At 55.4% G+C, this 226,095-nt stretch carries 237 protein-coding genes and 7 pseudogenes (2 of these 244 cut by a window edge); 109 read left to right on the top strand and 135 right to left on the bottom strand.

Annotated elements, in window-relative coordinates; all coding sequences use genetic code 11:
• The 3 genes and pseudogenes from L3068_RS11380 to L3068_RS11375 form a co-directional block, all read right to left on the bottom strand.
• Positions 1–14,936, bottom strand: a pseudogene (locus tag L3068_RS11380) (Ig-like domain-containing protein); its annotated part reaches 2,533 nt to the left of the window's first position; the annotation flags it as partial.
• A gap of 192 nt (positions 14,937–15,128) precedes the next feature.
• Positions 15,129–15,473, bottom strand: a pseudogene (locus L3068_RS25420) (BapA/Bap/LapF family prefix-like domain-containing protein); the annotation flags it as partial.
• Between the two features lie 121 nt (positions 15,474–15,594).
• Positions 15,595–16,932, bottom strand: a complete 1,338-nt coding sequence (locus tag L3068_RS11375) for a TolC family outer membrane protein (RefSeq protein WP_023337257.1) — start codon at positions 16,930–16,932, stop codon at positions 15,595–15,597.
• A gap of 737 nt (positions 16,933–17,669) precedes the next feature.
• Between L3068_RS11375 and L3068_RS11370 the strand changes: the two genes are divergently transcribed.
• Together L3068_RS11370 and L3068_RS11365 are read left to right on the top strand one after the other, a co-directional pair.
• Positions 17,670–18,413, top strand: a complete 744-nt coding sequence (locus L3068_RS11370; RefSeq protein WP_023338309.1) for a DeoR/GlpR family DNA-binding transcription regulator — start codon at positions 17,670–17,672, stop codon at positions 18,411–18,413.
• Positions 18,414–18,426: 13 nt separating this feature from the next.
• Positions 18,427–19,494: an oxidoreductase gene (locus tag L3068_RS11365; RefSeq protein WP_047344204.1), complete on the top strand. Its 1,068-nt coding sequence runs from the start codon at positions 18,427–18,429 to the stop codon at positions 19,492–19,494.
• Positions 19,495–19,584: 90 nt separating this feature from the next.
• Here the strand turns inward: L3068_RS11365 and cybB are convergent, their stop codons facing one another.
• Positions 19,585–20,115: a cytochrome b561 gene (cybB, locus tag L3068_RS11360; protein WP_023330369.1), complete on the bottom strand. Its 531-nt coding sequence runs from the start codon at positions 20,113–20,115 to the stop codon at positions 19,585–19,587.
• A 190-nt stretch (positions 20,116–20,305) separates the two neighbouring features.
• Here cybB and gap point away from each other — a divergent pair, with 190 nt between their 5' ends.
• Entirely contained in the window at positions 20,306–21,307 is a 1,002-nt protein-coding gene (gap, locus tag L3068_RS11355; protein ID WP_023330368.1) for a type I glyceraldehyde-3-phosphate dehydrogenase, read from the top strand.
• 54 nt (positions 21,308–21,361) lie between these two features.
• Here gap and L3068_RS11350 read toward each other — a convergent pair whose 3' ends face one another.
• On the bottom strand, positions 21,362–22,156 hold the full coding sequence (locus L3068_RS11350) for a YdcF family protein (protein WP_117582012.1): 795 nt from the start codon (positions 22,154–22,156) through the stop codon (positions 21,362–21,364).
• A 203-nt stretch (positions 22,157–22,359) separates the two neighbouring features.
• On the opposite strand from L3068_RS11350, the gene L3068_RS11345 reads away from it, so the two are divergent.
• The 4 genes from L3068_RS11345 to L3068_RS11330 all read left to right on the top strand — a co-directional run bounded on the left by L3068_RS11345 (position 22,360) and on the right by L3068_RS11330 (position 27,255).
• On the top strand, positions 22,360–24,012 hold the full coding sequence (locus L3068_RS11345; RefSeq protein WP_023337255.1) for an MFS transporter: 1,653 nt from the start codon (positions 22,360–22,362) through the stop codon (positions 24,010–24,012).
• A gap of 22 nt (positions 24,013–24,034) precedes the next feature.
• A complete protein-coding gene (locus L3068_RS11340; protein ID WP_023330366.1) occupies positions 24,035–25,117 on the top strand; it encodes an HlyD family secretion protein in 1,083 nt (360 codons plus the stop codon).
• On the top strand, positions 25,114–26,493 hold the full coding sequence (locus L3068_RS11335; RefSeq protein WP_117582013.1) for an efflux transporter outer membrane subunit: 1,380 nt from the start codon (positions 25,114–25,116) through the stop codon (positions 26,491–26,493). Before L3068_RS11340 ends, L3068_RS11335 begins: the two co-directional genes overlap by 4 nt.
• Before the next feature lie 102 nt (positions 26,494–26,595).
• Positions 26,596–27,255 (top strand): O-methyltransferase, encoded by a 660-nt coding sequence (locus tag L3068_RS11330; RefSeq protein ID WP_117582015.1) that lies wholly within the window; start codon positions 26,596–26,598, stop codon positions 27,253–27,255.
• Between the two features lie 70 nt (positions 27,256–27,325).
• Here L3068_RS11330 and hrpA read toward each other — a convergent pair whose 3' ends face one another.
• On the bottom strand, positions 27,326–31,228 hold the full coding sequence (hrpA, locus tag L3068_RS11325; protein ID WP_023330363.1) for an ATP-dependent RNA helicase HrpA: 3,903 nt from the start codon (positions 31,226–31,228) through the stop codon (positions 27,326–27,328).
• Positions 31,229–31,433: 205 nt separating this feature from the next.
• On the opposite strand from hrpA, the gene azoR reads away from it, so the two are divergent.
• Complete coding sequence (gene azoR / locus L3068_RS11320) at positions 31,434–32,039, top strand: FMN-dependent NADH-azoreductase (RefSeq protein ID WP_008502313.1); 606 nt, start codon at positions 31,434–31,436, stop codon at positions 32,037–32,039.
• A gap of 89 nt (positions 32,040–32,128) precedes the next feature.
• Positions 32,129–32,815 carry an RluA family pseudouridine synthase gene (locus tag L3068_RS11315; protein ID WP_023330362.1) on the top strand — a complete coding sequence of 229 codons (687 nt, stop codon included), beginning with the start codon at positions 32,129–32,131 and terminating at the stop codon, positions 32,813–32,815.
• A gap of 7 nt (positions 32,816–32,822) precedes the next feature.
• Here the strand turns inward: L3068_RS11315 and L3068_RS11310 are convergent, their stop codons facing one another.
• Positions 32,823–33,362, bottom strand: coding sequence for a DUF2058 domain-containing protein (locus L3068_RS11310; protein WP_117582017.1), 540 nt, complete (start codon positions 33,360–33,362; stop codon positions 32,823–32,825).
• A gap of 299 nt (positions 33,363–33,661) precedes the next feature.
• On the opposite strand from L3068_RS11310, the gene L3068_RS11305 reads away from it, so the two are divergent.
• Together L3068_RS11305 and L3068_RS11300 are read left to right on the top strand one after the other, a co-directional pair.
• Positions 33,662–34,636, top strand: a complete 975-nt coding sequence (locus tag L3068_RS11305; protein ID WP_014883755.1) for a DUF1852 domain-containing protein — start codon at positions 33,662–33,664, stop codon at positions 34,634–34,636.
• Between the two features lie 23 nt (positions 34,637–34,659).
• On the top strand, positions 34,660–35,688 hold the full coding sequence (locus tag L3068_RS11300; RefSeq protein WP_014883754.1) for a methionine synthase: 1,029 nt from the start codon (positions 34,660–34,662) through the stop codon (positions 35,686–35,688).
• Between the two features lie 4 nt (positions 35,689–35,692).
• Here the strand turns inward: L3068_RS11300 and L3068_RS11295 are convergent, their stop codons facing one another.
• The gene (locus L3068_RS11295) at positions 35,693–36,625 is read right to left on the bottom strand and encodes a LysR family transcriptional regulator (RefSeq protein WP_023330359.1); all 933 of its coding nucleotides are present in this window, start codon (positions 36,623–36,625) and stop codon (positions 35,693–35,695) included.
• Positions 36,626–36,720: 95 nt separating this feature from the next.
• On the opposite strand from L3068_RS11295, the gene L3068_RS11290 reads away from it, so the two are divergent.
• On the top strand, positions 36,721–37,155 hold the full coding sequence (locus L3068_RS11290; protein WP_014883752.1) for a DMT family transporter: 435 nt from the start codon (positions 36,721–36,723) through the stop codon (positions 37,153–37,155).
• Positions 37,156–37,158: 3 nt separating this feature from the next.
• A complete protein-coding gene (locus tag L3068_RS11285) occupies positions 37,159–37,617 on the top strand; it encodes a DMT family transporter (RefSeq protein ID WP_014883751.1) in 459 nt (152 codons plus the stop codon).
• A 2-nt stretch (positions 37,618–37,619) separates the two neighbouring features.
• On the opposite strand, the gene L3068_RS11280 is transcribed toward L3068_RS11285, so the two are convergent.
• The 8 genes from L3068_RS11280 to L3068_RS11245 are packed head-to-tail and all read right to left on the bottom strand — an operon-like array spanning position 37,620 to position 43,494.
• The gene (locus L3068_RS11280) at positions 37,620–38,147 is read right to left on the bottom strand and encodes a DUF3833 domain-containing protein (RefSeq protein WP_014883750.1); all 528 of its coding nucleotides are present in this window, start codon (positions 38,145–38,147) and stop codon (positions 37,620–37,622) included.
• Entirely contained in the window at positions 38,144–38,668 is a 525-nt protein-coding gene (locus L3068_RS11275) for a hypothetical protein (RefSeq protein WP_014883749.1), read from the bottom strand. Before L3068_RS11275 ends, L3068_RS11280 begins: the two co-directional genes overlap by 4 nt.
• Complete coding sequence (locus L3068_RS11270) at positions 38,665–39,150, bottom strand: DUF2878 domain-containing protein (protein ID WP_014883748.1); 486 nt, start codon at positions 39,148–39,150, stop codon at positions 38,665–38,667. Before L3068_RS11270 ends, L3068_RS11275 begins: the two co-directional genes overlap by 4 nt.
• Complete coding sequence (locus L3068_RS11265) at positions 39,147–40,367, bottom strand: SAM-dependent methyltransferase (protein ID WP_014883747.1); 1,221 nt, start codon at positions 40,365–40,367, stop codon at positions 39,147–39,149. Before L3068_RS11265 ends, L3068_RS11270 begins: the two co-directional genes overlap by 4 nt.
• A complete protein-coding gene (locus L3068_RS11260) occupies positions 40,364–41,086 on the bottom strand; it encodes a DUF1365 domain-containing protein (RefSeq protein WP_014883746.1) in 723 nt (240 codons plus the stop codon). The genes L3068_RS11265 and L3068_RS11260 overlap by 4 nt, the downstream gene beginning before the upstream one ends.
• 1 nt (position 41,087) lies before the next feature.
• Positions 41,088–42,347, bottom strand: coding sequence for an NAD(P)/FAD-dependent oxidoreductase (locus L3068_RS11255; RefSeq protein WP_045135154.1), 1,260 nt, complete (start codon positions 42,345–42,347; stop codon positions 41,088–41,090).
• A complete protein-coding gene (locus tag L3068_RS11250; protein ID WP_014883744.1) occupies positions 42,344–43,063 on the bottom strand; it encodes an SDR family NAD(P)-dependent oxidoreductase in 720 nt (239 codons plus the stop codon). Before L3068_RS11250 ends, L3068_RS11255 begins: the two co-directional genes overlap by 4 nt.
• Positions 43,060–43,494 carry a nuclear transport factor 2 family protein gene (locus L3068_RS11245; protein WP_014883743.1) on the bottom strand — a complete coding sequence of 145 codons (435 nt, stop codon included), beginning with the start codon at positions 43,492–43,494 and terminating at the stop codon, positions 43,060–43,062. Before L3068_RS11245 ends, L3068_RS11250 begins: the two co-directional genes overlap by 4 nt.
• A gap of 259 nt (positions 43,495–43,753) precedes the next feature.
• On the opposite strand from L3068_RS11245, the gene L3068_RS11240 reads away from it, so the two are divergent.
• A complete protein-coding gene (locus L3068_RS11240) occupies positions 43,754–43,951 on the top strand; it encodes a hypothetical protein (RefSeq protein WP_117582021.1) in 198 nt (65 codons plus the stop codon).
• A 1-nt stretch (position 43,952) separates the two neighbouring features.
• Positions 43,953–44,711, top strand: a complete 759-nt coding sequence (locus L3068_RS11235; protein WP_023330351.1) for a hypothetical protein — start codon at positions 43,953–43,955, stop codon at positions 44,709–44,711.
• Positions 44,712–44,729: 18 nt separating this feature from the next.
• Here L3068_RS11235 and L3068_RS11230 read toward each other — a convergent pair whose 3' ends face one another.
• A complete protein-coding gene (locus L3068_RS11230; protein WP_117582025.1) occupies positions 44,730–45,131 on the bottom strand; it encodes a VOC family protein in 402 nt (133 codons plus the stop codon).
• A 125-nt stretch (positions 45,132–45,256) separates the two neighbouring features.
• Here L3068_RS11230 and L3068_RS11225 point away from each other — a divergent pair, with 125 nt between their 5' ends.
• Positions 45,257–45,409 carry a phosphoglycerate mutase gene (locus tag L3068_RS11225; RefSeq protein WP_117582027.1) on the top strand — a complete coding sequence of 51 codons (153 nt, stop codon included), beginning with the start codon at positions 45,257–45,259 and terminating at the stop codon, positions 45,407–45,409.
• Between the two features lie 15 nt (positions 45,410–45,424).
• On the opposite strand, the gene L3068_RS11220 is transcribed toward L3068_RS11225, so the two are convergent.
• On the bottom strand, positions 45,425–46,003 hold the full coding sequence (locus L3068_RS11220) for a TetR/AcrR family transcriptional regulator (protein WP_045135151.1): 579 nt from the start codon (positions 46,001–46,003) through the stop codon (positions 45,425–45,427).
• 104 nt (positions 46,004–46,107) lie between these two features.
• Between L3068_RS11220 and L3068_RS11215 the strand changes: the two genes are divergently transcribed.
• Positions 46,108–46,575 (top strand): nuclear transport factor 2 family protein, encoded by a 468-nt coding sequence (locus L3068_RS11215; protein ID WP_014883739.1) that lies wholly within the window; start codon positions 46,108–46,110, stop codon positions 46,573–46,575.
• A gap of 40 nt (positions 46,576–46,615) precedes the next feature.
• On the opposite strand, the gene L3068_RS11210 is transcribed toward L3068_RS11215, so the two are convergent.
• Positions 46,616–47,155 carry an ester cyclase gene (locus L3068_RS11210; RefSeq protein WP_032664944.1) on the bottom strand — a complete coding sequence of 180 codons (540 nt, stop codon included), beginning with the start codon at positions 47,153–47,155 and terminating at the stop codon, positions 46,616–46,618.
• 20 nt (positions 47,156–47,175) lie between these two features.
• A complete protein-coding gene (locus L3068_RS11205; RefSeq protein ID WP_059373255.1) occupies positions 47,176–48,279 on the bottom strand; it encodes an alkene reductase in 1,104 nt (367 codons plus the stop codon).
• A 99-nt stretch (positions 48,280–48,378) separates the two neighbouring features.
• Between L3068_RS11205 and L3068_RS11200 the strand changes: the two genes are divergently transcribed.
• The 7 genes from L3068_RS11200 to L3068_RS11170 all read left to right on the top strand — a co-directional run bounded on the left by L3068_RS11200 (position 48,379) and on the right by L3068_RS11170 (position 56,538).
• Positions 48,379–49,290, top strand: a complete 912-nt coding sequence (locus L3068_RS11200; RefSeq protein WP_117582028.1) for a LysR family transcriptional regulator — start codon at positions 48,379–48,381, stop codon at positions 49,288–49,290.
• 184 nt (positions 49,291–49,474) lie between these two features.
• Complete coding sequence (locus L3068_RS11195) at positions 49,475–50,089, top strand: TetR/AcrR family transcriptional regulator (protein WP_014883733.1); 615 nt, start codon at positions 49,475–49,477, stop codon at positions 50,087–50,089.
• A gap of 75 nt (positions 50,090–50,164) precedes the next feature.
• Entirely contained in the window at positions 50,165–51,274 is a 1,110-nt protein-coding gene (locus tag L3068_RS11190) for an efflux RND transporter periplasmic adaptor subunit (protein WP_048996302.1), read from the top strand.
• Positions 51,271–54,360 (top strand): efflux RND transporter permease subunit, encoded by a 3,090-nt coding sequence (locus L3068_RS11185; protein ID WP_117582029.1) that lies wholly within the window; start codon positions 51,271–51,273, stop codon positions 54,358–54,360. The genes L3068_RS11190 and L3068_RS11185 overlap by 4 nt, the downstream gene beginning before the upstream one ends.
• Positions 54,361–54,394: 34 nt before the next feature.
• Complete coding sequence (locus L3068_RS11180; protein WP_117582030.1) at positions 54,395–54,988, top strand: TetR/AcrR family transcriptional regulator; 594 nt, start codon at positions 54,395–54,397, stop codon at positions 54,986–54,988.
• 73 nt (positions 54,989–55,061) lie between these two features.
• Positions 55,062–55,661 carry an NAD(P)H-dependent oxidoreductase gene (locus L3068_RS11175; RefSeq protein ID WP_117582031.1) on the top strand — a complete coding sequence of 200 codons (600 nt, stop codon included), beginning with the start codon at positions 55,062–55,064 and terminating at the stop codon, positions 55,659–55,661.
• A 337-nt stretch (positions 55,662–55,998) separates the two neighbouring features.
• Positions 55,999–56,538, top strand: a complete 540-nt coding sequence (locus tag L3068_RS11170; RefSeq protein ID WP_117582032.1) for a cysteine hydrolase family protein — start codon at positions 55,999–56,001, stop codon at positions 56,536–56,538.
• A 64-nt stretch (positions 56,539–56,602) separates the two neighbouring features.
• Here the strand turns inward: L3068_RS11170 and L3068_RS11165 are convergent, their stop codons facing one another.
• Positions 56,603–57,079, bottom strand: coding sequence for a WbuC family cupin fold metalloprotein (locus L3068_RS11165; protein ID WP_014883727.1), 477 nt, complete (start codon positions 57,077–57,079; stop codon positions 56,603–56,605).
• 267 nt (positions 57,080–57,346) lie between these two features.
• Between L3068_RS11165 and L3068_RS11160 the strand changes: the two genes are divergently transcribed.
• A complete protein-coding gene (locus L3068_RS11160; RefSeq protein WP_048996296.1) occupies positions 57,347–57,817 on the top strand; it encodes a hypothetical protein in 471 nt (156 codons plus the stop codon).
• A 47-nt stretch (positions 57,818–57,864) separates the two neighbouring features.
• Here the strand turns inward: L3068_RS11160 and L3068_RS11155 are convergent, their stop codons facing one another.
• On the bottom strand, positions 57,865–58,788 hold the full coding sequence (locus L3068_RS11155; protein ID WP_023337244.1) for a LysR substrate-binding domain-containing protein: 924 nt from the start codon (positions 58,786–58,788) through the stop codon (positions 57,865–57,867).
• 54 nt (positions 58,789–58,842) lie between these two features.
• Positions 58,843–59,346, bottom strand: coding sequence for a MarR family winged helix-turn-helix transcriptional regulator (locus L3068_RS11150; RefSeq protein WP_117582033.1), 504 nt, complete (start codon positions 59,344–59,346; stop codon positions 58,843–58,845).
• A 133-nt stretch (positions 59,347–59,479) separates the two neighbouring features.
• Here L3068_RS11150 and L3068_RS11145 point away from each other — a divergent pair, with 133 nt between their 5' ends.
• Both L3068_RS11145 and L3068_RS11140 read left to right on the top strand, forming a co-directional pair.
• Complete coding sequence (locus L3068_RS11145) at positions 59,480–60,637, top strand: MFS transporter (RefSeq protein WP_117582034.1); 1,158 nt, start codon at positions 59,480–59,482, stop codon at positions 60,635–60,637.
• An 82-nt stretch (positions 60,638–60,719) separates the two neighbouring features.
• Positions 60,720–61,160: a VOC family protein gene (locus L3068_RS11140; RefSeq protein ID WP_023330340.1), complete on the top strand. Its 441-nt coding sequence runs from the start codon at positions 60,720–60,722 to the stop codon at positions 61,158–61,160.
• Here L3068_RS11140 and L3068_RS11135 read toward each other — a convergent pair.
• Positions 61,135–61,749: a TetR/AcrR family transcriptional regulator gene (locus tag L3068_RS11135; RefSeq protein ID WP_014883722.1), complete on the bottom strand. Its 615-nt coding sequence runs from the start codon at positions 61,747–61,749 to the stop codon at positions 61,135–61,137. The two genes, L3068_RS11140 and L3068_RS11135, sit on opposite strands and share 26 nt — an antisense overlap.
• A gap of 139 nt (positions 61,750–61,888) precedes the next feature.
• On the opposite strand from L3068_RS11135, the gene L3068_RS11130 reads away from it, so the two are divergent.
• A complete protein-coding gene (locus L3068_RS11130) occupies positions 61,889–62,290 on the top strand; it encodes a RidA family protein (RefSeq protein ID WP_014883721.1) in 402 nt (133 codons plus the stop codon).
• 115 nt (positions 62,291–62,405) lie between these two features.
• Here the strand turns inward: L3068_RS11130 and L3068_RS11125 are convergent, their stop codons facing one another.
• The 8 genes from L3068_RS11125 to L3068_RS11090 form a co-directional block, all read right to left on the bottom strand.
• Positions 62,406–62,780: a cell envelope integrity TolA C-terminal domain-containing protein gene (locus L3068_RS11125; RefSeq protein WP_117582035.1), complete on the bottom strand. Its 375-nt coding sequence runs from the start codon at positions 62,778–62,780 to the stop codon at positions 62,406–62,408.
• 215 nt (positions 62,781–62,995) lie between these two features.
• Complete coding sequence (locus L3068_RS11120) at positions 62,996–63,478, bottom strand: glutathione peroxidase (RefSeq protein ID WP_117582036.1); 483 nt, start codon at positions 63,476–63,478, stop codon at positions 62,996–62,998.
• Between the two features lie 59 nt (positions 63,479–63,537).
• Positions 63,538–64,029: a DinB family protein gene (locus tag L3068_RS11115; RefSeq protein WP_096217591.1), complete on the bottom strand. Its 492-nt coding sequence runs from the start codon at positions 64,027–64,029 to the stop codon at positions 63,538–63,540.
• 271 nt (positions 64,030–64,300) lie between these two features.
• Positions 64,301–65,455: an MFS transporter gene (locus L3068_RS11110; protein WP_117582037.1), complete on the bottom strand. Its 1,155-nt coding sequence runs from the start codon at positions 65,453–65,455 to the stop codon at positions 64,301–64,303.
• 4 nt (positions 65,456–65,459) lie between these two features.
• The gene (locus L3068_RS11105) at positions 65,460–66,494 is read right to left on the bottom strand and encodes an alcohol dehydrogenase catalytic domain-containing protein (RefSeq protein ID WP_117582038.1); all 1,035 of its coding nucleotides are present in this window, start codon (positions 66,492–66,494) and stop codon (positions 65,460–65,462) included.
• 26 nt (positions 66,495–66,520) lie between these two features.
• Positions 66,521–67,039 (bottom strand): carboxymuconolactone decarboxylase family protein, encoded by a 519-nt coding sequence (locus L3068_RS11100; RefSeq protein ID WP_117582039.1) that lies wholly within the window; start codon positions 67,037–67,039, stop codon positions 66,521–66,523.
• Positions 67,040–67,075: 36 nt separating this feature from the next.
• Positions 67,076–67,558, bottom strand: a complete 483-nt coding sequence (locus L3068_RS11095; RefSeq protein ID WP_117582040.1) for an OsmC family protein — start codon at positions 67,556–67,558, stop codon at positions 67,076–67,078.
• Between the two features lie 45 nt (positions 67,559–67,603).
• Positions 67,604–68,380 (bottom strand): SDR family NAD(P)-dependent oxidoreductase, encoded by a 777-nt coding sequence (locus L3068_RS11090; protein WP_014882906.1) that lies wholly within the window; start codon positions 68,378–68,380, stop codon positions 67,604–67,606.
• 176 nt (positions 68,381–68,556) lie between these two features.
• Between L3068_RS11090 and L3068_RS11085 the strand changes: the two genes are divergently transcribed.
• The 5 genes and pseudogenes from L3068_RS11085 (at position 68,557) to acuI (ending at position 73,244) form a co-directional block, all read left to right on the top strand.
• A complete protein-coding gene (locus tag L3068_RS11085; protein WP_117582041.1) occupies positions 68,557–69,471 on the top strand; it encodes a LysR substrate-binding domain-containing protein in 915 nt (304 codons plus the stop codon).
• 236 nt (positions 69,472–69,707) lie between these two features.
• A pseudogene (locus tag L3068_RS11080) lies at positions 69,708–70,051 on the top strand (carboxymuconolactone decarboxylase family protein).
• 39 nt (positions 70,052–70,090) lie between these two features.
• Positions 70,091–70,774, top strand: a complete 684-nt coding sequence (locus L3068_RS11075; RefSeq protein ID WP_117582044.1) for a cupin domain-containing protein — start codon at positions 70,091–70,093, stop codon at positions 70,772–70,774.
• Positions 70,771–71,865 carry a flavin monoamine oxidase family protein gene (locus tag L3068_RS11070; RefSeq protein WP_023330328.1) on the top strand — a complete coding sequence of 365 codons (1,095 nt, stop codon included), beginning with the start codon at positions 70,771–70,773 and terminating at the stop codon, positions 71,863–71,865. Before L3068_RS11075 ends, L3068_RS11070 begins: the two co-directional genes overlap by 4 nt.
• A 395-nt stretch (positions 71,866–72,260) precedes the next feature.
• The gene (gene acuI / locus L3068_RS11065) at positions 72,261–73,244 is read left to right on the top strand and encodes an acrylyl-CoA reductase (NADPH) (RefSeq protein WP_032629228.1); all 984 of its coding nucleotides are present in this window, start codon (positions 72,261–72,263) and stop codon (positions 73,242–73,244) included.
• 68 nt (positions 73,245–73,312) lie between these two features.
• On the opposite strand, the gene acuR is transcribed toward acuI, so the two are convergent.
• The 14 genes from acuR to paaA all read right to left on the bottom strand — a co-directional run bounded on the left by acuR (position 73,313) and on the right by paaA (position 85,741).
• On the bottom strand, positions 73,313–73,969 hold the full coding sequence (gene acuR, locus L3068_RS11060) for an acrylate utilization transcriptional regulator AcuR (protein ID WP_023330326.1): 657 nt from the start codon (positions 73,967–73,969) through the stop codon (positions 73,313–73,315).
• Positions 73,970–74,188: 219 nt separating this feature from the next.
• Positions 74,189–74,785 carry a phenylacetic acid degradation protein PaaY gene (paaY, locus tag L3068_RS11055; protein WP_023330325.1) on the bottom strand — a complete coding sequence of 199 codons (597 nt, stop codon included), beginning with the start codon at positions 74,783–74,785 and terminating at the stop codon, positions 74,189–74,191.
• 9 nt (positions 74,786–74,794) lie between these two features.
• Entirely contained in the window at positions 74,795–75,730 is a 936-nt protein-coding gene (gene paaX, locus L3068_RS11050) for a phenylacetic acid degradation operon negative regulatory protein PaaX (protein ID WP_014883708.1), read from the bottom strand.
• A gap of 501 nt (positions 75,731–76,231) precedes the next feature.
• Entirely contained in the window at positions 76,232–77,548 is a 1,317-nt protein-coding gene (gene paaK / locus L3068_RS11045; protein WP_014883707.1) for a phenylacetate--CoA ligase PaaK, read from the bottom strand.
• A gap of 26 nt (positions 77,549–77,574) precedes the next feature.
• A complete protein-coding gene (gene pcaF / locus L3068_RS11040) occupies positions 77,575–78,780 on the bottom strand; it encodes a 3-oxoadipyl-CoA thiolase (protein WP_014883706.1) in 1,206 nt (401 codons plus the stop codon).
• Positions 78,780–79,202, bottom strand: a complete 423-nt coding sequence (gene paaI / locus L3068_RS11035) for a hydroxyphenylacetyl-CoA thioesterase PaaI (protein WP_014883705.1) — start codon at positions 79,200–79,202, stop codon at positions 78,780–78,782. Before paaI ends, pcaF begins: the two co-directional genes overlap by 1 nt.
• The gene (gene paaH, locus L3068_RS11030) at positions 79,192–80,616 is read right to left on the bottom strand and encodes a 3-hydroxyacyl-CoA dehydrogenase PaaH (RefSeq protein ID WP_014883704.1); all 1,425 of its coding nucleotides are present in this window, start codon (positions 80,614–80,616) and stop codon (positions 79,192–79,194) included. Before paaH ends, paaI begins: the two co-directional genes overlap by 11 nt.
• A 1-nt stretch (position 80,617) precedes the next feature.
• The gene (paaG, locus tag L3068_RS11025; RefSeq protein ID WP_094166814.1) at positions 80,618–81,406 is read right to left on the bottom strand and encodes a 2-(1,2-epoxy-1,2-dihydrophenyl)acetyl-CoA isomerase PaaG; all 789 of its coding nucleotides are present in this window, start codon (positions 81,404–81,406) and stop codon (positions 80,618–80,620) included.
• A complete protein-coding gene (gene paaF / locus L3068_RS11020) occupies positions 81,406–82,173 on the bottom strand; it encodes a 2,3-dehydroadipyl-CoA hydratase PaaF (protein WP_014883702.1) in 768 nt (255 codons plus the stop codon). The genes paaG and paaF overlap by 1 nt, the downstream gene beginning before the upstream one ends.
• Positions 82,170–83,240 carry a 1,2-phenylacetyl-CoA epoxidase subunit PaaE gene (gene paaE, locus L3068_RS11015; RefSeq protein ID WP_023330321.1) on the bottom strand — a complete coding sequence of 357 codons (1,071 nt, stop codon included), beginning with the start codon at positions 83,238–83,240 and terminating at the stop codon, positions 82,170–82,172. Before paaE ends, paaF begins: the two co-directional genes overlap by 4 nt.
• Positions 83,241–83,247: 7 nt before the next feature.
• Positions 83,248–83,745 (bottom strand): 1,2-phenylacetyl-CoA epoxidase subunit PaaD, encoded by a 498-nt coding sequence (gene paaD / locus L3068_RS11010; protein ID WP_117582046.1) that lies wholly within the window; start codon positions 83,743–83,745, stop codon positions 83,248–83,250.
• Between the two features lie 11 nt (positions 83,746–83,756).
• Complete coding sequence (gene paaC, locus L3068_RS11005; RefSeq protein ID WP_023330320.1) at positions 83,757–84,503, bottom strand: 1,2-phenylacetyl-CoA epoxidase subunit PaaC; 747 nt, start codon at positions 84,501–84,503, stop codon at positions 83,757–83,759.
• An 8-nt stretch (positions 84,504–84,511) separates the two neighbouring features.
• Positions 84,512–84,799, bottom strand: a complete 288-nt coding sequence (gene paaB, locus L3068_RS11000) for a 1,2-phenylacetyl-CoA epoxidase subunit PaaB (RefSeq protein ID WP_006175064.1) — start codon at positions 84,797–84,799, stop codon at positions 84,512–84,514.
• 12 nt (positions 84,800–84,811) lie between these two features.
• Positions 84,812–85,741: a 1,2-phenylacetyl-CoA epoxidase subunit PaaA gene (paaA, locus tag L3068_RS10995; RefSeq protein WP_014883698.1), complete on the bottom strand. Its 930-nt coding sequence runs from the start codon at positions 85,739–85,741 to the stop codon at positions 84,812–84,814.
• 283 nt (positions 85,742–86,024) lie between these two features.
• Here paaA and paaZ point away from each other — a divergent pair, with 283 nt between their 5' ends.
• From paaZ to L3068_RS10980, 3 genes are all read left to right on the top strand, one after another.
• Positions 86,025–88,064 (top strand): phenylacetic acid degradation bifunctional protein PaaZ, encoded by a 2,040-nt coding sequence (paaZ, locus tag L3068_RS10990; protein WP_023330319.1) that lies wholly within the window; start codon positions 86,025–86,027, stop codon positions 88,062–88,064.
• A 204-nt stretch (positions 88,065–88,268) separates the two neighbouring features.
• A complete protein-coding gene (gene tynA, locus L3068_RS10985) occupies positions 88,269–90,542 on the top strand; it encodes a primary-amine oxidase (RefSeq protein WP_023330318.1) in 2,274 nt (757 codons plus the stop codon).
• A gap of 118 nt (positions 90,543–90,660) precedes the next feature.
• On the top strand, positions 90,661–91,767 hold the full coding sequence (locus L3068_RS10980) for a GGDEF domain-containing protein (protein ID WP_023330317.1): 1,107 nt from the start codon (positions 90,661–90,663) through the stop codon (positions 91,765–91,767).
• Positions 91,768–91,854: 87 nt separating this feature from the next.
• On the opposite strand, the gene L3068_RS10975 is transcribed toward L3068_RS10980, so the two are convergent.
• A complete protein-coding gene (locus tag L3068_RS10975; RefSeq protein ID WP_014883694.1) occupies positions 91,855–93,354 on the bottom strand; it encodes an aldehyde dehydrogenase family protein in 1,500 nt (499 codons plus the stop codon).
• A gap of 240 nt (positions 93,355–93,594) precedes the next feature.
• Here L3068_RS10975 and feaR point away from each other — a divergent pair, with 240 nt between their 5' ends.
• Positions 93,595–94,503, top strand: a complete 909-nt coding sequence (gene feaR, locus L3068_RS10970; protein WP_023330316.1) for a transcriptional regulator FeaR — start codon at positions 93,595–93,597, stop codon at positions 94,501–94,503.
• Here feaR and L3068_RS10965 read toward each other — a convergent pair whose 3' ends face one another.
• From L3068_RS10965 to L3068_RS10955, 3 genes are read right to left on the bottom strand one after another with little or no spacing between them, the layout of a single operon-like run.
• Positions 94,504–94,821, bottom strand: coding sequence for a YdbL family probable chaperone protein (locus tag L3068_RS10965; protein ID WP_023330315.1), 318 nt, complete (start codon positions 94,819–94,821; stop codon positions 94,504–94,506). It abuts the gene before it with no gap.
• 7 nt (positions 94,822–94,828) lie between these two features.
• The gene (locus L3068_RS10960) at positions 94,829–95,020 is read right to left on the bottom strand and encodes a YnbE family lipoprotein (RefSeq protein WP_014169918.1); all 192 of its coding nucleotides are present in this window, start codon (positions 95,018–95,020) and stop codon (positions 94,829–94,831) included.
• A complete protein-coding gene (locus L3068_RS10955) occupies positions 95,017–97,656 on the bottom strand; it encodes a YdbH family protein (protein ID WP_023330314.1) in 2,640 nt (879 codons plus the stop codon). The genes L3068_RS10960 and L3068_RS10955 overlap by 4 nt, the downstream gene beginning before the upstream one ends.
• A gap of 642 nt (positions 97,657–98,298) precedes the next feature.
• Here L3068_RS10955 and L3068_RS10950 point away from each other — a divergent pair.
• The gene (locus tag L3068_RS10950; RefSeq protein ID WP_014883689.1) at positions 98,299–99,288 is read left to right on the top strand and encodes a 2-hydroxyacid dehydrogenase; all 990 of its coding nucleotides are present in this window, start codon (positions 98,299–98,301) and stop codon (positions 99,286–99,288) included.
• Positions 99,289–99,307: 19 nt separating this feature from the next.
• Here the strand turns inward: L3068_RS10950 and L3068_RS10945 are convergent, their stop codons facing one another.
• Positions 99,308–100,516 (bottom strand): MFS transporter, encoded by a 1,209-nt coding sequence (locus L3068_RS10945; RefSeq protein WP_117582050.1) that lies wholly within the window; start codon positions 100,514–100,516, stop codon positions 99,308–99,310.
• A 106-nt stretch (positions 100,517–100,622) separates the two neighbouring features.
• Positions 100,623–101,075 (bottom strand): MarR family winged helix-turn-helix transcriptional regulator, encoded by a 453-nt coding sequence (locus tag L3068_RS10940; RefSeq protein ID WP_117582052.1) that lies wholly within the window; start codon positions 101,073–101,075, stop codon positions 100,623–100,625.
• 71 nt (positions 101,076–101,146) lie between these two features.
• Between L3068_RS10940 and L3068_RS10935 the strand changes: the two genes are divergently transcribed.
• Both L3068_RS10935 and uspF read left to right on the top strand, forming a co-directional pair.
• Positions 101,147–101,437 carry a DUF1330 domain-containing protein gene (locus tag L3068_RS10935; protein ID WP_014883686.1) on the top strand — a complete coding sequence of 97 codons (291 nt, stop codon included), beginning with the start codon at positions 101,147–101,149 and terminating at the stop codon, positions 101,435–101,437.
• Positions 101,438–101,582: 145 nt separating this feature from the next.
• Positions 101,583–102,017 (top strand): universal stress protein UspF, encoded by a 435-nt coding sequence (gene uspF / locus L3068_RS10930; protein ID WP_023338284.1) that lies wholly within the window; start codon positions 101,583–101,585, stop codon positions 102,015–102,017.
• Positions 102,018–102,095: 78 nt separating this feature from the next.
• Here the strand turns inward: uspF and L3068_RS10925 are convergent, their stop codons facing one another.
• Both L3068_RS10925 and dcp read right to left on the bottom strand, forming a co-directional pair.
• The gene (locus tag L3068_RS10925; protein ID WP_117582054.1) at positions 102,096–104,666 is read right to left on the bottom strand and encodes a bifunctional diguanylate cyclase/phosphodiesterase; all 2,571 of its coding nucleotides are present in this window, start codon (positions 104,664–104,666) and stop codon (positions 102,096–102,098) included.
• Between the two features lie 297 nt (positions 104,667–104,963).
• Positions 104,964–106,997: a peptidyl-dipeptidase Dcp gene (gene dcp, locus L3068_RS10920; protein WP_045269522.1), complete on the bottom strand. Its 2,034-nt coding sequence runs from the start codon at positions 106,995–106,997 to the stop codon at positions 104,964–104,966.
• 142 nt (positions 106,998–107,139) lie between these two features.
• Here dcp and ydfG point away from each other — a divergent pair, with 142 nt between their 5' ends.
• Positions 107,140–107,886, top strand: coding sequence for a bifunctional NADP-dependent 3-hydroxy acid dehydrogenase/3-hydroxypropionate dehydrogenase YdfG (ydfG, locus tag L3068_RS10915; protein WP_014883682.1), 747 nt, complete (start codon positions 107,140–107,142; stop codon positions 107,884–107,886).
• A 91-nt stretch (positions 107,887–107,977) separates the two neighbouring features.
• The gene (locus L3068_RS10910) at positions 107,978–108,664 is read left to right on the top strand and encodes a GntR family transcriptional regulator (RefSeq protein ID WP_014883681.1); all 687 of its coding nucleotides are present in this window, start codon (positions 107,978–107,980) and stop codon (positions 108,662–108,664) included.
• Between the two features lie 34 nt (positions 108,665–108,698).
• Here the strand turns inward: L3068_RS10910 and L3068_RS10905 are convergent, their stop codons facing one another.
• Complete coding sequence (locus tag L3068_RS10905) at positions 108,699–109,130, bottom strand: universal stress protein (RefSeq protein WP_014883680.1); 432 nt, start codon at positions 109,128–109,130, stop codon at positions 108,699–108,701.
• Between the two features lie 288 nt (positions 109,131–109,418).
• Between L3068_RS10905 and ydfZ the strand changes: the two genes are divergently transcribed.
• A complete protein-coding gene (gene ydfZ / locus L3068_RS10900) occupies positions 109,419–109,622 on the top strand; it encodes a putative selenium delivery protein YdfZ (RefSeq protein ID WP_014883679.1) in 204 nt (67 codons plus the stop codon).
• A gap of 43 nt (positions 109,623–109,665) precedes the next feature.
• On the opposite strand, the gene L3068_RS10895 is transcribed toward ydfZ, so the two are convergent.
• From L3068_RS10895 to L3068_RS10885, 3 genes and pseudogenes are all read right to left on the bottom strand, one after another.
• On the bottom strand, positions 109,666–111,129 hold the full coding sequence (locus tag L3068_RS10895; RefSeq protein ID WP_032636706.1) for a mannitol dehydrogenase family protein: 1,464 nt from the start codon (positions 111,127–111,129) through the stop codon (positions 109,666–109,668).
• A 219-nt stretch (positions 111,130–111,348) separates the two neighbouring features.
• A pseudogene (locus tag L3068_RS10890) lies at positions 111,349–112,632 on the bottom strand (MFS transporter); the annotation flags it as partial.
• A 139-nt stretch (positions 112,633–112,771) separates the two neighbouring features.
• Entirely contained in the window at positions 112,772–113,161 is a 390-nt protein-coding gene (locus tag L3068_RS10885; RefSeq protein WP_214602746.1) for a HumD family translesion DNA polymerase, read from the bottom strand.
• 282 nt (positions 113,162–113,443) lie between these two features.
• Between L3068_RS10885 and L3068_RS10880 the strand changes: the two genes are divergently transcribed.
• From L3068_RS10880 to L3068_RS10870, 3 genes are read left to right on the top strand one after another with little or no spacing between them, the layout of a single operon-like run.
• Positions 113,444–113,806 (top strand): GtrA family protein, encoded by a 363-nt coding sequence (locus tag L3068_RS10880; RefSeq protein WP_214602756.1) that lies wholly within the window; start codon positions 113,444–113,446, stop codon positions 113,804–113,806.
• Positions 113,803–114,720, top strand: coding sequence for a glycosyltransferase family 2 protein (locus tag L3068_RS10875; protein ID WP_214602745.1), 918 nt, complete (start codon positions 113,803–113,805; stop codon positions 114,718–114,720). Before L3068_RS10880 ends, L3068_RS10875 begins: the two co-directional genes overlap by 4 nt.
• A gap of 4 nt (positions 114,721–114,724) precedes the next feature.
• Complete coding sequence (locus tag L3068_RS10870) at positions 114,725–116,209, top strand: glucosyltransferase domain-containing protein (protein ID WP_214602744.1); 1,485 nt, start codon at positions 114,725–114,727, stop codon at positions 116,207–116,209.
• 31 nt (positions 116,210–116,240) lie between these two features.
• On the opposite strand, the gene L3068_RS10865 is transcribed toward L3068_RS10870, so the two are convergent.
• From L3068_RS10865 to L3068_RS10620, 50 genes and pseudogenes are all read right to left on the bottom strand, one after another.
• Positions 116,241–118,292 (bottom strand): tail fiber/spike domain-containing protein, encoded by a 2,052-nt coding sequence (locus L3068_RS10865; protein ID WP_236904872.1) that lies wholly within the window; start codon positions 118,290–118,292, stop codon positions 116,241–116,243.
• 60 nt (positions 118,293–118,352) lie between these two features.
• Positions 118,353–120,827 (bottom strand): host specificity factor TipJ family phage tail protein, encoded by a 2,475-nt coding sequence (locus L3068_RS10860; protein WP_236904871.1) that lies wholly within the window; start codon positions 120,825–120,827, stop codon positions 118,353–118,355.
• Positions 120,814–121,206, bottom strand: coding sequence for an NlpC/P60 family protein (locus L3068_RS10855; protein ID WP_236904870.1), 393 nt, complete (start codon positions 121,204–121,206; stop codon positions 120,814–120,816). The genes L3068_RS10860 and L3068_RS10855 overlap by 14 nt, the downstream gene beginning before the upstream one ends.
• A 9-nt stretch (positions 121,207–121,215) precedes the next feature.
• Complete coding sequence (locus tag L3068_RS10850) at positions 121,216–121,686, bottom strand: hypothetical protein (protein WP_193143869.1); 471 nt, start codon at positions 121,684–121,686, stop codon at positions 121,216–121,218.
• The gene (locus tag L3068_RS10845; protein ID WP_236904869.1) at positions 121,686–122,183 is read right to left on the bottom strand and encodes a hypothetical protein; all 498 of its coding nucleotides are present in this window, start codon (positions 122,181–122,183) and stop codon (positions 121,686–121,688) included. Before L3068_RS10845 ends, L3068_RS10850 begins: the two co-directional genes overlap by 1 nt.
• 37 nt (positions 122,184–122,220) lie before the next feature.
• Positions 122,221–122,451 carry a hypothetical protein gene (locus tag L3068_RS10840; RefSeq protein ID WP_058677220.1) on the bottom strand — a complete coding sequence of 77 codons (231 nt, stop codon included), beginning with the start codon at positions 122,449–122,451 and terminating at the stop codon, positions 122,221–122,223.
• An 8-nt stretch (positions 122,452–122,459) separates the two neighbouring features.
• Positions 122,460–125,363 (bottom strand): tail protein (tape measure), encoded by a 2,904-nt coding sequence (locus L3068_RS10835; protein WP_236904868.1) that lies wholly within the window; start codon positions 125,361–125,363, stop codon positions 122,460–122,462.
• Between the two features lie 12 nt (positions 125,364–125,375).
• Entirely contained in the window at positions 125,376–126,047 is a 672-nt protein-coding gene (locus tag L3068_RS10830; RefSeq protein WP_236904867.1) for a DUF6246 family protein, read from the bottom strand.
• A 57-nt stretch (positions 126,048–126,104) separates the two neighbouring features.
• Positions 126,105–126,848: a phage tail tube protein gene (locus L3068_RS10825; RefSeq protein ID WP_213729796.1), complete on the bottom strand. Its 744-nt coding sequence runs from the start codon at positions 126,846–126,848 to the stop codon at positions 126,105–126,107.
• A gap of 63 nt (positions 126,849–126,911) precedes the next feature.
• Entirely contained in the window at positions 126,912–127,295 is a 384-nt protein-coding gene (locus L3068_RS10820; protein WP_047746632.1) for a phage tail termination protein, read from the bottom strand.
• Complete coding sequence (locus L3068_RS10815) at positions 127,292–127,756, bottom strand: HK97 gp10 family phage protein (RefSeq protein ID WP_236904866.1); 465 nt, start codon at positions 127,754–127,756, stop codon at positions 127,292–127,294. The genes L3068_RS10820 and L3068_RS10815 overlap by 4 nt, the downstream gene beginning before the upstream one ends.
• A gap of 2 nt (positions 127,757–127,758) precedes the next feature.
• Positions 127,759–128,115 (bottom strand): hypothetical protein, encoded by a 357-nt coding sequence (locus tag L3068_RS10810; RefSeq protein WP_023330659.1) that lies wholly within the window; start codon positions 128,113–128,115, stop codon positions 127,759–127,761.
• A complete protein-coding gene (locus L3068_RS10805) occupies positions 128,115–128,288 on the bottom strand; it encodes a hypothetical protein (protein ID WP_236904865.1) in 174 nt (57 codons plus the stop codon). Before L3068_RS10805 ends, L3068_RS10810 begins: the two co-directional genes overlap by 1 nt.
• The gene (locus L3068_RS10800; protein ID WP_236904864.1) at positions 128,288–128,668 is read right to left on the bottom strand and encodes a DUF7370 family protein; all 381 of its coding nucleotides are present in this window, start codon (positions 128,666–128,668) and stop codon (positions 128,288–128,290) included. Before L3068_RS10800 ends, L3068_RS10805 begins: the two co-directional genes overlap by 1 nt.
• 2 nt (positions 128,669–128,670) lie before the next feature.
• Positions 128,671–129,072 carry a hypothetical protein gene (locus L3068_RS10795; RefSeq protein WP_236904863.1) on the bottom strand — a complete coding sequence of 134 codons (402 nt, stop codon included), beginning with the start codon at positions 129,070–129,072 and terminating at the stop codon, positions 128,671–128,673.
• 9 nt (positions 129,073–129,081) lie between these two features.
• Entirely contained in the window at positions 129,082–130,158 is a 1,077-nt protein-coding gene (locus tag L3068_RS10790; RefSeq protein WP_058674561.1) for a major capsid protein, read from the bottom strand.
• A gap of 11 nt (positions 130,159–130,169) precedes the next feature.
• A complete protein-coding gene (locus L3068_RS10785; RefSeq protein ID WP_047647778.1) occupies positions 130,170–130,610 on the bottom strand; it encodes a hypothetical protein in 441 nt (146 codons plus the stop codon).
• Between the two features lie 3 nt (positions 130,611–130,613).
• Positions 130,614–132,002 carry a DUF2213 domain-containing protein gene (locus tag L3068_RS10780; RefSeq protein WP_117582284.1) on the bottom strand — a complete coding sequence of 463 codons (1,389 nt, stop codon included), beginning with the start codon at positions 132,000–132,002 and terminating at the stop codon, positions 130,614–130,616.
• A gap of 59 nt (positions 132,003–132,061) precedes the next feature.
• A complete protein-coding gene (locus L3068_RS10775; protein WP_236904862.1) occupies positions 132,062–132,238 on the bottom strand; it encodes a hypothetical protein in 177 nt (58 codons plus the stop codon).
• 65 nt (positions 132,239–132,303) lie between these two features.
• Positions 132,304–133,299, bottom strand: a complete 996-nt coding sequence (locus L3068_RS10770) for a phage minor head protein (RefSeq protein WP_236904861.1) — start codon at positions 133,297–133,299, stop codon at positions 132,304–132,306.
• Positions 133,226–134,695 carry a DUF1073 domain-containing protein gene (locus L3068_RS10765; RefSeq protein WP_236904860.1) on the bottom strand — a complete coding sequence of 490 codons (1,470 nt, stop codon included), beginning with the start codon at positions 134,693–134,695 and terminating at the stop codon, positions 133,226–133,228. The genes L3068_RS10770 and L3068_RS10765 overlap by 74 nt, the downstream gene beginning before the upstream one ends.
• Positions 134,696–134,707: 12 nt before the next feature.
• Positions 134,708–136,006, bottom strand: a complete 1,299-nt coding sequence (locus L3068_RS10760) for a PBSX family phage terminase large subunit (RefSeq protein ID WP_236904859.1) — start codon at positions 136,004–136,006, stop codon at positions 134,708–134,710.
• A complete protein-coding gene (locus tag L3068_RS10755; RefSeq protein WP_236904858.1) occupies positions 135,990–136,457 on the bottom strand; it encodes a DUF2280 domain-containing protein in 468 nt (155 codons plus the stop codon). Before L3068_RS10755 ends, L3068_RS10760 begins: the two co-directional genes overlap by 17 nt.
• Positions 136,458–136,489: 32 nt before the next feature.
• Positions 136,490–137,128: a putative metallopeptidase gene (locus tag L3068_RS10750; RefSeq protein WP_236904857.1), complete on the bottom strand. Its 639-nt coding sequence runs from the start codon at positions 137,126–137,128 to the stop codon at positions 136,490–136,492.
• A gap of 166 nt (positions 137,129–137,294) precedes the next feature.
• The gene (locus L3068_RS10745; RefSeq protein ID WP_236904856.1) at positions 137,295–137,513 is read right to left on the bottom strand and encodes a hypothetical protein; all 219 of its coding nucleotides are present in this window, start codon (positions 137,511–137,513) and stop codon (positions 137,295–137,297) included.
• 100 nt (positions 137,514–137,613) lie between these two features.
• Positions 137,614–137,940: a GrlR family regulatory protein gene (locus L3068_RS10740; RefSeq protein ID WP_045135321.1), complete on the bottom strand. Its 327-nt coding sequence runs from the start codon at positions 137,938–137,940 to the stop codon at positions 137,614–137,616.
• A 42-nt stretch (positions 137,941–137,982) separates the two neighbouring features.
• Positions 137,983–138,180 carry an Rz1-like lysis system protein LysC gene (lysC, locus tag L3068_RS25415; protein WP_420966311.1) on the bottom strand — a complete coding sequence of 66 codons (198 nt, stop codon included), beginning with the start codon at positions 138,178–138,180 and terminating at the stop codon, positions 137,983–137,985.
• A complete protein-coding gene (locus L3068_RS10730) occupies positions 138,164–138,541 on the bottom strand; it encodes a DUF2570 family protein (protein ID WP_214602931.1) in 378 nt (125 codons plus the stop codon). Before L3068_RS10730 ends, lysC begins: the two co-directional genes overlap by 17 nt.
• The gene (locus L3068_RS10725) at positions 138,538–139,032 is read right to left on the bottom strand and encodes a lysozyme (RefSeq protein ID WP_116289240.1); all 495 of its coding nucleotides are present in this window, start codon (positions 139,030–139,032) and stop codon (positions 138,538–138,540) included. Before L3068_RS10725 ends, L3068_RS10730 begins: the two co-directional genes overlap by 4 nt.
• The gene (locus L3068_RS10720; RefSeq protein WP_023622516.1) at positions 139,010–139,234 is read right to left on the bottom strand and encodes a class II holin family protein; all 225 of its coding nucleotides are present in this window, start codon (positions 139,232–139,234) and stop codon (positions 139,010–139,012) included. The genes L3068_RS10725 and L3068_RS10720 overlap by 23 nt, the downstream gene beginning before the upstream one ends.
• A 559-nt stretch (positions 139,235–139,793) precedes the next feature.
• The gene (locus tag L3068_RS10715; protein WP_236904855.1) at positions 139,794–140,603 is read right to left on the bottom strand and encodes an antitermination protein Q; all 810 of its coding nucleotides are present in this window, start codon (positions 140,601–140,603) and stop codon (positions 139,794–139,796) included.
• The gene (locus tag L3068_RS10710) at positions 140,603–140,719 is read right to left on the bottom strand and encodes a PPVAKH motif-containing phage-derived small protein (RefSeq protein ID WP_236904854.1); all 117 of its coding nucleotides are present in this window, start codon (positions 140,717–140,719) and stop codon (positions 140,603–140,605) included. Before L3068_RS10710 ends, L3068_RS10715 begins: the two co-directional genes overlap by 1 nt.
• Complete coding sequence (locus L3068_RS10705) at positions 140,716–141,075, bottom strand: RusA family crossover junction endodeoxyribonuclease (protein ID WP_016245440.1); 360 nt, start codon at positions 141,073–141,075, stop codon at positions 140,716–140,718. Before L3068_RS10705 ends, L3068_RS10710 begins: the two co-directional genes overlap by 4 nt.
• Complete coding sequence (locus L3068_RS10700) at positions 141,072–141,362, bottom strand: DUF1364 domain-containing protein (protein WP_236904853.1); 291 nt, start codon at positions 141,360–141,362, stop codon at positions 141,072–141,074. Before L3068_RS10700 ends, L3068_RS10705 begins: the two co-directional genes overlap by 4 nt.
• A complete protein-coding gene (locus L3068_RS10695; protein WP_236904852.1) occupies positions 141,355–141,525 on the bottom strand; it encodes a NinE family protein in 171 nt (56 codons plus the stop codon). Before L3068_RS10695 ends, L3068_RS10700 begins: the two co-directional genes overlap by 8 nt.
• Positions 141,525–141,980, bottom strand: coding sequence for a YbcN family protein (locus L3068_RS10690; RefSeq protein ID WP_236904851.1), 456 nt, complete (start codon positions 141,978–141,980; stop codon positions 141,525–141,527). Before L3068_RS10690 ends, L3068_RS10695 begins: the two co-directional genes overlap by 1 nt.
• A gap of 184 nt (positions 141,981–142,164) precedes the next feature.
• Positions 142,165–142,386 carry a hypothetical protein gene (locus tag L3068_RS10685; RefSeq protein WP_236904850.1) on the bottom strand — a complete coding sequence of 74 codons (222 nt, stop codon included), beginning with the start codon at positions 142,384–142,386 and terminating at the stop codon, positions 142,165–142,167.
• A gap of 2 nt (positions 142,387–142,388) precedes the next feature.
• Positions 142,389–142,631, bottom strand: a complete 243-nt coding sequence (locus L3068_RS10680; protein WP_013095964.1) for a DNA polymerase III subunit theta — start codon at positions 142,629–142,631, stop codon at positions 142,389–142,391.
• A 114-nt stretch (positions 142,632–142,745) separates the two neighbouring features.
• Positions 142,746–143,893, bottom strand: a protein-coding gene (locus tag L3068_RS10675) for an IS3 family transposase (protein WP_089518920.1) whose coding sequence is annotated in 2 segments (ribosomal slippage) — positions 142,746–143,656 and positions 143,656–143,893 — 1,149 coding nt in all. Because the reading frame shifts where the segments join, the coding sequence is not laid out codon by codon here.
• 44 nt (positions 143,894–143,937) lie between these two features.
• A complete protein-coding gene (locus tag L3068_RS10670; protein ID WP_236904849.1) occupies positions 143,938–144,189 on the bottom strand; it encodes a hypothetical protein in 252 nt (83 codons plus the stop codon).
• 93 nt (positions 144,190–144,282) lie between these two features.
• Entirely contained in the window at positions 144,283–144,930 is a 648-nt protein-coding gene (locus tag L3068_RS25410; protein ID WP_420169878.1) for a hypothetical protein, read from the bottom strand.
• A 204-nt stretch (positions 144,931–145,134) separates the two neighbouring features.
• A pseudogene (locus tag L3068_RS10660) lies at positions 145,135–145,458 on the bottom strand (ead/Ea22-like family protein); the annotation flags it as partial.
• Positions 145,455–145,853, bottom strand: a complete 399-nt coding sequence (locus L3068_RS10655) for a hypothetical protein (protein WP_236904848.1) — start codon at positions 145,851–145,853, stop codon at positions 145,455–145,457. The gene L3068_RS10655 and the pseudogene L3068_RS10660, both read right to left, overlap by 4 nt.
• Positions 145,850–146,146, bottom strand: a complete 297-nt coding sequence (locus tag L3068_RS10650; protein ID WP_023303592.1) for a DUF4406 domain-containing protein — start codon at positions 146,144–146,146, stop codon at positions 145,850–145,852. Before L3068_RS10650 ends, L3068_RS10655 begins: the two co-directional genes overlap by 4 nt.
• On the bottom strand, positions 146,143–146,457 hold the full coding sequence (locus L3068_RS10645) for a protein ren (RefSeq protein ID WP_128310941.1): 315 nt from the start codon (positions 146,455–146,457) through the stop codon (positions 146,143–146,145). The genes L3068_RS10650 and L3068_RS10645 overlap by 4 nt, the downstream gene beginning before the upstream one ends.
• Positions 146,447–147,820, bottom strand: a complete 1,374-nt coding sequence (locus L3068_RS10640) for a replicative DNA helicase (protein ID WP_236904847.1) — start codon at positions 147,818–147,820, stop codon at positions 146,447–146,449. Before L3068_RS10640 ends, L3068_RS10645 begins: the two co-directional genes overlap by 11 nt.
• The gene (locus L3068_RS10635) at positions 147,817–148,917 is read right to left on the bottom strand and encodes a DNA replication protein (RefSeq protein ID WP_236904846.1); all 1,101 of its coding nucleotides are present in this window, start codon (positions 148,915–148,917) and stop codon (positions 147,817–147,819) included. Before L3068_RS10635 ends, L3068_RS10640 begins: the two co-directional genes overlap by 4 nt.
• 46 nt (positions 148,918–148,963) lie before the next feature.
• Positions 148,964–149,131 carry a hypothetical protein gene (locus tag L3068_RS10630; RefSeq protein WP_013095956.1) on the bottom strand — a complete coding sequence of 56 codons (168 nt, stop codon included), beginning with the start codon at positions 149,129–149,131 and terminating at the stop codon, positions 148,964–148,966.
• A gap of 88 nt (positions 149,132–149,219) precedes the next feature.
• Positions 149,220–149,789, bottom strand: coding sequence for a toxin YdaT family protein (locus L3068_RS10625; RefSeq protein WP_236904845.1), 570 nt, complete (start codon positions 149,787–149,789; stop codon positions 149,220–149,222).
• Positions 149,790–149,875: 86 nt separating this feature from the next.
• On the bottom strand, positions 149,876–150,064 hold the full coding sequence (locus tag L3068_RS10620; protein WP_023306036.1) for a Cro/CI family transcriptional regulator: 189 nt from the start codon (positions 150,062–150,064) through the stop codon (positions 149,876–149,878).
• A gap of 103 nt (positions 150,065–150,167) precedes the next feature.
• Here L3068_RS10620 and L3068_RS10615 point away from each other — a divergent pair, with 103 nt between their 5' ends.
• The 3 genes from L3068_RS10615 to L3068_RS10605 all read left to right on the top strand — a co-directional run bounded on the left by L3068_RS10615 (position 150,168) and on the right by L3068_RS10605 (position 152,279).
• On the top strand, positions 150,168–150,878 hold the full coding sequence (locus tag L3068_RS10615; protein WP_236904844.1) for a LexA family protein: 711 nt from the start codon (positions 150,168–150,170) through the stop codon (positions 150,876–150,878).
• A gap of 143 nt (positions 150,879–151,021) precedes the next feature.
• Positions 151,022–151,513, top strand: coding sequence for a DUF6978 family protein (locus L3068_RS10610; RefSeq protein WP_072049080.1), 492 nt, complete (start codon positions 151,022–151,024; stop codon positions 151,511–151,513).
• Entirely contained in the window at positions 151,503–152,279 is a 777-nt protein-coding gene (locus L3068_RS10605; protein WP_045336351.1) for a DUF1828 domain-containing protein, read from the top strand. The genes L3068_RS10610 and L3068_RS10605 overlap by 11 nt, the downstream gene beginning before the upstream one ends.
• Positions 152,280–152,407: 128 nt before the next feature.
• Here the strand turns inward: L3068_RS10605 and L3068_RS10600 are convergent, their stop codons facing one another.
• The gene (locus L3068_RS10600; RefSeq protein WP_059596189.1) at positions 152,408–152,605 is read right to left on the bottom strand and encodes a hypothetical protein; all 198 of its coding nucleotides are present in this window, start codon (positions 152,603–152,605) and stop codon (positions 152,408–152,410) included.
• A 345-nt stretch (positions 152,606–152,950) separates the two neighbouring features.
• Here L3068_RS10600 and L3068_RS10595 point away from each other — a divergent pair, with 345 nt between their 5' ends.
• The 21 genes and pseudogenes from L3068_RS10595 to L3068_RS10495 all read left to right on the top strand — a co-directional run.
• Complete coding sequence (locus tag L3068_RS10595) at positions 152,951–153,163, top strand: hypothetical protein (protein ID WP_058681693.1); 213 nt, start codon at positions 152,951–152,953, stop codon at positions 153,161–153,163.
• A gap of 57 nt (positions 153,164–153,220) precedes the next feature.
• Entirely contained in the window at positions 153,221–153,400 is a 180-nt protein-coding gene (locus L3068_RS10590; RefSeq protein WP_125913348.1) for a hypothetical protein, read from the top strand.
• A 161-nt stretch (positions 153,401–153,561) separates the two neighbouring features.
• Positions 153,562–153,918: a hypothetical protein gene (locus L3068_RS10585; RefSeq protein ID WP_163374169.1), complete on the top strand. Its 357-nt coding sequence runs from the start codon at positions 153,562–153,564 to the stop codon at positions 153,916–153,918.
• Complete coding sequence (locus L3068_RS10580; protein ID WP_047721611.1) at positions 153,915–154,073, top strand: hypothetical protein; 159 nt, start codon at positions 153,915–153,917, stop codon at positions 154,071–154,073. Before L3068_RS10585 ends, L3068_RS10580 begins: the two co-directional genes overlap by 4 nt.
• A complete protein-coding gene (gene kil, locus L3068_RS10575; protein ID WP_023327239.1) occupies positions 154,070–154,210 on the top strand; it encodes a host cell division inhibitory peptide Kil in 141 nt (46 codons plus the stop codon). Before L3068_RS10580 ends, kil begins: the two co-directional genes overlap by 4 nt.
• 69 nt (positions 154,211–154,279) lie before the next feature.
• Positions 154,280–154,675 carry a hypothetical protein gene (locus L3068_RS10570; RefSeq protein WP_205914919.1) on the top strand — a complete coding sequence of 132 codons (396 nt, stop codon included), beginning with the start codon at positions 154,280–154,282 and terminating at the stop codon, positions 154,673–154,675.
• The gene (locus L3068_RS10565; RefSeq protein WP_205914921.1) at positions 154,669–154,824 is read left to right on the top strand and encodes a hypothetical protein; all 156 of its coding nucleotides are present in this window, start codon (positions 154,669–154,671) and stop codon (positions 154,822–154,824) included. The genes L3068_RS10570 and L3068_RS10565 overlap by 7 nt, the downstream gene beginning before the upstream one ends.
• Positions 154,808–155,464 carry an exodeoxyribonuclease X gene (gene exoX, locus L3068_RS10560; protein ID WP_032628892.1) on the top strand — a complete coding sequence of 219 codons (657 nt, stop codon included), beginning with the start codon at positions 154,808–154,810 and terminating at the stop codon, positions 155,462–155,464. Before L3068_RS10565 ends, exoX begins: the two co-directional genes overlap by 17 nt.
• 3 nt (positions 155,465–155,467) lie before the next feature.
• Positions 155,468–156,133, top strand: coding sequence for an ATP-binding protein (locus L3068_RS10555; RefSeq protein ID WP_174340443.1), 666 nt, complete (start codon positions 155,468–155,470; stop codon positions 156,131–156,133).
• Positions 156,134–156,144: 11 nt separating this feature from the next.
• Complete coding sequence (locus L3068_RS10550) at positions 156,145–156,855, top strand: single stranded DNA-binding domain-containing protein (RefSeq protein ID WP_236904843.1); 711 nt, start codon at positions 156,145–156,147, stop codon at positions 156,853–156,855.
• A gap of 11 nt (positions 156,856–156,866) precedes the next feature.
• Complete coding sequence (locus L3068_RS10545) at positions 156,867–157,019, top strand: DUF1317 family protein (RefSeq protein ID WP_006809793.1); 153 nt, start codon at positions 156,867–156,869, stop codon at positions 157,017–157,019.
• Complete coding sequence (locus tag L3068_RS10540) at positions 157,016–157,567, top strand: phage N-6-adenine-methyltransferase (protein WP_236904842.1); 552 nt, start codon at positions 157,016–157,018, stop codon at positions 157,565–157,567. Before L3068_RS10545 ends, L3068_RS10540 begins: the two co-directional genes overlap by 4 nt.
• Positions 157,564–157,782 (top strand): hypothetical protein, encoded by a 219-nt coding sequence (locus L3068_RS10535; protein ID WP_236904841.1) that lies wholly within the window; start codon positions 157,564–157,566, stop codon positions 157,780–157,782. The genes L3068_RS10540 and L3068_RS10535 overlap by 4 nt, the downstream gene beginning before the upstream one ends.
• Positions 157,779–158,075 (top strand): DUF4406 domain-containing protein, encoded by a 297-nt coding sequence (locus tag L3068_RS10530; RefSeq protein WP_236904840.1) that lies wholly within the window; start codon positions 157,779–157,781, stop codon positions 158,073–158,075. Before L3068_RS10535 ends, L3068_RS10530 begins: the two co-directional genes overlap by 4 nt.
• Positions 158,072–158,263, top strand: coding sequence for a DUF1382 family protein (locus L3068_RS10525; RefSeq protein WP_236904839.1), 192 nt, complete (start codon positions 158,072–158,074; stop codon positions 158,261–158,263). The genes L3068_RS10530 and L3068_RS10525 overlap by 4 nt, the downstream gene beginning before the upstream one ends.
• A gap of 91 nt (positions 158,264–158,354) precedes the next feature.
• Positions 158,355–158,576 carry a TraR/DksA family transcriptional regulator gene (locus L3068_RS10520; protein ID WP_236904838.1) on the top strand — a complete coding sequence of 74 codons (222 nt, stop codon included), beginning with the start codon at positions 158,355–158,357 and terminating at the stop codon, positions 158,574–158,576.
• The gene (locus L3068_RS10515; protein WP_236904881.1) at positions 158,573–158,809 is read left to right on the top strand and encodes a hypothetical protein; all 237 of its coding nucleotides are present in this window, start codon (positions 158,573–158,575) and stop codon (positions 158,807–158,809) included. The genes L3068_RS10520 and L3068_RS10515 overlap by 4 nt, the downstream gene beginning before the upstream one ends.
• Positions 158,772–159,011, top strand: a complete 240-nt coding sequence (locus L3068_RS10510; protein ID WP_044856908.1) for a DUF4222 domain-containing protein — start codon at positions 158,772–158,774, stop codon at positions 159,009–159,011. Before L3068_RS10515 ends, L3068_RS10510 begins: the two co-directional genes overlap by 38 nt.
• Positions 159,012–159,020: 9 nt before the next feature.
• Entirely contained in the window at positions 159,021–159,206 is a 186-nt protein-coding gene (locus tag L3068_RS10505; protein WP_236904837.1) for a hypothetical protein, read from the top strand.
• 105 nt (positions 159,207–159,311) lie between these two features.
• A complete protein-coding gene (gene xisR, locus L3068_RS10500) occupies positions 159,312–159,560 on the top strand; it encodes an excisionase family protein (protein ID WP_031274995.1) in 249 nt (82 codons plus the stop codon).
• 32 nt (positions 159,561–159,592) lie between these two features.
• Positions 159,593–160,255 (top strand): annotated as a pseudogene (locus tag L3068_RS10495) (Arm DNA-binding domain-containing protein); the annotation flags it as partial.
• Between the two features lie 9 nt (positions 160,256–160,264).
• On the opposite strand, the gene L3068_RS10490 reads toward L3068_RS10495, so the two are convergent.
• Positions 160,265–161,433, bottom strand: a protein-coding gene (locus L3068_RS10490; RefSeq protein ID WP_094461488.1) for an IS3-like element IS911 family transposase whose coding sequence is annotated in 2 segments (ribosomal slippage) — positions 160,265–161,184 and positions 161,184–161,433 — 1,170 coding nt in all. Because the reading frame shifts where the segments join, the coding sequence is not laid out codon by codon here.
• 77 nt (positions 161,434–161,510) lie between these two features.
• On the opposite strand from L3068_RS10490, the pseudogene L3068_RS10485 reads away from it, so the two are divergent.
• Positions 161,511–162,125, top strand: a pseudogene (locus L3068_RS10485) (site-specific integrase); the annotation flags it as partial.
• A 201-nt stretch (positions 162,126–162,326) separates the two neighbouring features.
• Here the strand turns inward: L3068_RS10485 and L3068_RS10480 are convergent.
• Positions 162,327–163,349: a Zn-dependent oxidoreductase gene (locus L3068_RS10480; protein WP_047626285.1), complete on the bottom strand. Its 1,023-nt coding sequence runs from the start codon at positions 163,347–163,349 to the stop codon at positions 162,327–162,329.
• A gap of 14 nt (positions 163,350–163,363) precedes the next feature.
• A complete protein-coding gene (rspA, locus tag L3068_RS10475; protein WP_014883675.1) occupies positions 163,364–164,578 on the bottom strand; it encodes a starvation-sensing protein RspA in 1,215 nt (404 codons plus the stop codon).
• A 295-nt stretch (positions 164,579–164,873) separates the two neighbouring features.
• Here rspA and L3068_RS10470 point away from each other — a divergent pair, with 295 nt between their 5' ends.
• Positions 164,874–165,212: a DUF1283 family protein gene (locus tag L3068_RS10470; protein WP_008502414.1), complete on the top strand. Its 339-nt coding sequence runs from the start codon at positions 164,874–164,876 to the stop codon at positions 165,210–165,212.
• Positions 165,212–165,772: a spermidine N1-acetyltransferase gene (speG, locus tag L3068_RS10465; protein WP_014883673.1), complete on the top strand. Its 561-nt coding sequence runs from the start codon at positions 165,212–165,214 to the stop codon at positions 165,770–165,772. Before L3068_RS10470 ends, speG begins: the two co-directional genes overlap by 1 nt.
• Before the next feature lie 100 nt (positions 165,773–165,872).
• Here speG and L3068_RS10460 read toward each other — a convergent pair whose 3' ends face one another.
• Positions 165,873–166,583, bottom strand: a complete 711-nt coding sequence (locus L3068_RS10460; RefSeq protein WP_045282053.1) for a YnfC family lipoprotein — start codon at positions 166,581–166,583, stop codon at positions 165,873–165,875.
• A 106-nt stretch (positions 166,584–166,689) separates the two neighbouring features.
• On the opposite strand from L3068_RS10460, the gene L3068_RS10455 reads away from it, so the two are divergent.
• The 3 genes from L3068_RS10455 to dmsD all read left to right on the top strand — a co-directional run bounded on the left by L3068_RS10455 (position 166,690) and on the right by dmsD (position 170,324).
• Positions 166,690–166,983: a DUF1161 domain-containing protein gene (locus L3068_RS10455; RefSeq protein WP_023330302.1), complete on the top strand. Its 294-nt coding sequence runs from the start codon at positions 166,690–166,692 to the stop codon at positions 166,981–166,983.
• 131 nt (positions 166,984–167,114) lie between these two features.
• Positions 167,115–169,616 carry a DmsA/YnfE/YnfF family dimethyl sulfoxide reductase gene (locus tag L3068_RS10450; RefSeq protein WP_117581840.1) on the top strand — a complete coding sequence of 834 codons (2,502 nt, stop codon included), beginning with the start codon at positions 167,115–167,117 and terminating at the stop codon, positions 169,614–169,616.
• Positions 169,617–169,709: 93 nt separating this feature from the next.
• Positions 169,710–170,324: a Tat proofreading chaperone DmsD gene (gene dmsD / locus L3068_RS10445; RefSeq protein WP_014883669.1), complete on the top strand. Its 615-nt coding sequence runs from the start codon at positions 169,710–169,712 to the stop codon at positions 170,322–170,324.
• Positions 170,325–170,368: 44 nt separating this feature from the next.
• Here dmsD and L3068_RS10440 read toward each other — a convergent pair whose 3' ends face one another.
• Positions 170,369–172,084, bottom strand: coding sequence for a SulP family inorganic anion transporter (locus L3068_RS10440; protein WP_117581842.1), 1,716 nt, complete (start codon positions 172,082–172,084; stop codon positions 170,369–170,371).
• 299 nt (positions 172,085–172,383) lie between these two features.
• On the opposite strand from L3068_RS10440, the gene oqxR reads away from it, so the two are divergent.
• Positions 172,384–172,863 carry an efflux pump transcriptional repressor OqxR gene (oqxR, locus tag L3068_RS10435; RefSeq protein WP_023330297.1) on the top strand — a complete coding sequence of 160 codons (480 nt, stop codon included), beginning with the start codon at positions 172,384–172,386 and terminating at the stop codon, positions 172,861–172,863.
• A 66-nt stretch (positions 172,864–172,929) separates the two neighbouring features.
• Here oqxR and oqxB read toward each other — a convergent pair whose 3' ends face one another.
• Positions 172,930–176,082: a multidrug efflux RND transporter permease subunit OqxB gene (oqxB, locus tag L3068_RS10430; protein ID WP_014883649.1), complete on the bottom strand. Its 3,153-nt coding sequence runs from the start codon at positions 176,080–176,082 to the stop codon at positions 172,930–172,932.
• Between the two features lie 24 nt (positions 176,083–176,106).
• Complete coding sequence (gene oqxA / locus L3068_RS10425; RefSeq protein ID WP_117581844.1) at positions 176,107–177,282, bottom strand: multidrug efflux RND transporter periplasmic adaptor subunit OqxA; 1,176 nt, start codon at positions 177,280–177,282, stop codon at positions 176,107–176,109.
• Positions 177,283–177,618: 336 nt separating this feature from the next.
• On the opposite strand from oqxA, the gene L3068_RS10420 reads away from it, so the two are divergent.
• Together L3068_RS10420 and L3068_RS10415 are read left to right on the top strand one after the other, a co-directional pair.
• Positions 177,619–177,972, top strand: coding sequence for a helix-turn-helix domain-containing protein (locus tag L3068_RS10420; RefSeq protein WP_014883647.1), 354 nt, complete (start codon positions 177,619–177,621; stop codon positions 177,970–177,972).
• Between the two features lie 69 nt (positions 177,973–178,041).
• The gene (locus tag L3068_RS10415) at positions 178,042–178,356 is read left to right on the top strand and encodes a YebG family protein (RefSeq protein WP_014883646.1); all 315 of its coding nucleotides are present in this window, start codon (positions 178,042–178,044) and stop codon (positions 178,354–178,356) included.
• Between the two features lie 11 nt (positions 178,357–178,367).
• On the opposite strand, the gene catA is transcribed toward L3068_RS10415, so the two are convergent.
• The gene (gene catA / locus L3068_RS10410; RefSeq protein ID WP_117581845.1) at positions 178,368–179,042 is read right to left on the bottom strand and encodes a type A chloramphenicol O-acetyltransferase; all 675 of its coding nucleotides are present in this window, start codon (positions 179,040–179,042) and stop codon (positions 178,368–178,370) included.
• Between the two features lie 113 nt (positions 179,043–179,155).
• The gene (locus tag L3068_RS10405; protein ID WP_032636721.1) at positions 179,156–180,040 is read right to left on the bottom strand and encodes a LysR family transcriptional regulator; all 885 of its coding nucleotides are present in this window, start codon (positions 180,038–180,040) and stop codon (positions 179,156–179,158) included.
• A 114-nt stretch (positions 180,041–180,154) separates the two neighbouring features.
• Between L3068_RS10405 and L3068_RS10400 the strand changes: the two genes are divergently transcribed.
• The 8 genes from L3068_RS10400 to clcB all read left to right on the top strand — a co-directional run bounded on the left by L3068_RS10400 (position 180,155) and on the right by clcB (position 188,564).
• Positions 180,155–181,282 (top strand): alpha/beta hydrolase, encoded by a 1,128-nt coding sequence (locus L3068_RS10400; protein WP_117581847.1) that lies wholly within the window; start codon positions 180,155–180,157, stop codon positions 181,280–181,282.
• A gap of 50 nt (positions 181,283–181,332) precedes the next feature.
• Positions 181,333–182,526, top strand: coding sequence for an MFS transporter (locus L3068_RS10395; RefSeq protein ID WP_117581850.1), 1,194 nt, complete (start codon positions 181,333–181,335; stop codon positions 182,524–182,526).
• Positions 182,527–182,701: 175 nt separating this feature from the next.
• The gene (locus tag L3068_RS10390) at positions 182,702–183,445 is read left to right on the top strand and encodes a YoaK family protein (protein WP_014883641.1); all 744 of its coding nucleotides are present in this window, start codon (positions 182,702–182,704) and stop codon (positions 183,443–183,445) included.
• 273 nt (positions 183,446–183,718) lie between these two features.
• Entirely contained in the window at positions 183,719–184,429 is a 711-nt protein-coding gene (osmY, locus tag L3068_RS10385) for an osmoprotectant ABC transporter permease OsmY (RefSeq protein WP_063861673.1), read from the top strand.
• Positions 184,430–184,447: 18 nt separating this feature from the next.
• Positions 184,448–185,347, top strand: a complete 900-nt coding sequence (gene osmX / locus L3068_RS10380) for an osmoprotectant ABC transporter substrate-binding protein OsmX (protein WP_117581852.1) — start codon at positions 184,448–184,450, stop codon at positions 185,345–185,347.
• Between the two features lie 8 nt (positions 185,348–185,355).
• A complete protein-coding gene (osmW, locus tag L3068_RS10375; protein ID WP_014883638.1) occupies positions 185,356–186,003 on the top strand; it encodes an osmoprotectant ABC transporter permease OsmW in 648 nt (215 codons plus the stop codon).
• Positions 186,003–187,151, top strand: a complete 1,149-nt coding sequence (gene osmV / locus L3068_RS10370; RefSeq protein WP_014883637.1) for an osmoprotectant ABC transporter ATP-binding protein OsmV — start codon at positions 186,003–186,005, stop codon at positions 187,149–187,151. Before osmW ends, osmV begins: the two co-directional genes overlap by 1 nt.
• Positions 187,152–187,253: 102 nt before the next feature.
• The gene (gene clcB, locus L3068_RS10365) at positions 187,254–188,564 is read left to right on the top strand and encodes a voltage-gated ClC-type chloride channel ClcB (RefSeq protein ID WP_117581854.1); all 1,311 of its coding nucleotides are present in this window, start codon (positions 187,254–187,256) and stop codon (positions 188,562–188,564) included.
• Here clcB and bioD read toward each other — a convergent pair.
• From bioD to ynfL, 3 genes are all read right to left on the bottom strand, one after another.
• Positions 188,499–189,194 (bottom strand): dethiobiotin synthase, encoded by a 696-nt coding sequence (gene bioD / locus L3068_RS10360; RefSeq protein WP_014883635.1) that lies wholly within the window; start codon positions 189,192–189,194, stop codon positions 188,499–188,501. The genes clcB and bioD overlap by 66 nt on opposite strands.
• Positions 189,195–189,324: 130 nt before the next feature.
• A complete protein-coding gene (gene mlc, locus L3068_RS10355) occupies positions 189,325–190,545 on the bottom strand; it encodes a sugar metabolism global transcriptional regulator Mlc (RefSeq protein WP_023337218.1) in 1,221 nt (406 codons plus the stop codon).
• Between the two features lie 120 nt (positions 190,546–190,665).
• Positions 190,666–191,571 carry a multidrug efflux transcriptional activator YnfL/SxtR(Kp) gene (ynfL, locus tag L3068_RS10350; RefSeq protein WP_023330286.1) on the bottom strand — a complete coding sequence of 302 codons (906 nt, stop codon included), beginning with the start codon at positions 191,569–191,571 and terminating at the stop codon, positions 190,666–190,668.
• A 121-nt stretch (positions 191,572–191,692) separates the two neighbouring features.
• On the opposite strand from ynfL, the gene ynfM reads away from it, so the two are divergent.
• Positions 191,693–192,946: a multidrug efflux MFS transporter YnfM/SxtP(Kp) gene (ynfM, locus tag L3068_RS10345; protein ID WP_117581856.1), complete on the top strand. Its 1,254-nt coding sequence runs from the start codon at positions 191,693–191,695 to the stop codon at positions 192,944–192,946.
• A 75-nt stretch (positions 192,947–193,021) separates the two neighbouring features.
• On the opposite strand, the gene L3068_RS10340 is transcribed toward ynfM, so the two are convergent.
• From L3068_RS10340 to L3068_RS10335, 3 genes are all read right to left on the bottom strand, one after another.
• Positions 193,022–194,413, bottom strand: coding sequence for an APC family permease (locus L3068_RS10340; RefSeq protein WP_214602800.1), 1,392 nt, complete (start codon positions 194,411–194,413; stop codon positions 193,022–193,024).
• A complete protein-coding gene (locus L3068_RS25405; protein ID WP_418251745.1) occupies positions 194,403–194,588 on the bottom strand; it encodes a YmjE family protein in 186 nt (61 codons plus the stop codon). The genes L3068_RS10340 and L3068_RS25405 overlap by 11 nt, the downstream gene beginning before the upstream one ends.
• A 181-nt stretch (positions 194,589–194,769) precedes the next feature.
• Positions 194,770–196,188, bottom strand: a complete 1,419-nt coding sequence (locus tag L3068_RS10335; RefSeq protein WP_032636739.1) for a glutamine synthetase family protein — start codon at positions 196,186–196,188, stop codon at positions 194,770–194,772.
• 226 nt (positions 196,189–196,414) lie between these two features.
• On the opposite strand from L3068_RS10335, the gene puuD reads away from it, so the two are divergent.
• The 9 genes from puuD to L3068_RS10295 all read left to right on the top strand — a co-directional run bounded on the left by puuD (position 196,415) and on the right by L3068_RS10295 (position 205,207).
• Positions 196,415–197,167 carry a gamma-glutamyl-gamma-aminobutyrate hydrolase gene (puuD, locus tag L3068_RS10330; protein WP_196238017.1) on the top strand — a complete coding sequence of 251 codons (753 nt, stop codon included), beginning with the start codon at positions 196,415–196,417 and terminating at the stop codon, positions 197,165–197,167.
• Between the two features lie 25 nt (positions 197,168–197,192).
• Entirely contained in the window at positions 197,193–197,750 is a 558-nt protein-coding gene (puuR, locus tag L3068_RS10325) for an HTH-type transcriptional regulator PuuR (RefSeq protein ID WP_013096835.1), read from the top strand.
• A 155-nt stretch (positions 197,751–197,905) separates the two neighbouring features.
• Positions 197,906–199,399: an aldehyde dehydrogenase PuuC gene (gene puuC / locus L3068_RS10320; RefSeq protein WP_032636740.1), complete on the top strand. Its 1,494-nt coding sequence runs from the start codon at positions 197,906–197,908 to the stop codon at positions 199,397–199,399.
• Complete coding sequence (locus tag L3068_RS10315) at positions 199,396–200,676, top strand: NAD(P)/FAD-dependent oxidoreductase (protein ID WP_014883627.1); 1,281 nt, start codon at positions 199,396–199,398, stop codon at positions 200,674–200,676. The genes puuC and L3068_RS10315 overlap by 4 nt, the downstream gene beginning before the upstream one ends.
• A 25-nt stretch (positions 200,677–200,701) precedes the next feature.
• Positions 200,702–201,973 carry a 4-aminobutyrate transaminase gene (puuE, locus tag L3068_RS10310; protein ID WP_117581859.1) on the top strand — a complete coding sequence of 424 codons (1,272 nt, stop codon included), beginning with the start codon at positions 200,702–200,704 and terminating at the stop codon, positions 201,971–201,973.
• A gap of 123 nt (positions 201,974–202,096) precedes the next feature.
• Positions 202,097–203,584 carry a carboxypeptidase M32 gene (locus L3068_RS10305; protein ID WP_117581861.1) on the top strand — a complete coding sequence of 496 codons (1,488 nt, stop codon included), beginning with the start codon at positions 202,097–202,099 and terminating at the stop codon, positions 203,582–203,584.
• A 149-nt stretch (positions 203,585–203,733) separates the two neighbouring features.
• Positions 203,734–204,108 (top strand): acid resistance repetitive basic protein Asr, encoded by a 375-nt coding sequence (asr, locus tag L3068_RS10300; RefSeq protein WP_014883624.1) that lies wholly within the window; start codon positions 203,734–203,736, stop codon positions 204,106–204,108.
• 91 nt (positions 204,109–204,199) lie between these two features.
• On the top strand, positions 204,200–204,283 hold the full coding sequence (ydgU, locus tag L3068_RS25400) for a small membrane protein YdgU (protein WP_086527784.1): 84 nt from the start codon (positions 204,200–204,202) through the stop codon (positions 204,281–204,283).
• 102 nt (positions 204,284–204,385) lie between these two features.
• The gene (locus L3068_RS10295; RefSeq protein WP_014883623.1) at positions 204,386–205,207 is read left to right on the top strand and encodes a trypsin-like serine peptidase; all 822 of its coding nucleotides are present in this window, start codon (positions 204,386–204,388) and stop codon (positions 205,205–205,207) included.
• Positions 205,208–205,244: 37 nt separating this feature from the next.
• On the opposite strand, the gene mdtI is transcribed toward L3068_RS10295, so the two are convergent.
• From mdtI to L3068_RS25395, 3 genes are all read right to left on the bottom strand, one after another.
• A complete protein-coding gene (mdtI, locus tag L3068_RS10290) occupies positions 205,245–205,574 on the bottom strand; it encodes a multidrug/spermidine efflux SMR transporter subunit MdtI (protein WP_014883622.1) in 330 nt (109 codons plus the stop codon).
• Entirely contained in the window at positions 205,561–205,923 is a 363-nt protein-coding gene (gene mdtJ / locus L3068_RS10285) for a multidrug/spermidine efflux SMR transporter subunit MdtJ (protein ID WP_014883621.1), read from the bottom strand. The genes mdtI and mdtJ overlap by 14 nt, the downstream gene beginning before the upstream one ends.
• 119 nt (positions 205,924–206,042) lie before the next feature.
• Complete coding sequence (locus L3068_RS25395; RefSeq protein WP_418756997.1) at positions 206,043–206,213, bottom strand: protein YdgV; 171 nt, start codon at positions 206,211–206,213, stop codon at positions 206,043–206,045.
• 133 nt (positions 206,214–206,346) lie between these two features.
• On the opposite strand from L3068_RS25395, the gene L3068_RS10280 reads away from it, so the two are divergent.
• Entirely contained in the window at positions 206,347–207,381 is a 1,035-nt protein-coding gene (locus L3068_RS10280) for an AI-2E family transporter (RefSeq protein ID WP_014883620.1), read from the top strand.
• 110 nt (positions 207,382–207,491) lie between these two features.
• Here the strand turns inward: L3068_RS10280 and L3068_RS10275 are convergent, their stop codons facing one another.
• Positions 207,492–208,517 (bottom strand): LLM class flavin-dependent oxidoreductase, encoded by a 1,026-nt coding sequence (locus L3068_RS10275; protein ID WP_014883619.1) that lies wholly within the window; start codon positions 208,515–208,517, stop codon positions 207,492–207,494.
• Positions 208,518–208,712: 195 nt separating this feature from the next.
• Between L3068_RS10275 and L3068_RS10270 the strand changes: the two genes are divergently transcribed.
• A complete protein-coding gene (locus L3068_RS10270; RefSeq protein ID WP_045134988.1) occupies positions 208,713–209,606 on the top strand; it encodes a PhzF family phenazine biosynthesis protein in 894 nt (297 codons plus the stop codon).
• 77 nt (positions 209,607–209,683) lie between these two features.
• The gene (yajD, locus tag L3068_RS10265; RefSeq protein WP_006808895.1) at positions 209,684–210,031 is read left to right on the top strand and encodes an HNH nuclease YajD; all 348 of its coding nucleotides are present in this window, start codon (positions 209,684–209,686) and stop codon (positions 210,029–210,031) included.
• A 50-nt stretch (positions 210,032–210,081) separates the two neighbouring features.
• On the opposite strand, the gene L3068_RS10260 is transcribed toward yajD, so the two are convergent.
• Positions 210,082–210,849: an arylamine N-acetyltransferase family protein gene (locus tag L3068_RS10260; protein WP_117581863.1), complete on the bottom strand. Its 768-nt coding sequence runs from the start codon at positions 210,847–210,849 to the stop codon at positions 210,082–210,084.
• Positions 210,850–210,944: 95 nt separating this feature from the next.
• Between L3068_RS10260 and L3068_RS10255 the strand changes: the two genes are divergently transcribed.
• Positions 210,945–212,381, top strand: coding sequence for an aminotransferase-like domain-containing protein (locus tag L3068_RS10255; RefSeq protein ID WP_014883616.1), 1,437 nt, complete (start codon positions 210,945–210,947; stop codon positions 212,379–212,381).
• A gap of 17 nt (positions 212,382–212,398) precedes the next feature.
• Here L3068_RS10255 and L3068_RS10250 read toward each other — a convergent pair whose 3' ends face one another.
• The 4 genes from L3068_RS10250 to L3068_RS10235 form a co-directional block, all read right to left on the bottom strand.
• Positions 212,399–212,845, bottom strand: coding sequence for a hypothetical protein (locus L3068_RS10250; RefSeq protein WP_032628920.1), 447 nt, complete (start codon positions 212,843–212,845; stop codon positions 212,399–212,401).
• Positions 212,846–212,913: 68 nt separating this feature from the next.
• The gene (gene umuC / locus L3068_RS10245; RefSeq protein ID WP_063943066.1) at positions 212,914–214,176 is read right to left on the bottom strand and encodes a translesion error-prone DNA polymerase V subunit UmuC; all 1,263 of its coding nucleotides are present in this window, start codon (positions 214,174–214,176) and stop codon (positions 212,914–212,916) included.
• Positions 214,160–214,594 (bottom strand): translesion error-prone DNA polymerase V autoproteolytic subunit, encoded by a 435-nt coding sequence (umuD, locus tag L3068_RS10240; protein ID WP_014883613.1) that lies wholly within the window; start codon positions 214,592–214,594, stop codon positions 214,160–214,162. Before umuD ends, umuC begins: the two co-directional genes overlap by 17 nt.
• Before the next feature lie 109 nt (positions 214,595–214,703).
• Positions 214,704–215,582 carry an aldo/keto reductase family oxidoreductase gene (locus tag L3068_RS10235; RefSeq protein ID WP_023337208.1) on the bottom strand — a complete coding sequence of 293 codons (879 nt, stop codon included), beginning with the start codon at positions 215,580–215,582 and terminating at the stop codon, positions 214,704–214,706.
• A 144-nt stretch (positions 215,583–215,726) separates the two neighbouring features.
• On the opposite strand from L3068_RS10235, the gene tcp reads away from it, so the two are divergent.
• Complete coding sequence (gene tcp / locus L3068_RS10230) at positions 215,727–217,388, top strand: methyl-accepting chemotaxis citrate transducer (protein ID WP_023337207.1); 1,662 nt, start codon at positions 215,727–215,729, stop codon at positions 217,386–217,388.
• Between the two features lie 38 nt (positions 217,389–217,426).
• Here tcp and smrA read toward each other — a convergent pair whose 3' ends face one another.
• Positions 217,427–217,990: a DNA endonuclease SmrA gene (smrA, locus tag L3068_RS10225; protein WP_023330274.1), complete on the bottom strand. Its 564-nt coding sequence runs from the start codon at positions 217,988–217,990 to the stop codon at positions 217,427–217,429.
• 340 nt (positions 217,991–218,330) lie between these two features.
• On the bottom strand, positions 218,331–219,254 hold the full coding sequence (locus L3068_RS10220) for a LysR family transcriptional regulator (protein ID WP_117581865.1): 924 nt from the start codon (positions 219,252–219,254) through the stop codon (positions 218,331–218,333).
• Positions 219,255–219,429: 175 nt separating this feature from the next.
• Here L3068_RS10220 and L3068_RS10215 point away from each other — a divergent pair, with 175 nt between their 5' ends.
• The 7 genes from L3068_RS10215 to uspE all read left to right on the top strand — a co-directional run.
• Positions 219,430–220,740, top strand: coding sequence for a M20 family metallo-hydrolase (locus L3068_RS10215; RefSeq protein ID WP_023330272.1), 1,311 nt, complete (start codon positions 219,430–219,432; stop codon positions 220,738–220,740).
• On the top strand, positions 220,740–222,185 hold the full coding sequence (locus L3068_RS10210; RefSeq protein ID WP_117581867.1) for a M20 family metallopeptidase: 1,446 nt from the start codon (positions 220,740–220,742) through the stop codon (positions 222,183–222,185). Before L3068_RS10215 ends, L3068_RS10210 begins: the two co-directional genes overlap by 1 nt.
• A gap of 41 nt (positions 222,186–222,226) precedes the next feature.
• The gene (gene abgT, locus L3068_RS10205; RefSeq protein WP_117581869.1) at positions 222,227–223,753 is read left to right on the top strand and encodes a p-aminobenzoyl-glutamate transporter; all 1,527 of its coding nucleotides are present in this window, start codon (positions 222,227–222,229) and stop codon (positions 223,751–223,753) included.
• 10 nt (positions 223,754–223,763) lie between these two features.
• Entirely contained in the window at positions 223,764–224,279 is a 516-nt protein-coding gene (ogt, locus tag L3068_RS10200; protein WP_014883605.1) for a methylated-DNA--[protein]-cysteine S-methyltransferase, read from the top strand.
• Positions 224,280–224,462: 183 nt separating this feature from the next.
• Positions 224,463–225,215: a fumarate/nitrate reduction transcriptional regulator Fnr gene (gene fnr, locus L3068_RS10195; protein WP_006174991.1), complete on the top strand. Its 753-nt coding sequence runs from the start codon at positions 224,463–224,465 to the stop codon at positions 225,213–225,215.
• A 146-nt stretch (positions 225,216–225,361) separates the two neighbouring features.
• On the top strand, positions 225,362–225,544 hold the full coding sequence (locus tag L3068_RS10190; protein ID WP_014883604.1) for a hypothetical protein: 183 nt from the start codon (positions 225,362–225,364) through the stop codon (positions 225,542–225,544).
• A gap of 109 nt (positions 225,545–225,653) precedes the next feature.
• Positions 225,654–226,095, top strand: partial view of a universal stress protein UspE gene (gene uspE / locus L3068_RS10185; RefSeq protein WP_014883603.1) — the 5' end (the start) only. The gene runs 509 nt beyond the window's last position; 442 of the gene's 951 nt are visible here — the first part of the coding sequence; it begins with the start codon at positions 225,654–225,656; its stop codon lies beyond the right edge, outside the window.

Genomic DNA, 226,095 nt, shown 5'->3' with positions numbered 1-226,095 from the left:
TGGAAGGACCAGCTTGCGCTGCCGTTCATGGTCACCTGGCCGAGCAAGACGCCATCGCGGTAAAGCTGGACGATCTCGCCGTCGTCCGGGGCGCGGTTGAGCGTCCCGTTGATCACCGGTGAGTTATCGTCAGTGGCGACCGAGCTGCCAAAGGTGCCCGTACGTTCCCCTTCACCGTCGGTATAGCTCACGACCGTTCCCACCGTGGCTGGCGGCGTGGTATCCACCGTCACCACCTGCGATGCGGTAGAGCCCACGTTGCCCGCCTGGTCGATGATCCGCACCTGGTAGGTGTAATCGCCGTCCGCCAGATCGCGGGTATCGGTGTAGCTCCAGCGCTGGTTGGTGACCGTGGCGTCAGACCAGGTATTCCCGCCGTCGAGGCTTATCTGCACGCGCTCGTCGTTTGCCAGCGCGTTGCCCAGCGAGCCGTTAATGGTCAGCGTAGTGTCCATCGTGATGAAATCACTCCCGGACTGACCGGTATCTTCGCTGATGCTGTCGATGGTGATGCCATACTGCGGCGCCTGAGTATCCACCGTCACCGCCTGCGAGGTGGTTGCCCCGACGTTACCCGCCTGGTCAATCACCCGCACCTGGTAGTTATGGCTACCGTCGGTCAGGGTACGCGTATCGCTGTAGCTCCACTGGGTCCCGCTCACGGTGGCATACACCCAGGTGGTGCCGCCATCCATGCTCACCTGAACGAACTCACCCGCCCCCAGCTCTGCGCCAAGCGTGCCGTGCAACGTGTACGAGGTCGAACTGGTCAGGAAGTCATTGTTGTCAAACCCGGTGTCGACGGTAATGTTATCCACGGTCACCGTAATCGCCGCATCCGGGGCGACCGTATCAACGGTCACCTGCTGATGAGCGCTGGCCCCCACGTTGCCCGCCGCATCCACCACGCGAACGTAGTAGTCATAGGTCTGGTTCCCGAGCGTGCGGCTGTCGACGTAGTACCAGCTGTTGCCGGTCACAATCACGTTCTGCCAGGTGACGCCGCCGTCGATGCTGATCTGGGCGTACTCGCCGTCAGCCAGCGTCGCGCCGAGCGAGCCGTGCAGCGTCAGGGACGTATCGTTGGTGATAAAGTCGCTGCTGCTCAGGCCGGTATCGTCGCTGATGCGGTCGATGGCGATGGTTTTGCTGGCGTCCGGCGCGACGGTATCAATCGTCACTACCTGGCTGGTGGTGGCGCTGATATTCCCCGCGTCGTCAATCACGCGCAGCTGGTAGTTGTAATCTCCGTCGGCCAGCGTGCGGCCATCGACATACGTCCAGCTCAGCCCGCTGACGCTGACGTCGGTTCAGGTCAGACCGCCGTCGAGGCTGATCTGCGCGTGGTCACCGCTGCCCAGCGCCGCGCCGAGCGTCCCTTTCAGGCTGATCTGGTTGTCGCTGGTGATGAAGTCACTGTCGGACAGGCCGGTATCCTGGGAAACGGAATCCACGGTAATGGTCGTTGCCGCCGGTTTCGTCAGATCAATGACCACGTCCTGGCTGTCCGTTGACCCCACGTTGCCCGCGTTATCAATCACCCGCACCTGATACTGATAGGTCCCGTCGGTCAGGGTGCGGCCGTCCGTATAACGCCATGTGGTGCCGGTCACGGTCAGGTCAATCCAGGTTGCCCCACCGTCGAGGCTGATCTGCGCCTTCTCGTTATTGCCGAGCTGCGCGGTCAGCGAGCCGTTGACCACGACCTGAGCGTCGTTGGTGATGAAATCACTTGCGCTCAGGCCGGTGTCGTTTTGCAGAGAATCAATGCTGATGCCCATCGACGGCGCGGTGAGATCCACGGTGACGCTGTGGTTATCGCTGCCGCTGTTGCCGATGGTGTTGCTGACCTGCGCATTAATGACGTACGAACCGCCGTCCGCCAGCGCGGTCACGTCTGCGCTTCCGACCGTATAGCGCCAGGTGCCGTCATTCTGAACGGTCGCCGTGTAGGTTTTACCGTTCAGCGTGATGGTCACCGTCTGGCCCGCAGGCGCGTCGGTGGTGCCGCTGATGACCAGCGGCGTGCCGTGTTCGGCAGCGCTGACAATGTCATCATCCGCAAAGGTGTTGATGGTGATAGTTGGGACGTCACCGTTCAGCGTTACGTCGTGCGTTGCGCTGCCCGGGTTACCCGCTTTATCACTCACCGTGGCGGTAATCGCGTACTGCCCGTCACTCAGGCCGAGGAAGTCACGGCCCGGCACGAAGACCGACCACGATCCGTCTGCCCCGACGGTGGCCTGATAGCTGTGCCCGTTGAAGGAGACGATCACCGTCTGGCCCTGTTCCGCCGTGGTGGTACCGCTGATGGTCTGGCCCGCCAGCTGCTCGGCATTGTTAACGATGTCGTCATCGGCCACGGTGCTGATGGTCACGGTCGGCGCGACGGTATCCACCGTTAAGGTGTGCGTCGTCTGACCGCTGTTCCCGGCTTTGTCGTTGACCGAGGCGGTCACCGTCAGCGCCCCCTGGCTCAGCGCGGCCAGATCCGCCACGGGTACGTCCAGCGTCCAGGTGCCGTCGTTGGCCACGGTAGCGGTATAGGTTTTGCCACCCAGCGTCACGGTAACGGTCTGGCCGGCCTCGGCGCTGGAGGCACCGTGAACCGTCAGCGGCTGCTGCGCTTCTGCCGCGTTCAGCACATCGTCACCCGACAGCGTCGCAATGCTTACCACTGGCGCGGTGGTATCTACGCTGATGTCGTGCGTTGCCGAGGCGCTGTTACCCGCGCTGTCCTGCGCCGAAACAGACACCTGATAGCGCGCGCCATCGGCCAGTGCGCCTACGTCGGCGGCCGGGACGGTAGTCGTCCAGGTGCCGTCGCTCTGAATCGTGGCGGTGTAGGTCTTGCCGTTCAGGGTCACGGTCACCGGCGTACCGCTGGCAAACTGGGCGCTGGAGCCATTAATCACCAGCGCATTACCCGCTTCTGCCGCGTTGATAACGTCATCGCCGCTGAGGGTATTTACCGTCAACGCCACGGAGGCGGTGTTGACCACCACGTCGTGCGTCTGGGTGCTGCTGTTACCCGCGCTGTCGGTAATGGTTGCGCTCAGCGTCACTGTGCCGTCGCTCAGCGCGGAAATCACGCTGGCCGGCACGCCCACGCTCCAGTTGCCGCTGGCGTCAACGGTGGTGGTGTACTGGTTCGAACCCAGCGTAATGACCACTTTATCCCCGACGTTCGCGCCGGTTGCCGTGCCGCTGACGATCTGCGCCTGTCCGTGTTCCACGCTGTTGATCACGTCATCGCCCGCCACAACGTTAACGCTGACGGTCGGTGGCGTGGTATCAAGCGTAATCGCTTTACCCGCGCTGCCCGGGTTACCCGCCGCGTCGCTCACGCTGACCTGCACGGTATAGCCATTATCCGCCAGTGCGGAGAGATCGGTGCCCGACACGTTGACGCTCCAGATACCGCCCTGCTGCACCTGCGCGGTGTAGCTCTTACCGCCCAACGTCACGGTAACCGTCTGCCCGGCTTCCGCGGTGGTGGTACCGGAGATGGCCACGCCTGCGGACGCTTCGCTGGCGTTGATCACGTTATCGCCCGCGACCGTATCAATGGTGACGGCTGGCGCGGTGGCATCCACGCTGTACTCGCGGCCCGCAGAGGCGCTGTTGCCGTTCACGTTAGTCACGCTCACCTGCACGCTGGCATCGCCGTCTTTGAGGCCCGCCAGATCTGCGGAAGGCACGGTAGCCGTCCAGTTGCCGTCGGCATCCACTTTCGCGCTGTACGTCTTCCCGGCGAAGGTGATGGTAACGGTCTGGTTTTCCTCAACGTTCGACGTGCTGCCTGAAAGCACCAGATCCGCGCCTTTCTCCGCCGCGTTAATCACGTCGTCGGTAGCAATCGCATCAATGCTGATGGCGACCGCGGCCAGATCCACGTTCACATCGTGGCTGATGGAGACCGGGTTACCCGCGGTGCTTTGGCCTGCCACGGTAACGGTGATCGTGCCTGCTGCCAGCGCACCCACGTCTGCCGCCGGGATTGCCGCGCTCCAGGTACCGTCTGCCAGCACGGAGGCGGCATACGTTTTGCCGTTGACGGTCACGGTGAGCGTGGTCCCCACCGCCAGCCCGTCGCTGGAACCGGTAACGATCAGGTTCTGACCGTGTTCGATGCTGTTGATCACGTCGTCACCCGCGACGGTATCAACGCGCAGGCCCGGCAGGTTAGCGTCTATAACGATTTCGCGCTCGCCCGCCCCGGTATTGCCGTGGCCGTTGGTCACGGTCGCTGACACCGTCAAATCGCCGTTGCCCAGCGCCGTCAGAACAGACTCCGGCACGTTCACGGACCAGGTCAGATCGTTCTGCACCGTCGCGGTGTAGCTGTTGCCGCCAAGGGTCACGGTAACGATATTGCCCGCCTCCGCGTTCGTCACGCTGCCGCTGATGGTCTGGCCTGCAGCCACTTCCGCCGCGTTAATAATGTTATCGCCCGCCACGGTGTTGATAGTGACCGTTGGCAGCGCGGTATCCACCAGCAGGTTCGCGGTGTTGCTGACGCTGTTGCCCACGCCGTTGGTCGCCGTCGCGCTCAGGGTGTAATTGGCCTGACCGAGACCCGCCAGATCTGCCGCCGGAACGGTCAGGCTCCAGCTGCCGTCCGCCGCCGTGGTGGCGGTGTACTGCTTGCCGTTCAGGGTCACGGTGACCACGGTACCTTCTGCCAGGTTGGCGCTGGTGCCGCCGACGCTCAGGTCCTGGCCTTTCTCCACCGCGTTCAGCACGTTGTCGCCGCTGAGGGTGTTGAAGCCGACCGACGGCAGGCCGGTATCGACGGCCACGTTATGGCTGCCGGTGCCGGTATTGCCTGCGGCATCGGTGACTGACGCCGTGACGGTTACGGTGCCGTCGCTGAGGCCGGAAATCACGCTCGCCGGTACGCCCACGCTCCAGTTGCCCGCCGCGTCCAGCACGGTGATGTACGTCTGGCCGCCGAGGGTAACGGTGACCTTATCGCCCGCTGCCGCCCCGGTGGCGGAACCGCTGATAATCTGCGCCTGAGCGTGCTCCGCGATGTTAATCACGTCGTCGCCCGCCACGGTGTTGATGGTGACCGCTGGCACGGTGATATCTACCGTCAGGTTATGGTCAACGGAAGCAGGGTTACCCGCTTTGTCGCTCACGGACGCGGTCACGGTCACGCTGCCGTCGCCGAGCGCCGCAACATCCGCCGCCGGAACGTTCAGCGTCCAGCTCCCGTCCGCGCTGACGGTTGCGGTGTAGTCTTTACCGTTCAGCGACACGGTGACCGTCTGGCCCGCTTCGGCGGTGCTGGTGCCGGACACGGTCAGATCGCTCTTCGCTTCGGCCGCATTGAGAATGTCGTCACCCGCGATCGTGTTGATGGTCACGGACGGCGCGGTGGCGTCCACGCTGTACTCGCGGCCCGCCGAGGCGCTGTTGCCGTTAACGTTTGTGACGCTCACCTGCACGCTGGCGTCGCCGTCCTTAAGGTGTGCCAGATCCGCGGACGGTACGGTATACGTCCAGTTGCCGCTGTCATCAACGGTAGTGGTGTAGATCTTGCCGTTCAGGCTCAGGGTCACGGTCTGCCCGGCTTCCACGTTGGTGGTCGCACCGGACAGCACCAGGTCTGCCCCTTTCTCCGCCGCATTGATCACGTCGTCGGTGGCGATGGCGTTGATGCTGATGGCAACGGTCGCCAGATCCACCGTCACGTCGTGGCTGATGCTAATCGTGTTACCCGCCGCGCTGTCGCCGGTGACGCTGATTTTCACGCTGCCTTCCGGCCACGCGCTCACGTCGGCAGACGGGATCGCCGCGCTCCAGGTGCCGTCCGCCAGCACCGTAGCCGCATAATCTTTGCCGTTAACGGTGACGGTCAGCGCCGTGCCCGCCGCCAGTCCGTCGCTGGATCCAGTGACGATCAGGTTTTGCGCATGTTCGATGCTGTTGACCACGTCGTCGCCCGCGACGGTATCGACGCGCAGGCCCGGCAGGTTAGCGTCTATAACGATTTCGCGTTCGCCGGAACCGGTGTTGCCGTGGCCGTTGGTCACGGTCGCCGTCACGCTCAGGCTGCCGTTGCCCAGCGCGGTCAGCACGTCAGACGGTACGTTTACGGACCAGCTCAGATCGTTCTGTACCGTCGCGGTGTAGGTATTGCCGCCAAGGGTGATGGTCACGGTGTTACCCGCTTCGGCATTCGCCACGGTACCGCTCAGGGTTTGCCCGGCCGCCACTTCCGCCGCGTTAATAACGTTATCGCCCGCCACGGTGTTGATGGTGACGGTCGGCAGCGCAGTATCCACCAACAGGTTCGCGGTGTTGCTGACGCTGTTGCCCACGCCGTTGGTCGCCGTCGCGCTCAGGGTGTAGTTGGCCTGACCGAGACCCGCCAGATCCGCTGCCGGAACGGTCAGGCTCCAGCTGCCGTCCGCCGCCGTGGTGGCCGTGTAGTTTTTACCGTTGAGGGTCACGGTCACCACGGTGCCTTCCGCGAGGTTAGCGCTGGTGCCGCTGACGCTCAGATCCTGACCTTTCTCCACCGCGTTCAGCACGTTGTCGCCGCTGAGGGTGTTGAAGCCGACCGACGGCAGGCCGGTATCGACGGTCACGTTATGGCTGCCGGTGCCGGTATTGCCTGCGGCATCGGTGACTGACGCCGTGACGGTTACGGTGCCGTCGCTGAGGCCGGAAATCACGCTCGCCGGTACGCCCACGCTCCAGTTGCCCGCCGCGTCCAGCACCGTGGTGTACGTCTGGCCGCCGAGGGTGACGGTGACCTTATCGCCCGCTGCCGCCCCGGTGGCGGAACCGCTGATAATCTGCGCCTGAGCGTGCTCCGCGATGTTAATCACGTCGTCGCCCGCCACGGTGTTGATGGTGACCGCTGGCACGGTGATATCTACCGTCAGGTTATGGTCAACGGAAGCAGGGTTACCCGCTTTGTCGCTCACGGACGCGGTCACGGTTACGCTGCCGTCGCCAAGCGCCGCAACATCCGCCGCCGGAACGTTCAGCGTCCAGCTGCCGTCCGCGCTGACGGTTGCGGTGTAGTCTTTACCGTTCAGCGACACGGTGACCGTCTGGCCCGCTTCGGCGGTGCTGGTGCCGGACACGATCAGGTCACTCTTCGCTTCGGCCGCATTCAGAATGTCGTCACCCGCGATCGTGTTGATGGTCACGGACGGCGCGGTGGCGTCCACGCTGTACTCTCGGCCCGCCGACGCGCTGTTGCCGTTCACGTTAGTGACGCTCACCTGTACGCTGGCGTCGCCGTCTTTCAGACCTGCCAGATCGCCCGCTGGCACCGTGGCGGTCCATTTACCCTCAGCATCCACCGTGGCGGTATAATTCTTGCCGCCAAAGGTAATGGTGACAGTCTGGTTTGCTTCCACGTTCGAGGTGGTGCCGGAGAGCACCAGATCCGCGCCCTTCTCGGCCGCGTTAATCACATCGTCTGAGGCGATGGCATCAATGCTGATGGCAACGGTCGCCAGGTCCACCGTCACATCGTGATTAATGGAAACCGGATTACCCGCACCGTTCTGGCCTGCCACGGTAACGGTCACCGTGCCTGCCGCCAGGGCACCCACGTCCGCCGCGGGGATCGCCGCACTCCAGGTGCCGTCAGCCAGGACGGTCGCCGGGTAGGTTTTATTGTTCACGGTGACGGTCAGCGCCGTGCCCGCCGTCAGCCCGTCGCTTGTACCCGTAATAATCAGGTTTTGATTATGTTCGATGCTGTTGATCACATCGTCGCCCGCGACGGTATCGACGCGCAGCCCAGGCAGGTTAGCGTCGATAGTGATATCGCGCTCAGCGGAGCCGCTGTTACCCACGCCGTTGGTTACGCTGGCAGATACGGTCAACTCGCCGTTGCCCAGCGCTGTCAGTTCGGCTTGCGTCACGTTAACGGACCAGGTGAGATCGCTCTGGACCGTCGCGGTATACGTTTTGCCTCCGAGTGTCACGGTAACCGTGTTGCCTGCTTCGGCATTGACTACCGAGCCGCTGATGCTCTGGCCTGCCGCCAGTTCAGCCGCGTTAATGACGTCATCGCCCGCCACGGTGTTGATAATGACACCCGGCAGAACGGACTCGACATTCACGGTATGAGAGGTACTGGTGCTGTTGCCAACGCCGTCCGTTGCTGACGCGGTAACGGTGTAAAGCGCTTCACCCAGTTGACCGACCTGATCCGCCGGAACCGTGGTCGTCCATTTACCGTTAGCGTCCACCGTTGCGCCGTACGCTTTGCCGTTGAGCATCACGGTCACCGCCGCGCCTGCCGCCAGGCCGGAAGCCGTACCGGAGATCGTCAGATCCTGGGTTTTCTCTGAACTGTTGATCACATCGTCACCGGAAACGGTGTCAATGGTCAGCACCGGCGCGCTCAGGTTTACCTCCACGCTGTGTGTGGTGCTGTTACTGTTGCCCGCTTTATCGGTCAGCGCCGCGGTGATGGTGTAATCTCCCGCGGTCAACGCGGTCACATCCGCCGCCGGTACGCCCACGCTCCAGTTGCCGGAGGCATCCAGAGTGGCTGTGTATGATTTTTTGTTGATCGTCACGGTGACCACATCACCCGCCGCCGCGCCGGACACAGAACCGGTGACAATCAGCGCCTGCGCATGTTCGGCGCTGTTGATCACATCGTCGTCGGATACGGTGTGGATGGTCAGCTGTGGAACGGTGGTATCAACCAGCACGTCGCGATCGGCAGAGGCCGGGTTGCCCGCTTTATCCGCGACGGCGGCGCTGACGGTGTAGTTACCGTCAGCAATCGCGCCCAGATCCGCAGACGGCACGGTTACGCTCCAGCTGCCGTTTGCCGCTACGGTGGTGGTGTAGTCTTTACCGTTCAGCGTGACCGTCACCGTCTGGCCCGCTTCGGCGTTGGTCACGCCATTAATGACCAGATCCTGCTGCGCTTCGGCCGCATTGATGATGTTGTTGTCGCTGATGATGTCAATCGAGACCGCCGGCGCCGTCGCGTCCACGCTGTACTCACGGCCAGCCGACGCGCTGTTGCCGTTCACGTTGGTCACGCTCACCTGTACGCTGGCGTCGCCGTCTTTCAGGCTGCCCAAATCGGCAGACGGTACGGTGGTCGTCCAGTTGCCGCTGGCATCGACCGTCGCGGTGTACGACTTGCCGCCGAAGGTGATGGTGACGGTCTGGTTAGCTTCCACATTGGTGGTGGAGCCGGACAGGACCAGGTCCGCGCCTTTTTCCGTCGCGTTAATCACGTCGTCGGTGGCAATCGGGTTAATGCTGATGGCAACTGCGGCCAAATCTACCTTCACGTCGTGGCTGATGGTGACCGGCGTGCCCGCCGTGCTCTGGCCGTCAACCGTTACGGTGACCGTGCCTGCGCCCAGCGCGCTAACGTCTGCCGCCGGGATCGCCGCCGCCCAGGTGCCGTCTGCCAGCACGGTTGCCGCGTAGGTTTTTCCGTTGACGGTTACCGTGAGTGCCGAACCGGCTGCCAGGCCATCGCTTGACCCGGTGATAATCAGGTTTTGCGCATGTTCGATGCTGTTAATCACATCGTCGCCCGCGACGGTATCGACGCGCAGACCGGGCAGGCTGGCATCGATGGTGATGTCGCGCTCGCCGGTGCCGGTATTGCCATGGCCGTTGGTGACGCTGGCGGACACCGTCAGATCGCCGTTACCGATGGCGGTTAAGACCGTGGACGGTACGTTGACCGACCAGCTCAGGTCGTCCTGTACCGTGGCGGTGTAGATGTTGCCACCGATGGAAATAGTGACAGTGTCACCGCTCACTGCCCCGCTCACTTTCCCGCTCAGGGTCTGGCCTGCGGCGACCTCTGCCGCATTAATCACATCATCCGTGGCGACAGGATTAATGGTCACCACCGGGAGCGCGCTGTCGACCACAACGCTGTGGCTGGTACTCGCGCTGTTACCTGCCGCGTCGGTCACGTTTGCCGTCACGGCGTAGCTCGCTTCGCCCAGCGCCGAGACGTTTGCCGCCGGTACGGTGACGCTCCAGTTGCCGCTGGCGTCCGTGATGGCGGTGTAAATGATGCCGTTCAGGGTCACCGTAATGGTGGTGCCGTCCGGCTGGTTACTGCTGCCGGAAACCAGCAGATCCTGGCCTTTTTCGGCCGCGTTGATCACGTCGTCAACCGCCAGGGTATTGATGGCAATCACCGGCGCGGTCAGGGAGACCTCAACGTCATGCGTTGCGGTGGTGCTGTTACCCGCTTTATCGGTGAGTGTCGCCGCGATCGTCTGATTGCCGTTCACCAGCGCGCCCACGTCCGTTGCCGGAACGCCCACGCTCCAGCTCCCGGACGCATCCAGCATTGCGGTGTAGTCTTTCCCGTTCAGGGTCACCGTGATGACATCCCCCGCCTGCGCGCCCGTCACCTTACCGGAGACGATCAGCGCCTGACCGTGCTCAGCAATGTTCACGATGTCATCGCCCGCGACGATGTTGAAGCTAATCTGTGGCACGGTGGTATCCACCAGAACGGAGGCATCCGCGCTTGTCGGGTTACCGGCTTTATCGGAAACCGATGCCGTGACCGTGGCGTTACCGTCGCTGATGCCTGCCAGATCCGCCGCCGGCACGTTGAGTGTCCAGCTGCCGTCCGCCTGCACCTGCGCGGTGTACTGCTTGCCGTTGAACGAGACCGTCACCGTCTGGCCGGCTTCGGCCGTGGTGGAGCCGCTCAGGGTCAAATCCTGCCCCGCCTCAGCCGCGTTGAGCATATTGTCATTGCTGATGGTGTTGATGCTGACCGTTGGCGCAGTGGTATCGACGCTGAATTCCTGCGCGGACGATGCCGCGTTGCCGTTCGCGTTGGTGACGTTAACCTGCACGCTGGCGTCGCCGTCTTTCAGGCCGCTCAGATCGGCTGCCGGTACGGTATACGTCCAGTCGCCGTTGGCATCCACGGTCGTGGTCCAGGTTTTACCCGCAAAGGTAATGGTCACGGTCTGACCCGCTTCCACATTGGAGGTGGTGCCGGAAAGCAGCAGATCCTGACCTTTTTCCGCCGCGTTGAGCACATTATCGTCGGTCACGCTGCTGATAGTGATGGCGACAGGCGCGAGATCGACATCCACAACGGTGCCAATATTCACCGGGTTGCCGGAGGTATCCTGTGCGCTTGCCTTGATATCGAGCGAACCGTCCGCCCACTGCGACACATCCGCGGCCGGGATCGCCGCCTTCCAGGTGCCGTCCGCCAGCACGGTGGCGAAATAGTTGCTGCCGTTAATGGTTACCGTGACGGTGCTGCCCGCGACCAGATCGGTGCTGGAGCCGGACACAATCAGGTTTTGACCGTGTTCGATGATGTTAATCACGTCATCGCCCGCCACGGTGTCAATACGCAGTCCAGGAAGCTGGGCGTCGATGGTGAAGTCCAGAGAGGATGAGCCGGTATTACCGTGGGCGTTGGTGACGCTGGCTGACAGCGTCAAATCGCCATTGCCGAGCGCGGTTAACTGGCCCTCGCTTAACGGCAGGCTCCAGGTGAGATCGTCCTGCACGGTGGCCGTGTATGTCTGGCCGCCAAGGATAATCGTGACAGTGTCACCTGGCGCCGCGTGAGTCACTTTACCGGTCAGGGTTTGCCCTGCCGCAACCTCCGCTGCGTTAACGATATTATCGCCCGCCAGGGTATTGATCGTCACAACCGGCAGCGAACTGTCCACCAGCACATCGTGACTTGCAGAGGCGCTGTTGCCCACGCTGTCGGTCACGTTCGCCGTCACGGTGTAATGCGCTTCGCCCAGCGCACCTACCGCCGTCGCCGGTACGATGACGCTCCAGTTACCGCTGGCATCGGCAATAGCCGTGTAGTCGATGCCGTTCAGGGTGACGGTGATACGGGTTCCTTCCGGCTGGTTGCTGGTACCAGAGAGTTGCAGATCCTGACCTTTCTCGGTCGCATTGATCACGTCATCTGCTGCCAGGGTATTAATACCGATGACCGGCGTCACGGTATTCACCACCACATCCAGCGAACTGCTTCCGGTATTACCGGACCTGTCGGTCACGGAGACGTCGATGGTCCAGGTACCGTCGGCCAGCCCCTGTACCACGGACGCTGGCAGACCGAGGCTCCAGTTGCCCGCCGCATCCACCACGGTGGTGTAATCCACATTGTTGATGGTGATGGTCACCCGGTCGCCCGCTGCCGCGCCGGTCACGGAGCCGCTCAGGATCTGCGCCTGAGAATGGGCAAGCTGGTTAATGGTGTTGGTGGCGGTGACAAAGTCGTTGATAGTCACCTGGGGCACGGTTGCGTCTACCAGACCGACGCGATCGGCGCTGCTGGTGTTACCCGCCACGTCGCTCACGCTGGCCGTCACGGTCACGATACCGTCGGCCAGAGCGCCAACGTCAGCCGCCGGAACGCTCAACTGCCAGGTACCGTCCGTCTGGACCGTGGTCTGGTACGTTTTGCCGTTCAGCGTTACGGTGACCGTCTGGCCCGATTCTGCCGTGCTGCTGCCGCTTAAGACTAAATCCTGCTGCGCTTCGGCCGCATTAATGATGTTATCCGCGGTCAGGTTATCGAGGGTAATCGCTGGCGGCAGGGTATCCACCGTGACCACGCGCGACGCGTCGGCAGTGTTACCGTTGATGTTGGTGACGCTGACGCTCACCTGTGCGCGACCGTCGATCAGCGTGTCCATCGCGTTGGCCGGTACGGTCAGGCTCCAGGAGCCATCCTGCTGCACCTGGGCGGTGAAGGTCTGGTCGGCGAATTTCACCACCACGGTCTGCCCCGCTTCCACGCCCTGCGTCTGGCCGGACAGGGTTAAATCGCTGCCTTTTTCTGTCGCGTTGAGCATGTCATCGCTGGAGACGGTATCAATGGTGACCGCCACGGCGTTGAGGTCGAGTTCAATCGGGTGTTCTGCCGAAACGGTGTTGTTCCAGGCATCTTTCGCGCTGACGTTGACCGTCACCTCGCCCGCCGTCCAGGCCTGAAGATCCGCCGCCGGAACGCCAATCTGCCAGTTGCCGCTGGCGTTAACCGCGGTGACGTACTCGACGTTATTGATGGTAACGACAATCTGTGTGCCCGCAGCCAGATGGGTGCTGGCACCGGTGACGGTCAGATCGTGCTGCTGTTCGATGGCGTTGATCACGTCATCGCCGGAAATGGTGTTCACGCGCAGACCCGGCAACTGAGCGTTGATGTTGATATCACGCTCGCCGGTGCCGGTATTACCGTGCCCGTTGGTTACCGATGCGGTGAAGGTTAAATCACCATCGCCGAACGCCTGAAGATCCGCCGACGGAATGGTGACGCTCCAGGTGAGATCGCTGCCTACCGTGGCGCTGTAGCTCTTACCGCCCACGGTAACAGACACCGTATCGCCCGCCGCCGCGCCGGTAACGCGACCGCTGAGGGTTTGATCCACGCCCGCTTCGGCGTTATTGACCAGGTTGTCGCCTGCAAAGGTGTTGATAATGACCTGCGGCAGCACGGTATCCACCAGCAGATTCGCTTCGGCAGAACCGCTGTTGCCCACGCTGTCGGTGCCGCTAACGGTAACGGTGTAAAGCGTGTTCGCCAGATTCAACACGTCGGAAACCGGCACCTGGATGGACCAGATACCGTTTTCGACGGTGGCCGGATAATTCACGTTATTCAGCGTGACGGTGATGGCGCTGCCGTCAGGCAGATTGCTGGTGCCGGACAGGCTCAGCGGCTGCATCGCCTCCTGGGCATTCAGCACGTTATCCTGGCTGATGGCGTCAATCGTGAATTCCGGCGGGTTGCCGCTCAGCGTGATGCCGTGCGTGGCGCTGCTGGTGTTGCCTGCCGCATTGGTCACGGACACCGAAAGGGTGTGGTGGCCTTCTCCCAGCGCACCCACAACGGACGCCGGGACGCCTACGCTCCAGCTGCCGTCTGCCAGTACCACGCCGGTGAAGGTCTTACCGCCCACGGTCACGGTCACCACATCGCCTGCGGCGGCACCGCTCGCCTGGCCGGAGATAATCTGTGCCTGGCCCTGCTCGCTGGTATTGAGAATATCATCGCCCGCCACGGTGTGAATGGTAATGACCGGCGCCGCAGTATGAACCGAGAAATCTGCCGTCGCTGATGTACCGTTACCCGCTTTGTCACTGACGTTCACCGTCAGGGTGTGGTTGCCCTCACTGAGAGCCTGCACCTCGCTGGCGGCAAGTGTGACGGACCAGGTGCCATCGCTGCCCACCGTGGCGTTATAGTTTTTGCCGTTCAGCGTTACCGTCACAATTTGTCCGGCTTCCGCGTTGGTTTTACCGGTCAGCGTCAGCGGCTGGTTGTGCTCGGCGGCATTGATGATATTGTCCTGCGCGAGCGTATCGACAGAGAGCGTTGGCGCAGCGGTATCCACGCCAATCGTCTGGCTTCCGCTCACGGTATTCCCCGCCGCGTCTTTGCCGCTCACGTTGACCGTCCAGGTGCCATCGCCCAGCGCCTGCGCGTCTGCCGCTGGCACTTTTACGCTCCACGCGCCGTTGGCCCCCACTTCCGCCGTGTAGGTTTTACCGTTCAGCGTCACGGAAACGTCGGTTCCCTTCGCCAGATGCTGGCTGCTGCCGGACAGCGTAAAACCGGCAGACTGCTCGCTGGCGTTTATCACGTTGTCACCCGCCGTTGTCGCCAGCGTAATCGAGGCCTCGGCCGTGGAGACGGTTACCGTGATGCTGCCTGCAGAGGTGGTTTTGCTGCCGTCGATCTGCACGACCGACCACGTATGCTCTCCGTCAGACTGGGTCGGGAGTTTTACCGTCCAGGTGCCGTCTTTACCCACCATCGCGCTGGCAATGGTGCTTCCGCTGCTGTCTTTGATCTGAATGGTCGCGCCCGGTTGGCCGCTACCGCTAAAGGTCGGGGTGTTATCGTCCGTGATCGCGTTCGCGCTCAGCACACCCTGCTTGTCACCCACCTTGTCCGACAGCAAAAAGGTCGGCGTGGCACTTTCCACTTCTTTGGTGTTATCAATGACTTTCGTTTTCGTTTCGCCGTCACCGCCGTTGGCCAGCAGCGCCCCGATGGCGCCACCGCCCAGGGCAGCACCCGCAATCCAGCCCCACGGCGCATCGCTCAGGACACTTTCCTGCTCAAGGAAAGGTTCAATGCTGCTAATGGGTGTGGCCTGGGCGGTTAACTCAGTGACAGCAGCGCCAGACGCTTCCCCGGCATCGGCAAAAGAAATATGCGTCAGTTCCTGATGATCGTTGAATACCAGCTCTGACTGATGATGGGTTTCAGGATCTTCGACAAAATAGTTATTACAGCGAATAACGCTGCCATCTTTCATATAAATGAGAAGGTCTTTACCCTGGCGGACATAACGCACCACATCCTGAGCTGAGCCCTGGATTTCAATCACACTCGGCGATGAAATGGATACCGAGAGATTTCCGTCTCCGGTTAATTTCGTTTTTTCTGCCGTTTTGCGAATGATGACATCAACAACCTTTACGTTACTCATATTCTTCTCCTTGCAGGTGTGCGGATTCCTGTGGATATGTCCACCAGATGGATGTAGCTATCCCTGGGAAAAAACACCCATTATTTTCAGTCTTATTTTGCGCAGCTATGCGCGTCTTTTTTTAACTCAAATCGGGTAATTTTGCGGCAGCGTTTTTCTCTATTCCAATAAGCGACATTAAATTATCAACCGCGGAAGCATAATTAATTGCCGAACTCCACCCATCATACTCAGCGATTATTTTTGCCGACGTGGCCTGCCAGACATCCTGCTCAACGCTGAGCAAATCATTAATGCTCCGCTTGCTCAGGGTGTATTCATTTTTATAAACATCACGGGCACGCAGTGCATTTTCCAGCTGCAGCTTACCGGCTTCCATTCTTCCCCGTGCACCGGTCCAGTCAGCCTGCGCAACGGAGGCTTTTTGCAGAACATCGAAGCGCGCCTGATCAACCATAGAAGAGGCCATAGCCCGTGCGCCTTCTGCCTGACGCACACGTGCGGAGACCGCGCCGCCCTGATAAAGCGGTGCATCAATATTGAGCTGGATCTGGTCGTCCCAGTAAGAACGGTTGTCCGACTCATAACGGGTACGCCCCCCCTTCAGGCTTAAGGTCGGCCAGTGCTGGGACTTCGCCGTTTCCACGCCGTACTGGGCCGAACGCTCCCGGTTCTGCGCCGCTAACACCGTGGGTATCAAGGAATAATCAATGCGGTTAAGCGAATCAGGCTCAACGGCGAGGTTCGCAGGCACGGGCGAATAAGCGTCAGCCTGCATCCCGGTTAAGACCGCAAGCCTTGCGCGGGCGCTGTTTAAGGCGGCGTTATACTGCGCGACCGTTGCCTGCATGCCTGCAATACGCGTGCGGGTCTGCAGTTCATCGGAAGTGGAGCTCACCCCTGCATCCGCACGCAGTTTTGCCAGTTGCTCAACATTTTTAAGCGCCTGAACGTTGTCCTTTGCCGCCTGGAGCAGATCGGAATAGCGTTTAACTTCCACGTAGCTGAGTGCCGTTTTCTCCGCCACATCAGAGAGCGTACTCATCAGCTGGTAGCGGTAACTATCGCGCTGGGCGGAAGACTGGCTGATGCTGTTATTGGTTTTCCCGAAATCGTACAGCAGCTGGGTCAGGCTAATCCCCCAGGCCGCAGAATTCTTCAGCGATCCGCTGGAATCGGTGGTCTGGCTATGACCCGTGCTCCCGTTCAACGCGATTTGTGGCATCCAGCCGCTACGCGCTTCATCTATTTGCGCCTGACCAATACCTAATTGTGCGGCCTGCTGACTAATTGAGGGATCGCGATCGATAGCAAAAAGAATACTTTCTTTTAAGGTCGTCTTTGCCACTGCGGCAATCCCTGCCTGGTGACTATTGGCATAAGCCGTATTTATGGCGAATGAAATTAATGCCAGTGCTGTTGTAAATCGGCGTAACATAGGCTTTCGCAATATCGTCATTTTTATCTCCCTGACTCTGAGCCAAACTCAGGCAATTACCCAAAAAGAGGTATAGATAATTAGACAAATATCTTCTTTAGCGTCCTCACTGAATTTCAGGTAAAACTCCCCCACACCCATTTCCATTGGAAGTGAGAAAGTCCGTCGTCTTATTTCAATTAAGAATTTACTTATTTCTTAAACTGATTTGCAGCATAACAAAATGTGGTATAAGCCACTACACCCACAATGTTAATGTGGTGTTACAAATAAGAAAAAAGATGGGGTTTCTGGACAAAACCATAAAAAGGGCATTTCAAATGAAACATATAAACCCTCTGTTATTTAAGGAAAATTCCTAATCTACTCTCTGTACATTTTTGCGTTAATTTCCAGGAGCGTCAGACACAAAGATTTTCAAAGAAGTGTCAATTTAAGTTATTACCGACCTCGCACCAAAATAAAAATCCATTAAAAAACTAAAGTAAGAGATTAAGCGCCACTATAAATCTTATATACAGAATTTTATTCCATTCAATGGTGGTATAATGGTTACATAACCCAAATCATTAAATAAAACAAAACAATAACACTGTGGTTAACATTCAAAACGGCTTAATGATATCTGCTTAATACAAATGTAATAATCACCTACCGGAATGACTGCACCTCCCGACCGCTTACCCATTCCCCTGCTTCCCTCTGCGCAAAAATGCTGTATTATGCGAATTATTGCGACATTTTGCAGGAGTGCAGCCATGCACAAGACCGCACGTCAACGTTATGTCCTTGATATTTTGAGCGATCAAGGTCAGGCCAGCATTACTGAGCTGGCAGAAAAGCTGCAGGTTTCAGCAGATACCATCCGTCGGGATCTCACCGACCTGGAAAATCAGGGGCTGGCCCAGAAGAACCACGGTGGCGCTATCGCCCTTAATCTTTCCGCCATGAATCGTCAGGGCCGCAACACGCTGCTGCCTGAAACCAAGCAACGCCTGGGGAAACAGGTCGCGCAGGCGGTTCCAGCCGGTTCCACCCTCTTTCTGGATGCCGGCAGCACGGTGATGGCCGTCGCGACCTTTCTTCAGGGGCCTCACACCGTGATCACCACTTCGCTGGACATCGCCCAGCATTTTAGCGACCGGGAAGACATTGATCTGATCCTGCTCGGCGGGAAATGGGACCCGAAACAGCGCCTGTTTGCCGGAAGCGCCACGTTGTCGTTGCTCTCCCGCTATCGGGCAGATATCGCCATTCTTGGGGCGTGCGCCATTCATGCCGAACTCGGTCTGAGTGCCGGTAAAGAGGCCGATGCTGAGGTGAAACGTGCGATGCTCGCCGCAAGCCATGAACACTGGATCGTGGCCGACCATCTGAAAGTTAACCGCTGTGAACCGTATCTGGTTTCAGGGTTATCCGACATTCATCAACTCTTTTTAGATCGTCCCTGGCCTGAGCTTGGGGACCCTGGCGCATTACAGGTCACCGTATGCGCGCAATAACGTGGAGAAGGTCATGAGTAAAGTTCAAACAATCAACATTGCGCTGATCGGGTATGGATTTGTGGGTAAAACCTTCCATGCTCCGCTGATCCAGTCCGTGGACGGGCTTAGGCTGGCGGTGGTCTCTTCCCGTGATGAAGAGAAGGTAAAACGCGATCTTCCGGATGTGCTTGTGGTCGCGACACCGGAAGAGGCTATTCAGCATCCTGATATCGACGTGGTGGTGATTGCCTCGCCTAACGCCACTCACGCCCCGCTGGCTACGCTAGCCCTGAACGCCGGGAAACATGTCGTCGTGGATAAGCCTTTTACCCTCGACATGAAGGAAGCCCGCGACCTGATCGCGCTGGCGGATGAAAAACAGCTCCTGCTCTCTGTTTTTCATAACCGCCGCTGGGACAGCGATTTCCTCGGCATTAAACAGATTATTGCGCAAGGCACGCTCGGCAAGGTCAAGCACCTGGAGTCGCATATTGATCGCTTCCGTCCGGAAGTCCGCGTGCGCTGGCGCGAGCAGAACGTTCCCGGTAGCGGTCTGTGGTTTGACCTGGGGCCGCACCTGATCGACCAGACGCTACAGCTGTTTGGCCTGCCTGAGTCGGTTCAGGGGAATATCGCGACGCTGCGCGAGGGTGCGGAGATCGACGACTGGGCGCATGTGGTTTTAAATTACCCGGCGCACAAGGTTATTCTGCACGCCAGCATGCTGGTCGCTGGCGGGACGGCGCGCTTTACCGTTCACGGGGATAAAGGCAGCGTGGTGAAGGCCAGAATCGATCAGCAGGAAGCACAACTGCTTGCGGGTGTGATCCCCGGCAGCGAAACCTGGGGAGAAGACAGCGACAGCATGGTGTTCTTCGGGGCAGACGGTGCAACGCAGACGGTTGTCACGCCGAAAGGCGACCAGCGCCAGTATTACATCCACGTGCGTGATGCGCTGCGCGGGGAAATCCCCCATCCCGTTCACCCTGTCGAGGCGTTAGCGGTCATGGCTGTGCTGGAAGCGGCGGTGAAATCATCAGAGACCGGGACGACGCAGACGCTGGCGTTAACGGCTGAAGAGCGTGCGCTGCTGGGTTAAAAAACAAGCCGGGTGGCGCTGCGCTTACCCGGCCTACGAGTTTGAGCCGTTTGTAGGCCCGTGCAAGCGAAGCGCCGCCGGGCGAAAAGACTACTGACGCTTTTTCGGCATCATGCGCAGCAGCGTATTGTCTTTCCAGAAATAGTGATGCATTAGCGCCGCCGCCGCGTGCAGACCAATCACGAAATAGCCGAGATTGGCGAGCGTCTCGTGCCACTCCTTCAGCATATCCACCAGATCAAAATTCCCTTCCGCCGCATGCGGCATCAGCAGGCCAAAGGCAAACCAGTCGTTTCCGCGGTTATACATCATCACAATGCCAATCAGCGGCAGCGCAATAAACAGCAGATAAACGATGAGATGCCCAAGGTGCGACATACCGGTGATCATCGCTTTGGGTTTCGGCTGAATAGGCGGTGCGGGATATTTAAGACGGATGAGCAATCTCGCCACCATCAGCACCAGCACCGAGATCCCGCAGGAGACGTGGATCATGTTTATCACCGGGCGATCGGTACGCGGGAAAAAGCCTCTAAACTCCATCGCGCAGTAGGCGACGACAACTAACAAAAACACCAGCCAGTGAATCGCAATCTGCAGGCTTGAATATTTAGTACGCATGGGATTTCCTGAAAAAAAAACAGTCACCGCGCCAACATAATCTCCTTTCCTTAAAAATTCATTAACTTTTCTGTATGACTTTTCAGTCACTTCCCTGCGGATGAAGTATCTTCAATTGCCGCCCTGTCCGTGATGGTCTAAGCCTGGATGAGTTCAAACTGTCGTATCGACATGTTCACAGGAGAACACAATGAGTAAAATTGGCATTAACGGATTCGGACGCATTGGACGCCTTGTTCTGCGCCGCCTTCTTGAAACTCAGGACAGTAATACTGTCGTCGCCATCAACGACCTCACCTCCCCGAAAGTGCTGGCTTACCTGCTCAGACATGATTCCAACTACGGTGGCTTCCCGTGGAGCGTAGATTTCACTGAAGATGCGCTGATCGTCGACGGTAAGACCATTGCGGTATACGCGGAGAAAGAGGCAAAGCATATTCCATGGAAAACGGCGGGAGTGGATATTGTCGTGGAGTGCACCGGCTTCTACACCTCTGAAGAGAAATCCCGGGCACATCTGGACGCAGGTGCGAAAAAAGTGCTGATTTCGGCACCTGCAGGTGACATGAAAACCATCGTCTATAGCGTGAATGACGACACGATTAACGCCAGTGACACCATTATTTCCGTCGCGTCCTGCACCACCAACTGCCTGGCCCCGCTGGCAAAAGCCCTGCACGATGCGTTTGAAATAAAAGTGGGCACCATGACCACCATCCATGCCTATACCGGCACCCAGGCGCTGGTGGATGGACCGCGCGGGAAAGATCTACGCGCCTCGCGGGCAGCAGCTGAGAACATTATTCCGCACACGACCGGTGCGGCAAAAGCCATCGGCCTGGTGATCCCTGCGCTCAGCGGCAAGCTGAAAGGCCACGCGCAGCGCGTGCCGGTAAAAACCGGCTCCGTCACCGAGCTGGTCGCCATTCTTGGCAAGAAAGTTACCGTTGAGGAGATCAACGCTGCGCTGAAAAAGGCGACACAGGGGAATAAATCGTTCGGGTATACCGATGATGAAATTGTGTCGTCAGACGTGATTGGTTCGCACTACGGTTCGGTATTCGACGCCACACAGACGGAGGTGTCGGAAGCGGGAGACCTGCAACTGGTGAAGGCCGTCGCGTGGTATGACAACGAGTATGGTTTCGTGACGCAGCTGGTGCGTACGCTGGATAAGTTCGCCGCGCTGTGAAATTCCCCCTCACCCTGACCCTCTCCCCAAAGGGGCGAGGGGATTGCCCCGTGCTCAGATGATTTTACGCGCCACCTTCAGGACCGGATCCTGCTGAAGCTGTTTCCAGGCTTCGGTGACAGCCTCAGGGAATTCGACGTGCGCGATAAAATCCCGCCCGGCCGGGCCATAGCCGTTCTCATCGTCATGCAGACGCGGCAGTTCCCCCATCACCAGCGAAAGGTAACGCTCAACGGCCCACAGCCCTGCGTTACCCTCGCTAAATACCACGCCGTTTTTGCCGTTTTGCAGTATTGGCGTCATTCCCGGGTGGCTAATCCACTGCGGAGAAACGGGCTCATCGCGGCAAACGCGGGCGAATGTCGCCATCGTACGGCGCTGCATCGTCGGATCCTGCACCACCAGCATTCGTCCGCTTGTTCGCTGGTGCTGTTTCAGCATGTTCCAGCTAAATCGGGCGTTTTCTCCGCAGTTAGTGGAGCGATCTTCAACCCACAGGCGCGACTCGGGGATCTGCCAGAACTCCCGCGCAATGTCGGCAAGAATGCTTGCTTCCGCCCGCCCGGACACCGGCAGTGGGTGATAACGGGGGTGGTGACGGATCGCATCATACAAAAACGTTGTCGAGTGGCCGATACCGCCGCTAATCAGCAGCGGAACCTGCTTTTCTGCGGCAATTCGGCAGGCGGCTTCAATGGTCGGGATCACCGCGTTTCCTGCCAGAATCACCCCATCAACATCCGGGGTTTGAGACGTGCCGCGGAGATCGTCCTGCGCCAGCCATTCACCGACAGTATTGATGGCCGTAAGCGTAGCGTCCGGCAGGACGGGGAAATGGGGCTGAACCATGGTGAACTCCTCCTCAGTGTTACCTCAGGGTAGCGACTTCGACTTATCAACACAACGGGGGTGCTGTGCCGCTCTTTTTCCTTAAAAGCCCTCTCAACATTTGATTAACATGCGTAAATCATATTCACTTGAATTATCATTTGCGGCAGACGTAGAATCGCCAGTCGACACATTTTTCCATTATTTCTAAGGTAAACAACGTTATGCGCCTGCCCGAACGCGATCCTTATGCTCCTCGCGAGTGGCAGCCACATGAGAAACCCGCTCTGCTGGGGTCGCCTTCCACACCTGAACACAGCACGCCCAAACGGATTGCCTACGGCGTCGTGGGCCTGCTGGTGTGCCTGACGGGGGCGCTGGGTAATGCGGTGGTGACCGCCAATCTGCAAAACCTGCAGGGCACCTTCGGCGCCTGGTCAACGGAAATCGCCTGGCTGCCCGCGGTATATGTGATGACCAACATCTCCATCAACCTGCTGCTGGTCAAATTCCGCCAGCAGTACGGTCTGCGCGCCTTCACCGAAGGGTTTCTGGTGCTGTATGTGCTGGTCACCTTTTTCCATCTGTTTGTTAACGATCTCAGCTCAGCGCTGATGGTGCGCGCCGCGCACGGGATGGTGGCCGCCGCGCTCAGCTCGCTGGGGATTTACTACCAGATCCAGGCCTGGCCGGCGAAACATCGCCTGAAGGCGCTGACCATCGGCATTACCGGCTCGTCACTCGCCATTCCGCTGGCGCGGCTGTTTTCGACTGAACTGCTCCAACTGGACGAGTGGCGCGGATTGTATTTCTTTGAACTGGGGCTGGCGCTGATCTCCCTGGCCTGCGTGATCGCGCTGAAGCTGCCGCCGGGCGACCGACGCAAGGTCTTTGAGAAGAAAGACTTTGTCACCTTTTTTCTGCTGGCGCCGGGCATGGCCTTGCTGTGCGCGGTGCTGTCGCTCGGACGTCTGGACTGGTGGTTTGAAGCGCCGTGGATCGGCTGGTCGCTGGCGTTATCGCTGGTGCTGATTGTGTCCGCCATCGTCTTTGAACATAACCGCACTAACCCACTGCTGAATACCCGCTGGCTGTCGAGCGGCAGCATCGTCCGTCTGGGACTGATTATGCTGCTGATCCGCATCGTGCTGGCGGAGCAAAATACCGGGGTGATTGGCTGGTTACAGTATGTGGGATTACAGAATGAGCAGATGACCCATCTGGCGTGGTCCATTTTCGCCGGGATCGTCTGCGGGATCGTCACCAGCTGTCTCACCATCAAGCCCACAAAACTGGCGTGGCCGATTATCACCTCCCTGGCGCTGATGATCATTGCCTCGCTGCTGGACAGCCAGTCCAATAACCTGACCCGCCCGGACCAGCTGATGGTCAGCCAGTTTCTGCTGGGCTTCGGCAGCGCCTTCTTCCTCGCCCCGGCCATGCTGGCCGCCATTGGCGGAGTGATCGCCGACCCGCGTAATCTGGTCAGCTTCTCGGTCATGTTTGGCATGAGCCAGAACCTCGGCGGTCTGCTCGGGTCGGCGATCCTCGGTACTTTCCAGACCTGGCGTGAGAAGTACCACTCCAGCCTGCTGGCAGACCAGCTCACCACGCTCAACCCGCTGGTCAACGAGCGCATTCAGCTTTATACCCAGATGTATAAAAGCCTGATCGGTGACAGTTCGCTGTTGGGGACTCAGGCAATTACCCAACTACAAAGCGTCACCGCCCTTGAGGCAAATATTCTGGCTTACAACGATACTTATCTTCTGACGGCAAGTATCGCTGCCGCCACGCTGGTCTGGATTTTATGGCGCTTGCTGCGTCTGCGCATCACTGCCCGTATGGCGCTGAAGAACGCCACCGGCAACAAGTAATTGAAAGAGTTCTGGAGAATTTATGAGTCAGCAGGATGCCGCCAAAGAGCAGGCCAACACCCGCAAAAATGTGCGCATTGTTTCCGTTTTCACCGCCGCTGCCATCGGTCTTGTCGGCGTGCTGGTGATCCTTTACGCCTGGCAGTTACCGCCCTTTACCCGACACGTGCAGTTTACCGACAACGCCTACGTGCGGGGACAAACGACGTTTATCAGCCCGCAGGTGAATGGCTATATCACAGAGGTGAAGGTTCAGGACTTTGTGCAGGTCAAAAAAGGCGATCTGCTGCTGCAGATTGATGACCGCATCTACCGTCAGCGGGTGCATCAGGCCGAGGCGCAGCTGGCGATGAAAATTGCCGCCCTGAATAATAACCTGCAGCAGCGTAAAAGCGCCGAAGCGACGATTGCCAAAAATGAAGCCGCGCTGAAAAATGCCCGCGCCCAGAGCCTGAAAACCCAGGCGGATTTGAAGCGCGTGAAGGATCTGACGGCGGATGGGTCACTTTCCGTTCGCGAACGCGATGCCGCCCTGGCAAGCGCGGCTCAGGGCAGCGCCGATATCGACCAGGCGAAAGCAACGCTTGAGATGTCGCGGCAGGATCTGCAGACGGTGATTGTCAATCGCGGGGCGCTGGAGGCGGACGTTGAGAACGCCAAAGCGGCGCTGGAGCTGGCGCAGATCGATCTGCAAAACACCCGCATTGTGGCCCCGCGTGATGGCCAGCTGGGGCAGATTGCCGTGCGTCTCGGGGCGTATGTGACCGCCGGGACCCATCTCACCACCCTTGTGCCCCCCCAGCACTGGGTTATTGCCAATATCAAAGAGACCCAGCTCGCGGAGCTGCGCGTCGGTCAGCCGGTGAAATTCACCGTCGATGCCCTGAACGACAAAGCGTATCAGGGCCGCGTGGAGAGCATCTCTCCCGCAACCGGCGTGGAATTCAGCGCGATCACGCCGGATAACGCGACCGGGAACTTTGTCAAAATTGCCCAGCGAATTCCGGTGCGCATTGAGGTACTCGGTAAGCCAGAGGAATCCGCCCTGCTGCGTCCGGGCATGTCGGTACAGGTAACAATTGATACGCGGGAGGCGAAACCATGATCCTGCGTCCGATAGCCGGACTGGTCGTGGCGGTGATGCTGGCCGGATGCCAGTCCGTCGACGTCAAACCGGCGCAGCCCACGCTGCACATTCCTGCGCAATGGCGGGCCACCTCGGGGCCAGCCAGCCCGACGGAACAGCTCTGGTGGCGTAACTTTCATGACAACCACCTGAACCGCTATGTGGACCAGGCGCTTAAGAATAACAGTGACGTGTTGATCGCCCGCGAACGGATAAACGAGTATCAGGCGCGGGTCTTTGCGGCCGACGGCAGCCTGTTTCCCTCGCTTGACGCGGGCGTCACGGGGACGCGCGCCCGTTCGCAATCCGCTGCGACCGGGTTGCCCGTCTACGGTACGGTGTACAGAGGCAGCCTGACGGCGAGCTACGACGTTGATATCTGGGGCGTCAACCGCAGCACGGCGAATGCCGCTCAGGCGTCGCTGGAGGCGCAAAAAGCCGCCGCTGCCGCCGCGGATTTGACTGTCGCCTCGTCCGTGGCTTCCGGGTACGTCACCCTGCTCTCACTTGACGAACAGCTGCGCGTGACTGAAGCCACGCTGAAGTCCCGCGAAGAGGCGTTTAACCTCGCGAAACGTCAGTTTGAAACCGGCTACAGTTCGCGCCTGGAGCTGATGCAGTCTGACTCCGAATTACGTTCAACGCGGGCGCAGGTGCCCGTGTTACAGCATCAGATTGCGCAACAGGAAAATGCGCTTAGCCTGCTGCTGGGAAGCAATCCCGGCGCGGTAGCGCGCAGCGAAAGCTTTGCGGCGCTGACGCCGCTGGCGCTGCCGTCGCAGCTGCCTTCCACGCTTCTGAACCGTCGCCCGGATATCGTTCAGGCTGAACGCCAGCTGGTGGCGGCGGATTCCTCCCTTGCCGCGTCGCGCGCCAGCCTGCTGCCATCGATCAACCTGACCGCCACCGGATCGATTCAGGATCGCACCCTTTCTGGTCTGCTGGACAATCCGCTTCAGCTCTGGAGCGCCGGGGGCAGTATTCTTGCCCCGCTGCTGAACCGCCAGGCGCTGAATGCGCAGGTGGATATTTCCCAGTCTCAGCGTAACCAGGCGCTGTACGCCTATGAAAAAACCGTGCGTAACACGTTTGCGGAAGTGAACAACAGCCTTGATGCCATTACGCGCTATCAGGAACAGCTGACGGAGCTACTCGCCCAGCAGGCTGTGGCGCAGGAGACGCTGCGCATTGCGCAGAATCGCTATCGCAACGGCTATTCTTCCTATCTGGACGTGCTGGACGCGCAGCGCACGCTGTTCTCGGTCCAGACCAGCGTCGTGCAGGTGAAAAATAATCTGCTGCTGGCGCAGATTGATTTATACAGGGCGCTGGGCGGCGGCTGGGGCAGTGCCTGAAATCCTGCCCGGTGGCGCGTCGCTTACCGGTCCTGGATTTCGCACCCGTAGGCCGGGTAAGGCGTAGCCGCCACCCGGCAATCCTTCCCAAGGAGTCAATCTATGCAACAACAGTGGTCTGCAGTAGATAATTTCATGATTTCTTTGCTGATCCCTGACGATGACGTACTGAGTCAGGTACTGGAAAACAACAAGCGCGCCGGGCTGCCCGAACACGACGTGGCGGCCAATCAGGGGCAGCTGCTGGCGCTGTTCGTGCGCATGACGCAGGCAAGACGCATTCTCGAGATCGGGACGCTGGGTGCCTATAGCTCAATCTGGATGGCGCGCGCCCTGCCGCCGGACGGAAAGCTGATCACGCTGGAGGCCGACCCGAGTCATGCCGACGTTGCGCGTCAGAATATTCACCTCGCGGGGCTGAACGATCGCATTGAACTGGTTGAAGGCCCGGCGCTGAGCTCGCTCGAAAATTTTGGTGACGTCCCGCCGTTCGACCTGATCTTTATTGATGCCGATAAGCCGAACAATCCCGGCTATCTGGAGTGGGCGTTGCACTATTCCCGTCCCGGTACGGTAATTATCGGCGATAACGTGGTGCGCGAGGGTGAAGTCGTTAACGGGCAAAGCGACGACGCGCGCGTGCAGGGCGTGCGGCGTTTTATCGAGATGACTGGAGATAACCCGCGCTTAACCGCCACCGCGCTGCAAACGGTGGGGGTTAAGGGATGGGATGGGTTTACGCTGGCGATTGTGAACGGGTGAAAATTGTGCGGGCTGATGCCCTCACCCCGACCCTCTCCCACAGGGAGAGGGAGAAAATCGGGCAAGGCTTTTAGCCAGAGATCTGCTCCATCGCCTGCAGGATACGCTTATCCGAAATCGGATACGGCGTACCGAGCTGCTGGGCAAAGAAGCTGACGCGTAGCTCCTCGATCATCCAGCGGATCGCCTGCACGTCTTCATCGTCGCGGCGCGCCGGCGGCAGCTTGTTTAGCCACTGCTGCCACGCCTGCTGCACGCTTTCCACTTTCAACATCTGCGCGCGATCGCGGTGCGGGTCGATGGCCATTTTCTCCAGACGTTTTTCAATGGCCTGCAGATAGCGCAGCGTATCGCCGAGACGGTTGAAGCCGTTGCCGGTGACAAACCCACGATACACCAGCCCCGCCATCTGCGCCTTCACGTCCGACAGCCCCAGCGCCATGGTCATATCCACGCGCCCCTTCAGGCGCTTGTTGATGTTGAACACGGCGGTGAGGATCTGCTCGACCTGTTTGGCAATCTCCACCACGGTGTCGTTAAGCTCCGCGCGGACCTTTTCATGAAGCTGAGCAAAGCCCTCTTCCGTCCAGACCGGACCGCCCGCCTCGTGGATCAGTTTGTCCACGCCGCAGGATATGCAGTCGTCAATTAGATCCAGCACTTTGCCGTACGGGTTAAAGTACAGACCCAGCTTGGCCTTGTTCGGCAACTTCTCGTGCAGATATTTAATCGGCGACGGAATGTTCAGCAGCAGCAGGCGACGCAGCCCGCGCCACATCATCTGCTGCTGTTCCTGCGGGTTATCAAACAGCTTGATCGCCACGCTGTCGCGCTCGTCCACCAGCGCTGGCCAGGCTTTCACCTTATAGTTACCGCGTTTTTGCTCGTAGCTTTCCGGAAGCTGACCAAAACTCCAGATATGCAGTCCGCTCTGCTCGATACCGTCGTCCGCCACCGCAGAGAGCGTCTCCTGGACTTTCCCTTTCAGCGCCTCTTTTAGCTCGCTCAGGGAACGCCCTTCCAGCAGCTTTTTGTTTTTATCATCCACCACGCGGAAGCTGATTTTCAGGTGATCGGGTACCTGTTCCCAGTTCCAGTCTTCGCGGTCAATGGTGGTGCCTGTCATGCGGCGGAATTCTCGCTCCAGCGCGTCCAGCAGCGGCAGCTCCAGCGGCGTGACGCGGCCCAAAAACGCTTCCGCGTAGTTCGGCGCAGGCACAAAATTACGCCGCACCGGTTTCGGCAGCGATTTAATCAGCGCAATGACCAGCTCGCGGCGCAGGCCGGGGATCTGCCATTCAAACCCGCTCTCGTCGACCTGGTTTAACAGCGGCAGCGGAATGTGGACGGTCACGCCGTCCGCATCGGCCCCCGGTTCAAACTGATAGGTCAGACGCAGCTTGAGATTGCCCTGATGCCAGAAGTTCGGGTAGTCGAGCTTGCTGACCGACTCCGCCCCCTCTTTAATCAACATGCTCTTTTCAAAATTGAGCAGGTCCGGCGTCTCTTTACTGGCCTTCTTCCACCAGCTGTCAAAGTGGCGGGCGGAAATCACATCGTGACTGATGCGCTGATCGTAAAATTCGAACAGCGCCTCGTCGTCTACCAGGATGTCGCGACGGCGGGATTTATGCTCAAGCTCTTCCACCTCGGCACGCAGCTTCAGGTTTTCGCGGAAGAACGCATGGCGCGTCTGCCAGTCGCCCTCCACCAGCGCGTGGCGGATAAACAGCTCGCGGCTGAGCGCCGGGTCAATCTGGCTGTAGTTGACCTTACGCGCGGCCACCACCGGCAGGCCATAAACGGTCACCTTCTCGGTCGCCATCACTGCCCCCTGCGCACGCTCCCAGTGTGGTTCACTGTATGAGCGTTTCAGCAGATGCTGCGCGACTGGCTCAACCCATTCCGGGTCGATCCGCGCGGCAATGCGTCCCCACAGGCGGCTGGTTTCCACCAGCTCGGCCACCATGGTCCACTTCGGCGGCTTCTTGAATAAGCCGGAACCGGGGAAGATGGAGAAACGGGCATTGCGCGCGCCGGTATACTCCTGCTTCTCTGCGTCCTTCATCCCAATGTGGGACAGCAGGCCGGTCAGCAGCGCGATATGAATTTCACGGTACTCCGCCGGCTCACTGTTCACCGGAATGCCCAGCTCTTTCACCACCTGGCGCAGCTGGGTGTAGATATCCTGCCACTCGCGCACGCGCAGGTAGTTGAGGAAATCCACGCGGCACTGGCGGCGGAACTGGTTCGAGGAGAGCGCTTTCTGCTGCTCGCCGAGATAGTTCCACAGGTTCACGAAGGCGAGGAAATCGGACTCTTTGTCGTGGAAGCGACGGTGTTTTTCATCTGACGCCTGCTGTTTATCCATCGGACGCTCGCGCGGATCCTGAATGGAGAGCGCAGAGGTAATAATCATCGCCTCGCGCACGCAGCCGTGCTTCTGGGCTTCCAGCACCATGCGCGCCAGACGCGGGTCGACCGGCAACTGGCTAAGCTGACGACCCAACGGCGTCAGTTTATAGACCGTCGCCTGCTCGTCGGTGGTAATGGCCCCCAACTCTTCCAGCAGACGGACACCGTCCTGAATGTTGCGTTTGTCCGGCGCTTCCACGAACGGGAACGCCGCGATGTCGCCCAGCCCCAGGGCGGTCATCTGCAGGATAACGGACGCCAGGTTGGTACGCAGAATTTCCGGGTCGGTAAACTCCGGGCGCGACAGGAAATCGTCTTCGGAATAGAGACGAATACAGATCCCTTCCGACACACGACCGCAGCGGCCTTTACGCTGGTTGGCCGACGCCTGAGAAACCGGCTCTATTGGCAGGCGTTGCACCTTGGTGCGGTAGCTGTAGCGGCTGATACGCGCCGTGCCCGGGTCGATCACGTATTTGATCCCCGGTACGGTCAGCGAGGTTTCCGCCACGTTGGTCGCCAGCACAATGCGGCGTCCGCCGTGCGGCTGGAACACGCGGTTCTGCTCGCTGTTCGACAGGCGCGCGTACAGCGGCAGGATCTCCGTATGACGCAGATCGCGCTTGCTGAGCGCATCGGCGGTATCGCGAATTTCGCGCTCGCCGCTCATAAAGATCAGAATGTCGCCCGCGCTTTCGTTGCCCAGTTCGTCGACAGCGTCGAAGATGGCCTGGAGCTGGTCGCGCTCGGTATCATCCGCCTCTTCGACAATCGGACGATAGCGCACTTCCACCGGATACGTGCGTCCCGACACTTCAATTATCGGCGCATTGTTGAAATGCTTCGAGAAGCGCTCCGGATCGATGGTCGCGGAGGTGATGATGATTTTCAGATCCGGACGACGCGGCAGCAGTTCTTTCAGGTAACCGAGCAGGAAGTCAATGTTCAGGCTGCGCTCGTGCGCTTCGTCGATGATGATGGTGTCGTACTGCATCAGCAGGCGATCCTGCTGGATTTCCGCCAGCAGGATACCGTCAGTCATCAGCTTGACCATGGTGTTATCGCTGACGTGGTCGCTGAATCGCACCTTGTAACCGATGCAGCCACCCGGCTCGGTTTGCAGCTCTTCGGCAATACGGTTCGCCACGGTACGCGCCGCCAGACGACGCGGCTGGGTGTGGCCAATCAGACCTTTCACCCCGCGCCCCAGCTCCATGCAGATTTTCGGCAACTGGGTGGTTTTCCCCGAGCCGGTTTCCCCTGCGACAATCACTACCTGGTGGTCGCGCACGGCTTCCAGAATGTCCTGTTTTTTCTGGCTGACGGGCAGGTTTTCCGGGTAGGTAATCGCCGGACGTGCGGCTTCGCGCAGCACAACTTTCCCTGCCGCCTGTTCAATCTCTTTCGCCATCTCCTGATAAATGGCCTGTTGTGCATCAGGATTTTTAACCTTCTTCACGCCGTGCAGACGACGCGCAAACCGCTGTTTATCGCGCAGCATCAGGGCATCAAGCCTTTGCAGGAGCATCGGGAAGGTGATTTTTTGGTGTTCTGTCATAGCGTTAATGGGCAGTGCTCTGCCGGGTAAAATCTCTTTTTAATGATTGCTATAGAGTATCACATTGACGCTTTCTGCGCCTTATTCAAAAAATTCGAACATAGGCTTCGATATATTGCGCTATCTCTGTGGCAGGATTGTGAATAGAGTGTCAACAAGCAACGGGGCAACCCCCTTCAATCAAATGCAAAAACAGGAATCACCCATGAGCAAAGTATTAGTGTTGAAATCCAGTATTCTGGCAGGGTACTCTCAGTCTGGTCAGTTGTCTGATTATTTCGTTGAACAGTGGCGTGAACAGCATTCCGCTGACGAAATCACCGTGCGCGACCTGGCTGCAAACCCTATTCCTGTGCTGGACGGTGAACTGGTTGGCGCGCTGCGTCCGAGCGATGCTCCGCTGAGCCCGCGTCAGCAGGAAGCCCTGGCCCTGTCCGACGAACTGATTGCTGAGCTGCAGGCGCACGACGTTATCGTGATTAACGCCCCAATGTACAACTTCAACATCCCTACTCAGCTGAAGAACTACTTCGACCTGGTGGCGCGTGCTGGCGTAACCTTCCGTTACACTGAAAACGGCCCTGAAGGTCTGGTGAAAGGCAAGCGTGCGATCGTACTGACCAGCCGCGGCGGTATCCATAAAGACACCCCAACCGACCTGGTTGCGCCGTACCTGAGCCTGTTCCTGGGCTTCATCGGCATCACTGACGTGAACTTCGTGTTCGCGGAAGGCATCGCTTACGGTCCTGAAGTGGCAACGAAAGCGCAGACCGACGCGAAAGCCGCGATCGACAGCCTGGTTGCCGCCTAAGATTTCCCCCTCTCACCGCCCGGTGGGAGGGTTTTTCTTTTCTCCACATTTCGTTATCATCCGCTCCCACTCTCCAGCCGGGCGGCCTGATGTCTGCGATTATTGATTCTTTTATTGCCCCACCGTGTCATGACGACATCGAGATCCTCTGGCAGGATGAACATCTGCTGCTGATCAATAAGCCTTCCGGTCTGCTCAGCCTCTCGGGGAAAAATCCGCAAAACCTTGATTCTGTCCATTATCGTCTGGTTCAGACGTTCCCGGGCTGCACGCTGGTACATCGTCTCGATTTCGGCACGTCCGGGCTGATGGTGATTGCGCGTAATAAAGCGATCAATGCGGCGCTCTGCCAGCAGTTCAGCCAGCGCAGCGTGGAGAAAGTTTACAGCGCCCTGCTTTGCGGACATCTGGAAAACGATGAGGGCGTGATAGATGCCCCGATTGCCAAAGATCCGGCGCTGTTCCCGCTGATGTCAATCTGCGCCATTAACGGTAAACCCGCCCGCTCCCGCTATCGGGTGGTGGAACGTTTTTATCAGGGAACGGGAGTGCCGTTAACGCGGGTGACGCTTACCCCGGAAACCGGGCGAACCCATCAGCTGCGTATTCACTGCCAGCAGCTGGGGCACCCGATTCTGGGCTGCGATCTTTATGGCGGTCTTGACGCGCCGGGGGCGGAAATCACGCCCCGGCTGATGCTGCATGCCTGCGAGCTGAATTTTATTCATCCGGTGAGCGGCGAGCCGGTTACTGCCCGTCACACCGCCCCGTTCTGACGGCGGTTTACCACATCAAATCGTCAGGGATTTTGAAGTCCGCGTAGGGATCGTCTTCATCCTGCTCTTCCTGACTGAGCGCGCTGTTTAACACAATGCAGTCGGCATCACGCTGGGCAATTTTATCGGCCACGACTGCCGGGATAATCGCGTATTCACAGTCGCCGTTGGCGTTAATCACCAGACGGGCAATCGCCAGACGGCCGTTGATCAGCTGAGTCTGGGTTTGCTTGTCGACGTCGAGTTTTTTGATCAGATTACCGTCAGTGAAGTTAAAGGTGATATTGCCTTTCGCCACGGTGATGCGGTTCATCTCAATCAGCTGCTTCACCTGTGCTTTAAACTCTTTTGCCAGCACGGCCTGCTTCTGCTGTTCGCTGAGCTGCTTGTCACGCTCGATCTGCGCTTTTTTATTCTCTTCCACTGCTTCGCGCGCCTCACGAGCCTGAACGCGTGATTTCTTTGCCGTACGCTGCACTTTCGCCGCTTTCTTGCTGCTAACGAGGCCCGCTTTCAGGATCTGCTCTTGTAAGGTGAGTTTTGTCATGATCGTTTCTAAACCGGTTGGAAATTTTGGGGATTATAGCGGGAATTGAACAGAAATAAAAAAATGCCAATCCTCTACAGCGGGTTAACGGCAACGGCAAAGCACATATACGACGCTGAACCGTAGGCCGGGTAAGCGCAGCGCCACCCGGCAAGAAGGCAGCGACAGGCGAGTATCACGCTTCATGAACTTCGCTCATGTTGCAGTGAAATTAAGTCACTTCCCCTGCGCCGCGGGGTCAGGCATAAATTATGCATCGGTAACTTCTTAGCAACATGAACTTAGGATGCATAACGACAATGAGCAAAGCTTTCACCTATACCCTTAAGCGCAGTTGCTTCGATGAGAATTACAACCCGTCAGAAAATACGCGTACCACCACCAACTTTGCCAACCTGGCGCGCGGAGAAAAGCGTCAGGAAAACCTGCGCAATACCCTGGTGATGATCAATAACCGCTTCAACGCACTGGCGCGCTGGGATAACCCCAACGCCGATCGCTACGCGGTTGAGCTTGAAATTATCTCTGTCGATCTGAACATTGGTGCGGATAAGCCGTTCCCGGCCATTGAGATATTGCAAACCACCATCGTCGACAAGAAAAACAACCTGCGTATCCCGGGGATTGTCGGCAATAACTTTTCGTCTTACGTGCGGGATTATGATTTCAGCGTTCTGCTGCTGGAACATAACAAGAACCAACAGCACTTCAGCGTTCCGGAAAAGTTTGGTGAATTGCACGGCAACATATTCCGCCATTTTGTGAGTTCGCCGGAATACAAAGAGAACTTCAGAAAAGGACCGGTGATCTGCCTCAGCGTTTCCAGCAAAGACACCTACCGCCGCACCGGCAACCAGCATCCTGTACTTGGCATTGAGTATCAGCCGGATGGCGAGTCATTAACGGAACTGTACTTTGCCAAAATGGGCCTGAAGGTGCGCTATTTCATGCCAGAAAACAGCGTGGCGCCTTTTGCGTTCTTTTATACCGGTGATTTGCTGAATGATTACAGCAATCTTGAACTGATCGCCACCATCAGCACGATGGAAACGTTTCAGAAAATCTATCGCCCGGAAATTTATAACGCCAACTCGTCGGCGGGACTGTGCTTCCGACCGGATCTGAACCAGCAGGATCACTCATTCACCAAAATTGTTTATGACCGTGAAGAACGAAGCCGTCTGGCGATTGAACAGGGTCGATTCACCGAAGAATACTTTATTAAGCCTTATAAACACATTCTTGAGCAGTGGTCTGATAACTACACGCTTTAATTCATCAAAATAGGTCTTTTATTATGAAAACATTGCTCCCGACGTCTACGGCTGGCAGCCTGCCTAAGCCGACCTGGCTTGCACAACCTGAAACGCTGTGGTCTCCGTGGAAATTAGAGGATCAGGAATTACTGGCAGGAAAACAGGATGCGCTGCGTTTGTCACTGGATGAGCAGATCCGTGCGGGAATCGACATTGTCAGCGACGGCGAACAGACCCGCCAGCACTTCGTCACCACCTTTATCGAACACCTGAGCGGCGTGGATTTTGAAAACCGCCAGACGGTACGCATTCGTAACCGTTATGACGCCAGCGTGCCGACCGTGGTTTCTGCTGTGGCACGTCAGAAACCGGTATTCGTCGACGATGCAAAGTACCTGCGCCAGCTCACGGATAAGCCGATCAAATGGGCCCTCCCCGGACCGATGACCATGATCGACACCCTTTACGACGCGCACTATAAAAGCCGCGAAAAGCTGGCCTGGGAATTCGCCAAAATCCTCAATCAGGAAGCGCGGGAGCTAGAGGCTGCAGGCGTGGATATTATCCAGTTCGACGAACCGGCATTTAACGTCTTTTTTGACGAGGTCAACGACTGGGGCATCGCCGCGCTGGAACGCGCCATTGAAGGGCTGAAGTGCGAAACTGCGGTCCATATCTGCTATGGCTACGGCATCAAAGCCAATACCGACTGGAAAAAAACGCTCGGCTCTGAGTGGCGCCAGTACGAAGAGGCTTTCCCTAAGCTGCAGACCTCGAACATCGACATTATCTCTCTGGAGTGCCACAACTCCCGCGTGCCGATGGATCTACTGGCGCTGATCCGCGGTAAAAAAGTGATGGTTGGCGCGATTGATGTGGCAACGAACACCGTTGAAACGCCGGAGGAAGTCGCCGATACCCTGCGTAAAGCGCTGCAGTTTGTCGATGCCGACAAGCTTTACCCTTCGACCAACTGCGGTATGGCCCCCCTTTCCCGTCACGTCGCAAACGGTAAGCTGAGAGCCCTCAGCGCAGGCGCAGAGATTATCCGCAAAGAGCTCGGCGCGTAATCCTTTACGTTTGCCAGTACGGCGGCGTACCAAAGCGTTCGACGTAATAATCAATCACCGCCCTGACGTTCAGGGGCGGATGACGTGCATGTGGATAGATCGCCGCAATGTTCAGCGGCTCCGTGTTGATCGCACACGCCATTTCCGGCAGAAGTGCGACAAGCTCTCCCCGCTGGAGCCTGTCGCCAATCAGCCAGTCCGGAAACAGGACGATCCCCATCCCGCCCAGCGCGGCAGTGAGCAACGACTCCGCATTATTGGATGTCATCCGCGCCACCACCGGATAGTGTATCCAGTTCTCCCCCTCGCGACGCACCAGCCAGCGGTTAGGCCCGGACGAACCGCGATAGACCAGACATTGATGATCGCTCAGCGTGGCCGGATCGTCCGGCACACCGTGTTTGCGCAGATACGCGGGCGACGCGGCAAGGTGGTAACGCTGCTGACCAAAAATGCGGGCGTGGAACGTCGAGTCCGTCAACATGCCAATGCGAAAGATAAGATCGGCCGCATCCCGGTGCGGGTCGATAAAGTCATCGGTCAGCGTGAGCTCAATGTTTAACCGCGGATAACGCTCGGTCAGCTCCGCCAGGCCTGGCGCAACATGCCTCTGCCCAAAAAATACCGGCCCATTAATGCGGATTGTGCCGGATGGTTCCGACGAACGTTCATCCAGCTCACGCCGCGCCTCTTCGACGTTTTCGACCATCGCCCGGGCATAGCGGATAAACAGATGACCACTTTCTGTGGGGATCACCGCGCGCGTATTGCGGTAGAACAGCTGCTGACCGAGGGCATCCTCAAGCTGGTGAATAACGCGCGATATCTGTGAGGCTGATATCCCCTGCCGCCGCGCGACGACGGAGAAATTCTGCGCTTCATAGACCTCAATAAAGATCAGCAGCGCGCGGACGTTGATATTACTGGCATCGAACATTAATGCATTTCCTGCAAAGGTGTTTCCTGCATTATGGCATTTTTCTCACTGGACGACCGACGTAATCTTCTTCGCCTTAAAACGGAGGAAGCGTTATGCAGTTTGTGTTGATTTTACTGGTGATAGCCGGAGGGATGGGTCTCTCCATTGAGGCGGGATTACTGGGGCCACTGGGGGGCGAAGTGGGCGACTTATGGGCCACGTTCAGCATTTTTGGGGTCGGTGCCGCACTGACGTTTTTACTGATGCTGTTTTTTAGCCCGCGTAACAGCCCCTCGTTTTTTGCCCAGCCCGGCTGGCAGTTGCTCGGCGGCGTGCTCGGCCCGGTTTACGTGGTCATCCTGACCGTTGCGACACCCGCCATCGGCATCGCAATGACCATGATTGGGATTTTGGCCGGTCAGGTCTTTAAAAGCCTGATCATTGACCACTACGGTCTGCTGGGCTCGCCGCACAGAAAGATAAATGCGAAGCGCATTATTGCACTGGGGTTCATCATTGCGGCACTGGTTCTGGTCGCACAGGGGTAACGTATGACACTGATTATGATTCTTCTCGCCGTTTGCGGCGGCGCTACGCTGAGCATTCAGGCCGCGATTAACGGACAGCTCGGCAGCAGCGTGGGGGTATTCAAAAGCGCGTTTCTGACCTTTTCCGTCGGCGCACTGGTGACCGCCCTGCTCATATTTTTCTTTGAGCCTAAGCATGCGGTCACGCTGCTGGACGTACCCAAATGGCAGCTCCTCGGCGCGATGTTTGGCGTGCCCTATATCGTGATTATGGTGCTTGCCGTACAGCGCATCGGCACCGCCGTCGCCACGGTGGCGGTGATATTCGGCCAGCTCACCATGAGCATGTTGATAGATAACTTTGGCTGGTTGGGTAATCCCGCTATTCCCTTTTCGCCGAGCCGTCTGGGCGCGGTTATCTGCCTGGGGATTGCACTGTATTTCATCTACTCGAGCAGCAAAATCTACAGCACCCGCGACTAGACTCACGTCTTCCGGGTAAAGAACAGCGTCACCGTGGCGACGGTGACGCCAAATTTCTTCATCTCGGTTTTATTAAACAGATGGGTCTCATCCTGCAGGTACATCCAGTCGTCAAACTTCAGTAGCCAGCTACTGCCGTTGGCTTTCACTTTCATGCTGTAATGCCAGTTAAAGGCGTTACCTGCCGCCTGCCCCGTAGCGACCCCTTCGATATCCCCCGCCGTTCCCTCGTAGCGATCGTTCCCCAGCCTGCGGATGTGCCATACCCGCTGTTGCTTCTCGCCATCGTCATACACGAAGTGCTCATTGAGCGTCAGCGTATCGCCGATAACATCCCCGGCAATCTCCACGTGAAAGCGGCGGATCTGTTTACCGCTGCGATCCTGCACCATGCCCCACGCTTCGGTTTTCCCCTGGAAGTAGTCGAAGATATCAAGCCGTGGCTGCTGCTGGCGATACTCGGCCACCTCTGTGCTACAGCCTGCCAGCAGCATGGTCAATGCCAGCACCATCATCAGGAAACGTTTCATTTTTGTCCTCCAAGTAACTGCTGACGCAGTTCAGGATATTGCGTGCGGGGATCGAGCCAGATGGCCAGAAAGCGCGTGCTGAATGCTTCTGACTGGCGCGGGCCAAGTGGAATAAAGCTTTTCTGCGTTGCTGACGCGCGGTACCAGAACTGTCCCTGCTTATCATCGAGGACAAACGCCAGCTGTGAGCCCGGCCGGACATCCGGCCACAGCGAACGAAGCATCTGTAACCAGCCTTCGCTTTGCGGCTCCCGCTGCAAAATCCCCTGCGCCTGCCACTGATCGCGCGTGGCCTCCACCAGTTCATCACGTTCAATGTCGCGCGCGTAGGTGATAATCAACGCCTGATCCTGATCCGCCGCGCGGTAGCGACCGTCCGGCGTGCGCAGCTGGGAGGTATAAACCGTAAACGGGCCCCAGGTGAGCGTGGCGTCACCCACCTTACGCCAGGCCAGCCAGTCGGCGGCATGGGCCGCAGGGATCACCATCGTCAGCCAAAGGAGGAAAACCGCTGCTCTCATTTTTGTCTCCCCATCAGCAGGTGGAAAAACAACATTAATACCAGCCAGCCCGGCACCATCCAGCTAACGACGATAAAAGTCGGCTCCTGAAAGGTGATAGCACCCAGCCGCTCGCCAATCAGGTACGCCACCGGCCCTCCCACGGCGGCCAGCAGCGTCAGCAGCCAGCCGGGTAACGTGGTCGTGCGCGCAAGCTGTGTCCAGACGGTGGCGAACATCAGCCACAATGCCACCATCCATAGCGGCATCAGGGACTCGCCGGTGAAAGCAATCAGCCCCGTCAACGCCCAGAGCGCATCCAGTACGCTGCCCGCTGCAGCCAGACCGATGGCGTAAAGGCGGTATACCGGCGGCAAAAACAGGCAGGCGAGCACCGCCAGCGCAAGCCAGATAATCAGGCCCTGCTCACGAAAGATCACCACCAGCGCCCAGTAAAGATCGAACCCGACGGCCAGCAGAAAGACCTGAAGATAACGTCTCATACGCGTTCGGCGGTCAGTTGCACCACGCTGATGGTGCGGGCGTTAAACCCGGCTTCGCAGTAGCCAAAGTAGTACAGCCACATACGACGGAACCGTTCGTCGAAGCCGAGCTTTTCAATCTCCTGCCAGGCATGAACAAAGCGCTGCCGCCAGTGGGCCAGCGTGCGGGCATAGTCTGGACCCATGTCAAAGAGGTTACGGACCACAAAATCGGTATGGCGCGTCATCAGCTCATTCATCGCTGTGATGCTCGGCAGGAAGCCGCCGGGGAAAATGTAGCGCTGGATAAAATCGACGCTTTTGCTGTAGTCGCGGTAGCGCTGGTCCTGAATGGTAATGGCCTGAATCGCCATCCGGCCACCCGGGCGCAGCCGCGCCTGACAGGTTCGGAAGAACACGGGGAGATAGCGTTGCCCGACGGCTTCAATCATCTCTATCGAGACCAGCTTGTCGTACTGCCCGGTGAGGTCGCGATAATCACAAAGCAGAACCTCAACGCGGTCCTGCAACCCGGCGCGGGCGATCCGCTCGGTTGCCCAGATATACTGCTCCTGCGACAGCGTGGTGGTGGTCACCCGACAACCATAGTGACGTGCCGCGTATTCCGCCATCGCCCCCCAGCCGGTACCGATTTCCAGCAGGTGATCGGACTCACACAGCGCCAGCTGTTCGCACAGACGCGCCATTTTGGCCTGCTGCGCCGCCGTGAGATCCTGCTCATCCGCAGTAAACAGCGCGCTGGAGTAAAGCAGCTCCTTATCCAGAAAATGTGAATAAAAGGTATTGCCCAGGTCGTAATGCGCGGCAATATTTTCACGCGCCTGGGCCCGGGAATTGCGCCGCGTCCAGTGGCGCAGCCGCTCCAGCGGTCTACCGAGCAGCCGGAACCCTTTCTCCAGACGGCCAAGCACCTCGCCATTAAGGGCCAGGATTTCCAGAAGCGGCGTGAGTTGCGTGGTTTCCCATTCGCCATCCATCCAGGCTTCTGCGGCGGCAAGGCTCCCGCCCGTTAAGACGCGCCAGTAGACGCCGGGCGCGAGGATCTGAATGTCGGCGTGCAGCGCGGAGGATGTCTCGCCAAAATGGAATGTCTGTGCCCCTTCACGCAGCGTGAGCGAGCCGCCACGAATACCGCTTAACAGACGGAAAAGCAGCCAACGCGCAATGCGGACGTTGCGCGGGATATCGGGTTCTAGCGCAAAGACGGGATCGGTCATGAGCGTTCACTCCTGCTGACGGGATGGTTATGCAGCGGCACGCGCTTGAGCCACAGCCTCAGCGCCTGCCAGTAAATAGCGAAAACGGTTTTCAGGGTCATCAGTGGAATGCGCAGCAGTAGCGCACGCAGTGCCGGACGCGTCAGAGGCTCCCGGCGTAGCGCCAGCGTGGCGTCAAACACCTTCGCGTCCTGATGATTTTCAATGTGCATATGCAACGTGTTATCCGGGTTGTTGAAGCGCCAGTGGTAGATCATGTCCATTGGGTTGAAGGGGGAAACGTGAAACGCTTTTTCCGTCGGCTGCGCGTCCTGTCCGTTGACGGCATAGTAATGCCGCTCGTTCCACGGCGTGTTGCGGACCTCCGCCAGCACCCAGCCCAACGTCCCCTTCTCGTCATAGCAGTAGTAAAAGTTGACCGGATTGAAATGAAACCCGAAATAGCGCAGCTGCGTCAGGAGCATGACTCGTCCGCCGGGACGTTCTCCGGTGAGCCCCTCCAGCGTGTTCAGGACGTTCTCTTTGAGCGGCGTACCCAGCGGATAGTCCGTGTCATAAAACGCGGCGGCGGCGAAGCGATTGCGCCGTACGCCGACGTCAGCCAGCAGTGGCAGTTCATCCAGATCCAGCCAGGCCATAAAGACGCTGTAGCGAAATTCGTGGGTTTTCGGCTGGAGGCGGCGGTGGCGTAATACGCCGTGATAGAGGCAGCTGTTCATCTTAGTTCCCCTCTCCGGCCGCGATCGCGTTGACCACGTCCAGCGCGCTGCGCACGCCATCCTCGTGAAAACCGTTGTACCAGTAAGCCCCGCAGAACCAGCTTCGCTGGTGACCGTTGATCTCACCGCGACGCGCCTGCGCCCGCCAGCTTTGCGGGTTAAACAGCGGATGTTCATAAACAAAGCGCTGTAACACGAAGCGTTCATCCACCGGCGTTTCCGGGTTCAGGGTGACGCAGAACAGCGGGCTCCCCTCTGGCAGCCCTTGCAGAATGTTCATGTTGTAGGTGACGCAGGCGCTGGCCTGCTCATGCTCGCTCAGGCGGTAGTTCCAGCTGGCCCACGCGCGCTTGCGTACCGGCAGCCAGCGCGGATCGCTGTGCAAAATTACCTCGTTGCGCTGCCAGCCGATATCCCCCAGCACCTCGCGCTCTGCTGGCGTCGGCGCCTCAAGCATGGCCAGCGCCTCGGCGGAGTGGCAGGCAAAAATCACCTGATCGAAGGTATGGCTGGCGTTTTCGAGCTGAAGCGTGACCCCGTCTTTGTGGCGGCTGACACGCTGCACCGGCGCGTTCAGGCGTAACGTCAGGCGGTCGCCCAGCTTTTCCAGCATGGCGCGGATGTACTCCCGCGAGCCGCCCGGTACCACGTACCACTGCGGACGATGGGTAATATCCAGCAGACCATGATGATTAAAAAAGCGCAGGAAGAGCGGCAGCGGGAAACGCTTCATCTCCTGCAACGACGACGACCAGATGGCGGCGCCCATCGGCAGAATGTAGTGGCGCGCAAAAAACGGCGTGAAGCCATGCTGTTGCAGAAACGTCTCCAGCGTGGCGTGCGGATCCACGTCCCCTTCCAGCGCCTGTTTTGCCAGCCGATTAAAGCGGACGATCTCTCCGAGCAGACGCCAGAATGCCGGATTCACCAGATTTCGGCGCTGGGCAAACAGCGATGTCAGGGTGTGTCCGTTGTACTCCAGCCCCGTCTGGGGGTTGTGCACCGAAAAGCTCATCTGCGTTTTTTGCCCGCTGATGCCGAGCTCGCTGAGCAGGCCCATAAAGCGCGGATAGGTCCGGTCGTTGTAGACGATAAAGCCGGTATCAATCGCCCAGTTGCCCTGTGGCGTCGAGACATCTACCGTTGCGGTATGGCCGCCAGGCGTGGCGCCCGCTTCAAACAGGGTCACCTGATGGTGACCGGCCAGCCGCCAGGCGCAGGTCAGCCCGGCAATTCCGCTGCCGATAATCGCAATCTTCATGAACGTACCATCCTGCGCAGCAGTGTGCGCTGCAAAAACGCGGGTAGCCTGGAGAGCAGCCGCAAAATGAAGCCGAACCGGGTGGGAAACGCGATGTGCATTTTCCCTTTCGCCAGTCCGGAACGGATCGCCTTGACCGCCTCGTCAACGCTCACCCTGCCCGGCATGGCGAAATCGTTTTTGCGCGTCAGGGGGGTATCGACAAAGCCTGGGGAGATCACCGTGACGGCAATCCCTTTGGGCTCCCAGTCCAGGCGCAGACTGTCCGCAAACCAGCTCAGCGCGGCTTTAGACGCGCCGTAGGCTTCTGCCCGCGGGAACGGAAGCCAATGGGCCATCGAACTCACCAGCACCACGCGGTTGCCGGCAACCAGCTGCGGCTGCAACGCGGCAAGACAGTTCACCGGGCCGAGGAAATTGGTGTTCATAACCCGCTCCACCAGCGCCGCGTCCACTACGCCCCGATCGAGGTACTCGCAGGTACCGGCGCAGAGAATAACCAGATCGGCGTAAACGCCGCTCAGCGCCTGGCGACAGGCGTCCCTGTCTGTCATATCGAACAGGCGAACCGTGAGATTGGGGCAGGTCTGATGCAAGGCTTCAAGGCGCGCAGGATCCCGCCCACAGGCAATCACGTGGTACCCCTCCGCAGCGAAGGAGGTCGCCAGCCCGGCGCCAATACCCGAGCTTGCGCCGGTGATCAGTACCGTTTTCATGATTTCACCCTCCGCTTCACGCCGCGTACCGCCCAGCCCAGCAGCGGAAGATGTTCGTAGATCATCTCTCCCGCATCGTAGTAGTCGCGCTGACGCGTGATAAGACCCTTTTCCGTGTCCACCACCGAACAGCCCGGCAGTTCGAGCGGGTCCCCTCCGGCGATGCGCGGGTGCGACCAGTGCATCACCCAGGTCACAACAAAGCGGTTTTCACTGCACAGCGGTGGATCGATGGTAAAACGGCAGTTTTCGACATTCGCCAGCAGATGGGTGAAATAGCGCTGAAGCGCAAAGATACCGTCGTGCTCGCCGAACGGATCGATTAGCGTGGCATCCGAATGATAAAGCCCGACCAGTGCGGAGGGCGGCTGGCTATCCAGTGCGCTGTAGTACTCAACAAACCGACTCACGACAGAGGGCAAAGTGCTCATGGGTCACATCCTGGCTGTAAACAACGTGGCGTAATCGCATAATTAAAACTTACACAATTAACGTTATTTGTCCAAGTTTGTGCATATCTATTTTTAATATTTGAAATATATCAGTAAGTTAATGTCAGACCAAAAACTGTCTTTTGTAGGCCGGGTAAGGCGTAGCCGCCACCCGGCTTTGTTTTTTCAGTTTAACCTTAAGGCAAATTCCCCCATCCTCTTCCAGGCTTATCCTTTTAAATTCATCAGGATGCCCGACATGAAACGCGTCTTTCTTTCTCTTTTTTCAAGCCCTGAATCCTTGCTGCAGGTGATGAGTCAGCAGGAGATCATCGAAGCCGTGGAGGATGGTGACCGCATCATCATCGACCAGGACGGGAATGCATCGGTGAATTACAAAAGCAATGAGGTACGGCAGGATTTTCTGCGTCAGGTCAACGCGCTGAAGAGGGCCTGATATGGGAACGGCGATATTTATGGTGCTGATGGTGTGCGGGTACTGGTACACCAGTCGCGATCTGTCGACGCGCTTTAAAATCAAGCGCTCTTTCGGCTGGGACGTCTATTTCCTTGTTGCGCTTTATGGCTGTATTTTCGTGCTGCAGGGCGTGGTTGCCACGGGACTGCTTTGGCTCTTGCTTCTCGCCCTTTCTGCCGCCAATAACGCCTTTCACTTTGCCTCACCGAAATATACCGACTGGCAAATCGACTTTATGAACTGGAGTTTTTTAGGCATTCAGGCGCCTGTGGTCGTGATGCTGGCGTTTGCCATCCTGTTTTGCCTCTATCGCTCCAACTGGGCAGGCAGCGCCAGGCTGGACGGTGAAAGCCGGAAAAAGCTCTACAAACGGCTTGCCCAGTCGAGCGGTATTGAACAACTGCTCTATCAGTGTATGGAGCAAGGCGAGCTGGCGCAGGTGACGCTTCGGTCGCGGCGGATATATATCGGCATGATCCACACCGCGACGCTGGAATACGAAAACACGGCCAATATTGTGCTGATACCGATGTTAAGCGGGTACAGAGACGAGAAGACAATGAATTTGCGCATCGAGAATAATTACAGCAAGTGGTATGCGGAGCATGACATTACGCTCGACTCCGAACCCCGCAGCGCTATGTCATTCCGAAAGGTGATTTTACTCAATCAGATAGAGAGCCTCTCACTGTTCGATCCCGCCAGCGCCAGCGCGCTGTCTCTGGCGCAGCGGGAGTGACCAATATTCTGGTGCGATTCAGCCCTGGGCCTTTTGAAAGAGGTCCCAGCGGTTGCCGTAGAGATCTTCAAACACCACCACCGTACCGTACTCTTCCTCACGAGGTGCTTCACAGAAATGAACGCCTTTTTCTTTCATGGCATGGTAATCGCGCCAAAAATCATCCGTCTGAAGGAACAGGAAAACCCGGCCACCGCATTGATTGCCGATAAAGGCTTCCTGCCTCTCATTAGAAGCCCGTGCCAGCAGAATATTGCAGTCGCTTTCCGGATTTGGCGTGACGACGACCCAGCGTTTATCCTGCTGCGGCGTGTCCTCGACAAGGGTAAACCCCAGCTTGTCGGTGTAGTATTCAATTGCGCGATCGTAGTCATCAACCACAATAGCCACGCCCCCCAGACATCGCTTCTGTGTTCTCATTTTCCGTTTCCTTTACCCTGAATGGTTATGCCCAGCGCATTCCCACAGAATACGCGCGCATAAAAATATTTTATAGATCGGTTAGCGTCGTAAAAAACCGTGCCGCTAAGGCGGCGGGGATCCTGATGAAGGCAGCGAAGGATGCCGACGCACCCGTCCTGCTGATGGGACACGGAATTATCAACCGGTATATTGCGAAAGAACTGCTCGCATCTGGCTGGAAAGAACAGACCCGCCCCCGTACCGGTTACTGGGGTGCGGGTGTTTACAGCCGTTAAGCCCCCCGGAAAAGCTTATTTTTCCATTAACTGTTCCAGACCGCGTGATAACGAGTGGAGGACAGCATCCGTCTCCACGCCCATTTGCGCATGAATAATGGCGCCGTCAATAAGCAACATGATTTCGTTGATCACGCGCTCATCAGTGACCTTCGTCAGCGACGTAATCATTTTCTTTGTTTCGAGTTTATGGTCACGGCATATCGCCTTTATTTCACTTTCAATATCTTCAGACTTCGCCTCTGCACTGGCGTTAATAAACGCGCAGCCGTGAAACTCGGGTGAAACGAACCATTCGTAAAGCGTGGCAGATAATGCATCTGACGATGCCTGACCGGCGTTGAGATTACGCCGCAATGAGGCCTCAAACCAGTTCATCCATATTTCATGTCGATAGTGCAAATAGGCGAGAATCAATAAACTTTTACTCGGAAAGTGGCGATAGAAAGTTACCTTGGTCACTTTCGCCTCTTTAATCAACGTATCCACGCCCGTTGCCTTGAAGCCCGTGGAATAAAAGAGATCGTGAGCGGTATGTAATATTTTATCCCTGACGCTGATTTTTGTCTCGTTGCTTGCGGGTTCTGTTTTCATTTTTCGGCAGCCTCAAAAAGGGATGTTGACAACGTTATTTTTCAGGCATAGATTAACGCAAGTAGACAGATCTGTCTACATAATATCACACTGAGGTAATCGCCATGAATACACGCCCTCCTTTACCGCCCTTCACGCGTGAAAGCGCCATCGAAAAAGTCAGACTCGCCGAAGACGGCTGGAACAGTCGCGACCCGGCAAAAGTCGCGCTGGCCTATTCGCTGGATACCCAATGGCGCAACCGCGCAGAATTCGCCACCAACCGTGAAGAAGCGCAGGCGTTTCTGGAACGGAAGTGGAAAAAAGAGCTAGGTTACCGCCTGATTAAGGAGCTCTGGGCATTTACGGATAACCGGATCGCGGTGCGCTATGCTTATGAATGGCATGATGATTCCGGCAACTGGTACCGTTCCTACGGCAATGAAAACTGGGAGTTTGAAGCGGACGGGTTGATGAAGCGTCGTTTTGCCTGCGTGAACGATATGCCAATAAAAGAATCTGAGCGACTGTTCCACTGGCCGCAGGGCAGACGCCCGGACGATCACCCCTCGCTGAGCGATCTGGGGTTATAGGATTTTCGCATCACTCCGGGGCGCCCCCGGAGTGATGAATTTACAGTGCGCCCAGCTGTTTCATCAGCGTCAGGTTGTCCTCAATATGCCAGTTAGCCACAATTTTACCGTCATTAATTTCATAGATATCCGTGGCGATAAAATCTATTTTCTGCCCCTTTCCTTTCAGCTCGCCAAATGTTCCGGTAAACGTGCCGTGAAAATGTAAATGGGAGACCACACGATTACCGGAAATAATCATCTGCTCAACGTCACAGCGTAAATCAGGTACGGCAGTACGAAATGCCCGGGAGGCTAAAATAGCGCCCTCGGGTCCCTGTTTACGCCCTTCCGGCGGCGTTTTATCAATAAAGTTAACTGCAAGCGCTTCACGCGCCAGAGACGGCGTCCCCGTATTCCAGAACGTTGCATATTTTCTGGCTGCAGCCTCATTCGCGGCTAATTGCGCCTGCGGCAGGCTTTTATCGACAATCAGCTGCTGTGGTTTCACCCACTCCTCCTGCGCCGAATAAGCGGCGCCCGACAGACCGATAAAAATAAGCGGCAATAAAACAGAACGAAAACAGGTTGAATAGTTCATCATTTTCTCTCAATCATTTATCAGGATAACGGCAAGGTGGGATAATCGGTATATCCCGTCGCACTGCCACCAAACAGCGTGGCGGGATCGCGCACCTGGGCCAGCGGCAACTTGTGCGCCAGCCGGTTGGGTAAATCCGGGTTGGCAATAAATGGCCGTCCGAAGGCAATCAAATCGGCATAGCCAGCCGTAAGTATTTGTTCGGCTTTGTTAAGGTCATAGTTGCCCGCGACGATAAGGGTTCCGCTAAACGTCTCGCGCAGGGATTGACGGAAAGTGTCGGGTACCTGCGGCGCGTCGTCCCAGTCGGCTTCCGCCAGGTGGATGAATGCTATCCCGTGTTGTTCGCACCAGGCCGCCAGAGCGAGGATGGCGTCGATCACCTGCGGGTCATTCATCCCCCGCTGGGTAATAAACGGCGAAAGGCGGATGCCCGTTCGCTCGGGGCCAATGGCCTCCGCAATCGCGTTCAAGACCTCCTGGGCAAAGCGGATCCGGTTAGCAAGCGTGCCGCCATACTCGTCCGTGCGTTTATTGGAGGTTTGACGCAGGAACTGGTCGATCAAATAGCCATTTCCGCCGTGAACTTCCACGCCATCAAAGCCGGCCTGGACGGCATTCAGTGCCGCCTGGCGATAGTCCGCGATGATGCCGTGAATGTCTTTGCGCGTCAGCGTTCTTGGCTGCGGGCAGTCAACCATTTGGCCTTCGCCCTTTTCGTTCACCACCCACACTTTCGCGTCCGGTGCCAGCGCTGACGGGGCCACGGGCAGACCATCCTGATGAAAACTGGCGTGCGACATTCGCCCGACGTGCCAGAGCTGAGAAAAAATCACCCCGCCCGCCTGATGCACGGCCCCCGTCGTGAGTTGCCATCCTGAAACCTGCTCCGGCGAATGGATGCCGGGAGTCCAGGAGTATCCCTGGCCCTGCGGGGAGATCTGGGTGGCTTCGGTGATGATTAATCCCGCGCTGGCCCGCTGCCGGTAGTATTCCGCCATCAGCGACGAGGGAATATTGCCTGGCTGAAGGGAACGCGCGCGGGTCATTGGCGCCATAACGATACGGTTTTTCAGGTCCTGCTGACCCAACCGGTAACGGTCAAAAAGTGAGGAACGGTTCATATTTTCATCCCTTATGGTTTGGATGAAATCACTTTACAGGCGGTATTGCATTTTGATAATTACACTGAAAACTGATGCACTTTTCGGAAAATATGAATAATGGGCAAGCTTGAAGATATGGCATTGCTGGTTGAAGTGGCCGAGGCCGGGGGGCTTTCCGCCGCCGGACGACGGCTGTCGCTCTCTCCTGCGACCATGACGGCCAGACTGAAGGCGATTGAAGAACGTTACCAGACTCGCCTGTTTCATCGTTCAACGCGATCCATCACGCTGACCCATGCCGGAGAAGAGTTTTATCATGCCGCGCTGCGCGTGCTGGAAGAGATGCGCCATGCCGAGTCGCTCCTGACGCAAAAAGAGGGCGTCCTCAGCGGCAATATTCGCCTTTCTGCCCCCTCGGATTTTGGCAGACAGTATCTTAGCCCCGCCGTGGTGGAATTTTCCCGACACCATCCTGACGTGAAATTTTTCATCGCGTTAAGAGAACATGTTGAAGATCTGGTCGCTAACCGGCTGGATATGAGCGTGCGTTTCGGTAACCTGCCGGACAGCAGCCTGGTCGTCAGAAACATCCGCCCAAATCATCGGGTGCTGGTGGCCTCTGCGGCGTATCTTAGCAACCGCGGCGTCCCCGCCACATTTGCGGAGTTAGCCCATCACCGGTGCCTGGCACTTGAGTCTCAGGGCGTGGTGATGAACGAATGGCGCTTTGAAAAAGATGGCGAAGAAAGTGTCGTTCGCGTAGAGCCAGCCATGGTGTGCGACGACGGGGCATTGCTTCGTCAGTGGGCGCTCAGCGGCGCTGGCATTGCGGGGAAATCCTGGTGGGATGTGAAGGACGATGTTGAGGCCGGAAGACTCACCGTCCTGTTTGCTGACAGTTTTACCGGTTTTAGCCGATACGACCGCAAAGATGTCGGGCTACAGTTTGTTTACCCGCAGCGTAAACTGCAGCCGCTTCAGGTCACGGCGTTTAGCCAGTTTTTTCTCGACTGGCTAAAAAAACGGTAGCGTGAATGTTGGTTTAACCCGCTTAAAATTCATCGACACAAGACTGCCTTAATGCGCGAAAAACAGTGATACACTTACCCCACCGGGTGGGTCTTCCCGTTTGAACTCATGAGGAAACAACAGTAACCAAATTACGATATGGTCACTCGTTGTCAATCCTGGCCTGTCACGCTAAGCTTAAATAATGACTAAAAATATGAACGCCCCATCAATACGTGGTCCACTTGACCATTCTGTCAGAGAGCAAATCGTCGAAGCGGCTTTTGAGCACTTCGGGCATTACGGCTATGAAAAAACCACCGTCGCCGAACTCGCGAAATCCATCGGTTTCTCTAAGTCCTACATTTATAAGTTTTTCGATTCCAAACAGGCTATTGGCGAGGTGATCTGCGCTAACCGCCTGGAGCTGATCATGGCGGCGGTGCTTTCTGCCATCGAGGATGCGCCGTCAGCCAGCGAAAAATTACGCCGTCTGTTCAAAGCGCTTACCGAGGCCGGAAGCGAGCTGTTTTTCCACGATCGGAAGCTTTACGACATTGCCGCCGTCGCCGCACGGGACAAATGGCCGTCTACTGAAAGGTATACAGACGGCCTGATGAAGCTGATTGAGAGCATCATTATTGAAGGAAGGCAGGCGGGTGAATTCGAAAGAAAAACGCCGCTGGATGAGGTCACGCAGGCTATCCACATGGTGATGTGCCCTTATATCAATCCCATACAGCTGCAATACAACCTCGAAACGGCCCCCACTGCGGCGGTGCTTCTCTCTTCGCTGGTATTAAGAAGCCTGGCCCCCTGACTAGTGACCATTGACTTTATTGGTCACTAGTCTGAGAATGCGGAAACTGTCCTGTTACTTCTATAAGGGTTTCCCATGCTCAGGCTCAATACAGCCCGCCTTGCCGTTAGCCTTCTGCCGTTTGTCCTCGTGGCGTGCGGCGATAATTCCGCGAGTGACGATCCGCGCACTAAGCCACCGCTTGTCAGATCCGCCGCCATCGAGCTTGCGAACAATACTGCTCACGCCTTTACCGGCGTGGTGGTGGCGAGAACGCAAAGTGATTTGGGTTTCAGGGTTCAGGGGAAAATCCTTGAGCGACTCGTCGATACCGGGCAAACCGTCAGACAGGGTCAGCCGTTACTGCGCCTCGATCCGGCTGACCTGAAATTACAGGCCCAGGCACAGCAGCGCACGGTGGATGCTGCCCAGGCGCGTGCGAGAAAAGCGTCCAGCGATGAGGCGCGTTATCGCGGTCTTGTGGCGTCCGGCGCCGTGTCCGCCTCGGAGTATGATCAGATCAAAGCCGCCGCCGATTCCGCCAGAGCGGAACTCAGCGCAGCCCGGGCGCAGGCCAACGTGGCGCAAAACGCAACGGGCTATGCCGTACTGCTGGCGGATTCAGACGGGGTAGTGATGGAAACCCTCGCCGAGCCAGGTCAGGTGGTGAGTGCCGGGCAAGTGGTGATCCGACTCGCCAGGGCGGGACAACGTGAAGCGCTCGTGCAGTTCCCGGAGACCTTGCGCCCTGCCGTTGGCAGCCCTGCACTGGCCACACTTTATGGCAATGAAAAACACCCGGTCAGCGCAACGCTGCGCCTGCTGTCTGATTCAGCCGATGCCACAACCCGCACCTATGAAGCCCGCTACGTGCTGAATGGTGACCTGGCAAACGCGCCGCTGGGGGCAACCGTCACGCTGAACGTTCAGGACCCAAAAGCGGAACGTCAGGTCATGCAGGTTCCGCTCGCCTCACTCTACGATGCTGGCAAAGGCCCCGGTGTCTGGCGCATTTCCGCCAGGCCGGCAAAGGTTACCTGGACGCCGGTGAAGGTGCTGAGCGTGGGTGAAGATGCCGCGCAGGTCACGGGCAGCGTGAAGCCAGGCGAGAAGATTGTGGCGCTGGGCGCACACCTTTTGCACGAGGGTGAAATCGTCAGGCTTGCAGAACAACGCAATGCCGCGCTGGCGGAGAACACGCCATGAGCGGAAGTCGCTTCAACCTGTCAGCGCTTGCCGTGCGCGAGCGCTCCATCACCCTGTTTCTGATCGTCCTTGTGACGATTGCCGGTATCTACGCCTTTTTTGGGCTTGGCCGCGCGGAAGATCCCCCTTTTACGGTGAAGCAAATGACGGTGATATCCGTCTGGCCCGGCGCAACCGCGCAGGAGATGCAGGATCAGGTCGCCGAACCGCTGGAAAAACGCCTGCAGGAGCTCAAATGGTATGACCGGACGGAAACCTATACCCGCCCCGGCATGGCGTTTATCACCTTATCGTTGCAAGACAAAACTCCCCCCGCAGAGGTGCAGGAGGCGTTCTATCAGGCGCGGAAAAAGCTGGGAGACGAATCCCTGAACCTCCCTGCCGGGACGATCGGCCCGATGATCAATGACGAATTCGCCGATGTCACCTTTGCCCTTTTTGCCCTGAAAGCGAAAGGTGAACCCCAGCGGCAGCTGGTACGTGATGCCGAAGCCATGCGCCAGCAACTTTTGCACGTACCCGGCGTGAAGAAAGTGAACATTATCGGCGAACAGGCGGAGCGGATATACATCGCTTTCTCTCATGACCGACTGGCTACGTTGGGTCTTTCGCCGCAGGATATTTTCAACGCCCTTAACAATCAGAACGCGTTAAAAGCAGCGGGCTCTATTGAGACCCGGGGCGCCCAGATGTTTATCCGCCTCGACGGCGCGTTTGATGAGTTGCAGAAGATCCGCGATACACCCGTTGTGGCTCAGGGCAAAACGCTCAGGCTGTCCGATGTGGCGATGGTCGAACGGGGCTATGAAGATCCCCCTACGATGCTGATACGTAACCAGAATGAACCCGCCCTTCTGCTGGGTATCGTCATGCGTGAGGGCTGGAATGGTCTGGCACTGGGTAAAGCGCTGGATGCCGAAACGGCAAAAATAAACGCGAGTCTGCCGCTGGGCATGACCCTGAGCAAAGTCACCGACCAGTCAGTGAACATCAGCTCGGCGGTGGATGAGTTTATGATCAAATTCTTCGTCGCCCTGCTGGTGGTCATGGTGGTCTGTTTTGTCAGCATGGGCTGGCGCGTGGGGGTGGTGGTTGCAGCGGCGGTACCGTTGACGCTGGCGGTGGTCTTCGTGGTGATGGAAGCCGCGGGGATAAACTTTGACCGCGTCACGCTGGGCTCCCTGATCCTTGCCCTCGGCTTACTGGTTGACGATGCCATTATCGCCATCGAAATGATGGTGGTCAAAATGGAGGAAGGTTACGACCGGGTCAAAGCCTCCGCCTACGCCTGGAGCCATACCGCCGCGCCAATGCTGGCGGGTACGCTGGTGACGGCAATTGGCTTTATGCCAAACGGTTTTGCCCAGTCAACCGCCGGGGAATACACCAGCAATATGTTCTGGATTGTCGGCCTCGCCCTGATTGCATCGTGGTTTGTCGCCGTGGTGTTTACCCCCTATCTTGGGGTGAAGATCCTCCCGGCCATTCCCAAAGTGGAAGGAGGCCATGCCGCCATCTATGACACGCCGCGTTATAACCGTTTTCGCCGGATGCTGAGCCGCGTTATCGCCGGAAAATGGCGGGTGGCCGGTGCCGTGATCGCTATTTTCATCCTCGCCATATTCGGCATGGGACTGGTAAAAAAACAATTTTTCCCGACATCCGACCGCCCGGAAGTACTGGTTGAAGTGCAGATGCCCTTTGGCACCTCAATCGAACAGACCCGTGCCGCAACCGCAAAAATAGAAGCATGGTTGAGCCAGCAGCCTGAGGCCAACATCGTGACGGCCTATATTGGCCAGGGATCGCCCCGCTTTTACCTGGCGATGGCCCCCGAATTACCTGACCCGTCTTTTGCAAAAATCGTGATCCTGACGGACAGCGAGACGTCACGCGAAGCGCTCAAGTTCAGGCTCAGGGAGGCTGTCGCCAGCGGCCTGGCGCCTGACGCCCGCGTGCGGGTGACGCAGTTGGTCTTTGGCCCGTACTCGCCCTTCCCGGTTGCCTGGCGCGTTTCGGGGCCGGATGTCGGTACCTTACGCGATATCGCAGACAAGGTGAAAGGCGTGCTTCAGGCAAGCCCAATGATGCGTACCGTCAATACCGACTGGGGATCACGCGTTCCGGTATTGCATTTCACCCTCGATCAAAACCGTCTGCAGGCCACCGGCTTAACGTCCAGTGCCGTGGCTGAGCAGCTTCAGTTCTTGCTCTCAGGCGTGCCAATTACCGCCGTGAGGGAAGATATTCGCTCGGTAGAGGTCATGGGGCGCGCCGCGGGGGATATCCGTCTCGACCCGGCAAAAATTGAGGGTTTTACCCTCGTCGGCAATGCGGGGCAGCGCGTTCCGCTGTCTCAAATTGGCAAGATTGAGATCGGTATGGAAGACCCGATTTTGCGCCGCCGCGACCGCACTCCGACCATTACCGTGCGGGGTGATATCGCCGACAATCTTCAGCCACCGGATGTATCGGTCGCCATCATGAAACAGCTCCAGCCGATTATAGATACGCTACCGGCCGGATACCGCATTGAGATGGCCGGTTCGATTGAGGAATCGGGCAAAGCCACGCAGGCAATGATTCCGCTGTTCCCGATCATGATTGCGCTGACGCTGCTGATCATCATTCTGCAGGTGCGTTCGCTCTCGGCGATGGTGATGGTGTTCCTTACCGCGCCGCTGGGGCTGATTGGCGTGGTGCCGACCCTGTTGATTTTCAATCAGCCGTTTGGCATCAACGCGCTGGTGGGGTTGATCGCCCTTTCAGGCATTCTTATGCGCAATACGCTGATCCTGATTGGGCAAATCGATCATAACCAGAAGGACGGTCTCGATCCGTTCCACGCGGCGGTCGAGGCGACGGTTCAGCGAGCCAGACCCGTACTGCTGACGGCACTTGCCGCCGTGCTGGCGTTTATTCCTCTGACGCATTCGGTATTCTGGGGAACCCTGGCTTACACGTTGATTGGCGGAACCTTAGGCGGTACGGCCATTACGCTGGTGTTCCTGCCTGCGATGTATGCGATCTGGTTCCGGATCCGCCCTGCGGAACAGCGCGTGCAGTCCCCGGCAGAAAACGTGTAAACTACCCTAAGTAGATAACTGTTCCGAGGAAAGCATGGTTGTTAAGCGCTTAAGAAAAGAGGATCGCCGCGTACAGCTGCTGGAAGTGGCGCGCGGAATTGTCCGCCAGCAAGGCACGGAGGCACTGACGTTGGGTTACCTGGCGGAGCGGGCCAACGTGACCAAGCCTATCCCCTACGACCATTTTGGCGATCGTGAAGGGTTGCTGATGGCCTTGTATCAGGATTATAGCGATGGGCAGTTGGCGAAATTCCGTGAGACGCTGGTGGTAGACCGCAAAACGCTGGACAAGACGATCCGCTTTTTCAGCGCCGCCTATATTGATTGCGCCATGACCGCCGGGCCCGAAACCGGGCCCATCGCCGCGGCGCTGTCCGGCTCTCGCGCGTTACAGTCGTTTCGTGAGGCGTGCGTTGCCGAATGCGCCGACTGCCTGCGTACCGCGCTTTCCCCTTTTGTCGTCCTGAAAGGCGTTCAGGGAGAAGCGGTACTGACGGCCATCATTGGTGCGGCGGACGCGCTCAGCACCGCCGCGTGTAACGGCGTGCTCGCCCGAAATGTTGCGGAAGATACCCTCAGCGGTGCCATCACCGGGGTGCTGGAGACCTACGTGAATAGCACAAAATGATCGTTGGGTGCGGATTGACAGCTAAGTTACCAATAGTAATATAAACGTCACTTCTCACCCATTCGAGGTCGCTATGTCTGCTACACATGCCATTAATAATGCACTGATCGTGACGGCTCACCCTGTCGACAATTCGTTATCCCATTCGCTGGCCGCCCGCATTGCCGGGAAACTGCGTGAACAGGGTACGCAGGTGGAGATGGCCGATCTGCATGCCGAAGGGTTTAACCCGGCCATGTCCAGCGCCGATCTTGATTTGTACCACGGCGATCCGAGCGCCCTTCCTGACGCTATTCTGCGCGAGCAGCAGCGGGTCGAGCGGGCGGATATGCTGGTATTCGTTTTCCCGGTGTACTGGTGGTCCGTTCCCGGCCTGTTGAAAGGCTGGTTTGATCGCGTTCTGACGCTGAACTGGGCGTATAAAGTGGCAGAAGACGGCCGGATTGTGGGCAATTTGCGCGACGTTCCCGTTCGCCTTATTGCGACTGCTGGCAGCGATCTTTACGGTTTCGATAAACATGGTTATTCGACGGCGATTCAGACTCAAATAGTCGAGGGCATTTTCGGCTTCTGCGGTTTGAAGAACGTCAAACTCGATATTCTTTACCAGGCAGACACGGCGACGCCTGAGCTGGTGGAGGAGTTCCTGAAGGGACTAGAGGGCCTTAAATAATCCCGGCTATTCAGTCAGCAAAGGCGTGCACAGCAGGTTACGAGCCTTTGCTGACAGCTTCCTGCCGCTGCATCGTACCCCTACTCAAGTTGGTGTCTTGAAGCAATGCGTTAAGCAACGCTATAACTAACGTGCTCATTCCGCATATAGCGGAATGAATAAACAAAGGTCATTCCATGTATCAGTCAGTTCAGCCAACAACCACCCTCACCACCACCGGCACCTTCGGCGGCATGAGCGTATCTGTAGCAAACGACTGACAAACAGAACCTCAATCCCCGCCTAACTGGACGGGGAAATACCTCTCCGTTCACCGCCCTCTGAATGGAGAAAGAAAATGATTTCTGACAATGCTCTCTTAATTATCGACATGCAGCAGGGCCTCTTCCGGGGCCCGGTCTCACCCTGTTCCGCCGATGCCGTTCTGGCAAATATCCGTTTGTTAATAGCCAACGCGCGCCACGCTCAGGTACCCGTCTTTTTTGCCCGCCATGTTGGACCAGACGACTCGCCCCTTTCAGCGCAGGGGCCGTTGACGCAGCTGATACCCGAGCTGGACGTGAAGGAGCAGGATGTTGTTTTCACCAAGCGCCATCCCAGCTGTTTTCGGGATACCGAATTGCTGCGTGAACTTAATCAGAGAGGCATCAAACAGCTGGTCATTGCCGGGATGAAAACAGAATTTTGTGTCGACACCACCTGCCGGGCCGCGCCGGAGCTGGGCTTCAGGACGATATTGATTTCAGATGCGCATACCACAATGGATAACGCACATTTACCTGCCACTGACATCATTGCGCATCACAACAGCACGCTGGCCGGCCCGTTCGTGATGCTGTCGACTGCCGGCGACTGGCATTTTAATACGGTCAGTTGAGTTGGCGGGAGCGTCTCTCTCTATCCCGGCGCGCCTTTCCGCGCGTCGGGAAAAGTAGAGAAAATTACAGGGTAAAACCTCCATCACCCACCTGTGCCTGAGCGTACCATTTCATCAGCTCCGCACTACCGGGCGCGTTCTCAGCCGGTGACCATGGAGCGGTATCGTGCTCCGGAACAGGCTGATAGCCGCCGTGTTTCACCTCAAAAATGACGCCGCCTTTATCCAGCGACAGCACGGCATGCCAGGTACCGGCATCCATCTCCAGCACTTTGCAGTCTTCACCTAACACCACGCGCTGGGTCACGTTACCGCTGTCATCAAAATTCAACACCAGAAAGCGACCGCTCAGAGCCGTCAGCAGTTCAAACGTGTGCGGGTGGCGATGAGGGCGAACATAGGTACCTGGCTCCATCGCGATAGCCAGGCGTTGTACCGGGTCGCTCAGTTCGGGATGTAAATTTCGGTGCGCGCGTAAGCGAGGAGAATTGGCAGCCTGCTCACTTTGTTGCTGCAGGTCACTGAACGTAATTTGTTTCATATACACCTTTGTGAATGGAGTCAGCGGGCGGCCACCCTTTAGCCGCACGACGTTATACCATTCTGGACGGTCGATGAGCGATGGCGTTTGTGAAACAAAACGCTGCAGCGTGAGGATGTGCGTGATCGCACTCCAAAGCGCAACGTTGAGTAAAACTCACATTTATTCCCACTATTTATCGTTTTTCAAAAGCGATAGCCCTGCAATACCATCCATTCATCCCTGGGATAGAAAAAATAAATAATATTAAGCCTGTATGGAGCAGCTATGACACTCGATGCTTTATTCCCTGTATTGAATATTATCTCGCCTCATAAATATAGCCTCAATGCAAATGTGCATGAGTTGATAACGTTACTTTCAGCAGAAAAGGAAAGCTCAGAAGCGCTATCGCCTTTCATCCATCGACTGCATCTTTTGGCTTTCGCCCAAAGCAATCCGGGTAACGCCGAAGAGTTGCTCTCAGCGCATTTACCAAAAGAAGATGGGATCCTTCCGCTGCTTGACTTTGCGGAGTGGCCAAAGGTGCGTTACGCCGCGTCGGGCGAAGATCAAACGCGTGAATCGGAGGAGTATTTCCGTGACATGACCTCGGCTGCCAATCTGTTACGCACGGCGCTGATCGACGCAGAGCGCGCAAAGGGGACGCCTGCGCTTTATATTCTGGATAAATTACTTAGCCTGAACAGCGCCCTGCCGGAAAGATATAAAAAGATGGCGAATATTCCCTACGCATAAATACGTTCAGGATGCGGAATATCCCACAATTAATATTCCGCTATTTATTAAACCTGATTATCATCGTAATCAAGACAGACGATATTCAAAGAAGGCACCACAGGCGCGTTAAGGTTAAGCCACGCCAGCAAACGTTCAATACTCTGTCTTCTGAGCGAATTTTTCGGCCAGACAAGATAGTAGCCATCCCCGGTTGCTATCGCTTCCCTGAAGGGCAGTGCGAGCAGGCCACTTTTTAGTGCGTCCAGCGTGAGTCGAAGGTCAGCCATCGCCACACCGTGACCGTGCATGGCCGCAAGGCTGCCCTGCTCCAGGGTGTCGAACACAAGCCCGCCGCTCATGTCGAGCCCGGGGAATAACCCTGTCCTTTTCAACCAGCGTTTCCAGTCCCGTCTGTCCGGTGAGGGATGAATAAGATCGCACTGAGCAAGCTGGTGCCGGGCAGATTCAAGCAAAGACGGGGGACAAACCGGAATGAGCCATTCACTGAAGAGCAGCCGGCTTTCTGTTGACTCGCCGAAATAGCCATTACCGAGGAGGATCGCGCAATCGTATGGCTCACGGCTGAAGTCAACGGTGTCGAAGTCCATCCAGACGCTGGCGATTTCGATTTTAGGCTTCGCATGGTTTTCGCGGAAAGATTTAAGCACATTCAGGAGCCATCTCATCGTAAGGGTGCTGGGAGCTTTAAGGCGCAGAAGGTGATTTTCACTTTTGAATGCCCGGCATGCCCACTCCATATTCGAGAAGCTTTCGCCAAGCTGTCCGGCCAGAATACGTCCGGCTTCATTGACCTCCACTCTCGGCCCCTGCCGTTTGAAAAGCTCGCAGTCAAACCACAGTTCAAGCGTCCTGACATGCCTGCTGACCGCTCCCGGCGTGATATTCAGGGTTTCAGCGGCTTTGCTGAAGGAGTTCAGCCGCGCGGCGACTTCAAACGCGCGTAGCGCGTACAGTGGCGGTAATGACATATTTTCCCTTTCGATGAGGTTGAATCATGTAGCTTTTTTATCGGCACCCGGGGACTATTCACCCCGTTCCTCAGTCGGAAACGTCAGCAGTAATTCCCTGAGCAGGGATTCAAGCTGCGCATGTTGCACATCAGATAAGTGTCTTAATACTGCATTTTGCGTTTCCGTGTGAACGAGCAACGCCTGTTCAATATGATCCTTCCCACTGGACGTCAGGCTCACGAGCGTGCTGCGCTTATCCTCCGGGTCGGCGATTCGCCTGATAAGCCCCTGCTGTTCAAGATGGCTGAGCCGGTTCGTCATCGCCCCGGACGTAATCAGCAACGCTTTGTACAGCTGCGTGGGCGAAAGGCAGTACGGCTCACCGGCGCGACGCAGCGTGGCGAGGACGTCAAATTCCCCCTCGCGAAAACCAAACTGCGCCATGGCCTGCGCGCGCGCTTTTGCCAGATGCTTTATCAGCCTGAGCATTCGGCCAAAAATTTTCATCGACGAGGCGTCCAGCTCGGGCATGGCACGACTCCACTGGTCGACAACAAAATCTACATGGTCTTTCATTTTCCCCCCGTGTTGAGTGGGTATTTATCGTGTTGTGCGCTACATCTTACACAAAAAAGGATTTTATCTTAACGTTAAGATAAATGTTTGTGGCATTTTGCGCTGGCCGTACACAATCGAAAAGGATTCCACGTTGAAACGCACGTCACCTTTACTCTTCGCCGTTATTGCTTTTATCGTCGGGTTGAACCTGCGCCCTGTCCTGGCTTCTGTCGGCCCCTTGTTCTCCGTGCTGCAGCATGAAGTTGGGCTGTCGGCCACGGAATTCAGCCTGCTGACCACCCTGCCGGTCGCGATGATGGGCCTGGCCGCCTTATGCGGCCCCTGGCTTTTAGCCAGGATCGGCGCCGTCCGGGGGATCGCGTTCGGACTCTTCATCCTGCTTGCGGCCTGTTTATTACGGGGTTTTAGCGCTTCACTGGCGAGCCTTATGGGTACCGCGTTACTGGGTGGGGCCAGCATAGGCGTGATCCAGGCGTTAATGCCTGCCCTGATAAAAAAGGACTATACGCAAACGGCCAGCACGGTGATGTCGCTCTTCAGCACGGGCATTATGGCCGGCGCGGCATTAGCCGCCGCCAGTGCCGAGCCGTTGTTTTCATGGCTCACGCTGAAGCCCGCGCTGGCGATGGCAGGCGTATTAGCGCTGCTTGCTTTGATACTGTGGCTGGCCCTCGTTAAGCGCCCTCAGCAAGAACAAACGGTACACGAAACCGTGACGCTCTCCTCCTCCCGGACAGGACTACTGCTGCTCTTTTTCGGTGTGGGAACTGGCGCCTACACGCTGGTTTTAGCCTGGCTGCCCCCACTCTATATTCAGGCGGGATGGTCCGCACGCAGCAGTGGCTATATGCTGGCCTGGCTGACATTGACCGAAGTGGTCGCCGGGTTTGCCGTCTCCGCGCTGATTGGTAAATGCCCTGACCGCCGTGTGCCGCTGATCGCCGTGCTCTCGCTACTGCTGGCAGGATTACTGTGTCTGGTCTTTGCACCGGGTACAACGCCGGTAGTATCCACATTGCTGCTTGGCACAGGGATCGGCGCCCTTTTCCCACTGTCGCTCATCGTCACGTTCGATCACGCCCGCACGCCCGCTGAGGCCGGGAAGTTACTCTCCAGAGTTCAGGGGGGCGGATATATGATTGCCGCGCTGATGCCGTTAATCGCGGGGATTGTTCGCGACAGCGCGGTTTCATTGACCAGCGCCTGGCTGGTGATGAGTGCGGGAGTGGTGCTGCTGATCGTCATCGCGTTGAAGTTTAAACCCGTCGAGAACGTGCGGACACGGTGAAAGCGATGCCAGAATTGAGAGTCGTATTTCAACTGGTCGTAAGATAAATTCAGCGTAAGTGTTACGTCATACAGGAGGGGATATGCCGCAAGCTTTACCGGGAATTGATGTTTTATTTGTCGCTGGGTTCGGGCCTATTTCACGGGACACAGCGTCCAGCGCCGCGTTTTATATCCATACACTCGGCCTTCCGCTTAAGCCGATGGAGGGGAACAGTGATTATCTGCTCGCAGAAGTGGGCCAGTTGAAAGGCGTGAAGCATTTCGCCGTCTGGCCGCTTACACAGGCGGCAATGTCCTGCTTTGGAGAAGAACAATGGCCCGCTGAGCACCCGATACCGCAAGGATGGGTTGAGTACGAGGTTCAGGACCTGGACTCGGCTACCCGTATTTTGACTGAAAAAGGCTATCGGTTGCTGGTGGCAAACCGCACAGAACCATGGGGGCAAACCGTCACCCGCCTGCTCAGCCCGGAGGGCTTGCTTACGGGATTAACGATTACGCCGTGGCTTCGGGAGGTATGACGCCCTTCACCAGGCCATTTACCAGCAGGGTAAAAACCTGAATCGCTTTTGGTAATGCCTGCTGAGGATCTTCGCTGGCGGCCACCCACTGGGCGGCATTCAGTGCGGCACCGTTTAACAGCCAGGCGGTGGCATCAACATCTACCGGTTCGATTAAGCCGCGTTCAATCAGGTCGGAAAGGCTCTTACGCGTAGCGTCGAGGCAGTTATTCTGGCTCGGCCATTTGCCCGGGTCCCCAAGAAAAGCCGGACCATCAAGCAGAACGATGCGACGGACTTCTTCATCCAGCGCCATCTCGATATAGGCTATCCCCTCTGCCAGAAGCTTTTGCTGGTCATCCTTCACATGCGCCGCTGCACTTTTGGCGCTTTGCGCCATTTCAGAATCAATCTGGGTAACGACAGCGGCAAGTAACCCCTTTTTATCGCCAAAATTATGATACAGGGCCCCGCGCGTCAGGCCCACGCTGGCGGTTAAATCATCCATCGAGGCTGCGGCAAACCCTTTTTCGGCAAAGGCTTTACGTGCAGCCGCAATCAATTTAGTGCGGGTTTCTTCCATCGTTTCGGCGCGGCGTTTGGCAGCCATACGAACTCCTTGCAATCTACACCACGCAAGACGTTTGACATACGCGGCGTATGTGTGATTAAGTTGACATACGCCGCGTATCTTAATTCATTTATTTATGCCGCGCATCCATTGTCCCTGTCCAAATAAAGGATCCGTTATGAACCAACCGAAACCCGTTTTCCCTGCAAATCGCCACGCGCTGTATGAGCAGCACGGTTATTCTGCAGCGATCCGCTCTGGTGATTTACTGTTTGTTTCCGGACAGGTGGGTAGCCGGGAAGACGGTACACCCGAACCCGACTTTGCAACGCAGGTAGAGCGTGCCTTCGATAATCTCAAGGCCACGCTTGACGCTGCAGGATGTACGTTTGCCGATCTTGTTGATGTGACAACCTTTCATACCGATCCGGAGAATCAATTTCCAGCCATTATGCAGGTGAAACAAACGCTTTTCCCTAAGCCACCGTATCCGAACTGGACAGCCGTGGGCGTTACCTGGCTGGCGGGATTTGATTTTGAAATAAAGGTTATCGCCCGGATCCCTGAACATCAGGAATGAACACGTTGCACACAGCTATCAGAAGAACCGGTATCTGTGTGTAAATGTGCAACCGGGGCTGACATAGTGAGTGTTAGCTCAGAGTGACGCTACCTTACAAAGGGCGGTTAGCATGTTACCCGCGCATATCGAAACCGGATTTTTGAAAATCTCTGTAGACTTCCGGATTGTTGAATGCCGGGAATTTGGCTTTTTGGGCTGCTGATTTTATCGCTTCACAAAAGGCTTTATTGCCGTTGCTGGTGGATATGTTTAAAGGCGTGCCATCCTGAGCAAATTCAATATGAAGCCTGCATTTTTTCCCTTTCCAGTTTTGCGGCTCATCCAGTTTGTCATTTATTGCCGCCCTGATTGCCCGCGCTTGCGCGCCCCACTCATCCTGATCGTCCCAGCGTCCTGAGCTGCAACTGCCCGTTGCCGTGGTCTTATGGCATCCAGAAGGATGTAACGGCGCACATCCTGCGACCATGTTCACCACTAATGCCACCATAACAATTTTCTTTATTGTTTCAGACACGCTCACTTCTTGCCTCTCAGTCCATTTAAGCCTCAGAAATAGTGATCTATTTTTCTGTATTGACTGGTCATGTTTCAACTACCAATTTTTCACACAACCCGATGCTTCCAATGAACCTTTTTATGGCGCAAGGATAATAACCTGCGATGTCGTCGTTCATCATGCACGCTAAATCACTACCAAAGCGCTCACCTCCCCAGTGCCTCAAGAATTGCATCCTCCATTTTCTCGGGCGTCGTCATCGGTGCAAAACGTTTGAGGGGTATCCCATCGCGTCCGATCAGGAACTTCGTGAAATTCCATTTGATCCGTCCTCCGAGCACGCCAGGCAATTCCTTTTTCAGAAAACGAAACACCGGGTGCGCTGCGCCACCGTTTACCTCTACTTTCTCGAACATGGGGAAACTTACGCCGTAGTTAATGTAACAAGTGTTCGAGATTTCATCGGCGCCGCCGGGCTCCTGCTTACCAAACTGGTTACAGGGAAAGCCAAGCACCACTAACCCTTGACCGGCGTATTTCGTGTAGAGCGCTTCAAGGCCCGCGTATTGCGGCGTGAAGCCACACTGGCTGGCAGTATTCACGACCAAAACCACCTCACCCGCATAGTCGTCCATTGAGATAAGACGGCCATCCAGGCTGGTGGCGGTAAATTGATGAAAATTGGTCATGCTGGCATCCTTAAAAGAGAAACGGTTCGGCGTGAAATCTGGTTAACCCTCAGGTTGCATCACTCGTGATGATGATCCCTCAGGAATACGGTTAACACATCCTTAGGAGGGGTTATTCCCGTTTCTGAAAGCATCCAGCCCACCGCGCCGCGATGATATGAACCGTGAAAAAGGACATGATTGAGCATATCTTCTGCCTTCATTTCACCATACCCACCATCGACGAAACGAAATTTAACGATTTCAGAAAGATCAGGCGTGTTCATTGTACCGACGTGTTGAATATACCATTCAGTGCATTCGAACATCTTTGTCAGAAGCTCGTCTGCAGTCGGGGTTTCTGGCGTATTTAACGCGGTGTATTGGTGCTTTTGGCCAGTAATGTTGGCTCTGAAAATCATATCAACGACATAAACATGGTTCATAAGCCTGAGCATCAGATGATGCTTATCAGCATTCGCTAACGTATCTACCTTCTTTATCGCTTGTAATGTTTCTGCATCTGCCCAGCGCTTGAACTTTAATAGCGTGACTATCGTGTTTGTGTTCATTCCCCCCTCCAAATCAACAAAAAATTATCATATCAGCAACGTTGTCAAGCCGGTACCGGGGACTGACCAGAAAAGATCCGCTGTGAGCGAAGAGCGGACGTTAATGAGAACATGGAACCAGTAAGCATCGGCAAGTATGCCCAAAATGATGCTCATTAATTTTGGGCTTTAAATACTTTTCACATAAACATAATCCACTTACAGCAGCAGATAAAACCGTGTCAGGAGCTTAATTTATGGTCCTTTTTTGCCCGCAACTCGTTAATAATACCTAAAAATGCAAGCCCAACGGACCAAGGGATCCCCACAGGACGGCGTTCCAGCCGTAGAGACTAAGCAGAGCACCAGAAGAAAACGATCCTACAATCATCACCCCAAACACAATAAAATCGTTCAGGGACTGAACCTGGGTTTTCTCTTCGGGACGGTGATATTCAATAATCTTCGCCGATGCGCCGGTGAAGCCAAAATTCCAGCCAAGACCCAGCAAAACCAGCGACAACCAGTAGTGAATAATATCAGTGCCACCGAGGCCGGCCAGCACAGAGCACACCGTGATAAGCAGACCCGCTGCGGCGATGCGCATGGCTCCAAAGCGGTTAATTAATTTGCCGGTGAAAAAGCCCGGACCGTACATGGCGATAACATGCCACTGGATACCGAGATTGGACGCCTGCTGAGAAATGCCGTGCATGTGCATCGAGAGTGGTGCTGCCGTCATCAGGAAGTTCATCACCATATAAGTTACCGCACCGCTGAATACTGTTCTGGCAAACCCTGGCTGTCGGACAATCTCGCGCAAAGGTCTTCCACCCGTTTTTACTGCGCTGGCAGGTTCTGTGGTCTTCACTCCTTTGAGTATGAATGCCGAAATAACGGCCACAAAGGCCTGAGCGAGAAACGTGACGGCGAAGGTATGAGGCGGCCAGAGGTGCATCGTTCCGGAAACCAGCATAGGACCAACCACGCCAGCTATCACTCCGCCTCCCATTACCAGCGACAGGGCCCGGGCCCGGCGTTCAGGCGTAACGCCGTCCGTTGCGGCAAAACGAAAGCTGAGCGCGACCGCCGCATACGCACCGCCCATAAATGCAGCAATGCAGAACAGCAGGAATGAGCCGATGAAGACGGCCAGAGCAGCCGTCAGTCCGGTAATGACGCCCGCCCCGGTGCCGACCATAAAGGCGGCTTTACGACCATTTGTCCGCGCCAGTGAACCTAACGGCAGGATACAGGCCGCCATCCCCAGAACAAACATGGTGATGGGAAGAGTGGCCAGCGAACTGCTGGGAGCCAGTGCGTTACCCACAATTGCGCCTGTGGCATAAAAAACCACGGAGTTAGCACCAGCGAGAGCCTGTGCGGCCGACAGGCGGATAATATTGTTTTTCTGATCTGCAACGGGCAGGAAATGTTCTGCGGACATGTGATTAATTATCCTGATTCATGGTGAGCACTATCCGGTATCGCGCCAGACCCTGCTTCAGTCTGCTGAGCGCCTCATTTGCCCTTTCAAAGGGCAGTAGCTCTGTAACAGGCAAAGCCTGAAAGAGGTGGCTGAACTGCAGCGCTCGCTCGGTTTGCGCTGGTGTGCTGACGAAAGATCCTGTCAGGGTACGTTCAGCGCCGATCATCATACCGGGCATCACCTGTAGCGGCGTTTGTCCGGTACCCAGCAGGATCGCTTTTCCCCGGGGTGCCAGGGAGGACAGGAGGGCTGAAATCGTTTCTGAAGCCGGTGCCGTTGCCGTTGCCACAATAAAATCCACACCGCCGTCATTTTTCAGGCGTTCTGATGCGTTTTCCTCAAGCGTATCGATGTAATGATGCGCACCCAACACAAAGGCCGCCCGTTCTTTTTCATTACCCCGCGCAATTACGGTCACCTCAAAGCCCATTTTACGGGCGTACTGAACGGCCATGTGGCCAAGGCCACCCACTCCGAGAACCGCGACTCTGTCGCCCGCCCTTGCGCCTGAATTACGCAGCGCGTTGAAGGTTGCTGTACCGGCGCAAAGGATCGGCGCGGCATGTACGGAAGAAAGCGCGGAGGGGATGGCTATCAGCGCAGTGTGCCGCATGACGACGTACTCTGCGTAGCCGCCATCACAGCTGAGTCCAGGCGTAAGCTGGTTTTCACAAAGATGAAAAAGCCCGCTGCGGCAGGATTTGCAGTGCTGACAGTACCCCCCCAAACGTCCGACGCCTACCCGCTGACCGGTTTGCCAGATATCGGGTACCCTGTTCCCCTTCCGGGCAATAAACCAGACAATTTCATGTCCCGGTATACGGCCGGGCTGGCCCGCCTGTGGTGCTTTTTCCGCGTCCCGGAGATCGGCACCGCATACGCCGCATGCTTCAATTCTGATGAGCACTTCATCCGGGCCGGGAACGGGTACCGGCCACTCGGTCATTTCCAGCACACCGGGGGCAACGATCTGCATAGCGCGATATTTTTTATTCATAAATTGCACCGGAAAATTTGGGGTTGTCAGATGGCAAGGGCGACAAGAAAACGGGACACCATGTTATAGGCGGCGACAGTAGCAACGGCTTCTACGGTCTCTTTTTCACCTAACAGGCTTTTCAGCGCACCAATTACTTTCTCCTCAACCACGACGTTCCGGGTGGACTGGTCCGTAAGATGTATCAGCAACGTTTCGGTGTCATTAAAGATGTGTGGCGCGGATGATAACCGCAGGGCTTCTGCTTTTTCAGCAGTGCCGCCTGCATCCAGATAGGCCGGGTAGTGCACGTTCCATTCAAATTCTGCTTTATTCAGCCAGGCAACGCGCAGCATGATCAGTTCCCGGTATTCAAGGTTGAGCGAAAATTCCTGACGTACCCGTACCATCAGTTCGTTCCAGCCCGTGGCCAGGGGGGCACTCTTCAGTAATACCCGGTCAATAGCTATCAGTTTTCCGCCGGGCCGACGGGCCTTTATCGCGTTGAGAAGATTGGCGTCAACGGGCTCTTCATCCTGCCAGGGGGTTACTCTTGGTGTGGTCATATCATTTTTCCTGTTGAACAGAACAATCCAGCCGCGTCAGCTCAGTGTTAAGTCACCTTCGATCAGCATATTCTTCGCCAGTAACCACCGGTTCAGAGAGGAGTCAATCACCCGCTGATGGACCCCTTCAAACTGATGCACCGTGCCGCTACCGCTTACATGGATGACATACACAAGCCTGCCGGAGGTATCCTCTGCAGGTCTGTCACCGGAGGCCGGTATACCCTTCGGAAGGTGCCCGTCAGTGTGAATTTCAAGATGCGTAAGGGCGAGACCTTCAGCCCTGGCTTCGAGAATAAAGGCGGCCATCATGCAGGCATTAAACGCAGCGAGCATCAGCTCCTGGGGGTCAGGAGCCAGCCCTTCTCCACCCAGCGAAACCGGTTCATCGGAATCGATAACATGACTTTGCAGGGCAGGCGGAGCGTTGTCTGCGGAAAAGGACTGGCAGAGCGTCCGGCTGGCCATGCCCCCCTGCCACGAGGTGACAAGGTCATAATACGCAGTCTGGATTTGCATAATTACTCCAGTGCCGCACGCGGGTGAGCGCGTGCGGCATGGTTATCAGGCGTTACGGCCAGCCATCACACCGCCATCGATATCCCAGATAGCGCCGGTGACCCAGCCAGTCTTGTCAGAAAGCAGGAAAGCAACGGTTTCCGCGATATCGACCGGGGTACCCACGCGGCCGATCGGGTGGAAGCTGTCAAAGCTGTTCATTACGTCCTTCACGTCGTCTTTTGGAATGAAGCCTTCGTAAATCGGCGTGTGAACAACGGCCGGAGACACCGCATTCACGCGGATCCCTTTTTCACCCAGCTCAATGGCCAGGTTTTTGGTCAGCGCGTGCAGACCCGCTTTCGCCATTGAGTAAGCTGAAGACGGCGTGGCGCCGATGGCCTGCTGTGCCCACATGGAGCCGATATTAACGATGGAGCCTTTAATGCCGGCCTCGATCATATTGCGCACCACGTCACGGGTAATAAAGAATGTCGCGCGGTTAATGCTCATATACATGTCATAGTCTGACGCTTCATGCTCGGTGAACGGTTTCGGGAAAAATACGCCAGCCGCATTGACCAGCAGGCTGATATCTTTGTGTTCGGCGTTAATGGTGTTCACCACGTGCTGCATACCTTCTTCTTTCATCAGGTCGGCAACGATGATAGAAACCTGACCATCAGCAGCCAGCGCCTGGCGGGCCTGCTCGGCTTTGTCCTGGCGATTGCCAACCAGCACAACGCTGCCACCGTTTTTCAGAACCAGCTTCGCCGTTTCGAAGCCCATACCGCTTGTACCACCGACCACTAACAGTTTTTTACCGGCAAAAGATGCGTTCATCGCTAACCTCTTTAAATTCATATGGTTGTCATTGATGAAAAGCCGCGCTCCTCATCGTGTGAAACCAGAATGCCACCCGGGCCCCTGATTGACGACTGAGAAGAAATTGCGACTCAGGAAAGAAAATCTTTCTCGCTGGCGTATACTGAGGAAAATAATGAATCAGGATGACCACAATGCGATCGCTAAACCGACTTAAATGGCTGCACGCTTTTGAAGCCACCGCCAGGCATGGCAGCTTTACCGGCGCGGCTCAGGAACTGGGCGTTACGCCCGCCGCAGTAGGCCAGCTGGTGCGCTCGCTGGAAGACTGGGTCGGGCACCCGCTTCTTCACCGCACCCGTTCAGGAAAAGAGCGGCTGACGCTGGTTGACGAAGCGCAGGAGGCACTCCAGGACATCACGCAGGGGCTCGACAAACTTGAAACCGGATTAAACAAGCTTCGTGGTCGCCGCTCGCGCTCGGTGGTGGTGGTGACGGCGTCGCAGGTACTGATGATGAACTGGCTGATGGATCGTCTGAACCGGTTTTCGGAAACGCACGAAAATATCGATCTGCGGCTTAATGTTACGGAAAAGTTGATGGACGTGTCGCACGGCGAGGCGGATATCGGTATTCGCTGCGGACAGGGCGACTGGCCTGGCGTGAATAAAACCTGGCTGATGGATGAGGAAGCGGTGCTGGTCTGCAGTCCCCACCTGGTGCCGTCCGGGAAAATGGCCTGCAGTGAATGGCTCGCCACGCAAAAACTCATTCACGATGACACGCCGCATCCTGGTGCGGATTTTCCTTCATGGGATGATGTACTGAGAACGGTCGGTGCCCCCGAAGCGCTGGAAAGCGGGCTACATATTAATTCCACTTCAGCTGTGATTCTGGCGGCGCTGAGTGGCAGGGGCGTGGCTATCGTGCGATACGCGCTGGTGAAAAAGCTTATCGAAACCGGACAGCTGGTCCAGCTGCATCCTGACCATCGGTGGCCGCTCAAGTGGTCTTATTATGTGGTGACCCCGCAGCAAAAAGTCATGCGTGATGATGTGAAAGTTTTCCACGACTGGCTTCTTCAGGATGTCGTCTCGGATCGTTCATAAACTGCCCACTCAGGCATTACGCTGCTCCTGCAATCACGCCGGGCGCGTAATGCTTATTCCCTGCCAAACCACGACATAGAATTTCTTCGCTGCTCCGCAAGATTATCTGATTTGTTGAAGCTGTCTGGCTTTCTGATAATCGCCCTCAACGAAAGGTAATACACAGCGCGCCTGACGTGCGTATTTTCGACGTCATGAAATGACTTTTCTGAAACAAACAACAACCGGAGTTTTCAATGTTCTTGAACTGGAATGAATATCGCAGTGACCTGCTTGCCACCATCGGCAAATTTGCCAAACTGAAGCCAGAGTTTATGAAAGGCTTTCAGCAAATGGATAAGGGGGCGTCAGAAAACAAGCACCTCGATCCCAAAACCCATGAACTGATTGCACTTGCCGTGGCCGTCACCACCCGCTGTGACGGTTGCCTGGCTGTTCATGTGGACGCTGCGGTTAAGCACGGTGCCACGCGTGAAGAGATCGCCGAAGCGCTGGCCGTTGCCATTAACCTGAACACTGGCGCAGCGCTGACGTATACCGCGCGAGCTCTGGATGTTACGATAATCTGCCGAACAAATAGGCCTTAGACGGCCCCCTGTGGGCCGTCTAATCACTGACTATGATGTTACTGAATTCTGATTTTTCGCAGCGTGCGATCGTCACCCCGGATGATTATCAGTGGATACCTTCTCCCCAGCCCGGCGTTGAGCGCTTGATGCTTGACCGGATTGGTCGCGAGCAGGCCCGCGCAACCAGCCTTGTCCGGTATGCGCCCGGATCCAAATTTCCCGCACACAGCCATCCCGGCGGAGAAGAGATTCTGGTGCTCGACGGTATTTTTACCGAAAACGGGGTCGACTATCCTGCCGGCAGGTATCTGCGCAGCCCGGACGGTTCTTCTCACCAGCCCTCAAGTCGCGACGGCACAACCATTTTCGTCAAGCTGCGCCAGATGTCTGCCGATGAGCGCCAGCCGGTCAGGATAAATACGCAGGAGGCAGCTAACTGGCACGGTCAGCCGCAAAGACAAGTCTGCCCTTTATTCTCCGGTGCTTCAGAAACCGTTCAGCTTCAGAAGCTTGCTCCGGGCGAGCGGATCTTCTGTGCACCGCTTGTTGGCGGAGCAGAGCTCATTCTTTTACAGGGGGAGATCCGTGCGCCGGAAGGTCGCTATGAGTCAGGAAGCTGGCTGCGGTTTCCGCCGGGTGATATGCCAGCTCTGATAGCCACCGCCTCTGGCGCACTTTTTTATCTGAAAACGGGACATCTCAGCCCGACAACCCTGACCGGAGCGACATTATGAAGCAGAGCGCTGTTATCATCGGTGCGGGCATAAGCGGCCTTTATGCCGCCACGCTGCTTGAAAAAGCGGGTGTTGATTATGTGATCCTTGAGGCTCGTGACAGAACGGGCGGGCGCGTGCTGTCTGGCCTGGAACTGGCGGGCACCTCCGCTGGCATTCATGTCGATATGGGGGCAGCGTGGTTCTGGCCTGATATTCAACCGGACTTCGCGCAACTGATCGAGCGGCTTAATCTTCCGGTAATCGCGCACGGTCGCCCGGGCGACATGCTCTACGAGCGCCAACTGGATTCGCCCCCCGAACGCTATCCGTCATGGGAGAGCTCCCCGGCGTCTTTCAGGCTGAAGGGAGGAATGCAGGCGCTGACGGCGGCACTTAAAAGTCAGATCCCGGCTGAGAAGATTAAAACCGGCCATCAGGTGGTGGCGGTTTCCCGGGCTGGCAAGGAAGTGCAGGTCCATACCCGGTCCGAAGGCAGTAAAAAAGCCGTATTTTCCGGTGAGCATGTCTTCCTCGCTTTGCCTCCTGCCCTGGCAGCTAAAATAGATTTCAGACCGGCGATGCCGGAACAGGTACTGTCAAACTGGCGGAAAATCCCGACATGGATGGCTCCCCATGCAAAATATGTCGCTGTATATAAAACAGACATATTGCATGAGCGGCAGCTTTCAGGGAATGCAGGAAGCCGCGTGGGGCCAATGGTAGAGATCCATGACGTATCCGAGCCAGATTCGGGCAAAACGGCGATTTTTGGTTTTATTGGCGTACCGGCAAAATCGAGATGGACAGTCAGCGAAGCTGTTCTCAAAAGCCTTTGCCGGGAGCAGCTCGTACGCTTATTTGGGCAGGACGCGGCAGAACCCGAAGCTGAGTATATAAAAGACTGGGCGGCCGATCCGTTTACTGCGACGGAATTTGATCTCCTGCAGGAGGTCGGGCACGCAATGCCTGAGCAACTTCCCGCCTGGGTAGAATGGTCCGGCGAGATAACAGGTGTCGCCAGTGAATGGTCACCGCAGTTCTCGGGCTATCTGGCAGGCGCAATTGACTCTGCATTAACGGGCGTTCAGCGCTGGCTACAACAGAAATAACCCCGTGAAAATGGTTTGTTGCCTTTCGAACCGGAGAGGGGTTATTAAAAAACATGAGTTTCCGGTTCGATAATACGTCTGTTATTGGAAACAGCTGGCTTCTAAAACTTCCGCTTCTGGCACTAAGCAGCCTACTGCAGCATTAGCAGCCGCGTCCTGAAGCATTAACTGTGCATCCTCCATGGGTTTCCGCCATTTCCTCTCTTCGCGAGATAAACCCGAATTCAGATTGATACTGATCAAAAAAAACAGCTTTAAGCTAATGAAAAAAAATAATAATTCTTGAATGCTGACAAAACAATGGGATAGTAGCATTGATTATTAGACGATCGGTCAATAATATTCATAAACGACTTAATAACTGACCTGTAAACGACCAGGAAGACGAGGTGAAAGTGTTTAAATCTTTGTTAATCAACAAAACAGATGATCGCTACAGTACACAACTTGCTGAAATCGCTGAAAGTGAGCTGCCGCAGGGGGATGTGGAGGTCAATATTGACTATTCATCCATCAATTACAAAGACGCGCTGGCCATTACGGGCCGCGGCCCAATAGTCCGGCACTTTCCAATGGTGCCAGGCATTGATTTTGCCGGTACGGTGTCCGCCAGTTCACATCCGGAATTTCAGGCAGGGGATAAGGTTCTTCTTACCGGCTGGGGTGTTGGGGAAAAACACTGGGGCGGGCTGTCCGAAAAAGCGCGGGTAAATGGAGACTGGCTGACGCCGCTCCCTACGGGCGCAAACAGCAAACACGTGATGGCAATCGGTACAGCTGGCTTTACCGCGATGCTGTGTGTCGACGCACTCCTGAATCATGGTATTAAGCCTGAAGATGGTCCGGTACTTGTTACCGGTGCCAGCGGAGGTGTCGGGAGTATTGCGGCCATGATCCTGGCGTCGATGGGTTACCGCGTTACCGCGTCTACTGGTCGCCCGGAAGAAGCTGCCTGGCTTTATAAAACGGTCGGTGTAGACGAGATCATTAATCGTTCCGAGCTTTCATCACCCGGAAAACCTTTACAGAAAGAACGCTGGGCTGCCGCCATTGATACAGTCGGCAGCCACACGCTCTGCAACGCCTGCGCCGGCGTGAGGTACGGCAGTATTATTGCAGCCTGCGGCATGGCACAGGGTATGGAACTGATGGGGAATGTGGCTCCGTTTATCCTGCGTGGCGTCACGCTGAAAGGGATTGATAGTGTGATGTTCGCGAAAGAAAAAAGAGCGGCGATCTGGCAGCAGGCGGTACAGTATTTACCTGAGTCCAGACTAGATAGCCTGACGACCGTTTATCCACTCAGTGAGGCCATCTATGTAGCCGAAAAACTTCTAAATGGCGGAATTCGTGGTCGAGCAGTGATTCAATGTAGCTAATTGGATAGATGCCGGGTCCTGCCTGGAATTGATGCTGATTTATTAAGGGGCCGGTTTAGGCTCCTCTTTTACTTTTCAGCCGTCACTTCCGGCGACGGTTGATAGCGTACAGAAGTTTTGAAATAGTTCCAGAAATCGTACACAGGTTGGGTTGAACAATAAAGTTTGGCGCGCATGACTGCTCCTTCCCAGCCACTCCAGAAAATGGCCGCAAGTTGCTTATCATTCATATCGGAACATATTTCGCCTGAAGATAACGCATCGGACAAACAGGCCGCAACAAGTGCTTGCCAGCTCTCAATAATACTCTGTAGTTGATTAATAAAGGATGGCGGAAGCCCCGGACTCTCCTGCATCATATTGCCAACCAGGCAGCCACGAGTGAAGTTGTACTTTTTAATCCCATCGCAGGCATCATCTATGAAATTTTCCAGACGTACCATCGGTGCACAGGATGATTCATGAAGATGTTTCTTGAGTTTATGTTCAAAGAAACTGTCATAGGCATTCAGAACGGTCTGAGCATATTCTTCTTTACTCTTAAAATAGTAATAAAATGAGCCTTTAGGAACACTGGCATTTTTGACAATGGCATCGACTCCCGTCGAAAGAAAACCATTCTGCGTTAGCAGTTCAAGTCCACTGCGGATCAGGTCATTACGAGTATCTGCATAGGTACTTTCTGTTTTTCGTGGTCTTCCCCTTCCGCGAATTTCACCGGTCATGACTTATCCTCTGCATCTTATTAATAGAAAGAATAAGTGATTTTGCACGACAGCTTCAATCAGTTTATCCCCGCTGGTGACGAAGTGGTCGCTTCTGCCGAATAGACAATGACATAGCCTGTCGCTATAACGACATTGAAGGCTTTGTTCATGGACTTGCTTATCGAGAACAATGGCGAATTGCAAACGTCCGCTTCTGGCACAAAGCGGACCTCCCCCCTACACCGCCGACTTCGGCCTTAAATTCTCATCAAACGTCAGTCGCTTCCGGTCAGACTCAACCTCGCGCAGCGGCTCGACCTGGTGCATCGTCAGCTTGCAGCGCTCCACCAGCACCTGATACTCCCGCGTGCCCTGCTGCTTCCAGGCCAGTTCCTGCTCGCTCAGCTCGCGGATCGCTTTGGCCGGACTGCCGATAATCAAATGATTAGCGGGCATCTCCGCTTTCGCCTTCACGAACGCCGCCGCGCCGACGATGCTGTTTTCACCGATGACCGCCCCATCCATTACCACCGCGTTCATGCCCACCAGCGCGTTACGGCGGATCACGCAGCCGTGGAGAATGGCACTGTGGCCGATATGCCCGTCCTCCTCCACCACCGTGTCCTGCTCCGGGAAGCCGTGCATGACGCAGTTATCCTGAATGTTGGCGCCATCTTTCACCACAATGCGGCCAAAATCACCGCGCAGGCTGGCGTTAGGGCCGACATAAACGCCTTTACCCAGAATCACGTCCCCAATCAGCACCGCCGTTGGGTGGACGTAGCTCTCGTCAGGCACCACCGGCGTCAGACCGTCAATTTGATAAACAGGCATCTTCACTCCTTATGCGCTTGAAAGACCACCAAAGCGTTGATAGTAGAGCGTGCCGGGCACGGGCAGTTCGCCGACGGAGGTTTCCCCCTTCTCGCTGACAAACGCCAGCGCCCCCGGTGCGACACGCTGATAGATATTGATGCAGAGCTGTCGGGCGCTTTGTCCCGCCCAGTGCGCAGGCAGTAACTCCTCCGGCAGCAGCGGGTCTTTCAGCACCACACGACGATAAAAGTGAATCAGCAGCAGCTGGATCTGGAAGCACCGTTCCGGCGTAAGCTCCTCCGGTGCGGCCTCTTTTAACAGCGGCAGAAGCGGCCGGAACGAAGTAATAAACGACTCATACATCGCATTTTGCTCGGTTAACTGCCAGCACTCTTCTACACGTGAACGCAGCGCCGCGCGGGAGAGCGCCAGCGGCGAGTGGGCTTCAAAGAAAATGACGTTCTCCGCCACGCCAGCATCGTGAAGCAGAGATTGTACATCCGCCAGATGCTGCGACGGCGAGGCCATCAGGCTCGGCGCCAGCGTGCCAAACCCCTGCCAAATCAGCTGCTTTTTGACGTCGGCAAGGGTGGTTTTGTCCAGCCCTTCGGAGAGCAGCAACAGCCATTTTCCGTCCCAGGCGGGCAGTTCGGCGCGGTAAATCTTATTCTCCGCTCGACGGGTCAGGCGCAGCCCTTTATCGCTCAGGCGGTAAAAGCTGCGACGCCCGATGCGCGAGACGTCCAGCCAGCCCTCTTTGTTGAGGCGAAACAGCGCGGTGCGCACGAAGCGCTCGCCAAACCCCATGCCTTCCAGTAAGGCGGCAAGGCTGCCAAGCCAAATCTCGCCGCCGCGATGTGAAAGCGCGTCACCGTATAATGAGGAGATAAGCGACGTTCCGCTAACGGGAACCGAGCTAACCGCGTGCTGGATAAAGGCATCGAGTTTATTCATGTGATTCATTCTGTTGTTATTTTTGGTCTGGATGAATCATAGCATATTCCCCTCTCCCTTGAGGAAGAGGCCTGGGGTGAGGGGAAACATACGGCTATAGTGGTCATTCCGTTCACTTCATGTTCCTTGCTACTCTGTGACGGCACGACCGGTGAACGTGCCAGGGTGGCTCAATCGCCACCACCCTGGCGACCCGGGCTCCCGGCGGTAAATCGCCGCTTCGCGGTGCCCTCAGCTTATTCCTTCAGGCTATCGGGTCGGGCATGAGCCTGCATCCCTGCAGGCCACGCCCTCTCGGCGCATCCCTGCGCCTCGCCCTGGCCTTACGGAAACGCTTCGGCGATTTACAGCCGGACCGGGACATCGCTGTAAGTCATTCATAATCCTGATGGCACATATATCGCTTCAAGTTAAAAAATTACTGGGGATCCCTCAGCCCAAAGGGAGAGGAAGAAAAAGTCCCTTCTCCCCTCTGGGGAGAAGGTTAGGATGAGGGGCAAGGGAAAAAACTCAACCGTTGGCCGCAACTTTACGCAAATCAAACACCCGACAGGCCTTGCCCTCTGAACGCGGGATGCTGCCGCAGTTGACTATCATCACATCGGTGGAAATCCCCACCATCGATTTAATGCGATGACGCAGCTGGTGGCACACCTGGCAACGCTGCTCGTGGGTCAGCGTTAAGCTGCTCTCTTTCAGCTCCACCTTCACGGAAAGTGAATCAAGATGTCCGCGACGGTTCACCTCCAGCTGGTAGTGGGGTGAGAGATGTTCAAACTTCACAATCTCCTCTTCCAGCTGTGACGGGAAGACGTTGACGCCGCGGATGATCAGCATATCGTCGCTGCGACCGCTGATCCGGTCCATGCGGCGCATGGTACGGGCGGTGCCGGGCAGCAGACGCGTTAGGTCGCGGGTGCGGTAGCGGATCACCGGCAGCGCCTCTTTAGTGAGCGTGGTGAACAGCAGTTCGCCCTGCTCGCCGTCGTTCAGCGGCGTGCCGTCGTTCGGGTTGACGATCTCCGGATAGAAATGATCTTCCCAGATGGTCGGACCGTCGGCGGTTTCAATGCACTCCATCGCCACGCCCGGCCCCATCACTTCGGAGAGGCCGTAAATGTCCAGCGCCGTAATCCCCAGGCGTTTTTCGATTTCACGGCGCATGGCCTGTGTCCACGGCTCGGCGCCGAATACCCCCACGCGCAGGGAACAGGTGCTGGCATCGCCGCCCATCTGACGTTCCAGCTCCTCAATCAGGTTGAGACAATAGGATGGCGTCACCATGATCATGTCCGGCTGGAAATCACGGATCAGCTGCGCCTGTTTCTCCGTCTGGCCGCCGGACATCGGGATCACCGTCGCCCCTAAGCGCTCGGCACCGTAATGTGCGCCCAGCCCGCCGGTAAACAGACCATAGCCATACGCCACGTGAATTTTGTCCTTCGCGCTACCGCCCGCGGCGCGCAGGGAGCGGGCCACCAGGTTGGCCCAGTTGTCAATGTCGCCCTGCGTGTAGCCGACAACGGTCGGTTTACCGGTGGTACCGGACGATGCGTGAATGCGCACCACCTGCTCCATCGGCACGGCAAACGTATCAAACGGATAGTTATCCCGCAGGTCCTGCTTGGTGGTGCACGGGAATTTGCGGATATCCGCCAGCTCGTTGAAATCGTCAGGGTGAACGCCCGCGGCGTCAAACTTGCGTTTGTACATCGGCACGTTGTTGTAGGCGTGATGCAGCGTCCATTTCAGACGCTCAGTCTGCAGCGCCTGTAACTCGTCAAGGGAGGCTGTTTCAATCGGATCAAGCTTTGTTGTATTTGTCATTGTAGGGTGCTCACAGTGAAATTTGATCAAACACGCTCAAGGATCATGGCAATGCCCTGACCCACACCGATGCACATCGTACAGAGCGCGTAGCGCCCGTTGCGTCGATGCAATTCATTACTCGCGGCCAGCGCCAGTCTGGCCCCGCTCATTCCCAGCGGATGGCCCAGCGCAATCGCGCCGCCGTTCGGGTTAACGTGCGCGGCATCATCCGGCAAACCCAGCTGACGCAGGACGCCCAGCGCCTGCGCGGCGAAGGCTTCGTTGAGTTCGATGACGTCCATATCGTTGATGCTGAGACCGGCACGCTCCAGCACCCGGCGGGTGGCAGGCACCGGTCCGAGCCCCATTAAACGTGGCTCCACGCCTGCCGTTGCCATCGCCACGATCCGCGTGCGGGGGATTAATCCCTGCGCCAGCGCCATTTTCTCGCTGGCGATGATTAACGCCGCTGCACCGTCGTTGACGCCGGACGCATTCCCCGCCGTCACCACCCCGTTCTTACGGAACGGCGTTTTCAGCCCGGAAAGCTGTTCGAGCGTGGTCTCTGCGCGCGGATGTTCATCCACGCTGAATTCGGTGACCGTCCCTTTTTTACCCGGTACCCGTACCGGCACGATTTCCTGCGCCAGAATGCCGTTCTGTTGCGCCAGAGCGGTTCGTTGCTGGCTGCGCAGCGCGAACGCGTCCTGATCGGCACGGCTGATATTTAACAATTCAGCTACATTCTCTGCCGTTTCCGGCATACTGTCAGTTCCGAATTGCTGATGCATGAGCGGATTCACAAATCGCCAGCCGATGGTGGTATCAAAGATCTCCGCCTGGCGCTGAAACGCGGCGGTGGCTTTCCCCATCACAAACGGTGCGCGCGACATGGACTCGACGCCGCCCGCCATCAGCAGGTCGCCATCACCTGCTTTAATAGCGCGAGCAGCGAAGCCTATTGCGTCCAGACCCGAGCCGCACAGGCGGTTAACGGTGGTTCCGGATACCGTCTGCGGCAGACCGGCAAGCAGCGCCGACATTCGCGCCACGTTGCGGTTATCTTCCCCCGCCTGGTTGGCGCACCCGAAAATCACATCATCAATCCGTTCCAGGTCGAGCTGCGGGTAGCGGTCCAGCAGCGCACGCAGCGGTACGGCACCGAGATCGTCCGTTCGCACGGCAGAAAGCGCGCCGCCGTAGCGCCCCACTGGCGTTCGAACGCCATCACAAATAAATGCGTCACGCATCAGGCCTCTCCTGTGACAGTGCCGCCGATGCGGTGTGATTTTCCGCGGAACAGGGCGACGGTTTTCTGTTGCTGGTTCTGAATTTCAATGTCGTACACGCCGGTCAGTTTGCCCTGATGCATCACCCGCGCGGTGGCGGTGAGCTTATCTCCGGCAAAGCCCGGACGCAGAAAATCGATCGAGCAGCCGGAGGCCACCGCCGCCAGCCCCTGGCTGTTGCAGGCGTAGGCAAAGGCGGTGTCTGCCAGCGAAAAAAGTTGGCCGCCGTGACAGGTTTTGTGGCCGTTGAGCATCTGCGGGGTGATGGTCATCGTCACCACCGCGTAGCCCTCGTCCATATCGACAATGTCCATCCCCATCGCCTGCGCGCAGGCGTCCTTTTCGTACATCGTGCGGGCGTTATGCCAGGCGTTATGACTCATAGCTACTCTCCAGAAGCGCCCGCTGGCGCAGCAGTGAACAGGGGCGATAACGTTCTTCGCCGTAATGTCGTTGCAGGTTCTCCAGCAGGGTCAGCAGGCGCTGCCAGCCCAGACGCTCGCCCCACGCGATCGGGCCGCTCGGGTAGTTCACGCCCAGACGCATGGCGGTGTCGATGTCCTTCTCGCTGGCGACCCCCTTTTGCAGGGCATCCAGCGCTTCGTTAGCAATCATTGCCAGCGTGCGCCAGACCAGCAGACCGGGATAATCGGCAATTTGCACCACCCGGAGACCCTGCTGTTGCAGGTAGCGGATGGCTTTTTGCGTCGCGGTGTGCGGGTTGCTGGCGGCCGCCGCAATCACCGCCACGTCACGCTCAATACGGTCCACCACCACTACCGGGCCGTTGAGGCGCAGCGCCAGTGCCTGAGCGGTTTCCCCCTGCGTTTCAACCAGATACACATCATCAATTTCTGTGACACCGTCACGTCTTTTTTCCACGCGCATCGGGCTGTAGCTGTCATTTACGGTCTCAACCCACTGCACGACGGGTTTCTCCCCCTGCCACTCGTAAACCCCTTTTCCGCTCTTTTTACCCAGCCTTCCGGCCAGCACCAGCTCCTGCTGCACCAGCGAAGGCAGGAAACGACGCTCCTGCCAGAAGGCGTTAAACACCGAGCAGGTCACCGCAAAGTTCACGTCCTGACCAATCAGGTCGGTCAGCTCCAGCGGCCCCATCGGAAAACCGCCGCCCTCGCGCAGCGCAGCGTCAATCACCTCCGGTGGGGCGACCTGCTCTTCAAGCGCACGCCAGGCTTCGGAATAAAACGGGCGCGCGACGCGGTTGACGATGAACCCAGGCGTTGACTGGCAGCGAACGGGTTGTTTACCCCAGTTCAGCGCCAGTTCACACAGCGCGTCTGCCACTTCCGCAGAGGTCGCCAGCCCGCTGACCACCTCCACCAGCTTCATCACCGGCGCGGGGTTAAAGAAGTGCAGCCCCGCCACGCGCTCCGGATGATTCACGTCTGCCGCAATCGCCGTGACGGAAATGGACGATGTGTTGCTGGTCAGCAGCGTCTGGGGCGGACAGATCTCCGCCAGCTGCGCAAACAACGCCTTTTTCACCTCCAGCCGTTCGGAGGCCGCTTCAATCACCAGTTCGGCCCCAGAAAGCGCGGTGATATCCGTCACCGGAAGCAGTCGGGCCAGGATCTGGGCGCTGGCATCGGCGGAGAGCTTTCCGCGCGTTACCCGGGAGGCCAGACGCTGGCGAATCCCGTCGATGGCGCGTGAAATCGCATCGCCGGCGATGTCGTATAGCAGAACCTGATGGCCGTGGCTGGCGGCAACTTCGGCAATGCCCGCGCCCATCGTGCCGCTGCCAATCACGGCGACCGTGCGTATGTTCAGCATCTTATTTCCCCGTAAAGTTCGGCGTGCGCTTCGCCAGGAAAGCGCTGACGCCTTCGCGGTAGTCGTCGCTGCGACCGGCCAGACGTTGATAGTCGCGCTCCAGGTCAAGCTGGGCATCCAGGGTGTTAGTTTCCGCGGCGTTAATCGCCTGCTTGATCAGCCCCAGCCCAAAGGTTGGCTGAGACGCAAAGTGCAGCGCCATCTGCTGCGCGGTAGTGGAGAGCTGGTCGTCATCCACCACCTGCCAGATCATTCCCCACGCCTGCGCCTGTTCGGCGCTGAGTTTATCGCCGAGCAGCGCCAGTCCCATGGCGCGGGCACGTCCGGCCACGCGTGGCAGCAGCCAGGTGCCGCCGCAGTCCGGCACTAAGCCGAGCTTGCTGAAGGCCATCACAAAGTTGGCGGAACGGGCGGCAATCACCATGTCGCAGCCGAGCGCCAGCGTGGCGCCCGCGCCGGCCGCTACGCCGTTGACTGCACAAATGACCGGCTTCGGCAGTTTTGCCAGGCGGCGTACCAGGGGGTTATAGAAGGTTTCAACCGACATCCCCAGGTCCGGTGCCGGGCCGATGGGGTCGACGTTGCGGTCGTTCAAATCCTGCCCGGCGCAAAAACCGCGCCCTGCGCCGGTGATCAGCAGGCAGCGGATGGTGTCATCGCGCTCGGCCTGTTTCAGGCATTCTGCAAGCTGCTGATGCATCACGTCATTAAAGCTATTCAGACGCTCCGGACGGTTCAGCGTAATGGTCATTACGCCCTGTTCTACTTGACTGAGAATACATTCCACAATTAGCGTCCTTTAAAGTCGGGGGTGCGTTTTTGCAAGAAAGCGTCGATACCTTCCCGGCGGTCTTCGGTGGCAGAGAGCAGCGTAAAAAGCTGACGCTCCTGCATCAGGCCAGCCTGCAGTGGCACCTCCTGAGACTGACGAAGCGCCTGTTTCGCCGCCTGCAGCGCCAGCGGGGAATGGCGCGCCATCACTGCCGCCTGCTTCAGGGCATACTCCAGCGTCAGGGATGCCGGGAAGACATCGCTGACCAGCCCGGCGCTCATCGCCTGCTGCGCAGTAATGCTCTCTCCGGTCAGCACCATTTTGCTGGCAAGGGATTTACCGACGCTGCGGATCAGTCGCTGGGTACCGCCCGCCCCCGGCATAATGCCGAGGGTGATTTCCGGCAGGCCAAATCGTGCGTTATCCCCGGCAATCACCACGTCGCACAGCAGCGCAAGTTCACATCCGGCGCCCAGCGCGAAACCGTTGACGGCGGCGATCAGCGGTTTGTTAAACGCGTTAATGCGCGCCCACAGTTGCGGGCGGATATCGTTCAGGGTGGCGGGCAGGTCTTTCTCTGCCATTTCGTTGAGATCGGCCCCGGCGGCAAAGCAGCGTTCGTTGCCGTAGATCACACAGGCCGAGATGTCGGCATCAACCGCAGCGCTTTCCAGCGCGTCGGCTAATTGCGTCAACAGGGCGTTATTCAGGGCATTACGCGCCGCCGGACGGTTCAGCGTCAGCTGCAGCACGCGGCCATGACGGGTAACAGTCAGTTCGCTCATGCCATCCCCTTTGCGTCAAAGTCGACGATCACGTCGGCGGTGAGCGGCAGTGACTGACAGCTCAGCACATACCCGGCGGCCAGCTCGTCCGGCTCCAGACTGTAGTTGGTCGCCATGTCCACCTTCCCGCGCAGCACTTTGCATTTACAGGTCGCGCACACGCCGCCTTTACAGGCATAAGGCAGGTCCGCCCCCTGACGCAGGGCAGCATCGAGGATGCTTTCGTCGTCTGCCGTCAGGGTAATTTCGCGGTCGCGCCCGTCCTGTCGCACGGTCACTTTCTGCCCTTCCGCCTGCACGTTTACCGTGCGTTTCACGGCGGTCCCCGGCGTATTAAAGCGTTCAAGGTGAATGGATTTTTCCGACATCCCCAGCGCCTGCAGCGCGGCTTCGGCCTCGTCCATCATCGATGACGGGCCGCAGATAAACGCGTCGTCATACTGACGGAAGTTGATCAGGGTTTTCGCCAGCGCCTGCAGCTTTTCCCCGTCGATGCGGCCATACAGCAGATCGCTGTCCAGCCGCTCCTGGCTGAAGATGGAGACCAGCTGCAGCCGCTGCGGATATTTATCTTTCAGGTCCGCCAGCGCCTGGCGGAACATCATGCTCTGGCTGCTGCGGTTGCCGTAAATCAGAGTGAAATGGCTGTTCGGTTCGGTGGCCAGCGTGGCGGAGAGGATCGCCAGCATCGGGGTGATGCCGGAGCCTGCGGCTATCGCCAGGTAGTGGCCTTCACGTTCGGCCTGCGGCTGATAGCCAAATTGCCCCTGCGGAACCATCACCTCCAGTGCCATGCCTGCTTTGATCTCATCCCGGGCATAGCGGGAAAAACGCCCGCCTTCGATGGCTTTGACCGCCACGCTGATCTCACCCGGCGCGGTACTCCGGCAGATGGAGTAACAGCGGCGCAGCTCGTCCCCGCCCAGCTTCGTTTTCAGCGTCAGGTGCTGTCCGGGGCGAAAGCGGTAGGCTTCCTGCAGCGCCTGCGGCACCGCAAACGTGATGGTCACCGCGTCGCGGGTTTCGGGTTCCACTTTTGCCACTGTTAATGAATGAAACGTTGTCATGGCAGCCTCAAATGCATTTGAAATAGTCGAAGGGTTCGCGGCAGGTGTTGCAGCGGTAAAGCGCTTTGCAGGCCGTCGAACCAAATTCACTGATTAGCGCGGTGTCGGTGCTGGCGCAGCGCGGGCAGCTCACCTCCGTCGCGGCGTGCGCGTGGCAGCTATGCCCCACGGGCGGGCTGATGCCGTAAGCCCGCAGGCGTTCGCGCGCGTCGGCGGTCATCCAGTCGGTGGTCCAGGCAGGGTCAAGCTGGAGCACAATGTGCACCGGGGTAAAGCCATGCGCGGTCATCACGTCGCGGATCGCCCCCAGCAGGTGTTCCGTTGCCGGGCAGCCCGAATAGGTTGGCGTGAAGCCAATCACCCAGCCTTCCCCCTGTGCCTTCACGCTGCGCACCATGCCTAAGTCGGTGATGGTTAATACCGGCACTTCCGGGTCCGGAATCTGGCTTAACAGCGACCAGATCTGCGGGATTTGCGCCGGTGCGATGTCGACGAGACGTTGCATAGCGTTCTCCTTTACCACTGCTGACCGGGATACGCGCGCTGGAGATACTGCATTTCTGCCAGCATCGGCCCCAGATGTTCGGTATGCAGCCCCTTCTTACCCCCGGTGCGGTACGCCACCTCGTCGGGTATGCTCAGGCTGGCTTCTTTAAGACCGGCATACACTTCGCTTTCCCACGGCTGGCGCAGGGTGCGCGGGTCCACCGCCACGCCGGAATCCATCAGCGCCAGCTCAACGTCATCGGCGTCAAACAGCTCTGCCGTAAAGCGCCACAGGTTATCGATGGCCTGCTGCATTTTTTGTGCGGACGTTTCGGTCCCGTCGCCCAGGCGTACCAGCCAGCCGCGGCTAAAGCGCAGGTGGTAGCGCGCCTCTTTGATCGCTTTGGCGGCGACGGCGGCAAGCTGGCCGTCAGTGCTGCGGGTCAGGCGCTCATACAGCGCCACGTTCCACGCATCCATCAGGTACTGACGGGCAATCGTGTCGGCGAAATTGCCGTTGGGTTGCTCCACCAGCAGGACATTGCGGAACTGGCGCTCGTCGCGCCCAAACGCCAGGGTATCTTCGTCGCCCTCACCTTCACATTCAGCGGCGTAGGCCAGGAAATTGCGCGCCTGGCCCAGCAGATCAAGACCGATATTGGCCAGCGCGAGATCGATCTCCAGCTCCGGCGCGTGGCCGCACCAGGCACCCAGACGCTGGGAGAGCACCAGACCGTTGTCGCCCAGACGCAGGGCATAGGCTGTGACTGTTTTCATCCTTCGCCTCACATGTGCTCGATGCCATCGGGGATGGTGTAGAACGTCGGATGGCGGTAAACCTTGCTTTCAGCCGGATCGAAAAATTCGCCGCTCTCTTCCGGCTGGGAGGCAATAATCTCGCTCGCCTTCACCACCCAGATAGAACATCCTTCACTGCGACGGGTGTAAGCATCGCGCGCATTTTCCAGCGCCATGCGATCGTCGGCGGCATGCAGGCTGCCCACGTGACGGTGGGACAACCCTTGTTTGCTGCGTACGAACACTTCGTACAGCGGCCAGTAGACATTGCTCATGATTATTTCCTCTTATGCGGCCTGACGGGCGCGTTGTTTTTCTGCGTGGGCCAGGGCGGCTTCCCGCACCCACGCCCCGTCTTCCCAGGCTTTACGTTTCGCGGCCAGCCGTTCGTGGTTGCAGATGCCGCGCCCGTTAATCACCTCTTCAAATTCCTGCCAGTCGATTTCGCCGAAGCGGTAGTGACCGCTCTCTTCATCAAAACGCAGGTCGGGATCCGGCACCGTCATCCCCAGCATCGCCACCTGCGGCACCGTGTTGTCGACAAAACGCTGACGCAGCTCGTCGTTTCCGAAGCGTTTGATTTTCCAGGCCAGGCTGCGGGCGCTGTTTGGCGAGTTATCGTCGTTCGGCCCGAACATCATCAGCGCAGGCCACCAGAAGCGATTGATGGCGTCCTGCAGCATCTGGCGCTGCGCCTCACTTCCCTGGGCCAGCGCCATGCAGGCTTCAAAGCCCTGACGCTGGTGGAAGCTCTCTTCTTTGCAGATTTTCACCATCGCCCGGGCATACGGACCGTAAGAGGTGCGGCACAGCGCCACCTGATTGACGATGGCAGCCCCGTCCACCAGCCAGCCGATGACACCGATGTCGGCCCAGCTCAGGGTGGGATAGTTAAAAATGGAGGAGTACTTCATCTTGCCGTCGAGCATCTTCTGGTAGATGTCTTCCCGTGCGCAGCCCAGCGTTTCTGCCGCGCTGTAGAGGTAAAGTCCGTGTCCGGCTTCATCCTGTACTTTCGCCAGCAGAATCGCTTTTCGGCGCAGCGTGGGTGCGCGGGTGATCCAGTTACCTTCCGGCAGCATGCCGACGATTTCGGAATGCGCATGCTGACCAATCTGGCGGATCAACGTTTTACGGTAGGCGTCAGGCATCCAGTCCTGAGGCTCAATCGCCGTCTCCTGCGCTATGCGCTGCTCAAACCGTTGTTCTTGCGTCACGTCATCACCTTTATGATTCGTTAGTTTGCAAATTAAAGCGAAATGATGAATCACTTTTTTTTAAAAGTTACACAAAGGTTAAATATAACCCCAAGAATTGTTTCCTTGTTTTGTGATGGTGCTCGCAAGGCTTTTGCTTTTTCCCTTGCAGAAAGCGGTCTGACGGGCTGCAATTCATCAGGCCAGATCACAGCATTAACAATTCATTAAAATCTCAGCTTGCTTTTTATGATTCATAATTAAACTATTAATGGTGAAATTACGTAACACTTGGAGATAAGCGATGCAGCAGTTAGCCAGCTTCTTGTCCGGTACCTGGCAGTCTGGCCGGGGCCGTGAACGCGCCATTCATCACGCCATCAGCGGCGAAGCATTGTGGGAAGTCACCAGCGAAGGGCTGGATATGGCGGCCGCTCGTCGCTATGCGATTGAGCGCGGTGGCGAAGCGCTTCAAAAGATGACCTTTATTGAACGTGCAGCCATGCTGAAAGCGGTAGCGAAACACCTGCTTAGCGAAAAAGAGACGTTCTATGCCCTCTCCGCCCAGACCGGGGCGACGAAAGCGGACAGCTGGGTGGATATTGAGGGCGGGATCGGCACCCTCTTTACTTACGCAAGCCTGGGCAGCCGGGAGCTGCCGGATGACACGCTGTGGCCGGAAGATGAGTTGATCCCGCTGTCAAAAGAAGGCGGTTTTGCCGCTCGCCACGTTCTGACCTCGAAATCCGGCGTGGCGGTACATATCAACGCCTTTAACTTCCCCTGCTGGGGGATGCTGGAAAAGCTGGCGCCGACCTGGCTTGCCGGGATGCCCGCCATCATTAAACCGGCCACCGCCACCGCGCAGGTGACACAGGCGATGGTGAAATCTATCGTGGACAGCGGACTGGTGCCGGACGGCGCCATTAGCCTGATTTGCGGCAGCGCGGGAGACCTGCTTGACCATCTCGACAGCCAGGACGTGGTGACTTTTACTGGCTCCGCCAGTACCGGGCAAAGCCTGCGCGTTCACCCGAATATTGTGGCGAACGCGATACCGTTCACCATGGAGGCCGACTCCCTGAACTGCTGCGTGCTGGGTGAAGACGTCACGGCGGAGCAGCCGGAGTTTGCCCTGTTTATCCGGGAAGTCGTTCGCGAGATGACCGCCAAAGCCGGACAAAAATGTACCGCTATCCGCCGTATCATCGTCCCCCAGAATCAGATTGATGCCGTCAGCCAGGCGCTGATTGCCCGGCTGGAAAAAGTGGTGGTGGGTGATCCGGCGCAGGACGGGGTGAAGATGGGCGCCCTGGTGAATGCCGAACAGCGCGCCGACGTGCAGGAGAAAGTGGACCAGTTGGTTACGGCGGGATGCCAGATCCGTCTGGGTGGCAAAGCGGATTTACAGGCCGCGGGCGCGTTCTTCCCACCGACCCTGTTGTTCTGTCCGCAGCCGGACGAAACCCCTGCGGTGCACTCAACTGAAGCTTTCGGCCCGGTCGCGACGCTGATGCCGTATCGCCATACAGAGCACGCGATGGCGCTTGCCCGCGCGGGCGGCGGCAGCCTCGCAGGAACGCTGGTTACCGCTGATTTAGCCCTTGCCCGCCAGTTCATTGCCGGTGCGGCACGTGCCCACGGTCGTATTCAGATCCTCAACGAGGAATCATCCAAAGAGTCCACCGGCCACGGCTCCCCGCTGCCGCAGCTGGTGCACGGCGGGCCCGGTCGCGCGGGCGGTGGTGAGGAACTGGGCGGCCTGCGCGCGGTGAAGCACTACCTGCAGCGCACGGCGATTCAGGGCAGTCCGACCATGCTGGCGGCCATTGGCAAGCAGTGGGTGCGCGGCGCAACCGTGCAGGAAGATCGCGTGCATCCGTTCCGAAAATACTTTGAGGAGCTGCAGCCGGGCGACAGCCTGCTGACGCCGCGTCGCACCCTGACGGAAGCGGATATTGTGAACTTTGCCTGTCTGAGCGGGGATCACTTCTACGCCCATATGGACAAGATTGGTGCGGCAGAGTCGATCTTTGGCGAACGGGTGGTTCACGGTTACTTCCTGATCTCCGCCGCAGCGGGACTGTTCGTCGATGCGGGGGTCGGACCGGTGATTGCCAATTACGGTATGGAAAACCTGCGCTTTATCGAGCCGGTCAAACCGGGCGACACCATTCAGGTGCGCCTCACCTGCAAACGCAAAACGCTGAAGAAGCAGCGCACCGCGGAAGAAAAACCGACGGGCGTGGTGGAGTGGGCGGTTGAGATTTTCAACCAGCACCAGCAGGCCGTAGCGCTCTACTCCATCCTGACGCTGGTGGCGCGCCAGCGGGGTGAATTCTAACACCTTACCTTCACCGCCTTCCCTGCCGGGTGGCGCGATGCTTACCCGGCCTACGACGACCTGCCGGGTGTGACACCGTCCCGCTCTTTTTTTAACCTGGCAAGTGCAACAAATAACCTGGCAGATGCAGGCAAACGCTTTTCTCAGGCGTCTGTCAGGATAAGGCTGACACAACACAATAAACACAACAAGATGAGGTCTACGATGGGAAGCAATTCTTCTTTTTCTGCCCGTAGAACGGCACTGGCCATGGCCGTTGCGCTGTGTTGCGCCTGGCAATCCCCTGTTTTCGCCCACGGCAGCGAGGCGCATATGGTCCCGATGGACAAAACGCTGCAGGACTTCGGCGCAGACGTGCAGTGGGACGATTACGCACAGATGTTCACCATTGCGAAAGACGGCGCCTTTGTGAAGGTCAAACCGGGCGCAAAAACCGCTATCGTCAACGGTAAAACCCTCACGCTTGAGGTGCCGGTGGTGATGAAAGGCAACAAGGCCTTTATCTCAGAGACGTTCATCAACGATGTTTTCCAGTCCGGTCTCGATCAGACCTTCCAGGTTGAAAAAAGTCCTCACCCGTTAAATGCGCTCACGGCAGACGAAATTAAGCAAGCCGTAGAGATTGTTAAAGCCTCTGCGGATTTTAAACCGAATACCCGCTTTACCCAGATCGCCCTTGCGGAGCCAGAAAAAGCCAAAGTGTGGGACTATGTGCTCAACGGTACGGCAGTCGATGCCCCTCGCCAGGCGAAGATCGTCATGCTCGAAGGAAAGCATGTCATCGAGAGTCTGGTGGATCTGAAGGATAAAAAAATTCTGCGCTGGGAACCGGTCAAAGACGCGCACGGCATGGTGCTGTTGGATGATTTCACCGCGGTTCAGCAGATCATTAACGACAGTACCGAATTTGCTGAGGTGCTTAAAAAGCACGGCATAACCGACCCGAAAAAAGTGATTACCACGCCGCTGACCGTCGGCTATTTCGACGGTAAAGATGGCCTTAAGCAGGAAGACCGTTTGCTGAAAGTGGTGAGCTATCTGGATGTCGGCGACGGCAACTACTGGGCACATCCGATTGAAAACCTGGTGGCGGTGGTCGACCTTGAGCAGAAGAAGATCCAGAAGATTGAAGAAGGCGCCGTTATCCCGGTTCCTCTGACCCCACGTCCCTATGATGGCCGCGACCGCATAGAGACACCGAAAAAACCGCTCGACATTATTGAACCGGAAGGCAAGAACTACACCATAACCGGCGACAGAGTGCACTGGCAGAACTGGGATTTCCACCTGAGCCTGGACTCGCGCGTGGGCCCGATGATCTCAACCGTCACGTATAACGACAACGGCAAGAAACGTCAGGTGATGTATCAGGGGTCGCTCGGCGGCATGATTGTCCCTTACGGCGATCCGGACGTGGGCTGGTACTTTAAAGCCTATCTCGACTCCGGCGACTACGGCATGGGCACCCTGACCTCGCCGCTGGTGCGGGGTAAAGACGTGCCGTCCAACGCCGTGATGCTCAATGAAACCATCCCGGACTATACCGGCGCGCCGATGGAGATCCCGCGCGCAATCGCCATTTTCGAACGCTATGCGGGGCCGGAATACAAGCATCAGGAGATGGGTCAGCCAAACGTCAGCGCCGAGCGTCGTGAACTGGTGGTGCGCTGGGTGAGTACCGTCGGTAACTACGATTACATCTTCGACTGGGTATTCCATGAGAACGGCACCCTCGGCATTGATGCTGGCGCGACGGGTATCGAAGCCGTGAAAGGCGTTCAGGCCAAAACCATGCATGACGCCACCGCCAAAGACGATACCCGATACGGCACGTTGATTGACCACAACATTGTGGGCACCACGCACCAGCACATCTATAACTTCCGTCTTGATATGGATGTCGATGGTATTAACAACAAGCTGGTGGCGATGGATCCGGAAGTGAAACCCAATACCGCCGGTGGCCCGCGCACCAGTACCATGCAGGTCAATCAGTACGACATTGATACCGAACAGCAGGCGGCACAGAAATTTGACCCGGGCACTATTCGCCTGCTGAGCAACACCCGTAAAGAGAACCGCATGGGCAACCCGGTCTCGTATCAGATTATTCCCTACGCGGGCGGCACCCATCCGGTGGCAACCGGCGCGAAATTTGCCCCGGATGAGTGGATCTACCATCGCCTGAGCTTTATGGATAAACAGCTGTGGGTGACCCGTTACCACCCGGATGAACGCTATCCGGAAGGTAAATTCCCTAACCGCTCCATCCACGACACGGGACTGGGGCAGTACAGCAAAGATAACGAGTCGCTTAACGATCAGGATGACGTAGTCTGGATGACCACCGGCACGACCCACGTCGCCCGTGCGGAAGAGTGGCCGATCATGCCAACGGAATGGGTGCATGCCCTGCTTAAACCGTGGAACTTCTTCGACGAGACGCCAACGCTCGGAAAGAAAAAAGACGAAAAATAACCCACCGCCGGGCAATCGCCCGGTTTTTTTTGCCCTGCCGTTTGAGGATCGTCCATGCTTGCTTATAGTTACAGATATCTCACCTGCATGATTTATCCCCCGGACGGGAAAGGGCTTTATGGAAAAAAGAAAAAAACCGACACTGGAACGCGCTACCTGGCCGACGCGCCACGCGATGGTCATGCATGGGCTGGCGATGAACCTGCCCTGGCTGGCGTTCGTCAACGTCAGCTTCGCCGTGATGATCCTGCTGCGACACGTCCTGCTTAAGGCCAGCGATCCGCTTTATCCTCATATACCGCAACTGACGACCCTGGTCGATGCCTCAATGCTCGGCATTATTATCCTCTCTGCCGCGTTGATCCTGATGGCCTGGCGGCGTATTGCGGGTATCAGCGTGGTGCTCTTTATCTGTAGCGCCATCTGGTCGGTATCCTGTTTTTTGTTTATTACCTATTTGCTGCTGCCCCATGTCTGGCCGCTGTGCGTGATTTTGTTACTCGCAGGGTTAACGGCGCTCTACTTTTACCCTGAGGGATTACTCGCCTTTGTGCTTCCGCTCTGGATCACCCTGCCGGTCGCAAGCTGGATACTCAACGATGGCCTCAACCTTCACTTTGTCATCATCTGGAGCGTGTTTACCCTGATCCTGATCTGCGGGCGTTTTATCCTGTTGAGCTGGTTTGATGAAGCCTGGCGTCGTAATCAGCAAAATCAACTGCTGATCTCACGGCTGGATGCGCTGGCGCATCAGGATCCGCTAACCAAAACCGCCAACCGCCGGAGAATGGAGGTGGTGCTGGAAAATGCGGTTGAGCAGAAGAAACCTTTCTCGCTGATTATGCTGGATATCGACTATTTCAAACGCTACAACGACACCTACGGCCATCAGGCGGGTGATGACTGTCTGACGCGCGTGGCGCGGGTGCTGAAGCAGTCGGTACGAACGCCGGACGACGTCGTATCACGTTACGGCGGCGAGGAGTTTGTGGTGATCCTTTTCAATTGCCCGCTAAACATCGCAGAAAAGGTTGCCATGCGTATTCAGGACGGGCTGCGCACGGAGGCCATACCGCATGGCGCCTCGACGGTCAGCGACCATGTGACCGTGAGCATGGGGATTGCCGGCATGACGGAGGGGTTAGCCGGCACCGAAATAATCGCCCGCGCCGATGCGGCGCTTTATCGGGCGAAAGAGGCCGGGCGGGATCGGTGGTCGCTTTGAATAATGCCGGGTGGCGCTGCGCTTACCCGGCCTACAAAACCAGAGAAAGTAGGCCGGGTAAGGCGTAGCCGCCACCCGGCTTGTTTCTTAATACCGCACGCAAACCGACTTCGTCTCACACCATCCGTCCAGCCAGTCCGGGCCAAAGTCGCGACCGGTGCCGGACTGCTTCATGCCGCCGAACGGCAGGTTGGCGTCGATCAGCGTATGGCTGTTTACCCAGACGGTGCCCGCCTGCAGCCTGTCGGTGTACTCCAGCGCCTTGCTGATATTCTGCGTCCAGACGCTGGCGGTCAGGCCATATTCGGTGTCGTTTGCCAGCTGAAGCGCCTCTTCACCATCGGCAACGCGCACCAGATTGACCACCGGGCCAAACACCTCTTCGCGGGTTAAGCGCAGCGCGGCATCCGGGTTGACCACCAGCGTCGGCGAAACGTAATAGCCTTTCCCTTCCGGGCCACGGTTACCGACAATCAGCTCTGCGTGGCGAGATTGCGCTTCATCGAGGAAAGTCTGCACCTTGTCACAATGCGCACGCGACACCAGCGGGTTGATAAATGCTTCCGGGGACATACCCGGCCCGACGCTCAGGGATTTCACCGCCTGTTCGAAGCCGCTGACCAGCGTGTCAAACAGCGGCGCTTCAATGTAGATACGGGAACTCGCCGCACACACCTGCCCCTGGTTCAGGAAGCTCCCGGTCATCAGGCCTTCGATCACCCACGCCGGGTCCGCATCTTTGAGTACGATAGCCGGGTTTTTGCCCCCCAGTTCCAGGGTCACGCCTGTCAGGGTATCTGCCGCCGCGCGGGCAATTTGCTTGCCCGTCGCCGTTGAGCCGGTAAAGCTCACCTTTGCAATATGCGGATGCGAGGTCAGCGCTGCGCCGCACACCGCGCCGCTCCCGGTCACCACGTTGAATACCCCGTCCGGAATGCCCGCTTCACTGGCCAGTTCCGCCACGCGCAGCATGGTCAGCGGCGTGGTTTCTGATGGCTTGATGACAATCGAGCACCCCGCCGCCAGCGCAGGCATCACTTTCCACATCCCAATCATCAGCGGGAAGTTCCAGGGCACAATCCCGGCCACCACGCCAACCGGCTCTTTACGTGTCCATGCCTGATAACGCGCCCCCTGTGGCAGGGGAATAGAAAGGTCGAGGGTTTTGCCTGCGATTTTGGTGGTCAGCCCGGCGGTATAGCGCATCCAGTTCAGGGTACAACCCACTTCAAAGAGACGGGAAATGTTAATCGATTTCCCCTGCTCCAGCGTTTCAAGCTGGGCCAACTCCTCGCTGTGCTGTTCAACCAGATCGGCGAAACGGAGCAGGATCCGCTCGCGCTCCGCCGGTAATTTTCCGGCCCAGCTGCGGGCAACAAAAGCACGCCAGCCGGACATGACGGCACGGTCAACGTCATCGACGCTGGCATCGGCCGTCGAGGCAATCACCTCGCCCGTGGCCGGGTTATAGACGTTGAGCCGCTTTTCGCTGTCCGACGCGGCCTGACGCCCTTCAATCCACAGGCCATGATGTCGGTCTAAAAACTGCTGCACGGCAGGCTGAATAGCCACCTGGGATTCAGACATAGGATACTCCTTCGTTATTATTCGCAGGGTGTTCATCCAGTCTAAGAGGGGTTTCGCATTCTCGCTTTTGTCTCTGTGACATTCGCTTTGCCACCTGTGACAGGTGCCGCAAATCGTGATAATTCCACCTTATATCGCTGTTCCCGATGAGTGTTCTTTCCTATAGTCAGCCCAGAGCTCTGACAAAACGCAACATAAATGCAACAATGCGAAAACATTGACGGTGCAGTGAGAGAAACGATGGCGTGTGCAAGCGAGCAGGAACAGTATCAGCAGTGGCTGGCGCAGATTAACCAGGTGTGCGGGCGTTTTAATGCACAGCCCACCGGGGGAAAATTCGTCGGCGAACTGGAGACCAGCTATGCGCGCAGCCTGAAGCTCAGCACCGTCACCGCCGGCGGCGTAAATCTGTTCCGCTCCCGTCAGGAGATCAAACAGAGTAATGATGCCTGGTTCTATACCGTCTTCCAGCTTGAGGGCAGTGCGGAAATTGAACAGGATGACCGTCGCACTGTGCTCCGAACAGGCGATATCACGCTGCTTGACGCCTCCCGGCCCTGCTCAATCAACTGGCAGGAAAAATCCCGCCAGATTTCGCTGCTGGTACCCCGCCAGATTATTGAGCAACAGTGTCGTTTCCATGAGATTAGCTGCGCGCTCGCCCTCTCTCGCTCGCTGCCAACGGTACAGCTGAGCCATCGCCTGCTGATGGAAAGCATGAACAACGCCGACCTGAGTGACCGGGAGAGCGAAGCCGCGCTCGAAGCCATGGTCTGCCTGCTGCGCCCCGCGTTTCAGCAACGCGACGTGATTCAGCCGCGCAAGGAACGCCAGTTCCAGCATGTCGTGGCGCTGATTGACGATCATATTCAGTCTGACTCTCTGCGCCCGGAGTGGATTGCCGCCGAGAGCGGGATGTCCGTGCGCAGCCTCTACCGCATGTTTGCCGAGAAGGGGCTGGTGGTCGCGCAGTACATTAAAAACCGTCGGCTGGATCTCTGTGCGCAGGTGCTGCGCTCTGCCGGGGATGATGAAAAGCTGGCGGGAATTGGCTACAGCTGGGGATTCACCGACCATAGCCATTTTTCAACGGCCTTTAAGCAGCGTTTTGGCGTCTCGCCCGGTGAATACCGCAAGCGCCACCGCTAGCTATTTTTTCAGCCATTTACCGTTAATTCCCTTCACGTATTCGCCCGGCTGCGCACGGGCAACCAGTTTTTGCCCCGCCATTTTCGCCACTTCATCGACCGGTAAATTATTGCTGTCGGCCAGCTTCTGATAGCTCTCGGTGCGTGCCGCGTTAATACGGTTTACCAGCGCCAGCGTTTCAGCATCTTGTTGGATCGGGGCAATATACCCGCTGAGTGTTTCCCCCACGCGCCCCTGCGCCCGGGCATCATTTAAGGTCAGCGCAGCCGCCTGCGCATTCATCCCCAGAGCCAGTAGAATCAGAGCTAAACGTTTCATGGCATCCTCAGAACAGATCGCTGCGCGATTTCAGCAGGGTTTCAACGTCTTTATCGACCTTAATGTGGATCTCGTGTTCGATTTTGACATTCATATTGATGGTAATCGGCTCTTTCGGCGCAGCGACTTCAATACGCGGCGTACAGCCGGTCAGTAGCGCAGCAACGGCAACGGTGAGTACACCAGCCATCTTTTTCATTGTTGTTCCTCACTTTCCTTGCCAGTCGAACTGCGGAGACCGGGTATCGCCGCGTGTTGCTCAAACCAGGTTTGCAGGTTGTCTCCAAAACGCAGGCTGCGCCAGAGGGTAAAGACATTCTCGTCATGGGTATAGTTCAGGTTGACGGAGCTGCTTTTGCCATCCACACGGCTGGTTCCCTTGATGGTCGCCTGCATGGTTAATTCACCCAGGTTATCTAAATTGATTCTTGTCCACGAACGAGAAATTTCCATATAGCGGAGCCAGTTGATCGCGGCACCCGCAACCATATTATCTTTCACGATGGCATCCGCCGTATCTTTGTCGATACGCAGCGTCATTGGGCCAGGGTTGGTCAGCCAGCCATCTTTAATGATCCATTTTTCATTGTCCAGCCAGAATGGCAGCGCCCCGCTTACCGGGCCTGACATGGCAAACTGTTTAGGATTGACGGCGCCGATCAGTTCACTTGACGAGATATTGTCCACGCGAAGCAGCGCCGGATCGTGCTGCGGCATCCGCAACTGCTGCATCGTAATCTTCCCGCCGAGGGTTTCCACTTTCACGTTGGTAAGCAGCAGCGGATTGTCCTCCGTCCAGGGATAATCGCCCTGTAGATCGGCGGTAATATTGCGCGCGGTCACCAGGTTTTCCACTTCGCCAATACGCAACGTAACCGGGCCGCGCGTGCCCAGGGACCAGGTCCCCTTGCTGAAGCGGAACGGCAGCACAAAATCGACACCGTTGATCTGGTTATCCGGCATCCAGGCGCTACCGGCTTTCAGCACGCCGTGCCCCCCAGCCTCAAAGCCCTGATCGGCCGCCGCCGAGAAAGCCACCTGCGCATAGAGTTCCCCGTCACGCAGCGTCATTTTCCAGTCCGGAGGGATCAGAGGCTGGAACACGGTGAGCGACTGTTTCGGCCACCAGGCCTGCCCGCGAAGACGTTCACCATCCCAGCGACCATTCACCTGTACCGGGCCAATTTTCTCTGCATGGAGGTCGCCCTTAAACTGGAACACCGTCGGATCGGTGCCGTCGACGCTAAAGGTCAGCACCGACGGTGGCAGCGTGCTGCCACCGGAGAAACGGGTTTGCCCGGCATTGAGCGCCAGCGCGCCGCTGAACGTCGGCTTTTCGGCGTCACGGAACCAGCGCACGGGTTGATCCAGCACCAGACGCGGCGTGCTGACCTCCATGGTTCCATACTGGAGCTTGTCAAAACCGGTGGAGAGCGCCGTGAGCTCAATGAGTTTGTCACGCCACTCGCCTTTCCCGGCGACATCCCAGCGGGCATGCATCGGCGTAAAACTCCCTTTTCCCCAGTAGCGCCACTGCCAGAGACCGCTGTCGGGTAAAAAGTCGTTCGCCTGCCCGTCCAGATGCAGTTCAAAATCGCCCATCTCGTTTTCATGGGCACGCAGGATAGCCTGTAACCGCCCGTCCACGCCCTTCTGCGTCAGCTTCACACCTGCCAGCGGCCAGCGGATTTCATCGATATCAAGCGAGTCAATGATGCGCCCGCGCGAGCGAAGCAGTGCGCCCGGTTCAAAGGCGAGTTGCGGTTCATATACGCTGCCGGTCAGTGTTGCCGGCAATTTGGCATAAAGAATGAGGTCGTTTTGCTTCGCCTCACCGCTGAGATGCAGCGGCATGTCGCTGTTTTCCATACTGAGCCTGCCTGGCCCAATATTGAGTACCGCGTTGCCTTTCCCCGCATCACCATGGGTAAGCACGTTCAAACGCCCGGTCAGGGTGGCTTTCTCAAGCCCCTGCTGCCAGTTATCGGCGCGAAGCGAAACGCGTCCGCTCAGCGGCATACCGGACAGATCCCAGTTCCAGCGCCCGTCGCTGATGTTCAGCTGTTCCGCCGTAACTTGCCACGGCAGATCGAGCAGTGGATCAGGGTTGTCTCGCGCCATCACCACCAGTTGTCCACGGTTGTCTTCCCAGTCCAGATCGGCATCGACGAGAGACGTCAGTTGTGGCACGTTAAAGGTCGCCACCGCGTGGCCTTTTACCGGCACGCCATCCGGCACCAGCGGCAGAGTGAACTCCCCCACCAGTTTAATGGGCTGCGGCTGATCGGGTAGCTGAACATCGAACTGGCTGACCGAAAGCGTCTGGCCGCGAAGCGTTCCTTGAATGCTCACCCGCTCGCCTTTATAGGCTATCTCCTGGCTGGACGGGGTCAGCGAGGCCTTCAGCTCACCCTGCCACTGCTGCCAGGGCGAGAGGGTGAGACGGTGAATGGTCAGCCAGGTATTCGGTAATACCGCCTGCCACTGCGCCAGCGTTTTGGGGGCAACGGTCGACGGCGCGGATTGGGGAATTTTGCTGAGGCAGACGGAGTTAAGATCCAGCGCGCCGATATCCAGCTGCCAGCGGCTAGGATGTGACAGCGTCACGTTCTCAATGCGAGCAATTTCGCACTCTTCAACCAGATAGCGGAGATCGGGGATCACCAGCGCATGACGAGTCAGTTTAGGACTCTCTTCGAAAGCGATACGCGTCCCGACGGGAAGCCAGATTCCGGCAAGCGTCGGTACCCACTGAGCGAGCGTCATCAGCAGCGTCAGCGGCAATAAAATGAACAGCAGTAAAAGCGCAAGTGCGGCTTTGTATTTACCCTTCATGGGCAGTTAATATCCTGATTTAGCGAAAGAATTAAGCCGACGATGCTGAACATTGTCGCATGTTTAGCGGGTCAATTGAAGCCAAAGGCAAGTTTAAGGATAGAAGCTGTAGCGTTAAGTTGCGAAGCTAGTACCTGTTACGAGGTATCGCCAGGAGGTAAAGCATGGCAAATATTAATGACCCCCAATACACGGAGTCATACCGCCATGGGTCAAAGTTGATATGCAGAAAACCGCTCACAAAGTCCTGGCCATTGGCGAACACGTTGAGTTGTATGGCAGCACTGGCTAACACAAACAAGGTGTAAGCAATGAAAAGAGGATATTTTCTAGCTCTTTCAACTTTGAGTTTACCTCTGTACAGCAACAATAAAAACGCAATAGATATAATGAAATAGTACAAGGCAGGCAACATTGGCGGGGATAAAGACAACTCCAGTTGTAACGGCATACATTACTCTCCATCTCTGCCTGAAAATCCACCCGATTCCTGATGTTTCTGGCATTAAGAATATCATGGAGTTAGGGTAACAAGATGCTCTAGAATAATTCATAGAACTTATTGAATTCAATAATATTTTAGAAATTGTAAGATAATTTTAATCATGCTAACGTGAATGCAAAATCACTGGAGAAAGTCTTATGAAACTCGCGGTATATAGCACAAAGCAGTACGACAAAAAGTATCTGCAACATGTTAACGAAGCTTACGGGTTTGAGCTTGAATTTTTCGACTTTCTGCTGTCCGAAAAAACCGCCAAAACGGCGCACGGCTGTGAAGGCGTCTGCATTTTTGTTAACGATGACGGCAGTCGTCCGGTGCTGGAAGAGTTGAAAAAACAGGGAGTGAAGTATATCGCCCTGCGCTGTGCAGGCTTTAACAACGTGGATCTCGATGCGGCGAAAGAGCTGGGGCTGAAGGTGGTGCGCGTTCCGGCCTACTCCCCGGAAGCCGTCGCGGAACATGCGATTGGCATGATGATGTCGCTCAACCGTCGTATTCACCGCGCTTATCAGCGCACCCGTGATGCCAACTTCTCGCTGGAGGGGCTGACCGGCTTTACCATGTACGGTAAAACCGCAGGGGTGATCGGGACCGGGAAAATTGGCGTCGCTGCCCTGCGGATCCTCAAAGGCTTTGGCATGCGTCTGCTGGCGTTTGATCCGTATCCAAGCGCCGCGGCGCTGGAGATGGGCGTGGAATATGTTGACCTGCCGACCCTGTTCTCGCAGTCTGATGTGATCTCCCTGCACTGCCCGCTGACGCCGGAAAACTATCACCTGCTGAACCAGGCGGCGTTTGACCAGATGAAGGACGGCGTGATGATCATCAACACCAGCCGTGGTGGCCTTGTTGACTCTCAGGCCGCTATCGAAGCGCTGAAAACCCAGAAAATTGGCGCGCTCGGGATGGACGTGTATGAGAACGAACGCGATCTGTTCTTTGAAGACAAGTCTAACGATGTGATTCAGGACGACGTGTTCCGCCGCCTGTCTGCCTGTCATAACGTCCTGTTTACCGGTCACCAGGCGTTTCTGACGGCTGAAGCGCTGATCAGCATTTCAGAAACCACGCTGGGTAACCTGCAGCAGCTGGAAAAAGGCGAAACCTGCCCTAACGAGCTGGCATAAGTATGACGCCGGGTGGCGGCTATGCCCCACCCGGCGTACTGTCTGTTTCCCAGGTTCGGTGAGCAACGCGCCACCAGAGCAGGACGGCCACCAGCGCAATCGCGCTCAGCACGCTGAATGCCGTCGCAAAGGAGTAATACCCGGCTATCGTGCCGGTTAGCGCCGGGCTCATCGATGCCCCAACGCCCTGCATCAACATCACCACGCTCTGCCCGGCATTGACGTGCCCACTCCCTCGCAACAGCACAACAATAAACGACGGTACCACGACGCCGAGGATGCCTGCGGCCAGCCCGTCGAGAATTTGCACCGGGATCATCATCAACGGCGCGTCCGTGGACGCCGCCAGCGCCGCACGCACCGGCATCACCAGCAGCGCCAGCATAATTAATCTCCAGTAGCCGTAGTGTTCTATTCTCCGTGCGACCCAAATGGCGACGGGGACCATCACGGCCTGAGAAATAATGACAGTGCCCGCTGCATACAAGCCGGGGTTGATTGAGGCGGGTGCCGCCGCAACCCTCATGCTGAGCATCGGTAACAGCGCAGCGTTCGCCAGATGAAACAGGAGCAGCGTCAGTCCGGTAACAAACAGCGCCCGGTTTTTAATCAGCACCGCAAAGCCCGGAACAGGCAGGTTCGCTGGAGAGGACAACCCGCGCGCGGCATTGTTGTCGATATCCTTATTGCGAATGGCAAGCAGCGCACACAACGTTAGCAACGTCGTACAGGTCATCAGCAGGAAAATTCCGCCGACGCCCCAGTACCAGGCAATGCCGCCAGCCATCAGTGCGGTCATAAAATTGCCCGCATGATTAAACGCCTCATTTTTGCCCATCTGCACGCTGAACCCACTCTGGCCGGTCAGCCCTAAGGTAATTCCGGTGATCAATGGCCCCACAAACGCCGCACAGATGCCGGTGATAATTTGTGAAACGGCGACAACGCCGCTCTGCTGGCTAAACCAGAGCAGAAGCGTGCTCAGGGTGATCAACAGGCAAAGCAGCGCGAGTACAGCGCGTTTGTTTCGGGAGGTGTCGGTGATGAATCCCGCCGGGAGCGTGGCCAGTAAACCCGCCAGCCCGCCCGCCGTCATCAGAATACCAATATCATCAGGCGTCCAGTGACGTTCGGTGAGAAAAATACCGAGAAAAGGGCCGAGGCCATCGCGGACATCCGCAATGAAAAAACTGGTCAGGCATAACGCCCGCAGCGAACGAAGAGACATACTGCCTGCCTTTACAAAGGGTCGCCTGAAAAAATTAAAACGTAGTATACCCGGCATTGCGCGGTTTGGTACGTCGCGTCGCAGGTACGGATTGTCGCGGATCGCGTCATAAAGAAGCAGTGGCTTTGCTCAGGCTTCTCATCATATTCGTCGTCAGGCTAAGTTGTTCGCTTCCCATCTGATGGGACAGTTCTTCCATCGCTGCCTTCCATACCGGAATGACCTGTTCGAGCAGGCTCCAGCCCTCTGCTGTGAGGGTGAGTCGTTTACCGGCACGCCCCCGGCCTCCCACCGCGTCGATAATGCCGCGGGACACCATACTACCTATATTTCGACTCAGCGTGGTGGCATCTACCCCCGCCCTTGCGGCCAGTTCTGCAACGGTTTCATTGGGTGCACCTCCGATCCCAACCAAAAGACTGAACTGCTCTGCGGTCAGACCAAACGGTCTTAAGCAGGCGTTGTAATAGCGTGTAATAGCCCTGGCAGTGGCTCGCGCCTGAAACACAGGACAGACTTCCGGAATGGTCTTCAGCAGCGCCACATCGATGTTGTTCATCTTTTCATCTCGACAATCAATACAATCTCAAATACTGTATATACACTATTAATCAGATTTGAGGAACAGTGATGCCCGCATTCGTCCACATCAACTTACGTATTATTGACCCTGCGCGACAGGCCAGCCTTGCCCCCCGCTTCACATTAGCGTTAGAGGAAGCGGGAGGGAAAATTGTGCATTTTGGTTCGGTTGCAGAAGTACTCGAAGGCGATGAAGCCCCGTTACCCTATGCTGGCATTTTTGAATTCCCGACTTTAGATCAGGCGCTTGCTTTCTATCATTCAGAAAAGTATGCGCCGATTAAGGCTGAACGCCAGCTAGCCCAGCAGGCCAGGATGTTCATCGTCACGACAGGCTGAACGCGTCATTGACCCCATGCCGGGAACGTTCGCCTGTATAGCTATCACAGAACCGAAATTTGTCTCCGTTATGACAACCTGCTCTCTGTTTTCCTGGAATTAACGGTCTAACCTGAATTGTGTAAAAAACACTCAGGAGGGACAAATGTACAATTCAATTTTGGTTCCAATTGATATTTCCGAAGATAGCCTGACGCATATGGTGATTCCTTTCGTTCAGGCTCATACCGCACTTAACACAGCTAAAGTCCATTTTCTTACGGTCATTCCTTCGCTACCTTATTATTCATCTTTAGGCCTGGCCTACTCCGTGGAGATGCCGAAGCTAAAAGAGTTCCAGCATGCGGCTTTAGAAAAACTGGATGAAATCGTTAAGCAATTTAAAATTCCGCCAGAAAAGGTGCAGACGCACGCCGTTACGGGATCGCCAAAAGATCAGATCCTTAAACTCGCGGACACGATCGGCGCCGACCTGATCATCATCGCCTCCCATAAGCCTGACATATCAACGTATCTGTTAGGTTCAAATGCGGCGGCAGTGGTGCGCCACGCAAAATGCCCTGTGCTGGTCGTAAGATAAAAAACCGGGCGAAAAGCCCGGTTTTTTTTTCGCTGACGCCCCCTGTTCCAGGGGGGCGCGGAAGATGCAAAAACGCGTTTATGTATTCACCAGGTTGGCGTTTAAATTGAGATCGGCAATGGCAGCGGGTTTTCCAAGTAAATATCCCTGAACTTCATCACACTTATTTTTTTTAAGAAAAGCCAGCTGTTCGCTGGTCTCCACTCCTTCAGCGGTCACTTCCATGGAATAGGCTTTACCCAAATCGATTATCTTCTCGACTACCGATTGGTTCTGTGGCGAATCCGCTAAGGTAAAAATAAAGCTTTTATCGAGCTTTAGCCCATCAAACTGGAACTTTCGAAGATAGCTCAGAGAGGCATAGCCGGTACCGAAATCATCGATCAGAATCCGTACGCCCATTTTTTTGAGGGCTTTCATGGTGTGCAACGTTTTTTCTGGATCGGAAAGCGTGACATTTTCAGTCACTTCTATTTCCAGCCTGGTGGGTTCAAGTCCCGTTTCGTGAAGAATTTCTTTTACTCTTTCAGCCAGATCGCTCGCCTGGAATTCAATAGCCGAAATGTTGACTGATACCGATAACCCTGGCAATTGATCTTTGGCCTCCGTACACGCTTTACGAATGACCCAGTTGCTGAGGCTAATAATCAGCCCTGTTTCTTCAGCCAACGGGATAAACTGATCGGGCATCATGGTTCCTCGATCCGGGTGTTGCCACCGGACCAGCGCTTCGACGGCATCTGTTTTCGAATATCGGAGGTTATAACGCGGTTGATAAACCAGATAGAGTTGGTCTTCGCGAATGGCGGTCTTCAGCTCCAGTTCGAGTTTTCTGCGTTCGGTCAGCTTTTCCGACATATCCTGGCGATAATAGACCCATCGGTTTCTCCCGGATTGTTTTGCCTGGTAAAGCGCAATGTCAGCATAGCGCAGAAGATCGTTTGCGCTGTTGCCGTCTTGTGGCGCCAGTGCAATCCCCATGCTTACCCCTATTGTCACATCATTGCCATCAATGGTGAAAGGACGGTTGAGTTCTGACACGATGCGCTGGCACACCTCTTCAATCTGGTCTGTCTGGCTGGTGTTACCGAGGAGCAGCATAAATTCATCCCCGCCCTGCCGTGCAACAAAATCACCGCTCCGAATACAGCTTTTAAGACGTAAGGCGACCTCGCCAAGCAGAGCGTCGCCGGTGGAATGCCCAAAAATGTCATTGACGGGTTTGAACTTGTCCAGATCCAGGCAAATCATTGCAAAGGGATAATTATTGACGCCTTCATTCGCTAACCGGCCCGCCAGAAACTCCTTAATATGATACCGGTTTGGAAGCCCCGTTAATTCATCATGCCGTGACAGAAATTCCACACGTTTAGTTGCTTCCACTTCCAGAGAGACATCTGTTGCCGCGCCCCGTAAAACCACCGAACCATCAGGCTGAGAAGAAAATTTAGCCAGAAGCGTGCAGTAGGACGTGGATTGCTGATAGTTAATATAAGGGCAATTCTTAAATTCGAAGCGTCCAGTTAATTCCCGGTGGCGGACACGATCATGAAGTAAGTGACTTGTCGACGGAAAGAGCTCATCCAGCCTGCGGCCGATCCATTGACTATGTTCATATCCCGTTACCGTGGAGAAACGACCTGATAGCCATGTAATCTTTAACGATAAGTCAGTTTCCCAGAACCAGTCGCTGGTTGTTTCACTGACATCCCTGAATCGTTTTTCACTGGTGATAAGATTCAACCGTGCCTGCTCAAGGAGAAAGGCATTTTCGTCATGAATTCTCGCCTTGTGCATAATATGACGCATAAGGATCACCGTCATCGATATTGTCAGCAGTACGGAAAGAATGAGTAATGGCAGGAAATAAACGATCAGCGCCTGGCCAGGATTTTCACTGTCCCATAAAATATGCACATCACCATTTGGCGTGCTTATGGTCAATGACGTCTGATTATTCACTTCATTGGGTGAAATGCGAACATTTTTGATGGCGGCATCATGCCCAATCGCAAGGAGTTTTTTAGCCATTAATTTGTCGACAAACACCATGACTGAAGGTCTGCCCGGTAACGGTTGCACACTCGAATCATCACCCGTTGTTATCCATTCAGCAGAAACAATGGCCGGTATGCCGTCGATAAGCGTTAGCATGGACACCGGCAATCCCTTTTTTTTGCTCAGTTCACTGAGTAAACGGTCTTTTGTGGATTGACCCAACCAACGCTCCAGATCTTCAGGTATCCGTTTCCCGGAAATCACGCTGTAGCGCGTGGCGCCTTCCGGAGAGAGAACAAACACCCCCTCATAGCCAAAGTTATCATACAGAGACTTGCCAAGATTCTGCTTATCCCATGCCCAGTGCATGTCAACATTCTGATGAAGATGTTTGTAGGCATCCCCCCACTCCGCATAGTCTTTCAAATGGCTACGGATGCTCTCCTGTCGGGTATCTAACGCTTTTCTTAGTAAGAAATCATCATGCGAATCGCTGATTTCATTAACATTATTTTTTATTATCAACAAAGAAATTATTGCCGCCGCAAAAATAGCGATAAGCAACGTTACAACATAGGTAAAGGTTTTATTTATCAGCCTCTTAGAATGCTCAGCATCCGTAAAGCCAGGAGTGGTCAGAGGTAGGGTCATCTTTCGCCTTCTTAACTGCTATAACGTCGATTTTTTTGTTATCCTCATTTATCGGCATAAAAGGGCAAAAATTTAGAATTAAAAAAGACATTTGAAAGAAGATTTTATTTCTTACAAGCCAGATCAAATTATTAACAGTTCTCGAATGTAGAGCTTTGTCTCTATTAATAAAAAATCCTTTTATCGGCGCGTTCAATTTCACCGGTTATCTTTCAAAAGCATGCTAAAATATCGCTGATTAAAGGGTATAAAAAACCGGGCTTCACGCCCGGTTCTTTTTTTCAGCCCAAATGGACACTATTCACTTAACCCACGATTCTCCAGCATCGGTTCAATCCTCGGATCGTGCCCGCGCCAGCTCCGGTAAAGTTCACCTAAATCAGTGCTGTTCCCGCGCGACAAAATCGCCTCGCGGAATTTCTGTCCGTTTTCACGCGTCAACCCGCCCTGCTCGACAAACCACTGATAGCCATCGTCTGCCAGCATTTGCGTCCACAGGTAGGCGTAATACCCCGCCGCATAGCCACCGCCGAAGATATGGGAAAAATAGCTGCTGCGATAACGCGGGGGTACCGCGGGCAGGTCCAGCCCCTCTTTTTTCAACGCTGCCGTTTCAAAGGCTTCAACGTCAGATACGGCTTCACTGATGGCGTGCCAGTTCATGTCCAGCAATGCCGCACCCAGCAGCTCCGTCATGTCATAACCCTTGTTGAAATGGGTCGCGTTGAGCATGCTTTCCCGCAGCGCATCCGGCATCGGTTCACCGGTTTCGTAGTGACGGGCGTAGCGGGTAAATACCTGAGGATGGCTGGCCCAGTGTTCATTGATCTGCGACGGAAATTCAACGAAATCACGCGGCGTATTGGTACCGGACAGCGTGGCGAAGCGCTGGCGGGCAAACAGACCGTGCAGGGTATGCCCAAACTCGTGGAACAGGGTAATTACGTCGTCCCAGGAGAGTAACGCGGTGCCCCCGTTACCCGGTTTTGGGTAGTTACAGACATTGTAGATAACCGGGCGGGCAGAAAACTCAAAAGATTGTTCGACGAAATTGCCCATCCAGGCTCCGCCCTGCTTGGAATCGCGGGCAAAGAAGTCGCCGTAAAACAGCGCCATCCCTTCGCCGGTATGGTCGAAAATTTCCCATACGCGAACGTCCGGATGATAAACCGGAATATCGAAGCGTTCCACGAAGCGGATACCGAACAGCTGGCTGGCCGCCCAGAACACGCCGTCATGCAACACGGTATTGAGCGCAAAGTAGGGCCGGATCTGCGACTCATCAAGCGCATATTTCGCCTGGCGCACGCGCTCGGCATAAAAGGTCCAGTCCCAGGCCTGCACGGTGAAACCGCCCTGCTCGTCATCAATCACTTTCTGAATATCGGCCTGTTCGCGCTCCGCTCGGGCACGGGCGGCAGGCACAATGCCGCGCATAAAGGCCAGCGCGGCGTCGGGGGTTTTCGCCATCTGGTCGGCAATACTCCAGCTGGCGTAATCCTCAAAGCCGAGCAGGCGAGCCTGACGCGCACGGAGCGCCGTCAGACGCAGGATCAGCGCGCGGGTATCGTTTTCATCCCCTTTCTGGGTACGCGTCCAGCCTGCGTTGAACAGGTTTTCACGCGTCTGCCGATTCCGCAGCGCAGAGAGCGCAGGTTGTTGAGTCGTATTCAGCAGCGAGATCAGCCAGCGGTCGTTAAGCCCTTTTTCCGCGGCCGCCTGCGCGGCGGCGGCGATCTCTTCTGCACTGAGCCCCTCAAGCTGATGCGCATAATCCACCACCAGCCCACCCGCTTTATCGGCGGAAAGCAGACGCTGGTTAAACTGGCTGGTCAGGGAGGCTGCCTCGGTGTTCAGCGCCTTCAGCTCGGCTTTTTCTGTCTCATTCAGACGCGCACCGGCCAGAATAAACCGCTGGTACGTCTCCTCGACCAGCCGACGGGACTCGGCATCCAGCGCACCGCGATCTTGCCAGACGCTCTCAACGCGGGCGAAAAGTGTGTCATTCAGCCAGATGTCATTCGCCAGCGCGGCAAGTTCAGTGGAAAACTGCTCCTCTAACTCTTGCAGGTACGGATTGGTATGCGCAGAGGTCATGGCGAAAAAGACGCTGCTGACGCGCGCGAGCATAACGCCGCTTTTCTCCAGCGCCAGCACGGTATTATTGAAGTCTGGCGCGGCGGTTTGCGAGACAATCGCATCAATGTCCGCCCGCTTCTGACGCAGCGCTTCATCGAACGCCGGACGATAGTGACTGTCGTTAATCTGATCAAAATGGGGTGCCTGGTAAGGCAACAGACTGATTTCAAAAAAAGGATTCGTGGCCGTCATCTTTCACTCCTCAGAACGGATATCTTCCCAGAGTAGGCCAGGCCGCCATCACCTGCAATGCTGTCATACAAATGTTGCCTTAACGCACCCTCTGCGGCCGTGCTATGTTAGTACAACACAAAAAGCGTTGAGGAACAGTGAGATGATTATTTTAGTTACCGGGGCAACGGCGGGTTTTGGTGAATGCATCACGCGTCGCTTCGTCGCCAACGGGCACAAGGTGATTGCAACGGGCCGTCGTCAGGAGCGCCTGCAGGAGCTGAAAGACGAATTAGGTGACAGCATCCTGACCGCACAGCTGGACGTGCGCAACCGCGCTGCCATTGAAGAGATGATTGCTAACCTGCCTGCCGAGTGGCGCGCGATTGATCTGCTGGTCAACAACGCCGGACTGGCGCTGGGCATGGAGCCCGCGCACAAAGCCAGCGTTGAAGACTGGGAAAACATGATCGACACCAACAACAAAGGGCTGGTCTATATGACTCGCGCGGTGTTGCCGGGCATGGTTGAGCGTAATCGCGGTCACATTATCAATATTGGTTCTACCGCCGGGAGCTGGCCTTACGCGGGCGGCAACGTCTATGGTGCGACCAAAGCGTTTGTCCGTCAGTTCAGCCTGAACCTGCGCACCGATCTGCACGGCACCGCCATTCGCGTTACCGATATCGAGCCGGGTCTGGTGGGCGGCACCGAATTCTCCAACGTGCGCTTCAAGGGTGACGATGCGAAAGCGGATAAAACCTACGAAAATGCTAACGCGCTGACGCCGGAAGATGTCACTGAAGCGGTCTGGTGGGTGGCGACGCTGCCTAAGCACGTCAACATCAATACCGTAGAAATGATGCCAGTCACCCAGAGTTTTGCCGGACTTAACGTCCATCGTGGCTAAATAAGCCCCACCCGGCCTGCGGGCCGGGTCTGTTTCGGGTTCGAAAAGAATGGTAGTATGTTCAGGCTAACTCTCTGAGAAATGACAACTCATGGCCGCTGAATCGCAACTCAATCCCACCCAGCCCGTAAACCAGCAAATCTATCGCATTTTGCGACGTGATATTGTCCATTGCCTGATTCCGCCGGGAACGCCGCTTTCTGAAAAAGAGGTCTCGGTGCGTTTTGACGTCTCCCGTCAGCCGGTGCGTGAAGCGTTCATTAAGCTTGCTGAAAACGGCCTGATTCAGATCCGCCCGCAGCGCGGCAGCTACGTAAACAAAATTTCACTTTCTCAGGTGCGTAACGGCTGTTTCGTTCGCCAGGCCATTGAATGCGCGGTCGCCCGCCGGGCGGCAACGCTTATCAATGACAACCAGTGTTACCTGCTGGAGCAGAACCTGCATCAGCAGCGTATAGCGATCGACCGTAAGCAGCTCAACGATTTCTTCCAGCTCGATGATGAATTCCACCAGAAACTGGCACAAATAGCGGATTGTCAGTTGGCCTGGGATACCATTGAGAACATCAAGGCCACCATCGACCGCGTGCGTTATATGAGCCTCGATCACGTCTCCCCGCCGGAAATGCTGCTCAGACAGCATCACGATATTTTTAGCGCGCTGGAAAAACGCGACCCGGACGGCGTGGAGAAAGCGATGACGCTGCATTTGCAGGAAATCAGCGAATCCGTGCAGCTTATTCGTCAGGAAAACAGCGAGTGGTTTAGCGAGGAATAATATTCGCCGCACCCTGTTGGGCACGGCGTTGGGTTTAGCGAACGACTAACACCGGAATCGTGGCGTAGCGCAGAATGGATTCCGCATTCGATCCCAGCAGATGGGTGGTGATGCTCGGGTTTTTCGACCCGATGACAATCGCATCGTATTTCCCCTCCTTGCTCAGCTTGATAATTTCATCGCGAACGTTGCCAAAACGAACCATGCTGTGAATATTCTCTGGGGCAATATCAAACAGTCTTTTTAATTCGTTCATTTTCTTCGCGGATTCCGCGGTCATATACTCTTCAAACTTTTTGATATCGGCATTGAACCCGCGCAGGAGAGACCGACTGCTTGCAGGCAGAATGTTGACCAGGGTAATTGATGCCCCCTCTGCCTTTGCAAGGCTTGCCGCGTGGCGAACCGCTTTGTCGCTCAAATCCATTTCAAACACATCTACAGGCATCAAAATGTTCTTATACATAAGCCTGACTCCTTATTCCGATGAAAGGGTTATTTCCTGTACCCAGAATGGCAGCAGGAATATAAACCAACCCTAAACGCTTCCATGTTGAAACTATCAATAAATGAAAATAACGGTCTGCTTTGTAAATTGCTGTCGCGAACCGTCAGCACCTCATGTCATTAAGAAAAAAGTGTGACTTTGATCAAAAACAAAAACATCACTTGCAGACAGGCGTATTTATATGCCCCGTGAACGGTGAAACCTGAAATACCGCCGTAACGGATAAGTTAGAGAGGAGAAAATACCATGATGACATACGACCGTAACCGCAATGCAATTACCACTGGCAGCCGCGTGATGATTAGCGGCACAGGCAAAACTGGCGTGATTAAAGCGATCCACAGCGACGGGCTGGATGCCGCGCAGGTGCGCCGCAGCAAAACGGTGGAAGTGGAAGGATGCGAAGGTAAGTTCGAGCCGATTGAGCTGATTCGTCTGGGTATGCACTAAGTTGTGCGCTGACATGCCGCCGCGCACGGCGGCATGTACTGAATTACCGTTGAGACGCGTACTGCGCCACGGTAGCTTTCGCGCCCTTTTGCACCAAAGACCGGTACGCGGTCATCACCGCATCAACAAAGACCGTCTCACGCGGTAATTCTTTGCCAAAGATAGACTCAATGCCGAGCAGCGCACGCACGCGGCTTTCCCCTTCAGCACTTCCCTTCACTGCCGCCTGAATCACCGCCAGCTGCGGATCGCTCACCTCAATGGCATTACCCTGCTCATCCACTCCGCCGACATACCGCATCCAGCCCGCCACGCCCAGCGCCAGCAGGGGGAAAGGTTTCTGATGCACCAGATGCCAGCGCACGGAATCTAACATGCGTTGCGGGAGCTTCTGGCTGCCGTCCATCGCGATTTGCCAGGTGCGATGACGCAGAGCCGGGTTGCTGTAGCGGGCAATCAGCAGATCGGCGTAATGTCCTAAATCGACGCCTTTCACCTTCAGGGTCGGCGCCTGCTCGTGGAGCATCAGCGCGTGAGCCGCAACGCGGTAATTCTCATCTTCCATGCAGTCGTTGATATGCTGATAACCGGCCAGATACCCCAGGTAAGCCAGGAAGGAGTGGCTGCCGTTAAGCATGCGCAGCTTCATCTCTTCAAACGGAATGACGTCTGATACCAGCTCGGCCCCGGCTTTTTCCCACGCAGGACGCCCCGCCACAAAGTTATCTTCTATCACCCACTGGCGGAAGGGTTCACAGGCCACGCCCGCCGGATCACGCACGCCAGTGAGCTGTTCGATTTTATCCAGCGTATCAGGCGTGACCGCAGGTACGATGCGATCCACCATGGTTGACGGGAACGTGACGTTAGCCTCGATCCAGTCCGCCAGCTCGCCGTCTACCGCCCGGGCATAGGAGCAGGTTACGTTGCGCATCACATGACCGTTTTCCGGCATGTTGTCGCAGGACATTACGCTAAAGGCCGGTAACCCCGCCGCTTTGCGACGTGCCAGCGCTTCCACCACCACACCCGGCGCGGACGTCGGCTGATGCGGGTTTTGCAGGTCGGCGGCGATGAATGGATGATCGAGCATCAGTTGCCCGGTTGCGGGAGAGTGACAGTAGCCCTTCTCGGTAATGGTCAGTGAAACAATCGCCACCTGCGGTTCGCACATCGCTGCCAGTACGGTCTCCAGCCCGTCAACCTGCGCATGCAGGGCCTTTTTGACCACGCCCACCACGCGGGATGTCCACGCATCGGCGGACATCTCCGCTACGGTATAGAGGTTATCCTGCGCCTTCAGGTCGGCAATTTGCTGCTCGCCGCCAATCAGGTTGACCTCACAGTAGCCCCAGTCGCTGCCATAATCAGACGCGAGGATGTCGGCATACACCGCCTGATGCGCGCGGTGAAAGGCGCCAAATCCTAAATGAACAATGCGTGCTTTAAGGCTGTCGCGATTGTACTGAGGCAGCGTCGCTTTGGCCTGTAATAACGTGTTTTCCATGATTAAGACTCGTTAATTAGAAAGCTGTGGATCGCTGCCGCTTGTTATAAAGCGGCAGCGTCTGCTGACTACACCAACTAGAATGGCAGTTGGGGTAAAAAATCTCTGCCATCCACCATACTGATACTGCCATTTGAGATTTTGATTTATATTAACTTTTGTTCAGGTGGTGTGACACAAAGGCAAAGTTGTGTGACAAGTCACGTAGGTTGTATACCATTACCGCCGTGACGATACCGTGCCGTAGGCCACAGGCTCTTTTGGCGTGGCCTCCGCAGCATCTTCCGCTGCGCTCAAATCACGATCCCGCACTTCGGGCATCAGGCAGGCCGAGACCAGACCAATCACTGAGTAAGCCACCAGCATGGCCACAATCGGCCACCAGGAACCGGTCATGTTACAGAAGATCCCCGCCAGCACCGGACCAAACCCCACCGCCACCAGACCGCCCGCCTCTTTGGAGATAGCCATCCGGGTAAAGCGATTTCGCGAGCCAAACATCTCCGCCATGGTGATATTTTCCAGCGCAAACAGCCCCAGTACCGCGAAATTATGGATAACGATGATGGAGAGCATAATGGTTCCCGGCGCATAGCTTTTATCGACGATGATCGACAGCATCGGGTAGGCCAGAATAATGGCGGAAATATTAAGGATAATGTACGGCAGACGGCGTCCCACTTTATCGGACAGCCAGCCCAGCAGCGGGATAGAGATAAACCCAAGAATGGAGCTTATCATCAGCGCGTCGGTGGGAATGGCTTTATCGAACAGGAGAGTCTGGACCAGATAACCGGCCAGAAACGTCTGAATCAGACCCGAGTTGCCCGCCTGACCGAAACGCAGACCGGTCGCCAGCCAGAAAGATTTACTTTTCACCATGGCACCTAACGATGTGTCCGGCTGCGCGGTTTGCGCATCGTTCACTTTCTCAAAGACCGGGCTTTCCTTGAGGTTCATACGCAGCCAGATGGCAAAGATCATCACCACGACGCTGGCGAGGAACGGCACGCGCCAGCCCCAGGCGAGCAGCTGTTCGCGGTCGAGGGCAAAGAACATAACGGCCCAGATAGCGGTCGCGCTCAGCGTCCCGCAGTTAGTCCCCATCGCCACCAGCGAGGAGATGATGCCGCGTTTACCTTTCGGTGCATACTCCGCCAGCATGGTCCCGGCCCCGGAGATCTCTGCCCCTGCCCCGAGTCCCTGAATGATGCGCAGCGTCACCAGCAGTACGGGCGCGAAAATCCCGATCTGTGCATAGGTGGGCAGCACGCCAATCAGCGTGGTGCAGATCCCCATCATGGTGATGGTGATAAACAGTACCTTTTTACGGCCAATGCTGTCGCCCATGCGACCAAAAATAAAGGCGCCGACGATACGCGCGATATAGCCTGCGCCGTAGGTTCCCATCGCCAGGATCAGTGCCATCGCAGCGGACTGTTCCGGGAAGAAGATTTCATGAAATACCAGGGCGGCACCCAGCGAGTAGAGCTGGAAATCCATGATTTAAAGGTGCAAAAAATGAAAGCATGAGTATGTAGAAAGTAAGCAGGTAAAAAGCAAAGTGTTAGCGCAAGACGAATCATCACCTTCTGTGTGTTTGAGTTGTTTTGCGCTAAATTTTTGCCCCATATATGCCCCATTACATCACCGGACAATCATCAAACTCACCTGAGCGAGCATCGTTGATGCTGTAGGTGATCACCCCGAACACCGGCCGCGATGTATCCGACACTTCATCCTTCGATGGCAACGGTTCCCTTCTTCCATTTTCAGGGTTTTCCAGATAAGGCTGCGGATGCGTCCTGTAGCGCATGATCCTGAACTCCCCATCAATGGTGCACACCAGAAGAGAGCCATCTTTCGGTGTCAGCGACGAGTCGACGATAAGCATCGCGCCCTTTATGATGCCGGCTCGCAGGTATGTCGAGCCAGCTATCATCATGTACGTTGCCGACGGATGCGCGATAAGGCGCTTGTCGAGCGATATGCGTTCTTCAACGTAATCTTGTGCCGGACTCGGGTATCCCATAACTCACCTCCGATAGATACTGTATATTAATACAGTATTACTGATCGGCGGTGTCGATCAAGTTCTTTGCAAGTGATACGATATGTCCGATTTGAAAAACCTTTAGGCAGGGGATCATATGATTGATTTTGCTGTAAGATTTGCCGCGATGATTTCATTCATTTCTTTCATAACTGGCGCTAGCCATCGTTACCCTTTGTTAGTGGGTATGGAATTCGCGATGCTAGCAATATGGCTCATCCAGGATTTTAGATACATTAAGCGTATATTTTATAAATGAATATTTTTGGATTGTTTGCAAGGTATACATCGATAGGTGTTATCAATACGCTCATTCATTGGGTGGTGTTCGCCATATGCATCTACGCATTTCATACAGGTCAGGCGCTCGGCAACTTTGCCGGGTTCGTTGTCGCTGTATCGTTCAGCTTCTTCGCCAATGCCAGATTCACATTTAAGTCATCAACTACGACCATGCGCTACATGCTGTATATCGGGTTTATGGGCACGCTGAGCGCTGCGGTGGGCTGGGCGGCAGATAAATCAGGCATGGCACCTGTTATCACGTTAATCGTATTCTCCGCAATCAGCCTTGTTTGCGGTTTCATCTATTCAAAATTCATTGTGTTTAGGGATGCGAAATGAAAATTTCTCTGGTCGTTCCCGTCTTCAACGAAGAAGACGCGATACCCATTTTTTATAAAACTGTTCGGGAATTTGAAGGGCTCAGGCAGCATGAAGTAGAAATCGTCTTCATCAATGACGGCAGCAAAGATGCGACAGAATCCATCATTAACGCACTTGCTATCGCTGATCCGCTCGTGGTTCCTCTTTCTTTCACGCGCAATTTTGGCAAAGAGCCGGCGCTTTTTGCCGGACTCGATCATGCTACCGGTGACGCAATTATCCCTATAGATGTCGACCTGCAGGACCCTATCGAAGTCATTCCTCATCTGATTGAGAAGTGGCAGGCAGGCGCTGACATGGTCCTGGCCAAGCGATCTGATCGCTCTACCGATGGACGCCTGAAGCGCAAAACTGCCGAGTGGTTCTACAAGCTGCACAACAAAATAAGCAATCCTCAGATTGAAGAGAATGTCGGTGATTTCCGCCTGATGTCCCGTGAAATGGTGGAAAACATTAAGCTTCTTCCAGAGCGCAACCTCTTCATGAAAGGCGTTCTGAGCTGGGTAGGTGGAAGAACTGATGTGGTTGAATATGCCCGCGCCGAACGCGTTGCTGGCAGCACAAAATTCAATGGCTGGAAACTGTGGAATCTGGCGCTTGAGGGGATCACAAGCTTTTCAACTTTCCCGCTGCGCATGTGGACTTACATCGGCCTGTTCGTTGCTGGTCTGGCATTTCTGTATGGCGCATGGATGATTGTCGATACCATGGCATTTGGCAACCCGGTTCGAGGTTACCCTTCCCTGCTGGTGTCTATTTTATTCCTGGGTGGCGTGCAGCTAATCGGAATAGGTGTGCTTGGTGAGTATATTGGCAGGATCTACGTGGAAGTTAAAAATCGTCCGCGCTATGTACTTAAGGGGAAAAGATAATAATATGTTTTCTACAGAATCTCTACGAAAAGACAGGTGGCTGCTGATAACCTGCCTGACTTTCTCGGTAATGTACCTTATACCTTTTGCGCTGGGTGGCGCTTATTCTGTTGATGACTGGCTACGCAGTGACACAGGCAATAGCGGATGGGAGGGAAACGGAAGACCGGCAGCGTCGATTATCATGGCCGTAATGTCCTTGTTACCAAACGGACTATCTTTTTTTGGTGATAACGTTCTGCAGGATACCTATCCATTCTCTATGTTCCTTGGCGGAATGGTTATGGTCATGGCTGGTTATATGTTAAAGAATGTTCTGGAGATTAAATCTCAGTGGCTTGCTGGGGTGATCATTCTTTTACCCCTTACAAATCCATACTGGATAGGCAATATCGAATTCCGTCATGACTCATTGATAATGTCGATTGCCTTCTTCCTTGCTGTAATTTCAGCAGTGATATGCAGGAGAGATATATTTAAGGGATATGCTGTATCGTTCACTTCATCAGTGATATGCCTGACCATCATGCTGATGATCTACCAGGCAGCCCTTAACGTTTACATGTCTGTTACTGTTCTGCTAGCTGGGATGCTCTGCATCAACAAAGAGAAGTTTTCTGTAATATTAAGTCATGTGATTTTTGCTATTCTAGCGATGGTGGTTGCTTATGCCATTTACAGCGTAGTCATTAACAACTTTGTAAATCTTAGCGAGTACACAAAGTCACATTCTGGAATACTTCCACTATCATCAGATTCTTTTGCAAATTTACTGTCAAACTCAAAGGGATTTATATCTTTGCTTTCTGATTTAAATAATGGCCTGTATGGCCTATGCGTCCTTATCCTTTGCCTGTCATCAATCGTATTTTCTGTTTTAAGATGGAAAATTCTCGGCGCTGCTCGCTCTTTAATGCTCATTGCGTGCGTTCCAGTGACACTTTTCCTTTCTGCGGGAGTGCTTGTCCTTCTCGAGTTCCCGGTTATTGCTGGGCGAGTCATGATGGGATTTAGCATCTTCATGTGTTTTGTTGCGGCCACCTGCTTTAAAGAAAAGATTGGTGCAGCGGTAGGGGTGATTATTGTTTTACTAAACTTTTCATTCGGATCGGTAGCAGCAAACGCAATCAATGATCAGCAGAGATACGACCGTTTCGTAGCTCAGCAGATAGTTTCAAACCTTTATCAATCAGGTTTTGTTAACGGCAATACAGTACATGTTAATGGTCCTAGTTCAACTCCTGAGCAGGCTATTAGGGCCATGCAGTATGCTCCTCTGTTAAGAAGTTATGTGTTCTCTGCATTCGCTAACTCTAATTTCAAATACAGCCTTTTACGGCAGTATGGGGTTCGAAGCTCAAGGCCAACACAGGGAGAGACAAATATTTTCAACGCTAAGATAAAGGGTAAATCTCCTATATTAAAAAATAACCTTATGGAAATTTATCAGCAAGATAATGAGTATTCTGTGTTCATCTTCAGAAATTAAAAACAACCCCCTCTATTGAGGGGGTTGTTACTTAGAACGGCAAATTATCCCCTGTGGCTGTATTAGTACCACTGTTCAGCACAATCTGAGCTGATCCGCGCAGGCGGTTACCAAATACTGCATTCTTGTCGCCATTCACATAGACCATCGGTCCAGCAGTGGTTGGGCCGAAGCCTGTGTTGTTTCGCACAGACACTCCGACACACGCAGAATCGAGATAAATAGCAGGTGCTGTGAGGCTAGCATAGTCATAACCATTAACCATGTTGTCATGAACCTGGCAACCGATGCACGCTTCTACCAGTATTGCAAAACGACGCTGACTTCTTACAGAATTATTATTAACCTGTCCCGCTGTGAGACCGTTTATGTAGATACCTGCAATTTCAGTGCTACCACCACGGTTACCGAAGTTGTCTACCACGTTACCCGTGATTAGGATGTTACTTAGTTCTCCGGTAGGGTCGTTGTGATGAACGTAAATACCATACAAAACAGAGTTGCCGAATGAATTGTTACAAATAACAGAGGCTCTCATTGACTGTCCAGTGAATGATCCAGATGCATCGGCAAGAACCCGGATACCCCGCTCACAGTTATAGCCATTGTTTCCAGTAATCTGATGCCCAATAAAAGCCATATCGCCAACGAATATACCGTCTTTACAGTCACGCATGATATTTCCTTGGATCTGGGAATACTCACAACGCTGGTTGTCAATTGCATTACCGTTAAACTGCTCAACAGTATTGTTGACAATCTGTAAATGCTTCTGGCTCTGGGCACTGATACCCTGACTTTCTGGATATGGGTTACCGTTTAAACCGCTACCAGTTATACGACAATTCGCCACCCTGTTGTAGTAACCAAATGGCTCAGATGCCGCTGGCGGTGTGAATGGTTGCAACCATGATATCCCCCAGTTACACCGGGTAAGATCGCAGTTAGTAACAGAGGAAGTGAATACCTGGTCAAAGAGGATTGAGGACGCGCCACCAGACCCTCCACCTGTACCAAGTTGTCCGCAGTGGTCAATCCAGCACCTGTCGACATTAATACGCTGGCAGCGGGTCTTGTTGACGTAGTCATACGATGCAGCTATGGCATAGTATTTACACTCTTTGATAACACATTGAGATATCAAAATATCGGCTGAGTTTTCTTTGACGATTATACCTCGACTTGTGGGACCACTTGTTCCATCAATAGTAAGGTTTCTAACCGTCTTATTTGTACCGCCAACAGAGAGGATGTTGTTGTTACCAACTGATCCATCCTTGATTATCCCGCCATAAAGTTCCTGCCTTCCTGTTATGACATCCATACGTATAGGTGTGCCAGACGTCAGATAAGTAAGGCCAACCAGATTCACGCTGACGCCGGTTGCCAAGGCACTGTTAACAGCAGCAGCATCGTTAGCAACGCCATCACCAATCGCACCAAACATCAGAGGGTTCAGAATGTCCGCATTGATTCGCAGCCATGCTGAACCACCAGCAGTTTTAATCACGGTCCCGTTGTTATCTGTATAAGCGGCACCATTCAATACAGCCCTGAACTGACCACCACCTTTTCTAGTTCCGGCTGTGTGTTCCTTTAGAGTTATCCTTTGTTTATCGACAGTAGGCTCAATCGTTCTTAGGATGGCAATGGTCGGACACTCACCAATTAATTTTTCCCCATCGTTCGCTGCAAGCATGCTCCTTAGAGCAGAATCACCGACACTTATCCAAGCCCCTACCCCGGTTCCACCTGTTGATGATGGCGTAGACCCTGCTGGTACAACTTTCGGAAGAGAACCATCCCATCGGTAATATTCGCCAGTTGATGTGTCTTTTAGAATCTGATTAGGCAATGAAATTGTCGCGCCAGCCTGAAAGGATTCCACGGGGATCCAACCAAACTGTGCAATTGCCTGCTGGGCTAACCAGCGCAACCCTTCAATGGTGTAATGCGCACTTCCAAAGCGATCTAAATACTGAAGCGCCAGAGAGGTAACAAACTCGTCAATTTTCCCGGCGTTAAACTTCAGGTCGATTGGAGATTCACTTGGAACCGAGTTTTGAGTAGGTGTAGTAGCCATATTTATTCCATAAAAAAACCCGGCGCAGTGGCCGGGTCTGGATGGTCGGGGACGGTTTTATTAGTAAATGGCGTCGCTGTACTCTGCGACCGTCAAAGATACCGTGTTATCGGTGTTCGGTTTGATGCTGCTGACCTTCCATAGTTGGCTGTCCAGTTCCTCCACCGTCGCAATGAGGTAGCGCGAAGGAAGCTGTACAGTGTCTCCGTTCCATATGTTGAGCTGAATGTTAGGGATGGCCGCGGTGAATCCGTACTTCGTGTCAGCGCGGGCGGTGGCCGGATAGCGCAGCGTAGGGTTACCCAGACTATCGGTCACCAGCACATACATCGAACCTGCAAACGTGATCGGCTCGCTGGTATCGAAGTTATTCCCGGAGCGGCCGGTGATGTATCCCTGCTGCTGGTTGCTGTCGTAGATGTCAGGCATCTGAATGACGCTGCCGACCTGAATAATCCCGTCTTCGAAGACTTTGGCGTTCATCTTCACCCGGGAGTAGATCAAGCGTTTCGTTTCGCGCAGCGCGCGTTCCCGCGCCTGATACTCGTTACGGAAGCCGACGATCTCCAGCTTGTTCGGGTTTTCCGCTTCCTGTTCGACGATGGCGCCGTTCAGCACGCGGTAGTTGATGTACGTCTTGTTATTCGTGGTCGGGTGAACGTAAGAGACCTGCACTCCGTCGTAGCCGCCAGGAAGAGTGGCCTCGTACGTCATTTTGTACTCGTCCGTCTTCATATTGGCCCGGTTGAATACGGCTGCCGGGTAGTCAACTTTCTGATCCCGGGTAAACGTCAGTACGCCGTCGTCCCAGTACGCCACCACAGACGCCGCATTGCAGATCGCCTGCACGCGGTCGCCCAGCGAGTCGTTTTCGTCGTCAAACGTGTAATCGAAGTAACCCAGTCGCTCATCCGGCAGGCTTTCGGCGATCGAGTACAGCCCGTAAAGGTCAATGCTGTTGACAGGCTGTTCACCCATGATTAGCCAGGTGTGCGCCACCGCATCAGCGAACGAGCGAGACGGCCGCAGCGTGTAATCCACCGTCTGCGTGTCAAGGTTGTACGTGATGGTGTGGCGCATCACCAGAGCGTTATATTTGCGCTCACGACTGCCCAGCGCGTTCTCTGTCGCCCTCACCTTCACCAGCACCAGCGTGTCAGTAGGATGAACGACATTGATCCTGATGTTGATAGCGTGGATCTCTTCCACCTTCAGGACTGACGCGTCGCTGGAGTTATCCGTGCGCTGGAAGCTGATCGCGTACTTTCCGTACCCGGCTGCAGGAGTCAGTTTATCGGTGCGGTAAAACACTTCGCTGGTATGGTCGTGAGGTGTTCCCTGGTAATAGGTAAACGTCTGCGTAGTGCCGGGGATCTGGTTGTAATCGTCGTCGATTTTCCAGATAACGACCTTCCAGTTCGTCTGTTTCTTCCCGCCCAGGCTCGACTGCGTGTGCAGCCAGAGCTGTGATGACTCAACTGGTGAGAAGAAGGGACCCACGACCAGGGCTTCGTTGTCGTTCAGAATGAACTTCGTGGTGTTGATGGTGGCCGTCGCCGGTATGTCCTGCGGTCCCTGCAGGTCGCTCATCGTAAACGTGTACCAGCGCACCGGGTTAACCACAGCGCCGTCGTTCGTTTCTACCGCGGAGATCAGCGTCCCTGAGAATGTCGCATCAGTGGTGACGCTTCCGGAAGCAGTGTTGTACGTCACGTTGATGGTGAACGTCACAGCATGCGGCAGCACAAGACCCATGAAGTAATCGAACTCGGCCTGCTTCACGATTTTCATCGCGATCTTCCCGCCGGAATATGTCCCGCTGACGACTGTGTTTGCTGTCGCCGTCTCGATCGGGAAATCACCCGCTTCGTTCTGCCCAGGGACTTCCTGCCCGTCTACATCATCGAAGCCATACCCCTCGACGATCTGAGGGATGACCTCGCCAGGCTGATAAAACTGGTATTCAGCACCGGCAAGCGAGCCAAGGCTCGATTCAGAGTAGCGTACGGACTCATAATCGTACTTGCCTATCCCGATGCACATCCACTCAGTGACATACTTCAGGCCGCCGTCAAAGGTATCCTGGCGAACGTATTCGAACACCGATTCCTGAATCAGATCCGGGAATGAACGCACCTGGCCGTAGATATCCGGCTTGGCTTTGTAGACGCGCGCGGTGTTTGTCTGACCGGTCAGGCTATTGTTTGGGGAGTCGACGGTATTGCCGCCGGTGTTTGCGATGGCTGGCTTCGGCGCCAGGAAGGCAAACACAGTTCCAACTACTTTAAAGATCGGGCTCAGAATGTCTTCAACGATGCCCTTGGGCTGGTCAAATATCTGAATGGTGTCCAGCTCGCTCAGTTCAAACGCCAGCTCGTCATCGTCGCCCAGCTTAACGCCATTGCGGACGATCAGCAGATCGCGGTGAAAAGTAGCGTCATTCGCCGCCAGCCAGTCATAAAAAAGGGTGCCGTTTGGCACCCTGTAGCGTTCTTTTGGCGTTCCCGGGAAACGCTGAAGCTCAATCAACGCCATATTCGAAAAACTCCACTTTGGTGAATGCTCGCTGAATGACCAGCAACGAGTCCATGCGAACGCTTCCGTTCTCGCCGCGCGAGTGCAACGCCTGCCGGTTCAGTACCAGGCCAACGTGTGCCGGCTGCGCGCCGCGGTACCCGACAAATATCCCGCCATCGACCGGTTTGTCGACCTTGCGCCAGAAAACGACGTCACCCTGATAGCAGGTGAAGAAGTCAGCCCCGGCTTCGTAGTCCGGTGTCTGGTGCAGTTCAGTTCCGATAACGTGTCGGTAATACAGCACCACCAGCCCCCAGCAGTCGACTTTCTCGAACGAGCAGGCCCGGTTAGCCCACGGCACACCGATGACCAGCCGAATAAATTCATCTTTAGTCATGAGTATGCCTTATAGGTACTGGAGTCCAGTGTATTCGCGGGGATCGTATAATTTTCCAATATTATTATTGAGCGGGTTGGTCACAGACAGAGTGACCGATGCGGCATCAGCATCGATATCCACCGTCTTAACGTAAAGCTGCCACGACTTAATCGGCACCGACACATCGCCGCTGTCGAAGATCTGCCGCGTGGCCGTGATGGCAGTCAGCCTGGCCGCCCCCTTCCACTGTTTCATTAGCGCTTTGATGTCCGACGACAGCCGCCCTAACTTCACGGTCGCGTCGATCACCGGAGTGCCGCTCTGCTGGCTTTCTTCAATTTCAAAACGCGCTGGCGTGAACGTCTGGCCGCCGAGCGTCTTCGGAAAGAACTGCTTATCGACAAGGCGGACGTAACCAAAAGACGGATGGTAGAACGTGATGGTGTCGTACAGGCCGCGCGTCGGGCGCTGCTGCTTATACTCCCTGAAACTCGGCATTACGGCACCCTCGGCAGTGATTCTGGGTCTCTGTTGTCCGGATAACCCGTTACAACGATATCCAGCCACGAATCCCAAGGCGGAGGCAGCTCAACAATGATGTCGTCGAATTCGTCGTCGGCGTTGTTGAGGTGGTTCGCGATAACGGTTCCTGTCCAGGTCACTACTCCACCATCGATACTGGTTTGCACCGGCATCTGCGTGAAGTGAAGTTCCTGCAACTGCAGACCACTGCCGCCAAGGTTGATATTCATCCGAAACCAGTTAAGGCCGCGGTTGAGATAGTTAGGGCTGCGCAGCCACTGCTGAAAAGCGCGCTCCTGGTCGAGAGTGAAGATCCACGTCAGGGACCATGTCACTTTCAGGTCGTCAGTAAGGCTCTGGAAAATAGCCGGGCCGACCGCTGGCTGATCGGTCTGGAACCCGGTATCGAGCGTCATGTTTTTGCTGGCCTTCTGTGCCAGCGGCAGCCAGTCGGGATAGTCGATAATTGGCATCTAAACTCCAGGCATTAAAAAACCCGCCGAAGCGGGTTTAATCTATGGCAGTTGGTCGTCTCGGAGCTTCAAAAATTTTAATGTTAAATTCTTGAATAGAGCCGTTACTCTTAAACTCAAGTGTCTCACCTGCAGGAATAACACCGGCAATGTAAGTGCCATCTGTTAGCAAAAACTCAAAATTAACAGCCCGGTTAGCTGAGTATTTGACAACCTTCCCGCTTTCAAGTGGCATGCTTTTTGACTCGCCCGGCAAAATACTATCCATGTTCCCTCTCAATTTTGACCACGTGGAGTTCTTTTGGCATTGAAATTACTTGTTATGCCCTGAGAAATTGGACCACCATTATTTAGATCAGCAATGATGGCATCCACGGTTACTGTACCATCTCCACTACTCGTAGCCTGAGCATCAAATGTGGCTCCCGTCATATTCTGAACGTTGATTATGACGTTCACACCTCCGCCAGCATTCATCTCCTTATTGCTGATCACCCTGCCGTTGTCGCCCGGTATCATGTACTGCTTACCGGTGCTGGACTGGTATATCTCCGGCTTCCCTCGCTCACCGACCTGATAAAGACCCCCTGCATTCACCGGGCCGCCATTGTAACGCATGCCAGTGAGAGCTAGTCCAGAAGCAAGACCTACCGTTGAAGTAATCCCTGCAGCAGCAGGCGCAGCATTCCCGCCAAGAGTTGCCAGAGAAGCCATTGCAGCAGCCGGTGCCCATGCCGAAGAGACAAGAGCGGCCTGGGCAATTGAAGCGGCAGATGAAGCTGCGCCAATTGTCTGGCCTATAATCATGTTCTTGAGGGCTTCTACACCCATTTGAACCATGCTGTTAATCACGCTGTTCAAAATGGTATTACCCAGAGATCGAAGCGCCTCCTGAGCGCTCATCGTTCCAGTGAGAAGGCCTGTCAGGGCGTTTGAAGCGTTGCCAGCAAATGCATCAACTGCACTCGTTAGCATGTTGTAGCCAAGGCTCTGCTGACTGAGAAGCTCCCACTGTGCGGCAGTTCTTTGCTGCTCATACTGCGTATCGGCAGCATTTTTGAGGGCTAATGCATTCTGGTGAGCCAATAAACCCTGCTGCTCGAACTGTTGGATAAGGGCCAGTTGCTGTGCGTGCTGATTAGCTAATTGCTGCACTGGATCAACCTGTGCAACAGCCTCCTGCTGCGGGGTTACAACCTGTTGAGCTCGTATCTTCGCCAAATTCGCCTGATGATTGGCCTCAAGCCTCTCAGCAGTTTTGTCGTACTGCTCCTGGCTAATCTTCTTGGCCGCCAAAGCGGTTTTGAGGTCATCAACATCTTGCTTATAGCTGGCGTTTTCGCGCGCTTCTGGTAGAAGCTTTTGCGCGGCAGCCTCGGCCTTGATGGCATTGGCCGTATCCCATTTTGTAGCGGCGTACTGAGCAGCCAGCGCCAGTTGTTCTTTAGTTGCTCCTTTTCCGAGAGACTGCTGAGCATTCAGGATCGCCTGCTCGCGGCTCAACTTATTAGTTGAGTCGGCTGCAAGTTCTGATTGCTGTTTCAGATTCGCCAACTTCTGGGCTATAGACTCAGCTTGGGAGGCACCTTTCTTTTGTTCTGACTTAAGGGCCTTTTGCGCCTCCGTATTTTTGTACGTAGCGGCAGCATCATCTTCCATCTGCTTGGCGTGCGGATCATCCTTCGCAAATCCGGCATCTTCTGCAGCGTATTGTGCCTGCAGCCGTGCTCGGGCCTCGCCCTGCAACTTCGAGAGTGCCAGGTTGCGCTCGGACTGTTTGATCAGGTTCTTCTGGCCAGAAGTAAGGTTATCGACCTCTTTTTTCATCCCGGACAGATTGATTTGAGCCTCGCCAGCGACTCGAACGAGTTCTGTGAGCGGACCAAGGAACGTTCTGATGGCATCAGCGCCTGACTTTGTTGAGCTCTCCGTGTTCTGGAGCTCAAGGACCAGCCTTTGCAGCGCTTCAGGCGTAGGATTATTCGCCACATCGGAGAGTTGCTTGCTTAGCTCGAACGCCCGCTGTTCCGACACGCCAAATTTATCTGCAAGTGTGGTAACAGTGTTCTGGATCGCGTTAGCGTTAACGGTGAATTTCGCCCCGGCGTTCCTTGCCTGCTCCATGGCTACAGAGTAGGTGTCAGCTGTTACACCGACTGTCGAAAGGTTTTTGTTGAATTCATCAATCGACGCAATACCGCCAACGAAAGAGGTTTTCAGCTTGTCGGTGAAGCCAACGATGGAGCTGGAGGCGTCGTTGATTGATTTAGGGATCTTCGCTATGGCAGCGTTGTACTCAATCATTGCCTGATTTCTCAGGATGGTTGCTGCCTCTGCGTTGGTTCTTGCCAGGTTGGCGTACTTATCTGACAGTGCGGCCACGCCATTCTGAGAGATGGTGATCACCTTACCCATCGCTTCAGCTGCGTCTTTAAGTGCGTCCATGGCGTTTTTACCGCCATTCAGCGAAGTAATCAGCACGCCAGCAAGAACTGAACTAAGCGCTATTATGGCGCCAACCACGGCACCGCCAGGGCCAAATGCACCAGCAAGCTGAGACCCCTGCTGAGCGAACGCCACCAGAGCAGACTGCCCACCCTGCACCTGCACAATGAAGTCCTGAACCTGGTACCCGGCCTGCTGCATGCTGGTTTTCCAGCTGCCAGTGCCTTTTGCGCCATTTTCAACGCCAGTCTTCATGTCATACAGACGACCGGTCAGCTCTCCGATCTTCTGCTTTTCTTCATCTGTTGCTTTTGAACCGGCGCGGAGCTGTGCGGCAAGGATAGCGGCACTACGAGCACCATTCTCCTGCGCCTCATCTAGTACAGCAAGCTGGTTCCCCAGCGCCTCGATGATGGATTCAGCACGGCTGAATTCACTACTCGCGCCGCCAGTACCGCTGCGGGCCTCTTCCATAGCGCGTGCAATGCCGCTCACGTTGGTGTTCAGCTTCCGCAGCTGGTTATCCATGGAGTTGGCGTAGCCAGCCAATTCAGTAAACGCAGACCCTGTTTGAGCCGTGCTCTGGTCGAGGTTATCCATTCCCTTTCCGGACTGCTGGGCTGCAGCATCCAGTTTATCCAGAGCATCAATGGCCTGTTTCCCGCCCTGAAGCAGCGGCTCAACGTCGGCGCTGATTTCATAAACGATGCTACCGGCGTTCTTCTCACCTGCCATGTCATTCTCCGGTTATTGCTTAGCTTTTGCCCTGCGTGCGGCCTGTTTAGCCAGGTACTCGTCGGCGATGCTGTCGTACTCTTCGCGAGTGAATCCTTTCTGGTCCGGGTATTTCGCCGCCAGCAGCATTTGAAATTCGGTCATCGTTAACTGAGAGGCTTCTGCACGGTTTATGCCGAAGTGGCTACGTGCTGCGCTGATGTAGTCGAAGGCTTTGAACTCAGTAGTGCGCTCGCCTGTTTCGTGGCGCTGCAACTGGCGAACCTTTGCCTTTCCGACGATACCGTGCTGCATCAGGTGTTGTGCCAGCACAATGATGTCGTTCTTTGGCATCTGGCCCGGGCGGTAGACGACGCAGTGCCGCCACCCTTTCCACTCACCGATCATTGGCGTCAGGTCGTCATCGCAGCATGCCTGCAGCACCAGCATGCACGTTGATAACAGCTTCTCAGCGGCGCGATTGAAGGATGGGTGTAGCCAGGTAGGGAAGCGCCCCAACGTGCCAGCGCACACCTCAATCAACTGAGCGACATCATTGCCGTGGATGGTGGCGTATGCCTGCACAATCTCTTCGGGAGTGCCGATCCTCGTCATGGCCTCGAATGAAGGCCGTAGCAGGTAATCTTTCCCGCCTTCGCGGCTGTCGCTGATAGAGAGTTCGCCAATATCGGTTAAAGCGGTCATAGGCCTTCCAGTAAACGGTCATTATCAAGGGCAGCACGCCGCCCTTTGGAATGTCCGTTAGGTAACGGTAACCGTATGCACGGCCACAAAGTTGCCGTCTTCGGTGTTGATGATGATCTGCGCGCTGCCGGTGGCAACGCGATTCACCGTGACGGTGGTGCCGGATGCTGTAGCAGTGGCTTTGGTTGGATCGGTTGATGCAACGGTGAAGTCTTTATTGGTTGCGCCGGTTGGTGCGATATTCACCGTGAATGTGCTGGTACCGCCAGCCGCGCCGGTGCTGGTTGCCGGGGTTACAGTTACGCCAGTCACCGCAACCGCAGTCAGTTCGTTCACTTCGATGGTGGTTGCATCGCCGACTTTGAACTCGGTGGAGAACGTGACGATGTCATTGGTGCCGCCGTCAGAGCTCAGCGCCGTGATGTTCATGTAGCCGACGAATTCGACCGGACCGTAATCCATTCGAACCCACATACCAGGCTGGCGCTTGGCCTTCAGCTCGTCAGCGAAATACTTGATGAATTTGCCGACACCGTACTGATCCAGCTTGTCCTTCTTGCGCACCTCACCTTCAAAGCTCAGGGTGAAGTCACTGTTGGTGATGATGGTCTCGACATAGCCGCCGCCGTCATCCGCATCAGAGGTAACCGAGTTAGGGTTGAAGTCGAAGCCCTTCGACGTACCAGCGGCCAGCGCCATCCACTCACCTTCGAGTGGCTTGACGTCCGGGCAGCCATCGGCGACTTCCAGCACGACCGCACCGCCGAACAGGCGCTCGTTCGAGTTCTGGCAATTAGCCATGTGAAACTCCTCTTTGACGTATAAAAGAAAACCCGCCGGAGCGGGTTATTTGGTTGGGAATGGCTATTCGCCGTAAGTGCAGGCGAACTGGAGTCGGAAGACTATTCGCCCTTCTTCTGTAAGCACCGGCGCGGGAATTGCGCCCATGTTCTGGATGTAGCCGACGCACTCATCAGCCATGGGGTTGGCCTGGACGTAATCGACGATGCGCTGCACGGCATTGAGCGCGTCTTTGCGCTTGTCCTTCGCACCGACGACGTCGACCAGGACGTGATACTCAGAACCGAGATCGGTGCGGATATTTGACCCGCCGTTTGGCCTGAAGACAATTATGGCTTTAGCCAAGTCCTTTGGGTCGTCGTACATCAACTGCTGCACCGTGAATCCGGTCGTTAGCCCGGCGTCGACGAACATATTGCGCACCCGCTCGTGCATCATTGGCGTCATAACGAAAGCTCCTTGCGCATCACCGCGTCAACGTTATCGCGCTCGTCATTCGCGCCTTTAACCAGGAATTGCGGTTCGCCGTGAGGGTCCCAGTAGTTGCCCTTTCCGGTCCCGCCGCCGAACTCTTTCGGTTTCTGCGGGCCGAACTCAGACCGGTTGCTGGTCACGCCGAAGTGCGCGCGCGGCTGGCCTTTCAGCTTTCCTGACGCTTCGTGCACATACGCAGCATAGTTGGCTGAGTAACCGACTCGCCCGGTGATGAGAACCCCGCCAGCGTCGATTTCGCGGAACTGGCTATTAATAAGCGTTGAGCTGTCGATCGGGGTGTAATAGGCCGCCCGGGTACCGATAAGCATCATCGCTGACTGCAACGCGCGAATTACCTTGCGGCCCTTAACGTCGTTGATGACATCGTTCAGGTGCTCCTTCGCCTGGCTGATGCCCTTCACTTTGATGCCCATGGCTACACTCCTGTAATTATCGCCCAGTCATCTTCGAGACCGTCGAGAGTATCGTTCCAGCGCGTCACGTGACGCACCTCATCGGCACCGGCCACGACCGGGTCTGGTTCAGTGCTCACACCAATCAGGATGTAATCGCCCTCATCTGCCAGAGCGTAAGCCGTGAAGAAGGTGTTTTTTACTACAACCTCTTTACCGATGGAGCCTAGCTTTGCAGACAGGCCGCCGATGTAGTCGCACATGATGGTTTCAGGCGGTTCGTATGGGTCGACAGGATCGCCCCACTCGTCATTACCGCCAGCACCCTTACGCCATATCGTGCATGGCTTGTTGTATGACCATGAAGCAGTAGACGACATCAGCCCTCCTTCCAGCGCAGCACCTTCGCGCCAGTCGCCCGGATACGCTCACAGTTGATGAACCACTCGCCGTCCGATTTCACGTAGCCGGTAGTCTCCCGCCCGGTGTCGGTCATCACCCAGACGCGGGTGAATGAGCGCGGTAGCCCGTGCTTAACTGATTTGTACGTCATCAGCAGCCCCCAACCACCATGAACAAGCCGACACTATTACCAGCGCTGATCGGCAACTCTCCGGTGCAGCCGCTGGTATCGAGCCTGGCCAGCGAATCGCGCAACCAGGTAATGCTGTCGTCGCCATATTCAAACGAGCGGGACGCGCCAGACGGCGCACCCTGTGATTTGATGCGGCGCGCGCCTGACGACGTAGCCATAAGCGCGGCGGCGTACATCAGGATCAGCTTCGCGGTGCAGTCATCGTATCCAGCGCCATCGAGGCACGGGATAATCTTGTTTACCGCGCAGAGAATCGGATCCAGCAACGCCATGGGAATGGTGTAACCCAATTCACCGAGGAACGCCTGCACGTCTGCCGCTGTGATTGGGTCAGCCATGGTTATTTCGCCTTCTTGGTTGCTTCCGCCAGTGCGGCTTCTGCCTCTTCAGCGCGTTTGTTCGCCGATTCCAGCTCAGCCGCATGCGCCTGCTTCAGCTGCTCAAGGGCATCAGCATGCTCTTTGTCTTTTGCATCAGCGTCTGACTGCGCCTGCTTCAGCTGCTCAAGGGCATCATTGAGTTTTGACTGCAAATCAGATGCACCGGATGCCACAGGCGCAGATGATGTCGCCACTTCAAAGACGAGCTTCTCCCCCTTCTTATCAGTTGATTTTTCCGCCTTACCCTGCTCGATCCACTTTTCAGCGATCGAGTCATCGACGTCATAAACCTGTCCAGCCTCCAGCTTTTGAAGGCTGGCACCGGCAAAGAGGTTTGCTACCAATACCTTTACGAGTGCCATGTTGTTTCCTTAGCTCGAAGCGTGAATAACAGAGTAGTGGCCGTTGATGTCCTGCTTGACCATCAGGCCAGCAGCTCCCCAGGTACGCCAAACGTAATCTGAGTTGTAGAACTGACGCGGATCGGCGACGGTGCCGAACGCCTGACCGACGATAGGAGCAATCACGCCAGCCTGCAGCGGTACGATTACGATTTCGTTTCCGGTCAGCTCAGCATCTTCTTTGATTGCCGCGATGCCTGACAGTTTGGAGATCTCTTCCAACACAGTGCGGAGCGAGTTCACATCGAAATACTGTTCCCAGTTGGACATGATTTCGCTGGAGACGTACCACGTTTGCTGGCCGTACTGCATGTTTTGCAGCTTGAGGACATCACGCAGGGCGATTGCCGCGGCACGCATGGCTTTCGGGTCTGTGCTGGTTGCAAAGTTAACGGTCAGTGTCACCTGCGCCACGCGCTCATCGTGACGTAAACCCTTCCATGTCTTGTCATCGAATTTGATGTAGTTACCAGCCGCATCACGGAATCCTTCCCAGATGTAGTCCACATACTGGCGACGCACATCATCAACAGATCCGGCCTGAGCATCCGCCAGGGATGAGAGCGCGGAGCCTTTGTTGAATACCGGGTCACGCCAGTTGAACTTAAAGCCGCTGTCGTGGATCGGCACCATGGTGCCATCGAAGGTGTAAGACTTCGCATCCAGCGCAGCACCAATCTGACCGGACATTGAGGTGTGCGCCCAGCCACGGCCGCCGGTGCGAGCGTATTCGTACACAGACTCTTCAAGACGAACAGAACGAGACAGAGGCATCAGGTCGTTCAGCAGCGTGAATTCGGTGTTCGGTTCGAATTGCTTCAACACGGTCTGGTCATAGGCCTTGTAAAGACGACGGATATCGTCGACTGCGTTGACGGCGTTGAGCTCTGGTGTATCTTCTGCATCGCCCCGCCATTTAGTGCGTGCAATGAAATCAGCGGCAGCCTGAGCGCTGGCATTGCGCGCGGCGGAGAGTTTTTTGAATTGAGAGGAGTTAACCTCGAGGTTCCCGGTTTCAGTAGCCTGCTTAGTGGAGAATACAAACATTCAGGTGCTCCTTATTTAATGACCACGCGCAGGAGGTCACCTGCCGTTGCAATGGTGTATGAGCGGTCTTCTTCTACGTAGCAGCGGACTGATTCATCAGTACCGACAGCTTTAACTCGACCGTTGGCCACAGAGAGCGGCTGCCCCTTTGTGTAAGTGCCTGCTGCAGCTGGAACGTTGAAGAAAACGCCTGGGGTTGGGTGAAAAGCAACAACCCAGTCGCCAGCCTTGATGACGTCGTCTACGGTTTTGCAACGCAGGTAGTCATAGTTGGCTACGTAGAGGATCGCGGCTTCATTACCATCCACGGAGGCGGTGAATTTCTTCGTGGTATTGTCGAAGAAACCAATCGTCCCGGGAGGGGTATCAGCGGCTGCAGCACCTTCACGGTGAAGCTGTGGGTTTGCGAAGATACCGCCCGCGTGAATTACGTGTTTTCCGTCTTTAGCCATTTTTTACTCCGGCATTTCGCTGACTGATTGGGTGTTGGTTGCCTGGTGGCGGAATGCACCGTTCAGGCCGAAAGAGGTCTGGCACTTGGCGTACATAGCATCAAGCGCTTTGCCGTCCAGATCTGCGACTTCTTCATCGCTCATGTTCATCGCCAGCTTCACAGCCGCGCGCTTTTCGCCTTTCTCTTTGTCGGCGTTCGCGTTCAGGCTGTTAACGACGGTGTCCACGCGATCGGCAAGCTTCTGCGCCCACGCTGGCATCTCTTCGTTATTGATGGCCTGCTCTTTCTTCTTGGGCTTGCCGGTTTCCGGGTCGATTTCTTCATCGCCTTTTTTCTTGGCGGTGGCTTCTTCGGCCTTCATCTGGTTGTATGCATCCATCAGCTCGGCGTCGGACTTGCCTTCAGTCGGCTTACCAGCGGCTTGCAGCGCATTGATAATCAGTTCTTTCATCGGATCGTTCTCTCCGTTGGTTTTAATCTCGTACTCAATGGGTTTGCGCACGACTTCTACAGGTTCGCCGACGAACACGGCTTTGCCGTCGTCATCGATGAGGTACTTCTGCTTCAGGTATTTGGTGTCATTGCGGTAGATGAAGTTGTCCGGCCACACCGTTTCAGGCCAAAGCCACTTATCTTCGGTGTCACCCTCGCGCAGCTTGTCGCTGATAGCGCGGGAGATGTCGTCGAAGGAGAAGTTAGAGGCATTGGTGAAGAAGAATTTGGTCTTGTTGATCAGACCGTCGCGGGTGCAGTCGATACCATCGGCCAGGCGGGCAACCTCAATCTGTTGCTCATCACCTTCTGAGTTAACGAAGATGCCCACGCCCTCTTCCGGCGTTCCGGCTCCAGGCTCATCAAGCAGTACCGCCACATGGTCAAACATCATGTTGGTGGCGATTTCGTTGTACTTTTTTCCCTTCGACTCGCCGTTGGCGGCGATACCGGAATACAGCAGGCCGGTGGAGATGTGGATCGGATCGGAATTGGTGCCGGCCAGCATCTCGTCCAGGCGGTTAATCAGGCGCTTGCCCTTCTCGCTGGATTCGGCGTACTGGCGGTTAACGTACATGTCGCCAGTCACCTTCCCACCTTCGTGGCTGACGTTCTGCAGCCAGGCCCCGACGTGGTACTCATTCACCGCCCGGACATCGCGCGCAGAAACATGCTTGCCGTCCACTTTCGGGTGGCCCAGCGGCATCGGGTTACGCTCGAGCGTGTTGTAGGCCTTTTCGATTTCTGCTGCCGGGTACAACTTCCGGTTCATCACGATATCGTCCACGACTGGCGTGATGCCGCGAACCACGATATGTGGCTTGCCGTCGATGGTTTCAGTGGTGATGTTTGAAGCGGAGTTGACGACGGTCAGCACGTTAACGCGGTTGCGTTTCATGCTGGGTCCTCATTGGTGGATTTCAGGCAATAAAAAAGGCCGCCGTGGCGACCTTGTTATTATTTTTTAAAGCTTACTAGTTCAATCCCTTCTTTGGGGTATCGTTTCTTTAATTCAGCAATTAATGCTGATTCTGTGTCACCGTTAATCGTCAGAAAAGCTATGTGCGCTCGGTACTTAGCTTTAGTGACTGGCTGCACTCTATCAAAGCGAATATCTTTAAATTTTGATTGCATGTCATTTTCCATTTGATTAAGGAGTCGTTAATTAATAACGGCAAAAATAACATGAACTTTATTGATTATTTACCCCAGTCTTTTCTCTCTTTTGCAAGCTTATCAGCCAGCCCCTCGTTGAAGATGCTGCCGTCGTCGTTGAGCAGCACCGGAATCTGGCTGCAGTAGCAGTTGTACCGGTTGCCGTTCTCGGCGTAGAAGTCCCGCACCTCTTCGGTGGTGTAGACCTTACCATGACGGCTGGCGTGCCAGGTGCGCGTCGTCGGCTTGAGCGCTGACAGCCACAGCAGCCCGGTATTCAGCCCAATCCTATCAGCAGCCCAGTCCGTTTCATTCCATTGCGCCTGCCGCAGCGCGCCTACCTGCTCAGTCTGAGCGATGGTCTTTGCCTTCGACATCGACACATCGAGGCGCTTGCTGATGACGCTGGCCGTTTCGCGAGGATTCACGCCGCGCGCAACCGCGTCAGTGATGATGTTTGTTAAATCGCCACGGGCGGTGTCGCTGATGACCTTCCAGTCACTGAACGTTGTCAGCCTGGCAGCCGCTATCTGGTTCAGATAACCCGGACTGCTTAAAATCTGCTGTAGCGTCGTCTGACTGGCGTACACCTGCGACTGCTGCGAGAGGTTATTGAATGCCTCCAGCGTGCCGCGCTGAGCTTCTGCGACGACGAAATCCATGGCCCACAGGTTTTTCTCGCCACCATCCAGCAGGTAATCATCCAGAATCGACTGCACCACTTCCAGCAGGTCAGCCAGCTCCTGCGCCGACATGTCGTAGATGAACTTGCCTGCGTTGACCTGGTAGAGCCGAATATCCTCGCCGTTGTCGTGGCAGAGGAAGTTCCAGTTATGGCTGTTTACCTCGCGCTCTCGCCCTGTCAGGCGCTGGTCGAACAGAGCTTTCAGCGCGCGCTTGATGCCGAGATACCGTTCCTCGATATCCCGGAACATCGCGGTTACCTGCTTTGCCGATCGGGTCGGGTCAACCTTGCTGCGCGGAACTATCGGCAGCCCCACCTTTGCCGTCTGTTCTGGTGTCATCGGCCAGTGGATCATCGGTAGTCACCTTCTCGTCCGGTTTTGGTGGTTCTTTTGGCTCCGGCAGCGGGTCAAGCCCAACAACTTCTCGCAGCTCATTGGCTGTAATCGGCGCCTCGCCGCCATAGAAGCCAGTGGTTTTCTGCACAATGTCGGCAAGTTTCGAAGCGTTCTCGATCTTCTCTTTCTCGCCTGGCGCCAGCAGGTCGCTCCATGAGATGGTGACCTCGCCTTTGGTCGGCGGGTCGATAATCCCCAAAGTCCAGAAGCGTTCCAGTAGCGCGGTAATGCGATCTGTCAGGAAGCCATTTCGGCGCGTGTTTCGTCGGATAGCCCAGTCCGTTTTATCCTCATCGCTCGCCAGCCGACCGGTCTGCTGACCGAACAGGATGGTGAACGGGATTTGCACGGAGGCTGCCAGTTCGTTAGCAGTGACTTCCCAGGTCGGGCCCGGGTCGCCCGGCGTAACACTCAGAACGCGCATCTGCCCGGCCTGCATCACGGCGGCAGCATCGGTGCCACGGTTAAGCTTGTTGACCTTGTCGCCCATCGCTTCGCCGAGATCTGCATAGCCAGCCTTCTTAGCCTGGTCTGCCAGCGTGTTCATGTCGGTTTCTTTGCTGAATTCGACGGCGATCTGACGGCTGGCGTTCTTCAGGAAGCCCTCGGCACCACCGCCAGAAATCTTCTCGATATCCAGGCCTTTGTTGAAACCGGCCTCCAGCAACGGGATACCGGACAGCAGGTTGTCGTCTTCAGAGCCTTCGCAGAACAAGATAACGCGGCTCGGGTGTACCGGTTCTCCGCGCATCGGACCGACAAAAGGCTCATCACCGACCGGCTGCTCGTTGAAGTTGAACATCTTCGGCTGACCGAACGTTTCTGACTGACGGTCGTTATCCCATTCAGCGACGGTTAACTGCGGCTCCCACACAGGGATAAGTTTTACCAGCGCTGACTCGCCGAGTCGTTTTACTAAAGCAGTGTCGACTTCCTGATCCCAGCTCCGATTGTCTTTGACCTGCAGCAGCAGTGCGGAGTAACGCCCGACCATATTGCGGCGGTCGGCATCCTTCACCTTTGGCCACCATTTCTTCATGAACTTGGTGACGTTCTTTTCCCAGGAGTTTGTTTTCTTCGCCTCCTGCGCTTCATCACCGTCAACTATGACCGGATAGTCCTGCCAGCAACCTTCCAGCAGCCGATGCACCACAGCGAAGCCAGCGGCGTTGCGGCGGTACATGTTATAGAAGTCGTTGAAGGTGATCGTGCGCGGGTAGCCAAATTCCTGGTAAAGAGTAGGGCGCTTCGTGTTCCCGCCACCGATGCCGATGGCGTTCAGGTAATTCGCTCGCCTCATTTCAGTGGCGAGGTTGTTCACAGCCATCTGAAGGCCGTTATCTTGTTCGCTCACTGGCGATGCTCCTTAGAAGAATACTGCGCCGACTTGCGCTTTGTGCTTGATGTACCCGTCGAGACCGTACCGGACGCCATCCCAGCAGTGGTTATTTTTGTCTTCAATAACCGGCAAGACTTCGCCAGTGATACGGTCTGTTTTGTACGAGTAAAGCCGTGCCTCTTTAGCTGTTTCTTTGCAGCGAGGATGGATTATGATCTTCTTAAACCCACGTAGGCAGGTGATGCCGTCCTCTACGCTACCCTGCCACTTCTGAGCGGCGGAGATATTGAACCCCTGCCCTTTGATGTGGCTGATAGTCTCAGGGCGAGAGTTGTCGGCTTTGATAGGCCATTTGCGCGCTTCAGGGATACCTGGGAATTTGGCCTCATCGGTAACCTTCCAGTCTTCAAGCTGTTTAGGCGTGGCATCTGTTTTCCCGGCGTAGAACTTCCACATGTCGTCGAGCTCAACGCCGTTCCCGTAAGCCTCGTATTCGATGTAGAGGTTGTTATCCAGGATGAACATGCGAATGAGCGTGCTGGGGTCCTTCGCGAATCCGAAGTCGGCGCCGAACAACAAGCGCTCTGATTTCTGCCAGAGATCGTCTTCGAAGCTCTGCACGACGTATTTGTTTGCCAGCACCTGCTTGTCGGAGTTTTCGAGATAAGCGCCTTCCCAGATCCACGCATAGTCTGCGTAATCGAGGTTTGCCAGGTCTTCCTGCCTCTCCTCCTCGAGCACTGTAGGGAACCATGGATTGTCAACATAGTTCATCTCGACAATCATCGAGCTTTTTGGCGGGTTCTTTCTGAAGAGCTTATCGGTGGCGCTGCCGTCCTTCTCCGGGTTCCAAGTGACCCAAATCTCTGAGCCTTCCTCTCGAACTGTCGGGCGAAGTTTTTTCCATGCAGTAGAGGATACCGACTCGGCCTCATCAACCCAGGCCACAAGAATTCGTGCTTTGGATTTGATGCTGTCCAGATTATGGCGAAGACCACAGAATACGTAGCTGACTCTGCGGTTCTTTGTTCGGATGTATTTCTCGCCAATGTCGAAGTATTCATCAAGCCACGGTACAGAGCGAATAGCCTGCTTCACCTCCTCCATGGAGGATTCTTCCAGCGAGTTCATATATTCGCGGGCGCAAAGGATTACTCCGCTGATATTGGCCTCTGCCGCCTGGTAAGCCTTTACGGCAGTCATTAGTGCAAACGTGCGAGTCTTTGCGGAACCGCGCCCACCGTGAGCACCACGATAGCGGATGCCTTCTGTCGCGAATACGGGTACTAACTTGGCCGGTATCTGGAGGTCAACTTGGCTTTCCATTGTCTGAGTCAACTCCTACCAGGCGAATTGTCGTCGGTCTCGGTGACATGCTGCCGTCCGGGCTGGTGTGCTCGACCTTCTGTTTGTTGCTGTACGCGTCGCCAACCTCTTTGGCGGCCTGCTCCATCAGAGAAGCAGCCAGAGCCATGTTTCGCATGCCCTCAGCCTTCGTCATCATCCGGTCAAGCGCGCGGAGACGATATGCCTTGTTGGCGATTGGGATGTCGCTTAATTCGGTCTGGAAGCGCTTACGGGTTTCGTGAAAGAGCTCAACCCATTTCTGCGCCAGCCCCCTGCCGTTTGCTTTCGTCGGGTCGTGAGATTCGACCTGCTGCCGAGTGATGCTCAGGCCAAATTCTTTTTTGACCAGCTCTACCACCTGGGATGGAGTATCGAAGCAGGCAAGAGACTGAACGATGAAGGCTTTGACCTCACCTTTCAGTGTCGCCATAGATTACCTGCCTGTCATAATCAGTCATATTGTTAGGCCAGCTTTAGCATGCATGTACCGCATGACCTGGCTATATCGATGTGAGCCACTTCTGCTGGCGCATTGGCCGCATCAACGAGCTCCTGTACTTCTTTGCTGGCACCGTATCGACGTACGACACCAGTGAATTCTTCGACGTCGTGGCCGCGCAGAGTAAGAACTGGCTGCCCGGTCTCTTTGTTGAACTTTGGCGCGCCGAAATCATCGGTCGCCTGGGCAATGTGGTAAAGCTCATGCTCTACCAGTGCGCAGAATTCGAGGTCACTGCATTGTGAGCAGTAATCGGCTGCCAGGGTGATGATGAACTTCGGGATTCGTCCGAACCATTCATACATCTGCTGTTCCATTCTGGCTTTCTGCCAACCACCAGCTCGGAGCATTACCTGTTCGGCCTGACCGAGAACGTAGCGCCCTTTCTTCGCGAATGAGTCAGACGCCCACATGAAGCAGAGATCAGCATCAAGCAGGTGCTCATGGTCAGGGTTATGGATGCTGCCGGTATCGCTGAGGATTTGGCGGTTTATCCACTCATGCACTTCATTGGCGGGAATGAGCCGGGTGTATGGCTGCCAACTCTCGGAGTCGATGAAGTTAACTGGCGGATATGGCCTGCGCTCGTCATCGTTAACCATGGGTTACTCCGCATTAAAGTTGCACCGTATCGCTGGTAACGGTTTCGATTTTGAAACACTTGTTAGTCAGCTAGTCCCAGCGAAGTAAGGCTGACAGCATCAGGACCGGCTTCATGTATGGAAGAAGAGATACTTTTGAGGTGAATGTTACTGTTTTGCTCATGAGTTACTCCGTTACTTGTTCTGCTGGCTGTTCGGTCTGCTGTTCCGGTACCGGCGTGAAATGCACGCGCTTCACATCGGCAGGAGCGAAATACAGCCACTCGCCCGTTTCCGTCGCCAGCGGCACAAAGCCGTTTACCAGCTCAGGCTGACGTCGTGACATCTTGCCCGTGAAGGTTTCGCCTGTTTGGGTGGTTAGGGTGATTTGGTAGATGTCGGACATGGAGAGCCTCTTTATCCGCTTATGGGGTTATTGCCATTACGATGAGAATCCCCATGGGGATGGCAACAAAAAACCGCCCGAAGGCGGCTTTATAATTCACTTAAGCGAGGTCTGAAAGGAAGTGCAACTCGCCATGGATTTCATTGGTTCTGTCACCAACGACATTGCCTTTAAACAAGTACGCCGGGCCATGCTCTTCGATGCGCAACTCAAGATCAACTGGAGAGTGTCCATTAAATGCGTTGGTATCATGCTTATTGTGAGGCACTGACTTCACTTCCGCTGTACTACCGTTGACCTTTCCCTTGTAGTAGCAAACATAATCGCCACCGTTGATACGGCCATCCCTAACAGTCAGAATTCCGTTAAGCATACCGTTACGGTTCACATTGGTATTGAAAATGAGCTTATAAATTCCGTCTTTCATAAACACCCCAAATTTAATGTGACTTATGGCCTCTGAATTATATCACTGGGGCGCATCATTTAGTGTTCCGGAGATTTTCTCTCTTGAAACTTCTATTTTCCTTATTCCTGCCTTATCCAGATTGCACTGCCCCAGAGCCGTATAGAGCTGAGCGTTTAACTCCAGACTTGCCTGCCAAGTGAATGGTACTGTCATTCCGGGAATCGGCGTGTCTGCGGTCAGGTCAGCGCTTATCGGCACCACTGGGGCCGGAACGTAAACTGTCTGCGTATTCCCGCAGGCTGTCAGCAGCGGCAGAAGGAACAAGCTGGTTAGCGCACGGATTGCCTTCAAGCGCCTGCCTGATGTAGACAATGCGCGTCTCGCCTTTTTTGGCCAGTTCGTTCTTTGCATTCTGGGTAGCCTGTGAGATGTCACGGATGATGTTCATCGTGGTGATCACGTTATTGGTGATCGCCTCTGATTTGTCTGCACGGACCGTCGCCTTATCGCGCTGGTCTTTGTAGGTGATGGCGTTGCCGCGGTAGTGGTTAATGGCCCAGGCCATGGAAACCAGCAGGCAGATAACGACAGCGCAGATGATTGCGGTTAATCGGCTCATTTCTGACCCCACTCGCAAACTTCACGCTCAATCTCGCGTCGGGTGATCAGCCCCTTCCACTGCTTACCACCGGCATACGTCCAGCGCTGCAGTTCTTTGCACGCACCCGGAACATCACCGGAGTTCAGCTTCTTCAGCAGCGTCGAGCTGGCAAAAGCACCAGAGCCAACGTTATAGGTGAAGGAGTAAAGCGCGGCGCGGGTTGGCTCAGGGATGCGAACCTTGATCAGCGGGTCGATGGCGTTTGCCACCTTTCGCAGATCTGCCTTAAGCAGGTTGTCACACTCTTTGTCGGTGTATCGGTGACCGCGGCGAATGTCGGTACCAGTGTGCCCATCGCAAACGGTCCAGACGCCGACCACATCCTGATAGGCGTAATAACGCCGCCCTTCCAGCCCATCCGCATTACCCAGCATTACTGCAGCAATGGTGATTGCTCCGGATCCGCCAACAATGGCACCCACCAGCTTATTCCTCAACGTTGGGTTCATCTCGGCTCCTGCTGCGGCGGTTGTCTTCGCGAATCTTGAAATAGAGATTTGTCAGATACGTCAGTACGGCAATGATGATACCCACCAGCACGCCGATAGCGTTCCACTGCTCGGGGCTGTAGGCATTCAGCATGCCGTTGAGGATGCTCCCGGCTGAAGCGCCATAGGCAGCACCAGTGGTTATTTTTTCCATGCGATACATGCTCTCACCTCGCGTTGTTTGCGGGTGCTGTTCGTGTAGTGGGAAAGGCCGTCAGACACGATAGCTACGGGGCATCTGGAATTGATTGTCTGCGGCCTGAATAAAAACCCGGCGACAGGCCGGGAAGATGAGGGTAAGGCAATGTCGGCTCTCTGGCCGAAGGGTCCCAGGTAGTGGGTTTGGTTTGTGGTGGCCGGTGCTGATCTCCGGCTTTCTCTGGCATCGTGTGCCCCAAGACTTTTCTCCAGAGATAGCGCAGTCCTCATTAAGGGGGTGCCGTCTCTAGCGCATCAGCCTGCGCATTCACCACAACGGACAGAGCACTGAGCACTTCGCGCCAACTCCATGCGGCTGCGTGGGTTGGGTTATGAGCCCTTCACGCCAATGCTCTTTCCTGCTGTGTAGAAACGAAAAAGCCCAAGGCGTTAACCTCGGGCTTGAATTTTTTGGCTTCGGAACGACTGAACGGATTCCCAGCGTTAGAGATGAATCTATCCAGTTTTTCCGCGAAATGCAATACCTATTTCCTATATATTTTCAATATTAGGGAAAATTATTTTCATCTCGTTACTTTTGAGAGAATGGCATCAGCCATAGACTCCTGCTTATGGCATTCGGCGACAAGTTCCTCAAAGAGCGGCTGAAGTTGGTCATAGGCCGCCGTTTTCTTTATCTCCGCAACAGTATTAATTCCCTCAATCACCGTTGAGAACTTCAGTCTGGCGTAACCTCTTCCACCGCAGCGGTCACAGGCTTTCATCACCGGAACGCCCTGGCGATCACTTTCTGCTTTATCCAGCACCTTGCCTTTGCCATGGCAGCGACACGAATTGCTGATAACGCCCTTTCCGTTACACGGCTTGCATTTGACCCGCACCATCTCACGCGCCTGCGTCCAACTCTCCCAGTCACTTGGGCGAACGGCCCGCGACATTTTCGACCAATACGGCGGTTTACCCCATGGATATGAGACCTTGTTGGTAAAAACTTGTGCCTCTGTAAATCCGCTACCATCACAGCAATCACATTTTCGAGTGCTGGCAGCACTTCTTGAATAATCCTGGTATGCAAAAGCGCAGAGAACCTTAAGCACGCCTGACCGAGCCGATTCATCGAGTTCCGACAGTGCTCTGAATTTACCTGATAACTTACGGGCCTGCTCATAGAGTCTCTCCAGTGCTATATCTGGACTACTAATGCCGATTTTCGAGAGGTAAAGATCGAAACCAAAGCCGCACTTATGGCCGGCAAGACCAAGCGCCGCCATAACGTCAGTGCCGGTGAGACTGTCTGATGCGGTTGCGCGAGGAGAGTCACTGAACATCGGTGATTTAGGCGCAAAGTATTTAGCGATTGATTCGAGGTTCATTACGCGGCTTCCTTCTGTGGCTGGTTGGTTTTGGTCTGGCTGTGCTTTGCTACTGCCGGCATGCTGGCGCGCTTAACGCTTTCGGCCTGGTATCTGGTTATCTCGTCTCTGGTCACGGCGCGCACTCCCCAATAATGATCTGACCCTTCTCTCCCCAAAGTTTTGTAACCCGGCCATCCCAGACGCGGCTGTCGTCGTCGAAAATGGCATCGAGTAGCGCCTTTTCCAGGTTGTCTTTATCCGGTTTCTGCTGATGAGCCTGACCGTTAAGTTGCGCGCGCTTCTTCTGGCTCCAGCTTTTTGGCATGGGAATGATGAAGGTGACGTGATAACCGGACTCAGGCAGACAGATCCCGAGCTGGCGTACTTCGGCTTTAAAAGCCCAATATGCCGCTGTTGCCGGACGTTTTACCCACCGGTCCCGTTGAGTCATGCGGGGTTTGCTGACTGGCGTGATATCGAAAATATTCATATTTTCACGAGCCCCTCTTTAAGCCAGATGACCTGCGTGCGAGCCATGCCTTCCAGCGCGCACTCCTTTGCATATTCCGCATCGACCAGACGGGTTCGGCGATCAATCTCGTCGTGGCAACTGCTGCATGCGATGGTGGCGATCAGGTCAGGCGGCTTGATTCCGGTCCCGCAGAGACCAGCAAGACGAATGTGAGCCAGCACTGAGGTTTCAGGATTGCCGTTGCATACGCCGGGGATCCGCACCTGACATTCGCGGCCGCATGCCGCTTTGCATAAATTAGCCATGCGCTCTCCGTGCCGCGAGACGCAGCCATTTCTGATCCACCAGGCTGGCGGTGTAGCCTTTCAATGTCGGGATATCGGACGGCTTAACCGCGGGCTTGCGCTTGCGGCGTGCCGGAACGCGGAATATTTCGTTTGTGATACCGCGGGAAAGTGGAGTAGACATCAGGCCTCCTGCTTATCGCGCAGCTGCTGGTACTCGCAACTTTGGGGGATGGTCAGTTGACAGCCGATATTCATCGCCCAGGCTTCTACTTTGCAAAGGAAGATGTACATCTCGCCGGTTTCCAGCTCTGACGTATGACGTAAGGATTGGACGGTGGTGACCTCGCCGGAAACTACGTCTACCCGGTCTTTTCTTTCGTAGCCGAGATAGGTGTGCTTCATCGCGTCCTTGACCCACTCAGGCGTAGCAAAGGTCTTGCCGCGTGCGATGAGGTACTCGCTAATTTCCGTGTACCACATGTGGCTGAGCGCGTTCTGCGACAGGCTGCGCTTCTCCCGCCACGGCTTAACCTGCAGGCGGAAGCATTGCCCATCGTTCAGGAGTGGGTGGAGGTGCTGGGTGATAGCATTCAGGTTGCCACGATGTAGCTTGATGCCATCTTTTGGGAGAATCATACGCCACCTCCGAGAGGTAACGCAGAATACAGAAAATCGCAGGTGCATTTCTGCATCTGTGACAAGGTGAGGAGTTCAGATTGTTGTCGCATTTAAGTCCCCTTAAATGCGCAGAAGTCACCGGAGTTGTTCAGGCTCCGATGACATGATTATGGCTGGTTGATTTCAGAAAATCAAAGGCTGATTATTCTCCGAGGAAAGTATATTTTTCTCCGTCAAAATCATGGAAATAAAACCCCTTGGCTGATCTCTCATCGAAAATGAACTCGAACAACTCATCATCAGCGGCGCCGTCAAAAATGACTTCCGTGACTGAGTCTTTAGGGAAAACTAACATTTCCGGCGATCCGTCAGTGAACTCTGCGTCCATAACGATTTTTGGGTTCTTTAGTAATGCAACTTTCATTTTTAGTCATCCTGTTTCAGGTAAACCGGATCGCTACCTTTCGGCAAAGTTATCGACTTCTCACGATAAAACTTAAGGCGCTCAAGGAAGTAATCACGCAAATGCTCCGGCTGCTCACGCATCACCACTTCGGCGATAACCGGCATATTCAGGCGCTCTTTGTACGCCACTCCGGAGGCAGCCAGGTCAACATTAACCTTATCGCGCTCTTCCTGCGGCTTTGCAGCAATATTCCAGTCAGACATTAGTCAGCAGTTCTCCCGCGCCAGCGTTTGTTACTTTCTGAGATTCTATCCGTATCGACGGACTCGACCTCCCCTTCGGAAAATCTAATGGCATTTTGAATCGCCACGGATAATCTAGACACTTCCTAGCCGTTGATAATACTGGTTTTCATATTCTGTCGGTGACATCTGATCGCTGGAACCATGCCGACGCTTACTGTTATAAAACATTTCGATGTAATCAAAAATATCGCTGCGGGCTTCTTCCCGCGTTCCGTAGATCTTTTTCTTTATCCGTTCGCGTTTCAACAACTGGAAAAAGCTTTCTGCAACCGCATTATCATGGCAGTTACCGCGACGGCTCATGCTGCCCTCCAGGCCGTGTGATTTCAGGAACGACTGCCACTCATGGCTTGTGTACTGACTGCCCTGATCCGAATGAACCAGCACCTGTTTTTGGGGATTACGGCGCCATACAGCCATCAGCAGTGCGTTCAGGACAATGTCCTTTGTCATCCGGGATTGCATGGACCAGCCGATAATTTTGCGTGAGAACAGATCAACAACCACGGCAAGATACAGCCAGCCTTCGTGGGTCCTGATGTAGGTTATGTCCGTTACCCAACGCTTATCCGGAGCATCCGGATTGAACTGTCGCTGGAGCCTGTTGGGCGACACGATACTGGCCTCGCCTTTACGTGCCCGCGGGCTCCGGTATCCGACCTGAGCCTTTATCCCGACACGTTTCATCAGTCGCCAGACTCTGTTCACTCCGCACTGTTGCCCGCTGTCACGCAGATCCAGATGGATTTTGCGATAACCATAGACGCATCCCGATTCCAGCCAGAACTGTTTAATCTGTCCTGTCAGTCTCAGGTCTGCCTGATGGCGTTGTGAATGCGGCTGCTGAAGCCAGGCGTAAAAACCACTGGGATGAACATCCAGCACCCGACAGAGCAGGCGAACAGGCCAGCAACAGGTGTTGTCACGGATAAAGGCGTACCTCAGTCGGACAGCTTTGCGAAGTACGCCGCGGCTTTTTTTAATATGTCCCGTTCGTCGGTAACCCGCTTCAGCTCTTTCTGGAGACGGCGGATCTCGGCCTGAGCATCTGACTGTTCTTTATTAGCGGAAGAATCCGGACCGTACTTCTTTATCCAGGCGTAAAGGCTGTGGGTGGTGATATCGAGACGTGTTGCAACGCTGGCAACAGAATAACCGCGATCAACAACCTGTTTGACTGCTTCAATTTTAAACTCTTCGGGATAACGCTTACCGCTCATGGGCACCTCTCTTTAAGCCATCTTAAATGACTCTGAGGTGTCTGTTAAACCCGTGGCGATTCATTTGCTTTATTTAGTGCTGCCCTGGCTGCTTGTTCCGCCTTACTGAAATGCACCTTCTTCCGCCCCTTAAAACTGCCTACGCGGATTTTGGAAGAGGTCTGCGTCTTGTACTTGCTGATCCGTAACTGTGCGGCCAAATGGGCTTTTGCCTCGGTCCGGTTCGCAGGCTTCTTCTTGACCAATTCAAGGTCTAATTTGTATTGCTGCTCAGCATTTAGCTTCTTGGGCTTCATGGCGTCAATCTCAAACAAAGTCCGTTTATCATAGAATAAAAGGCCCCTAAGGGCCTTGATTTATATCTATGGTAAATCTCGTCATCTTGTTCGTCACTTCACCTCCTGCTGCGGTGCCGCTGGGTACGCGCTACCTTCCTGCCCTGGCTCATTGCTTCCGCTACATGCATTCCGATGGTCATTGGCGTGCGGGCAGCGTTTGTTTCCGCATTCAGGGCAGACGACGAATCTACTATCACTAAAGGTCACGGGGCGGCAGGTTCGGCATGAGCAATCCGGAATTACCGGAGAGTTGCCAGCCACCATTTTGTTGGCATCACCAGAATGGTCTACCATGTCGAGGTGTTGCTCGGTATGGTTGCCAGCCTGAGCGGTAGGCATATCTGGACCTTTGCTAATCGCCCGTGCAAGATCGATTGGGTCATCGTACAGCCAGTCACCTGTTTGTGGATGATTGGCCTCTGCCAGTTGTGCAGCCCACTCCAGTCCGTCTTTGTGTCCTTGCAGATAGTCCAGCGGTAACTCATCACTATTACTTACAGGTTCGGCCTGAAGCATGGCGGCTCGGCAGGCGTTCCAGCCTTCTGCGTACATCTTTGCATCCTGCCAGTTTGTCTGCACATCCGGGTATGTTGTTTCTACTGTCGCCATATCAGGCACCGCTGGCTGCGGTAACTTTGGTGCTGCGCAGGTGAGCAAGGACATCAAGTCGCAGATTGTGTCCTCGCTGATTTCAAACATACCATTGGCGTTCTGCGTCGAGGCTTTCAGCTCTTCGATAATGCGCTCTTTCGTAAATTCAGCCACATCCCTACCCCCTACATTAGTGATGATTCCAGCGGCTTCCAGTAATGAGATAATCTCCTCCTCCTCAAAGCATGGGACCTTGCCAGCCCACAAGCGTGTAGTTGGAAGGATAACCACTGGCTTGCTTCTCTCCATCCTGCGGATTATTTCTGAGGCCGATTCATGAGCCTCTCTGAAAGATCGTGCCTGTCGTAATATTTCAGCATTGCGCTCTTCCAGTTCAGAGATGCGCTTCTCTGCGGCTTCCAACTCATCCAGCAGCGCCAGCACGGTGGCGGGGCTGGCGGCGGCGATGAATGCTGAATCAACCTTGAGGCAGTGCTGGGCGATTGCTTTCACCCCGACCTTAACCTCATATCCGCGCGCACCTTTGTGTGGCTTGTAAGGCTCCCAATTCCCCCATGATGCAGCGTTTGCCGCATTGGCCGCTTCCCGTAATGCGCGTTTGTCGATGTTGCTCATGACTGCACTCCTTTGCGAAGCTCCTTCAAAACAGCGCGCACAATTGCGTTACCGCGAGACACATATTCGAGGTGCCAAACGTCGCCATCAGGCTCTGGCGGCTGCCCAGACCAAATAACGGTCTGGAGCGTTGCATCATCGACGCTGTCGTAATCAGCCAACACAGTTGCAATTTGATAAGGTAATTGGCTATCTCTCAGAAACTCTTCCACACCCTGCGCCCGCACTTCAGCCAGGAAAGCGTCGGTGGCCGGGGTGTTAAGCGTAAAATCATGTCGGCCTGATTTTAGGTATGCAATGGCGATCTTTGTGGCTGCGCACTCGACAGCGAATTTCTCTTTTTCAGCAGCCAGCGCCGCGCACTTGGCTTCAAGTTCTTCGTATGTTGGTTTCATGCGGCAGCTCCTTCAAATTGGTAAGAAATTTTAATTCCCAGCTTTTTAGCCATGGCATGCTCAGCGACGGCACCTTCCGACTCTTGCCATCCATGGAGCATGTGAATAGCATCAGCACAGCGAAGCATTGCCAGACAGATGTCCATATACTCACGCTGAGATAAACCATCCGGGAGCGTGGCCGGATTTAATGCGACATGACCTCCTGATAACATCTGCTGTGCTACTGCGTTAAACATCGGACGGTTGTAATTTTCATAACCCGTCATTGGTCCTGCGATGTAAATTTTCATACCCCTGCCCTCCCCCAAACCATCAATACTCGCTTCATAGCCGCGCTGTTGCGGCACTCCTGAAATATTCCGTTGGTGCAGTTGCGTGCGGTGCCGTCCTGCTCTTCCGGCGTCGCCAGGCGATAAGTCACCGTTCGCCAGACCTTGCTCACCCGGACAATCTTGCGGGCCCGCTCCAGATCGATAGCGTTCTTCGTGATGCAGTTGATGGTCATGCCGCACTCTGTTGCCACATCCTTCGCGGTGAAGGTCCGGTGCGTTTCGAGATAACGCAGAATTGCCTGTTTGCCTTTCATCGTCTTAGCACTCATAGTCAGCCTCCTGTTGCATCTGGCCGCTGTAGGTGAAATCTACCGGGTCCAGGCCTGAGTAGCGGCTGCTGAAGTGGTAGGTCTTTTCTGCCCCCGGCGCATGGCGGGACTTCACACAGATGATTTCGGTGATGCCTTTCAGTTCTGTGTTCGGGTTGTATTTCTCATCCCGGTAGATCATGAAAATCACATCGGCTTCCTGCTCGATAACACCAGACTCGCGGAGGTCAGCTGCGACCGGGCGCTTATTAGCGCGTTCTTCGACCTTACGGTTAAGCTGAGCCAGTGCGATGACCGGGCAACGCAACTCTTTCGCCAGGTTTTTCAGGCCGGTTGCGATCTCCCCTACGCTGCGGTTCATGTTCTCAGGGTCAGACATGCGCATCTTCTGGAGGTAATCGACAATGACCACACCAAGTCCACCCAGTTTCTTGCTCATTCGCCTTGCTTCCGCTCGCACCTGATGAACGCTGAGGGATGGCTTGTCGTTGATATAGATCGGGGCTTCGATGAAATCCTTCATGCAGTGGCCGACCTTTCCCCAGGCACCATCCATCACGCCGCTCTGCTTGCTGAGTAAATCCTCTTTGCTCACCCGGGCCCGGTGGAACGCGACTCGCTCAGAGATTTGTTCCACTGGCATCTCGAGACTGAAGAACAGCACCGGCTTTTTGTTTTTCAGGCCGACTGTCTCGGTCACGGTGGTGCTGAACATAGTTTTCCCCATGCCAGGGCGCCCGCCGACAACGATGAAATCGGTGTTGTTGAACCCGCCGAATGCGCTGTCGATGGTTGCCATGCCCAGCTCGGTTTTGTGCTTCCAGATATCGCCGCTGATAATCGACTGGATAGTCTCGAGGGACATGTCGATCCCGGTGGTGATGTGCTCGGTGCCGTAGTCGGTGTTGTGCTCGATGCCAGAGATATCCGCCTGTATGTTGCCGATGATGTCAGCGATACCCTCACTGGATGGTTCGGACAGCTTCTGGATCCCTACCTGTAGCGCCAGGGTCATCCGGCGGCCGAGATGCATTTCCCGCAACTTTTCGCAGTACGAGGAAAGGTTAGCGAACGACGGTGTATTTTTGCTGCATTCAGCCAGGTAAGCGAATCCCCCGGCACTTTCCAGCGCGCCAAGCCGTTCAAGGTCGCTGGTCAACGTCAGCAGGTCTATCTTCTCCCCGGACTCGTTGAGGCGTTTGTAGGACCGCAGAGCCACCTTGTGAGGCGTTGCTGTGAAGTGGTCCTCAGTCAGCCCCTCAATCGCGTCAGTCGCCATGTCAACGCCGTCTGTGCGGCCCGCTGCAAGCATGATCCCGCCGATGACGGCCTGCTCAACGTACAAATCGATAAAACGGCTCATGCTTTGACTCCCTTGCGCTCACGGTGCTCGTTGATGGCCTGCTCGTAGACAGATCCCCAGTTCTTCGGATTCAGTATCCAGTCGAGAGTCAGCCATGGCTGATCGCCTCTGGTGCCGAACAGGGAAGACTTGCTAATCAGCTCAAAGGCCATGCCCATGTGCTTCAGTTCGCGCCAGTTGCCCTGGGTGGTTTTGCCGTTCCACACAGCTTCCAGGTCTCGATAGGCCGGACGGCGGCGGTTCCACTCATGCAGTGAAACGGCCTTCGAAGGGAATTTTTCATTCCAGAGCTTGATGATCTCTTCGTGCGGACAGGCTTTCGGGTTGCTTCCATGACCATCTGCCCATATCAGGGCGTCTGACAGGTATCCATCAAAGCGGGTCATACGGCACAGGTTCTCTGGCTTGAAGCTGTGACCCCAGTTCACATGGGCCCAGCGGATAACGAGTTTCAGCTCTTCAGCGGTGTAGCACTGGTCTTTGCTCTTCACCGTGGTAAGCGCTTTTTCGAAAGGCGCTAAGGCAGCGCAGCGGCTTCCTGTAAGCTCGTTGAAGTAATCCATCACATCCTGAGCGAGCGATTTTTCCCCCTGGGGGGTAAGGGGGGTTTTATTATTCTTGTTAACTCCATTCTTGTTCTGTTCGACGGGTGGTTCGTCACCCCCTTCGACGGGTGCAAACTTCAAGACCGCGCCAGCACTGGGTTTGGGCTCGACGGGAGGCTCGTCACTACCTTCGACGCCTGAAATACCCTGATATTCACAGTAATTTGTGATGGTGATCACGGTTCCGAAGGGTGTTCCTTTGGTGCTTAACATCCCTTCCCGGCAGAAGAAATTCAGCATTCGCTCAACAGCTTTTGAACTCTTCTCGTTGCCGTCCTGATCGCGAAGTTTTCTTGCCATGATGGCGGTGGTGGTGACCAACTGCCCCGCCCCAAGCATCCATTCGCGGCCAGCAAATTCAACGCTGCCAGGCTTAAAGCGAGCTTCACCAAGCAGGCGCACCCACAGGGCTAACTTAGCCGTATCCTTTGACCACGGTGCCATGAGAGCGCTTCTGAACAAGGAAAAGTGACCTTGCTTCCTGTTATCCACGCGAGAGCTCCTGGAGGAATACGCGCCTCCGTTCCTGTCTGCTAACTTAACGACGCCCATGCTTCACCCCTGCCTGAATCAGTGCCAGTCTTGCCATGCCAACGAAGCGCTCAGCGAACGCCCGGTTTTTTGAGGCAGCGACAACCAGGCCATCTGGTGAATCTGGGTGGCGACGTTCCTCTTTTTCCTGGTACTTTTTGCGAGTTTTTGACATACTTACTCCAGTTACTTGGCGTAACACAGTGTGATAAGGGCCTTTGAAGTGACCGCTTCAAGGGCTTTCGCTTTTTTGGTAGTACCCATCACATAACTCCCGGCGCCATAGCGGCCAGACTTGTCACCACCGCAGCGATTGATTCAGTTGGCAGGAAGCGCAGCAGTGCTTCAGCAGCTTCTCTCACCTCTTTCTCAAGGCGTTGTATCGGCTGACCAAGTAACTTCGCCTGATGCGCTTCAGTGCACTCTTTCATGGCCTCCGCAATCAACTCCTCTTTCGTCTTGCCTTTCACCAGACCGAACTGACGTGCCACCTGCTCGTTATCCCGAGCCATCACATCAACAATGACTGGGATCAGCAGCACCAGGCCTTTATCGTTCTTAGGGCCAGGGTCGTTAATCATCCGGAAGAAGTTCTGCTTGGTGTTGTGCTCAGAACCGGCCAGCAGCAATCCACGACCGCCGCGCGCCAACCACTCCTTTGCTACCAGCTGCGAAATGTGTACCTGAGCCTGTCCGGGCGTTGCCTTCTGCCAGGCGCGAACAGCTTCGCGGATCCTGGTTAGCTTACTGTTATTGCGCGGAACGCCTTGATAAATCGAAATCAACGGAGCCGTTTCGGTTCCGGTATTGTGTTGATACGTAAGTGATTGCATTTGCATTCCCTTAATTAAATAGGTTTCGATTGGCTGATTACTCAGCCAGTTAAATTGGGTTCCAGATTGTTAAAGAGCGGTAGTACTTACGGGGTTTTGCTGTGCGGGAAAGGCTTGATTTCTTCAGCCTTTATTTTCCCGTCGGGCAGTCGGTTGATAAAAATCTGACGCCCAACCCTAATTGCCTTGCTGATTGCCGTCTGGTGTACACCGATAGCGTCAGCTGCTTTGGCCTGACCTACCTCGCCAACAAACTCAGCTAAAGAAATCTTCATGTGGTTGCTCCTTTGAGTGCATAACCAAACAATACCAGAAGTATTACATAAAGCAATACCTGCGGTATTTTTAAAATATGAGCTTTGGTATTAATATCTGATAATGGAAAAGAAAAAGATCCTCACCCCCGCTCAAGTGGCTGATTCACAGCGTTTAAAAGCCCTTTACGAAGCGAAGAAAAAAGAACTGGGTATTACTCAGCAATCCATTGCGGACGCGCTGGACATATCTCAGGGTGCCGTCGGCCATTACCTGAATGGAAGGAATGCCTTAAATACAGCGGTAGCATCGGTATTTGCGAGGCTTCTTGGGGTTAGTGTCTCTGACTTCAGCCCTTCCCTGGCGAAGGATATCTCTGATATGAGTTCGGTTGCTTCGGAAAATACTTCGTTCGCCGGGCATTATTCACCTGGCTCAAAATATCCGGTGATTAGTAAAGTCCAGGCAGGAGCATGGTGCGAAGCTGTTGAGCCGTACACCCTTAAAGATATCGACCTTTGGCTTGAATCAGATGCTCACATTCAGGGGGAGGCGTTCTGGCTGCAGGTTGATGGTGACTCAATGACGGCGCCAGCTGGCTTGAGCATTCCTGAAGGAACCTTTGTCCTCTTCGATACTGGTCGGGAGGCGATCAACGGAAGCTTGGTAATAGCAAAGCTATCCGATTCTAACGAGGCGACTTTTAAGAAGCTGGTGATCGATGGTGGGCAGAAGTACCTGAAGGGTTTAAATCCACAGTGGCCATTGGTAGCGGTGAATGGTAACTGTCGAATTATCGGTGTTGCTGTAGAGACGAAGATGCGGCTGGTCTGATCGGCAAGGTGTTCTGGTCGGCGTATAGTTGGTAAAGGTGGCCTGAGATATGTTTGAGTAGGTAAGGTGGGTTGGGTGGGGTATAGCTCGTAGCGTTAGCAAGCTATATTTTATTGATTTAATTTAAGAAAAATTAATCAGACATGGACAATATCTCATTAACAGATTCACAGATTGAAGAGTTTATAAGTGAAGCTAAAGTGGTAACCAACCCGCGCGCGCGATGGGTGGAACAACGCAAATCTAAACGAAAAAACTATGATGTTGAGTCATCTGATGGGAAAAGAAAGTACACGTTATACATCAGACAAAATACGATATTGCCAGATAATTTTTCATGCGGATTACGACTAGAAATACCTGGTCAAGAACCGGTGACACTCGTAAGATATAACGGATGTGATCACCCCCATGAAAACCCACTTGAAGGTGATGACGTAAGCTACAAGTGTCATGTGCATAGAGCAACGGAAAGGTATATAGATCTCGGTCGAAAGCCTGAACACTTCGCAGTTGCAACAGACAGATACAACAATTGTAATGGCGCACTAAAATGCTTAGTAGGCGATTGCAAAATTATGGGCTTAACATTACCTGACATAGATACAACCAGAGATATGTTTGATGACAATTGACCTTGATGCTATTGAAAGAGAAATTTGCACTAGCTTATGTGGCTCGGTGTACGTTACTCAGCGTCATGGTATGGTTGCCGTCACGTTACCTATGACCGCCCGTGATGGGGACGTTATAGTTGCCTATTTAAAACCTGAGTCAGCTGGATGGAAAATTACTGACATGGGAACAACTATGATGCGATTGAGTTATGAAATGGACCTCAACAAAATCCTCACTGGTAGCAGAGGAAATTTGTACCAAGCTTTGCTTTCAGAATCTGGGCTAAATGATGATGATGGTGAGATTTATTTGTTGTCAGATGCACAAAGCTTGATGCGAAATCTTTTCAGGTTTGGGCAAGGCATTACAAGGCTATATGATATTGGAATGTGGACTAAGACTCGTACGGAATCTAGCTTCTATGATGATCTTAAAGAAGCGGTAATAAATATTGTAGGAGTTGATAATTTGATTGAAAATTATCAAGCCAATGTTCCTAATAGTCAAGACTATGTTATTGATTTCAAAATAGAAACAAACTCAAAAAGACCTTTGTATCTGTTTGGTATAGCCAACAAAGATAAAGCCAGGCTTACCACAATTACTTTGCAGCATTTATCAGCAAATAATGATCAGTTCGATTCAATAGCAATATGCTCTAACCTATCTGAACTTCCCAAAAAGGACTCAAGCCGACTAATGTTTGCGGCCAATGATATTGCTCCTGACATGTCTGATATAAATGCTATTCAAAGAAAAATAATGCATCGCATCCAAGCATAACCCGGCCACCGCGCCGGGTTTTTTATTGCCCACCCATAAAGCTATCCCCCATTCTGCCGATAACTATCCAGCCTGAAGCTGATAACAACAACTATCGCAACACTACCTGCCCGCCCGTGCGGGCTTTTTTATTGCCCCTTCCTCACCAACTCCGCAGCATCCCTGTTAGCTCCCTTCCCTGTCACGTTTCCTGTTTCCTTCCGGTACTGCTTCAGCTTGTCGATGATGTTTTGCTGGGTCATAGGTAAATCTGCCAGTGACAACTCCATGACCGCCCGCCCCATCGCCTGAATTTTCATGCTTATACGCTCTTCATCCAGAACCATGCACATCCCTCCTGCTGTTTTTTTAAGCGTAGCACTGGTATTTACAAAAATAAAATCACATCAAATTCATACTCTTAGTATTAATCAAAGATTTATTAATACTGGCGGTATTGCTATATATTAATACCGCTAGTATTGTTACCCCATCGAAACGAAACATCGACAGCTGAGCGAAGTTAGCCAGCGGCGAAGTGGAGATTCGGTCAGTCGAACGGCGCGACAGTAAACCATGCGTCGGACCATAGGCGGGCTCAGGAAGAGCGGCAATTATGGCAAAGCGAAAAAAGATTTATTCCAGTCCATTCGAAGCTGAGTGGGCTGTGCTGAATCACAAGAGGATTTTTTATGACTCAGACATACATTCCGGCGTGTTTAAGAGACCTTCCTAAGAAGCGTCAGAAGCCACGCAAACAGGCGATTAAAGAAGCGCAAGTGGAAGTTCTGAATAAGGCAATCGCATCGATAAAAGACGATATGCGTGCGTTCAAAACAGAAGAGCAGCGTCGCGGTCATTACCAGGCGATCAGCACAATCTCACAGATTCGTGATGAGTTGTAGCAGCTGATAGATAAAGCATTTCTCCCGCATCAGCGGGTAACGACAGAGGGTAAGGCGATGCCGAGACTGATTGTGCTTTTGAATGTCGATGACGCTGAAGGCGTAGAGATAGCCAAGGATGAATTCGACGAAAACTTAACGTTTAGCTCATGGCATGAAGCCGATGACTGGTGTGCGCGAAACACGAGAGGCGTTTGGGTTAAGACCATAAACCTTGATGACGATGATGATGACTAACCCGCTCCGGCGGGTTTTTTATCGGCCATACATAGGCAGATTTTCGAGTCTGCCCATTTATGACAACCGGCGGCCATCCACCGCCCATTGAAACACTGAATAAATGCGTTGAAGTCTTGTATTAACCGTTCGGCGGCGCGGCCTTAAGCGCGGAGATAATTATGAAATACACCATGAAGGTTTATAAAAACTCTGATGACCATGCTGCTTATCTGAAAGCGCGATCCGGCAGCGCCAGAAATGGCCAGTCATTTGAATGGGCGGGTCACCGCTGGGCGTACGAAGTCACCAGTTTTGACGATGCCGGCGATTACGACCTGCTTTACCGGTTTGATGACAAGCCATATCCAGAAGAAGTTTCAGTCACTACAGATGACATGACGATCCGTGACTACTTTGCGGCCAAGGCTATGCAGGGAATCATCAGCAGCGAATGCAACTATGGAGCGTTTAGTGATTTAGCAAGCGATGCATACAGCATTGCCGACGCCATGCTCCGCGCCCGGGAGGCATCATGACAGTCACCCACAACGGCAAGCAGTACACCGCCAAAAAGCTCAACGATAACGAGTGGCAGCTGACGTCGGTATCAAGCCCGCGTGACAAGCTGACGCTTAACCGCTGGCAGATGCATATCGCTGGCCTCCTGAAACAGGTTGAGGTGAAGGCATGATCAATCATCACCTGCTGCGCGCCGCGCAGAGTAAAGCAGCCATTGCCCTGTTTATCGGTGATGGCGCCATGTGGATGGCAGCCTACGACGAAATGAAGGTCGCCATCGGTTATCCGTGGCATAGAAAAACAGCCTAACCCCCCTATTCAACCGATCGGCCTGGCTTTATGCGGGCGGCATTCGCACGCACTTTTTAAGGAGTCTTTATGCAACCTTACGAGCGATTAACCTCTGAACGTCTGGCAAGTTTGCCAGAAGGATCCCGACTGAAACTCGGCGGGCAAATCATCAAACTTACCGGGCGCGGGTCATTCACCAACAGCGCCGGGCGCACCGAGAGCATGATTGAGTATGTCGATTCCCGTGGCGTGCCCGGCAGTTTTGCCGAAAGCATCATTCTCGACTCGGCTACCGAGTACCTCAGCTCTGTAATGTGTGCTTACTGCGGCGCGCGGCGCCATAAGAGCGATTGCACTGTTCAGACGGTATCGACCTACATGTCGACGTCTCAAAAGCATTTCTGCACCGACAAAGGCTGCGCTGAGAAGTTCTTCCGACAGAACCCCTCCCGCGCCAAGACATCACGGAGAACGCGATGGTAACTCAGCAGACCGGATTGCTGATGGTTGCCATGCTCTGCCTGCTGTATGACCTGCAGCCGGAAGACCTCGAATCACTGGCCCACCAGCTCGCAGAATTTGACGCAGTTAACGACCACCTTACGGAGATTAAGCATGTTGCGAGTTATTGATACCGAAACTACCAGCCTGGAAGGCAGTGTGCTGGAGATTGCCAGCGTGGATATTGTTGACGGTGTTATTTGCAATCCCATGAGCGACTTTGTGAAGCCCACTGAAGCGATCAGTTTCGAGGCTATGGCTATACACCACATCACCGAAGATATGGTCGCTGACGCCCCGCTGATTGGCGAGGTTATCGGGCGTTACCTTGGCGCGCAGGCTTACGTCGCGCACAACGCGAAGTTCGACAAGTCGAAACTGCCGCAAATCGACGCGCCATGGATTTGTACTGCAAAGCTGGCCCGCGCCCTTCTCCCTGATCACCCAAGCCACAGTAACCAGTACCTGCGCTACAGCCTGGGCCTGAAACCTGAACTACCCGAAGGCCTGTATGCACACCGCGCGCTGTATGACTGCTACGTGACTGCTGAATTGCTTCTTTACATGGGCCGCCTGGCGAAATGGACATTTGGCGAAATGCGCGCCATTTCAAACAGCCCGTCACTGATTAAGGCGATCCGGTTCGGCAAGCACAAGGGCCTGACTTTTGAAGAAATTGCGAAGGTCGACCCTGGCTATCTCCGCTGGTTGTCCAGCAACAGCGACGACGAAGACATTCTCTTCACCATCAAACACTGGCTTAAGGGGTGATTTATGGCGGTGATGACTCTCATCCTTGCCGACTCCGGGTATGGCAAGACGTACAGCATCCGCAACGTTAACCCGGAAAATGCCATTCTCGCTCGATGTATTCGTAAGGCCCTTCCGTTCCGCAATAACGGCTGGAAGCTTCACGGTAAACGCCTGCCGGATAACTCTATTCAGCGAGGGAACGTGGTCGACATCAGAAATGCCCGGCATCTGTTCGAAGTAATCCAAAACGCTGCGCGTAGCGGTCGCCGGATGCTCATCATTGATGACTTCCAGGCCATCATGCAGCACGAGAACATGGACCGGGCCTATGAGACTGGCTACACCAAGTTCACCGAAATGGCGGAGCACGCCTGGCGCATCATCGAAGCTGCAACCCAGCTCCCTGACGACTTCCGCGTTTACTTCCTCGCTCACACCGAAGAGAGCGAAGGGAAAATCAGGATGAAGACCGTCGGCAAGATGCTTAACGAAAAGCTCACACCCGAAGGCTACTTCCCAATCGTTTTGCGCATCATCAAGCGCGACGGAAAACACCTTTTCCTGTTGAAGGGCGACGACAACGACACCGTGAAATGTCCTCCTGACCTGTTCGGGCCAGAAGTGACTGACATGGATAACGACCTGGCGGCGTTCGACAACGCAATTTCTGAATTCACTGACTTATAAGAGAGATAACGATGAACCAACCAATCAGCTTTACCTGGAACCAGCAGTCGGCAGAAGCAGCGCTCAAAGCAGGATCCTCCGCTGGCATTTCTGAAACAGGCGCATACGAAGGGGTGATCACCTCCGCTGTGTATGAGTTCGGCAAGGACGGCTCACAGTCGCAGACACTTGTTCTTTCGCTCGACGCTGACGGCCAGAAAGCAAACTTCCTGCGCATCAACTTCCTCGGGCGCGACGGCACGCAGACTTTTGGTATGGGTTTGATCGCCGCCATCATGTGGGCTGCGCAGGTTAAAGACGCTCAGGCGCAACAGCGACAGGGGCAAAGCGGTCCTGAATGGTGTCTGCCAGCTCTTGAAGGTAAGCGTGTCGGCTTGTTCCTGCAAAAAATCCTCACCACCAAGACAGATGGCAGTGACAGCTACAAATTCGAAGTCCGACATGTTTTCCAGCCGGGAAGTCGTCTGACCTATAAAGAATTCACTGACAAAACACCTGCGGAAGCGATCGCCACACTCGAGCGCACCATGAAAGACAAAGACGACCGCAAACCTCACGATTCGTCTCGCGGTGGCTGGGGCGCACCATCACATAGCGGCGGCGGATGGGGTGGTAATCAGCAGGATCCGAATGCGGTCCCTGAATCGCGGCTGCAGCAGGCCAACCGTCAGGTATCGCAGAGCAATCAGCATCCTCAGTTCGACGATGACATCCCCTTCTGAAAGGCATCGCTATGACTCACGCTCACGACGACATCAGGGTTGGCACACTATGCCTTCCCTTCATTGGTAACGGCTGGCTAATGCCATGGGGTGAAGTGGTCAGCAATCCATTAAAGGCGCAGCGGCTCGCTGAGGAATATCGGGAAAGGCAGGAGGCGGCATGACTGATTACACAGGCAGCAACACGCCAGCGGATCAGCGCGACCTCTGGCGCACTCCACCAGCCATCTTCGTTTCCCTTGATGCTGAGTTTTGCTTCCAACTGGATGCCGCCGCAGCGCCGCATAACGCTCTGTGCCGCAAGTTCATCACTGCCGAGCAGAACACGCTGGAAACGCCATGGGCTGATTACCTGAATGTGCCTGGATACGTCTGGCTTAATCCGCCATATAGCGACATCACGCCGTTCGTTAAAAAGGCCGCTGCCGAGAGCGCCAATCAGATCGGCACGGTCATACTGGTCCCGGCAGACACTTCGGTTGGATGGTTCAAAGAGGCTATCCAGACAGCCAGCGAGGTTCGCTTCATCACCGCCGGGCGGCTGGCATTTATCAACCCGGTCACCGGTAAGCCGGTAAGCGGCAACAACAAAGGGTCGATGCTCATCATCTGGCGACCGTACCCGCGTACACACTGCCACTTCGCAACTGTGGACCGGGACGAGCTGATGGCTTTCGGGGCGAAACTTCTCGCCCGCCGGGAGGCCGCATGACACCAGCAAATGAAAACGCCATCCGCGCCGCCTGCCGCCGCTGCACCGAGGAAATCCAGCAGGCCATGTGCAAGAAGCCAAAGCCTAACTGGAACGAAACGGTTCCCCCCATCATCAACAAGCATCACAAGAAAATTGAAGCTCTGGGAGTTAGCCTCCTGGAGTTCGTCGTATACACAGGCAGGCTTAATCGCCGCTTCGGAGTGGAATCGTGAAAGTTTATATTGCCGGACCCATGAGCGGCCTACCTAATTTTAACCGCGCCGCTTTCAACCATGCGCATGTTTTCCTCGGGTCGAAAGGTCATGTGGTCCTTAATCCCGCACTGCTCCCGGGTGGATTAACTCAGGCGGAGTATATGGACATCTGCCTATCAATGCTTCGCTGTGCTGATGCTGTTTTCATGCTGCGTGGTTGGGAAAAATCAGCAGGCGCCCGCGCGGAGAATGCCTTGGCCGAGAAGTTGGAAATGGAAATTATCTTCCAGGAAGAGGACCGCGCTGCATGAACAGAGCCTCACCAGTTGATTTGAGGAAAAGCCTCGAAATAGCCAACCACCTGGCGCACATCGGGATTCGCTTTGTGCCGATCCCGGTGGCGACCGATGAAGATTTCCAGACGCTGGCCGCCGAGTTATCCCGACGGCTTGAGCAGATGGCGGTCGAAGCCGTGAAGAGTGAAGGCGGTGCAGCATGAAGGCACTAATCACCCGGGAGCTTAAGGCTCCTTTTTTATTGCTGGCGTTCACCTTCAACCGAATTAACCGACAGTTCCGGGAGCATTGACCATGGCCGATATCATCGATACCGCAGCAGAGATTGAAGAGCTTCAGCGTAACGCTGCCCTTTCCGCTCACCGAGTGAACCGTAACGACGTATCAGCTGAGCGTTGTGAAGAATGCGACGAACCGATTCCCGAGCCGCGGCGCGCTGCCGTTCCCGGCTGCCAGACGTGCGCGGAGTGCCAGAGCGTCATCGAATTGAGGAATAAGCAGAGGGGGCTGTCATGAATAACAGAAAAGCCCGTCGGCTGCTTGGCGCTCACATCAATAATACATATCGAATTAGCAATAGACGCTGGTTGGTATGGGGCAGCAATTGGCCTTTTGTTTGGGAGCACGCAAAACCTTCGCCGCGGCAAAAAAGAAAAGCCAAAGAGGTTGCTGCATACCGAGAGGAATTAAAGCGCAATCAGGAGTCAGCCAATGTTCCAGCTAATTCAACGGGGTCAGATTTACGCTGACCATTCAGGTTGGCCTGTAATCATCCACAGCTGCACTTCTCAGATAGTCCGCTACTGGCGACAGGGCCGGATAAACACCGCTTCAATCGACCGATTCAACAATGACTTTGAGCACCTCGATCACCGGGAGGCGGCACAGATACGTGCCGAACTGGAGACGAGCGAGCATATCAAATCGCTGCGCGCCCAGCGTGCGGCATGAGGAGAAATTATGGTAAAGATGACGTTCGTATTTGAGTATGAGGACGGTAAAGAGCCGCCTGTTAGCGCTGGCATGTCGTTTATGGGTGGGAAGATTGTTGCAGCAGCTTTTCGTGATGCTCTCGAAGAGCCAGAAGTATGTGATGAGATGGTGCCCGACCCTGAATGGCTGGAAAAAAGCCTCAGCCGGTTATGACGCAACTGATAGCCAGTTATGAGCTGGCTATTGGGTGCGAAAGCACTGCCTCGTGATCCCTTTTGCCCGGCCACTCGCCGGGTTCTTTTTTGCCTGGAGAAACCCATGAGCGATATGATTCAGCTTGTCCCCAATAAGTGGGTATCAGAGAAGGTTCTGATGGCGATTACCGGCCTGACCAAAAACGCGATCAGATTAGCCAGAGAAACGTCATGGATGGAGGGAAAAGAGTACCGCCATTACTCATGCGACTGCCAGCCGAAGGACAACTCCCCTATCCTCTACAACCGCCACGAAGTCGACAAATGGGTTGAGCGTCAGCAACCCGCGATTCCCCGCAAGAAATCTGCTTAAATACCCCTTCGATTAACCAAAGAGGAAGATGCATGAAGTATCCAACCGGGGTTGAAAACCACGGGGGCACGCTGCGCCTGTGGTTTATCTATAACGGTGTCAGGGTAAGGGAAAGTCTTGGTGTACCTGATACGGCGAAGAACAGAAAGATTGCCGGAGAGCTGCGTACAAGCATTGTCTACGCAGTAAAGACGGGAACTTTCAACTATGCATCACAGTTTCCAAACTCCCCTAACCTTCAGCGATTTGGTGAGGTGAGTAAGGCGCTAACCATAGGAGAACTTGCAGAGAAGTATTTATCACTTAAAGAGACTGATGTCGCATCAACGTCGATTAAGACATACCGGACGATAATCAAAAACGTTCTGCTCATTCTCGGTGAGAAGACAATCGCATCGTCGATAAGTAAAGAAAGGATTCTTGAGGTAAGGAAGGAATTGTTGACCGGTTATCAGCTTCCGAAAACTCAGTATGTAGTTACTGAGCCAGGGCGTTCTGCTGTGACGGTCAATAACTACATGACTAACCTTTTCGCCATCTTTCAGTTTGGCGTTGAAAACGGGTATCTCGATGACACACCATTCAAGGGAATATCGCCACTAAGAGAGTCACGAGTCGTACCGGATCCGCTATCAAGGGAAGAGTTTGTCAGGCTCATAGAGGCGTGTCGCAGTCAGCAAGCAAAAAACATGTGGTTGAAGTGGTCAACAAAAACTGGCCACCGAGTTAGAGTTTTTCCAGTATCGATTTTCCGATTCGTTTGGGGGTAACCCACCGTTATATTCGTGCGGTCTTAGTGCGCTGTAATATCCAACGATATAATCCGTTATGGCGTGAGCTGCCTCGCTGAAGCTTACGTAACCCACCACCGGTATCCATTCGTTCTTCAGACTTCTGAAGAAGCGTTCCATTGGGCTGTTATCCCAGCAATTTCCGCGCCGGCTCATACTCTGCCTGATCTGGTATCGCCACAATAACTGCCGGAACTGCCTGCTCGTATAATGACTGCCCTGATCGCTGTGGAACATCACCCCGCCGGGCTTACCACGGGTTTCCCATGCCATTTCCAGCGCTTTCATGGTGAGCCTGCTGTCCGGCGAGAACGACATGGCCCAGCCCACTGGTTTTCTTGCGAACAGGTCGAGAACAACGGCGAGGTACGCCCAGCGCTTACCCGTCCAGATATAGGTCACATCACCGCACCACACCTGATTTGGCTCGGTCACGGCGAACTGCCGTTCAAGGTAGTTAGGGATAGCAACATGTTCATGACCACCACGTTTATACCGGTGAGTCGGCTGCTGACAGCTGACCAGCCCCAGCTCTTTCATGAGCCTGCCAGCAAGCCAGCGTCCCATCTGGTAGCCTCTCCGGGTTGCCATTGTGGCGATGCTTCTTGCTCCGGCCGAACCGTGGCTGATGCCATGTAGCTCAAGTACCTGACTGCGTAATACAGCCCGTCTGCCGTCTGGTTTTTCAGGACGGTTTTTCCAGTATCTGTAGCTGCTGCGATGAACCCCGAACACATGGCAGAGTGTGACCACAGGATAATGCGCTCTGAGTTTCCCGATTATCGAGAACTGTTCAGGGAGTCTGACATCAAGAGCGCGGTAGCCTTTTTTAATATTTCATTCTCCATTTCAATGCGTTGTAGCTTTTTCCTCAGCTCACGTATTTCGATTTGTTCTGGTGTTATCGGAGAGGCTTTTGGTGTTTTGCCCTGACGCTCATCACGCAGTTGTTTGACCCATCTTGTCATTGTGGAAAGGCCAACATCCATAGCTTTGGCGGCATCTGCCACCGTGTAGTTCTGGTCAACAACCAGTTGAGCGGATTCGCGTTTAAACTCTGCGCTGAAATTTCTTTTTTTCATTGGAGCACCTGTGTTGTTCTGAGGTGAGCATATCACCTCTGTTCAGGTGGCCAAATTCAGTGTGCCACTTCAGGTCTCTTTCTGTATACACAGGAATCCGACCGGGCGAGCTGTGCGCTTTGGGATGGGAGGATATCGACCTTAAGGCTGGCACGATGATGATAAGGAGGAATCTGGCGCAGGATAAATTTACCGTTCCCAAGACTCAGGCGGGCACAAACAGGGTAATACACCTTATCGAACCTGCAATTGAAGCTCTGAAGAGCCAACTTGAAATCACCAGGCTTGGCAATGAGCACATGATTGATGTTCACCTTCGAGAGTACGGTAAAAAAGAGAAGCACAAATGCACGTTTGTTTTTCTCCCATCCGTAACTTCAAGAACGGGTGCATGTGGCGATCACTTCACGGTCGATTCGGTCAGGCAGACATGGGATACGGCAGTAAAGCGTGCAGGAATTCGTCACAGGAAATCTTATCAGTCACGTCACACATATGCTTGTTGGTCATTGACGGCTGGAGCCAACCCTGCATTCATTGCTTCGCAAATGGGTCATGCTGATGCGCAGATGGTTTTCCAGGTTTACGGGAAATGGATGTCAGAGAATAACGATGCGCAGGTAGCGCTGTTGAACTCAAAATTGAGTGAGTTTGCCCCATCAGTGCCCCATGCAACTTTAATAGTCGTGTAATTCCCTTCTGTTTCAGCATGTTAATCCTAATAAAACTTGAAATCCATGAACTCCAGCGCGGTGCCCAGCCAGCCTGAAACGGCGGCTTTCACCAGATCGGAGGTGGTTCTTTGAGGTTGTGCTTGCGTCATAATGGCTATCTCTGAAAGGTAAGATGCGTACCACATAGAGCCCGTCTTCGCGGGCTCTTCACCGCGTGAATTATTCTGGGTTGAACGTGAGCAGGACCTTGCAGCACTGCCTCTGGTCTTTCTCAAACAGTTCAATGGCGTCTGTTACATGGTGATAGTCAAAGGTATGGGTGATCAGTTTTTCCGGGTCGATCAGTCCTTTTGTCAGCCAGTCGATGACGACCGGGAATTTATTGGCGTTCAGGCGCGAGGAGAAAATCGCCAGCTCTTTGCCGGTGATGCCCTGCTGAACAATCTGGCTCGGTTCGCTGGAGAAGCCCATCAGCACGATGCGCGCCGCCGGCGAGGCCAGGGTTATCGCTTCCTGTAAAATGGACGGATGACAGGCGGCATCAATGATTAACGTCGGTTTGATGCCTTTCTCGTCCAGCGCGGCCTGCAACGACTGCTCGCCGTTATTAAAGACCCAGTCCGCGCCGCTGCGCTGGGCCATTGCCAGGCGTTCGTCTATGCGGTCAACCACAATCACCTGTTTCACCTTATAGACGCCCTTCAGCGCCTGCACGGTGACCAGCCCCATCGGACCTGCGCCGTAGATCAGCGCCACGTCCTGTTCACCAGGGTTGGCCTGCCCCGTCACGTTGGCGGCAATGGTAAATGGCTCAACCATGACGGCGTGTTTATCCGGGATCGCATCCGGGATCCGCCAGGCATTTTTTGCGGGTACCGTTGCATATTCGCTGAAACCCCCGTCGCGGTGAACGCCCAGCACCACCAGCGAGGTGCAGACGTTTGGTTTTCCGACGGAGCACGGGTAGCAGTGTCCGCAGCTGATCACCGGGTCAACCGACACGCGTTCTCCTGACCGGGACGGATCCACGCCCTCGCCAACGGCATCGATCACGCCAAAAAACTCGTGGCCAATCACGCGCGGATACTTCGCAAACGGGTTATGCCCGCGGTAAATGTGGCTGTCCGAACCGCAGATCCCGGCGAGTGTGATTTTGACGCGCACTTCGCCTGCGCCTGGCTGCGGGCGTGGACGCGCTTCAATGACCAGCTGGTTCGGCTGTTGAATGACTATGCTTTTCATCGTTCGCTCCTCGTTTACCAGTTCCACAGCGTACCGTCTTCAAGACGTGCCACCGGCAGGTACGCCGGATCGTACGGGTATTTCGCTGCCAGCTTCTCGTCAAACTCAATGCCCAGCCCTGGCTTGTCACCCGGGTGCATATAGCCGTTATCAAAGCGCCAGCTGTGCGGGAAGACGTCGAGCATTTGTTCGGAATAGCCCATATATTCCTGCACGCCAAAGTTCGGTACCCACAGGTCAAAATGCAGCGCGGCGGCATGACACACCGGCGACAGATCCGACGGGCCGTGCGAACCGGTACGCACCTGGTAGAGCGACGCAAAGTCAGCGATGCGACGCATGCCGGTGATGCCGCCCGCATGCGTGATTGTGGTGCGGATATAGTCGATAAGCTGCTCTTCGATAAGCTGCTTGCAGTCCCAGATGCTGTTAAACACCTCGCCCACCGCAATGGGCGTGACGGTGTGCTGGCGAATAAGACGGAAGCAGGCCTGGTTTTCGGCAGGCGTGGGATCTTCCATCCAGAACATGCGGAAGTCTTCGATGCTCTTACCGAAGCGCGCCGCCTCAATGGGCGTCAGACGGTGGTGCATATCGTGCAGGAGGTGTTCATTGAAGCCAAATTTACTGCGCACCGCGTCGAACAGTTTGGGTGTGAAATCGAGGTATTTCTCGGTCGACCAGAGCTGCTCTTCCGGCCAGTCGCCTTTGGTGGCAGGCTCGTAGGCCAGCCCTTTTCCTTTCGACATGCCGTAGGTGGTTTTCATACCCGGCACACCGCACTGCACGCGGATCGCCTTGAAGCCCATCTCTTTATGACGCGCGTAATCTTCCAGCACGTCGTCAATGGTGTGACCGGTCGTGTGGCAGTAGACCATGACGCCTTCACGGGAGGCGCCGCCCAGCAGCTGGTAGAGCGGCATATTGGCCGCTTTGGCTTTGATGTCCCACAGCGCCATATCCACGGCGGAGATGGCCGACATAGTGACCGGTCCGCGACGCCAGTAGGCGCCTTTATAGAAGAATTGCCAGATATCTTCGATACGGTGCGCATCGCGGCCAATTAACTGCGGGCAGAGGTGATCCTTCAGGTACGAAGCGACGGAAAGCTCGCGTCCGTTCAGCGTAGCGTCACCGAGGCCGACAATCCCGTCATCGGTGGTGATTTTAAGGGTGACAAAGTTCCGCCCCGGGCAGGTAACAAACACGTCAGCCGCGACAATCTTCATAATTCCTTTCCTTACATCGTTCGTTGTGATGTCGGAAATTTACTCAATTGCAATACTACCATACAAGTATAATGATCATAAAATCAGCTGGCGATCACAAAACCGGACACCTGACACCGCCCTTATAAACCCTTTTTTGTACCTTTTTCATTTCAGGTGAGGATTTATTTAAACATCAGACCCGATGATGGCGTTAACTTTCCATACCTGCGCTGCGGGTATGCCGTCTTTTCTCTTTGGTGTAGAATCTGTAAGGGGTTACTTGATTATCTGCACCCATTTAAAAGGAAACGCTATGACAACATTAAGCAAACGCCTTTGTCTGACAGCCCTGCTGGCGCTGTCATCGTTCGCTTTTGCCGCCTCTGCGACAGCCGAAACCAGCAAACTCATTATTGAGTCTGGTGACAGCGCGCAAAGCCGCCAGAACGCCGCCATGGACAAAGAACAATGGAATGACACCCGTAGCCTTCGTCAGAAGGTCAACAAACGTGCTGAAAAAGAGTGGGATAAAGAAGATGTCGCTTTTGACGCACGCGATAAGTGTCAGCAAAGTGCAAACGTCAATGCCTACTGGGAGCCTAACACCCTGCGCTGCCTGGACCGCCGCACTGGCCGTACGGTAGCCCCATAATGTCGGCTTCGTGTGACGTTAAGCTCCGTCCGCTGGAGCGTGAAGACCTGCGCTTTGTCCATCAGCTCGACAACAACGCCAGCGTGATGCGCTACTGGTTCGAAGAGCCTTACGAGGCCTTTGTCGAGCTGTCGGATCTGTACGACAAACACATTCACGATCAGAGCGAACGTCGTTTTGTGGTGGAGTGTGGCGGCGAAAAAGCCGGGCTGGTGGAGCTGGTTGAAATCAACCACGTTCACCGTCGGGCAGAGTTCCAGATCATCATTTCGCCTGAGCACCAGGGGAAAGGCCTGGCCTCACGCGCGGCGAAGCTGGCGATGGATTACGGATTCAACGTTCTGAATCTCTACAAGCTGTACCTGATTGTGGACAAAGAGAACGAGAAAGCGATTCATATCTACCGCAAGCTGGGCTTTATGGTGGAAGGCGAGCTGATTCACGAGTTCTTTATCAACGGTGAATACCGCAATACCATCCGCATGTGCATCTTCCAGCATCAGCACCTGGCCGGGCATAAACCCTCAGGCGCCAGCCTGCTGAAACCAACCGCGCAGTGAGTTTGATGACAACCCCTGTCATCAACAATTGCGCCGTCTTTCTTGCCGGGTGGCGCTGCGCTTACCCGGCCTACATTGTGGAATAATATCAATACATTGCTCAGTAGTATTCAATCGTGTTTTTGATGGTGTACTTGCGCTCAACGGCGGGCTTGACGCTGTCATCGGTGATGATCAGATCGCAGCTCACCGGATTGTTGTGTCGATCGTAGTCGCAGCTCTGCTTCACGTTACCCAGCGGCTTGTCGTTTAACAAACTCACTGCCGAGTAATCCATCCTTTTGCGTACATCTTTAGACGGTGTCGACTGGACAGACAGATGCTGATCCCCGGAGACGGTAGTTTTGCCCAACGGGTAACCATCGGCATCGTAGCGGTACTTCACTTCCATCTCTTTGCCGTGCGCCGCCACCACGAAACCGTTATCGTCGGTATCCCACGTCACCCCGGCTGACGGCAGTTCGGCCAGCTGGCATTTCCCCTGCAGCTTCACTTTGCGCTGCTGGGTTTCGGCATCAACGTAGTAATTCGCATCCAGCACCAGCGCCACGCCGGTGTTGGCCTCCAGGTCGTGCAGTTCCAGCGTATCGAAACACCCTTCTGTCGACACGGTGCCCGTCACCCGTTTAGACACTTCGCCCTTCTCGTTGAACAGCGTCTGGGTAAAGTCTTTAACCGGGCCGCGCAGGGGGTCAAAATCAAATTCGTTCGAGAAACTCGCCATCTCCGGCGTAAACGACAGTGGTGCGGAGTTGTTGTCACACCCCACGAGAGTGGCTGCCAGGAGCGTTATCGCTGCATATTTCTTCACATTGATTACCGTACAGAGAGATTATTCCCAATCATATTAGCAAATACAGTTGTTTACACGAAGCCTGCTAAAATTAATGTCTACACACAGAGAAAAGGAGCGACAGATGAAACGGTTACCCTGGATTACCGCCCTGCTGTTAATGAGTGCTTCAACAGCCGCCCTGGCGGCACCCGATTCCTGCGAACGCGTGAAAAGCGATATTCAGCAGAAGATCATCAACAACGGCGTGCCCGAGTCAGGGTTCACGCTGAACATTGTGCCGAACGATCAGGCCGATCAGCCGGACGCACAGGTGGTAGGCCATTGTGCCAACGACACCTTTAAAATTCTGTACACCCGCACCGGGAGCGGAGCGGCGTCCGCCAGTCAGGATAATGCGCCAACTGAACCGCAGTAATTTCCCCTCAATCCCCTTTGATTTGATAAGGATTAATATTTACTACCCCTAAATCAGTAACACTCACCCCACCATTAGCCCGGTTATCATTTCGGGAAAAATAATACGCAATTACATTGGTGGGGTGAGCCATGTCCGATATCGAACATCACGGCGGGATTAGCCGTCGAACACTCGTGAAATCTACGGCGATAGGATCGCTGGCGTTCGCCGCCGGTAGCGTCTCATTGCCTTTTGGCGTGAAACGCGTTGCCGCCGCAGTGCAAAGCGCCACGAAACCTGCTGACGATAAAGTCGTCTGGGGCGCCTGCTCGGTTAACTGTGGCAGCCGCTGCGCATTGCGTCTGCACGTCCGCGACGATGAGGTGTACTGGGTCGAAACGGATAACACCGGCGAGGATATCTACGGCAATCACCAGGTTCGCGCCTGCCTGCGCGGACGTTCTATTCGCCGTCGCATCAACCACCCTGACTGTCTGAACTACCCGATGAAGCGCGTGGGCAAACGCGGTGAAGGCAAGTTCGAGCGTATCAGCTGGGATGAAGCGCTCAACACCATCACCGCCAGCCTGAAAGACGTGGTCGCCAGATATGGCAATGAAGCGGTGTACATCAACTACTCCTCCGGGATTGTCGGCGGCAATATCACCCGCTCCTCCCCTTACGCGTCGCTGGTGGCGCGCCTGATGAACTGCTACGGCGGTTTCCTGAGCCACTACGGCACCTACAGCACGGCGCAAATCGCCTGCGCAATGCCTTACACCTACGGCAGCAATGACGGTAACAGCACCTCGGATATCGAAAACACCAAACTGGTGGTGATGTTCGGCAACAACCCGGCGGAAACGCGCATGAGCGGGGGCGGGATTACCTATTATCTTGAGCAGGCTCGCGAGCGGTCCAACGCGCGTATGATTGTCATCGATCCGCGCTATACCGACACGGCAGCCGGACGTGAAGATGAATGGATCCCGATTCGTCCAGGGACCGATGCCGCGCTGGTGGCCGGTCTGGCATGGGTAATGATTAACGAAAATCTGGTCGACCAGCCTTTCCTCGACAAGTACTGCGTCGGCTACGACGAAAAAACGCTGCCGGAAGGCGCGCCGGCTAACGCGCACTACAAAGCGTATATTCTCGGCCAGGGCGATGACGGAACGGCGAAAACCCCGGAGTGGGCCTCGCGCAAAGCGTATATTCTCGGCCAGGGCGATGACGGAACGGCGAAAACCCCGGAGTGGGCCTCGCGCATTACGGGCATACCGGCCGATCGTATCGTTAAGCTTGCCCGGGAAATCGGTTCTGCGAAGCCAGCCTATATCTGCCAGGGCTGGGGTCCACAGCGTCAGGCGAACGGCGAATTGACGTCCCGCGCCATCGCGATGCTGCCGATCCTGACCGGCAACGTAGGGATAAACGGCGGTAACAGCGGCGCGCGTGAGTCGACGTATACCATCACCATCGAACGGATGCCGCTGCCGGAAAACCCGGTCAAAACGCAGATCTCCTGTTTTAGCTGGACGGACGCCATCGCCCGCGGACCGGAAATGACTGCCCTGCGCGACGGGGTGCGCGGTAAAGATAAGCTGGATGTGCCGATTAAGTTCATCTGGAACTACGCGGGTAATACCATCATCAACCAGCACTCCGATATCAATAAAACCCACGATATCCTGCAGGATGAGAGCAAGTGCGAAATGATTGTCGTCATCGATAATTTCATGACGTCGTCAGCGAAGTATGCCGATATCGTGTTGCCGGATTTAATGACCGTCGAGCAGGAAGATATTATTCCTAACGATTACGCCGGGAACATGGGCTACCTGATTTTCCTCCAGCCCGTCACCGCACCGAAGTTTGAACGCAAGCCCATCTACTGGATCATGAGTGAAGTGGCGAAACGTCTTGGGCCGGATATCCATCAGAAATTCACCGAAGGACGGACGCAAGCGCAATGGCTGCAGTATCTGTATGCCAAAATGCTCGAAAAAGACCCTCAACTGCCGTCCTATGATGAGCTGAAGAAAATGGGCATTTATAAGCGCAAAGATCCGAACGGACACTTTGTGGCGTATAAAAAGTTCCGCGAAAACCCGGAAGCCAATCCGCTGAAAACGCCATCGGGTAAGATTGAAATTTACTCGAGTAAGCTGGCTGAAATTGCAGCGACCTGGGAACTGGCAAAAGACGAAACTATCAGCCCTCTTCCCGTCTATGCCTCAACATTTGACGGTTGGGATGCCCCCGCGCGCGCGCAGTATCCTCTGCAGCTGTTTGGCTTCCATTTCAAAGCCCGTACCCACTCTAGCTACGGTAACGTTGACGTGCTGAAAGCGGCCTGCCGCCAGGAGGTCTGGCTTAATCCTCTCGATGCCGAAAAACGCGGCATTAAGAACGGCGATACGGTGCGCGTGTTTAACGATCGCGGTGAGGTGAGAATTGAAGCGAAAGTCACTCCTCGCATCATGCCCGGCGTGAGTGCCATGGGCCAGGGCGCCTGGCATAACGCCAATATGAATGGCGATCGTATCGACCACGGCTCCTGCATCAACACCCTGACGACCCATCGCCCGTCTCCGCTGGCCAAGGGCAACCCGCAGCACACCAACCTGGTACAGATTGAGAAGGTATAAGGGGTGAAACGGATGGCCGTGATTTATTCTATGGTATGTATTACTGATTAACACAGTCGCGCGGGCGTGCCCCGCGCAAGCAAGGAAGGTTTAATGAAAGACGTCTTACAGCGTGAATCGTTCGCGTTCAGCGCCCGGGTGCTGGGCGCGCTGTTTTATTTCGCTCCTGACAGCGAGCAGACTGCGCCCCTGGTACAGGCTCTTATCGCTGGCGAATGGGTTCAGGACTGGCCCCTGTCTCCGGAAACGCTGCAGCCCGTTGCCGATACCTTTGCCACGTCTTCCGATGAGCCGCTGACGGACGCCTGGCAACGGTTGTTTATTGGCCCTTATGCCCTGCCCGCGCCGCCGTGGGGTTCCGTCTGGCTGGATCGCGAATCCGTGCTGTTTGGTGACTCAACCCTTGCGCTGCGCCAGTGGATGCGTGAAAACGGCATCGCTTTTGAGATGCAGCAGAACGAACCGGAAGATCATTTCGGTACCCTGCTGCTGCTGGCGGCGTGGCTGATTGAGAATGGCCGCGATTCGGAGTGCGACCAGCTCCTGGCGTGGCACCTGCTGCCGTGGAGTACCCGCTTCCTGTCGGTATTTGTCGACAATGCGGGTCATCCGTTTTACACCGCGCTGGGCAGGCTTGCGCAGCTGACGCTGGCGGACTGGCGATCCGCGCTGGTTATCCCTGTTGCGGAAAAGACGCTGTATCGCTAAGGGATGTGGCTTGCTCGCGGTTGGCGGGCAAGCCAGGTTTGGGTTTAAACCTCTCCACCTGATTCACTCACGCTCTCTTTACTTTGTATGAACCGAAGTGCCAGATACAGGTCTGGTGCCAGAATCATGTCATCGTCATTCATTGTTGGCCGACTCTCTTTAAACCAGCGCGTTAACTCCGTTTTCCTGCCCGCAAGAATTAACGTAATCTGTCGACCTCTCAGGTCACGCTTAAGCTCATTAATGGTTGCCAGAACGCTTATGTCTGAGTAGGTGAAACAAGCAACGGCATCAATGACCACCCATTTAGGTTGTAAAGCTGCACCATCAACTAAATTTAATACCCGACGTTTAAAATAGGCCACATTAAAATAGGTCAACGGTGAGTTAAATCGATACATCAGCACGCCGGGAACCATTTTGATATCGGTTGTATTTCCTAGTGAGTGAATCATTCCATTTTCGTCAGTTCCCAGCAGGTGCTCCGAGGGGCGAAACACGGTACGCAGGAACTGTAGCAGGCCAAGCAACACCGCAAGGCCGATCCCCTGGATAACGCCGATAATTAACACACAGCCAAATGTGAAAAAGGCCAGCCGGAATGCCTGTTTATTTCTCCGCCTCAGATTCCATAAACCACGTAAATCAATCAATGACCAGGACGCATACATTAGAACAATACCTAATGCAGAAACCGGAATAAATTGTAATGGCTGAGTGAAAAAGACCACGACGATACCGATGAGTAAGGCGGCGACGATAGAAACCAGCTGGCTTTTCCCCCCCACTGAATCATTCACCGCGGTCCGGGAATCGGCACCACTGATAGCAAATCCCTGAGATAACCCAGACATAATGTTCGCAATACCCAGAGCCCGAAACTCGGCATCAGCATTAATTTCATAGCCATTTTTCGCGGCGAAACTGCGGGCGGTCAGCATCAGACTGACAAAACTGACCAAAGCCAGGTTCAGCGCCGGGATCACTAAATCACGCATCGGACCTGGCTGGAACGCCCCCCAGTTAACGACGGGTAACCCAGACTGGAAGCCATCCCCCCCAATAGTGGCAATGCCATACTGCTGCGCGGATGTCCCCCACACCAGTAACGTGGTCATCACTATGGCAATCAACGGCGCTGGCCACTGGCTGCGATACGTCTTGATAGCCATTAAAATACCTAACGTCAGAAGTGATACCCCGACGGTTAATAAATGGCTGTCTGAAAGTCGGCCTGGCAAGGCCATGATTTTCTCAATAACCTGCGCCTCATCCAGCGTTATCCCTAAAACCTTGCCTAATTGCCCGACAATGATCGTCACAGCGACGCCATTAAGCAAACCCGTAAGAATAGGATGAGAAAGCAGATCGGCAAGTGCGCCCAGGCGAAATTTACTGGCAAGCAGGCACCACCCGCCCATCATCAATGTCATGACGATTGTCAGCTGCCAGTGCAGTTCGGGATTTCCCGCAGAAAGCGGAAATACGACGGCCGCAATCACCGCGCAGGTTGTGGCATCAGGGCCAACAATAAGCTGACGTGAAGAACCAAACAGTGCATACGCGATCATTGGTAAAACGCAGGAATAGAGCCCTACGATTGCCCCAACGCCCGCCAGCTCTGCATAAGCAATCGCAACGGGTAGCGCGACAGCCGCAACGGATAACCCGGCTTTAACATCCTGTTTTAGCCAGCTTTTATCGTAGGCTAACAAATTTTGTAACCCTGGCATGTAGTTTAACAACAGTTTCCCGAACACGTTATTCTCCGGACATTGATCTTACCCAGGAGATGTTGGCACACTTTTCAGGGAGGTTCTGGTTTTCAAATGCTCCGCATTGAGGGATGTCTCTCAGTTCCTTATAAAACACATTTAGAGAGGAAAAATGGCGTTGCCTTCCCGAACCGCACGTTTAGCTAAACCAGAACAGGGTGTTTGATCGCAAATGCCGCAGATTGCTTCAAAAAAATTACCCTATTTGTTATATTGTTGTTTATTGCTTATTCACCTCTGCGGTGCCAAAAAGAACAAGATTCACCGCGACCCAGGACAGAGAAATGTTAGATTACCGCTTCCCGACAGCTTTGCAGATGGTCCTCAGCGTAGCGATGGCGGAGCAATTAGGTAAACGTTCGACGAGTGGCGTTCTGGCCTACGGCCTGGAAGCCAACCCGAGCTTTATCCGCAAATTGATGGTTCCCCTTACGCGTGACGGAATTATCGTCTCCACGCTTGGCCGCAACGGCTCCATTCATCTTGGGCGCCCGCCGGAAGAGATCACCCTGCGTGACATCTACCTTTCGGTCACTGAAGATAAAAAGCTGTGGGCGTCGCGTCCTGACGTACCGGCTCGCTGTGTGGTCAGCGCTAACGCCTGCTGGTACTTTAAATCGGTATCCGAAGAAGCTGAGCAGGCTTCGCTGGCGGTATTAGCCCGACACACCGTGGCAAGCGCGCTGGAAGAGGTCAAAAAAGCCGATAGCAGCGGCTGCGATCCGGTACCTGAGCTTATGGCCCAGTATAAAGAAACGTTTTAACGGTTGATCTGATGTGAAAAAAAAGCGCCTTACTGTGAAGGCGCTTTTTTGTTTTCTGCAACATCCCTATGCAGGCAGAACCTCCCTTTCCTCTTTACCGCGCGTAACGAATTTACGCAGCGTCACGTAAAACACCGGCGTCAGGAACAGACCAAACAACGTGACGCCCAGCATCCCGGAGAAGACCGTAATCCCGGTGACACCGCGCACTTCTGCGCCTGCGCCGTGGCCAAGGATCAGCGGAATGGTTCCGGCGATGAAGGCAATGGAGGTCATCACAATCGGGCGTAAACGCAGGCGGCAGGCCTCCAGCGCGGCTTCCATGATACCTTTGCCCTGAATTTCCAGCTCGCGGGCAAACTCCACAATAAGAATCGCGTTTTTACACGCCAGCCCCATCAGTACCACCAGCCCTACCTGCACGAACACATTGTTATCGCCACCGGTCAGCCAGACGCCAAACAGCGCGGACAACATTGTCATCGGCACGATAAGGATCACCGCCAGCGGCAGCGTCCAGCTTTCATACAGTGCCGCCAGCACCAGGAAGGCCAGCAGCACCGCGACCGGGAAGACGATCAGCGCCGTATTACCTTGTGTCGCCTGCTGGAAGCTCAGATCCGTCCATTCAATATTCATTCCGTTCGGCAATATCTGCTTAGACATACCTTCCAGCTGCGTCATCGCCTGGGCGGACGAGAGTACGCGCGGGTCGGCATCGCCAATCAGGTCAGCCGCCGGGTAGCCATTGTAGCGGATCACCGGATCCGGCCCGTAGGTGGTGCTGATCTTAACCATACTGCCAATCGGCACCATTTCACCCTGGTTATTACGGGTACGTAAGTTCGCAATATCCTCCACGCTCTCGCGGTACGGTCCGTCGGCCTGCGCCATTACACGCCAGGTACGCCCGAACTGGTTGAAGTCATTCACATAAGACGAGCCCAGATAGGTTTGCAGCGTACCGAACAGATCGGTCAGCGACACGCCCTGCGCTTTCGCCTTGTCACGGTCAACCTGCACGTCCAGCTGTGGAACGTTGGCCTGGTAGGTCGAGATCGGGAAATGCATCCCCGGCGTCTGCATAATCGCACCGGACATGGTATTCACCGCGTTCTGCAATGCGCCATAGCCAAGACCGGCACGATCCTGAATGTACAGGGAATAACCCGACCCCTGCCCCAGCCCCAAAATCGGCGGCGGCAGAATGGAGAAGCCAAAGCCCTGCTGGATTTGCGCAATTTTGGCGTTGATTTCAGCGTTAATTTCCGCAGCACTGTGTTTACGCTGGTCGAACGGCTTCAGGCCAAAGAAGACCGTTCCGGTGTTCGGCGTATTGGTGAACTGCAGCGCATTCAGCCCCGGGAAAGCAACCGCATAGTCCACGCCTTCGGTATTCATCCCGATTTCGCTCATTTTGCGGATCACCGCATCAGTACGCGCCAGCGACGAGCCTTCGGGCATTTTCACGCCACCAATCAGGTACAGCTTATCCTGTGTCGGAATAAAGCCACCGGGAACCGCTTTAAACATGACGCCTGCGGCACACAGCAGCAGCAGATACACCACAAACACCGCGCCACGTCGGCCGAGCGTTTTACCCACCAGCCCCTGATAGCCAGTCGAGCTACGATGGAAAAAGCGGTTAAACGGTCGGAAAATCCAGCCGAACAGACGATCGATAAGCCGGGTCGGGAAATCTTTCGGTGCGCCGTGCGGTTTTAACAGCAGAGCAGCCAGCGCTGGCGAGAGCGTCAGCGAGTTGATAGCGGAGATCACCGTCGAAATGGCAATCGTTACCGCAAACTGTTTGTAGAACTGGCCGGTGACGCCGGAAAGGAACGCCATCGGCACAAACACCGCGCACAATACCAGCGCAATCGCGATAATCGGCCCGGACACTTCACGCATCGCCTGATGCGCCGCCGCAAGCGGAGCAAGCCCCTCTTCGATATTTCGCTCGACGTTTTCCACCACCACGATGGCATCATCCACCACGATACCGATAGCCAATACCAGCCCGAACAAACTCAGGGTATTAAGCGAAAAGCCCAGCAGGTAGAGAACGCTGAACGTCCCCACGACCGAAACCGGCACCGCGATCAGCGGAATGATCGACGCACGCCAGGTTTGCAGGAAGAGGATCACTACCAGCACGACCAGCACTACCGCTTCCAGCAGCGTTTGCACCACCGCACGGATGGAATCGCGCACGAATACCGTCGGATCGTAAGGTGCCGCCCACTTCATATCTTCCGGGAAACGGGTGGACAGTTCCGCCATTTTAGCGCGCACCGCGTTAGACAGATCGATGGCGTTTGCACCAGGAGACTGGAAGATACCGATCCCGACCGCGTCTTTATTGTTAAGCTGCGAACGCAACGCATAGCTGCCCGATCCCATTTCAATACGCGCCACGTCGCGCAGGCGTACCAGCGACCCGTCCTGAGACGTTTTGAGAATGATATTGCCAAACTCTTCTTCGGTATGCAGACGCCCCTGGGCGTTAATGGAGATCAGGAAATCGCTCTCCTTCGGCAGCGGCTCGGCGCCCAGCTGCCCGGCCGACACCTGCACGTTTTGCTCCTGCATCGCCGTGACGACATCCGAGGCGGTCAGCCCGCGCGCCGCTACTTTATTGGGATCCAGCCAGACGCGCATCGCGTATTCGCCTGAGCCAAAAATCTGGATCTGGCCGACACCGGGCAGACGCGCCAGTTCGTCCTTCACTTTCAGCGTGGCGTAGTTGCGCATATACAGAGAGTCATATTTACCGCCAGGCGAAAATAGATGCACCACCAGGGTCAGCGTAGGAGACTGTTTCTGCGTCGTGATGCCCAGACGGCGCACATCCTCCGGCAGACGCGCCTCGGCCTGCGCCACGCGGTTTTGTACCTGAACCTGCGCCTGATCCGGGTCGGTTCCCGGACGGAAAGTGACGGTCGTCACCAGCACGCCATCAGAACCCGCGACGGATTTCATGTACATCATGTTCTCAACGCCGTTGATCGCCTCTTCCAGCGGCGTCGCCACGGTCTCAGCAATCACTTTCGGGTTGGCGCCCGGGTACTCCGCGCGCACCTGCACGCTTGGCGGTACGACATCAGGGTATTCGCTCACCGGCAACAGCGGGATGGCGATTAATCCTGTGATAAAAATCAGAATCGACAGGACGGCAGCGAAAATCGGCCTGTCGATAAAAAAGCGGGAAAAGTCCATGGGTAGGATTCTCAGGTCAGATGATCAGTTGAGGGCGGTGCTGGCGGTCATGGCGACGGTTTTCGCGTTAACCGGCATACCCGGCATAAACACTTTTTGTAAACCATCGACGATGACTTTATCGCCGGGTTTCAGCCCCTGCTGCACGATGCGTAAGCCGTCCGCCAGGCGCCCTGGCGTAATATCGCGTCGCTGTGCTTTGCCCTCTTTATCCACGATATAAACATATTTGCGATCCTGATCGGTCAGCACCGCTTTGTCGTCAATAAGCGTGGCCTGGAATTCAGCGCTGCCCGGCAGGCGAACGCGAGCGAAGAGGCCCGGTGTGAACTGACGCTGCGCGTTATCCAGCAGCGCGCGCATACGGATCGTACCGGTACTCGGCGCCAGCTGATTATCCAGGAAATCCACTTTGCCCTGATGGGGATACCCTTCCTCACCCGCCAGGCCAATTTCAACCGGTAGTGCAGTGTGATTGCTGGACGCCCCCTGCCCGCTGCGGGCGAGGTTTTGATAGTGGAGGTAGGTTGACTCATCCACGTCAAAGTAGACGTACACCGTCTTCTGCGAGACCAGCGTTGTCAGCACGCTGGCGCTGTCGCCCGCCGTGACCAGATTACCGCTGGTGATCAACGCGCGGCTGGCGCGGCCATCAATCGGTGCCGTTACTTTCGTGAAATCGAGGTTAAGCTGAGCGGCGTCTACCGCAGCCTGCGCGGCGCGAATATCGGCCTGCGCCTGAATGGCGGCCGCACGGCGCTGCTCCCACTCTTCACGGGATACCAGGTTGGTATTGATGAGTTTATCGGTACGGTTAGCCTCGCTTCGTGCCAGGCTGGCCTGCGTTTTGGCTCTCTCCAGCGTCGCCTGCGCCTGCTCCAGCGCGGCACGATAGGTTCTGTCATCAATCGTGAACAGCACCTCACCCTTTTTCACCTCCTGGCCGTCGGTGAAATTCACTTTGTCGATATAGCCAGAGACGCGGGGGCGAAGCTGAACGCTCTCCACGGCTTCGATCCGGCCGTTAAAGCTATCCCACTGACTAATGGATTTCACAACCACATCAGCAGCATTGACGGCGGGCGCAGGGGGTGCAGCATTTTGCGCGACGCTGTTATCACATCCGACAAGCAACAGGGAGAGCAATATCGCTCCCAGCGCATGCAGAGGGTCGTTTCCCCAGGTTTTTTGCAGGCTCATTATTTTTATTCCGGTAATTGTAGCCGCCGGGCAAGACGCGGCAGGAGGCACCGCGCCACTTCCTTTGTCCGGGCTGGCTTAAGGCCATTTGTGTCGTTCATCGCCACAAAACTGTAACAGTTGCGAATACACTATTCGCGGCGATTGTAGGAAGGCGCTTAACTAAGTGCAAGAATAATTGTTGCACTTTATGTGCTATTCGGTCGGATGTTAAAAAGGCCCGTTTCAGGTAAGGATTTAAATGCAACAATAAAACTTGCAATTGCTGCAAAAACGCGCCACCTTTAAATGCAACAGATAAAGATACCATTTAACAGGCTGCGTGGAGGTAACCCGATGAACACGGGCGCATTTATGCATGATTTACTCGACTGGATCGACAACAACCTTGATAGCCGTCTGGATATTGAGTCCGTCGCCAGGCGCTCCGGCTATTCGAAATGGCACCTTCAGCGACTGTTTAAAGAACATACGGGCTACCCTCTCGCCGGGTACATTCGCGCGCAAAAGCTGCAAAAATCCGTTGAGCGCTTAACCCACAGCGACGAACCGATTCTGAACGTGGCGATCGCGTTGGGTTTTGACTCTCAGCAATCCTTCAACCGCAGTTTTAAACGGCAATATGGCCAGGCTCCAGGCGCATGGCGGCGCAGTGTGGCCTGCCGTGAAACCCAGCAGGCGCACACGTAACGCACATTTTGCTGCAACTTTTTCCGGCCTCTGCTATACTGTACATAAATACAGTATGAGAGGTGCGTGATGGCTGTTGAAACAAAATATGTTGTCGTAAGAAAAGGTGAAGAGAAAATGACATTTGCCAGTAAGAAAGAGGCTGACGCTCACGACAAACTGCTTGATATGGCAGAGGCGTTTACCGACTGGCTTTTGCAAAGCGGAATGCAGATGGATGAAACGCAGGCTGAAGATCTTGGCCTGTATCTCGCCGAGCAGAAAGATGCCGTGCAGCATATTTTGCGAACCAGTAAGCTCCCGGCTCTTGATACCCCTGCTGACGACAAAACCGAGTCAGGTGCAGCTGACAGTAAAAAAATCAGGGCGGTTAAAGCGGCCTGATGGCCACATCATCATTCCTGTTGCCCGGTCTGCTGTGGTAACGCATCGCAGACCTCTTGTAACTCATTAAAAAACCTTGCCACATGGAAACCATCGCAGACAGAATGATGTACCTGAACGGCGAGAGGTAATAATACCCTGCCCTCTTGCTCGTAATATTTTCCAAGCGTAAACATAGGGGCAAAAAAGTTTTTCATATTAGCCACGCTAACGCTAAAGCTCGTAAAACTTACCCACGGAATGCCGGATATAAAAAAGATATTTTCCTTGGATTCTTCTTTTGGCCAATACGCAAGATTATCGCCATAGCGAGCCATGTCTTCAGAATAGGTTTTCTGAAAGTGCTGTATATCGCCATCGTAATGGCTCCATAATGATGAAAAGGTCTCTGTTTCATTATGGAAAATCGTATAATTTGGATGAATTTCATTCCATATGACAAGCTCATTGTCCTTCATGGCCATACGGAATTCTGGGTGACGGTTAACGACTTTAGCAACGAGAAAAATAATCGTCGGATAAAACTTCCAGCCAACGTTTTTAATATGGCTTAGCAGCACGGTAATATCGACCAACACCGTCTGGTTAAACGTCGATTGAGCAAACCCCTGAAATACCTCAAAATGCTCCTTTCTTGCCCAACGGGATAAATCAACAGCCGTATATTCCGGGATTATTTTTTCCATTTTTAAGCCTTTGTTGAGCAAGCAGATCTTGACGTTAGCCTAAGTTTTTTTCCTGACTTAAGCAAGCAGGGGCCTGCAGTTCACATGTCGAAGAAAAAACACGTTCACAGAAATTACATTTTCAGCGTATCAATAACGGCCCTCAAAGCCGGCGACACGTTGCGGTGCGGATAATAAAGATACAGCCCGTCCATGCGCAGGCTATAGCGCTGCAATACGCGGATAAGCGTTCCTTTTTCAAGATCATCAGCCACCAGCTCAAGCGGAACATAAGCCAGCCCAAGCCCAAGACGGGCGGCTTGGGCTTCCATATAGCTGTCTGACAAGGCCCACTGCCCTTCTGGCCGATGGGTGATTTTTTTCCCGTCCTCGACCAGTTCCCACTGATAATCACTTCCATCAGCAAACTGATAGGCAATACAGGGATGCGCCACTAAATCAGCTGGCGTCTGGGGAAAACCATAACGCCTGAAGTGCCCCGGTGCAGCCACTACGGCCATTTCCATATCGGGCGTGATGCGCACCGCAATCATTCCCTGACTGACCTCAGCTCCCAGCCTGACACCCGCATCAAACCGCTCGGTGATGATGTCGACGAAGCGGCTTTCATTTATGAGTTCCAGCCTGATATCCGGGTAACGCTGTTTAAAAATGGCGAGCTTTGGCAGCAGGCATTTGTCGATGGCGTGCTGACTGGCGTTAATGCGCACCGTGCCGGACGGTGTCTGACGATAATGTGCGAGGGTCGCCAGACCCGAATCAAGTGCATCGAACGCGGATTCGGCTGTCTGATAGAGCTGCTCTCCGGCGTGGGTTAACGACAGCTTACGCGTGGTGCGAACGAGAAGCTGGACGCCCAACCGCTCCTCCAGCTCGCGAACCGAGCGGCTCACCCCGGATTGCGCCAGCCCAAGCCGCTGCGCAGCCGCGGTGAAACTCCCCTCCCGCACCACCTGCATAAACAGATACAGCTCATTGTAGTTTTCTCGCTTCGCCATTACGTCCCGCAATTCATAACAATTTGATATTAATTCTAGCAGATTATGGCCTCTAATCAGCACTCATTCTGCTAACTATAATGGCCGCAACACAACACCGCAGGGTATCGATACATGAAAACATTCACCCAAAAACTGTCTGTTGCGATGCTGCTATGCGCATCATTAAGTGGAGTGACAACCATGAGTTATGCAGAAGCCACCAATCCTAACGCCCCCGTCTCGATGGTCACAACCTGGGACAAAACCTTTGCCAAAAGTGACCGTGTTGACCACCGTAAGGTCTCCTTCCAGAACCGTTACGGTATTAACCTGGTAGGCGATCTCTATCTTCCTAAAAACCGTGGCGACCGTAAGCTGGCAGCGATTGCCGTCAGCGGGCCATTTGGCGCGGTCAAAGAGCAGTCCAGCGGTCTCTACGCGCAGACCCTGGCGGAAAAAGGGTTTGTAACCCTGGCGTTCGACCCTTCCTGGACGGGCGAAAGTGGCGGTCAGCCGCGCAACGTCGCGTCACCGGACGTCAACACCGAAGACTTTAGCGCCGCGGTTGATTTCCTGGGCGTGCAGAAAGAGGTCGACCGTAACAGCATTGGCATCCTTGGGATCTGCGGCTGGGGCGGTATGGCGCTGAATGCGGCATCCATGGATACGCGCATCAAAGCTGTCGCCACCAGCGTAATGTATGACATGAGCCGGGCGATGGGTCACGGCGTAGGCGACGGCAAAGATCGTTATTCTTCGGCAGATCGCCATGCTGTGCTGCAGTACCTGAATGAACAGCGCTGGAAGGATGCCGGGAACGGCACCTTTGCACAGGGCGGCCATGACATTTATGTTGACGAGAACGGCAAAGTGACCGCATCAGAACGTATTTTGCCAGAAGCCTTGCCCGCCAACCCGAATCCGGTGCTGAAAGAGTTTTATGACTACTACCGCATGCCGCGTGGCTTCCACGCGCGTTCCGTCAACTCAACCGGCGCATGGACGGCAACTATGCCGCTCTCGTTCATGAACATGCCGCTGCTGAGCTATGCCGGAGAGATCGCTATCCCGACGCTTATCGTGACCGGCGAAAAGGCGCACTCCCGTTATTTCGCCGAAGATGCGTTTAACGCGGTCGGCAGCAAGCAGAAAGAACTGGTGATTGTCCCGGGCGCCAACCATGTCGATCTCTACGACAATGCTGCCGGGAAGATCCCATTCGCTCAGTTTGAACAATTCTTTAAAAACAGCCTGAAATAAACCTCCCTGCTGCCCGTTTCGACGGGCGGCTCTCTTCGCGAAATCAGACGATGTCCACATTAAACCACACCACTTCACAGCATGAGGAACATGCGTACTGGGGAGGCATTTTTGCCATGACCCTTTGCGTATTCGTCCTGATTGCCTCGGAATTTATGCCCGTGAGCCTGCTCACCCCGCTTGCCGCAGATTTAGGCGTGACGGAGGGGCTTGCAGGCCAGGGCATTGCTATCTCCGGCGCGCTGGCGGTACTAACCAGCCTCTTCCTCTCCTGGCTTGCCGGGAATATGAATCGTAAACACCTTCTGCTGGGCATGACGATACTGATGGCGCTCTCGGGGCTCATTATTGCCTTCGCCCAGAACTATCAGACGTATATGACCGGTCGCGCGCTGATCGGTATCGCCATCGGCGGGTTCTGGTCCATGTCGGCGGCAACGGCTATTCGCCTGGTTCCCCATCATCAGGTCACGCGCGCGCTGGCTATTTTCAACGGTGGTAACGCGCTGGCAACGGTCGTGGCCGCCCCGCTAGGCAGCTACCTGGGTGCAACCATTGGCTGGCGCGGTGCCTTCCTTTGTCTGGTGCCCGTGGCAATCGCCGCATTCCTGTGGCAGTACGTTAGCCTGCCAAATATGAGCGGGCGTAAAAACGGTGCGTCAGGTGAAGGCGTCTTTCGGCTATTTCGCCAGCCTGTCGTATCCGTCGGTCTGATAGCCTGCAGCCTGTTCTTTATGGGACAGTTTGCGCTGTTTACCTATGTGCGCCCATTTCTCGAGACCGTCACGCACGTCAGCGCCTCCGGGCTATCGCTGATTTTGCTCGCCATCGGCATTGCCGGATTTGTTGGCACCCTTCTCGTTACTCTGGTTCTGAACGCGGCGTTTTACCTGACGTTAATAGCGATTCCACTGCTGATGGCCGCCATCGCTGGCGTGTTGATTTTGACCGGGCATAACGTGTGGATTGTTGCCCTGCTGTCAGGCTTGTGGGGAATGCTGGCGACGGCAGCACCGACGGGCTGGTGGGCGTGGGTCGCCCGAACGCTACCGGAGGATGCCGAAGCGGGCGGAGGGTTAATGGTCGCGGTGATCCAGCTCGCCATTGCACTGGGTTCAACGGCGGGCGGTATGGTGTTTGATCGCCTCGGCTGGCAGAGCACGTTTGCCCTGAGCGGCATAGTGCTGCTTTGTGCGGCTGCGTTGACGTTTATGCTTTCACGCCTCCGCGAAAGCGCCTCATGAAAATAACGGCGTAGCGTGAGGTTTCAGTTTGGAATACTTTTCGTAAGGATATTTTATTTAATTACTAAACCCTCAACGTCGCCAGAGGGAATAATAATTAAGCAATATCCTGGACAGCCCGTCGACACGCTTTGCTAGCCTGATTATTCAGGCAAAGCTCACCCCGGAGGTATTCTTGCTGATTAAACTCAAGAAAGAACGAACGCACCAGGAGGATCGCCGGCTTGCTCTCTGGCTGGCGACCTCAGCAGGTTTACTCAACGCCATCGCCCTTGGGGCCTTTGGTTTTTTCCCCTCTCATATGACCGGCAACACCTCACAATTATCCAGCGAAGTCTCCTCCACCGATCTGAGCGATATCATTTTCTTTGGCTCGATTATTCTCTCCTTTGTGGCGGGTGCAATCCTTGCGCGTCTTATCGTGATATGGGGCATTATCCATAATGTCAGGCTGGTTTTTTGCCAAATCCTTTTTGTCGAAGGGATATTATTAACCGGCGTATCTCTCTACGAGATGTATTTCCATGCGCTCACCAGCAACCGCGAGATTATTATTTTCCTGTGCTGTCTGATGGGCATTCATAATTCAACCTCCACACAGCTTTCCGGCGGACGGGTGAGATCGACGCACATTACCGGCACGCTGACGGACGCGGGAATTTCCCTGGCCTCCGTCACGGTTGCCATGCTTCGCAGAGATTACTCCAAAGATACCGCGGCACAAAAAAGTCAGTTGAAAACCCATTTAACCACCCTTTTCTCGTTCATTACCGGAGGTATCGCCGGGTTACTGCTCTTCAGATGGGTTGGCTTCAACGCCATGCTGGCGCTCGGGTTGATGCTCTCCGTTGTCGCGACCGTATCGATTATCAGTATCTCAGTGCGTGTTCGCCGTGTACGCCCCCTACTCAGCAGATAAAGCTCTCAGGCAGGGTGACAGGAACATCGCGATACGTGACCCTGTCACTTTATGGGCTGCGCTTTAGGACTATTCTGCCTGCGCCATATTCAGGCCTTACGCCATAAGGCCTGACTTAAGGTTGTCACGCTTTTCATAGGGTTACTGATTTTCCCCCTTCGCTGGAACCCTTCCCAAACGCTTGCTATAGGTCAATTACCCCTGCCGAAACATGGCATAACAACAGGCAACCGGTGGTTGCTATAACGCATGCGCACAGGGAGACACACCGCAATGCACCCATTACTCAAACGTTCGCTGCTGTTTGTTGGCGCGATTATCATGGTTCTTGCCCTTCTCATCTGGGGGATCGGACTTGAGACAATCAAGGCGCGTCAGGTTGACCTGATTTATCTCGGGCAACAGCACATGATACTGGTTTTCTCGTCGATGTTTTTTGCCCTGCTGGTCGGTATTCCGGCCGGTATCCTGCTGAGCCGCCCGGCCGCGCGGGGTATCGCCGAATATGTGATGCAAATTTTCAACGTGGGTAACACGCTGCCACCGCTGGCCGTGCTGGCCCTGGCGATGGTGGTGATTGGCATCGGCGATACGCCCGCCATCATCGCGCTGTTTCTTGCCTCGCTGCTGCCCATTGTGCGCAATACCTACGCGGGACTGTGTTCCGTTCCGGCCTCGTTACTGGAAGCCGCAAACGGGATCGGGATGACCAAATGGCAGCGTCTGCGTCAGGTTGAATTGCCCAACGCCTGGCCCGTCATGCTCTCCGGGATCCGCATCGCCACCGCCATCAACGTCGGTACCGCGCCGCTGGCCTTCCTGATTGGTGCCAGCAGCTACGGTGAGCTGATTTTCCCCGGCATCTACCTGAACGATTTTCCGACCCTGATCCTCGGCGCGGCGGCCACCGCCCTGTTCGCCCTGATCCTCGACACCCTGCTGGCGGCGCTGGGTCGCGTGATGAGCCCCCATCTCGCTCAATAACAATAACAAGGAGCTTTTATGAGACTGTTTTCCGGCCTGACGGCGCTGTGCGCCGCGGCGCTCTTCACCAGCCAGGCAATGGCAGCCCCGCTGATCCTGGCAACCAAAAGCTTTACCGAGCAGCATATTCTCTCGGCAATGACCGTGCAGTATTTACAGAAGAAAGGATTCCATGTACAGCCGCAAACCAATATCGCCACGGTGATTTCCCGTAACGCGATGATCAACAAACAGATCGATATGACCTGGGAGTACACCGGCACGTCATTAATCATCTTTAACCACATCAACAAACGCATGTCGCCGCAGGAGTCTTACGAGACGGTGAAACGCCTGGACGCAAAGCACGGTCTGGTATGGCTTAAGCCCGCTGACATGAACAATACCTATGCTTTCGCCATGCAGCGCAAGCGCGCCGAGGCGGAACATATCAACACCATGTCAGAGATGGTGGCGAAGATTGAGCAGATCCGTAAAACCAACCCGGACAAAAACTGGCTGCTGGGCCTGGACCTGGAATTTGCCGGGCGCAGCGACGGCATGAAGCCGCTGCAGGCCGCCTATAACATGACGCTGGACCGCCCGCAGATCCGTCAGATGGACCCGGGACTGGTCTATAACGCGGTGCGTGACGGCTTTGTCGACGCCGGTCTGATTTACACCACCGACGGGCGCGTGAAAGGCTTTGACCTGAAGGTGCTGGAAGATGATAAAGGCTTCTTCCCGAGCTATGCGGTCACTCCGGTGGTGCGTAAAGACACGCTGGAGGCTAATCCGGGTCTGGAAGAGGCACTCAATGCCCTCTCCGCCCAGCTCAACAACGACGTTATCACCGAGCTGAACAAGAAGGTGGATATCGACCATCAGTCACCGCAGCAGGTCGCCCGTGATTTCCTGCGTAGCAAACAGTTGCTGTAGGAGGCGCTATGGATACCGTTCACTACATCCTGGATAACTGGGACTATCTGTTAACCCTGACGCTGCAGCACCTGTGGCTGGTGGCGCTGGCCGTGGGTTTAGCCATCCTCATCGGCGTCCCGCTGGGCGTTCTGATTGTCCGTCATAAATGGCTGGCAACGCCGGTACTGGGCATCGCTACCATCGTGCTGACCATTCCGTCCATCGCCCTGTTTGGTCTGATGATCCCGCTCTTTTCGCTGATCGGTCAGGGTATCGGCGCCCTGCCCGCGATTACGGCGGTGTTTCTCTACTCGCTGCTGCCGATTGTACGTAACACCCATACGGCGCTCGACAGCCTGCCGCCGGGGCTGCGTGAAGCCGGACGGGGCATCGGCATGACCTTCTGGCAGCGTCTGCGCTGGGTGGAAATCCCGATGGCGCTGCCGGTAATTTTCGGTGGGATCCGTACCGCCGTCGTCATGAATATTGGCGTGATGGCGATTGCCGCGGTAATCGGCGCGGGTGGCCTGGGCCTGCTGCTGCTCAACGGTATTGGCGGAAGTGATATTCGCATGTTGATTGCGGGCGCGCTGATGATTTGTCTTTTAGCTATTGTGCTCGACTGGCTGCTGCACCGTTTGCAGGTGGTTCTGACTCCAAAGGGGATTCGATAATGATAAAACTGGAAAACCTCACCAAACACTTTTCACAGAAGCATGGCCAGACCTTTAAGGCCGTCGATAACGTCAACCTGAACGTCCCCGAAGGGGAAATGTGTGTCCTGCTCGGCCCGTCCGGCTGCGGGAAAACCACGACCCTGAAGATGATTAACCGCCTTATCACACCCAGCAGCGGAACAATCCTCATTAACGGTGAAGACACCAGCGGGATGGACACGGTGACCCTGCGCCGCAATATTGGCTACGTGATCCAGCAGATTGGCCTGTTCCCGAACATGACTATCGAAGAGAACATCACCGTTGTACCGCGCATGCTGGGCTGGGATAAAGCGCGCTGCAAAACCCGCGCCGAAGAGCTGATGGATATGGTGGCAATGGATCCGCGTAAGTTTCTTAGCCGCTATCCGCGCGAGATGTCCGGCGGCCAGCAGCAGCGTATCGGCGTCATCCGCGCCCTGGCGGCGGATCCTCCGGTACTGCTGATGGATGAACCGTTCGGCGCGGTGGACCCCATCAATCGCGAGGTGATCCAGAACCAGTTCCTGGAGATGCAGCGCAAGCTGAAGAAAACGGTGATGCTGGTCAGCCACGATATTGATGAAGCCCTGAAGCTCGGCGACCGAATCGCGGTCTTCCGTCAGGGGAAAATCGTGCAGTGTGCCAGCCCGGATGAACTGCTGGCAAAACCGGCCAACGAATTTGTCGGCTCGTTTGTTGGTCAGGACAGGACGCTGAAGCGGCTGCTGTTGGTCTCCGCAGGAGACGTCACCGACCAGCAGCCGACCATTACGGCGCGGAGCTCTACGCCGCTTCCTGAAGCCTTTGCCACGATGGACGACAATGATATTCGCGCAATTACCGTGGTCGACGAGCACGGAAAACCGCTCGGCTTTGTGAAACGTCGCGAAGCGCGCAACGCCAGCGGTACCTGTGCCGACATCCTGCATCCGTTCCGCATGACCGGCAAGGCGGAAGACAACCTGCGCGTCGTGTTGTCACGTCTGTATGAAAGCAATACCAGCTGGATGCCGATCGTGGATGAGGACGGGCGTTACAACGGCGAGATTTCGCAGGACTATATTGCCGAGTACCTGAGTTCCGGGCGTACGCGTCGGGCACTGAATATTCATAGCGACAGTTAACCCTTCTGGCCGGGCCTCGCCCGGCGCTTTCGCACGCATACCTTTTGCTAACCCCGCGATTTCCCGCCACAATATTGTATCGTTCCCCTGTAATCGCGACCCATGCAACGTCTTCATGCTTACCCCGACATCCGGGCGATGTTTCGCCGACTGTTGATTGCCACCGTCACCGGCGTGCTGGCGGCGCTGGCCGTTGCGGTGTTTCGTCACAGCATGTACCTGCTGGAGTGGCTGCTTCTCAGCAACGACAGCGGTAGCCTGGTGAATGCCGCCGCATCGCTCTCGTCCTGGCGGCGCGCGCTGACGCCTGCGCTGGGTGGGCTGGCCGCCGGGGTACTGCTCTGGGGATGGCAACGACTGACCGCCCAGCGGCCTCACGCGCCAACCGATTACATGGAGGCGCTGGAGACCGGGGACGGCCAGTTTGATTACGGTGCCAGCCTTGTAAAATCCCTGGCGTCGCTGCTGGTCGTCGCCAGCGGAAGCGCCATCGGGCGCGAAGGGGCCATGATCCTGCTTGCCGCTCTCGCCGCCTCCTTTTTCGCTAGCCGTTTTACGCCCAAATCCGAATGGAAGCTCTGGATCGCCTGTGGTGCCGCGGCCGGGATGTCCAGCGCTTATCATGCCCCCTTAGCCGGAAGCCTGTTTATTGCAGAGATTCTGTTTGGCACGCTCATGCTGGCCTCACTCGGCCCCGTGGTTATTGCGGCGGTGGTGGCGCTTCTGACCACACGCCTGCTGGCACCTGGCGCCAGCACGCTCTATGAGGTCCATCTGAGCGGGATACTGACCGCGACAGATTATGCCCTGCTGGTCGCCATGGGTCTGCTGGCAGGTCTTTGCGGGCCCCTGTTGATGTGGCTGATGACGTTTAGCCACGGACTGTTTCTGCGTCTCAAACTTTCGCCGCCGTGGCAGCTGGCGCTGGGGGGGTTGATCGTCGGGCTGCTGTCCCTCCTCACGCCGAAGGTATGGGGGAATGGCTACAGCGTGGTTCAGGCTTTTCTGCTCGCCCCGCCGCTGCTGTCGGTGATTGCCGGAGTGTTTATCTGTAAATTGCTGGCGGTACTGGCCAGCAGCGGTTCGGGTGCACCGGGCGGCGTGTTTACGCCCACGCTGTTTGTCGGCATGGCGACGGGGATGCTGTTTGCGCAGCTTTTCGCGCTGTGGTTACCGGGTTCTGAGACGGCAATATTGCTGGGACTGGCGGGAATGGCAACGCTACTTGCTGCGACCACGCATGCGCCCATTATGTCGGCGCTGATGGTCTGTGAAATGACCGGACAGTATGTTTTACTGCCCGGTTTACTGGTCGCCTGTGTGGTGGCGTCCGTGCTGTCGCGGACGTTACGCCACGACTCGATCTACGGCCAACACGCCGCCGAGGGCAGAGAGATCGATGTACTGCGCTAACTCGCGCTGCTCGGCACGAGGCAGATAAGGCAGCTCACCCACCAGCGGCCCAGGCAGTTTGGCGCTCAGCACGTCGATGATCTCCGCGTAGTGCGCCAGGCCCGGGTTGATACGGTTTGCCACCCAGCCCACCAGCGGCAGGCCGTCATTGGCAATCGCCTGCGCTGTCAGTAGCGCATGGTTGATACACCCTTCCTGGATACCCACCACCATCACCACCGGAAGCTGTTCCTGGACGACCCACTCAGAGAGCGGACGCAAATCATTCATCAGGCTGCGCCAGCCGCCCGTCCCTTCGACCACCACGTGATCAACCTTCTCGCTCAGGTTCGCCAGCCCGTCGGACAGCAGGGGATAATTAATCAGACCGCTGTGCGCCACGCTGCTCTCCTCTTCGCTTAAGGCAATGGGATTGACCGCCTGATAAGGCAGTTCCAGCGACGAGACGCTTTGCAGCACCAGGGCGTCTTTATTACGCAATCCCTCTGGCGTCTCTTTACTCCCTTTTGCGACCGGTTTGTACCCTGCCACGCGTTTACCGCTTGCTGCAAGCGCCTGCAGCAATGCGCGGGATACGACGGTCTTGCCGACAGAGGTATCTGTACCAGTAACAAAGAAACGCTTAAGCATGACTCACTCCACCTCTTGGGTATGCTTCGAAAATATAAACCAGGTAAATAATTCAGTGGAGGAAGTCTACGGGATGCGTGCGCTACCCGGCTTGAGATAGCGCAATTTTTCGTACATCTGCGGAAAAGAGTTAACCCTGTAACAGGCGGATAAGCAGCGAGCCGTTATACATGGCATCTTTGACCAGCGCCGCACCTGCCATGGTGCCCTGGTTAGAGAATTGGGTGCTTTCCACCACAATATTCTTGCTGTAGGCGGGAAGCGACTGCTGATGGATACAGGCCGAGATCGCCGGAAAGAGGATCTCCGCCGCCTGGCTGAGCGGGGAGCCAATCAGGATTTTTTGCGGGTTAAAGAGGTTCACCATAATCGCCAGGATGCGGCCAACGTTGTTCCCCACCCCGGTAATAATATCCTTCGCCAGCAAATCTCCCTGACGCGCGGCGGCGCAGAGGGAATCGACCGTTAAGGGTTGTCCGTGCAGCGAGGAGCTCATGGACTGGCTGAGCCTGACCTGCGCCAGCTCCAGCACGCTTTCTACACTGGCAATGGTCTCCAGGCAGCCATGGTTCCCGCAGTAGCAGCGCTTCCCGTACGGGTCGACCTGAGTGTGCCCGATTTCCACCAGGCTGCTGCTCCCGGCGTGAAGAAGACGCCCGTCGGTGATGACACCCGCCCCAACGTTATGGTCGATCACCACCTGAATCACATCACGCGCACCGCGCGACGCGCCAAACAGGGCCTCCGCCATGGTCCAGGCACTGATGTCATGCTGAATATAGACCGGCACGCCGGTATGGTTTTTCAGCACCTCTCCCAGCGGCATCTCTTTGACATCGTCGTAAAACGGCATGCGGTGCACGATGCCGTTTTCGGTATCAATAATGCCCGGCATGGTGATAGCGATTGCCGTTAAGCGTTCCAGCCGCTGCTGATGGCGGATAAAGAAGTTATCGATATGGGAGACAATGGCATCGAGGAGCGATTGTTCCGCGTTGAGCGGCAGCTCAAGCCGATCCTCCACCACCAGTTTGCTGCTCAGATCGCGCAGCGCGAGGAAGATCTCCCCGCGACTGATGCGCAGTGACAGGTAATGCCATGCTTCCGTCTCAACCACCAGCCCGACCGCCGGACGGCCACGGCTGCCCGGCTCCTGAATTTCCGTCTCCTGGACCAGGTGCGCTTCCAGCATTTCACGGACAATCTTGGTGATACTGGCAGGTGCCAGCTGTGCCAGGCGCGAAAGATCGATACGCGAAACCGGACCAAGCTGATCAATCAGGCGGTATACCGCGCCAGCGTTGGTCTGCTTAATCTGATCAATGTGCCCTGGCTGACTATCAGCAACCACCTCGTACTCCCTTATTTTCGAGCTTCGAAATAAACTTTGGGCTATGGTGAAGCACTTCCATAGCTGTCGTCAAATATTTACTTAGCTCTGTGATTTACCGCACATTTTTATCCCTTTTCCCTACCGGTTTTGCCCACCTGAAGCGCTGATTAACTGCTGTTTGAAGCGCTGCGCGGCGTGGCTCTGTTCACGATGTTTTGACCAGACCAGCCACATCTCGGAAACGGCATCCTCTTCGGCGATGGGAACCCAGCGCATTTCGCGCAGTTGTACCCGTTTAAAGGAGGCCGGAAGAATAGAGACCCCCAGTCCGGCGGCGACCAGCCCAATAATGGTCATCGCCTCGCCCACCTCCTGGGTGATAACCGGAGCAAGATCGTAGCGACGCATCAGTCCCAGAATGTCGTCATACAGGCCCGTTCCGACCTGAGGATCAAAAAAGACAAAGGGTTCTTTTGCCAGCTCTGCCAGCGATACCGCCGGACGCGAGGCCAGCGGGTGGTCAAGGGGGATCATAGCCATCAGGGGTTCATGCAGAATCACCTGCCACGCCAGCGTGTCCGGCAGCTGCGTATTCCGCATCAACCCCAAATCCAGTGCGCCTTCATTCAGCGGTGCAATTTGCTCGCGGGTATTAATTTCGCACGTCTGAATATGCACATCCGGGAAATGGCGGCGGAATGAGGAAAGCGTCTGGGAGACGGCGCTGATAAAGGGCGCGGACGACGTAAACCCGATTCGCAGCTCACCGGCTTCTCCGAGGTAAAGCCGCTCTGCACGGGCGGCGGCGTCATCAACCATGCTCAGGATTTGTCGGCTGTCGGTCAGAAACTGCTTACCCGCCGCCGTCAGGCTCACGCTGCGGTTGGTGCGGGCCAGAAGGCGCGCGCCCACCTGCTGTTCGAGGATTTGAATCTGCTGGCTTAACGGGGGCTGAGAGATATTCAGCCGTGCCGCCGCGCGGCCAAAATGCAGCTCCTCAGCAACGGCGACAAAGTAGCGAAGATGACGCAGTTCGATATTCATATTTTTAAAGTATCATTTGAGATAATTAATATATTAGACAGAATATTTACATTTTCCTACCCTGATCGTGTGGTCATACCCGTCACCCGAAATCACGGGGATGTTTAAGCAAGGAAACTGTGTGAGTCGTACAACCTCCATTGATATCTCTCCGGCAAGCGATATCTATGATTTACCCGTAGCATCGCAGCCGGTTCAGTTCATTAAACGTGGTACTCCCCAATTTATGCGCGTTACCCTGGCGCTCTTTTCGGCCGGTCTGGCCACGTTTGCCCTGCTCTACTGCGTTCAGCCGATCCTCCCCGTTCTCTCCCATGAGTTTGGCGTATCGCCCGCCAGCAGCAGCGTTTCGCTCTCGATTTCAACCGCGATGCTGGCAATTGGCCTGCTCTTTACCGGCCCTTTGTCCGACGCCATTGGCCGTAAACCGGTGATGGTCACTGCCCTGATGCTGGCCTCGGTCTGTACGTTGCTCTCGACCATGATGACCAGCTGGCACGGCATTCTGGTGATGCGCGCGCTGATCGGGCTGTCGCTCAGCGGCGTGGCCGCGGTCGGGATGACCTATCTCAGCGAAGAGATCCATCCGAGCTTCGTTGCCTTTTCGATGGGGTTGTACATCAGCGGGAATTCAATTGGCGGCATGAGTGGGCGTCTGCTGAGCGGGGTCTTTACGGACTTCTTTAGCTGGCGTATTGCGCTGGCGGTTATCGGGTGTTTCGCGCTGGCATCTGCACTGATGTTCTGGAAAATCCTGCCGGAATCACGCCATTTCCGCCCGATTTCTCTGCGCCCGAAAACGCTGTTTATTAACTTCCGTTTGCACTGGCGTGATAAAGGGTTGCCGCGCCTGTTCCTGATGGGCTTCTTGCTGATGGGGTCATTCGTCACGTTGTTTAACTATATTGGCTATCGCCTGATGCTTTCGCCGTGGCATCTGAATCAGGCCATGGTCGGTTTGCTTTCTGTGGCTTATCTCACCGGCACGTGGAGTTCGCCGAAAGCCGGGGCGATGACCGCACGCTTCGGCCGCGGGCCGGTCATGCTGGTCTTCACAGCGGTAATGCTGCTCGGCCTGCTGTTGACGCTCTTCTCCTCACTGTGGCTGATTTTTGCCGGGATGCTGCTCTTCTCCGCCGGGTTCTTCGCCGCGCACTCGGTCGCCAGCAGCTGGATTGGCCCGCGCGCGCGTCGAGCCAAAGGACAGGCATCGTCGCTGTACCTGTTTAGCTATTACCTGGGATCCAGCATCGCCGGGACGCTGGGGGGCGTGTTCTGGCATCACTACGGCTGGAACGGCGTGGGCGGGTTTATCGCCCTGATGCTTTGTGCCGCGCTGCTGGTGGGGGCAAGTCTTCATCAACGGTTGAGATAATAAACGTGCGGGCTGATGTCCGGTAAGACGCACGAGCGACCTAAACGGCACCAGCGTACTGGTGCCGTTTATCGTTCAGGAATCCCAGGCCTGCTCTATCTTACCAGCTTCAAACTGCGGAGGCGGTTTTCGGAAACGGCGCGTTAGCCATGTCAGGTAAAGGATCCCCAGTGCCGCCCAGATGAGGCCAAGCGTCAGGGACGTCGCTTCGAGGTTTATCCACAGCACGCTGACCGTTACCGCCCCAATAAGCGGCAGCAGGAGATAGTGGAAACGATCTTTCCACGTTTTGTTCAGCCCCTTACGCCGCCAGAAATGGTTGTACACCGAGAGGTTAACAAACGTAAACGCCACCAGTGCGCCAAAGTTGATCAGCGCCGTTGCGGTCACGAGGTCAAAGTACAGCGCCGACAGGGCCACTATCCCCACCATAATGACGTTCAGGGCCGGAGTACGCCATTTCGGATGCACATAACCAAACACCCGCTCCGGAAAGACGTTGTCACGCCCCATCACATACAATAACCGCGAGACGCTGGCGTGCGAGGCCAGACCCGAAGCCAGCGTATTGACAAAGGTGGTACATAAAAACACCGACTGGAAGAGCTTACCGCCCACGTACAGTGCGATTTCCGGCAGCGCGGCATCCGGGTTCTTGAAGCGCGCGATGGTTGGGAAAAAGAGCTGCATGAAGAACGAGGCAATAATGAATATCAGCCCGCCGTACAGCGCGGTCAGGAAAATGGCTTTGGGAATGACCCGTGCCGCGTTTGGCGTCTCTTCCGAAAGCGTGGTAACCGCATCAAAGCCGAGGAAAGAGAAGCAGACGATGGTCGCGCCGGTAATAATAGGGATCAGATGTGCGTTCTCGCTGATAAACGGCTGCAGCGACCAGACGGTGCCGACCCCTTCTCCCTTGTGCAAGCCATGCACCACGAGGATGACAAACACCACCATAATCGCGACCTGCACCAGCACAAACAGGGTATTAAAGTTGGCGACCAGGTTAACACTCTTCAGATTCGCCAGCGTCAGGATCGTCACAAACCCCACCACCCAGACCCACGGCGGGACCTCAGGGAACATCGCGGAAAGGTAGATCTTCGCCAGCAGCACGTTGATCATCGGCAGGAAGAGATAGTCCAGCAACGATGACCAGCCGACCATAAAGCCCACGTGGGGTCCAATCGATTTCTGCGTGTAGGTATACGCGGAGCCCGCTTCCGGGAACTGCCGTACCAGTTTACCGTAGCTGATGGCGGTAAACATGACGCCAGCCAGCGCCAGGAGATACGAGGCGGGCACGTGGCCGTTGCTGATACCGGACACAATACCGAAGGTATCAAACACGGTCATGGGGGTGAGGTAAGCCAGCCCCATCATCACCACCTGCCAGAGCTTAAGAGAACTGCGCAGTCGGGTTCTGCCGGCCATGCCCGGCGCGTCAAGAGACGTGTTAGTCGCCATACACCGTCCCCCCCATGCTTACCGTGGTTTGCAATCGCGTTGACCTTAACGCAAACCTGCTTAGCAAAGGGGGAAGTTGTGAAGAACAAACGCGACCGTACCAGCGCACCGTCTCTGGCTCGCATTCACCATGGAAGCCTGACTGGCCCCCTTCGCCCTGCGGATAGTTGAACATCTGCATCATTTCCTACCTCGTCACACAGTGTCGTTAAGAAAGTCCCTGTGCCGCCTGCGCTCCATAACGCGACTCCCGGGAGATAGCTGGCGTGCCAGCGAACAGTTCGGCCAGGCTCCGCGCAGGCCGTATGGTGATACGTATGAGATGAAACAAAGCGGCCCCTTACCGGGGCGCGTTATCAGGCGTTTTTCAGCATCCACTCGATTTCTGTTTCGGTAATCAGGCGTTCAAACTGCAGTAATTCATCATTTTTGCAGGCGTGATACACGTGGCAGAAACGCTCGCCCAGCCGCTCGCGAAGGCGATCGTTTTGCATAAACTCCCACAGCGCATCACTCTGACGAATCGGGAACGGCAGTCCGTCCTGCTCCAGACCATTGCCTTCAACCTCTTCCTGCAGCGGTAAATCGTTATCCAGCCCGTGCAGAATGCCGGCAAAAATCGCCGCCATCACCAGATACGGATTCGCGTCTGCCCCTGCCACCCGGTATTCGACTCGATGGTTATGGCGATCGCCGCAGGGAATACGCAGGGCTACCGTGCGGTTGTTGTGTCCCCATGACGCCTGCGTCGGCACATACATTCCCGGCTGGAAACGGCGGTACGAGTTGACGTTCGGTGCCAGCAGCGCCATGGACGCTGGCATCAGATCGATCATCCCGGCCAGCGCGCGTTTCAGCAGCGCGGAATCCTCGCCGCTGGCGTCCGCGAGCACGTTTTCGCCTCTGTTGTTTTGCATACTGATGTGGATATGCATCCCGCTGCCCGCATGCTCTTCATACGGCTTCGCCATAAACGTGGCGTGCATCTTATGTTTTTCTGCCATCTGCCTGACGAGACGTTTTAGCGCCAGCGCATCATCACAGGCATCCAGCACGTTTTCCGTATGGTGCAGGTTAATTTCAAACTGACCCGGCGAGGCCTCAGCCACTGCGCCATCGGCGGGGATCAACTGCAGCTGCGCCAGCTCATCAATATCGTTCAGCACGTCAGCAAAGTGGTTGAGATTATCAACCGAGTAGACCTGGCTTTGCGTGTTACGCACGTCGGTGCCCGGCGCGCAGGGTGGCTGAAGATAACCGTCGGCATCGCGATTCCGATCAAGTAAATAGAACTCCAGCTCTACCGCTACCACGGGGAACAGACCGCGCTGGCGCAACTGCTGCCAGAGCCGGTTGAGTACGTTCCGCGGCTCAACGTCAAAGGGAGCGCCATCTTCATCGACCATTGTGAGCTGCACCTGACCAATGTATTCCGGGTCCGCGGCGGACGGTGTCAGTGTGCCCGGCACCGGCACACAAACACAGTCAGGCTCGCCGAGCTCCTGCCCCAGGCCCGCTTCTTCCACCACGTTACCCAGAATATCCATGGCGAACACCGACGCCGGGAAATAGCAGCCTTTTTCGAGTTTGTTCAGTCCGGCAACCGGAATACGTTTACCGCGAAAACAGCCGTTCAAATCGGTCAGGAGGACATCAATAAACTGGGTGTTCGGATACTGTTCTAAATAGCGCTTCACCTCCTGCGTAAAGGCGCTGCCCCGCCTCTCATCCGTGTAGTGAACAAAGTTCTCAACTTCTACGATATTGGTTTCCATGATTTACCACCGTTTTTGGGATTTGCGTTCGCTGCTCAGGACTGTCAAATATAATGTCCACCCTATCGAATCTGTATGCAAATAAATTGTTTGTCAAATGTTAAATTAAGTTTGCAAAAGGCAGATCTCGTTGCTAGATTGAGAAAATATTGAACGAAAAGGCCGTTTTACAGGTGAAACTGGCCTAAATTTAGTCCACTTTGTGAGGGCGATCATGGAAAATATAATGAACAAGCCAGTCATTGGCGTGGTGATGTGCAGAAACAGGCTTAAGGGTCATGAGACCCAGACCCTGCAAGAAAAGTACCTGAATGCCATTATCAATGCGGGGGGCTTACCCATTGCCTTACCGCATGCGCTGGCAGAGCCAGAGTTGCTTACCACTCTGCTGCCAACCCTGGACGGGATTTACCTGCCGGGCAGCCCAAGTAATGTGCAGCCGCACCTTTATGGTGAAAACGGCGATGAGCCTGACGCCGATCCCGGGCGTGATCTTCTGAGTATGGCGCTGATTGCCGCCGCGCTCGAAAGGCGCATCCCCATTTTCGCCATCTGCCGGGGGCTGCAGGAACTGGTTGTTGCGACGGGAGGGACGCTGTATCGTCGCCTGTTCGAGCAGAATGACCTGCTTGAGCACCGGGAAGATCCTGAACTGCCGGTTGAGCTACAATACGCCCCGTCTCATGAAGTTCAGGTTCAGGAGGGAGGACTGCTGTCTCAATTAATACCAGGCTGTAACACATTTTGGGTAAACTCGTTACACGGGCAAGGTGCACGAACGTTAGGACCACGGCTTCGCGTGGAGGCCCGCTCGACGGACGGGCTGGTTGAAGCGGTCAGCGTGCATGACCATCCTTTTGCCCTCGGCGTGCAATGGCACCCCGAATGGAACAGCAGCGAGTACGCCCTGTCACGTATGTTGTTTGAAGGTTTTATCACCGCCTGTCAAAGCCACATTGCCGAGAAGCAACGACTTTGACCACTACCGTAAAGGAAATGCAACTATGAGCGATGACGGACTGGCGCCAGGGAAACGTCTGTCTGAGATCCGCCAGCAACTGGGTCTCTCGCAGCGGCGTGCCGCCGAACTGTCTGGGTTAACACACAGTGCCATCAGCACCATCGAGCAGGATAAAGTCAGTCCTGCCATCAGTACGCTTCAGAAGCTGCTGAAAGTCTATGGGCTGTCGCTCTCGGAATTCTTTTCGGAACCGGAAAAACCTGATGAACCGCAGGTGGTTATTAATCAGGAAGACCTTATCGAAATAGGCAGTCAGGGGGTTTCGATGAAGCTGGTTCACAACGGAAATCCGAACCGTACGCTGGCGATGATTTTTGAAACTTACCAGCCTGGAACCACGACCGGAGAGAGGATAAAACATCAGGGTGAGGAGATCGGTACGATACTGGAAGGTGAAATTGTGCTGACCATTAATGGCCAGCCTTATCACCTGGTTGCGGGGCAAAGCTATGCCATTAATACCGGCATACCGCACAGCTTCAGCAATACCTCGGCAGGCATCTGCCGCATTATCAGTGCCCACACCCCCACCACGTTCTGATGACCACTCAGCCCCGGCGTAAAGACTTACGCCGGGGCAAATAAAAACGATCAATGTCGGCATTTTACGGGTTAATCCCCGGGATGCCTCACGGCTTCGTATTGCCTGAAACGGCCATGCCTTTATTTATCTGATTGCGAAAGAAAGGAGTGAATATGCATTTTCAGCACCTGACTTACTGGCAGGATAAAGCAAAAAACAGTGCCATTGAGACCCGGTTATTTATTAACGGTGCCTATTGTGACGCCGCCGATAAGGCCACGTTTGACACCGTCAACCCCGCAACCCGTCAGACGCTGGCGAATGTGGCCCGGGGCAAGCAGGCGGACGTAGACCTCGCGGTTCAGGCTGCGCGTGAGGTATTTGACCGTGGCGACTGGTCGCAGGCGTCACCGGCGCAGCGCAAATACGTTCTCAATAAGTTCGCCGATTTGATGGAACGCCACGGCGAAGAGCTGGCCTTACTGGAAACCCTGGACACCGGTAAACCCATCCGCCACAGTCTGCGCGACGATATTCCCGGCGCGGCGCGCGCCATTCGCTGGTACGCCGAAGCGGCGGATAAAGTCTACGGCGAAGTGGCGCCTACGGGGCCGGACGCGCTGGCGATGATTGTGCGCGAGCCGATCGGGGTTGTCGCCGCCATCGTCCCATGGAACTTCCCGCTGCTGCTGGCCTGCTGGAAGCTGGGCCCGGCGCTGATCGCGGGCAATAGCGTGGTATTGAAACCGTCCGAAAAATCGCCTCTCACCGCCCTTCGGCTGGCCGGGCTGGCGAAAGAGGCGGGCCTGCCGGACGGCGTGCTGAATGTGATAAGCGGTTACGGCCACGAAGCGGGCCAGGCACTGGCCCTGCATCCGGACGTTGAGGTGCTGACGTTTACCGGCTCTACCCGTACCGGCAAACAGCTGTTGAAGGACGCAGGCGAAAGCAACATGAAGCGCGTCTGGCTGGAGGCTGGCGGCAAGAGCGCCAACATTGTCTTTGCCGACTGTCCGGACCTGGACAAGGCCGTGAGCGCGACCGCCGCCGGGATTTTTTATAACCAGGGGCAAGTGTGTATCGCCGGGACCCGCCTGCTGCTTGAGGAGAGCATCGCCGATGACTTTCTGGCAAAGCTGAAAGCGCAGGCCCGCCACTGGCAGCCGGGCGATCCGCTCGATCCCGACAGCACGATGGGAATGCTCATCGACGCCGCGCACGCCGATACCGTTCACACGTTTATTCGCGAGGGCGCCCGGAAAGGTACGCTGCTGCTGGACGGGCGGGCACAATCCTGGCCTTCTGCGGTAGGTCCAACCATTTTTGTCGACATCGACCCTACCTCCCCGCTGTGCCGGGAAGAGATTTTCGGGCCTGTTCTGGTCGTCACCCGTTTTAAAACCGAAGAGGAAGCCTTAACGCTGGCCAACGACAGTGAATATGGGCTTGGCGCGGCGGTATGGACCCGCGACCTCTCCCGCGCACACCGCATGAGCCGTCGCCTGAAAGCAGGCTCGGTCTTCGTCAATAACTATAACGACGGGGATATGACCGTACCGTTTGGTGGCTATAAGCAGAGCGGCAACGGCCGCGATAAGTCTCTGCACGCGCTGGAAAAATTTACCGAACTTAAAACCATCTGGATTGCTCTGGAGCCTCAATCATGACCGAACATACCACCAGCTATTATGCGGCCAGCGCGAACGCGTACGAACCATTCCCGACGCTTAGCGAATCAATCAGCTGTGACGTGTGCGTGGTAGGCGGCGGCTATACCGGCCTATCCTCCGCACTGCATCTCGCTGAAATGGGCTACGACGTGGTGCTCCTTGAAGGGGCGCGCATCGGCTTCGGTGCCAGCGGACGCAACGGCGGCCAGCTGGTTAACTCCTACAGCCGCGATATCGACGTGATTGAGAAAAACTATGGCCCCGATGCTGCCAAAGTCCTCGGGAGCATGATGTTTGAAGGCGGGGAAATCATCCGGGAGCGTATTCAGCGCTATCAGATCCAGTGCGACTATCGTCCCGGCGGGCTGTTTGTTGCCCTGAACCATAAGCAGCTGGAGACGCTGGAAGAGCAAAAAGCCAACTGGGAACGCTACGGCAACACGCAGCTGGAGTTGCTGGATGCCAGCGCGATCCGCCGGGAAGTCGACAGCGAACGCTATACCGGCGCGCTGCTGGACCGCAGCGGGGGACATATTCATCCGCTCAACCTGGCGATCGGCGAAGCGGACGCCATTCGCCTTAACGGCGGGCGGGTGTATGAACAATCCCCGGTGACCGCCATTCAGCACACCAGCCCGGCCGTGGTAAGCACGCAGCATGGTCAGGTGACGGCCCGCTATGTGATCGTCGCCGGAAATGCCTATCTGGGCGATAAGGTCGAACCAGAACTGGCAAAACGCAGCATGCCCTGCGGCACCCAGGTGGTGACCACCGCCCCACTGCCGGAAGAGGTCGTCCGCACGCTAATCCCCAATAACTACTGTGTTGAAGATTGCAACTACCTGCTGGACTACTACCGTCTCACCGCCGACAACCGCCTGCTGTACGGCGGTGGCGTAGTCTATGGCGCGCGCGATCCGGACGATGTCGAGCGTCTGGTGATGCCAAAGCTGTTGAAAACCTTCCCTCAGCTGGCAGGGGTCAAAATCGACTACCGCTGGACGGGCAACTTCCTGCTAACCCTGTCGCGCATGCCGCAGTTTGGTCGTCTGGATAAAAACATCTACTACATGCAGGGCTACAGCGGCCACGGCGTGACCTGCACGCACCTGGCCGGACGGCTGATTTCGGAACTGCTGCGCGGTGACGCAGAGCGCTTTGATGCGTTTGCCAACCTCCCGCACTACCCCTTCCCGGGCGGTCGCAGCCTGCGGATTCCATTTACGGCGATGGGCGCGGCGTATTACAGCCTGCGCGATCGTCTTGGCGTTTGATCATTTCGACAAAAGGGTATCTGACATGAGTAACCAGGAATTTCATCAGCGCAGACTTTCGGCCACCCCGCGCGGCGTAGGCGTAATGTGTAATTTCTTTGCCCGCACGGCGGAGAATGCTACGCTTACCGACGTGGAAGGCAATGACTATATTGATTTCGCCGCCGGGATCGCGGTACTGAATACCGGCCATCGTCATCCTGAAATGGTGGCCGCCGTGGAAAAACAGCTGCACCAGTTCACCCACACGGCCTACCAGATTGTGCCATATGAAAGTTACGTTTCCCTGGCCGAAAAACTTAACGAGCTGGCCCCGGTACAGGGCCCGGCTAAAACCGCGTTCTTCACGACGGGCGCGGAAGCGGTGGAAAATGCCATTAAAATCGCCCGGGCCCACACCGGCAGGCCTGGCGTGATTGCCTTCGGGGGAGGCTTTCACGGCCGAACCTATATGACCATGGCGTTAACCGGCAAGGTCGCGCCTTATAAGCTGGGATTTGGCCCCTTCCCCGGGTCGGTTTATCACGTACCCTATCCCTCCGAGCTGCACGGCATCACGACGCAGGATGCCATCACGGCGATAGAGCGCCTGTTCAAAGCCGATATTGAGGCGAAACAGGTAGCGGCGATTATTTTTGAACCCATTCAGGGTGAAGGCGGATTCAACGTCGCGCCGCCAGAGCTGGTGGCCGTCATCCGCCGCATCTGTGATGAGCACGGGATCGTGATGATTGCCGATGAAGTGCAGAGCGGTTTCGCCCGTACCGGTAAGCTGTTTGCCATGGACCACTACGCTGACAAGCCTGACCTGATGACGATGGCCAAAAGCCTGGCAGGCGGAATGCCGCTGTCCGGCGTGGTGGGCCGCGCTGAGATCATGGATGCACCAGCCCCCGGTGGACTCGGGGGAACCTATGCAGGCAATCCGCTTGCGGTGGCCGCCGCGCACGCGGTGCTGAATATTATCGACAACGAGTCACTGTGCGCGCGCGCCTGTCACCTGGGCGATCGACTGAGCGCCACGCTGGAGGAGATTCAGGGTACCTTCCCTGCGCTCGTGGCGATTAGAGGAAGAGGATCGATGATTGCGGCAGAGTTTTTTGATCCCGAGAGCCGTGAACCCTCGGCCGCCATCGCGCAGGCGATTCAGCAAAAGGCACTTTCCCGGGGCCTGCTGTTACTGATCTGTGGCCAGTACGGAAACGTGATCCGCTTCCTTTATCCGTTGACCATTCCGGATGCCCAGTTCACCCAGGCGCTGGCGATCCTGCAACAGGTTATGCGTGAAAAGGCATAAGTGCCCACTGAGAACCGTCTCCCGGACTTCCGGAAGACGGTTTCCACGGAGGAAATGTTGGGGAATTTGGCCTGTTTCATTGTATGCTCCCTGAAACACATCCCTGGCAAGAGGAAATAAGAATTGCAAAATCCATCCGCCTATCAGTCACTTGTGAAAACCTTCCAGCGCCTCTCCCGCTTCTCGCATCTCTCCTCCATCGCCAGCTGGGACATGTTTACCATGATGCCGCCCGGCGGCAGTGCCGCGCGCGGTGAAGCGCTGGCGGAAATGAGCGTCCTGCAGCACCAGCTCCTTACCGATAAAAGAGTGGGCGAATGGCTGACCGCAGCGGCAGAGGAAGAGCTGAATGACGTCGAACAGGCTAACCTGCGTGAAATGACGCGCCACTACCAGCAGGCGACCCTGCTGCCGGAATCGCTGGTTGAAGCCAAATCGCTGGCGGGCAGCAAGTGTGAGCACGCCTGGCGTACACAGCGCCCCGCTAACGACTGGCAGGGTTTTTCCGCCAATCTTAAAGACGTCGTCAAACTCAGCCGTGAAGAAGCCCGCCTTCGCGCAGAGGCCAAAGGCTGTACCCCGTACGATGCCCTGCTGGATATTTTCGAACCGGACATGACCAGCGCGCGCCTGGACGTGCTGTTTGGTGATATGAAAACCTGGCTGCCGGACCTGCTGGCGAACGTGGTGGAAAAACAGGCTCAGCGGTCGTTCGTCCCGCCACAAGGCCCTTTCCCGACGGCTACCCAGCGTGAACTCGGACTGGAAGCCATGAAGATGCTCGGCTTCGATTTTAACGGCGGTCGTCTGGACGTCAGTGCCCACCCGTTCTGCGGCGGCGTGCCGGAAGATGTGCGTATCACCACGCGCTATGACGAGGACGAGCTGCTCAGCGCGCTGTTTGGCGTGATCCACGAAACCGGACACGCGCGCTACGAGCAAAACCTGCCGCGAGCCTGGGCAGGACAACCCGTGGCGCTGGCGCGTTCAACCGCCATCCACGAATCTCAGAGCCTGTTTTTTGAAATGCAGCTGGGACGCAGCAAGGCTTTCCTGAAGCATCTGCTCCCTGCCGTTCACGCCCGCTTTGGTAGCCAGGCCGCCTTCAGCGAAGAGAACTTTATCGCCTGGAACCAGCGCGTGAAGCCAGGTTACATCCGCGTTGATGCAGACGAAGTGAGCTACCCGGCCCACGTGGTGCTGCGCTATGAAATTGAGCGTGCGCTGATTAACGGCGAGATCGAGGTGGACGATATTCCCGCCCTGTGGGATGAAAAAATGCAGGCCTGGCTCGGGTTATCAACCAAAGACAACTATCGCAACGGCTGTATGCAGGATATCCACTGGACCGACGGTGGGTTTGGTTATTTCCCGTCATACACGCTGGGCGCTATGTATGCTGCACAGTTGTTCCATGCCGCAAAAACCGCCCTGCCGGGGCTACAGGCCTCTATCGCCGAGGGCGATTTTTCGGCCCTGTTTGAGTGGCTGCGTCAGAACATCTGGCAGCACGGCAGCCGCTTCAGCACGTCGCAATTAATCACCCAGGCGACGGGCGAAGATCTGAATATCCGCTACTTCCGCGAACATCTCACCTCGCGCTATTTGTAATAACAACGCCGGGGAGGCTCCCCCGGCGTTGTACATATGGTTACACGCCGATACCAATCACTCACGGAAACCTCGAATTTACAGGGATATAGTTATTTCAACGGCCCCGCAGTGGGGTTAAATGAAAAACCAAATTCGAGGGTATGAACATGAAAAAAGTATTAGCTCTGGTTGTTGCCGCTGCTATGGGTCTGTCTTCTGCTGCGTTTGCTGCTGAAACCACTGCTGCACCAGCGGCCGCTGCGCCAACTGCAACGACCACTGCTGCGCCAGCAAAAACTGTACATCATAAAAAACACCACAAAGCCGCTAAACCTGCTGCAGAGCAGAAAGCGCAGGCCGCTAAAAAGCACCACAAAAAAGCCGCTAAACCTGCTGTAGAGCAGAAAGCCCAGGCCGCTAAAAAGCACCATAAAAAAGCCGCTAAACCTGCTGTAGAGCAGAAAGCCCAGGCCGCTAAAAAGCATCACAAAAAAGCAGTAAAACACGAAGCTGCTAAACCAGCTGCTCAGCCAGCTGCGTAAGGTACAAGCTTAACCGTGCCCTTCGGGGCACGTTGGTAAACCGGCGCTGAACCGGAAAAGGTTCTGCGCCGTTTTTTTATCCGGAGGGCGTATGCTGCGACGCTATCGGTTTGAGCTCATTCTGTTCCTGCTTATTTTATGCGCGCTCATCGCAAGCCATTTTTATCTTTCCTGATTGTAGCACGCTGATTTTACTCCCACTTTCGTGCTGTCCCGTCTATAGTATTTTCATAGGGTTCACTTTTAATAATCATAATTACCCCCACCAGAGTGTGATATGCGTAAATCTGTTGTGTTGTTGCTGGGAACGTTTGGTCTTTTTTCTGGATTTTCACAGGCGGATGATGGCGGCGATGACGCCATTAGCGCGAAAGAGCTTAAGACGCTTTTTTTCGGTCATGACGATCGTACTCGCGTCACCGACCCAACACAGGCCCCCTGGGATGCTATTGGACAACTGGAAACCGCCAGCGGCAACCTGTGCACCGCGACGTTGATCACCCCGCAATTAGCCCTGACGGCAGGCCACTGCCTGTTGACGCCCCCTAACGGAAAGCCAGACAAAGCGGTAGCCTTACGGTTTGTGTCGCAAAAAGGTGTCTGGCGCTATGAAATCCACGGCATCGAAGGCCGGGTTGATCCTTCTCTGGGTAAACGACTGAAACCGGATGGTGATGGCTGGATAGTGCCGCCCGCGGCAGCGTCATGGGATTTTGGCCTGATCATTCTGCGCTACCCGCCTTCGGGCATTACGCCACTGCCGTTATTCGACGGGGATAAAGCGGCGCTCACCGCCGCGCTGAAAGCCGCCGACCGTAAAGTCACGCAGTCAGGCTACCCGGTCGATCATCTGGATGCGCTTTACACCCATACCGACTGTGTTGTAACGGGCTGGGCACAAACCAGCGTGCTGTCGCACCAGTGCGATACGTTACCGGGTGACAGCGGTTCGCCGTTGATGCTGAAAACCGATAACGGCTGGCAATTGATTGGTGTTCAAAGCTCCGCTCCGGCGGCGAAAGACCGATGGCGAGCCGATAACCGGGCGTTATCCGTCACCGGTTTTCGCGATAAGCTGGAAGCGCTGGCTCAGGAGTAAGCCAGCGCGGCTGCGGGTAAAAAGGGTTACCGGGTTATCAGGCGAGTTTTATCATGACCATACCCGCCAGCAGCAATATCAGTCCTATCCAGCCTTTGTTATTTAACCGCTGGCCGAACAGTACCCAACCGGCGGCAAGGGTGGCGGCGATACCAAAACCGCCCCACAGCGCATAGGCCACCGAAAGATCGATACCTTTGACCGCCTGCGACAGGGCGCTGAACGCCCCCAGAACCGCGGCTATCGACATCAGGCCATAGACTTTACGACGGAAACCGTCGGAGAATTTCAGCAGAACGTTGGCGAAAATTTCCAGCACGATGGCGAAACCCAGCCAGGCCGCATGAACCCATTCAAACTGTTGCATGGTTCTGCTCCTTCTGCTGTTTGGTCGGTTTACGGGTACCTGATTTAATCAGCACAATACCCGCGACCAGCGTCGTTAACCCGGCGACTTTCATTGTTGTTAATGTTTCGTCAAATATCAGGACGCTGAAGAGTGTAATCAATAAAATACCGATCCCTTCCCACAGCGCATACGCCACACCCAGCGCAATTTTTTTCACCGCAAATGAGAGGAAAATATAGGAAAGTGAAATCATCACCAACATTAAAATAAAACCGGTATTGCCATCGCTGACGCTCGCCCACTTCATCGACAGCGTGCCGGTAATCTCAGCGATAATAGCCAGAGCGAGTAAAATCCAGTAAAACATGTTTTTCTCCTGCTTGAGAATATAATCCATCGTGGCCCGCCGCATGCGGCAAACCAAAAAAAATATGAAATTAAATCAGACAGCTAAGCGCGTAGCGCCAGCTCAGGCAGAAGAGATAACTATAGGGCGGTGCGCCAGTGTTGCTCACCAGCAACCAGGCAGAAGGAGGTGGAAAATACAGCGGTGTTGTTTGAAGAATACGTCCTGAACACATTGTCCATAAAATTACAATTATCCGCGTTGTTGCTTCTCGTCTTTGCGGATGAAAATTGTCCTCGGTAGTTAAACACGCTAAATTTGTACCATAAGCCAGGATTTTACTCAAAGTCTTTGCAATTCTTTACCCACACCGTTTGATTTTGGTTAGTTTATTGCAACGCGTTTCACCTTTATTATAAATAAAAAGCGTATTTCGGAGTCACCATGGCTAAACCCATTATTACCCTGAACGGGTTAAAAATTGTCATCATGCTGGGCATGCTGGTGATCATACTGACGGGCGTGCGATTTGCAGCCGACATCATCGTGCCCTTTATTCTGGCGCTGTTTATTGCGGTGATCCTTAACCCGCTGGTACGGCGCATGACGCGGCTACGCATCCCGCGCGTGCTGGCGATTACCCTGCTCATCAGCGTGATTATTGTTGCCATGGTATTACTGGTTGCCTATCTCGGCACCTCGCTGAATGAACTGGCGCGCACGTTACCGAAGTACCGATCGTCGCTGGCGATACCGCTGCTGCAGCTTGAACCCTGGCTGCAACGCGCAGGTATTGAAGTCTCGGTTGAGGAACTCCTTAAATATATCGACCCCAATGCGGCCATGACGATCGTCACCAGCCTGCTGGCGCAGCTTTCGAATGCCATGACCTCCATTTTTCTGCTGTTTTTAACGGTGGTGTTTATGCTGCTGGAGGTGCCTCAACTGCCGGCAAAGCTGCAGCAGATAATGGTCCGTCCGGTTGAGGGCATGGGGGCGATTCAACGCGCGCTGGACAGCGTCTCACGCTATCTGGTGCTGAAAACCGCCATTAGCCTGGTTACGGGTGGTGTCGTCTGGGTGATGCTGCTGGCGCTGGACGTCCGCTTCGCGTTCGTCTGGGGATTACTGGCCTTCGCGCTCAACTACATTCCCAACATCGGTTCCGTGCTGGCAGCGATCCCCCCTATCCTTCAGGTGCTGGTTTTCAGCGGGCTGTATGATGCGCTGGTTCTGCTGGCCGGATATCTGGCCATTAACCTGCTGTTCGGCAATATTCTTGAGCCACGGATGATGGGACGCGGGCTGGGGCTATCCACATTGGTCGTCTTTTTGTCTTTGATTTTCTGGGGTTGGCTGCTCGGTCCCGTCGGTATGCTGCTCTCCGTTCCGCTGACCATCATTGTGAAGATTGGTCTGGAACAGACCGAGGGCGGACAAAGCATCGCCGTGCTGCTGAGCGATATGAGCCAGAAATAGCGCTGACAGGAGGAATGTATAGATCCTCCTGTCTTCGCGATAAGCGCCCGAATAGTTACAAATGAAGATTCACGCCACGTGCGGCGACGGGGCTTATCCCAGCGCGTCGACTACTCGCGCCAGCCCATTGCCGGTGCGACATGTTTGAGAATGGACTCAATCACATGCGCATTGTAATCCACACCGAGCTGGTTCGGTACGGTCAACAATAACGTATCCGCTTCAGCAATCGCCTCGTCTTTTTTCAGCTGTTCGATAAGCTTGTCCGGCTCCGCCGCATAGCTGCGTCCGAAGATCGCGCGCGTTTTCTCGTCAAGATACCCCACGCTATCGCTGTCGTTGCGGCTGGCACCGAAGTACATCCGGTCACGGTCGTCCATCAGGGCAAAAATACTGCGGCTGACCGACACGCGCGGCTCACGCGTATGCCCTGCCTCTTTCCACGCCTGGCGGTACGCGCGGATCTGTTTTGCCTGCTGAATATGGAACGGCTCACCGGTTTCATCGTCTTTCAGCGTAGAACTTTGCAGATTCATGCCGAGCTTAGCGGCCCATACAGCGGTCGCATTCGAACCGGCGCCCCACCAGATACGCTCGCGCAGCCCTTCGGAATAGGGTTCCAGTCGCAGCAGCCCCGGTGGATTCGGAAACATCGGCTGTGGATTCGGCTTTGCAAATCCTTCGCCGCGCAGAACCTCAAGCAGCACCTCGGTATGACGGCGTGCCATATCTGATTCGTTTTCACCTTCCTGCGGGACATAGCCGAAATGACGCCAGCCATCAATGACCTGCTCCGGGGAGCCCCGGCTGATGCCAAGCTGCAAACGACCGCCGGAAATCAGATCCGCCGCACCGGCATCCTCGGCCATGTACATCGGGTTTTCATAGCGCATATCAATCACGCCAGTACCGATCTCGATGGTTTTCGTTTTGGCCCCAATTGCGGCCAGCAGAGGGAACGGAGAGCTCAGCTGACGAGCAAAGTGGTGCACGCGAAAATAGGCGCCGTCCGCCCCCAGCTCTTCGGCCGCTACGGCCAGGTCGATGGACTGCAGCAGGGTGTCTGCTGCCGAGCGCGTGCCGGACTGCGGAGAAGGCGTCCAGTGACCAAACGATAAAAAGCCGATCTTTTTCATAATCCTGTGTCCTGATAATGCGTTGCGTTCTTCCTACTGTACGCATTACCTGTGGAGAATAAATGGCGTTTCTTTAACGGAATGATTCAAATAAATTGATTGAATTTTTTTCAGGTCCGTCGGGTGAAAAACGGCTGGTTATCGGTTTGATTTAACGTTACATCTCTATATCAGGACTTTTACATCGGACAGAAAATGAAAAGACGCTATGTTGTTGCGGATGTTTTTACTGACACTCCGTTTCTGGGTAACCCTGTTGCCGTCGTACTCGATGCTCAAGGCATGAACAAAGCACAAATGCAGCAGGTCGCCGTTGAATTTGGCTACAGCGAAACCACGTTCGTTTTGCCGCCAGACACCCCTTCCCATACAGCACGCGTGCGAATCTTTACGCCCTCGCGCGAGATCCCCTTCGCCGGGCACCCTAATGTTGGAACGGCTTACGTGCTTGCCCATTACGCCGCGATGAATCATCAGCGCCTGCCTGATACGCTACACTTCGAGGAAATAGCCGGTGTGGTGCCCGTTCGCCTGTTGCGCGACAACGATACGGTCACTGGCGCAGAACTCCTGGTGCCTGAGGCACTCTCGTGCCGCTCTGAAGTCAGCCCGGAAAGCGTGGCTGCCTGCTTATCCCTGAACACGGAAGATATCCGTACCGAGGTACATAGGCCTGTGGTCGCGTCGGTAGGTCTGCCCTTTCTGATAGCCGAGCTGGCTTCTCGTGAGGCGCTTCGTCGATGCGTGCCGAATTTACAGGGTTTTCGCGCGACTTTACCGCTGGATGGCGCCGTTTCCCTCTACGCCTACACCCTGGATACGAATGCTGATGAACCTCATGATGTGCAGGCCCGCATGTTTACTCCCCGCATGACAGAAGATCCTGCCACAGGCAGCGCGACTGCCGCTGCGACAGCGCTGCTGGCGTTGCACCGTAATAAAACGACGCTTAATCTTAACGTCAGTCAGGGCGTTGATATGGGACGAGCAAGCGTGCTGTTCGCGGGATACGATGCCTCGTCGGGAGAGGCGGTGGTTCGCGTTGGCGGAAATTGCGTGATGACGCTTGAAGGCACATTCTCGCTCTAGCGGAGGAAGGTCCTGTACATTTACCGTGCCTGATGGGATATATTGGCACACTATTTTTATCACAGGTAAAACCAGCAATGGCTCTGATCCCCAAAAACTACGCGAGACTTGAAAGTGGCTATCGCGAAAAAGCGTTAAAAATCTATCCCTGGGTATGCGGACGCTGCTCGCGTGAGTTTGTCTATTCCAATCTGCGCGAACTGACGGTTCACCACATCGATCACGACCATACCAACAACCCGGAAGATGGCAGTAACTGGGAGCTGTTGTGCCTGTTTTGCCACGATCACGAACATTCGAAATACACCGAAGCGGATCAGTACGGTACCACCGTGGTCGCCGGGGAAGACGCGCAAAAAGACGTGGGCGTCGCCACGTTTAACCCGTTTGCCGATTTAAAAGCGATGATGAACAAGAAGAAGTAATGCTTCAACCGCGGTGCGTGAGGCTCAGGGGGCACAGGCCCCCTTCTGCTTTACGCCGCGATCAACGCAAAACGCTCTTTCAGAATACGGGGGATGTCGTCCCCCGCCAGCTGCCGGGTTTCCGTGCCCTTCGCCGTAATGGTTTTCAGCATATCCCCCAGTAAAATCTCGCGTCCCTCCGGTCGATGCTGCACCACCACACGCTTCTGCACAAAAATGGCATCCGGGTGCGTGGAGTTAAGGTAGTTGGCCGGAACGAAATCAATCCACTCCTGTGGCGTGAGATCAAAGCCGTACTGACGGGCCCATTCTCCCGCCACCTTCGCCTGAAGCAGATATTCGCCCTCAGCGCTGCGGCTAAGCCGGAACGTGTCAAAATCCTGTGCGATATCAACATCAAGCGTGTCCAGAGCCATTGGTGCACGAATGCCATAGCTGCCAAACCCGAGGTCGCAAAGCCACTGTCGGCTCTCCAACTCAGCAATTAACGCCATATGGGTTTTTGGCCGCCGTACGGGATAGAACATCGGGCGTGCCGCCACAAAACGGTAAGGAATACCTAACGCCTCCAGCGCCATGGCAAACAGCCCGTTCACCTCATAGCAGTAGCCGCCGCGCCCCTGTGTTAACAGCTTATCGGCAATATCGTCAGGTGCCAGCGAGACAATTTTCCCCGCCTGTACATCCAGATTTTCAAACGGGATTGCAAAAAGCTGATGACGCATAAGCGCATGCAGGGTACCCGTATCGGCAGCCGCGGGGCCAGTGTAGTTTATGCGTTTGAAATACGTGGAAATATCAAAATTATCGCTGTGCATAATGCCTCCTTGTCCTGAACATGTCGGACACTATAGATGGCGTGCATTATTGGCTGTATAGTCAGTTTTATCGAAAATTAGCCTGAACAGATACCATGTCTGCCCCATCCCCGTCCTCTCCTCACTATCGCCGTATTGCGGATATGCTGCGTCTTACAATTACGTCTGGCGCGTTGCGAGCCGGTGACAAGATCATCTCCGCGCGTAAACTGGCCGAACGCGAGCATGTCAGTCTTCCGACGGCGCTTGAAGCGCTGCGCTGCCTTGAGGCCGAGGGGCTGATTGTTGCACGTCCGCGTTCAGGTTATTACATCCACCAGACAAGCCTTCCGCAGCCTGTGGAGCCTTCTCGTTCTCCGCCAGGCCCGGTTCCCGTCACCCTGTCGGCCATGGCCCGGTCGCTGTTCAGCAGTTCAGAAGCCCGTCTGGTGCCTCTGGGTGCAGCCCTGCCCGATCCTGCTTGGCTGCCGGGCGAGACGCTACAGCGGGCGTTGCACTCCGCGGGCCGACGTCTGGACGCGCACGGTCAGAGCTATAGCCTGCCGCCGGGAAGACGTGATTTGCGAAGCAAGATTGCCGCGCGTTCTGCACAGTGGGGAGCCCGTTTCAGCGCGGATGACCTTATTATCACCGCAGGTGCGACGCAGGCGTTGCGCCTTGCGCTACGAGCCGTGTGCCAGCCCGGTGATGTGGTGGCGATTGAGCAGCCAGCCTACTTTGGTACGCTCCTGCTGCTGGAGGATTTGGGTCTGAAGGCCTTATCGATCCCCACCGATCCTGTTGAGGGCCTGCTGCTGGAACCGCTGGCGGACGCCATTCGGTGCCACCGCCCGGCCGCCGTTCTGGCCTCCCCTACAGTGCAAAACCCTTTGGGCGCCAGTATGCCCGTCACGCGTAAGCAGGAACTCGTTGCCCTGCTTGACGCGGCAGATATTCCTCTCATTGAAGATGATGTTTACGGCGATCTTGTCGGCGAGGGACAACGTCCCCCAGCCTGTAAAGCGTTCGACCAGAGTGGAAATGTCATTTATTGCAGCTCCCTGTCTAAAACGCTTGCGCCCGGCTGGCGAATCGGCTGGGTTGCCGCCGGACGCTACTTTCCGCAGGTTTTACAGGCCCGCATGGCCGGAGACTGGGCAGGCGCTCCGCTGCTGGAAGCCGCAACCAGCGAAGTCCTGGCGAGCGGCGATTATGATCGCCATCTGCGGCGGCTCAAGCGTCGCGTTGCGGAGGGAATAGACGCCGTCGTGGCGCGGGTCGAGGCAAGTTTTCCTCCCGGCACGCGTGTTAACGCGCCCGCCGCGGGTTACTTGCTGTGGGTAGAACTTCCTTTGCAGGTCAACGCGCTGGAGGTACATCGTCGCGCGCTGGCGCTGGGTATTGGCGTCAGCCCCGGCCCGCTGTTTTCCCCTGCCGCAGAGCTGTCTCACTTTTTGCGGCTAAACTGCGCAAACGAACCGACGCCCCGCCTGCTGAATGCCGTGGAGCGGATTGGGGCGCTGTGTTATGAACTGGCGGATGCGCGGCCGTGACGGTCTGCGGTCCTTTTTCACAAATTGAGGATTGCGCGCTCTTTAACGACAGCGTCAGGATTGGCTCTTTTTATCGCGGTCAGAAAAGCCGTGAAGTTATGATTCCAGAGGGTGAGATTGTTATAAAACTGCACCTGCTTTTCATTAGCACCGTCACGGTAAATAACAATCCAGACCCGTCGGCTATTTATCTCGATATTCCCCGGCCCGATTTTAATGATAGTAGCCAGCGCAATCTTACGGGTGGCGTTGTTTTTAACTTCATATAAAAACTGGTCATCATAAAACCATGTTTTACCTGCATTCCCGCCAAAAATTGAGGGGTTAGCAGATATCTTTTTCATCCCGTTATGATCTGAAATAAGGCGCTTTGCCTGGCGAATACGTCTGACAACAAATCTTAACAGGATGAAAAGCGCAATGAGGGGCAGCGCGACTGATATCATTTTTAGGCTCTCGTACATATCCCTGCCCCGTCATACATTCTTATTAACGCCGTGAGTATAACGCGGCGATCGTTTATGACAATATCCTACCTTGCCACCGGCAAATCTGCGTACCGCGTCGTATACGCCGGTGACAGCATCTCACGCTTCATCGCCCAGGATTTCTCAATCCCCTGCCCGGCAAACCATATCTTCCCTTTGCCGGAATGGTTTACGCTGTCGATTATCTCCATCAGCGCTGCGCTATTGGCACACAGGCGGTTATCATCAAACAAATTCAGCTGGGCGACGCCGCTGCTGAAAAAATCCGCCAGCATCACCCCCGCTTTCATATAGCGATACCCATCAAGCCATATACGCCCCAGCGCCTCCGTGGCAGCACGGATGATATCGCGCGTGTCATTAGTGGGTGTCATCAGGGTGACTGAGGCCTGGTTGCCGTAATAAATTTCGTTGTCGGCATGCGGGCTGGTGCGCACAAACACGCTGATAAAGCGGCAATACTGATGCTCGCCGCGCAGTTTTTCGGCGGCACGCTCCGCGTAGGCACAAATGGCCTGGTGCATCTCTTCGTATTGCGTAATACGGTGTCCAAACGAACGACTACAGATAATTTGCTGCTTCGTCGGGGTAAACTCTTCCAGATCAAGACAAGGTTCACCGCGAAGCTCGCGCGCCGTGCGTTCCATTACCACGTTAAAATGTTTGCGAATGACCCAGGAGGACGCTTCCGCCAGCTCCAGCGCCGTGGTAATCCCCATGGCGTTGAGTTTTTTCGTGATGCGTCGCCCGACACCCCACACTTCCTCTACCGGCACCTTCGCCAGCAGCTTACGCTGCCGTTCGCGATCCGATAGATCGACCACGCCGCCGGTGGCAGACCACCGCTTCGCCGCATAGTTGGCCAGCTTCGCCAGCGTTTTGGTCGGGGCAATACCGACCCCAACGGTCAACCCCGTATTTTTAGCGACCTGGTTGCGCATCTGATGGCCAAAAACCTCCAGCGACATGCAGCGGCTGACGCCCGACACGTTCACGAAGGCTTCATCAATCGAGTAGATCTCAATTGCCGGAGCAAGATCGGTCAGCGTTTGCATCACCCGGCTGCTGAGATCGGCATACAGCGCATAGTTCGAGCTAAAAACATACACCCGCGCCGGATAACCCTTCTCCTTGAATTTAAAGTAGGGCTCACCCATTTTTATGCCGAACTGTTTGGCCTCCCGCGACAGCGAAATAATGCAGCCGTCGTTGTTCGAGACCACCACGATGGGTTTGCCCTCCAGATCGGGGCGAAACACCCTCTCGCAGGAGGCATAAAAGCTATTCACATCAACCAGTGCGAACATGTTTATACGTTTTGAGGGTGTGAGTGACAACGCCGAAGATTTGTAGCTCCTCTTCTGACTGGAAGGTAATCGGCTGATAGCGGGCATTATGCGGCAGCAACCTCAAAACCGGACGGGTCTGTAGCTCTTTCACCGTAAACTCACCGGCAACCGACGCCACGACGATATCCCCATGTTCGGCATTTAACGAACGATCGACCACCAGCAGATCGCCGTCGCCGATCCCAGCCCCAATCATCGAGTCACCACTCACTTTTATAAAGTAGGTCGCACTGGGGTGCCTGACCGCCAGCCGGTTAAGATCGAGACGATCCTCCACATAATCCTGCGCCGGGCTGGGGAAGCCGCAGGCGACGCGCTCCAGAAAGAGAGGTAATTCAATGACTTGATTAGAGTGATAAGAAAAGAGAGTGCCCATAAATGCTTTCCTGCCGTAATACTGTATATAAATACAGTATTACGGATTATGGGCCAGGATCAAGATGCTTTCCGGCGGTGAAGCCGAACGTATTGAAGTTTGAACGGATTTAGTTCAACGATCGGCCTACCAGCGTATTCAGCGTTTCCAGAGCGTCAGGCGGCAGTTGCAGTTCTCCTGCTGCGAGATTTTGCCGCAAATGCGCCACGGAAGAGGTGCCGGGGATCAGCAGAATATTCGGGGAACGTTGCAGCAGCCATGCCAGCGCAACCTGCATCGCGGTTGCGCCAAGGGAATCCGCGACGGCCTGCAGATCGCTGGATTGCAGTGGCGTAAAGCCGCCCAATGGGAAAAACGGCACATAGGCAATCCCCTGCTGCGCCAGTAAATCCACCAGCGCATCGTCGCCGCGGTTCACTATGTTGTACATGTTCTGCACGCAGACAACAGGCACCATCTTCTGCGCTTCCGCAACCTGAGTGGCCGTGACATTGCTCAGACCAATGTGGCGTACCAGCCCTTGCTGCTGTAACTCTGCGAGGGTGGAAAGCGGTTCAGCAATCGATCCTTCTGCCGGGCCATGAGCGCTAAACATGATCCGCAGATTCACCACATCCAGTACATCCACCTGCAGATTACGCAGGTTATCATGCACCGCCTGAGTCAGCTCCTGCGCGGAAAAGGCCGGCAGCCAGGCACCTTTATCGTTGCGGCGGGCCCCGATCTTGGTGACGATAGTGAGATCGTCCCGGTACGGATGAAGCGCCTCGCGGATCAGCTGATTGGTCACATGGGGACCATAAAAATCGCTGGTATCGATATGATTCACCCCCGCCGCCACGGCTTCGCGTAACACCTCCAGCGCGGCATTTTTATCTTTCGGAGGGCCAAATACGCCCGGTCCGGCAAGCTGCATCGCGCCGTACCCCAGTCGTTTAACCGTCCGCGTACCGAGCGCGTACGTCCCGCTTTTATCAATGCTGCTCATGTTGACCTTCCTCATAAAAATGATCCGGATTTACAACAGGTTCCTGACCGGAGCCCTTCGTTAAGCGCGAGTTAAATTAAAGTTTAAATTCTATACGACGATAGTATTGGTGTACCTCTGCCTCTTCTCTAACGGACGACCGCTATGCTGAAAAATCTGCACGTGATTACCGGTATTATCTTTGCCCTCACCATATTCTGTCTGCTGCAAGTTGTCACGGGAGGGTTGTTCTACTCCGCCGTCAGCAACGATCGCCATAACTTCCAGAACTCCGGCGTGCTCAATGCCCAGCAGGAAAATCTGAGCGACAGCGTAAACACGCTGGTAAAAACGCGCGTCACCGTGACCCGCGTGGCGATCCGCTACCTGAAAAACCAGCGCGATCCGGCTTCCCTTGCCGCGATCAACAAACTGCTTGATACCGCAAGTAACTCGCTGGCTAAAGCAGAAACCTATAACAAAGCGTGGCAGAAACTGCCGCAGGTTAACGGCCAGAATGCGGCGTTAACTGACGAGATGCAAAAATCCTGGAATCAGATGCATGAGGTCATGCGTTTGTCGATTCAGTATCTTCGCGCCGACAACTACCAGGCCTATGGCGATCTGGATGCTCAGCAGGCACAGGATGATATGGAAGCGGTCTACAACCGCTGGCGCGCCGAAAACAACACGCTGCTGAAAGCGGCAACCGAAGAGAACCAAAGCAGCTTTACGCAAATGCAGTGGACGCTGGCAGTCATTTTCCTGGCCGTTATCGCCGTGCTGGTGGTCATCTGGCAGGGGTTACAACACCTGCTGTTAAAACCACTCAACACCATTATGAACCATATTCGCGCCATTGCGGGGGGCGACCTGACGCAGAATATCGCGCTCTCTGGCCGCAATGAAATGGGTCAACTGGCCGCAGGCCTGCATGAGATGCAACAATCTCTGGTGACTACCGTCAGCGCCGTGCGCGGCAGTACCGACTCCATCTACACCGGCGCAGGTGAAATTGCCGCAGGCAGCAACGATCTTTCCGCTCGCACCGAAGAGCAGGCCGCCTCGCTCGAAGAGACGGCCGCCAGCATGGAAGAGCTGACCGCGACGGTTAAACAGAACTCCGATAACGCCCGTCAGGCTACGTTACTGGCGAAGAATGCCTCTGAAACCGCAGCACGTGGTGGCCACGTCGTGGATAACGTGGTTCGCACCATGACCGAAATTGCCGACAGTTCCCAGCAGATTGCCCACATTACTGGCGTGATTGACAGCATCGCGTTCCAGACCAATATTCTGGCGCTTAACGCCGCGGTAGAAGCCGCACGCGCCGGGGAACAGGGGCGTGGTTTTGCGGTCGTCGCAGGCGAAGTCCGTACGCTGGCGAGCCGCAGTGCACAGGCGGCGAAAGAGATCAAAGGGCTTATCGAGAACTCCGTCAGCCGGGTGAATACCGGTTCTGAGCAGGTTAGCGAAGCGGGCGCGACCATGAAGGAGATTGTCGCCGCCGTGACCCGCGTAACCGATATCATGGGTGAGATTTCGTCGGCCTCCGATGAGCAGAGCCGCGGTATTGAACAGGTGAGCCTGGCCGTTTCGCAAATGGACAGCGTGACGCAGCAAAACGCCGCGCTGGTGCAGCAGTCCGCTACGGCGGCGGCGGCACTGGAAGATCAGTCCGAACAGCTGCGTCAGGCTGTGGCCGCGTTTCGTCTGAACGGAAAAGAACACGCGGTCGCCTCACGTCCGGCAAATGTGAAAACGCCGCAGCTACTGCGTCCGGCAACGGCTAACGCCACGCCTGACAGTCACTGGGAAACCTTCTGAGTCACAGGCGGGCGATCGCCTCGCCCGCGAAAACCGCCTTAACGGCTGCGCTTGGCGTGCCGTTCCCAGTTCTCCTGTTTCGCTTCATCGGATTTCCGCAGTGAAACGTAACAAGCCCCGCTGCCGCCGTGATGCGGCAGCGCCACGCAGAAAGCCTGCACTTCCTCGAACTCAGTTAACCAGCGTGCCAGATAGCTGCGCACCACATTGGGATGCGAATTCTGTTCGCGCCCTTTCCCGTGAATGATGATCAGGTTACGTAATCCGTCACGACGGGCCTGACTGATAAAGGAATACAGCATCTGTCGGCAGCGTTCGGCGGGCTGACGCAACAGGTTTAAGCTGGCCTGTCGGTCGTATTTCCCCGAACGCAGCTTCTCTATAACGCCCTGCTGTACCCCTTCGCGCTGGAACGTCAGCGGTTCTTCAAGGGGCAGGAGTTCCAGAAACCCCAGCGTCAGAAAGTTGTCCAGCTGTTCAGTATCCATCTCCTGCCGCGCCCGTGCGTTTCTCATCGGCTGCCAGTGGATATCCGAGCAGCGCTTCATGGGCTGGACATCCTCCATGGCGTCAAGAAAAAGTGATTTGTCGTCAGGGTTCATGGGGATCCTCCGGCTACTTCTGAGGGAGGTACTATACCTGTGCCAGACATGTGTCTCAATAACCGTCAGCGGCCCACTCACGGCATATATATTTACCCGGCGAATATATAATAAGGGTGATACGCACTTAAACCAGACTTAACTAAAACTTCAGTGAAGGTAAAATAAGTGATTTACGTTAAAAATTCGTGAAATCAATCACTCGTCAACCTGTCTTTTTTCGGAAAAGGTGTTATAACTAAATAAACCTGCCCCATGGAAATAATACTCAGGACTGGCAAAAGGACGTACTGCTGTGTGTACTGTAGGGTCTGTCTGATGTCGGGCAGACTCTGTTTTTTTATTTTGAATTTTCCGCTGCATCTATTTTTCTCGCTTCCCTTCTGAATTGCGTAATTAAGGATTCAGCAAGAGGTGTCTGACGTGAATCACGTCGCTGAATTAAATAATACGCGGCTTTTGGAAGCGATTCGACAACCGGTAGAATGACGAGACGGTGCGCCAGAAGCGGGTCAGAGCCCAACTCCTGCGGCAGGATACTTAAAAAATCACTTTGCGCAACCAGGCTTATACAGGACGAAAATGTTTCACACACCACCCCAATTCGCGGTATTTGCGAGCGGTGGCGAAATAGATCTTCTAATTGCTTATAATAGCTTCCCCGCGGCGTCGGCATTGTCCAGTTATAATGCAAAAGTTCATTAATGGATGTTGCCCCTGTCGCCGGATGCCCTTCCCGGCAAAATACCGCAAACGGTTTTTCAAACAACTTTTCGAACGTAAATTCATGGTCGTAAGGCCCCTGATAATAGGTGTTAATGGTGAAATCCAGCTCACCCTGGCGTAATTCATTGATCATCGACACCAGCTGCCCCTCCATAATCCGTACCTTGACCTGGGGGTGTTGTGCATGAAAGCGCGTAATAACGGCAGGCATCAGGCTGCGTGAAACGCTGGCGCCCATCCCGATATTGATCTGCCCGGCCAGTTCCCCCTGCCGCTGGCGAATATCATCCTGCGCCGCACGCAACTCTTCCAGAATCAGTCTGGCGCGCTGGTAGAAGCCCTCGCCACACTCGGTCAAGGCAACACCTTTACTCCGGCGCACAAAAAGCTGTGCCGCCATACCCTCTTCCAGCTCTTTGATCGATTTGGTCAGCGCTGGCTGCGAAAGATTCAGCGTCCTGCTGGCACCACGAATACTGCCCTGACGCGCGACTTCAACAAACGCCCGGATTTGATGAAATTTAATATGAAATGTCATAGCCCGACCGATAACCGTTGTTTATCAGAGTAAAGAAACTGTCATCTACTTTAATGGAAAGGGATGTGCGAGGGTAATTCCTGAACGGTTAAAACTGTGAAAAATCGGTTAGTGATAAGTAAAAACTATCACAGCGTGAAGCAGTTCACATTTTTTAATGATGACGGGAAGAGATATGGACACACTGGCGCAGTACATCCAGACATTAACGCCGCAGCTGAGCGCGTGGCGTCGCGATTTTCACCATTTTGCGGAATCCGGCTGGGTAGAGTTTAGAACTGCAGCGAAAGTCGCTGAAATTCTTGATTCGCTGGGGTACGAACTGGCGATGGGCCGTGATGTGGTGGATGCCGAAAGCCGAATGGGATTGCCCGATGACGCAACGCTGGCGCGAGAATTTGCCCGAGCGCGTGCGCAAGGCGCCCCCGAAAAATGGCTGGCACCGTTTGAAGGCGGATTTACCGGCATTGTGGCGACCCTTAAGACTGGCCGCCCGGGGCCAACCCTGGCGTTTCGCGTAGACATGGATGCCCTTGATTTAAGCGAAGCGCAGGACAACAGCCATCGCCCGTTCCGCGACGGTTTTGCCTCCTGCAACCCGGGAATGATGCACGCCTGCGCGCATGACGGCCATACCACCATTGGTCTGGGACTGGCGCAGGTGCTTAAGCAGAATGAAGCGCAGCTCAACGGCACCATCAGGCTCATCTTTCAGCCTGCCGAAGAAGGGACGCGCGGCGCACGCGCTATGGTTGCCGCCGGGGCGCTGGATGGCGTGGACTATTTTACTGCCATCCATATCGGTACCGGCGTGCCTGCCGGAACGGCGATCTGCGGCAGCGATAACTTTATGGCGACCACCAAGTTCGACGTGAATTTTACGGGCGTTGCCGCACACGCAGGCGGAAAACCGGAGGACGGGCGAAACGCCCTGCTCGCCGCCGCGCAGGCCGCTCTCGCCTTACACAGCATCGCACCGCACAGTGAAGGGGCTTCCCGCGTCAACGTCGGGGTCATGCAGGCCGGAAGCGGCCGCAACGTGGTGCCCGCGAATGCGCTCATCAAAGTGGAAACCCGCGGGGAAAGCGAAGCCATAAATCAGTATGTCTTTGAACGCGCGCAGGCCGTCATTACCGGGGCGGCCGCACTCTACGGCGTGAAGGCGGAGATGCGTCTGATGGGGGCCGCCACCTCCAGCGCGCCCACACCGGCCTGGGTTGATTATCTGCGCGAACAGGCGAGCCAGGTTTCCGGCATTGATCGCGCTATCGATAAGGTCAAAGCCCCCGCCGGCTCCGAAGACGCCACGCTGATGATGGCCCGCGTGCAGCAAAACGGCGGCATGGCGTCGTATATGGTATTCGGCACGGATTTGAGCGCCGGCCATCACAACGAAAAATTCGACTTCGATGAACAGGTTATGGCTATCGCCATCGAAACGCTGGCGCGGACTGCGCTCAATTTTCCGTGGACGCGAGGTGTGTAATGCAGGAGAACTACGCTTTTATTGCCGATGCCATCGATACGCGATGTCAGACGCTAACCGATATAGCCGATGCCATCTGGGATCACCCTGAAACCCGCTTTGAAGAATTTTGGTCCGCCGAACGACTCGCTGGGGCGCTGGAAGCCGAAGGCTTTACGTTGACTCGCGAGGCGGGCGGTATTCCAAACGCTTTTATTGCGAGCTACGGCAGTGGGAAACCGGTTATCGCCCTTCTCGGTGAATACGATGCGCTGGCCGGGCTAAGCCAGCAGGCGCATTGTGCAACCGCGCAATCCGCCACGCCGGGAGCGAATGGTCACGGCTGCGGGCATAACCTCCTGGGCACCGCGGCGCTGGCCGGTGCGGTGGCGGTAAAAAGCTGGCTTGAACAGCATGGCGGTAGCGGAACGGTGCGTTTTTACGGCTGCCCCGGGGAAGAAGGCGGCTCCGGCAAAACCTTTATGGTGCGGGAAGGACTGTTTGATGACGTCGATGCCGCCGTCACCTGGCACCCGGAAGCCTTTGCCGGCATGTTTAACGTCAGCACCCTGGCCAATATTCAGGCCGCCTGGCGTTTTCACGGCGTGGCGGCGCATGCGGCCAACTCCCCTCATCTGGGGCGCAGCGCGCTGGATGCCGTGACGCTGATGACGACCGGCACCAACTTCCTTAATGAACACATCATTGAGAAAGCGCGTGTCCATTACGCCATCACCGATACCGGCGGGATTTCGCCCAACGTGGTGCAGGCCCAGGCCGAAGTGCTGTACCTGATCCGCGCCCCGGAGATGGCCGATGCGCAGCAGATCTACGAACGCATTGAGAAAATCGCCCAGGGCGCGGCAATGATGACCGAAACCACCGTGGAGTGTCGCTTTGATAAAGCCTGCTCCAGCTACCTGCCAAACCGCACGCTTGAGGCGGCAATGTATCGGGCGTTACAACACTACGGCACGCCGGCGTGGACTGCTGAAGAGTGCGATTTTGCCCGTAAGATCCGCGCTACGCTCACGCCCAACGACCTGCAGAACAGCCTCAAAAATATAGCCGCCACGGGCGGAGACGCCGGTAAAGCCTTTGCCCGCCGTCATCAGGAGACACTCCTGGTGGATGAGATTGCGCCCTATGCCATTACCGATAACGTGCTGGCGGGTTCAACGGATGTGGGTGACGTCAGCTGGAAAATGCCGGTCGCCCAGTGCTTCAGCCCCTGCTTTACCGTGGGAACGCCGCTGCATACCTGGCAACTGGTGGCTCAGGGGCGAACCTCCATTGCTCACAAAGGCATGCTGCTGGCCGGGAAAGTCATGGGCGCCACGGCACTGAATCTGCTGCAGGATGCAGCCCTGCTAAAAAAATGTCGTGAAGAGTTCGAACAACAAATACAAGAAAAACCGTACGTGTGTCCGATCCCACAGGGCGTGACACCGTCACCTTTAAAATAAAAAAACACAACACAACAACACAACACTCCCGAGGAACGCCCATGAGTATGTCATCCATACCTTCGCATTCCCCATCCGGTAAGCTCTATGGCTGGGTTGAAAGGATCGGCAATAAAGTGCCACACCCTTTCCTGCTGTTTATCTATCTGATTGTCATTTTGATGGTTGCCACCGCCGTGCTCTCCGCCTTTGACGTGAGCGTGCGAAGTCCGGCCGATGGCAGCCTGGTGGCGGTGAAAAACCTGCTGAGCATTGAAGGGCTGCACTGGTTTTTACCTAACGTCATCAAAAACTTCAGCGGCTTCGCCCCGCTTGGCGCCATTCTGGCACTGGTATTAGGGGCCGGGCTGGCAGAGCGCGTGGGTTTGCTGCCTGCATTGATGGTAAAAATGGCATCCCACGTCAGCGCACGTTACGCCAGCTATATGGTGCTGTTTATCGCCTTCTTCAGCCATATCTCCTCCGACGCCGCGCTGGTGATCATGCCGCCAATGGGGGCGTTGATCTTCCTCGCCGTCGGGCGGCACCCGGTGGCGGGCCTGCTGTCGGCAATTGCGGGTGTCGGCTGCGGATTTACCGCCAACCTGCTGATTGTCACCACTGACGTATTGCTCTCGGGCATCAGCACGGAGGCGGCGAAAACCATTGACGCAGCAATGCACGTCAGCGTAATCGACAACTGGTACTTTATGGCCAGCTCAGTGATTGTTCTGACGATTGTCGGCGGGCTGATCACCGACAAGATCATCGAGCCGCGTCTGGGCAAATGGGAAGGCCGTAGCGATGAAACGCTGGAGACGCTGAGCAAAGAGCAGAAATTCGGCCTGCGCGTGGCCGGTATTGTCTCGCTGGTATTCATCGCCATGGTCGCGCTGATGGTGGTGCCGGAAAACGGTATTCTGCGCGATCCGGTTAAACATACCGTCCTGCCCTCGCCGTTTATACAGGGTATTGTGCCGCTGATCATTCTCTTCTTCTTTGTCGTTTCGCTCGCTTATGGTATCGCCACCGGCAAAATTCGCCGTCAGGGCGATCTGCCGCAGCTGATGATCGAACCGATGAAAGAGATGGCGGGTTTTATCGTCATGGTGTTCCCGCTGGCGCAGTTTGTAGCGATGTTTAACTGGAGCAACATGGGCAAGTTTATGGCCGTGGGCCTGACCGACGCGCTGGAAGCTGCCGGGTTAAGCGGCGTACCGGCGTTTGTCGGCCTGGCGCTATTGTCGTCCCTGCTGTGCATGTTCATCGCCAGCGGCTCCGCCATCTGGTCGATTCTGGCCCCGATCTTCGTGCCGATGTTTATGATGCTGGGCTTCCATCCGGCGTTTGCGCAGATCCTGTTCCGCATCGCCGATTCGTCAGTGATCCCGCTTGCACCGGTTTCGCCGTTTGTCCCGCTGTTTTTAGGCTTTCTGCAGCGCTATAAACCCGAGGCAAAACTGGGTACCTACTATTCGCTGGTTTTGCCCTACCCGCTTATCTTTTTAGGGGTATGGCTGGTGATGCTGGTGGCATGGTATCTTGTCGGCCTGCCGATTGGGCCGGGGATCTACCCGAGGCTGAACTAAAGGAATGAGGATGCTGAGATTACTCGAAGATAAAATTGCGACGCCGCTTGGGCCGCTGTGGGTGATCGCGGACGAGCAGTCTTGTCTGCGCGCCGTTGAATGGGAAGAGCACAGCGACCGCATGGAAGAGCTGCTGAACATTCATTATCGGGCGCAAGGTTTTGAACGTATCCGCGCCACCAATCCGGGTGGGCTGAGCGATAAGCTTGCGGCGTACTTCGAGGGCGATCTCAGCATCATCGATACACTCCCCACCGCCACGGCTGGCACCCCTTTCCAGCGTGAAGTGTGGCAGGCGCTGCGGGCCATTCCCTGCGGGCAGGTCATGCATTACGGCCAGCTCGCGGAGCAGCTGGGCCGCGCAGGCGCCGCGCGTGCGGTGGGGGCCGCCAATGGCTCTAATCCCGTTAGCATTGTCGTTCCCTGCCATCGCGTCATCGGACGCAACGGTACCCTGACCGGCTATGCCGGTGGCGTGCAGCGCAAGGAGTGGTTGCTTCGTCACGAAGGATATCTTCTGCTGTAGATCCCAGGCTTTTTGTGCTTAATTTTCTACCGGTTAGGCTAAAAATCCATAATCAAGCTGTGGAATTTCAAGAAGATGGCGACACATTGCCGTCTCTTGTCCTTATTGATGGTTTGTCAGGCTTACGTACTTACCAAAAAGATGTTAAAATTGACCAATATCAATTAAGGCTTGAGCAAACCTATGATCCCGGAAAAGCGAATTATACGACGCATTCAGTCTGGCGGTTGTGCTATCCATTGCCAGGATTGCAGCATCAGCCAGCTCTGTATCCCGTTTACCCTGAATGAGCATGAACTCGATCAGCTTGATAATATCATCGAGCGCAAAAAGCCTATTCAGAAAGGGCAGACGCTGTTTAAAGCCGGAGACGAACTGAAATCGCTCTATGCTATCCGCTCTGGCACCATCAAGAGCTATACCATCACCGAACAGGGTGATGAGCAGATCACCGGCTTCCATCTGGCGGGTGACCTGGTGGGCTTTGATGCCATCGGCACAGGCCATCACCCGAGCTTTGCTCAGGCGCTTGAAACCTCTATGGTTTGCGAAATCCCGTTTGAAACGCTGGACGACCTGTCCGGTAAGATGCCTAACCTGCGTCAGCAGATGATGCGTCTGATGAGCGGTGAGATCAAAGGCGATCAGGACATGATTCTGCTGCTTTCTAAAAAGAATGCAGAAGAGCGCCTGGCCGCGTTTATCTACAACCTCTCCCGCCGCTTCGCCGAACGGGGTTTCTCGCCGCGCGAATTCCGTCTGACCATGACCCGTGGTGATATCGGTAACTACCTGGGCCTGACCGTGGAAACCATCAGCCGTCTGCTGGGTCGTTTCCAGAAAAGCGGGATGCTGGCCGTTAAGGGTAAATACATCACTATCGAAAACGGTGAAGCACTGGCCGTGCTTGCCGGTCATGCCCGCAACGTGGCATAACTCTCCGCATGTTGATCACCAGACTGATAAATTCACATGATTTATTAGTCTGGTATAATCACTTCCGCTTTAAGCCGTCTTCACCGTAGCACATCCCCACACAGCGCCTGAAAGGTTGTCGTTGAGGTTATGAATTGAGAGAAAGTTTGTTTTTCGTTTCAGTCGTGATTGCCTCAGTGACCTTTATCTTCATCTGGATCATGCTTGTCGGCCCAATGAAGGGGGAGGAAAAAACCTACGTGCAGGACTCCACGACGTTTGCAATAGCGGTGATGGTGCTGCTGTTTATTGCGTTTATCGCGGTGACAACCACGGTGCTTTTCCTCTGATAAATTTTCATGAATTATTGATCTGACAAAAGCTCTCCTCTGTTTCATTCAGGATATATAGGTTACTCTTTTACTTACAGACTGTGGTGACAGTAGTAAGGAGACCTGTATGGCCAAGTATCAAAACATGCTGGTAGCTATCGATCCTAATCAGGACGATCAGCCGGCATTACGACGTGCTGTGTATCTACATCAACGGATTGGCGGCAAAATCAAAGCGTTTTTGCCGATCTATGACTTCTCGTATGAGATGACCACCCTTCTGTCGCCTGACGAGCGCACCGCTATGCGTCAGGGCGTCATCAGTCAGCGTACCGCGTGGATCCGTGAACAGGCGAAGTATTACCTTGAAGCGGGGGTTCCTATTGATATCAAAGTGGTCTGGCATAACCGACCTTTTGAAGCCATTATCCAGGAAGTCGTTGCCGGTGGACACGACCTGCTGCTGAAGATGGCGCACCAGCACGACAAGCTGGAATCCGTGATCTTCACCCCAACCGACTGGCACTTGCTGCGTAAATGCCCTTGCCCGGTCTGGATGGTGAAAGACC

Origin of the sequence: Enterobacter cloacae complex sp. ECL414, assembly GCF_021869685.1 — a bacterium.
In the GTDB taxonomy this organism is placed as follows: Bacteria; Pseudomonadota; Gammaproteobacteria; order Enterobacterales; family Enterobacteriaceae; genus Enterobacter; species Enterobacter kobei.
Note: the sequence above shows the minus strand (reverse complement) of the source record. Positions and strands in the feature narration are given on the sequence as shown.

Bases quoted from the DNA above. Each gene is read 5' to 3' on its own strand.
- L3068_RS10525 (WP_236904839.1), top strand. From the start codon at position 158,072: ATGAACAGAGCCTCACCAGTTGATTTGAGGAAAAGCCTCGAAATAGCC.
- L3068_RS11250 (WP_014883744.1), bottom strand. From the start codon at position 43,063: ATGAAAACGGTACTGATCACCGGCGCAAGCTCGGGTATTGGCGCCGGG.
- L3068_RS10715 (WP_236904855.1), bottom strand. From the start codon at position 140,603: ATGAACCTCGAATCAATCGCTAAATACTTTGCGCCTAAATCACCGATG.
- acuR (WP_023330326.1), bottom strand. From the start codon at position 73,969: ATGACCGGTGAAATTCGCGGAAGGGGAAGACCACGAAAAACAGAAAGT.
- L3068_RS10790 (WP_058674561.1), bottom strand. From the start codon at position 130,158: ATGTTTGTATTCTCCACTAAGCAGGCTACTGAAACCGGGAACCTCGAG.
- L3068_RS11140 (WP_023330340.1), top strand. From the start codon at position 60,720: ATGCCGCAAGCTTTACCGGGAATTGATGTTTTATTTGTCGCTGGGTTC.
- oqxB (WP_014883649.1), bottom strand. From the start codon at position 176,082: ATGGACTTTTCCCGCTTTTTTATCGACAGGCCGATTTTCGCTGCCGTC.
- L3068_RS10740 (WP_045135321.1), bottom strand. From the start codon at position 137,940: ATGAAAGACGGAATTTATAAGCTCATTTTCAATACCAATGTGAACCGT.
- L3068_RS11245 (WP_014883743.1), bottom strand. From the start codon at position 43,494: ATGAGCACTTTGCCCTCTGTCGTGAGTCGGTTTGTTGAGTACTACAGC.
- L3068_RS10505 (WP_236904837.1), top strand. From the start codon at position 159,021: ATGGTAAAGATGACGTTCGTATTTGAGTATGAGGACGGTAAAGAGCCG.
- paaZ (WP_023330319.1), top strand. From the start codon at position 86,025: ATGCAGCAGTTAGCCAGCTTCTTGTCCGGTACCTGGCAGTCTGGCCGG.
- L3068_RS10685 (WP_236904850.1), bottom strand. From the start codon at position 142,386: ATGAAAGTTGCATTACTAAAGAACCCAAAAATCGTTATGGACGCAGAG.
- L3068_RS10760 (WP_236904859.1), bottom strand. From the start codon at position 136,006: ATGGAAAGCCAAGTTGACCTCCAGATACCGGCCAAGTTAGTACCCGTA.
- L3068_RS10720 (WP_023622516.1), bottom strand. From the start codon at position 139,234: ATGTATCGCATGGAAAAAATAACCACTGGTGCTGCCTATGGCGCTTCA.
- L3068_RS10520 (WP_236904838.1), top strand. From the start codon at position 158,355: ATGGCCGATATCATCGATACCGCAGCAGAGATTGAAGAGCTTCAGCGT.
- L3068_RS10940 (WP_117582052.1), bottom strand. From the start codon at position 101,075: ATGAACAACATCGATGTGGCGCTGCTGAAGACCATTCCGGAAGTCTGT.
- L3068_RS10540 (WP_236904842.1), top strand. From the start codon at position 157,016: ATGACTGATTACACAGGCAGCAACACGCCAGCGGATCAGCGCGACCTC.
- L3068_RS11240 (WP_117582021.1), top strand. From the start codon at position 43,754: ATGAAACGCGTCTTTCTTTCTCTTTTTTCAAGCCCTGAATCCTTGCTG.
- L3068_RS11190 (WP_048996302.1), top strand. From the start codon at position 50,165: ATGCTCAGGCTCAATACAGCCCGCCTTGCCGTTAGCCTTCTGCCGTTT.
- L3068_RS11260 (WP_014883746.1), bottom strand. From the start codon at position 41,086: ATGAACAGCTGCCTCTATCACGGCGTATTACGCCACCGCCGCCTCCAG.
- L3068_RS11175 (WP_117582031.1), top strand. From the start codon at position 55,062: ATGTCTGCTACACATGCCATTAATAATGCACTGATCGTGACGGCTCAC.
- L3068_RS10510 (WP_044856908.1), top strand. From the start codon at position 158,772: ATGTTCCAGCTAATTCAACGGGGTCAGATTTACGCTGACCATTCAGGT.
- L3068_RS10640 (WP_236904847.1), bottom strand. From the start codon at position 147,820: ATGAGCCGTTTTATCGATTTGTACGTTGAGCAGGCCGTCATCGGCGGG.
- L3068_RS10975 (WP_014883694.1), bottom strand. From the start codon at position 93,354: ATGTCTGAATCCCAGGTGGCTATTCAGCCTGCCGTGCAGCAGTTTTTA.
- L3068_RS10650 (WP_023303592.1), bottom strand. From the start codon at position 146,146: ATGAAAATTTACATCGCAGGACCAATGACGGGTTATGAAAATTACAAC.
- L3068_RS10555 (WP_174340443.1), top strand. From the start codon at position 155,468: ATGGCGGTGATGACTCTCATCCTTGCCGACTCCGGGTATGGCAAGACG.
- L3068_RS10835 (WP_236904868.1), bottom strand. From the start codon at position 125,363: ATGGCAGGTGAGAAGAACGCCGGTAGCATCGTTTATGAAATCAGCGCC.
- catA (WP_117581845.1), bottom strand. From the start codon at position 179,042: ATGGAAAAAATAATCCCGGAATATACGGCTGTTGATTTATCCCGTTGG.
- xisR (WP_031274995.1), top strand. From the start codon at position 159,312: ATGAGCGATATGATTCAGCTTGTCCCCAATAAGTGGGTATCAGAGAAG.
- L3068_RS11150 (WP_117582033.1), bottom strand. From the start codon at position 59,346: ATGAAAGACCATGTAGATTTTGTTGTCGACCAGTGGAGTCGTGCCATG.
- puuC (WP_032636740.1), top strand. From the start codon at position 197,906: ATGCATTTTCAGCACCTGACTTACTGGCAGGATAAAGCAAAAAACAGT.
- L3068_RS11215 (WP_014883739.1), top strand. From the start codon at position 46,108: ATGAATACACGCCCTCCTTTACCGCCCTTCACGCGTGAAAGCGCCATC.
- mdtJ (WP_014883621.1), bottom strand. From the start codon at position 205,923: ATGTTTTACTGGATTTTACTCGCTCTGGCTATTATCGCTGAGATTACC.
- L3068_RS10515 (WP_236904881.1), top strand. From the start codon at position 158,573: ATGAATAACAGAAAAGCCCGTCGGCTGCTTGGCGCTCACATCAATAAT.
- gap (WP_023330368.1), top strand. From the start codon at position 20,306: ATGAGTAAAATTGGCATTAACGGATTCGGACGCATTGGACGCCTTGTT.
- L3068_RS11375 (WP_023337257.1), bottom strand. From the start codon at position 16,932: ATGACGATATTGCGAAAGCCTATGTTACGCCGATTTACAACAGCACTG.
- paaC (WP_023330320.1), bottom strand. From the start codon at position 84,503: ATGAAAACAGTCACAGCCTATGCCCTGCGTCTGGGCGACAACGGTCTG.
- L3068_RS11220 (WP_045135151.1), bottom strand. From the start codon at position 46,003: ATGAAAACAGAACCCGCAAGCAACGAGACAAAAATCAGCGTCAGGGAT.
- L3068_RS10885 (WP_214602746.1), bottom strand. From the start codon at position 113,161: ATGGGATACCCGAGTCCGGCACAAGATTACGTTGAAGAACGCATATCG.
- L3068_RS11365 (WP_047344204.1), top strand. From the start codon at position 18,427: ATGAGTAAAGTTCAAACAATCAACATTGCGCTGATCGGGTATGGATTT.
- L3068_RS10730 (WP_214602931.1), bottom strand. From the start codon at position 138,541: ATGAGCCGATTAACCGCAATCATCTGCGCTGTCGTTATCTGCCTGCTG.
- L3068_RS10925 (WP_117582054.1), bottom strand. From the start codon at position 104,666: ATGACCCTACCTCTGACCACTCCTGGCTTTACGGATGCTGAGCATTCT.
- L3068_RS10905 (WP_014883680.1), bottom strand. From the start codon at position 109,130: ATGTATAAGAACATTTTGATGCCTGTAGATGTGTTTGAAATGGATTTG.
- clcB (WP_117581854.1), top strand. From the start codon at position 187,254: ATGCAACGTCTTCATGCTTACCCCGACATCCGGGCGATGTTTCGCCGA.
- L3068_RS10695 (WP_236904852.1), bottom strand. From the start codon at position 141,525: ATGTCTACTCCACTTTCCCGCGGTATCACAAACGAAATATTCCGCGTT.
- L3068_RS10895 (WP_032636706.1), bottom strand. From the start codon at position 111,129: ATGGAAAACACGTTATTACAGGCCAAAGCGACGCTGCCTCAGTACAAT.
- L3068_RS10875 (WP_214602745.1), top strand. From the start codon at position 113,803: ATGAAAATTTCTCTGGTCGTTCCCGTCTTCAACGAAGAAGACGCGATA.
- fnr (WP_006174991.1), top strand. From the start codon at position 224,463: ATGATCCCGGAAAAGCGAATTATACGACGCATTCAGTCTGGCGGTTGT.
- L3068_RS11305 (WP_014883755.1), top strand. From the start codon at position 33,662: ATGAGCAAAGCTTTCACCTATACCCTTAAGCGCAGTTGCTTCGATGAG.
- L3068_RS10550 (WP_236904843.1), top strand. From the start codon at position 156,145: ATGAACCAACCAATCAGCTTTACCTGGAACCAGCAGTCGGCAGAAGCA.
- ogt (WP_014883605.1), top strand. From the start codon at position 223,764: ATGCTGAGATTACTCGAAGATAAAATTGCGACGCCGCTTGGGCCGCTG.
- azoR (WP_008502313.1), top strand. From the start codon at position 31,434: ATGAGCAAAGTATTAGTGTTGAAATCCAGTATTCTGGCAGGGTACTCT.
- L3068_RS10860 (WP_236904871.1), bottom strand. From the start codon at position 120,827: ATGGCGTTGATTGAGCTTCAGCGTTTCCCGGGAACGCCAAAAGAACGC.
- L3068_RS10280 (WP_014883620.1), top strand. From the start codon at position 206,347: ATGGCTAAACCCATTATTACCCTGAACGGGTTAAAAATTGTCATCATG.
- L3068_RS10725 (WP_116289240.1), bottom strand. From the start codon at position 139,032: ATGAACCCAACGTTGAGGAATAAGCTGGTGGGTGCCATTGTTGGCGGA.
- L3068_RS10605 (WP_045336351.1), top strand. From the start codon at position 151,503: ATGACAATTGACCTTGATGCTATTGAAAGAGAAATTTGCACTAGCTTA.
- L3068_RS10565 (WP_205914921.1), top strand. From the start codon at position 154,669: ATGGTAACTCAGCAGACCGGATTGCTGATGGTTGCCATGCTCTGCCTG.
- paaH (WP_014883704.1), bottom strand. From the start codon at position 80,616: ATGCTGAACATACGCACGGTCGCCGTGATTGGCAGCGGCACGATGGGC.
- ynfL (WP_023330286.1), bottom strand. From the start codon at position 191,571: ATGAATATCGAACTGCGTCATCTTCGCTACTTTGTCGCCGTTGCTGAG.
- L3068_RS11160 (WP_048996296.1), top strand. From the start codon at position 57,347: ATGACACTCGATGCTTTATTCCCTGTATTGAATATTATCTCGCCTCAT.
- L3068_RS10585 (WP_163374169.1), top strand. From the start codon at position 153,562: ATGAAATACACCATGAAGGTTTATAAAAACTCTGATGACCATGCTGCT.
- L3068_RS10260 (WP_117581863.1), bottom strand. From the start codon at position 210,849: ATGCACAGCGATAATTTTGATATTTCCACGTATTTCAAACGCATAAAC.
- L3068_RS10800 (WP_236904864.1), bottom strand. From the start codon at position 128,668: ATGGCTGACCCAATCACAGCGGCAGACGTGCAGGCGTTCCTCGGTGAA.
- L3068_RS10470 (WP_008502414.1), top strand. From the start codon at position 164,874: ATGACAACATTAAGCAAACGCCTTTGTCTGACAGCCCTGCTGGCGCTG.
- L3068_RS11265 (WP_014883747.1), bottom strand. From the start codon at position 40,367: ATGACCGATCCCGTCTTTGCGCTAGAACCCGATATCCCGCGCAACGTC.
- L3068_RS10450 (WP_117581840.1), top strand. From the start codon at position 167,115: ATGTCCGATATCGAACATCACGGCGGGATTAGCCGTCGAACACTCGTG.
- L3068_RS11335 (WP_117582013.1), top strand. From the start codon at position 25,114: ATGATCCTGCGTCCGATAGCCGGACTGGTCGTGGCGGTGATGCTGGCC.
- L3068_RS11120 (WP_117582036.1), bottom strand. From the start codon at position 63,478: ATGACCAATTTTCATCAATTTACCGCCACCAGCCTGGATGGCCGTCTT.
- tcp (WP_023337207.1), top strand. From the start codon at position 215,727: ATGCTGAAAAATCTGCACGTGATTACCGGTATTATCTTTGCCCTCACC.
- L3068_RS10405 (WP_032636721.1), bottom strand. From the start codon at position 180,040: ATGGCGAAGCGAGAAAACTACAATGAGCTGTATCTGTTTATGCAGGTG.
- L3068_RS11195 (WP_014883733.1), top strand. From the start codon at position 49,475: ATGACTAAAAATATGAACGCCCCATCAATACGTGGTCCACTTGACCAT.
- L3068_RS10690 (WP_236904851.1), bottom strand. From the start codon at position 141,980: ATGATTCTCCCAAAAGATGGCATCAAGCTACATCGTGGCAACCTGAAT.
- L3068_RS10630 (WP_013095956.1), bottom strand. From the start codon at position 149,131: ATGTCAAAAACTCGCAAAAAGTACCAGGAAAAAGAGGAACGTCGCCAC.
- osmY (WP_063861673.1), top strand. From the start codon at position 183,719: ATGCACCCATTACTCAAACGTTCGCTGCTGTTTGTTGGCGCGATTATC.
- L3068_RS11315 (WP_023330362.1), top strand. From the start codon at position 32,129: ATGTCTGCGATTATTGATTCTTTTATTGCCCCACCGTGTCATGACGAC.
- umuC (WP_063943066.1), bottom strand. From the start codon at position 214,176: ATGTTCGCACTGGTTGATGTGAATAGCTTTTATGCCTCCTGCGAGAGG.
- L3068_RS10965 (WP_023330315.1), bottom strand. From the start codon at position 94,821: ATGAAACGTTTAGCTCTGATTCTACTGGCTCTGGGGATGAATGCGCAG.
- L3068_RS10210 (WP_117581867.1), top strand. From the start codon at position 220,740: ATGCAGGAGAACTACGCTTTTATTGCCGATGCCATCGATACGCGATGT.
- L3068_RS11255 (WP_045135154.1), bottom strand. From the start codon at position 42,347: ATGAAGATTGCGATTATCGGCAGCGGAATTGCCGGGCTGACCTGCGCC.
- L3068_RS10395 (WP_117581850.1), top strand. From the start codon at position 181,333: ATGTCCACATTAAACCACACCACTTCACAGCATGAGGAACATGCGTAC.
- puuE (WP_117581859.1), top strand. From the start codon at position 200,702: ATGAGTAACCAGGAATTTCATCAGCGCAGACTTTCGGCCACCCCGCGC.
- mdtI (WP_014883622.1), bottom strand. From the start codon at position 205,574: ATGCAACAGTTTGAATGGGTTCATGCGGCCTGGCTGGGTTTCGCCATC.
- abgT (WP_117581869.1), top strand. From the start codon at position 222,227: ATGAGTATGTCATCCATACCTTCGCATTCCCCATCCGGTAAGCTCTAT.
- smrA (WP_023330274.1), bottom strand. From the start codon at position 217,990: ATGAACCCTGACGACAAATCACTTTTTCTTGACGCCATGGAGGATGTC.
- hrpA (WP_023330363.1), bottom strand. From the start codon at position 31,228: ATGACAGAACACCAAAAAATCACCTTCCCGATGCTCCTGCAAAGGCTT.
- L3068_RS10960 (WP_014169918.1), bottom strand. From the start codon at position 95,020: ATGAAAAAGATGGCTGGTGTACTCACCGTTGCCGTTGCTGCGCTACTG.
- pcaF (WP_014883706.1), bottom strand. From the start codon at position 78,780: ATGCGTGACGCATTTATTTGTGATGGCGTTCGAACGCCAGTGGGGCGC.
- L3068_RS10215 (WP_023330272.1), top strand. From the start codon at position 219,430: ATGGACACACTGGCGCAGTACATCCAGACATTAACGCCGCAGCTGAGC.
- L3068_RS10255 (WP_014883616.1), top strand. From the start codon at position 210,945: ATGTCTGCCCCATCCCCGTCCTCTCCTCACTATCGCCGTATTGCGGAT.
- L3068_RS10935 (WP_014883686.1), top strand. From the start codon at position 101,147: ATGCCCGCATTCGTCCACATCAACTTACGTATTATTGACCCTGCGCGA.
- L3068_RS10580 (WP_047721611.1), top strand. From the start codon at position 153,915: ATGACAGTCACCCACAACGGCAAGCAGTACACCGCCAAAAAGCTCAAC.
- L3068_RS10870 (WP_214602744.1), top strand. From the start codon at position 114,725: ATGTTTTCTACAGAATCTCTACGAAAAGACAGGTGGCTGCTGATAACC.
- L3068_RS10750 (WP_236904857.1), bottom strand. From the start codon at position 137,128: ATGGTTAACGATGACGAGCGCAGGCCATATCCGCCAGTTAACTTCATC.
- L3068_RS11125 (WP_117582035.1), bottom strand. From the start codon at position 62,780: ATGGTGGCATTAGTGGTGAACATGGTCGCAGGATGTGCGCCGTTACAT.
- L3068_RS11135 (WP_014883722.1), bottom strand. From the start codon at position 61,749: ATGGCTGCCAAACGCCGCGCCGAAACGATGGAAGAAACCCGCACTAAA.
- osmX (WP_117581852.1), top strand. From the start codon at position 184,448: ATGAGACTGTTTTCCGGCCTGACGGCGCTGTGCGCCGCGGCGCTCTTC.
- L3068_RS10810 (WP_023330659.1), bottom strand. From the start codon at position 128,115: ATGTCGTCTACTGCTTCATGGTCATACAACAAGCCATGCACGATATGG.
- L3068_RS11310 (WP_117582017.1), bottom strand. From the start codon at position 33,362: ATGACAAAACTCACCTTACAAGAGCAGATCCTGAAAGCGGGCCTCGTT.
- L3068_RS11370 (WP_023338309.1), top strand. From the start codon at position 17,670: ATGCACAAGACCGCACGTCAACGTTATGTCCTTGATATTTTGAGCGAT.
- L3068_RS11070 (WP_023330328.1), top strand. From the start codon at position 70,771: ATGAAGCAGAGCGCTGTTATCATCGGTGCGGGCATAAGCGGCCTTTAT.
- L3068_RS25410 (WP_420169878.1), bottom strand. From the start codon at position 144,930: ATGTTTGAAATCAGCGAGGACACAATCTGCGACTTGATGTCCTTGCTC.
- paaY (WP_023330325.1), bottom strand. From the start codon at position 74,785: ATGCCTGTTTATCAAATTGACGGTCTGACGCCGGTGGTGCCTGACGAG.
- L3068_RS10770 (WP_236904861.1), bottom strand. From the start codon at position 133,299: ATGATCCACTGGCCGATGACACCAGAACAGACGGCAAAGGTGGGGCTG.
- L3068_RS10315 (WP_014883627.1), top strand. From the start codon at position 199,396: ATGACCGAACATACCACCAGCTATTATGCGGCCAGCGCGAACGCGTAC.
- L3068_RS10840 (WP_058677220.1), bottom strand. From the start codon at position 122,451: ATGGATAGTATTTTGCCGGGCGAGTCAAAAAGCATGCCACTTGAAAGC.
- L3068_RS11165 (WP_014883727.1), bottom strand. From the start codon at position 57,079: ATGAAACAAATTACGTTCAGTGACCTGCAGCAACAAAGTGAGCAGGCT.
- L3068_RS11095 (WP_117582040.1), bottom strand. From the start codon at position 67,558: ATGCAAATCCAGACTGCGTATTATGACCTTGTCACCTCGTGGCAGGGG.
- L3068_RS10340 (WP_214602800.1), bottom strand. From the start codon at position 194,413: ATGGCGACTAACACGTCTCTTGACGCGCCGGGCATGGCCGGCAGAACC.
- L3068_RS10400 (WP_117581847.1), top strand. From the start codon at position 180,155: ATGAAAACATTCACCCAAAAACTGTCTGTTGCGATGCTGCTATGCGCA.
- L3068_RS10645 (WP_128310941.1), bottom strand. From the start codon at position 146,457: ATGAGTGCTAAGACGATGAAAGGCAAACAGGCAATTCTGCGTTATCTC.
- uspF (WP_023338284.1), top strand. From the start codon at position 101,583: ATGTACAATTCAATTTTGGTTCCAATTGATATTTCCGAAGATAGCCTG.
- L3068_RS10570 (WP_205914919.1), top strand. From the start codon at position 154,280: ATGCAACCTTACGAGCGATTAACCTCTGAACGTCTGGCAAGTTTGCCA.
- L3068_RS11180 (WP_117582030.1), top strand. From the start codon at position 54,395: ATGGTTGTTAAGCGCTTAAGAAAAGAGGATCGCCGCGTACAGCTGCTG.
- L3068_RS10455 (WP_023330302.1), top strand. From the start codon at position 166,690: ATGAAACGGTTACCCTGGATTACCGCCCTGCTGTTAATGAGTGCTTCA.
- ydfZ (WP_014883679.1), top strand. From the start codon at position 109,419: ATGATGACATACGACCGTAACCGCAATGCAATTACCACTGGCAGCCGC.
- L3068_RS10820 (WP_047746632.1), bottom strand. From the start codon at position 127,295: ATGACGCCAATGATGCACGAGCGGGTGCGCAATATGTTCGTCGACGCC.
- L3068_RS10850 (WP_193143869.1), bottom strand. From the start codon at position 121,686: ATGCCGAGTTTCAGGGAGTATAAGCAGCAGCGCCCGACGCGCGGCCTG.
- paaX (WP_014883708.1), bottom strand. From the start codon at position 75,730: ATGAATCACATGAATAAACTCGATGCCTTTATCCAGCACGCGGTTAGC.
- L3068_RS11170 (WP_117582032.1), top strand. From the start codon at position 55,999: ATGATTTCTGACAATGCTCTCTTAATTATCGACATGCAGCAGGGCCTC.
- L3068_RS10590 (WP_125913348.1), top strand. From the start codon at position 153,221: ATGCCGAGACTGATTGTGCTTTTGAATGTCGATGACGCTGAAGGCGTA.
- paaE (WP_023330321.1), bottom strand. From the start codon at position 83,240: ATGACAACGTTTCATTCATTAACAGTGGCAAAAGTGGAACCCGAAACC.
- L3068_RS10705 (WP_016245440.1), bottom strand. From the start codon at position 141,075: ATGAATATTTTCGATATCACGCCAGTCAGCAAACCCCGCATGACTCAA.
- L3068_RS11085 (WP_117582041.1), top strand. From the start codon at position 68,557: ATGCGATCGCTAAACCGACTTAAATGGCTGCACGCTTTTGAAGCCACC.
- paaF (WP_014883702.1), bottom strand. From the start codon at position 82,173: ATGAGCGAACTGACTGTTACCCGTCATGGCCGCGTGCTGCAGCTGACG.
- L3068_RS10615 (WP_236904844.1), top strand. From the start codon at position 150,168: ATGGAAAAGAAAAAGATCCTCACCCCCGCTCAAGTGGCTGATTCACAG.
- L3068_RS10420 (WP_014883647.1), top strand. From the start codon at position 177,619: ATGAACACGGGCGCATTTATGCATGATTTACTCGACTGGATCGACAAC.
- puuR (WP_013096835.1), top strand. From the start codon at position 197,193: ATGAGCGATGACGGACTGGCGCCAGGGAAACGTCTGTCTGAGATCCGC.
- L3068_RS11130 (WP_014883721.1), top strand. From the start codon at position 61,889: ATGAACCAACCGAAACCCGTTTTCCCTGCAAATCGCCACGCGCTGTAT.
- L3068_RS10955 (WP_023330314.1), bottom strand. From the start codon at position 97,656: ATGAAGGGTAAATACAAAGCCGCACTTGCGCTTTTACTGCTGTTCATT.
- paaK (WP_014883707.1), bottom strand. From the start codon at position 77,548: ATGACAAATACAACAAAGCTTGATCCGATTGAAACAGCCTCCCTTGAC.
- speG (WP_014883673.1), top strand. From the start codon at position 165,212: ATGTCGGCTTCGTGTGACGTTAAGCTCCGTCCGCTGGAGCGTGAAGAC.
- L3068_RS11090 (WP_014882906.1), bottom strand. From the start codon at position 68,380: ATGAACGCATCTTTTGCCGGTAAAAAACTGTTAGTGGTCGGTGGTACA.
- L3068_RS10845 (WP_236904869.1), bottom strand. From the start codon at position 122,183: ATGCCAATTATCGACTATCCCGACTGGCTGCCGCTGGCACAGAAGGCC.
- L3068_RS11205 (WP_059373255.1), bottom strand. From the start codon at position 48,279: ATGAACCGTTCCTCACTTTTTGACCGTTACCGGTTGGGTCAGCAGGAC.
- L3068_RS11280 (WP_014883750.1), bottom strand. From the start codon at position 38,147: ATGAAACGTTTCCTGATGATGGTGCTGGCATTGACCATGCTGCTGGCA.
- osmW (WP_014883638.1), top strand. From the start codon at position 185,356: ATGGATACCGTTCACTACATCCTGGATAACTGGGACTATCTGTTAACC.
- L3068_RS10595 (WP_058681693.1), top strand. From the start codon at position 152,951: ATGACTCAGACATACATTCCGGCGTGTTTAAGAGACCTTCCTAAGAAG.
- L3068_RS10295 (WP_014883623.1), top strand. From the start codon at position 204,386: ATGCGTAAATCTGTTGTGTTGTTGCTGGGAACGTTTGGTCTTTTTTCT.
- dcp (WP_045269522.1), bottom strand. From the start codon at position 106,997: ATGACGGCCACGAATCCTTTTTTTGAAATCAGTCTGTTGCCTTACCAG.
- kil (WP_023327239.1), top strand. From the start codon at position 154,070: ATGATCAATCATCACCTGCTGCGCGCCGCGCAGAGTAAAGCAGCCATT.
- ydfG (WP_014883682.1), top strand. From the start codon at position 107,140: ATGATTATTTTAGTTACCGGGGCAACGGCGGGTTTTGGTGAATGCATC.
- asr (WP_014883624.1), top strand. From the start codon at position 203,734: ATGAAAAAAGTATTAGCTCTGGTTGTTGCCGCTGCTATGGGTCTGTCT.
- L3068_RS11225 (WP_117582027.1), top strand. From the start codon at position 45,257: ATGAAGGCAGCGAAGGATGCCGACGCACCCGTCCTGCTGATGGGACAC.
- L3068_RS10610 (WP_072049080.1), top strand. From the start codon at position 151,022: ATGGACAATATCTCATTAACAGATTCACAGATTGAAGAGTTTATAAGT.
- L3068_RS10625 (WP_236904845.1), bottom strand. From the start codon at position 149,789: ATGCAATCACTTACGTATCAACACAATACCGGAACCGAAACGGCTCCG.
- L3068_RS11235 (WP_023330351.1), top strand. From the start codon at position 43,953: ATGGGAACGGCGATATTTATGGTGCTGATGGTGTGCGGGTACTGGTAC.
- L3068_RS10825 (WP_213729796.1), bottom strand. From the start codon at position 126,848: ATGGCTAATTGCCAGAACTCGAACGAGCGCCTGTTCGGCGGTGCGGTC.
- L3068_RS25405 (WP_418251745.1), bottom strand. From the start codon at position 194,588: ATGTTCAACTATCCGCAGGGCGAAGGGGGCCAGTCAGGCTTCCATGGT.
- L3068_RS11105 (WP_117582038.1), bottom strand. From the start codon at position 66,494: ATGAATAAAAAATATCGCGCTATGCAGATCGTTGCCCCCGGTGTGCTG.
- yajD (WP_006808895.1), top strand. From the start codon at position 209,684: ATGGCTCTGATCCCCAAAAACTACGCGAGACTTGAAAGTGGCTATCGC.
- L3068_RS11115 (WP_096217591.1), bottom strand. From the start codon at position 64,029: ATGAACACAAACACGATAGTCACGCTATTAAAGTTCAAGCGCTGGGCA.
- L3068_RS11285 (WP_014883751.1), top strand. From the start codon at position 37,159: ATGACACTGATTATGATTCTTCTCGCCGTTTGCGGCGGCGCTACGCTG.
- umuD (WP_014883613.1), bottom strand. From the start codon at position 214,594: ATGGGCACTCTCTTTTCTTATCACTCTAATCAAGTCATTGAATTACCT.
- L3068_RS10335 (WP_032636739.1), bottom strand. From the start codon at position 196,188: ATGGAAACCAATATCGTAGAAGTTGAGAACTTTGTTCACTACACGGAT.
- L3068_RS10545 (WP_006809793.1), top strand. From the start codon at position 156,867: ATGACTCACGCTCACGACGACATCAGGGTTGGCACACTATGCCTTCCC.
- L3068_RS10220 (WP_117581865.1), bottom strand. From the start codon at position 219,254: ATGACATTTCATATTAAATTTCATCAAATCCGGGCGTTTGTTGAAGTC.
- L3068_RS11185 (WP_117582029.1), top strand. From the start codon at position 51,271: ATGAGCGGAAGTCGCTTCAACCTGTCAGCGCTTGCCGTGCGCGAGCGC.
- L3068_RS11200 (WP_117582028.1), top strand. From the start codon at position 48,379: ATGGGCAAGCTTGAAGATATGGCATTGCTGGTTGAAGTGGCCGAGGCC.
- osmV (WP_014883637.1), top strand. From the start codon at position 186,003: ATGATAAAACTGGAAAACCTCACCAAACACTTTTCACAGAAGCATGGC.
- L3068_RS10415 (WP_014883646.1), top strand. From the start codon at position 178,042: ATGGCTGTTGAAACAAAATATGTTGTCGTAAGAAAAGGTGAAGAGAAA.
- ydgU (WP_086527784.1), top strand. From the start codon at position 204,200: ATGCTGCGACGCTATCGGTTTGAGCTCATTCTGTTCCTGCTTATTTTA.
- L3068_RS10865 (WP_236904872.1), bottom strand. From the start codon at position 118,292: ATGGCTACTACACCTACTCAAAACTCGGTTCCAAGTGAATCTCCAATC.
- L3068_RS10745 (WP_236904856.1), bottom strand. From the start codon at position 137,513: ATGTCCGACATCTACCAAATCACCCTAACCACCCAAACAGGCGAAACC.
- paaB (WP_006175064.1), bottom strand. From the start codon at position 84,799: ATGAGCAATGTCTACTGGCCGCTGTACGAAGTGTTCGTACGCAGCAAA.
- L3068_RS10805 (WP_236904865.1), bottom strand. From the start codon at position 128,288: ATGACGTACAAATCAGTTAAGCACGGGCTACCGCGCTCATTCACCCGC.
- bioD (WP_014883635.1), bottom strand. From the start codon at position 189,194: ATGCTTAAGCGTTTCTTTGTTACTGGTACAGATACCTCTGTCGGCAAG.
- rspA (WP_014883675.1), bottom strand. From the start codon at position 164,578: ATGAAGATTGTCGCGGCTGACGTGTTTGTTACCTGCCCGGGGCGGAAC.
- feaR (WP_023330316.1), top strand. From the start codon at position 93,595: ATGGCGTGTGCAAGCGAGCAGGAACAGTATCAGCAGTGGCTGGCGCAG.
- L3068_RS10815 (WP_236904866.1), bottom strand. From the start codon at position 127,756: ATGGGCATCAAAGTGAAGGGCATCAGCCAGGCGAAGGAGCACCTGAAC.
- L3068_RS11345 (WP_023337255.1), top strand. From the start codon at position 22,360: ATGCGCCTGCCCGAACGCGATCCTTATGCTCCTCGCGAGTGGCAGCCA.
- L3068_RS10270 (WP_045134988.1), top strand. From the start codon at position 208,713: ATGAAAAGACGCTATGTTGTTGCGGATGTTTTTACTGACACTCCGTTT.
- L3068_RS10275 (WP_014883619.1), bottom strand. From the start codon at position 208,517: ATGAAAAAGATCGGCTTTTTATCGTTTGGTCACTGGACGCCTTCTCCG.
- L3068_RS10795 (WP_236904863.1), bottom strand. From the start codon at position 129,072: ATGGCACTCGTAAAGGTATTGGTAGCAAACCTCTTTGCCGGTGCCAGC.
- L3068_RS11230 (WP_117582025.1), bottom strand. From the start codon at position 45,131: ATGAGAACACAGAAGCGATGTCTGGGGGGCGTGGCTATTGTGGTTGAT.
- L3068_RS10950 (WP_014883689.1), top strand. From the start codon at position 98,299: ATGAAACTCGCGGTATATAGCACAAAGCAGTACGACAAAAAGTATCTG.
- L3068_RS11110 (WP_117582037.1), bottom strand. From the start codon at position 65,455: ATGTCCGCAGAACATTTCCTGCCCGTTGCAGATCAGAAAAACAATATT.
- paaI (WP_014883705.1), bottom strand. From the start codon at position 79,202: ATGAGTCATAACGCCTGGCATAACGCCCGCACGATGTACGAAAAGGAC.
- L3068_RS11075 (WP_117582044.1), top strand. From the start codon at position 70,091: ATGATGTTACTGAATTCTGATTTTTCGCAGCGTGCGATCGTCACCCCG.
- dmsD (WP_014883669.1), top strand. From the start codon at position 169,710: ATGAAAGACGTCTTACAGCGTGAATCGTTCGCGTTCAGCGCCCGGGTG.
- oqxR (WP_023330297.1), top strand. From the start codon at position 172,384: ATGTTAGATTACCGCTTCCCGACAGCTTTGCAGATGGTCCTCAGCGTA.
- L3068_RS10780 (WP_117582284.1), bottom strand. From the start codon at position 132,002: ATGAAACGCAACCGCGTTAACGTGCTGACCGTCGTCAACTCCGCTTCA.
- L3068_RS11295 (WP_023330359.1), bottom strand. From the start codon at position 36,625: ATGTTCGATGCCAGTAATATCAACGTCCGCGCGCTGCTGATCTTTATT.
- L3068_RS10235 (WP_023337208.1), bottom strand. From the start codon at position 215,582: ATGAGCAGCATTGATAAAAGCGGGACGTACGCGCTCGGTACGCGGACG.
- L3068_RS10600 (WP_059596189.1), bottom strand. From the start codon at position 152,605: ATGGTTCTGGATGAAGAGCGTATAAGCATGAAAATTCAGGCGATGGGG.
- L3068_RS11275 (WP_014883749.1), bottom strand. From the start codon at position 38,668: ATGAGAGCAGCGGTTTTCCTCCTTTGGCTGACGATGGTGATCCCTGCG.
- L3068_RS10670 (WP_236904849.1), bottom strand. From the start codon at position 144,189: ATGAAGCCCAAGAAGCTAAATGCTGAGCAGCAATACAAATTAGACCTT.
- L3068_RS11330 (WP_117582015.1), top strand. From the start codon at position 26,596: ATGCAACAACAGTGGTCTGCAGTAGATAATTTCATGATTTCTTTGCTG.
- L3068_RS10775 (WP_236904862.1), bottom strand. From the start codon at position 132,238: ATGCAATCAAAATTTAAAGATATTCGCTTTGATAGAGTGCAGCCAGTC.
- L3068_RS10700 (WP_236904853.1), bottom strand. From the start codon at position 141,362: ATGGCTAATTTATGCAAAGCGGCATGCGGCCGCGAATGTCAGGTGCGG.
- L3068_RS11300 (WP_014883754.1), top strand. From the start codon at position 34,660: ATGAAAACATTGCTCCCGACGTCTACGGCTGGCAGCCTGCCTAAGCCG.
- L3068_RS10535 (WP_236904841.1), top strand. From the start codon at position 157,564: ATGACACCAGCAAATGAAAACGCCATCCGCGCCGCCTGCCGCCGCTGC.
- exoX (WP_032628892.1), top strand. From the start codon at position 154,808: ATGTTGCGAGTTATTGATACCGAAACTACCAGCCTGGAAGGCAGTGTG.
- L3068_RS10680 (WP_013095964.1), bottom strand. From the start codon at position 142,631: ATGTCTGACTGGAATATTGCTGCAAAGCCGCAGGAAGAGCGCGATAAG.
- L3068_RS10945 (WP_117582050.1), bottom strand. From the start codon at position 100,516: ATGTCTCTTCGTTCGCTGCGGGCGTTATGCCTGACCAGTTTTTTCATT.
- L3068_RS11210 (WP_032664944.1), bottom strand. From the start codon at position 47,155: ATGAACTATTCAACCTGTTTTCGTTCTGTTTTATTGCCGCTTATTTTT.
- L3068_RS10655 (WP_236904848.1), bottom strand. From the start codon at position 145,853: ATGAAACCAACATACGAAGAACTTGAAGCCAAGTGCGCGGCGCTGGCT.
- L3068_RS10830 (WP_236904867.1), bottom strand. From the start codon at position 126,047: ATGACCGCTTTAACCGATATTGGCGAACTCTCTATCAGCGACAGCCGC.
- L3068_RS11100 (WP_117582039.1), bottom strand. From the start codon at position 67,039: ATGACCACACCAAGAGTAACCCCCTGGCAGGATGAAGAGCCCGTTGAC.
- L3068_RS10980 (WP_023330317.1), top strand. From the start codon at position 90,661: ATGGAAAAAAGAAAAAAACCGACACTGGAACGCGCTACCTGGCCGACG.
- L3068_RS11350 (WP_117582012.1), bottom strand. From the start codon at position 22,156: ATGGTTCAGCCCCATTTCCCCGTCCTGCCGGACGCTACGCTTACGGCC.
- L3068_RS10620 (WP_023306036.1), bottom strand. From the start codon at position 150,064: ATGAAGATTTCTTTAGCTGAGTTTGTTGGCGAGGTAGGTCAGGCCAAA.
- L3068_RS10910 (WP_014883681.1), top strand. From the start codon at position 107,978: ATGGCCGCTGAATCGCAACTCAATCCCACCCAGCCCGTAAACCAGCAA.
- L3068_RS11290 (WP_014883752.1), top strand. From the start codon at position 36,721: ATGCAGTTTGTGTTGATTTTACTGGTGATAGCCGGAGGGATGGGTCTC.
- L3068_RS10755 (WP_236904858.1), bottom strand. From the start codon at position 136,457: ATGGCGACACTGAAAGGTGAGGTCAAAGCCTTCATCGTTCAGTCTCTT.
- puuD (WP_196238017.1), top strand. From the start codon at position 196,415: ATGAACAAGCCAGTCATTGGCGTGGTGATGTGCAGAAACAGGCTTAAG.
- cybB (WP_023330369.1), bottom strand. From the start codon at position 20,115: ATGCGTACTAAATATTCAAGCCTGCAGATTGCGATTCACTGGCTGGTG.
- tynA (WP_023330318.1), top strand. From the start codon at position 88,269: ATGGGAAGCAATTCTTCTTTTTCTGCCCGTAGAACGGCACTGGCCATG.
- paaD (WP_117582046.1), bottom strand. From the start codon at position 83,745: ATGCAACGTCTCGTCGACATCGCACCGGCGCAAATCCCGCAGATCTGG.
- L3068_RS10785 (WP_047647778.1), bottom strand. From the start codon at position 130,610: ATGGCTAAAGACGGAAAACACGTAATTCACGCGGGCGGTATCTTCGCA.
- L3068_RS10855 (WP_236904870.1), bottom strand. From the start codon at position 121,206: ATGACTAAAGATGAATTTATTCGGCTGGTCATCGGTGTGCCGTGGGCT.
- L3068_RS11155 (WP_023337244.1), bottom strand. From the start codon at position 58,788: ATGTCATTACCGCCACTGTACGCGCTACGCGCGTTTGAAGTCGCCGCG.
- oqxA (WP_117581844.1), bottom strand. From the start codon at position 177,282: ATGAGCCTGCAAAAAACCTGGGGAAACGACCCTCTGCATGCGCTGGGA.
- L3068_RS10480 (WP_047626285.1), bottom strand. From the start codon at position 163,349: ATGAAAAGCATAGTCATTCAACAGCCGAACCAGCTGGTCATTGAAGCG.
- L3068_RS11340 (WP_023330366.1), top strand. From the start codon at position 24,035: ATGAGTCAGCAGGATGCCGCCAAAGAGCAGGCCAACACCCGCAAAAAT.
- L3068_RS10250 (WP_032628920.1), bottom strand. From the start codon at position 212,845: ATGTACGAGAGCCTAAAAATGATATCAGTCGCGCTGCCCCTCATTGCG.
- L3068_RS11270 (WP_014883748.1), bottom strand. From the start codon at position 39,150: ATGAGACGTTATCTTCAGGTCTTTCTGCTGGCCGTCGGGTTCGATCTT.